General features: G+C 58.0%; 233 protein-coding genes, 1 tRNA gene and 2 pseudogenes (2 of these 236 only partly in view). 124 read left to right on the top strand and 112 right to left on the bottom strand.

The window, feature by feature from the left end:
- Positions 1-892 carry the 3' portion of a DNA polymerase III subunit delta gene (gene holA / locus Q1A20_RS05850; protein ID WP_299401033.1) on the top strand. It extends 110 nt beyond the left edge of the window, so 892 of the gene's 1,002 nt are visible here — the last part of the coding sequence; its start codon lies off the left edge, out of view; its stop codon occupies positions 890-892.
- Positions 893-895: 3 nt separating this feature from the next.
- Here the strand turns inward: holA and Q1A20_RS05845 are convergent, their stop codons facing one another.
- Positions 896-1,324 carry a GFA family protein gene (locus Q1A20_RS05845; RefSeq protein ID WP_299401036.1) on the bottom strand — a complete coding sequence of 143 codons (429 nt, stop codon included), beginning with the start codon at positions 1,322-1,324 and terminating at the stop codon, positions 896-898.
- A 132-nt stretch (positions 1,325-1,456) separates the two neighbouring features.
- Between Q1A20_RS05845 and Q1A20_RS05840 the strand changes: the two genes are divergently transcribed.
- Positions 1,457-2,041: a glutathione S-transferase family protein gene (locus Q1A20_RS05840; RefSeq protein ID WP_299401038.1), complete on the top strand. Its 585-nt coding sequence runs from the start codon at positions 1,457-1,459 to the stop codon at positions 2,039-2,041.
- Here the strand turns inward: Q1A20_RS05840 and Q1A20_RS05835 are convergent.
- Together Q1A20_RS05835 and Q1A20_RS05830 are read right to left on the bottom strand one after the other, a co-directional pair.
- Positions 2,005-3,204: a TIGR03862 family flavoprotein gene (locus Q1A20_RS05835; protein ID WP_299401040.1), complete on the bottom strand. Its 1,200-nt coding sequence runs from the start codon at positions 3,202-3,204 to the stop codon at positions 2,005-2,007. The genes Q1A20_RS05840 and Q1A20_RS05835 overlap by 37 nt on opposite strands.
- The gene (locus tag Q1A20_RS05830; protein ID WP_299401042.1) at positions 3,201-4,535 is read right to left on the bottom strand and encodes a mechanosensitive ion channel domain-containing protein; all 1,335 of its coding nucleotides are present in this window, start codon (positions 4,533-4,535) and stop codon (positions 3,201-3,203) included. Before Q1A20_RS05830 ends, Q1A20_RS05835 begins: the two co-directional genes overlap by 4 nt.
- A 73-nt stretch (positions 4,536-4,608) precedes the next feature.
- Between Q1A20_RS05830 and Q1A20_RS05825 the strand changes: the two are divergent.
- A pseudogene (locus tag Q1A20_RS05825) lies at positions 4,609-4,737 on the top strand (HNH endonuclease); the annotation flags it as partial.
- Between the two features lie 485 nt (positions 4,738-5,222).
- Positions 5,223-5,705: an ImmA/IrrE family metallo-endopeptidase gene (locus Q1A20_RS05820; RefSeq protein WP_299916305.1), complete on the top strand. Its 483-nt coding sequence runs from the start codon at positions 5,223-5,225 to the stop codon at positions 5,703-5,705.
- Here Q1A20_RS05820 and Q1A20_RS05815 read toward each other — a convergent pair.
- Positions 5,702-5,908, bottom strand: coding sequence for a DUF6471 domain-containing protein (locus Q1A20_RS05815; RefSeq protein ID WP_299916303.1), 207 nt, complete (start codon positions 5,906-5,908; stop codon positions 5,702-5,704). The genes Q1A20_RS05820 and Q1A20_RS05815 overlap by 4 nt on opposite strands.
- Before the next feature lie 105 nt (positions 5,909-6,013).
- Here Q1A20_RS05815 and Q1A20_RS05810 point away from each other — a divergent pair, with 105 nt between their 5' ends.
- On the top strand, positions 6,014-6,976 hold the full coding sequence (locus Q1A20_RS05810) for an IS1595 family transposase (protein WP_299916301.1): 963 nt from the start codon (positions 6,014-6,016) through the stop codon (positions 6,974-6,976).
- 101 nt (positions 6,977-7,077) lie between these two features.
- Positions 7,078-7,149, top strand: a tRNA-Ala gene (locus tag Q1A20_RS05805).
- A gap of 215 nt (positions 7,150-7,364) precedes the next feature.
- On the opposite strand, the gene Q1A20_RS05800 is transcribed toward Q1A20_RS05805, so the two are convergent.
- A complete protein-coding gene (locus Q1A20_RS05800) occupies positions 7,365-7,754 on the bottom strand; it encodes a hypothetical protein (protein WP_299916299.1) in 390 nt (129 codons plus the stop codon).
- 61 nt (positions 7,755-7,815) lie between these two features.
- Between Q1A20_RS05800 and Q1A20_RS05795 the strand changes: the two are divergent.
- Positions 7,816-7,986, top strand: a pseudogene (locus Q1A20_RS05795) (HNH endonuclease); the annotation flags it as partial.
- A 41-nt stretch (positions 7,987-8,027) separates the two neighbouring features.
- Here the strand turns inward: Q1A20_RS05795 and Q1A20_RS05790 are convergent.
- Both Q1A20_RS05790 and Q1A20_RS05785 read right to left on the bottom strand, forming a co-directional pair.
- On the bottom strand, positions 8,028-8,645 hold the full coding sequence (locus Q1A20_RS05790) for an enoyl-CoA hydratase/isomerase family protein (protein ID WP_299401048.1): 618 nt from the start codon (positions 8,643-8,645) through the stop codon (positions 8,028-8,030).
- Complete coding sequence (locus Q1A20_RS05785) at positions 8,642-9,391, bottom strand: SDR family oxidoreductase (RefSeq protein WP_299401050.1); 750 nt, start codon at positions 9,389-9,391, stop codon at positions 8,642-8,644. The genes Q1A20_RS05790 and Q1A20_RS05785 overlap by 4 nt, the downstream gene beginning before the upstream one ends.
- Positions 9,392-9,521: 130 nt before the next feature.
- Between Q1A20_RS05785 and Q1A20_RS05780 the strand changes: the two genes are divergently transcribed.
- From Q1A20_RS05780 to lpxK, 6 genes are all read left to right on the top strand, one after another.
- On the top strand, positions 9,522-11,045 hold the full coding sequence (locus Q1A20_RS05780) for a DUF2125 domain-containing protein (RefSeq protein WP_299401053.1): 1,524 nt from the start codon (positions 9,522-9,524) through the stop codon (positions 11,043-11,045).
- A 120-nt stretch (positions 11,046-11,165) separates the two neighbouring features.
- On the top strand, positions 11,166-12,512 hold the full coding sequence (locus tag Q1A20_RS05775; protein ID WP_299401056.1) for a TldD/PmbA family protein: 1,347 nt from the start codon (positions 11,166-11,168) through the stop codon (positions 12,510-12,512).
- Entirely contained in the window at positions 12,499-13,293 is a 795-nt protein-coding gene (locus Q1A20_RS05770) for a 3'(2'),5'-bisphosphate nucleotidase CysQ (protein WP_299916296.1), read from the top strand. Before Q1A20_RS05775 ends, Q1A20_RS05770 begins: the two co-directional genes overlap by 14 nt.
- Before the next feature lie 56 nt (positions 13,294-13,349).
- Positions 13,350-13,592, top strand: coding sequence for a DUF4170 domain-containing protein (locus Q1A20_RS05765; protein WP_298968552.1), 243 nt, complete (start codon positions 13,350-13,352; stop codon positions 13,590-13,592).
- Between the two features lie 6 nt (positions 13,593-13,598).
- The gene (locus tag Q1A20_RS05760; RefSeq protein ID WP_298968554.1) at positions 13,599-14,846 is read left to right on the top strand and encodes a glycosyltransferase N-terminal domain-containing protein; all 1,248 of its coding nucleotides are present in this window, start codon (positions 13,599-13,601) and stop codon (positions 14,844-14,846) included.
- The gene (gene lpxK / locus Q1A20_RS05755) at positions 14,833-15,828 is read left to right on the top strand and encodes a tetraacyldisaccharide 4'-kinase (protein ID WP_299916294.1); all 996 of its coding nucleotides are present in this window, start codon (positions 14,833-14,835) and stop codon (positions 15,826-15,828) included. The genes Q1A20_RS05760 and lpxK overlap by 14 nt, the downstream gene beginning before the upstream one ends.
- A 6-nt stretch (positions 15,829-15,834) precedes the next feature.
- Here the strand turns inward: lpxK and Q1A20_RS05750 are convergent, their stop codons facing one another.
- Genes Q1A20_RS05750 through Q1A20_RS05740 form a run of 3 tightly spaced genes read right to left on the bottom strand, consistent with a single transcriptional unit; the run spans position 15,835 to position 18,144 of the window.
- Entirely contained in the window at positions 15,835-16,950 is a 1,116-nt protein-coding gene (locus Q1A20_RS05750) for a CaiB/BaiF CoA-transferase family protein (protein WP_299401066.1), read from the bottom strand.
- A complete protein-coding gene (locus tag Q1A20_RS05745; protein WP_299401068.1) occupies positions 16,950-17,621 on the bottom strand; it encodes a DsbA family protein in 672 nt (223 codons plus the stop codon). Before Q1A20_RS05745 ends, Q1A20_RS05750 begins: the two co-directional genes overlap by 1 nt.
- Positions 17,622-17,634: 13 nt before the next feature.
- Positions 17,635-18,144 (bottom strand): DUF721 domain-containing protein, encoded by a 510-nt coding sequence (locus tag Q1A20_RS05740; protein ID WP_299630396.1) that lies wholly within the window; start codon positions 18,142-18,144, stop codon positions 17,635-17,637.
- 93 nt (positions 18,145-18,237) lie between these two features.
- Between Q1A20_RS05740 and mutY the strand changes: the two genes are divergently transcribed.
- The 3 genes from mutY (at position 18,238) to Q1A20_RS05725 (ending at position 21,026) form a co-directional block, all read left to right on the top strand.
- Positions 18,238-19,305: an A/G-specific adenine glycosylase gene (gene mutY, locus Q1A20_RS05735; RefSeq protein ID WP_299916292.1), complete on the top strand. Its 1,068-nt coding sequence runs from the start codon at positions 18,238-18,240 to the stop codon at positions 19,303-19,305.
- A gap of 73 nt (positions 19,306-19,378) precedes the next feature.
- Positions 19,379-20,530 (top strand): alkane 1-monooxygenase, encoded by a 1,152-nt coding sequence (locus tag Q1A20_RS05730; RefSeq protein WP_299916290.1) that lies wholly within the window; start codon positions 19,379-19,381, stop codon positions 20,528-20,530.
- Between the two features lie 70 nt (positions 20,531-20,600).
- A complete protein-coding gene (locus Q1A20_RS05725; protein ID WP_299916288.1) occupies positions 20,601-21,026 on the top strand; it encodes a response regulator in 426 nt (141 codons plus the stop codon).
- Between the two features lie 188 nt (positions 21,027-21,214).
- Here Q1A20_RS05725 and Q1A20_RS05720 read toward each other — a convergent pair whose 3' ends face one another.
- From Q1A20_RS05720 to Q1A20_RS05710, 3 genes are all read right to left on the bottom strand, one after another.
- Complete coding sequence (locus Q1A20_RS05720) at positions 21,215-22,312, bottom strand: site-specific DNA-methyltransferase (protein ID WP_299916286.1); 1,098 nt, start codon at positions 22,310-22,312, stop codon at positions 21,215-21,217.
- Between the two features lie 86 nt (positions 22,313-22,398).
- A complete protein-coding gene (locus tag Q1A20_RS05715) occupies positions 22,399-23,028 on the bottom strand; it encodes a ribonuclease HII (protein ID WP_299916510.1) in 630 nt (209 codons plus the stop codon).
- Positions 23,029-23,221: 193 nt separating this feature from the next.
- Entirely contained in the window at positions 23,222-23,692 is a 471-nt protein-coding gene (locus Q1A20_RS05710; RefSeq protein WP_299916284.1) for a hypothetical protein, read from the bottom strand.
- 176 nt (positions 23,693-23,868) lie between these two features.
- On the opposite strand from Q1A20_RS05710, the gene Q1A20_RS05705 reads away from it, so the two are divergent.
- On the top strand, positions 23,869-24,156 hold the full coding sequence (locus Q1A20_RS05705; RefSeq protein ID WP_299401086.1) for a hypothetical protein: 288 nt from the start codon (positions 23,869-23,871) through the stop codon (positions 24,154-24,156).
- Entirely contained in the window at positions 24,128-24,832 is a 705-nt protein-coding gene (locus tag Q1A20_RS05700) for a hypothetical protein (protein WP_299401088.1), read from the top strand. Before Q1A20_RS05705 ends, Q1A20_RS05700 begins: the two co-directional genes overlap by 29 nt.
- Before the next feature lie 56 nt (positions 24,833-24,888).
- Here the strand turns inward: Q1A20_RS05700 and Q1A20_RS05695 are convergent, their stop codons facing one another.
- Together Q1A20_RS05695 and Q1A20_RS05690 are read right to left on the bottom strand one after the other, a co-directional pair.
- Positions 24,889-25,050, bottom strand: coding sequence for a hypothetical protein (locus Q1A20_RS05695; protein ID WP_299401090.1), 162 nt, complete (start codon positions 25,048-25,050; stop codon positions 24,889-24,891).
- A complete protein-coding gene (locus Q1A20_RS05690; RefSeq protein WP_299401092.1) occupies positions 25,047-25,889 on the bottom strand; it encodes a hypothetical protein in 843 nt (280 codons plus the stop codon). Before Q1A20_RS05690 ends, Q1A20_RS05695 begins: the two co-directional genes overlap by 4 nt.
- A 53-nt stretch (positions 25,890-25,942) precedes the next feature.
- Between Q1A20_RS05690 and Q1A20_RS05685 the strand changes: the two genes are divergently transcribed.
- Entirely contained in the window at positions 25,943-26,719 is a 777-nt protein-coding gene (locus tag Q1A20_RS05685) for an HpcH/HpaI aldolase/citrate lyase family protein (RefSeq protein ID WP_299916281.1), read from the top strand.
- A gap of 70 nt (positions 26,720-26,789) precedes the next feature.
- A complete protein-coding gene (locus tag Q1A20_RS05680) occupies positions 26,790-27,812 on the top strand; it encodes an aspartate-semialdehyde dehydrogenase (RefSeq protein ID WP_299916278.1) in 1,023 nt (340 codons plus the stop codon).
- Positions 27,813-27,973: 161 nt separating this feature from the next.
- On the opposite strand, the gene Q1A20_RS05675 is transcribed toward Q1A20_RS05680, so the two are convergent.
- The 5 genes from Q1A20_RS05675 to Q1A20_RS05655 form a co-directional block, all read right to left on the bottom strand.
- Complete coding sequence (locus tag Q1A20_RS05675) at positions 27,974-29,077, bottom strand: flagellar basal body P-ring protein FlgI (RefSeq protein ID WP_299916276.1); 1,104 nt, start codon at positions 29,075-29,077, stop codon at positions 27,974-27,976.
- Positions 29,074-30,078, bottom strand: a complete 1,005-nt coding sequence (locus Q1A20_RS05670; RefSeq protein ID WP_298968580.1) for a flagellin — start codon at positions 30,076-30,078, stop codon at positions 29,074-29,076. Before Q1A20_RS05670 ends, Q1A20_RS05675 begins: the two co-directional genes overlap by 4 nt.
- A gap of 3 nt (positions 30,079-30,081) precedes the next feature.
- Positions 30,082-31,527 carry a flagellar hook-associated protein FlgK gene (flgK, locus tag Q1A20_RS05665; RefSeq protein ID WP_299916274.1) on the bottom strand — a complete coding sequence of 482 codons (1,446 nt, stop codon included), beginning with the start codon at positions 31,525-31,527 and terminating at the stop codon, positions 30,082-30,084.
- Between the two features lie 41 nt (positions 31,528-31,568).
- Positions 31,569-32,900: a flagellar hook protein FlgE gene (locus tag Q1A20_RS05660; RefSeq protein ID WP_298968583.1), complete on the bottom strand. Its 1,332-nt coding sequence runs from the start codon at positions 32,898-32,900 to the stop codon at positions 31,569-31,571.
- Positions 32,901-33,000: 100 nt separating this feature from the next.
- On the bottom strand, positions 33,001-33,834 hold the full coding sequence (locus Q1A20_RS05655) for a flagellar motor protein MotB (RefSeq protein ID WP_299403147.1): 834 nt from the start codon (positions 33,832-33,834) through the stop codon (positions 33,001-33,003).
- 129 nt (positions 33,835-33,963) lie between these two features.
- Between Q1A20_RS05655 and Q1A20_RS05650 the strand changes: the two genes are divergently transcribed.
- A complete protein-coding gene (locus tag Q1A20_RS05650) occupies positions 33,964-35,175 on the top strand; it encodes an MFS transporter (protein WP_299401112.1) in 1,212 nt (403 codons plus the stop codon).
- Positions 35,176-35,177: 2 nt separating this feature from the next.
- Here the strand turns inward: Q1A20_RS05650 and Q1A20_RS05645 are convergent, their stop codons facing one another.
- Positions 35,178-36,068: a rhodanese-related sulfurtransferase gene (locus Q1A20_RS05645; protein ID WP_299916272.1), complete on the bottom strand. Its 891-nt coding sequence runs from the start codon at positions 36,066-36,068 to the stop codon at positions 35,178-35,180.
- A gap of 135 nt (positions 36,069-36,203) precedes the next feature.
- On the opposite strand from Q1A20_RS05645, the gene pncA reads away from it, so the two are divergent.
- Positions 36,204-36,812: a bifunctional nicotinamidase/pyrazinamidase gene (pncA, locus tag Q1A20_RS05640; RefSeq protein ID WP_298968587.1), complete on the top strand. Its 609-nt coding sequence runs from the start codon at positions 36,204-36,206 to the stop codon at positions 36,810-36,812.
- Positions 36,805-38,097, top strand: coding sequence for a nicotinate phosphoribosyltransferase (gene pncB, locus Q1A20_RS05635; RefSeq protein ID WP_298968588.1), 1,293 nt, complete (start codon positions 36,805-36,807; stop codon positions 38,095-38,097). The genes pncA and pncB overlap by 8 nt, the downstream gene beginning before the upstream one ends.
- 64 nt (positions 38,098-38,161) lie before the next feature.
- Here the strand turns inward: pncB and Q1A20_RS05630 are convergent, their stop codons facing one another.
- Entirely contained in the window at positions 38,162-38,539 is a 378-nt protein-coding gene (locus tag Q1A20_RS05630) for a hypothetical protein (protein WP_299916270.1), read from the bottom strand.
- Between the two features lie 770 nt (positions 38,540-39,309).
- Between Q1A20_RS05630 and Q1A20_RS05625 the strand changes: the two genes are divergently transcribed.
- The 6 genes from Q1A20_RS05625 to mnhG are packed head-to-tail and all read left to right on the top strand — an operon-like array spanning position 39,310 to position 45,245.
- A complete protein-coding gene (locus Q1A20_RS05625) occupies positions 39,310-42,189 on the top strand; it encodes a monovalent cation/H+ antiporter subunit A (RefSeq protein ID WP_299916268.1) in 2,880 nt (959 codons plus the stop codon).
- A 1-nt stretch (position 42,190) separates the two neighbouring features.
- A complete protein-coding gene (locus tag Q1A20_RS05620) occupies positions 42,191-42,529 on the top strand; it encodes a Na+/H+ antiporter subunit C (RefSeq protein ID WP_298968594.1) in 339 nt (112 codons plus the stop codon).
- Positions 42,526-44,073: a monovalent cation/H+ antiporter subunit D gene (locus Q1A20_RS05615; protein ID WP_299401127.1), complete on the top strand. Its 1,548-nt coding sequence runs from the start codon at positions 42,526-42,528 to the stop codon at positions 44,071-44,073. Before Q1A20_RS05620 ends, Q1A20_RS05615 begins: the two co-directional genes overlap by 4 nt.
- Position 44,074: 1 nt before the next feature.
- On the top strand, positions 44,075-44,575 hold the full coding sequence (locus tag Q1A20_RS05610; RefSeq protein ID WP_298968598.1) for a Na+/H+ antiporter subunit E: 501 nt from the start codon (positions 44,075-44,077) through the stop codon (positions 44,573-44,575).
- Positions 44,572-44,859, top strand: a complete 288-nt coding sequence (locus tag Q1A20_RS05605) for a K+/H+ antiporter subunit F (protein ID WP_298968599.1) — start codon at positions 44,572-44,574, stop codon at positions 44,857-44,859. The genes Q1A20_RS05610 and Q1A20_RS05605 overlap by 4 nt, the downstream gene beginning before the upstream one ends.
- Positions 44,856-45,245 (top strand): monovalent cation/H(+) antiporter subunit G, encoded by a 390-nt coding sequence (gene mnhG / locus Q1A20_RS05600; protein ID WP_299401132.1) that lies wholly within the window; start codon positions 44,856-44,858, stop codon positions 45,243-45,245. The genes Q1A20_RS05605 and mnhG overlap by 4 nt, the downstream gene beginning before the upstream one ends.
- 57 nt (positions 45,246-45,302) lie before the next feature.
- On the opposite strand, the gene Q1A20_RS05595 is transcribed toward mnhG, so the two are convergent.
- Positions 45,303-46,253, bottom strand: coding sequence for an aminotransferase class IV (locus Q1A20_RS05595; protein ID WP_299401135.1), 951 nt, complete (start codon positions 46,251-46,253; stop codon positions 45,303-45,305).
- A 71-nt stretch (positions 46,254-46,324) separates the two neighbouring features.
- A complete protein-coding gene (locus Q1A20_RS05590) occupies positions 46,325-47,320 on the bottom strand; it encodes a TAXI family TRAP transporter solute-binding subunit (RefSeq protein WP_299401138.1) in 996 nt (331 codons plus the stop codon).
- A 316-nt stretch (positions 47,321-47,636) separates the two neighbouring features.
- On the opposite strand from Q1A20_RS05590, the gene Q1A20_RS05585 reads away from it, so the two are divergent.
- On the top strand, positions 47,637-48,305 hold the full coding sequence (locus Q1A20_RS05585) for a GntR family transcriptional regulator (protein WP_299916265.1): 669 nt from the start codon (positions 47,637-47,639) through the stop codon (positions 48,303-48,305).
- A gap of 46 nt (positions 48,306-48,351) precedes the next feature.
- Here the strand turns inward: Q1A20_RS05585 and Q1A20_RS05580 are convergent, their stop codons facing one another.
- The 5 genes from Q1A20_RS05580 to Q1A20_RS05560 all read right to left on the bottom strand — a co-directional run bounded on the left by Q1A20_RS05580 (position 48,352) and on the right by Q1A20_RS05560 (position 51,612).
- A complete protein-coding gene (locus Q1A20_RS05580) occupies positions 48,352-49,071 on the bottom strand; it encodes a hypothetical protein (protein WP_299401143.1) in 720 nt (239 codons plus the stop codon).
- A gap of 91 nt (positions 49,072-49,162) precedes the next feature.
- Entirely contained in the window at positions 49,163-49,573 is a 411-nt protein-coding gene (locus tag Q1A20_RS05575; RefSeq protein WP_299401146.1) for a hypothetical protein, read from the bottom strand.
- 37 nt (positions 49,574-49,610) lie between these two features.
- Positions 49,611-49,922 (bottom strand): P-II family nitrogen regulator, encoded by a 312-nt coding sequence (locus tag Q1A20_RS05570; RefSeq protein WP_298968614.1) that lies wholly within the window; start codon positions 49,920-49,922, stop codon positions 49,611-49,613.
- Between the two features lie 4 nt (positions 49,923-49,926).
- Positions 49,927-50,904, bottom strand: a complete 978-nt coding sequence (locus tag Q1A20_RS05565; RefSeq protein ID WP_299401150.1) for a sodium-dependent bicarbonate transport family permease — start codon at positions 50,902-50,904, stop codon at positions 49,927-49,929.
- 57 nt (positions 50,905-50,961) lie between these two features.
- Positions 50,962-51,612 carry a carbonic anhydrase gene (locus tag Q1A20_RS05560; RefSeq protein ID WP_299401153.1) on the bottom strand — a complete coding sequence of 217 codons (651 nt, stop codon included), beginning with the start codon at positions 51,610-51,612 and terminating at the stop codon, positions 50,962-50,964.
- Between the two features lie 147 nt (positions 51,613-51,759).
- On the opposite strand from Q1A20_RS05560, the gene Q1A20_RS05555 reads away from it, so the two are divergent.
- From Q1A20_RS05555 to Q1A20_RS05545, 3 genes are all read left to right on the top strand, one after another.
- Complete coding sequence (locus tag Q1A20_RS05555) at positions 51,760-52,140, top strand: hypothetical protein (RefSeq protein WP_299401156.1); 381 nt, start codon at positions 51,760-51,762, stop codon at positions 52,138-52,140.
- Between the two features lie 63 nt (positions 52,141-52,203).
- Entirely contained in the window at positions 52,204-53,589 is a 1,386-nt protein-coding gene (locus Q1A20_RS05550; RefSeq protein ID WP_299916262.1) for a M17 family metallopeptidase, read from the top strand.
- Positions 53,586-54,383 carry an NlpC/P60 family protein gene (locus tag Q1A20_RS05545; RefSeq protein ID WP_299401161.1) on the top strand — a complete coding sequence of 266 codons (798 nt, stop codon included), beginning with the start codon at positions 53,586-53,588 and terminating at the stop codon, positions 54,381-54,383. The genes Q1A20_RS05550 and Q1A20_RS05545 overlap by 4 nt, the downstream gene beginning before the upstream one ends.
- Before the next feature lie 63 nt (positions 54,384-54,446).
- Here the strand turns inward: Q1A20_RS05545 and Q1A20_RS05540 are convergent, their stop codons facing one another.
- Positions 54,447-54,794: a DUF2794 domain-containing protein gene (locus tag Q1A20_RS05540; RefSeq protein WP_299401165.1), complete on the bottom strand. Its 348-nt coding sequence runs from the start codon at positions 54,792-54,794 to the stop codon at positions 54,447-54,449.
- Between the two features lie 68 nt (positions 54,795-54,862).
- Between Q1A20_RS05540 and paaI the strand changes: the two genes are divergently transcribed.
- The 3 genes from paaI to Q1A20_RS05525 all read left to right on the top strand — a co-directional run bounded on the left by paaI (position 54,863) and on the right by Q1A20_RS05525 (position 57,085).
- Positions 54,863-55,357 (top strand): hydroxyphenylacetyl-CoA thioesterase PaaI, encoded by a 495-nt coding sequence (gene paaI, locus Q1A20_RS05535; protein ID WP_299916260.1) that lies wholly within the window; start codon positions 54,863-54,865, stop codon positions 55,355-55,357.
- Positions 55,354-56,664, top strand: a complete 1,311-nt coding sequence (gene paaK, locus Q1A20_RS05530) for a phenylacetate--CoA ligase PaaK (protein WP_299401168.1) — start codon at positions 55,354-55,356, stop codon at positions 56,662-56,664. Before paaI ends, paaK begins: the two co-directional genes overlap by 4 nt.
- 112 nt (positions 56,665-56,776) lie before the next feature.
- Entirely contained in the window at positions 56,777-57,085 is a 309-nt protein-coding gene (locus tag Q1A20_RS05525) for a hypothetical protein (RefSeq protein WP_299916258.1), read from the top strand.
- 340 nt (positions 57,086-57,425) lie between these two features.
- Here the strand turns inward: Q1A20_RS05525 and fliP are convergent, their stop codons facing one another.
- From fliP to fliF, 4 genes are all read right to left on the bottom strand, one after another.
- Complete coding sequence (fliP, locus tag Q1A20_RS05520; protein ID WP_299401174.1) at positions 57,426-58,160, bottom strand: flagellar type III secretion system pore protein FliP; 735 nt, start codon at positions 58,158-58,160, stop codon at positions 57,426-57,428.
- 6 nt (positions 58,161-58,166) lie between these two features.
- Positions 58,167-58,460, bottom strand: a complete 294-nt coding sequence (locus Q1A20_RS05515) for a FliM/FliN family flagellar motor C-terminal domain-containing protein (protein WP_298968629.1) — start codon at positions 58,458-58,460, stop codon at positions 58,167-58,169.
- Positions 58,453-58,986 carry an ABC transporter ATP-binding protein gene (locus tag Q1A20_RS05510; RefSeq protein WP_299401177.1) on the bottom strand — a complete coding sequence of 178 codons (534 nt, stop codon included), beginning with the start codon at positions 58,984-58,986 and terminating at the stop codon, positions 58,453-58,455. The genes Q1A20_RS05515 and Q1A20_RS05510 overlap by 8 nt, the downstream gene beginning before the upstream one ends.
- Positions 58,987-59,051: 65 nt before the next feature.
- Positions 59,052-60,677 (bottom strand): flagellar basal-body MS-ring/collar protein FliF, encoded by a 1,626-nt coding sequence (gene fliF / locus Q1A20_RS05505; protein ID WP_299401178.1) that lies wholly within the window; start codon positions 60,675-60,677, stop codon positions 59,052-59,054.
- A 121-nt stretch (positions 60,678-60,798) separates the two neighbouring features.
- Here fliF and fliL point away from each other — a divergent pair, with 121 nt between their 5' ends.
- The 10 genes from fliL (at position 60,799) to Q1A20_RS05455 (ending at position 70,645) form a co-directional block, all read left to right on the top strand.
- A complete protein-coding gene (fliL, locus tag Q1A20_RS05500) occupies positions 60,799-61,284 on the top strand; it encodes a flagellar basal body-associated protein FliL (protein ID WP_299401181.1) in 486 nt (161 codons plus the stop codon).
- 9 nt (positions 61,285-61,293) lie between these two features.
- On the top strand, positions 61,294-61,683 hold the full coding sequence (locus Q1A20_RS05495; RefSeq protein ID WP_298968634.1) for a hypothetical protein: 390 nt from the start codon (positions 61,294-61,296) through the stop codon (positions 61,681-61,683).
- Positions 61,680-62,294, top strand: a complete 615-nt coding sequence (locus Q1A20_RS05490) for a hypothetical protein (protein WP_299401185.1) — start codon at positions 61,680-61,682, stop codon at positions 62,292-62,294. The genes Q1A20_RS05495 and Q1A20_RS05490 overlap by 4 nt, the downstream gene beginning before the upstream one ends.
- A 66-nt stretch (positions 62,295-62,360) precedes the next feature.
- Positions 62,361-63,230, top strand: coding sequence for a flagellar motor stator protein MotA (motA, locus tag Q1A20_RS05485; RefSeq protein WP_298969565.1), 870 nt, complete (start codon positions 62,361-62,363; stop codon positions 63,228-63,230).
- A complete protein-coding gene (locus Q1A20_RS05480) occupies positions 63,227-65,485 on the top strand; it encodes a hypothetical protein (protein ID WP_299916255.1) in 2,259 nt (752 codons plus the stop codon). Before motA ends, Q1A20_RS05480 begins: the two co-directional genes overlap by 4 nt.
- Before the next feature lie 100 nt (positions 65,486-65,585).
- The gene (locus tag Q1A20_RS05475; protein ID WP_299401190.1) at positions 65,586-66,299 is read left to right on the top strand and encodes a transglycosylase SLT domain-containing protein; all 714 of its coding nucleotides are present in this window, start codon (positions 65,586-65,588) and stop codon (positions 66,297-66,299) included.
- 2 nt (positions 66,300-66,301) lie between these two features.
- The gene (gene flhA, locus Q1A20_RS05470) at positions 66,302-68,386 is read left to right on the top strand and encodes a flagellar biosynthesis protein FlhA (RefSeq protein ID WP_299401192.1); all 2,085 of its coding nucleotides are present in this window, start codon (positions 66,302-66,304) and stop codon (positions 68,384-68,386) included.
- Positions 68,383-69,153 (top strand): flagellar biosynthetic protein FliR, encoded by a 771-nt coding sequence (locus tag Q1A20_RS05465; protein ID WP_299401195.1) that lies wholly within the window; start codon positions 68,383-68,385, stop codon positions 69,151-69,153. Before flhA ends, Q1A20_RS05465 begins: the two co-directional genes overlap by 4 nt.
- The gene (flhB, locus tag Q1A20_RS05460; RefSeq protein ID WP_299401198.1) at positions 69,150-70,235 is read left to right on the top strand and encodes a flagellar type III secretion system protein FlhB; all 1,086 of its coding nucleotides are present in this window, start codon (positions 69,150-69,152) and stop codon (positions 70,233-70,235) included. Before Q1A20_RS05465 ends, flhB begins: the two co-directional genes overlap by 4 nt.
- Positions 70,235-70,645 carry a hypothetical protein gene (locus Q1A20_RS05455; RefSeq protein WP_299401201.1) on the top strand — a complete coding sequence of 137 codons (411 nt, stop codon included), beginning with the start codon at positions 70,235-70,237 and terminating at the stop codon, positions 70,643-70,645. The genes flhB and Q1A20_RS05455 overlap by 1 nt, the downstream gene beginning before the upstream one ends.
- 297 nt (positions 70,646-70,942) lie before the next feature.
- On the opposite strand, the gene Q1A20_RS05450 is transcribed toward Q1A20_RS05455, so the two are convergent.
- The 9 genes from Q1A20_RS05450 to Q1A20_RS05410 are packed head-to-tail and all read right to left on the bottom strand — an operon-like array spanning position 70,943 to position 75,631.
- Positions 70,943-71,455: a flagellar basal body-associated protein FliL gene (locus tag Q1A20_RS05450; RefSeq protein WP_299401203.1), complete on the bottom strand. Its 513-nt coding sequence runs from the start codon at positions 71,453-71,455 to the stop codon at positions 70,943-70,945.
- Between the two features lie 11 nt (positions 71,456-71,466).
- Positions 71,467-72,198, bottom strand: a complete 732-nt coding sequence (gene flgH, locus Q1A20_RS05445) for a flagellar basal body L-ring protein FlgH (RefSeq protein WP_299401206.1) — start codon at positions 72,196-72,198, stop codon at positions 71,467-71,469.
- 9 nt (positions 72,199-72,207) lie between these two features.
- Positions 72,208-72,627, bottom strand: a complete 420-nt coding sequence (gene flgA / locus Q1A20_RS05440; RefSeq protein ID WP_299403152.1) for a flagellar basal body P-ring formation chaperone FlgA — start codon at positions 72,625-72,627, stop codon at positions 72,208-72,210.
- Positions 72,627-73,412, bottom strand: a complete 786-nt coding sequence (gene flgG, locus Q1A20_RS05435; RefSeq protein ID WP_298968653.1) for a flagellar basal-body rod protein FlgG — start codon at positions 73,410-73,412, stop codon at positions 72,627-72,629. The genes flgA and flgG overlap by 1 nt, the downstream gene beginning before the upstream one ends.
- A 24-nt stretch (positions 73,413-73,436) precedes the next feature.
- The gene (locus Q1A20_RS05430) at positions 73,437-74,150 is read right to left on the bottom strand and encodes a flagellar hook-basal body complex protein (RefSeq protein ID WP_299401209.1); all 714 of its coding nucleotides are present in this window, start codon (positions 74,148-74,150) and stop codon (positions 73,437-73,439) included.
- A 1-nt stretch (position 74,151) separates the two neighbouring features.
- Positions 74,152-74,421, bottom strand: coding sequence for a flagellar biosynthetic protein FliQ (locus Q1A20_RS05425; protein WP_298968656.1), 270 nt, complete (start codon positions 74,419-74,421; stop codon positions 74,152-74,154).
- 1 nt (position 74,422) lies between these two features.
- Positions 74,423-74,749, bottom strand: coding sequence for a flagellar hook-basal body complex protein FliE (fliE, locus tag Q1A20_RS05420; RefSeq protein WP_299401213.1), 327 nt, complete (start codon positions 74,747-74,749; stop codon positions 74,423-74,425).
- A gap of 49 nt (positions 74,750-74,798) precedes the next feature.
- The gene (gene flgC / locus Q1A20_RS05415) at positions 74,799-75,191 is read right to left on the bottom strand and encodes a flagellar basal body rod protein FlgC (RefSeq protein ID WP_299401216.1); all 393 of its coding nucleotides are present in this window, start codon (positions 75,189-75,191) and stop codon (positions 74,799-74,801) included.
- 14 nt (positions 75,192-75,205) lie between these two features.
- Complete coding sequence (locus Q1A20_RS05410) at positions 75,206-75,631, bottom strand: FlgB family protein (protein ID WP_298968662.1); 426 nt, start codon at positions 75,629-75,631, stop codon at positions 75,206-75,208.
- A 54-nt stretch (positions 75,632-75,685) separates the two neighbouring features.
- Between Q1A20_RS05410 and Q1A20_RS05405 the strand changes: the two genes are divergently transcribed.
- On the top strand, positions 75,686-77,053 hold the full coding sequence (locus tag Q1A20_RS05405) for a FliI/YscN family ATPase (RefSeq protein WP_299916249.1): 1,368 nt from the start codon (positions 75,686-75,688) through the stop codon (positions 77,051-77,053).
- A 7-nt stretch (positions 77,054-77,060) separates the two neighbouring features.
- Here Q1A20_RS05405 and Q1A20_RS05400 read toward each other — a convergent pair whose 3' ends face one another.
- From Q1A20_RS05400 to Q1A20_RS05375, 6 genes are all read right to left on the bottom strand, one after another.
- Positions 77,061-78,359: a DUF1217 domain-containing protein gene (locus Q1A20_RS05400; protein WP_299401222.1), complete on the bottom strand. Its 1,299-nt coding sequence runs from the start codon at positions 78,357-78,359 to the stop codon at positions 77,061-77,063.
- Positions 78,359-78,763, bottom strand: coding sequence for a flagellar biosynthesis repressor FlbT (gene flbT / locus Q1A20_RS05395; protein ID WP_299401225.1), 405 nt, complete (start codon positions 78,761-78,763; stop codon positions 78,359-78,361). The genes Q1A20_RS05400 and flbT overlap by 1 nt, the downstream gene beginning before the upstream one ends.
- Positions 78,760-79,128, bottom strand: a complete 369-nt coding sequence (gene flaF / locus Q1A20_RS05390) for a flagellar biosynthesis regulator FlaF (protein WP_298968670.1) — start codon at positions 79,126-79,128, stop codon at positions 78,760-78,762. The genes flbT and flaF overlap by 4 nt, the downstream gene beginning before the upstream one ends.
- A gap of 75 nt (positions 79,129-79,203) precedes the next feature.
- The gene (locus Q1A20_RS05385) at positions 79,204-80,553 is read right to left on the bottom strand and encodes a flagellin (RefSeq protein WP_299401229.1); all 1,350 of its coding nucleotides are present in this window, start codon (positions 80,551-80,553) and stop codon (positions 79,204-79,206) included.
- Between the two features lie 210 nt (positions 80,554-80,763).
- Positions 80,764-81,123: a flagellar export chaperone FlgN gene (gene flgN / locus Q1A20_RS05380; RefSeq protein WP_299401231.1), complete on the bottom strand. Its 360-nt coding sequence runs from the start codon at positions 81,121-81,123 to the stop codon at positions 80,764-80,766.
- Positions 81,113-81,391, bottom strand: coding sequence for a rod-binding protein (locus Q1A20_RS05375; protein WP_299403155.1), 279 nt, complete (start codon positions 81,389-81,391; stop codon positions 81,113-81,115). The genes flgN and Q1A20_RS05375 overlap by 11 nt, the downstream gene beginning before the upstream one ends.
- 116 nt (positions 81,392-81,507) lie before the next feature.
- Here Q1A20_RS05375 and Q1A20_RS05370 point away from each other — a divergent pair, with 116 nt between their 5' ends.
- Together Q1A20_RS05370 and Q1A20_RS05365 are read left to right on the top strand one after the other, a co-directional pair.
- Positions 81,508-82,854, top strand: a complete 1,347-nt coding sequence (locus tag Q1A20_RS05370) for a flagellar hook-length control protein FliK (RefSeq protein ID WP_299916246.1) — start codon at positions 81,508-81,510, stop codon at positions 82,852-82,854.
- Positions 82,855-82,865: 11 nt separating this feature from the next.
- Complete coding sequence (locus Q1A20_RS05365; RefSeq protein ID WP_299401235.1) at positions 82,866-83,531, top strand: flagellar hook capping FlgD N-terminal domain-containing protein; 666 nt, start codon at positions 82,866-82,868, stop codon at positions 83,529-83,531.
- A 9-nt stretch (positions 83,532-83,540) separates the two neighbouring features.
- Here Q1A20_RS05365 and Q1A20_RS05360 read toward each other — a convergent pair whose 3' ends face one another.
- From Q1A20_RS05360 to Q1A20_RS05340, 5 genes are all read right to left on the bottom strand, one after another.
- Positions 83,541-84,866: an FAD-binding oxidoreductase gene (locus Q1A20_RS05360; protein WP_299401238.1), complete on the bottom strand. Its 1,326-nt coding sequence runs from the start codon at positions 84,864-84,866 to the stop codon at positions 83,541-83,543.
- Positions 84,863-85,681, bottom strand: coding sequence for an ABC transporter permease (locus tag Q1A20_RS05355; protein WP_298968682.1), 819 nt, complete (start codon positions 85,679-85,681; stop codon positions 84,863-84,865). The genes Q1A20_RS05360 and Q1A20_RS05355 overlap by 4 nt, the downstream gene beginning before the upstream one ends.
- On the bottom strand, positions 85,678-86,553 hold the full coding sequence (locus Q1A20_RS05350; protein ID WP_299401239.1) for an ABC transporter permease subunit: 876 nt from the start codon (positions 86,551-86,553) through the stop codon (positions 85,678-85,680). Before Q1A20_RS05350 ends, Q1A20_RS05355 begins: the two co-directional genes overlap by 4 nt.
- A gap of 28 nt (positions 86,554-86,581) precedes the next feature.
- Positions 86,582-87,709: an ABC transporter ATP-binding protein gene (locus tag Q1A20_RS05345; RefSeq protein ID WP_299401240.1), complete on the bottom strand. Its 1,128-nt coding sequence runs from the start codon at positions 87,707-87,709 to the stop codon at positions 86,582-86,584.
- Between the two features lie 81 nt (positions 87,710-87,790).
- On the bottom strand, positions 87,791-88,873 hold the full coding sequence (locus tag Q1A20_RS05340) for a polyamine ABC transporter substrate-binding protein (protein WP_299916243.1): 1,083 nt from the start codon (positions 88,871-88,873) through the stop codon (positions 87,791-87,793).
- 153 nt (positions 88,874-89,026) lie between these two features.
- Between Q1A20_RS05340 and Q1A20_RS05335 the strand changes: the two genes are divergently transcribed.
- The 7 genes from Q1A20_RS05335 (at position 89,027) to Q1A20_RS05305 (ending at position 96,940) form a co-directional block, all read left to right on the top strand.
- On the top strand, positions 89,027-89,716 hold the full coding sequence (locus tag Q1A20_RS05335; protein WP_299916241.1) for a GntR family transcriptional regulator: 690 nt from the start codon (positions 89,027-89,029) through the stop codon (positions 89,714-89,716).
- Between the two features lie 86 nt (positions 89,717-89,802).
- Positions 89,803-91,200 carry an aspartate aminotransferase family protein gene (locus Q1A20_RS05330; RefSeq protein WP_299916239.1) on the top strand — a complete coding sequence of 466 codons (1,398 nt, stop codon included), beginning with the start codon at positions 89,803-89,805 and terminating at the stop codon, positions 91,198-91,200.
- 226 nt (positions 91,201-91,426) lie between these two features.
- On the top strand, positions 91,427-92,527 hold the full coding sequence (locus Q1A20_RS05325) for an ABC transporter ATP-binding protein (protein WP_299401252.1): 1,101 nt from the start codon (positions 91,427-91,429) through the stop codon (positions 92,525-92,527).
- A gap of 118 nt (positions 92,528-92,645) precedes the next feature.
- Positions 92,646-93,758 carry an extracellular solute-binding protein gene (locus tag Q1A20_RS05320; RefSeq protein WP_299401255.1) on the top strand — a complete coding sequence of 371 codons (1,113 nt, stop codon included), beginning with the start codon at positions 92,646-92,648 and terminating at the stop codon, positions 93,756-93,758.
- A gap of 71 nt (positions 93,759-93,829) precedes the next feature.
- On the top strand, positions 93,830-94,117 hold the full coding sequence (locus Q1A20_RS05315; protein WP_299401256.1) for a DUF1330 domain-containing protein: 288 nt from the start codon (positions 93,830-93,832) through the stop codon (positions 94,115-94,117).
- Positions 94,118-95,758: an ABC transporter permease gene (locus Q1A20_RS05310; RefSeq protein ID WP_299916236.1), complete on the top strand. Its 1,641-nt coding sequence runs from the start codon at positions 94,118-94,120 to the stop codon at positions 95,756-95,758. It begins immediately after the preceding gene.
- A 3-nt stretch (positions 95,759-95,761) separates the two neighbouring features.
- The gene (locus Q1A20_RS05305) at positions 95,762-96,940 is read left to right on the top strand and encodes an ABC transporter permease (protein WP_299401261.1); all 1,179 of its coding nucleotides are present in this window, start codon (positions 95,762-95,764) and stop codon (positions 96,938-96,940) included.
- A gap of 76 nt (positions 96,941-97,016) precedes the next feature.
- On the opposite strand, the gene Q1A20_RS05300 is transcribed toward Q1A20_RS05305, so the two are convergent.
- Entirely contained in the window at positions 97,017-98,360 is a 1,344-nt protein-coding gene (locus Q1A20_RS05300) for a lytic murein transglycosylase (protein ID WP_299916234.1), read from the bottom strand.
- Positions 98,361-98,429: 69 nt separating this feature from the next.
- Positions 98,430-99,149: a YafY family protein gene (locus Q1A20_RS05295; protein ID WP_299916232.1), complete on the bottom strand. Its 720-nt coding sequence runs from the start codon at positions 99,147-99,149 to the stop codon at positions 98,430-98,432.
- A 79-nt stretch (positions 99,150-99,228) separates the two neighbouring features.
- Between Q1A20_RS05295 and Q1A20_RS05290 the strand changes: the two genes are divergently transcribed.
- Positions 99,229-99,936 (top strand): glutathione S-transferase family protein, encoded by a 708-nt coding sequence (locus Q1A20_RS05290; protein WP_299401270.1) that lies wholly within the window; start codon positions 99,229-99,231, stop codon positions 99,934-99,936.
- Here Q1A20_RS05290 and rnr read toward each other — a convergent pair.
- The 3 genes from rnr to dapE form a co-directional block, all read right to left on the bottom strand.
- A complete protein-coding gene (gene rnr / locus Q1A20_RS05285) occupies positions 99,917-102,172 on the bottom strand; it encodes a ribonuclease R (protein WP_299916229.1) in 2,256 nt (751 codons plus the stop codon). The genes Q1A20_RS05290 and rnr overlap by 20 nt on opposite strands.
- Positions 102,173-102,177: 5 nt before the next feature.
- Positions 102,178-102,777 (bottom strand): TIGR04282 family arsenosugar biosynthesis glycosyltransferase, encoded by a 600-nt coding sequence (locus Q1A20_RS05280; protein WP_299401275.1) that lies wholly within the window; start codon positions 102,775-102,777, stop codon positions 102,178-102,180.
- Positions 102,778-102,856: 79 nt separating this feature from the next.
- The gene (dapE, locus tag Q1A20_RS05275) at positions 102,857-104,002 is read right to left on the bottom strand and encodes a succinyl-diaminopimelate desuccinylase (protein ID WP_299401278.1); all 1,146 of its coding nucleotides are present in this window, start codon (positions 104,000-104,002) and stop codon (positions 102,857-102,859) included.
- Positions 104,003-104,271: 269 nt separating this feature from the next.
- On the opposite strand from dapE, the gene Q1A20_RS05270 reads away from it, so the two are divergent.
- Both Q1A20_RS05270 and Q1A20_RS05265 read left to right on the top strand, forming a co-directional pair.
- Positions 104,272-105,855: a Hint domain-containing protein gene (locus Q1A20_RS05270; protein WP_299401280.1), complete on the top strand. Its 1,584-nt coding sequence runs from the start codon at positions 104,272-104,274 to the stop codon at positions 105,853-105,855.
- Entirely contained in the window at positions 105,856-106,950 is a 1,095-nt protein-coding gene (locus Q1A20_RS05265) for a Hint domain-containing protein (RefSeq protein ID WP_299916226.1), read from the top strand. It begins immediately after the preceding gene.
- Here Q1A20_RS05265 and Q1A20_RS05260 read toward each other — a convergent pair.
- From Q1A20_RS05260 to dapD, 3 genes are all read right to left on the bottom strand, one after another.
- Positions 106,947-107,300 carry a hypothetical protein gene (locus Q1A20_RS05260; RefSeq protein ID WP_299401285.1) on the bottom strand — a complete coding sequence of 118 codons (354 nt, stop codon included), beginning with the start codon at positions 107,298-107,300 and terminating at the stop codon, positions 106,947-106,949. The genes Q1A20_RS05265 and Q1A20_RS05260 overlap by 4 nt on opposite strands.
- Before the next feature lie 8 nt (positions 107,301-107,308).
- Positions 107,309-108,220: a hypothetical protein gene (locus Q1A20_RS05255; RefSeq protein WP_299401288.1), complete on the bottom strand. Its 912-nt coding sequence runs from the start codon at positions 108,218-108,220 to the stop codon at positions 107,309-107,311.
- A gap of 98 nt (positions 108,221-108,318) precedes the next feature.
- The gene (gene dapD / locus Q1A20_RS05250; RefSeq protein WP_298968705.1) at positions 108,319-109,146 is read right to left on the bottom strand and encodes a 2,3,4,5-tetrahydropyridine-2,6-dicarboxylate N-succinyltransferase; all 828 of its coding nucleotides are present in this window, start codon (positions 109,144-109,146) and stop codon (positions 108,319-108,321) included.
- A 155-nt stretch (positions 109,147-109,301) separates the two neighbouring features.
- Between dapD and Q1A20_RS05245 the strand changes: the two genes are divergently transcribed.
- The 3 genes from Q1A20_RS05245 (at position 109,302) to Q1A20_RS05235 (ending at position 110,923) form a co-directional block, all read left to right on the top strand.
- Positions 109,302-110,144 (top strand): TIGR00730 family Rossman fold protein, encoded by an 843-nt coding sequence (locus Q1A20_RS05245; RefSeq protein WP_299401294.1) that lies wholly within the window; start codon positions 109,302-109,304, stop codon positions 110,142-110,144.
- Positions 110,145-110,232: 88 nt separating this feature from the next.
- Positions 110,233-110,589 carry a DUF883 domain-containing protein gene (locus Q1A20_RS05240; protein WP_299401296.1) on the top strand — a complete coding sequence of 119 codons (357 nt, stop codon included), beginning with the start codon at positions 110,233-110,235 and terminating at the stop codon, positions 110,587-110,589.
- Position 110,590: 1 nt separating this feature from the next.
- The gene (locus tag Q1A20_RS05235; protein WP_299401298.1) at positions 110,591-110,923 is read left to right on the top strand and encodes a phage holin family protein; all 333 of its coding nucleotides are present in this window, start codon (positions 110,591-110,593) and stop codon (positions 110,921-110,923) included.
- Between the two features lie 39 nt (positions 110,924-110,962).
- Here Q1A20_RS05235 and Q1A20_RS05230 read toward each other — a convergent pair whose 3' ends face one another.
- The 3 genes from Q1A20_RS05230 to Q1A20_RS05220 all read right to left on the bottom strand — a co-directional run bounded on the left by Q1A20_RS05230 (position 110,963) and on the right by Q1A20_RS05220 (position 113,499).
- A complete protein-coding gene (locus Q1A20_RS05230) occupies positions 110,963-111,700 on the bottom strand; it encodes a DsbA family protein (protein WP_299401301.1) in 738 nt (245 codons plus the stop codon).
- Positions 111,700-112,884, bottom strand: a complete 1,185-nt coding sequence (rlmN, locus tag Q1A20_RS05225) for a 23S rRNA (adenine(2503)-C(2))-methyltransferase RlmN (RefSeq protein ID WP_299401304.1) — start codon at positions 112,882-112,884, stop codon at positions 111,700-111,702. Before rlmN ends, Q1A20_RS05230 begins: the two co-directional genes overlap by 1 nt.
- A gap of 84 nt (positions 112,885-112,968) precedes the next feature.
- A complete protein-coding gene (locus Q1A20_RS05220; RefSeq protein WP_298968711.1) occupies positions 112,969-113,499 on the bottom strand; it encodes an invasion associated locus B family protein in 531 nt (176 codons plus the stop codon).
- 178 nt (positions 113,500-113,677) lie between these two features.
- Here Q1A20_RS05220 and Q1A20_RS05215 point away from each other — a divergent pair, with 178 nt between their 5' ends.
- Positions 113,678-114,658 (top strand): asparaginase, encoded by a 981-nt coding sequence (locus Q1A20_RS05215; protein ID WP_299916221.1) that lies wholly within the window; start codon positions 113,678-113,680, stop codon positions 114,656-114,658.
- Here the strand turns inward: Q1A20_RS05215 and Q1A20_RS05210 are convergent, their stop codons facing one another.
- Both Q1A20_RS05210 and serB read right to left on the bottom strand, forming a co-directional pair.
- The gene (locus tag Q1A20_RS05210; protein ID WP_299401310.1) at positions 114,659-114,973 is read right to left on the bottom strand and encodes a YciI family protein; all 315 of its coding nucleotides are present in this window, start codon (positions 114,971-114,973) and stop codon (positions 114,659-114,661) included.
- Between the two features lie 61 nt (positions 114,974-115,034).
- Positions 115,035-115,913 carry a phosphoserine phosphatase SerB gene (gene serB / locus Q1A20_RS05205; RefSeq protein ID WP_299916219.1) on the bottom strand — a complete coding sequence of 293 codons (879 nt, stop codon included), beginning with the start codon at positions 115,911-115,913 and terminating at the stop codon, positions 115,035-115,037.
- 158 nt (positions 115,914-116,071) lie between these two features.
- Between serB and Q1A20_RS05200 the strand changes: the two genes are divergently transcribed.
- From Q1A20_RS05200 to Q1A20_RS05190, 3 genes are all read left to right on the top strand, one after another.
- Positions 116,072-117,253 carry a phosphoserine transaminase gene (locus Q1A20_RS05200; protein ID WP_299401314.1) on the top strand — a complete coding sequence of 394 codons (1,182 nt, stop codon included), beginning with the start codon at positions 116,072-116,074 and terminating at the stop codon, positions 117,251-117,253.
- Between the two features lie 54 nt (positions 117,254-117,307).
- A complete protein-coding gene (gene serA / locus Q1A20_RS05195; protein WP_299401315.1) occupies positions 117,308-118,903 on the top strand; it encodes a phosphoglycerate dehydrogenase in 1,596 nt (531 codons plus the stop codon).
- Between the two features lie 65 nt (positions 118,904-118,968).
- Positions 118,969-119,697: a metallophosphoesterase family protein gene (locus Q1A20_RS05190; RefSeq protein WP_299401318.1), complete on the top strand. Its 729-nt coding sequence runs from the start codon at positions 118,969-118,971 to the stop codon at positions 119,695-119,697.
- Here the strand turns inward: Q1A20_RS05190 and Q1A20_RS05185 are convergent.
- From Q1A20_RS05185 to Q1A20_RS05170, 4 genes are all read right to left on the bottom strand, one after another.
- Positions 119,665-119,925 carry a hypothetical protein gene (locus tag Q1A20_RS05185; RefSeq protein WP_299401320.1) on the bottom strand — a complete coding sequence of 87 codons (261 nt, stop codon included), beginning with the start codon at positions 119,923-119,925 and terminating at the stop codon, positions 119,665-119,667. The two genes, Q1A20_RS05190 and Q1A20_RS05185, sit on opposite strands and share 33 nt — an antisense overlap.
- A gap of 131 nt (positions 119,926-120,056) precedes the next feature.
- Positions 120,057-121,097: an L-threonine 3-dehydrogenase gene (gene tdh, locus Q1A20_RS05180; RefSeq protein WP_299401323.1), complete on the bottom strand. Its 1,041-nt coding sequence runs from the start codon at positions 121,095-121,097 to the stop codon at positions 120,057-120,059.
- Complete coding sequence (locus Q1A20_RS05175; RefSeq protein ID WP_299401325.1) at positions 121,094-122,281, bottom strand: glycine C-acetyltransferase; 1,188 nt, start codon at positions 122,279-122,281, stop codon at positions 121,094-121,096. The genes tdh and Q1A20_RS05175 overlap by 4 nt, the downstream gene beginning before the upstream one ends.
- 98 nt (positions 122,282-122,379) lie before the next feature.
- Positions 122,380-122,946, bottom strand: coding sequence for an XRE family transcriptional regulator (locus Q1A20_RS05170; protein WP_299735866.1), 567 nt, complete (start codon positions 122,944-122,946; stop codon positions 122,380-122,382).
- A gap of 123 nt (positions 122,947-123,069) precedes the next feature.
- On the opposite strand from Q1A20_RS05170, the gene Q1A20_RS05165 reads away from it, so the two are divergent.
- Positions 123,070-124,248, top strand: coding sequence for an acetyl-CoA C-acyltransferase family protein (locus tag Q1A20_RS05165; protein WP_299916215.1), 1,179 nt, complete (start codon positions 123,070-123,072; stop codon positions 124,246-124,248).
- On the opposite strand, the gene ubiB is transcribed toward Q1A20_RS05165, so the two are convergent.
- A complete protein-coding gene (gene ubiB / locus Q1A20_RS05160) occupies positions 124,249-125,796 on the bottom strand; it encodes a 2-polyprenylphenol 6-hydroxylase (RefSeq protein WP_299401333.1) in 1,548 nt (515 codons plus the stop codon). It abuts the gene before it with no gap.
- A 134-nt stretch (positions 125,797-125,930) separates the two neighbouring features.
- Positions 125,931-126,683: a bifunctional demethylmenaquinone methyltransferase/2-methoxy-6-polyprenyl-1,4-benzoquinol methylase UbiE gene (ubiE, locus tag Q1A20_RS05155; RefSeq protein WP_299401335.1), complete on the bottom strand. Its 753-nt coding sequence runs from the start codon at positions 126,681-126,683 to the stop codon at positions 125,931-125,933.
- Between the two features lie 87 nt (positions 126,684-126,770).
- Between ubiE and mutM the strand changes: the two genes are divergently transcribed.
- The 9 genes from mutM (at position 126,771) to gyrB (ending at position 137,562) form a co-directional block, all read left to right on the top strand.
- Positions 126,771-127,622, top strand: coding sequence for a bifunctional DNA-formamidopyrimidine glycosylase/DNA-(apurinic or apyrimidinic site) lyase (gene mutM / locus Q1A20_RS05150; RefSeq protein ID WP_299401338.1), 852 nt, complete (start codon positions 126,771-126,773; stop codon positions 127,620-127,622).
- A gap of 64 nt (positions 127,623-127,686) precedes the next feature.
- Positions 127,687-128,463: an enoyl-CoA hydratase gene (locus Q1A20_RS05145; RefSeq protein ID WP_298968731.1), complete on the top strand. Its 777-nt coding sequence runs from the start codon at positions 127,687-127,689 to the stop codon at positions 128,461-128,463.
- Between the two features lie 134 nt (positions 128,464-128,597).
- Positions 128,598-129,695, top strand: a complete 1,098-nt coding sequence (locus Q1A20_RS05140; RefSeq protein WP_299916213.1) for a PAS domain-containing sensor histidine kinase — start codon at positions 128,598-128,600, stop codon at positions 129,693-129,695.
- Positions 129,696-129,879: 184 nt separating this feature from the next.
- A complete protein-coding gene (gene rpsT / locus Q1A20_RS05135; protein WP_298968735.1) occupies positions 129,880-130,143 on the top strand; it encodes a 30S ribosomal protein S20 in 264 nt (87 codons plus the stop codon).
- Positions 130,144-130,664: 521 nt separating this feature from the next.
- Positions 130,665-132,035, top strand: coding sequence for a chromosomal replication initiator protein DnaA (gene dnaA, locus Q1A20_RS05130; protein ID WP_299501404.1), 1,371 nt, complete (start codon positions 130,665-130,667; stop codon positions 132,033-132,035).
- 144 nt (positions 132,036-132,179) lie between these two features.
- The gene (dnaN, locus tag Q1A20_RS05125; RefSeq protein ID WP_298968737.1) at positions 132,180-133,298 is read left to right on the top strand and encodes a DNA polymerase III subunit beta; all 1,119 of its coding nucleotides are present in this window, start codon (positions 132,180-132,182) and stop codon (positions 133,296-133,298) included.
- Positions 133,299-133,348: 50 nt separating this feature from the next.
- Complete coding sequence (gene recF / locus Q1A20_RS05120; protein ID WP_299401349.1) at positions 133,349-134,452, top strand: DNA replication/repair protein RecF; 1,104 nt, start codon at positions 133,349-133,351, stop codon at positions 134,450-134,452.
- Positions 134,449-135,069, top strand: coding sequence for a LysE family translocator (locus Q1A20_RS05115; RefSeq protein ID WP_299401351.1), 621 nt, complete (start codon positions 134,449-134,451; stop codon positions 135,067-135,069). The genes recF and Q1A20_RS05115 overlap by 4 nt, the downstream gene beginning before the upstream one ends.
- Before the next feature lie 78 nt (positions 135,070-135,147).
- On the top strand, positions 135,148-137,562 hold the full coding sequence (gene gyrB / locus Q1A20_RS05110; RefSeq protein WP_299401353.1) for a DNA topoisomerase (ATP-hydrolyzing) subunit B: 2,415 nt from the start codon (positions 135,148-135,150) through the stop codon (positions 137,560-137,562).
- A 43-nt stretch (positions 137,563-137,605) separates the two neighbouring features.
- Here the strand turns inward: gyrB and Q1A20_RS05105 are convergent, their stop codons facing one another.
- The 4 genes from Q1A20_RS05105 to Q1A20_RS05090 form a co-directional block, all read right to left on the bottom strand.
- Positions 137,606-138,919, bottom strand: coding sequence for an HlyD family type I secretion periplasmic adaptor subunit (locus Q1A20_RS05105; RefSeq protein ID WP_299401356.1), 1,314 nt, complete (start codon positions 138,917-138,919; stop codon positions 137,606-137,608).
- Positions 138,916-140,649 carry a type I secretion system permease/ATPase gene (locus tag Q1A20_RS05100; RefSeq protein WP_298968744.1) on the bottom strand — a complete coding sequence of 578 codons (1,734 nt, stop codon included), beginning with the start codon at positions 140,647-140,649 and terminating at the stop codon, positions 138,916-138,918. The genes Q1A20_RS05105 and Q1A20_RS05100 overlap by 4 nt, the downstream gene beginning before the upstream one ends.
- Before the next feature lie 325 nt (positions 140,650-140,974).
- Positions 140,975-141,778 carry an enoyl-CoA hydratase gene (locus Q1A20_RS05095; RefSeq protein WP_299401359.1) on the bottom strand — a complete coding sequence of 268 codons (804 nt, stop codon included), beginning with the start codon at positions 141,776-141,778 and terminating at the stop codon, positions 140,975-140,977.
- A gap of 74 nt (positions 141,779-141,852) precedes the next feature.
- Entirely contained in the window at positions 141,853-142,818 is a 966-nt protein-coding gene (locus tag Q1A20_RS05090; protein WP_299401362.1) for a fatty acid desaturase, read from the bottom strand.
- 163 nt (positions 142,819-142,981) lie between these two features.
- Between Q1A20_RS05090 and Q1A20_RS05085 the strand changes: the two genes are divergently transcribed.
- Positions 142,982-143,809: a helix-turn-helix domain-containing protein gene (locus tag Q1A20_RS05085; protein ID WP_299401364.1), complete on the top strand. Its 828-nt coding sequence runs from the start codon at positions 142,982-142,984 to the stop codon at positions 143,807-143,809.
- On the opposite strand, the gene Q1A20_RS05080 is transcribed toward Q1A20_RS05085, so the two are convergent.
- The 11 genes from Q1A20_RS05080 to Q1A20_RS05030 form a co-directional block, all read right to left on the bottom strand.
- Positions 143,806-144,960, bottom strand: a complete 1,155-nt coding sequence (locus Q1A20_RS05080; RefSeq protein ID WP_299401367.1) for an acyl-CoA dehydrogenase family protein — start codon at positions 144,958-144,960, stop codon at positions 143,806-143,808. The genes Q1A20_RS05085 and Q1A20_RS05080 overlap by 4 nt on opposite strands.
- Positions 144,961-144,963: 3 nt before the next feature.
- Positions 144,964-145,755 (bottom strand): enoyl-CoA hydratase family protein, encoded by a 792-nt coding sequence (locus Q1A20_RS05075; protein WP_299401370.1) that lies wholly within the window; start codon positions 145,753-145,755, stop codon positions 144,964-144,966.
- The gene (locus Q1A20_RS05070; protein ID WP_299403157.1) at positions 145,755-146,159 is read right to left on the bottom strand and encodes a MarR family winged helix-turn-helix transcriptional regulator; all 405 of its coding nucleotides are present in this window, start codon (positions 146,157-146,159) and stop codon (positions 145,755-145,757) included. The genes Q1A20_RS05075 and Q1A20_RS05070 overlap by 1 nt, the downstream gene beginning before the upstream one ends.
- Positions 146,160-146,218: 59 nt before the next feature.
- Positions 146,219-146,971, bottom strand: coding sequence for an SDR family NAD(P)-dependent oxidoreductase (locus tag Q1A20_RS05065; protein ID WP_299401373.1), 753 nt, complete (start codon positions 146,969-146,971; stop codon positions 146,219-146,221).
- On the bottom strand, positions 146,968-149,265 hold the full coding sequence (locus tag Q1A20_RS05060; RefSeq protein WP_299403160.1) for a bifunctional salicylyl-CoA 5-hydroxylase/oxidoreductase: 2,298 nt from the start codon (positions 149,263-149,265) through the stop codon (positions 146,968-146,970). Before Q1A20_RS05060 ends, Q1A20_RS05065 begins: the two co-directional genes overlap by 4 nt.
- Positions 149,266-149,348: 83 nt before the next feature.
- Positions 149,349-149,771: a thioesterase family protein gene (locus Q1A20_RS05055; RefSeq protein WP_299401375.1), complete on the bottom strand. Its 423-nt coding sequence runs from the start codon at positions 149,769-149,771 to the stop codon at positions 149,349-149,351.
- 46 nt (positions 149,772-149,817) lie between these two features.
- The gene (cueR, locus tag Q1A20_RS05050; RefSeq protein WP_299916205.1) at positions 149,818-150,207 is read right to left on the bottom strand and encodes a Cu(I)-responsive transcriptional regulator; all 390 of its coding nucleotides are present in this window, start codon (positions 150,205-150,207) and stop codon (positions 149,818-149,820) included.
- The gene (locus tag Q1A20_RS05045) at positions 150,204-152,453 is read right to left on the bottom strand and encodes a heavy metal translocating P-type ATPase (RefSeq protein WP_299916203.1); all 2,250 of its coding nucleotides are present in this window, start codon (positions 152,451-152,453) and stop codon (positions 150,204-150,206) included. The genes cueR and Q1A20_RS05045 overlap by 4 nt, the downstream gene beginning before the upstream one ends.
- 65 nt (positions 152,454-152,518) lie before the next feature.
- Positions 152,519-154,012, bottom strand: a complete 1,494-nt coding sequence (locus Q1A20_RS05040) for a heme biosynthesis HemY N-terminal domain-containing protein (protein ID WP_299401383.1) — start codon at positions 154,010-154,012, stop codon at positions 152,519-152,521.
- 13 nt (positions 154,013-154,025) lie between these two features.
- Positions 154,026-155,405 carry a COG4223 family protein gene (locus tag Q1A20_RS05035; RefSeq protein WP_299916200.1) on the bottom strand — a complete coding sequence of 460 codons (1,380 nt, stop codon included), beginning with the start codon at positions 155,403-155,405 and terminating at the stop codon, positions 154,026-154,028.
- A gap of 42 nt (positions 155,406-155,447) precedes the next feature.
- Entirely contained in the window at positions 155,448-156,158 is a 711-nt protein-coding gene (locus Q1A20_RS05030; protein WP_299916198.1) for a uroporphyrinogen-III synthase, read from the bottom strand.
- Positions 156,159-156,233: 75 nt separating this feature from the next.
- Here Q1A20_RS05030 and tsaD point away from each other — a divergent pair, with 75 nt between their 5' ends.
- From tsaD to Q1A20_RS05005, 5 genes are read left to right on the top strand one after another with little or no spacing between them, the layout of a single operon-like run.
- The gene (tsaD, locus tag Q1A20_RS05025; RefSeq protein ID WP_299916197.1) at positions 156,234-157,331 is read left to right on the top strand and encodes a tRNA (adenosine(37)-N6)-threonylcarbamoyltransferase complex transferase subunit TsaD; all 1,098 of its coding nucleotides are present in this window, start codon (positions 156,234-156,236) and stop codon (positions 157,329-157,331) included.
- On the top strand, positions 157,328-158,290 hold the full coding sequence (locus Q1A20_RS05020) for an NAD(P)H-dependent glycerol-3-phosphate dehydrogenase (RefSeq protein ID WP_299401393.1): 963 nt from the start codon (positions 157,328-157,330) through the stop codon (positions 158,288-158,290). The genes tsaD and Q1A20_RS05020 overlap by 4 nt, the downstream gene beginning before the upstream one ends.
- Positions 158,291-158,563 carry a YciI family protein gene (locus Q1A20_RS05015; RefSeq protein ID WP_299916195.1) on the top strand — a complete coding sequence of 91 codons (273 nt, stop codon included), beginning with the start codon at positions 158,291-158,293 and terminating at the stop codon, positions 158,561-158,563.
- Entirely contained in the window at positions 158,563-158,982 is a 420-nt protein-coding gene (locus Q1A20_RS05010) for an EVE domain-containing protein (protein WP_299401397.1), read from the top strand. Before Q1A20_RS05015 ends, Q1A20_RS05010 begins: the two co-directional genes overlap by 1 nt.
- Positions 158,983-159,033: 51 nt before the next feature.
- Complete coding sequence (locus Q1A20_RS05005) at positions 159,034-159,429, top strand: DUF1761 domain-containing protein (RefSeq protein WP_299401399.1); 396 nt, start codon at positions 159,034-159,036, stop codon at positions 159,427-159,429.
- A gap of 236 nt (positions 159,430-159,665) precedes the next feature.
- On the opposite strand, the gene Q1A20_RS05000 is transcribed toward Q1A20_RS05005, so the two are convergent.
- From Q1A20_RS05000 to Q1A20_RS04985, 4 genes are all read right to left on the bottom strand, one after another.
- Entirely contained in the window at positions 159,666-160,007 is a 342-nt protein-coding gene (locus tag Q1A20_RS05000; RefSeq protein ID WP_298968775.1) for a DUF2853 family protein, read from the bottom strand.
- Between the two features lie 121 nt (positions 160,008-160,128).
- Positions 160,129-160,878, bottom strand: a complete 750-nt coding sequence (locus Q1A20_RS04995; RefSeq protein WP_299401402.1) for an extensin family protein — start codon at positions 160,876-160,878, stop codon at positions 160,129-160,131.
- A gap of 4 nt (positions 160,879-160,882) precedes the next feature.
- Positions 160,883-162,271, bottom strand: coding sequence for an adenosylhomocysteinase (gene ahcY / locus Q1A20_RS04990; RefSeq protein ID WP_298968778.1), 1,389 nt, complete (start codon positions 162,269-162,271; stop codon positions 160,883-160,885).
- A gap of 116 nt (positions 162,272-162,387) precedes the next feature.
- Positions 162,388-162,702, bottom strand: a complete 315-nt coding sequence (locus Q1A20_RS04985; protein ID WP_298968780.1) for a hypothetical protein — start codon at positions 162,700-162,702, stop codon at positions 162,388-162,390.
- 208 nt (positions 162,703-162,910) lie between these two features.
- Here Q1A20_RS04985 and Q1A20_RS04980 point away from each other — a divergent pair, with 208 nt between their 5' ends.
- Complete coding sequence (locus Q1A20_RS04980) at positions 162,911-163,507, top strand: HD family hydrolase (RefSeq protein WP_299916192.1); 597 nt, start codon at positions 162,911-162,913, stop codon at positions 163,505-163,507.
- Positions 163,504-163,989 (top strand): GNAT family N-acetyltransferase, encoded by a 486-nt coding sequence (locus Q1A20_RS04975; protein WP_299630479.1) that lies wholly within the window; start codon positions 163,504-163,506, stop codon positions 163,987-163,989. Before Q1A20_RS04980 ends, Q1A20_RS04975 begins: the two co-directional genes overlap by 4 nt.
- A 34-nt stretch (positions 163,990-164,023) precedes the next feature.
- Here the strand turns inward: Q1A20_RS04975 and Q1A20_RS04970 are convergent, their stop codons facing one another.
- Together Q1A20_RS04970 and Q1A20_RS04965 are read right to left on the bottom strand one after the other, a co-directional pair.
- Entirely contained in the window at positions 164,024-164,578 is a 555-nt protein-coding gene (locus Q1A20_RS04970; RefSeq protein ID WP_299401414.1) for an ActR/PrrA/RegA family redox response regulator transcription factor, read from the bottom strand.
- 91 nt (positions 164,579-164,669) lie between these two features.
- The gene (locus Q1A20_RS04965) at positions 164,670-165,287 is read right to left on the bottom strand and encodes an SCO family protein (protein WP_298968787.1); all 618 of its coding nucleotides are present in this window, start codon (positions 165,285-165,287) and stop codon (positions 164,670-164,672) included.
- Positions 165,288-165,383: 96 nt separating this feature from the next.
- Between Q1A20_RS04965 and regB the strand changes: the two genes are divergently transcribed.
- From regB to Q1A20_RS04905, 12 genes are all read left to right on the top strand, one after another.
- Positions 165,384-166,772, top strand: a complete 1,389-nt coding sequence (regB, locus tag Q1A20_RS04960; protein ID WP_299401417.1) for a sensor histidine kinase RegB — start codon at positions 165,384-165,386, stop codon at positions 166,770-166,772.
- A gap of 81 nt (positions 166,773-166,853) precedes the next feature.
- Positions 166,854-168,404 (top strand): PAS-domain containing protein, encoded by a 1,551-nt coding sequence (locus Q1A20_RS04955; protein WP_299401418.1) that lies wholly within the window; start codon positions 166,854-166,856, stop codon positions 168,402-168,404.
- 48 nt (positions 168,405-168,452) lie between these two features.
- Complete coding sequence (gene tsaE / locus Q1A20_RS04950) at positions 168,453-168,926, top strand: tRNA (adenosine(37)-N6)-threonylcarbamoyltransferase complex ATPase subunit type 1 TsaE (protein ID WP_299916189.1); 474 nt, start codon at positions 168,453-168,455, stop codon at positions 168,924-168,926.
- Positions 168,926-169,945, top strand: coding sequence for a phosphotransferase (locus Q1A20_RS04945; protein WP_299916506.1), 1,020 nt, complete (start codon positions 168,926-168,928; stop codon positions 169,943-169,945). The genes tsaE and Q1A20_RS04945 overlap by 1 nt, the downstream gene beginning before the upstream one ends.
- Positions 169,921-170,613, top strand: coding sequence for a nucleotidyltransferase family protein (locus Q1A20_RS04940; protein WP_299916187.1), 693 nt, complete (start codon positions 169,921-169,923; stop codon positions 170,611-170,613). The genes Q1A20_RS04945 and Q1A20_RS04940 overlap by 25 nt, the downstream gene beginning before the upstream one ends.
- Positions 170,606-173,563 (top strand): double-strand break repair protein AddB, encoded by a 2,958-nt coding sequence (gene addB / locus Q1A20_RS04935; RefSeq protein WP_299916185.1) that lies wholly within the window; start codon positions 170,606-170,608, stop codon positions 173,561-173,563. The genes Q1A20_RS04940 and addB overlap by 8 nt, the downstream gene beginning before the upstream one ends.
- Positions 173,560-176,955 (top strand): double-strand break repair helicase AddA, encoded by a 3,396-nt coding sequence (gene addA / locus Q1A20_RS04930; RefSeq protein WP_299916183.1) that lies wholly within the window; start codon positions 173,560-173,562, stop codon positions 176,953-176,955. The genes addB and addA overlap by 4 nt, the downstream gene beginning before the upstream one ends.
- A gap of 36 nt (positions 176,956-176,991) precedes the next feature.
- Positions 176,992-177,312 carry a thioredoxin gene (gene trxA, locus Q1A20_RS04925; protein WP_298968801.1) on the top strand — a complete coding sequence of 107 codons (321 nt, stop codon included), beginning with the start codon at positions 176,992-176,994 and terminating at the stop codon, positions 177,310-177,312.
- Between the two features lie 156 nt (positions 177,313-177,468).
- Positions 177,469-178,026 carry an ATP-dependent protease subunit HslV gene (gene hslV / locus Q1A20_RS04920; RefSeq protein WP_299401433.1) on the top strand — a complete coding sequence of 186 codons (558 nt, stop codon included), beginning with the start codon at positions 177,469-177,471 and terminating at the stop codon, positions 178,024-178,026.
- Positions 178,023-179,099: a hypothetical protein gene (locus tag Q1A20_RS04915; RefSeq protein ID WP_299916180.1), complete on the top strand. Its 1,077-nt coding sequence runs from the start codon at positions 178,023-178,025 to the stop codon at positions 179,097-179,099. Before hslV ends, Q1A20_RS04915 begins: the two co-directional genes overlap by 4 nt.
- A gap of 2 nt (positions 179,100-179,101) precedes the next feature.
- Positions 179,102-180,406 carry an ATP-dependent protease ATPase subunit HslU gene (gene hslU, locus Q1A20_RS04910; protein ID WP_298968806.1) on the top strand — a complete coding sequence of 435 codons (1,305 nt, stop codon included), beginning with the start codon at positions 179,102-179,104 and terminating at the stop codon, positions 180,404-180,406.
- A gap of 38 nt (positions 180,407-180,444) precedes the next feature.
- The gene (locus Q1A20_RS04905; protein WP_299916178.1) at positions 180,445-181,671 is read left to right on the top strand and encodes an MFS transporter; all 1,227 of its coding nucleotides are present in this window, start codon (positions 180,445-180,447) and stop codon (positions 181,669-181,671) included.
- Here Q1A20_RS04905 and Q1A20_RS04900 read toward each other — a convergent pair.
- Genes Q1A20_RS04900 through Q1A20_RS04890 form a run of 3 tightly spaced genes read right to left on the bottom strand, consistent with a single transcriptional unit; the run spans position 181,655 to position 183,938 of the window.
- Positions 181,655-182,251 (bottom strand): Smr/MutS family protein, encoded by a 597-nt coding sequence (locus tag Q1A20_RS04900; protein WP_299916177.1) that lies wholly within the window; start codon positions 182,249-182,251, stop codon positions 181,655-181,657. The two genes, Q1A20_RS04905 and Q1A20_RS04900, sit on opposite strands and share 17 nt — an antisense overlap.
- Positions 182,248-183,240, bottom strand: a complete 993-nt coding sequence (locus Q1A20_RS04895; protein WP_299916175.1) for an MltA domain-containing protein — start codon at positions 183,238-183,240, stop codon at positions 182,248-182,250. The genes Q1A20_RS04900 and Q1A20_RS04895 overlap by 4 nt, the downstream gene beginning before the upstream one ends.
- Before the next feature lie 38 nt (positions 183,241-183,278).
- Positions 183,279-183,938 (bottom strand): Tim44/TimA family putative adaptor protein, encoded by a 660-nt coding sequence (locus tag Q1A20_RS04890; RefSeq protein ID WP_298968810.1) that lies wholly within the window; start codon positions 183,936-183,938, stop codon positions 183,279-183,281.
- A gap of 105 nt (positions 183,939-184,043) precedes the next feature.
- Here Q1A20_RS04890 and Q1A20_RS04885 point away from each other — a divergent pair, with 105 nt between their 5' ends.
- Both Q1A20_RS04885 and secB read left to right on the top strand, forming a co-directional pair.
- On the top strand, positions 184,044-184,544 hold the full coding sequence (locus tag Q1A20_RS04885) for an FxsA family protein (protein WP_299401447.1): 501 nt from the start codon (positions 184,044-184,046) through the stop codon (positions 184,542-184,544).
- Between the two features lie 59 nt (positions 184,545-184,603).
- Positions 184,604-185,086, top strand: a complete 483-nt coding sequence (secB, locus tag Q1A20_RS04880; RefSeq protein ID WP_298968812.1) for a protein-export chaperone SecB — start codon at positions 184,604-184,606, stop codon at positions 185,084-185,086.
- A 3-nt stretch (positions 185,087-185,089) separates the two neighbouring features.
- On the opposite strand, the gene dnaQ is transcribed toward secB, so the two are convergent.
- The 4 genes from dnaQ to Q1A20_RS04860 are packed head-to-tail and all read right to left on the bottom strand — an operon-like array spanning position 185,090 to position 187,803.
- Positions 185,090-185,776: a DNA polymerase III subunit epsilon gene (gene dnaQ, locus Q1A20_RS04875; RefSeq protein WP_299401452.1), complete on the bottom strand. Its 687-nt coding sequence runs from the start codon at positions 185,774-185,776 to the stop codon at positions 185,090-185,092.
- Positions 185,769-186,359, bottom strand: a complete 591-nt coding sequence (gene coaE / locus Q1A20_RS04870; RefSeq protein ID WP_299401455.1) for a dephospho-CoA kinase — start codon at positions 186,357-186,359, stop codon at positions 185,769-185,771. The genes dnaQ and coaE overlap by 8 nt, the downstream gene beginning before the upstream one ends.
- A complete protein-coding gene (locus Q1A20_RS04865) occupies positions 186,359-187,207 on the bottom strand; it encodes a shikimate dehydrogenase (protein WP_299401458.1) in 849 nt (282 codons plus the stop codon). The genes coaE and Q1A20_RS04865 overlap by 1 nt, the downstream gene beginning before the upstream one ends.
- Positions 187,204-187,803, bottom strand: coding sequence for a nucleoside triphosphate pyrophosphatase (locus Q1A20_RS04860; protein ID WP_299401460.1), 600 nt, complete (start codon positions 187,801-187,803; stop codon positions 187,204-187,206). The genes Q1A20_RS04865 and Q1A20_RS04860 overlap by 4 nt, the downstream gene beginning before the upstream one ends.
- 402 nt (positions 187,804-188,205) lie before the next feature.
- Here Q1A20_RS04860 and hemJ point away from each other — a divergent pair, with 402 nt between their 5' ends.
- From hemJ to Q1A20_RS04825, 7 genes are all read left to right on the top strand, one after another.
- Positions 188,206-188,655, top strand: coding sequence for a protoporphyrinogen oxidase HemJ (gene hemJ / locus Q1A20_RS04855; RefSeq protein WP_299401463.1), 450 nt, complete (start codon positions 188,206-188,208; stop codon positions 188,653-188,655).
- 123 nt (positions 188,656-188,778) lie between these two features.
- The gene (gene rho, locus Q1A20_RS04850) at positions 188,779-190,086 is read left to right on the top strand and encodes a transcription termination factor Rho (RefSeq protein ID WP_298968822.1); all 1,308 of its coding nucleotides are present in this window, start codon (positions 188,779-188,781) and stop codon (positions 190,084-190,086) included.
- Between the two features lie 30 nt (positions 190,087-190,116).
- Entirely contained in the window at positions 190,117-191,406 is a 1,290-nt protein-coding gene (mnmE, locus tag Q1A20_RS04845; protein ID WP_299401469.1) for a tRNA uridine-5-carboxymethylaminomethyl(34) synthesis GTPase MnmE, read from the top strand.
- The gene (gene mnmG / locus Q1A20_RS04840; protein ID WP_299916171.1) at positions 191,372-193,282 is read left to right on the top strand and encodes a tRNA uridine-5-carboxymethylaminomethyl(34) synthesis enzyme MnmG; all 1,911 of its coding nucleotides are present in this window, start codon (positions 191,372-191,374) and stop codon (positions 193,280-193,282) included. The genes mnmE and mnmG overlap by 35 nt, the downstream gene beginning before the upstream one ends.
- Complete coding sequence (gene rsmG, locus Q1A20_RS04835; RefSeq protein WP_299401473.1) at positions 193,282-193,884, top strand: 16S rRNA (guanine(527)-N(7))-methyltransferase RsmG; 603 nt, start codon at positions 193,282-193,284, stop codon at positions 193,882-193,884. Before mnmG ends, rsmG begins: the two co-directional genes overlap by 1 nt.
- Positions 193,877-194,686 (top strand): AAA family ATPase, encoded by an 810-nt coding sequence (locus Q1A20_RS04830; protein WP_298968827.1) that lies wholly within the window; start codon positions 193,877-193,879, stop codon positions 194,684-194,686. Before rsmG ends, Q1A20_RS04830 begins: the two co-directional genes overlap by 8 nt.
- 10 nt (positions 194,687-194,696) lie before the next feature.
- Complete coding sequence (locus Q1A20_RS04825; protein ID WP_299401477.1) at positions 194,697-195,596, top strand: ParB/RepB/Spo0J family partition protein; 900 nt, start codon at positions 194,697-194,699, stop codon at positions 195,594-195,596.
- Here the strand turns inward: Q1A20_RS04825 and hemW are convergent.
- From hemW to rph, 3 genes are read right to left on the bottom strand one after another with little or no spacing between them, the layout of a single operon-like run.
- The gene (hemW, locus tag Q1A20_RS04820; RefSeq protein WP_299916504.1) at positions 195,593-196,750 is read right to left on the bottom strand and encodes a radical SAM family heme chaperone HemW; all 1,158 of its coding nucleotides are present in this window, start codon (positions 196,748-196,750) and stop codon (positions 195,593-195,595) included. The genes Q1A20_RS04825 and hemW overlap by 4 nt on opposite strands.
- Entirely contained in the window at positions 196,743-197,354 is a 612-nt protein-coding gene (rdgB, locus tag Q1A20_RS04815) for an RdgB/HAM1 family non-canonical purine NTP pyrophosphatase (RefSeq protein ID WP_299916168.1), read from the bottom strand. The genes hemW and rdgB overlap by 8 nt, the downstream gene beginning before the upstream one ends.
- Positions 197,351-198,064, bottom strand: coding sequence for a ribonuclease PH (rph, locus tag Q1A20_RS04810; protein WP_298968832.1), 714 nt, complete (start codon positions 198,062-198,064; stop codon positions 197,351-197,353). The genes rdgB and rph overlap by 4 nt, the downstream gene beginning before the upstream one ends.
- 111 nt (positions 198,065-198,175) lie before the next feature.
- On the opposite strand from rph, the gene hrcA reads away from it, so the two are divergent.
- Both hrcA and Q1A20_RS04800 read left to right on the top strand, forming a co-directional pair.
- A complete protein-coding gene (gene hrcA / locus Q1A20_RS04805; protein WP_299630500.1) occupies positions 198,176-199,240 on the top strand; it encodes a heat-inducible transcriptional repressor HrcA in 1,065 nt (354 codons plus the stop codon).
- A 9-nt stretch (positions 199,241-199,249) separates the two neighbouring features.
- Complete coding sequence (locus tag Q1A20_RS04800) at positions 199,250-199,813, top strand: nucleotide exchange factor GrpE (protein ID WP_298968836.1); 564 nt, start codon at positions 199,250-199,252, stop codon at positions 199,811-199,813.
- Positions 199,814-199,843: 30 nt separating this feature from the next.
- Here Q1A20_RS04800 and mutS read toward each other — a convergent pair whose 3' ends face one another.
- On the bottom strand, positions 199,844-202,480 hold the full coding sequence (gene mutS, locus Q1A20_RS04795) for a DNA mismatch repair protein MutS (RefSeq protein ID WP_299916166.1): 2,637 nt from the start codon (positions 202,478-202,480) through the stop codon (positions 199,844-199,846).
- A gap of 138 nt (positions 202,481-202,618) precedes the next feature.
- Here mutS and Q1A20_RS04790 point away from each other — a divergent pair, with 138 nt between their 5' ends.
- On the top strand, positions 202,619-204,874 hold the full coding sequence (locus Q1A20_RS04790) for an NADP-dependent malic enzyme (protein ID WP_299401488.1): 2,256 nt from the start codon (positions 202,619-202,621) through the stop codon (positions 204,872-204,874).
- 7 nt (positions 204,875-204,881) lie between these two features.
- On the opposite strand, the gene msrA is transcribed toward Q1A20_RS04790, so the two are convergent.
- Complete coding sequence (msrA, locus tag Q1A20_RS04785) at positions 204,882-205,544, bottom strand: peptide-methionine (S)-S-oxide reductase MsrA (RefSeq protein WP_299401491.1); 663 nt, start codon at positions 205,542-205,544, stop codon at positions 204,882-204,884.
- 191 nt (positions 205,545-205,735) lie between these two features.
- Here msrA and Q1A20_RS04780 point away from each other — a divergent pair, with 191 nt between their 5' ends.
- Positions 205,736-206,431: an HAD family hydrolase gene (locus tag Q1A20_RS04780; protein WP_299401493.1), complete on the top strand. Its 696-nt coding sequence runs from the start codon at positions 205,736-205,738 to the stop codon at positions 206,429-206,431.
- Positions 206,432-206,437: 6 nt separating this feature from the next.
- Here Q1A20_RS04780 and Q1A20_RS04775 read toward each other — a convergent pair whose 3' ends face one another.
- Entirely contained in the window at positions 206,438-207,655 is a 1,218-nt protein-coding gene (locus Q1A20_RS04775; RefSeq protein ID WP_299916163.1) for an argininosuccinate synthase, read from the bottom strand.
- A 133-nt stretch (positions 207,656-207,788) separates the two neighbouring features.
- Between Q1A20_RS04775 and ilvA the strand changes: the two genes are divergently transcribed.
- Positions 207,789-209,024 carry a threonine ammonia-lyase IlvA gene (gene ilvA / locus Q1A20_RS04770; RefSeq protein ID WP_299401498.1) on the top strand — a complete coding sequence of 412 codons (1,236 nt, stop codon included), beginning with the start codon at positions 207,789-207,791 and terminating at the stop codon, positions 209,022-209,024.
- Positions 209,025-209,033: 9 nt separating this feature from the next.
- Positions 209,034-209,846: an SDR family oxidoreductase gene (locus Q1A20_RS04765; RefSeq protein ID WP_299401500.1), complete on the top strand. Its 813-nt coding sequence runs from the start codon at positions 209,034-209,036 to the stop codon at positions 209,844-209,846.
- Here Q1A20_RS04765 and Q1A20_RS04760 read toward each other — a convergent pair.
- Entirely contained in the window at positions 209,843-210,175 is a 333-nt protein-coding gene (locus tag Q1A20_RS04760; RefSeq protein ID WP_299401503.1) for an Hpt domain-containing protein, read from the bottom strand. The two genes, Q1A20_RS04765 and Q1A20_RS04760, sit on opposite strands and share 4 nt — an antisense overlap.
- A 150-nt stretch (positions 210,176-210,325) precedes the next feature.
- On the opposite strand from Q1A20_RS04760, the gene Q1A20_RS04755 reads away from it, so the two are divergent.
- Complete coding sequence (locus Q1A20_RS04755) at positions 210,326-211,609, top strand: SpoIIE family protein phosphatase (RefSeq protein WP_299401506.1); 1,284 nt, start codon at positions 210,326-210,328, stop codon at positions 211,607-211,609.
- Here Q1A20_RS04755 and Q1A20_RS04750 read toward each other — a convergent pair.
- Positions 211,597-212,034 carry an NUDIX hydrolase gene (locus Q1A20_RS04750; RefSeq protein ID WP_299401509.1) on the bottom strand — a complete coding sequence of 146 codons (438 nt, stop codon included), beginning with the start codon at positions 212,032-212,034 and terminating at the stop codon, positions 211,597-211,599. The two genes, Q1A20_RS04755 and Q1A20_RS04750, sit on opposite strands and share 13 nt — an antisense overlap.
- Positions 212,035-212,114: 80 nt before the next feature.
- Between Q1A20_RS04750 and Q1A20_RS04745 the strand changes: the two genes are divergently transcribed.
- The 8 genes from Q1A20_RS04745 (at position 212,115) to Q1A20_RS04710 (ending at position 221,338) form a co-directional block, all read left to right on the top strand.
- Positions 212,115-213,104 carry an Hsp33 family molecular chaperone HslO gene (locus tag Q1A20_RS04745; RefSeq protein WP_298968857.1) on the top strand — a complete coding sequence of 330 codons (990 nt, stop codon included), beginning with the start codon at positions 212,115-212,117 and terminating at the stop codon, positions 213,102-213,104.
- Positions 213,094-213,690 carry a CoA pyrophosphatase gene (locus tag Q1A20_RS04740; RefSeq protein ID WP_299916160.1) on the top strand — a complete coding sequence of 199 codons (597 nt, stop codon included), beginning with the start codon at positions 213,094-213,096 and terminating at the stop codon, positions 213,688-213,690. Before Q1A20_RS04745 ends, Q1A20_RS04740 begins: the two co-directional genes overlap by 11 nt.
- On the top strand, positions 213,666-214,847 hold the full coding sequence (locus Q1A20_RS04735; RefSeq protein ID WP_299916158.1) for a CCA tRNA nucleotidyltransferase: 1,182 nt from the start codon (positions 213,666-213,668) through the stop codon (positions 214,845-214,847). Before Q1A20_RS04740 ends, Q1A20_RS04735 begins: the two co-directional genes overlap by 25 nt.
- A gap of 168 nt (positions 214,848-215,015) precedes the next feature.
- Positions 215,016-216,854: an ABC transporter ATP-binding protein gene (locus Q1A20_RS04730; protein WP_299916156.1), complete on the top strand. Its 1,839-nt coding sequence runs from the start codon at positions 215,016-215,018 to the stop codon at positions 216,852-216,854.
- Positions 216,851-218,683, top strand: coding sequence for an ABC transporter ATP-binding protein (locus Q1A20_RS04725; protein ID WP_299401523.1), 1,833 nt, complete (start codon positions 216,851-216,853; stop codon positions 218,681-218,683). Before Q1A20_RS04730 ends, Q1A20_RS04725 begins: the two co-directional genes overlap by 4 nt.
- Before the next feature lie 40 nt (positions 218,684-218,723).
- The gene (locus Q1A20_RS04720) at positions 218,724-219,953 is read left to right on the top strand and encodes a class I SAM-dependent RNA methyltransferase (protein ID WP_299916154.1); all 1,230 of its coding nucleotides are present in this window, start codon (positions 218,724-218,726) and stop codon (positions 219,951-219,953) included.
- Positions 219,954-219,970: 17 nt separating this feature from the next.
- Positions 219,971-220,750: an ion transporter gene (locus Q1A20_RS04715; protein ID WP_298968868.1), complete on the top strand. Its 780-nt coding sequence runs from the start codon at positions 219,971-219,973 to the stop codon at positions 220,748-220,750.
- Between the two features lie 87 nt (positions 220,751-220,837).
- Entirely contained in the window at positions 220,838-221,338 is a 501-nt protein-coding gene (locus tag Q1A20_RS04710) for a L,D-transpeptidase family protein (protein ID WP_299401532.1), read from the top strand.
- A 3-nt stretch (positions 221,339-221,341) separates the two neighbouring features.
- Here the strand turns inward: Q1A20_RS04710 and Q1A20_RS04705 are convergent, their stop codons facing one another.
- Positions 221,342-221,869, bottom strand: coding sequence for a CAP domain-containing protein (locus tag Q1A20_RS04705; RefSeq protein WP_299401535.1), 528 nt, complete (start codon positions 221,867-221,869; stop codon positions 221,342-221,344).
- A 166-nt stretch (positions 221,870-222,035) separates the two neighbouring features.
- On the opposite strand from Q1A20_RS04705, the gene Q1A20_RS04700 reads away from it, so the two are divergent.
- Together Q1A20_RS04700 and Q1A20_RS04695 are read left to right on the top strand one after the other, a co-directional pair.
- Positions 222,036-222,647: a L,D-transpeptidase gene (locus Q1A20_RS04700; RefSeq protein WP_299401538.1), complete on the top strand. Its 612-nt coding sequence runs from the start codon at positions 222,036-222,038 to the stop codon at positions 222,645-222,647.
- Between the two features lie 140 nt (positions 222,648-222,787).
- Entirely contained in the window at positions 222,788-222,964 is a 177-nt protein-coding gene (locus tag Q1A20_RS04695; RefSeq protein ID WP_298968874.1) for a hypothetical protein, read from the top strand.
- Between the two features lie 79 nt (positions 222,965-223,043).
- Here the strand turns inward: Q1A20_RS04695 and hemH are convergent, their stop codons facing one another.
- Both hemH and Q1A20_RS04685 read right to left on the bottom strand, forming a co-directional pair.
- The gene (hemH, locus tag Q1A20_RS04690; protein ID WP_299916151.1) at positions 223,044-224,114 is read right to left on the bottom strand and encodes a ferrochelatase; all 1,071 of its coding nucleotides are present in this window, start codon (positions 224,112-224,114) and stop codon (positions 223,044-223,046) included.
- 54 nt (positions 224,115-224,168) lie between these two features.
- Entirely contained in the window at positions 224,169-224,981 is an 813-nt protein-coding gene (locus tag Q1A20_RS04685; RefSeq protein ID WP_298968877.1) for a methyltransferase domain-containing protein, read from the bottom strand.
- Between the two features lie 15 nt (positions 224,982-224,996).
- Here Q1A20_RS04685 and Q1A20_RS04680 point away from each other — a divergent pair, with 15 nt between their 5' ends.
- On the top strand, positions 224,997-225,728 hold the full coding sequence (locus Q1A20_RS04680; RefSeq protein ID WP_298968879.1) for a ComF family protein: 732 nt from the start codon (positions 224,997-224,999) through the stop codon (positions 225,726-225,728).
- A gap of 39 nt (positions 225,729-225,767) precedes the next feature.
- On the top strand, positions 225,768-225,855 hold the start of the coding sequence (gene grxC, locus Q1A20_RS04675; protein WP_298968881.1) for a glutaredoxin 3. 170 nt of this gene lie beyond the right edge of the window; the window shows 88 of its 258 coding nt (coding positions 1-88); it begins with the start codon at positions 225,768-225,770; the stop codon falls past the right edge of the window.

Below are 225,855 nucleotides of genomic sequence, written 5' to 3'. Positions count from 1 at the left end.
GCAGGTTCTGACCGCCCTGCTGGGTGAGGGCGCCGAAGAAGAGATGCGGCTGACCCGAATGGGGGGCAGCGACGTGCGCAAAGATCCCGCCCTGTTGATCGATGCCACCAAGGCCATCGGATTTTTCCCCGGTGCCCGCGCGGTATTTGTCGAAGAAGCCAACGAGACCTGCGCGCCTGCCGTTCTGGCGGCACTTGAGGGATGGCACCCGGGTGACGCGCAAATCGTCGTCACCGCCGGGGCGCTGAAACCAACATCCAAACTGCGCAAGGCCTTTGAGGCCCACCCGCAAGCCTATGCCGCCGCCATCTATGACAATCCGCCAACCCGGGAAGAGATCGAGACGGCCCTGCGGGACGCAGGTCTGGCACAGGTGACAGGCGACGTGATGGCAGCATTGAACGATCTGGCGCAGGCCATCGATCCCGGTGATTTCCGCCAGATGGTCGAAAAGCTAGCGCTTTACAAGATCGGGGACCCTGAGCCGCTCTCCTTGACGGATATCGCCGCTTGCGCGCCCACCTCGACCGAGGCCGATGTGGACGATGTCCTGATGGTTGTGGCAGAGGCGCGCGCCCATGAAATTGGCCCGGTCATGCAAAAACTGGTGGCCCAGGGGGCAACGCCCGTGGGATTGTGCATCGGCGCGATGCGCCACTTTCGGGCGCTGCATCGTGCGGCAAGCGACACCTCTGGCAGGCCCACCATTTTCGGTCCGAACCGCGACCGCATGCTGGCGCAGTCCCGCCGCTGGGGCCCTGCCAAACTGGAAACGGCCATCACGCTGCTGACCGATACGGATTTGCAATTGCGATCCGCCGGTCAAAACGCGCCCGGAATGGCATTGGTCGAACGCGCGTTTATCCGCCTTGCAATGCTCGGCAGCCGCTAGAACCTATTCAGGCGGTGCAAAGAGCGCCATCACCTCTTCAGTGGTCATCTGATGCGTCTTTTGCGCAAAACTGTACCCACCGGGTTTGTTGTCGATGAAAAGCTCGCCGGTCAAAGGCAAATCGCCCAGGTCGTCGACCGTCCCGGCACCAAAGTGATATTCGCCCTCATGCGGCCCCGGGGCCGTCACCCGATAATAAACACTGCTGCCGCAAGTCTTGCAAAACGCCCGCTCCGCCCAGGGCGAAGACGTATAAATCGTGAGGTTCTCGGCACCGTGCACCGTTGTTTTGTCAGATGACGCCTGCACGCCCAGGAAAATGCCACCGCTCCACTTGCGGCACATGTCGCAATGGCAGGCGCCGAATTCCTTGGGTGTTTCGTTCAATGTATAGGTGACGGCACCACACAGGCAGCTACCGGATTTGGACATGACAACACTCCGTTTTTTGAAAACTTCGCCTTAAATGCTCTCACAATCCACTGACAGAATATGTCAGCAGTTGCCGCGCCAGACACAAGATGACAGTCTCTGAGACGGACAAGCCCAGAATAGGATGCTCTGATGTACAAGGTGATCGGCACGACCAAATCCCGCGCGTTTCGCGTGATGTGGACGTTGCAGGAAATGGGTGAGCCCTATGAGCAGATCGCAGCCGGGCCGCGATCCGAAGAGGCGTTGCAGTACAATGCTCTTGGGAAAATCCCGGCGCTTGTCGATGGCAAGGACGTCCTGACGGATTCGGTCGCGATCATGACCTATCTCGCGGACAAGCATGGCAAACTAACGGCACCTGCTGGCACGGTGGCGCGGGCCAAGCAGGACGCGATGACATTCTGGCTGATCGATGAGCTGGACGCCATCCTCTGGGCCGCGGCCAAGCACAGCTTCGTGCTACCGGAAGACAGGCGCGTGCCAACCGTCAAAGACGCGCTCAAGTTCGAATTCGAACGCTCGGCGGCACATCTATCGGAGCGGCTGGAGGGGTCTTTTCTGATGGGCGACACGATTACACTTCCTGATATTCTGGCCTGTCATTGCCTGAATTGGGCCATCGGCGCGAAATTTCCGCGTACGGATGACAAGCTCTTCGCTTACGCAAAAGCGCTGCGTCAGCGTCCGGCGTTTCTGGCGGCTTCCGAAACATAGGCTGCTGCGGCCTGCCCTGCCCAGCGTCCCGTCGCCAGGCACCCAGTGATAAGGTAACCCCCCGTGGGAGCCTCCCAATCCAGCATTTCGCCCGCGCAAAAGACACCCGGAATGGTCTTCAACATCAGGTCTGGGGTCAGCGCATCAAACGCCACGCCACCGGCAACAGATATCGCCTGATCGAGCGGCTGCAGACCGTCGTGGTTCAGCCGGAGCGTCTTGAACACCCGCGCCAAGGCTTTCGGGTCCTTGGGTAAGGGGCGAGCGCATTCGAAAGCCAGTGCTGCCTTGACGGGGTCCATTTTGAGCACCTTGCGCAGATGATTCACCAGACTTGTTTTGCCTTTTGGACGGGCCAGCCGCCTGGCCACCTCATCGGTGCTGAGATCGGGCAGCAGGTCCACGTAGAGCGTATGATCTATACGGACCGCACGGCTGACCTCATAGATGCCACCCCCCTCTAGCCCGGTCCGACTGATGACGGCTTCACCGCGTGAACGCATCGGGCCACAGATGAAGCGCACGCCCTTCAGGGCCTGCCCCGCACGCGCCAGCATATGCGGCGACCATGCCACGCTCAGTCCGACGTTTGCCGCCGCGAACTGCGCAATCATCACACCGCGCTCTGCTAGCTTATCTGCCCAGGCCCCGTCCGACCCCAGACGCGACCAGCTGGCACCGCCCAGCGCCAGAACGGTGACATCGGCACTCAGCACTTCAGGACCGTTCGGCCCGTCGAACACGGCCTGACTGTCCTGCCACCCGTGCCACCGCATGTTGGTGCGTAGATCGACACCCGCCGCCGTCAGGCGCTGTAGCCAGGCCCGCAACAGGGGCGAGGCTTTCATCGCTTTTGGAAACACCCGCCCGGTGGATCCGGTGAATATTTCCTGCCCCAGCCCGCGCGCCCACTCCTGAACCGCCTGTGCGTCAAACGCCTGCAAGATGGGGCGCAGAGGGTCCGCCGCCTCATAGTAGTGCGGCAGCATCTGATCAAAGGGCTCGTCTTTTGCCAAATTCAGACCGGATTTTCCGGCCATCAGGAATTTACGCCCAACAGATGGCTTTGCCTCGCAGATCGTCACGCGCAATCCTGCGGTGGCGAGCGCTTCGGCGGCCATCAGACCCGCAGGTCCGGCGCCAATGACAAGGGCCTGCTTCACGCCTCCACCTGCGGCGACGCTCCCTTGATCTCCACCACCCGGTGCGGATAGGGAATTTCGATGCCGTTCTCTTTCAGGGCGTTCCAGACGAGGAAGAGTACATCAGAGGTGTATTTATTGGGCCCATCATCCAGCCCGTTCACCCAGAATTCCACGGCAAAATCGATCCCGCTGTCGCCAAAACCGCGCAGCTCGCAATCGGGCGGATAGGGGGCATCCAACACGTCCGGGTGCGTGGCAACGGCCGCTTCGATGATCGCGGGCACGGCGTTGATATCCGTGTCATAGCTCACCGAAAACGGCGCCTCATAGCGGTTGGCGGAACCGGAATCGGAATAGTTGACCACACGCGTGGTGATGAAATCCTCGTTCGGCACCACGATCCAGCGGCCATCGAATGTTTCCAGCACCGCCGCCCGCGCCGTCATTTTGACAATCTGACCGGATTCGCCGCCGTCCAGCTCGACAAAATCGCCCACCGTCGCCTGACCTTCGATCAGCAGAATGACCCCGGAGATAAAGTTGGAGGCAATTTTCTGCAGGCCAAATCCAAGACCGACACCAATGGCGCCCCCGATCACCGCCAGCGCGCTGAGGTTGATGCCCATGATGTTCAGCAGCAGCAGGAAGGCGACACCGAAAATGGCGAATTCGATGGCCTTGGCGGTCAGCTGCCGCAGCGAGGGCCGCATGTCCTTTTGGTTTTCGATGAATTGCGTGGTTTGCCGGTTGGACCAGCCGCCCAGCCAAAAGAGGATACCACCGGCAAGCACGCCCCGGACAAGCGACATGACGGAGAAGGAAATATTGCCAAGCGTGATGGTGATCTCGCTCAGTTTCAACATCAGCGGGTCCAGCAGGCCCACCGCATAGAGAGCGGCGATTGGAGTAAGGACGTAGCGGCCCAACAGTTTGAGGAAGGGATCCGTGATGATTTCGCGCACCAAAGTGCGCACCGCCAGGAACATGAAGAGACGTTTGCCAAAGGCGATGACCGCACCGCTGTCAAAGAGCGACCGCACGACACTTTCGCCCATCGCGGTAAAGCCGTAGGCGAGCAGCGGCAACAACAGCGGCAGCGCCAGCAAGGAGGTGCGGCGCGCACGGGCCAATGCGGTTTCCGCGTCTTCGGCAGGGGTCAGCAGCCGTTTCAGGACACCGCGTAGGCGCCTCGCCACCAGAACCGCCAGCAAATAGGCCAGGATCAGCAGGGCAAACTGCGACCACGCCGCCGGGCTGAGCGCCCAGGATTTTGCCAGTTCCCATCCCAGAAGGGCATATTCTGCGCCGCGCTGTACAATCTCCGGCTGGGTGGACAGGTCAAATTCCACGCAAACCCCCTCTTTTCATCCCAAAAACCACAGCTAGACTCTTGCCCGTGCAAGACCTGTGGAGCAAGCCCGGATGTCTGATCCAATCTGTCCCCTGTGTGACCGGCCGATCCCCGGGGACGTCAAGCAAAGCCTGCACCACCTGATCCCCAAACTGAAAGGCGGCAAGGGTGGGCCGACGGTCTTGCTGCATCACATCTGCGGCCTTATGTATCAAACGCACCAAGTCTTTCAGGTTTTGATTGTTTCGGCTATCCATTTGCCAGGGTTAGTTGGGAATACCACCTTGAAGTTGGCAAAAAGTCTTTTGGTTTTATTTATTGCTGTCGTGGGGGCAGTTAATCTCGCTTTCTTTGTTTATTGGTACAGCGCATCAGAAGTAACTGCGATTATGCCAGTCAGCCCGACCGGATACACGGTTGAGGCGCTAGCCTTGAATGTGACGATACTAGAGATGATATTGGTACTTGTCGGATTTATCCTCGCAGCTTTGGGTCTTTTTGGTTATACTGAGATCAAGAACGCTGCTATCCGGGCCGCAGAAAAAGAAGCCAGAGACACTGTATCGGAGCAACTTCGCATCCTGAGAGCCGTTATGTCGAGTAAAGCCGTTGAAGCACCAGAGCATGGCGGCGATTACGGCTTAGAGGATCAGCCCGTTAGGGATGCAACGAAAGCGAAAGACGAATGAGCCTCACATATCCAGAGCAATTGGCCATTATCCTAGAGCACCAGAAAGATGCACCCGTGCAAACTGTTGCGCTGGCCGATGACCTCGGCTTGGCGGTTTGGCATGTCCCGAATTGGCCGGATGATCTTTCGGGCAAGATAATCAAGTCCGATGAACAGGGCGGTTCGTCCGGGTACGCCATTTATGTAAACGGCGGACATCACATAAATCGTAGGCGCTTTACCACAGCGCATGAGATTGCGCATTTTATCCTACATACCGAATTCATTGGCGATGGGATCGTAGACGACGGGCTGTACAGAAGCCGCCTAAGCAACGCGATGGAAGTTGAAGCCAACAAAATGGCAGCTGATATATTAATGCCGAGACATCTTCTAAACCACCACATAGCTAACGGTGTGAATTCAGTAAGCGAATTGGCGAGCATATTCCAAGTATCTGAAAGTGCTATGTCTTTCCGTGTTGGATCACCGAATTAAAGCCTGATTTCGGCAAGCCCGATTGCCGAAACGCATTGCAGCATGTAGGCCGCACTGAACTTACCTCTCGACAATTTGTTTCTGACATTCGGCTCCTTGTCTCCGATCATCTCAGCAAGCTGGGCGTATGTAACGCCCTGCCGCTTCAACTCTGCCTTCAAAATGTTTGCCGCTTTGGCTTCCCAGTCGCTCTGATCTGGCATCGCGCACCTCGATTCGTGATAAAGGTACTATAAATGCGATATTTGCTATTGTAAACGTGATCTATATGCACTATATTTGTGATATAGGTAATCACAGAGAGTACAATGGCACAGCACTTCCTTCTTTCAGCAGCATCTCGGACGCTTTCTTTGCGTTCGATTTACAAGGCTGGCGAGGATGCTGCGTACCAGACCTTCTGTGAAATGCGCTGGCCTGAGACAGATGGCGAAGCTGTTTGCCCATGCTGCGGCTTTGATGAGGCTTACAAGATCACCACGCGGCGAAAGTTCAAGTGTAAGGCGTGTCACCACCAGTTCAGTGTGACCAGCGGCACAATCTTTGCCTCGCGCAAGATGGACTTTGTGGACCTGCTGGCCGCGATCTGTATGATCGTGAACGCATCTAAGGGCGTGAGCATGGTTCAACTGAGCCGCGATCTGGACTGCCAGTACAAGACAGCCTTCGTCCTGGCTCACAAGCTGCGCGAAGCAATGGCACTGGAAGTCCACACGGGAGAAGTGCTGGAAGGCCACGTAGAGATTGATGGCGCATACTTCGGCGGTCATATCCGTCCTGAGAACGCCAAGGCAGACCGCAAGGACCGTCGCTTGAAGCGCCACCAGACAGGCAAGCGCCGCGTTGTTATCGCCATGCGTGAGCGTGAGGGTCGCACGCTGCCGTTCGTATCAACATCTGAGGCTGATGGTGTGGCGCTGGCGAATGAAAACGTCAGTCGTATGTCCACCATGTCCGCCGATGAAGCCAGCCATTGGGACCTGCTGCACGCAGGTTGGCACGTTGAACGCGTGAACCACTCCGAGATTTACAGCGACCACGGCAAGCATACTAATTGGGTGGAAAGCTACTTCTCTCGCCTGCGTCGGATGGTTCAGGGCCAGCACCACCACGTATCCCCACAGTATCTTTACCAGTATGCAAACCACGCTGCATGGTTGGAAGATAACCGCCGTACCGATAACGGTACACTGGCGCAGATCGTGGTCAGCAATTCGATGGCAGCGCCGGTATCGCGTCAGTGGAAAGGGTATTGGCAGCGGGCGGCGTGATAGCCCATATCGTTGTGCCGCATCGCAGAACCGCAAGCTGTTGTGGTGTCAGGCAAATTGATGTGGAAAACGAAAAGAGCCAGTGCTAGACTGGCTCTCAAGACAGGGTGGCGGAAAGGTTACGCAGTCCCTTTGCAACGGTTCTCATGCGGGTTCGAATCCCGTCCCTGCCTCACAAGCCCTGCTCGCGCGGGGCTTATTTCATTGAAATGATAGGACATAACAGATTGCGATTCAATGAATTTTTTCAATAGGTTACACGAATTCGAAAAGGACTCTTTTTTCAAGGACTTACGCCCTCAAACCACATCAAGTTGTCCTAAAATTTCCTCCCAATACTATATCTGGTGCGATTCGCGTTATTTGCCAACCAAAATAACGGAAACAGCTAGTTTCCTGCGGCAGCCCGCCACAGCCGACCCTCATGCATGACAAAGCCCTTTTGCTTTTGTGTCCAGAGGCAGATGTAAACCCGCCTGTAGACCTGTTTGTAGTCCATATGCGGCTTTCTGGCGTTCACTGACTTGGCAATCTTTGCGCCTGTCTGCGGCCCCTCTCTGAGGGCTTCCAGCACCATCCGGCGCAGTTCGCCCTTTCGGAAGTCTTTGGGCGTCTTGCGGGGCATGTTGAGCGCCATAGGTTCCGCGCCGTACATGCGCAGCAGTGCGTCCACATTCTCCAATCCGTCACGCTCATCGCGGACAATTTCCTGCCGGATGAAATGCAGAGTATCAATTACAGTTTTGGGCTTTAGCGGGCGGAAATATCTACGTGTCATGAGGATTCATTACCAGAATCCAATGTGTTATGCTTGGTGCGTTTGATACATAAGGCCGCACATCTGCCACCGGGAAATTCACGCGACGCTGAGCGAAGCTGAATTGGCGCGGGACTATGCGACCGTCACTGCCCTGCGCGCGCATCCAAGACTGGCCAAATTCATCGCCTGGGTCGCCAAGAGACCGCCCGGTTTCCACTCAAAAGTGCCCGGCAAACGCAGAAAGACCTGATGCTGATGGGGGCGGTTCATCACAAGCTGTCAGGCGGATTTTCAGGACGACCCGGCACACATGCGTTTGATGTCCTGCGCCAGCGCTGCCTCGGCTGCAACCGTATCGGCGGTCAGATCGCGGGCGTGCGCCAGGATCTCATCTGCGGGCATGATCCGGTCGATCAGCCCAAACCGCAGCGCTTCTTCCGCCTCTATCTTCTGCCCGCCCATCAGGATCAGTTTCGTGCGCGCCGGACCGATCAACGCGGACATGCGCAGCGGATCACTGGGTTGCGGCAAAAAGCCCAGCTTCATCACCGGATAGAAAAACTTGGCGTGGGGCGGTGCAATTCGGATGTCGCAGGCCAGCGCCATGCCCATCGCGCCGCCCGCAAGCGTGCCGTTCAGGGCTGCGATGGACAGCCCCGGCAGATCGGCGACAGCCGCAGAGAGCTCCTCCCAAAGCGGTGAGGTCGCCAGACCGGCGCGCGCCGCGTCCAGATCCGCCCCGGCACTGAACACACGGCCCACACCTGTCAGGAGGACCGCGCGGGCGGCACGTGCTGCCTGCATTGCCGCGATCAGATCTTGCAACATCGCTTCGGTCAGCGCATTCGCCTTGTCCGGGCGGTTCAGGGTGACCGTCCAGACATCCCCCTCACGATCCAGATCGATCATATGAGGCCGACCTTTCGGCGGATGTCTTCATCGCGCAGGGAAATCTCCTGCCCGCACCACGCGTCCGCCTCTGGACCGCACATCCACAACAAGGCCCGCGCGGGCCAATCCGCCGGAATATGCACATCCCATTCCAGCTGGCTGACCGGATTGATACCGCTCGATTTGATCTCGCGCTGCATCTGCGTGGCCACCGTCCCCGGCGACAGGCCAATCGCGCGGATGCCCTGCGCGGCCTCCTCTTTGTCCAGGCAGCGGGTCAGCATGTTGGCCGCCGCCTTGGAGGCGCAATAATGGCTCCAGGCCTCGACCGGCCCATGTGCGGCCCCCGAACTGATGGTCAGAACCGACCCACCCCCGCGCGCCTTCATCACCGGCACCGCCGCCCGCATACCGTAAAAGACACCCTTGAGGTTGATGTCGATCACATCCCCCCAGGCCTCCGGATCAGCCTCTGACAAATGCGCGATCGGCTCAATGACGCCTGCGTTGTTGATCAGCACATCGAGGCCCCCGAAGGTCTCGACGGTCGCATCTACCGAGGCCGCCATTTCCCGGCTGTTGGCCACGTTGCAGGGGATGGCAATGGCCTGTTCGCCGATCTCACCGGCCAGATCGGCAATATCCTTCTGACCACGCGCCACCAGGGCGACATTTGCACCGGCACCCGCAAACACCCGTGCGGTCTCTGCGCCGATCCCACGGCTGGCGCCGGTGATCAATACTGTCTTTCCCGTCATATCCATGTGCTGCACTCCCTGAGGCTGTTGCCTTGTGGTAATCTGCCACGCAGCCTTGGTCCAGACCCGGTTCCCCTTGACCATTGGCAGGCCTTGCCTGACGATGCGCGCAGACGCTGTTCATAAGGATTTACACATGTCATTTTTTAACCATCGCTTCACAGCAGCAACTGTGTTGGCCATGTCCACCGCATCGACCGCTTATGCGGACGTCAGCGCGCAGGATGTCTGGACCGACTGGAAGTCCTACTTTGAAGGCCTTGGCTACGGCGTGTCGGCCTCGGAGGCACAGTCCGGCGACACTCTGACCATTACCGATCTGACAATCGATATTCCACAAACCGAGGACATGGGCGCGTCATCCATGCGGCTGGATCAGGTGGCCTTCAGCGAAAACGCGGATGGCACGGTCAGCGTCGTTTTCCCTGAGGTGATGCCTTTTGCGATGCAGGTGACAGGCGAGGAAGGCGAGGTCGCCGATGTTGAGCTGGAAGTGCGCCATACCGGCATGGTTTCCACGGTTTCGGGCGTGCCGACGGAAATGACGAATGCCTATACGGCACAGACAGTCGAAGTCATCATGACCGGCCTGACCGTCGACGGCGAAGTGCAAAGCCCTGACATGGCGCTGGTCAAACTGGCGATGCAGGGCCTCTCCGGCACAACGAAAACAACCATCGGCGGCAAGCGCGTCTATGACCAGAGCATGCAGGCTGGCGACGTGACCTACGATCTGGCCTTTGCTGACCCCGAAGGCTCGGGCAACGCCAAGATGAACGGTCGCATCGATGGTCTGAACTTCACCGGCTCCAGCGCCTTCCCGCTGGTGAAAATTGACACGGGCGATGTCTCTTCGCTGTTGGCGGCGGGCGTGACCGGTGAAGGCACCTTCAACTACACCGGGGGCGCATCGGATATTTCCGTGGAAGAAAACGGTGCATCGGCGTTTTCTGCGACGACCACCTCCAATGGTGGCTCGCTCGATGTCGCATTGGGTGAGGATGGCCTGAACTACGCTGGTGATCAGAAAAACCTGCAGGTTGCCATGATGTCTCCGGATTTTCCGGTGCCGATCGAGTTTGACATGGTCGATGCCCGGTTCAATTTGGCGATGCCGCTGCAGAAAACCGAGGAGATGAAGGATTTCGCCTTTGGCTTTGCGTTCAATGATTTCTCGATGTCCGACATGTTGTGGGGCATGTTTGATCCGAACGCACAGCTGCCCCGTGATCCGGCGACCATCGTACTGGATCTGACCGGCAAGGCACGGATGCTCTTTGATTTTCTGGATCCGTCAGCCGCAACGGTGTCGGGTGACCCGAACATCACGCCCGCCGAAGTGGAAGAGGTCAACATCAACAGATTGCAGGTCAAGGCGGCTGGCGCCGAGCTGACCGGAGAGGGCGCGTTCCGGTTTGACAACGCGGCACCGGGTGGTGCGCTGAAGCCAATCGGCGCCGCAGACCTGTCGCTGGTCGGGGGTAACAAGCTGATCGACTCGCTGGTTGCCATGGGTCTGCTGCCCGAAGATCAGGCGATGGGCGCGCGCATGATGCTCGGCCTGCTGGCGGTGCCGGGCAATGCGCCGGACACCTTGAATTCGCGGATCGAGACCAATGAACAGGGCCATATTCTGGCCAATGGTCAGCGTATTCAGTAGCCAACACCAAAGGCGCGTGAGAATGAAGGGGCGCACAACAGGCGCCCCTTTTTACGTACCACCCTTGCAGCGCGGCGAGCACACAGCTACCTGAGGTGCAATTGCTTTGGAGCACAGCCTATGACGCAATCGCCGCAGATACTGACCGACCGCCTGTTGCATGCTGCCCGCAAGGCGGGTGCTGAAACGGCTGATGCGGTGGTGATGCAAGGCACATCGCTCAACATCGAGGTGCGCGCCGGAACGCTGGAGCATGCAGAACGCTCCGAGGGTATCGATCTTGGCCTGCGGGTTTTTGTTGGCCACAAAAGTGCGACGGTCTCGGCCTCAGATACGCGTGACGAGACAATTCAGGAAATGGCGGTGCGTGCCGTAGCCATGGCGCGCGAGGCACCTGACGATCAGTTTGCCGGGCTGGCATCCCCCGATCAACTGGTTGTCGACCCGCAGACCGCCGCGCTGGAACTCTATGATCCGAGCGCGGAGCCTTCGCCCGGCGACCTGCAGAACGATGCCGCCCGTGCCGAAGCTGCGGCCCTCGAAAACAAGGGGGTGACGCAGGTGCAATCGGCAAGCGCCGGATACTCCGCCCACACCGTGCATCTTGCCGCGACCAACGGGTTTTCGGATGGGTATCGCCGCACCAGCAGGGGGCTGTCCTGTGTCGCGATTGCGGGCACGGGCACCGCGATGGAACGGGACTACGACGGCGACAGCCGCATCTTTCAAAGCGACCTGCGCGACGCTGAAGATATTGGGAAATGTGCCGCCGAGCGTACCGTGGCAAGGCTGGACGCGCGCAAACCACCCACGGGCAGTTTCAACGTGCTCTTTGATGAGCGCGTGTCCTCAAGCCTGATCGGGCATCTTCTGGTCGCCATCAACGGCGCATCTATTGCCCGCGGTGCCTCGTGGCTACGTGACGCGATGGGGAGCGCGGTTTTGCCGGATCATCTGTCGCTTGTCGAAGATCCGCACCGCCCCCGCGCCTCCAGTTCGCGCCCCTTCGACGCCGAAGGTTTGCCGACGAACCGGCGCAATATCGTGGAAAATGGCATCCTCACCGGCTGGACCCTTGATCTGGCCACGGGGCGCAAGCTGGGCATGGCGTCGACGGGCAATGCCGCGCGCGGCACCTCCTCAGCCCCCTCGCCCACAACCTGGAATGTGGCGCTGACCCAGGGAGAGGCAAGCCGCGACGATCTTCTCCGGGATATGGGCACCGGCCTGCTGGTCACCTCAATGATCGGCTCGACGATCAACCCCAACACCGGGGATTATTCGCGCGGGGCGGCCGGGTTTTGGGTCGAAAACGGCCAGATCACCCATGCGATCAACGAATGCACCATCGCCGGAAACCTGCGGGACATGCTGCGCAATATTACCCCCGCGAACGACGCGCGCACGCACCTGAGCCGGGTGGTCCCGTCGCTTCTGGTGCCGGGAATGACCCTTGCAGGCAACTGATCTCGATCTGCTCACCGATGCCGCACGCCTTGCCGGCAAGGTCGCAACCAGTTTTGTCGGGAAAGGCGCGCGCAAGTGGGACAAGCCGGATGGCGCCGGACCGGTCACCGAAGCGGACCTGGCGGTCAATACCGCCCTCGAAAACGCCCTGCGCAGCGCGCGTCCCGACTATGGCTGGCTGTCTGAAGAGACCGAAGACACGCCCGAACGGCTGCGGCGCGAGACGGTTTTCATCATTGACCCCATCGACGGCACACGCAGTTTTGTGGATGGCTCCCGTACCTGGGCGCATTCCATCGCCATCGCGCATCAGGGTCAGATTACCGCAGCGGCGGTTTTCCTGCCCCTGCGCGACAAGCTCTATTCCGCAGCGCTGGGGCGCGGCGCATTTCACAACGGTGAGCGTATCACGGCCAGCGAGGCGGCTGATTTGAACGTTGCGGATATCCTGGCCACCAAGCCGGTCATGAACGCCGACCACTGGCCGGGTGGATTGCCCGGTTTCACGCGCGCGCACCGCCCTTCGCTTGCCTACCGGCTGGGTCTGGTTGCGGAGGCACGGTTTGACGGGATGCTGACCTTTCGACCAAGCTGGGAGTGGGACATTGCCGCCGGTGCGCTGATCGTGACCGAAGCGGGCGGCATCTGCACCGACAAAACCGGCGCGCCCCTGCGTTTCAACAACGAACAACCGAGGTTGAACGGCGTGATCGCCACGGGTCCGCGCCTGCATGAACATGTTCTCGGCGCGCTTGCACCCGCCTCACCGACGGCGTCTTGACCCGGACGCTCAGATACGCGACGTTCCGCCGACCCGGCTGACCAAAGGAAACTCCCATGACACAAAGGCTACACCTCGTCTTCGGCGGCGAACTTGTCGACCCCAGCAAAAATGTATTCAAGAATGTGGATGACATCCATGTTGTCGGGATTTTTCCGGATTACGCAACTGCCTTCAACGCCTGGAAATCAGAAGCCCAACGCACCGTGGACAATGCACATATGCGGTATTTCATCGCCCATCTGCACCGCCTGCGGGACGAAGAGGCCGAAGCGTCATCTACCGAAGAACTGGAGTAATACTTCATGGGCCGCTCCTTAGGACTGGCGGCCTATCGTGCGCTGTCTCGCAGATCGGCAAGCCGCCTGTTTGTGCCCAGCAGCGCACGGCCTGCAGGCGAGCTTGTCTGGATCCACGCGGCAGAGCCATCCAACCTTCTGGCCATTCAGGATCTGGCCGAACGGCTGCACACGGCGCGCAATGATCTGCATGTTCTGATCACGCTGCCGGACCGCGAAGCGCTGGAAAAAGTGCACACCAACATCGGCACGCAATCGACGATCTTCTACGAGGAAATCCCGTCGGAGCACCCCACCGCCATTGACGCCTTTCTGAAAAACTGGGCGCCCGACATGTGCATCTGGACCTGGGGGCGATTGCGCCCGAACCTGTTGTCGCAGACCCGCGAGGTGGGATGCCCCATGGCGCTGATCGATGCCGACACCGGCGGGTTTGACGGTCGCCGGGACCGCTGGCTGCCCGACCTCTCGCGCGAACTGCTCACCGGGTTCATTGCGGTCATGACACGGTCGGCCCAGGCGTTACAGCGGCTCGAAACTCTGGGTCTGCCGACAAGTCGCATCGAAATGACAAGGCCGCTTCAGGCCGGTGGGCAGGCGCTGCCCTGCGAGGACACCGATCTGACGGACATGACATCGTCGCTTGCCGGTCGCCCGGTGTGGCTGGCAACATCTGTCCAGCAGTCCGAGGGTCCGGTTGTGCTGGCCGCGCACCGCCATGCCTTGCGGTATTCGCACCGGCTGCTGTTGATCCTGCACCCGGCCAATCGAAATCTGACCTCCCAATTGGCACAGAACGCACGACAAGAAGGCTTCCGGGTATGTGATTGGGTCTCTGAGGGTGATCCGTCCGAAGCGACACAGGTGATGTTGGCCGAAGAAAGCGACGATCTGGGCCTGTTTTACCGGTTGGCACCTGTCTCCTTTTTGGGCAGCTCGCTCACATCCGGCCATGGCGGGTGCAATCCGTTTGATGCCGCCGCCCTCGGATCTGCGGTTTTATACGGGCCCAACGTGCGGCGCTTCATGCCGTTTTACACGCGACTGGCCAGTGCGGGTGCCGCGCGGATCGTGAATGACGCGCATTCGCTTGGCACCGCGGTGACCCGGCTGATTGCACCTGATCAGGCCGCCGCCATGGCCCATGCGGGCTGGGATGTGGTCAGCAGCGGGGCGGAACTGACCGACAAGGTTATCGATCTGGTGGAGACCACGCTGGACGAACGGGTGGAGCTGTCGCGTGCGGACACCTGACTTCTGGTTCACACCGCCAGACAGACCGTCGGGTTTGGCTCGGGTGCTCGCGCCGCTGGGCTGGCTTTACGCAAAAGGTACCGCGCGCCGTCTGGTGCGAGGGACCCCGTTGAAACTCGACATTCCGGTGGTCTGCGTGGGCAACATCAATGCAGGTGGTACCGGGAAAACGCCAACCGTGATCGCCGTGGTCGAGCGTCTGTCTGGCCGCTTCCACACACCGCATGTCGTCACCCGTGGATATGGGGGCCGCCTGAAAGGTCCCGTGCGCGTGGACCCCGCGCGGCACACTGCAGCGGATGTGGGCGACGAGCCATTGCTGCTCGCCGCCTTTGCCGAGGTCTGGGTGGCGGAGGATCGCGCCGCAGGGGGCAAGGCCGCGCAGGCAGAGGGCGCAACCGTCGTGATCCTAGACGATGGGTTCCAAAATCCTGCCTTGCACAAGGACATCAGCATCGTGGTTGCGGATGCGCAGCGCGGATTTGGCAATGGACGCTGCCTGCCCGCCGGTCCGTTGCGCGAACGCGTGGATGTGGGACTTGCCCGGGCAGATGTGCTCTTGACCCTCGGGGACGCCGCCGCGCAGGCCGCTTTTGATGCGCGAAATACCAAAATACCCATCCCGCATGTGCGTGGCGCCTTGGAGCCGCTGCAAACCGGGATGGATTGGAAGGGTGAGAAACTCGTGGCCTTTGCCGGGATCGGCCACCCCGAGAAGTTCTTTGCCACGCTGCGAGGGCTGGGCGCCAATGTCGTGCACGCCGAACCGCTGGAGGATCATCAACCGCTCACCACCGCGCTCATGGGCCGGTTGGAGGCGGATGCGCGGGCGCGTGGCGCGCAACTGGTCACCACGGAAAAAGATGCAGTGCGGCTGCCCAACGCCTTCCGCACCAAGGTCATTACCCTGCCGGTGCGGTTGCAATTTGCAGAAGACGATAACGCGCTCTTTGCCCGGCTGGACGCGGTGCCCGCGCCCTAGGCCCGGTTATTCGTCATGTTCGCCCAGTTTCGGGGCTGGCTTGTGCAAGGCCAATTCCGCATCCGAAAAAGTGAAGGGAGAGCGCACGCCGGGCACCCCCTCCAGGGCCACCTGCAGGCCCCGCGCCTGCACCTGCGGGTCGGCCATGACGTCACCCATATCGTTGATCGGACCGGCAGGCACGCCCTCGGCCTCGCAGGCCGCCAGCAGATCATCCCGCGTGCGCGCCTTTGTGGCCGCGGTCAGGCGCGAGATCATTTCCGCGCGATGGGCCAATCGGTCTTCGTTCTTCAAGAACTGCGGCGCGGTGATCATGTCATCCAGCCCCAGCAGCTTGCACAAGCGCCGATATTGGCCATCATTGCCGGTGGCGATGATGATGTGCCCGTCCAGGCAATCGAAAACCTGATAGGGGGCGAGGTTGATATGCGCGTTGCCCATGCGCTGCGGCGGATGGCCGGTGGTCAGATAGTTCATCGCCTGATTGGAGGTCACTGCAACCGCCACATCCATCAGGGACATATCGATATGCTGCCCACGTCCCGTCGTCTGGCGCTGATGCACCGCCGCCAGAATCGCGGTGGTCGCATAGACACCGGTCAGAATATCCGTGATGGCAATGCCGTATTTCTGCGGCTGTCCTTCCGGCTCACCGGTCAGGGACATCAGACCCGACATGCCCTGAATGATGAAATCATAACCTGCCCGCGGCGCATAGGGTCCGGTGTGCCCGAAACCCGTGATCGAGCAATAGATCAAGCGCGGAAAATGCTGCGCCAGGCTGGCATAGTCCAGCCCGTATTTGGCCAGACCGCCGGTTTTGAAATTCTCGATCAGAATATCCGCATCTGCCAGCAGGGTTTTGACCTTTTGCTGGCCTTCTTCGGTTCTGAAGTCCGCCGTCACGGAGCGTTTTCCGCGATTGGTCGAGTGGAAATAGGCGGCTGAAACATCCTCATCCCGTGTGATGAAGGGCGGGCCCCACTGGCGGGTGTCATCTCCCGCGACACTCTCTACTTTGGTGACGTCGCAGCCGAGATCAGACAGCGTTTGACCGGCCCAGGGGCCGGCCAACACACGCGCCAGTTCGACGACTTTCAGACCAGCAAGGGGTGCCGTCATTACTCCGCCGCGGCGTCGATCAGTGCCGCCATTTCGGAATAGGCCATGTTGGAATACTTCTGGCCGTTGATGACAAAGCTTGGTGTGCTGTCGACACCATCGGCCTCAGCGTTCTCCTGATACCAGGCCACCAGCGTGCGGGCATTGTCGCCATCCTGCAGGCAGGCTTCCATGGTGTCGCCGTTCAGCCCGGCCAAACGACCGATCTTTCGCAGCTCTTCGATGATGGCAGCAGGGTCCCCGGCACGCGACCATTCCGACTGACCGGCATAGATCAGGTCCGTCATGCCAAAGAATTTCTCCGGCGTGCCCGCGCAGCGCGCGATCATCGACGCCCAAAGGCCATAGCGGTCAAAATAGACCTCGCGGTAGACGAAGTTGATCTTGCCGGTATCGATGTAATCCGCCTTCAGCTGTTTGTAGGGGCCTGCGTGAAACGACGCGCAATGCGGGCAGGTGAAGGAGGCGTATTCGATCACGGTCACGGGCGCATCCGGGTTGCCCAGCGACATTTCCGCAATTGTGGAAGTATCGATATCGGCTTCTGTTTCCTGCGCGTTGGCGGCGCCAAGCGGGTCCACCGGCGTGACCGAAGACCCCGGTGACGTCACGAAATACGCCCCAATGCCCAACACAGCCACAGCGGCAGAAATAATCATCATACGCGACATGGGTTTTCCTTTTTCAACGGTTTGTCTTGTTCAGTATGTTTTCGCCGAGCCGCGCCAGGGCATCACGCAAACCGGCATCCCGCACCGGACTGGCGGTATCAGCGGCCTGTTGGCGGATAAGCGGGTCGATCACGTCCTCTTTTTCAGCCGGTTGTGCAGGCTCAAACGCTACCCGGCCTTCGGCAAATCCGGTTGCCGCCGTTTGCGTGATCCGCACCCGCGCGATGGCGTTATAGCCATAGACCGCGTTGACCTTGGCACGCATCTGTTCTTTTTGCATCTCCAGCATGGGCGCGTTGGCACCGGTCGTCAGCAGCGTCAGCGTCGCCCCCATGCCACCGCGGCCATAGCTGACCTCCACGGGGCGTGAGACCGCCGCAATATCCTGGCCCATGATCTCGGTCCACTGCGTCAGCAAGCGGCTTTGGGCGAATCCCCGGCTCTCCGACGCCGCCCTGATCCGGCCCGTCAGCAGACTGGCCGTGCGCTTGAAACCTTTTGTACTGGCACGTCGAGGTGGCATCGCTATCTTTCAGTGAAACAGTTGCTGTATCTTACCGAATTGGGGCCTCAGCAACCAGATAAAGCCACAGGACGATTATAAACATTGCGTGAGATGCCTCAAAACCCCGTGACGCTGAGCGACGAATTGCTGACGTGGTACGATGTCCATGCCCGCCGCATGACCTGGCGTGTCCCGCCGCAGGATCGCAAGGCCGGGCATGTGCCCGATCCCTATCGCGTCTGGCTCTCTGAGGTCATGTTGCAGCAGACAACCGTGGTGACCGTCAAAGACTACTTTGAGCGGTTCACAACTCGGTGGCCAACGGTGGCGGATCTCGCGGCTGCGCGCGATGCCGATGTGATGGGCGAATGGGCGGGCCTTGGGTATTATGCCCGCGCCCGCAATCTGCTGAAATGCGCACGGCAGGTGGTTGCGGAGCATGAGGGTTGCTTTCCCGCCGATCACGCCGCCTTGCTGAAGCTGCCCGGGATTGGCCCCTATACCGCTGCCGCGATCTCCTCGATCGCCTTTGATCTGCCCCACGCGGTGCTGGATGGGAACGTCGAACGTGTGATGGCCCGGTTGCACGACATTCACACACCCTTGCCGGAAGCAAAACCGGAGTTGATGGCGGAGGCGGCACGCCTGACCCCGCCCAAACGCCCCGGTGATTATGCGCAGGCCGTCATGGATCTGGGGGCCACGATCTGCACGCCAAAATCACCCGCTTGCGGCATCTGTCCCTGGCGTGATCCCTGCGTGGCCCGTGCACGAGGCACCACGCAGGAGTTACCAAAGAAGACACCGAAAAAAGCCAAACCGACGCGACACGGTATCGTTTATCTGGGGCGCCGCGATGACGGCGCGTGGCTTTTGGAAACGCGTCCGGAAAAGGGGTTACTCGGCGGCATGCTGGGCTGGCCGGGATCGGATTGGGTGGACGTAAAGGAAGACGTGCCAGACACCGACCCCCCCGCAACAGCAGATTGGCAGAAACTACCCGCGGAGGTGCGCCATACGTTTACCCATTTCCACCTGACGCTCACAATCTACGGCGCCCGCATGGGGAATAACGCCAAGGCTGATCGCGGGGCCTTCCTGCCCCGGCCGGAATTCCGCCCCTCGGATCTGCCAACGGTCATGCGCAAGGCGTTTGATCTGGCAAGCGGAGAGATTTGAGCGCGGCGTCACGCTTGGATGCGGACGCGGATTGGACATAGAATGATGCCAGATGCGATGCAGGACCTGAATGATGGCACGTGAAACGAAATCTGTTCCCCTTGCGGACCTCATCCGGTTTTCGCGCGCGGCCCCGTTCTGGATTTCGCTGCTGCTGGTCCCTCTCGCATGGGTCGGCGCGTTGCAGGGCGGATGGAACGTGATCTTGCTGCCCGTTGTCACATGGTACCTCTTTTCAGCACTTGATGCGCTTTTTGGACGTGATCTCGCGAATGCCGATCCGGACGCGCCGCAGGACGCGCTCTATTGGTACCGCGCGATCACGGTAATTTGGGCGCCGGTGCAATTTTGTCTGCTGTTCAGTCTGATCTGGTACGTGCCCCAGGCCGAACATCTGGGCACGCTGGAACGGGTGGTACTGTTTTTTGGTGTTGGCGTGATCACCGGCACGGTGGGCATCAATTACAGCCACGAATTGATGCATCAGAAAAACAAGATGGAACGCTGGATGGCCGATATTCTGCTGGCCATGGTGCTCTATTCGCATTTCCGTTCCGAACATCTGCTGGTGCATCACCGCTATGTCGGAACGCCCAAGGATGCAGTCACCGCGCGCTACAACGAAGGGTTTCATCGCTTCTATCCGCGGGTGCTGAAACAGTCTCTGCACTCCGCGTTTCAGGCGGAAAAGAAGATGCTGGCCCGGCGTAATCTGCCCTGGCATGACCGGGCAAACCCGTTCTTCAAATACGGGGCGCTGCAACTCTTCATGCTGCTTTTGGCATTTCTGCTTGGCGGGTGGTCCGGGGTCATTTTGTTCCTGGTGCAGGCGGGCACCGCGATCTGGCAGCTGGAGCTGGTCAACTACATCGAACACTACGGTCTGACACGCAAACATCTGGGCGACGGCAAGTACGAGCACGTCAAACCACAGCACTCGTGGAATGCCGACTTCAGGATGTCCAACTGGCTGCTGATCAACCTCCAGCGCCACTCCGATCACCACTTCAAACCCGACCGCCGCTTCCCGGTGCTGCAGACCTATTCCGCGTCCGACGCGCCGCAATTGCCCTATGGCTACCCGATCATGACGATGGTGGCGATGGTACCGCCCTTGTGGCGCAGCATCATGAACCCCAGGGTGCGCTTGTGGCGGTCAAATTACTACCCCGAGATCACGGATTGGGCACCCTATAACAAGGCCGAAAACCCAATGCCGGGTTAACCCTGAACACGTTATATTAAGGCTTTTATGCGACTTTCAGCGCTCAGGTGGACTGATGTGAGAGCCAAGCATGCAGCAACAAAGTGCGATGACATATCCGGGTGCGACGACGAAAACCTGCTTGATTGTCGAAGATAGCATCTTCGACCAGGAGCGGATCAAACGCATCATGGACAAAAGCTTTAACGGTGTCTTTGTTGCTGTTGCCTCGACAATTGACGAGGCGCGCCAACACATGGCGCGGTATCAGACCAGCATGATTTTGCTCGATAACAATCTGCCCGACGGGACGGGCGCCAATTTCGCACTGGAATTGGCGGAAAAACCTGAATTTGCCAAAATTCCAATTGTCATGGTCAGCGACTGGCCAACGCCATTCATGTTTGACAAGGCCCAGTCGGCGGGTGTGATCCATGTGGTCAACAAGTCGGATTTTGGCGCGCGCTATATCCATGCCGCGCTCAACTACAAACCACAACGAAAGCAGGCCAGCTAGGTAGCGGCTGAAATATGAAGCCGTACAAAGGCATGAGGCCATTCTGCTTTGGACTATGTGCTTGCCGCGCACCGAACGCTGGCGCATGAAAAAACCCCGCCAATAAATGGCGGGGTCAGTTGAGTGCCTAAACTAGGCAGCCTCTTACAAAAGGCCACAGGCACCGGCGGTGTTCGAATAGTGAAAGATCAGTTGGCCATTTCGGAGCGGATCTGTTGACGCAGCACGTCAATCGGAACCTTCTTTCCATCCTGTTTGAAGGTCCAATAGGTCCAGCCATTGCAACTTGGCGCGCCTTCCAGATGAGCCCCTACCTGATGGATCGACCCTTTGACGTCATTGCCGATCAGCGTGCCATCCGCGCGGACTTTGGCGATTTGGCCTCGGGGGGAATACAACGCCTCGCCGGGGCGCAACATACCACGCTCAACCAACTGCCCAAAGGGAACGCGCGGCTCTGCCCGTTTCGAGGTGGAGACCTGAAGCGCCTCCCGGTCAAACTTGCGCACCTTGGCAATGCGTTTCTCCGCAACCTTCCGATAAGCTGCTTCGCGCTCGATCCCAATGAAATCACGCCCCAGCATCTTGGCCACAGCGCCCGTTGTGCCGGTCCCGAAAAACGGGTCGAGCACGACGTCGCCTGGATTGGTCGACCCCACCAGAACGCGGTGCAGCAGGCTTTCCGGCTTTTGCGTCGGATGGGCTTTCTCGCCTTGGTCGTCTTTCAAGCGCTCATGCCCGGTGCAGATCGGCAGCACCCAGTCGGAGCGCATCTGAATGCCTTCGTTCAGCGCCTTCAGCGCCTCATAGTTAAACGTGTATTTGCTGGCTTCATCCCGACCCGCCCAGATCATCGTCTCATGCGCGTTGGTGAACCGTTTACCCCTGAAATTGGGCATTGGGTTCGACTTGCGCCAAACCACATCATTCAAAATCCAATACCCTTGATCCTGAAGCGCCGCGCCAACTCGGAAAATATTATGGTAGCTGCCAATCACCCAAATCGCGCCGTTGGGTTTCAACAGACGGCGTGCCGCTTTGAGCCATGCCCGCGTGAAGTCGTCATAGGCCTTAAAGCTGGAAAACTGGTCCCATTCGTCGTCAACGGCATCCACCCGGCTGTTGTCGGGGCGGTGCAGGTCGCCTTTGAGCTGAAGATTATAGGGCGGATCTGCAAAAATCAGATCGACCGAAGCCGCCGGCAGCGCGTTCATCATCTCGATGCAATCGCCGTCAAGAATCGTGTTCAAAGGAAGCGCCTGGGCGCCTTTGAGTTTGGTCATCATGTTCTGCCTCTGTGCCGGTGCGCTTGCACTCATTGGTTGAGACAAACATGAGTCAAAGGCGATTCGCGGTCAATTTCTTTTTTGAATCAAGACCTTAAGTTTTTATCTTGATACAACATATTGTGCACCGGTTTAAAAGTACGTCTATGGTGTGGGGTCGGCCCCAGATTTTGAAGCGCAGACATGTGGCTTTTTGATCCATATCCCATGTTCGTCTCCCACCCATAGCCGGGGTGCTGTTGCGCTAAATCCACCATCAGCCTGTCGCGACATATTTTGGCCACAATTGACGCCGCAGAAATCGAAAGACACCGCGTGTCTCCCTTGACCACGGGCTGCGCCGACACGTTCAGCCCGTGCGGGATCATCGACCCGTCAATCAGCACATGATCCGGCGGATGCGGCAGCCCGGCCAGGGCGCGACACATGGCGATATGGCTGGCGCGCAGGATATTGTGCTGCTCGATCTCTTCCACGGATGCATGCGCAATGGAAATCTCCGCGCATTCCTTCAGCAGATCCGCCAGATAGATCCGTTTCTTGATTGAGAGCTGTTTGGAATCATTCAGGCCTTCGGGAATGCAGGCCGGGTCGAGCACAACGGCCGCCGCCGTCACGGGACCCGCGAGCGGTCCCCGGCCGACTTCATCAACCCCGGCCACCCGCGCCTTGCCGGCCGCCATGGCGGCCTTTTCCATCTCAAAATCCGGACCCATGATCTTTTGATCCAATGATCCGACCCAAAGCGCAAGACCAACCTGTCGCGCCACGCACAGCGCGCACAGGAAAACGCGCCCCCGGTTGCGGGAGCGCGGTACTCGTTATCAAAAGGAAGGAGGCGCCCGAACGCCCCCTTCTAGGTCAAAGCCGGTTTTTGGGGGACCCCGCCGGCTTTGCATCGACGCGTCCTTAGCGGCGCGCCAATTGGTATCCCTGATTGCGCAGGCAACGCGCCTCATATCCAAGGCCATGTCCGCGCACCCGGACGGCACAGGCATTAGGCAAGCGGTTCACAAATTTATAATTGCGCTTCAGACAGTGCTGGCCGAAGTAGCGCAGCCGACCCTGACGCGTCTCAGCACTGCGCAGGCAAGCCCCGGGCAAAAGCTTGCGTTGCGCGCGTTTGGGAAACGGGCGCGGTTTCAGATCATAAACGCGACCATGGTTCTGATACACCGGCGCCTTGTGGGCGTTCCGGGTCACCGTGTTGCGTTCTTTCTCGCGTTTGTTCCGGTCGTGGATCACCTTGCCCACAATCGCGATGCCAGCGATGGCGGCCAACGCCCGCAACAGGTCTTCGTCCGCGCGCGCCGGGGCGCTGCCGATGGCGGTGACGGCCAGAGCCGCGGCAACGATGGTGGCGATGAACTTGCGGTGCATGGGCGTGTCCTTTCAGATGTATTCTAGTAGACCCCGACAGTGCGACGGGTGTGCTTCGGACAATCTGGGTCAGCCCCCGGCGGACAGGCAATATCGCCGCATTGTTATCGGATAGCAGGAGGGCTAAGGCCCCTTTGTTATTGAATATCTCGCGTCTGGGGCGCAGGATCGCGCATATGAAACAAACAGCCCTGATCACCGGATTAATCGCGGCGCTGGCCCTGACCGGGCCTGGACATGCCGCTGATTGCTATGCCGATTACAAGGCAAAGCAGGATAACCCGCTGCGCCTGCACTATGGTGTGGCGCAAATTTCGCAATGCTCCAAAAGCGCGGCCAAGGCGGAGCTGTCCGCGCGGCTGGCAAGCCGCGGGTGGACGCTTTTGAACATTGTTTCCGTCTTCGATGAAAGCGGGCTGGCAGAAAGGAAACAGAGTGCAGGACCCAACTACCTCCGCTTCTGACATGCGCCGCTCGGGCGGTCGTATCGTGGGGTTCGGCATTGCGGGGATCGTGGGCATATTGATTGTCGCCGCTGCCCTGCTTTTTTGGGCGCTGCCCGATGCCAATGCGTTCAATGCCCGCGTCGAACGCCTGTTTGTGGAAAACAACGACCTGACGGCGCAAACGGAAATCAAGCTGCTGGAAATCCTCGCGCAATCGGGTACCGCCTTTTCCGACACGCTGGCAAGCTACCGGCTGGTGATTTTCGTGCTTCTGGTTTTCGCTACCGCAATGCTGATCGCCGCCCTGATTTTCCTCGTGTTTCTTGTCGGGTTCAACCGTCGCATGGCCCAGATCGAGCGCGCGGGCATCCAGGTCAATTCCCTGCTGATCAGCCGCGAAGAAAACACCGTTTATCTTAATAACCTCGGTTTCAAACTGACCGACGCCGCGATGGAGACGATGTCCGTACTGGCGGAGGCCCGTATGGATGATGACGTGCTGTCTGGTTCCGAAATCGAAGGGGTGATTTCGGGCAGATCATCCGCCGATTGTGATGAAGCGGCGGGGGCGACACGTATCAAGCGGTTGCGTGATACGCTGGGGAACCAGATCGTCGCAGAGCTCTTGGTCAAGAATATCGCACGGCGCGGTTACATGCTGGCGATCGACAAAGATGTGATCAAGGTGATCTGAGTCTGCTCAAGGCGACACCCCGCAACGTTCAAAAGCCGTTGATCCAATGCTCGTGCTCAACGACCGAACCGGGATCCGATGGCCATTGTCGCAATCGCGATCAGGCTGACGGTGGCATAGTAGGCCCCTTCTTCTGGGATGCCAAACCAAGACGCCACGATCAGACCCAGGATGACGCCGATCACTAGGCTGATACCGGCCTTTTTATATTTACTCACAACAGAGCCCCGACAAGTTTCAAAACACTGGTCGCACGGCGATCAATCCAGCGCTGACCGGCCAACCGTAGCCTTTCGATGTTCCAACCACGCCGCCACAACGATTGATCCGACTGAATGGTGGTGACCCAAAGCTGGATATCCGCTTCGACCTGCGCTTGAGAGGTTGAATTGCTGAGATCGGAAACCAGAACAATAGCATCTTTCGCGCCCTTTGAAGTACCGGGGGACCATGCAATCAGAAATGGGCCGCGCCCCGATAACTCATCAATACCATCCGTCCGCTCGGACGCGGCATTGGCCTGCTTGATCGCCTGCTGGGCCTGCAAGAGCCCATAGTTATCCCGCGCCAGGTCGCATGCCTCTTTTTCATCGACCGCAGCAAAGGCTTCATCCACAACGGCCTCAGACGTCACCGGCAAAACCGTAACCATCTGCTGTTGCGTTGGAATTCCCTGCGCCGTTGCATACTCGGAACTTACGATCCCCGATACGAACGCACCGCAAAACCGATCAAACCGGGCTCCGTTGGCGGTGTTTGCTTTTGGGTTGGTCGGAAATGCAAGGATTCCGTAAGCGGCAAAATCTTGGGGTGGAAATTGGCTTGGTGCAGCAAAGGATCTTGTTGCCGCAGTGACGCCTTCTTCCAGCACGATCGCCTCCTCCAAAATCGGTGGATTGGCGACATCGCATGCACCAAGCAGAACAAGCGATGCGGCAAAAAGCTTAAGATGAAATGTCACGGGTAATATCCGATTGTTAGCAATGTGGAAGACGCTACCATAGCGAGTGGTTTTATCAAACGATCGTAAGAAATGGGGGCGATTGGTGCTGGCCAATGCGATCCTCCGAAGTTTAGTGTCCGGCCATACGCATCAAAAAGGATCGCCAAATGCCCGCCCCTCAAAACCCGTTCAAAAAAGCACTCGCCGATGGGCAAACCCTTTTTGGTTGCTGGATGAGCATTGCTGAAGGCTATACGGCCGAGATCATGGGCGGTGCGGGATTTGACTGGTTGCTGATTGACGGAGAGCACTCGCCCAACGATATCAGGTCGATCCGAGATCAGATGGTGGCGCTCAAAGGCAGTGACAGCCATCCAATCGTGCGGGTGCCAATTGGCGAGACGTGGATTATCAAGCAGGTCTTGGACGTTGGGGCCCAAACCATTCTTGTCCCGATGGTCGAGACAGCCGAACAAGCCTGCGAGCTGGTCCGCGCGTGTCGATACCCGCCGAACGGGACGCGGGGTGTTGGTTATGCCGTGGGCCGCGTGTCGGACTTCGGGCAGATGGAGAATTATGGCCCGACAGCGGACGACCAAATCTGTCTACTGGTGCAGGTGGAGAACAAGACCGGGTTGGACAATCTTGACGATATCCTCTCTGTCGAAGGCGTGGATGGTGTCTTCATCGGCCCCGCGGATCTCTCTGCCAGCCTTGGGTATCTCGGCCAGACCATGCACCCTGACATGCAGAAAACCATCCTCGACGCGATCCGGCGGATCAGCGACAGTGGTAAGGCGGCGGGCATACTCACGCCTGACGACGGCATGATTCAATCATCGCTGGACGCAGGTGCAAGGTTCGTGGCCGTAGCGATGGATATCGCGCTTTTGCTCAATTCGGGCAAGGCGGCGGCGACCAAGTGGAAAGACAAGAAGTCTTGAGGCCCCTTCCCTCCGACGCCCAAGGGGTATAACAGGCGCGCACCATCACTTGAACATTGGAGTAAAACAGATGGGTTACCGCATCGTCATTGCGGGTGCCACAGGTAATGTGGGCCGCGAAATGCTGAACATTCTCTCTGAACGCCACTTCCCCGTGGATGAGATCGCCGTGCTGGCCAGCCGGAAATCCATGGGAACGGAAGTGAGCTTTGGCGAGAAGACGCTGACGACAAAGGACCTTGATACGTTTGACTTCACGGGCTGGGACATCGCGCTCTTCGCAGTTGGTTCCGACGCGACCAAGCAATACGCCCCGAAGGCGGCGAAGGCGGGTTGTGTCGTGATCGATAACTCGTCTCTTTACCGTTATGATCCTGATGTTCCATTGATCGTGCCTGAGGTGAATGCGGATGCGATTACCGGCTACGCCAAGAAAAACATCATTGCGAACCCAAACTGTTCGACTGCGCAGATGGTTGTGGCCCTTAAGCCGCTGCATGACCGGGCGACCGTCAAACGCGTGGTTGTGTCAACTTACCAATCTGTTTCCGGAGCTGGCAAAGACGGCATTGATGAGCTTTGGGATCAGACGAAGTCGATCTACAACCCGGTCGACGACAAACCTGCGAAGAAGTTCACCAAGCAGATTGCCTTCAATGTGATCCCACATATCGATGTTTTCATGGAAGACGGCTCGACGAAAGAAGAGTGGAAGATGGTGGCGGAGACGAAGAAGATCGTCGATCCGAAAATCAAAGTGACGGCGACCTGTGTACGCGTGCCTGTTTTCGTTGGTCACTCTGAGGCCGTGAACATCGAGTTCGAAGATCATCTGGACGAAGACGAAGCGCGCGAAATTTTGCGTGAAGCGCCAGGCGTTATGGTGATCGATAAACGCGAGGACGGGGGCTACGTCACGCCGGTCGAATGTGTCGGCGACTTCGCCACCTTCATCAGTCGTATCCGTCAGGACAGCACGATAGATAACGGTCTGAACCTTTGGTGCGTATCTGACAATCTGCGCAAAGGGGCCGCATTGAACGCGGTTCAGATTGCGGAATTGCTTGGGCAGCGTGTCTTGAAGAAAGGCTGACAAGCCACATAAAGCGTTTTGAGCCCGCCGATCTAAGATCTGGCGGGCTTTTTTGTGCCTCAGCATCTTTTAGAAGATGGTCACCCAAACTTCATGCGGGGCGTTTCAGGGATTACCCTACTTTGATGTAGTGTTTGAAACGCGCCAATCTGTAAAACAGGCTAGCGGACGATGAATTCCGCATGAAGTGCTCCAGCAGCCTTTATGCTCTTTAGGATGTCAATCATATCTCTTGGCGAAACACCCAGTGCATTTAATCCAGCGATAACCTCGGACAACGAGGTGCCGTTGGGGATCTCCGCCAAACCAATGCCAGGTTCCTCTTCGATCTCGGCATTTGTTCTTGGCACAATAACGGTTTCACCATCGGCAAATGGGTTCGGTTGAACGGCAATTGGGGCTTCCTGTATCCTCAGTGTGAGGTTACCCTGCGATACGGCCACCCGAGAAATCCGCACGTCTTCGCCCATCACGATCGTTCCCGAACGCTGGTCAACAACCACCCGGGCCTTGCGCTCTGGCTGAACGGATATGTTTTCAATCCTGCCAAGCGCATGCGCGACTGAGGCCATTCGCGTTTGTGGGATATCGAGCTGCACGGTGCCCGAATCCAGCATGAAGGCAACCGGTCGCCCAAAATCAGAGTTGATCGCCTGTTCAATACGGGCAGCTGTCGTGAAATCTGCATCTCGCAGTGCGAGCCGCAAATTCGTCAGGTTCGAAAGATCAAACTCGATCTCACGCTCAACCCGGGCACCCGATGGAATAACGCCGGAAGTCGGCACACCTTGTGTAACGTTTGCCCCGTCTCCTTCCGCAACGGCACCCCCTGCAATGATCGTACCCTGGGCAACCGCATAGATTTGACCATCGGCCGCATTAAGTGGTGTCATAATCAGCGTACCGCCCAGCAAACTGCTTGCGTCACCGATCGCCGAAACGGTCACATCAATTTGACTGCCTCCGCGTGCGAATGGGGGCAACGCGGCCGTTACAAAAACAGCGGCCACGTTTTTGGGTCTGAATTGTTCACCTGCAACATTCACGCCCAGCCGTTCCAGGATATTGGACATTATTTCTTCGGTGAATGGCGCATTCCGCAAACCATCACCACTGCCGTTCAAGCCGACAACCAGGCCGTAACCCACCAGATCATTGCCGCGAACACCGTCGAATTCGACGAGGTCTTTGATGCGGACCGGTCCCGCTATTGCGCTACTCACGCTGATCGAAATGAAAAGTGCGACCGATAGAAATAGTTTCATAGGAAATTCACCAAGGAAAGTTGTGAGCTTCGCACCGTAACGGAGTACAGGCTCTGCAAGTGGAACTGCACGCTTTCCAACTCCGTTGCGGTTCTAAAGGGATCGGCTTCCAGCAAGGCGTTTCGCGCGAACTCTGTGCTGGTTTCTTCCGCCTGATTGCGGGCGGATATCATCTCGATGCGTTCTTCGGTGAAACCGATGTCTGCGCGTAGGCTGGTCAACTGATCTTGATTGGATTGCAGGCCAATTCCGGTAATACCAAACAGTTCGGATTGTTGAGAGACATCCAGCCCCAAGACGGGATCGTCTGCGAGAGCAGCAACCGTGGTGTGCAGCAAGAGATTTTTAAGTGCGTCGTCATCCGCCCGCACATCCAATGTAACACGTTCTGTTTCTGAGAGGACAAATGGTGCCAACGCGGTTGTTGATCCGGAATAAGCCGTCGCGTCGAAACCTGCCGGGTCATTAAACCACGTTTCTGCGGCCGCAACGATATCTTCTGGTGTCGTTTGCCCCGTCACGGCTGTTCTAACCAGCGCAAGCAGATCTTCAACATTAGGTAGCGGGGTTTGATCCGTCGCAGTGCCAGCAAACATGCTTCTTCCAGCAATATCGCTATTCAAAGAATTGATCATGCCTTGCAACTGCGTGCGCGCATTTTCGGATGGATTACCGGCGATAACTCCAATGGGACCGCCACTCGCGAGCAATAGATCCAACCCCAGATCGCTCCCAAATGTCTGAACGCGATCCAGGGCCGTTTGCATTGCACCAGTGAAGTATTTGGCTTCTGCGTTCGCGACTGAGTAACCATCAAGTATTTCCAGCGACCTTTCCAAACCGGTCAGGTAGTTGTGATTGCCTGAAAGTACTTCACGAATGTCGGAAACCTTACCGCTCGACAGTTCGTCAGTCAGGCGATTCAGATCTTGACGCAAGGAAACGCTGCGACGCTGAAGCATAAATGACTGAGCCAGGTCGCCTAGTGAAACGGAAGTCATAAGTTATAGCCTCAAGATTGTTTGCATCATTTCGTCTGCCGCCTCGATCATGCGAGCATTTGCTGCGTAGGTCTGTTCAACCAGAAGCAAGCGTTGAAGCTCTTGATCCGTATCGACGCCTTCTGCCAAAACCAATTGCGTCAACTCGTTCAACTGTGTTGAGGAGAAGGTCAGGCTTTGTTCTGCTTGCGCCCGGTCCGCACCAAGTTGAGAGGTAAGTGTTGCCGCAAGGTTAATGGCGGAAAATGCGCCACTGGCAAAATTGCCGCTTGCGGGCGTTCTTTTCGTGCTCAAGGTGGTTGAAAGGGACTGCAGAAGCCGCGAGTCGCCGACATCGCCCTGAACGACCGCATTGATACCGTCTCGCAAACGCCAGGCTTCGCCGCCCTGCCGTTCGTCCACGGCAGCATTCACCGTGAGCCTCTCCGACAGACCGACCTCATTCAAAGGATCAAAAGCGATCCCGGTATCTGTGAAGAACCCCGGATCTCCAATTGCCAGCGACGGATCAACCGCCGGATCCTGGAACCTCTCGACAAGGTCGCGCGCGAAAGCGTCAAGCTGTGTCTGCGCGTCCACGCCAAGTTCATCTCTGATTTCAAACTGCGCCCCGAGCGAGCCGCCACCTAGCGCACCGCGCGTGCTGTCAGTTGGCACGGGATAGCCATTTATTGTCAGTCCAGAGAGCATGCCGCCAGCTTGCGTCATGTAGGGCGTCACTTGATTGACGGCGGAAAACTCGATTTCGGCGACGCCACCATCGATCAAAATAGCACCGCCCGTTGAGTAAAGAGCGATCTGGCCATTCTCTCTTGGAATTTGGCGCACAGACACAATGGTACTGATCTCATCTACCAACGCCTGACGATTGTCTTGCAGCGCGGAGGTATCACCCCCAACAGCGAGCGTCTTTGTAATCTGAAGGTTGAGTTCCTTGACCCCGGATAGTGCTGAGTTAAGCTGATTTACCTGAAAGTCGATATTTCGGTCGGCTTCGCTGCGCGCTTCCTGAATATTCTTGGACGCGGACGTGATCAAAGACGCAAGATCGCGCGCTGAGTTTACCGCGCCTTCCAGCCTCTCCGGTGCATCCGGGCGGCTGGTTGCGGTAATCAGACTGGTTTCGAATTCCGCAATACGTGCCGACAAGGAATTGGGGTCATCCGGAGTACCCAAAGCGTTCTCATAATTGATCAGAAAGTTTGTCCGATCACTTGCGTTGTTGAACGCGGACTCGGCGAGACCGCGGTCACCCAAAAGGGCCGGGTTGACGTTCCGGGTAATGCCATCGATGCTGACACCGCCAATTTGCGCGGATGACAGCGCGACAGAGCGCACGCCATAGCCGGGCGTCATCGCATTCGCGATGTTGGCCGAAATTGTCTGAGAATTGCGTCCGGCAGCACGCAATCCAGTCATCGCATTTGATAGCGCTGAGGAAATCGTCATATCAGGCCCTCTTTTTTCTGTTCACTGCAAACGCGTCAGAATCAACGCTTGATGTTTGTTGTTTCCTGCAACATTTCATCCACGGTCTGGATGACCTTTGCATTGGAGGAGTACGCCCGCTGCGTCTTGATCATATCGGTCAATTCACCCGCCACATCCGTTGTGGATTCTTCGCGGGCAAAGGACACGATGTCACCGGTCGGTCCGTCGCCAGCATCCCACAGGAAAAACGACCCACTTTGCCGGGATGGCAGATATGTCTGGCTATCAAAGGCCTGCAGCCCGTTTGGATTGGCCACATTGATCAGGGGAACTTGGTAAATCGTCCGAATTTCACCCGTATCAAAGCTCGCGCGCACAAACCCATTTGCGTCGACGTCCAGACCAACGAAGTTACCGATGGCGGAGCCGTCCTTCGTTACCGAAACCGGTGCAAAGTTATAGGAAAGCTGCGACAACCCTTCGGTGTCGCCAATTGTACCAATGTCGATGTCGATGGGGCCCGCAGCAACCGTTACCGATATCTGACCTGTCGCCGCGTCATAGGCGGGGCTGGGTCCGACAGGAGCCGTCATGGCGATCGGGGTCACGGTCGCAAGCGTCCCGCCACCTGTGCGCGCGTCAGTGAAGGTCAAGGTGTATCGCCCGATCTGGTCACCGCCTTGAGCGGAATCCGTCATGGTCATCGTCCACTCATTTGTCGCTGGGTCACCTGCCAGGGCCGGGGCCGTCGGCTCGAAAGATATATTGATGCTTTGCGAAGTGCCAAGATTGTCAAAGTACTCAACAGAAAGCTGTTCCGTCAGCGCAGCAGCGCCAAACTCGGTCTCCGTTGCAGGCAGGTTTACACCCAGGCTCATCGACAGTGTTGGATTGCCCGCCAACTGGCTGGTGTTAATGCGCACCGGCTCAAGACCATCCGCCGTATCACGCGGATAGTTTGGGATCGATCCATCCGCCGCTGCGGGCCATCCCATAAGCACAAGGCCGGATTGCGATGTCAGATATCCCTCAGCATCTGTTCGGAAGGAGCCTGTCGTCGTCAAAAACATTGGCGCATCCGCACCCGCAGTCTGCACCTGCGCTGACTGCGCGACCGGCAGCATCCCCGCCCCTCGAACTGCGAGATCGGTTGAGTTGGATGTCGAAATCAGCGTCCCACGCTGATCGATCAACCGCTGCGTACTGGCGCGCACACCACCGGCAACATAGGAGCCGCCGCCCGGGGACAACACCATGGACTCAAAATCCGTTTCCACTCGCTTGTAGCCATATGTTGAGGAGTTCGCGATGTTGTCCGAAATGGACGCCAAACGCTGAGCATTTGTTTGTAGTCCTGCAACACCTGCATTCAGCGAAGATGAAATTGACATGGGCACGCCTTTCTGAAGTGATAATCCATTGACCACTCAGATAGACGCCCGGGCTTAACACCGCGCTAACATATAAAATGCGCCCTATTTAGGCCATAATTTAGCGCAGAAACACAATTTCAACTCTGTCGTTTCGTGTGGCCATCGGATTTCGGTGCACCGGTTCCCGGTCGGCATGGCCCGTGACCCTGTGCATCCGCGCCGCACTCAATCCACCGGATTGCAGCATCATTCGGGTCCGTGACGCACGCGCAAATGAATTGTCCCACACTGGATTTTCCGCCAAAACGATGGGTCCCGCACGCACGTGCCCGCCGATTGCCACATCATTCGTGACACTCTGACCAACACTCGCCACAAGATCGACCAGCGATTCCATCAAGGGCGTTGGCTGATCTGTGCCTTCAACAAACAATGGCACCCCATCCAAAGCAAAGAGCTCGATCACCAGGCCTTCGTCGGTAATGCGGGTCACCACATGTTTCAGCGCGTTCTCCATGACAGCACTCTCGCCACCACGGGCAGTGAGCTCCGCAACAACAGCTTCCAGCTCGCCATCGGACCGGTTGCGCTCGCCACCCTCCTCGCTCACACCGGATTCGCCCGACGCCTTGTCTTTGCGTGTCGCATGCTGTGTCGATGCGCCCAGCCCGTTTTGTGGCAAGGTTTCTTCCGAAAAAATACTGTCGCCCCCAAACGAGCCGTCACCGCCCCCCGAAATACGGTTGATCGGAATGGTCGGCGAAAAGTAATCGGCCAACCCCTGACGTTGTTGCTCGGTCGTTGCGTTCAACAGCCACATCATCATGAAAAAAGCCATCATCGCAGTCACGAAGTCCGCATAAGCGACCTTCCAGGCGCCACCATGGTGACCCCCCGCGACAATCTTTTTTCTCTTGATGATGATCGGTGCCAGATTGCTCTGCGCGCCCATATCGTCACCACTCTCATATTCACCCGAAGACAGGGATACCTCAGGATGTCTTTCCACACCCTTAACGGATGGATTGTTTCCTTGCGTCGGATCACGAGTTGCGCGCAGATACGGGGCAAGGGGGCGTGGATGCCGATCACTGACAGCAGCTATTCCTGGATCAGGCTGGTCCTGACACTGGTGATCGCGATGATCGTCAATGTCGGCATGTGGGCGATCATTGTCATCATGCCCGCGGTAGAGGCCGAGTTCGGTGCAGGCCGTGCCGAGGCGTCGATGCCCTATACATTGACGATGATCGGCTTTGCAGTCGGTAATTTCGTGATCGGCAAGGCAGTGGATCGTTTTGGCGTCACAGTCTCCCTGATCGGGGCCGCATTGGGCGTCGCCCTTGGGTTTGGTCTGGCGACGCTCAGCCAATCCATCGCCGTCCTGTCGCTGGCCCAATTGCTGGTGGGTTTTGCGTCAGCCGTGGGGTTTGGCCCGCTGATCGCGGATATTTCTCATTGGTTCGTGCGGCGCCGGGGCATTGCAGTCGCTCTTGTCGCCAGTGGCAACTATCTGTCGGGCGCAATCTGGCCGATGGTCCTGGCCGGCATGCTCGAAGCGGCAGGCTGGCGCGCCGTGTATCTATTCATGGCCGTTGTGACCCTCGCGAGTGTGATCCCCCTGTCATTTGCCCTCCGCAGACCCCTGCCCACAGATGTGCAGGTCGCGGCACAAGCGCAATCCATGAAAAACGCGCTTTCATCAGGGCTTTCGGCGCGGGCCTTGCAATATCTGCTGGGCCTTGCCGGGATCGGATGCTGCGTGGCGATGTCGATGCCGCAGGTGCATATCGTGTCCTATTGCGTTGACCTCGGCTACGGGCCCGCCGTCGGAGCAGAGATGCTGGCGCTGATGCTTTTGGGCGGTGTCGGTTCGCGCATCGTGTCGGGGCTCGTCGCGGACAAGCTTGGCGGCGTGAAAACCCTGCTGATCGGCTCAGCGCTGCAATGTCTGGCGCTGTTTTTATACCTGCCGTCAGGCGGATTGGTATCGCTCTACATCGTCAGCCTGATCTTTGGTCTCAGCCAAGGTGGTATCGTACCCAGCTATGCCTTGATCGTACGCGAATACATGCCCGCACGCGAGGCGGGCGCGCGGGTCGGTTTCGTGATGATGGCGACAATCCTCGGCATGGCACTGGGCGGCTGGATGTCCGGCTGGATTTACGACGTCAGCGGATCGTACCAACTGGCCTTCATCAATGGCATCCTCTGGAACGGCCTCAACATTGCGATCATGATCTGGCTGCTCATGCGCAGCCGACCCAGAACGCCCTCTGCCGTGCCTGCCTGATCTCAGGAGGTGCTGCGCGCCCGTGCCAGCATCATTTGCTTTTGACGCTCGCGGAACCGGGCCTTATCCGCGTCCGAGGTCTCATGCACGCATTGGTGACAACTGACGCCGGGCTCGTATTCCGGGCGTTTCACGTCTTCGGGCAGGATCGGGCGTCGGCACCCGTGGCAAAGCGCATGCGGTCCTTCGCGCAGCCCGTGTTCGACACTGACCCGATTGTCAAAGACAAAACAGGACCCGTTCCATCTGGTCTCCTCCTCCGGCACCTCTTCGAGGTACTTCAGAATGCCGCCCTTGAGGTGGTAGACCTCATCAACCCCATGCCCCAACAGGTAATTGGTTGATTTTTCACACCGAATGCCACCGGTGCAGAACATCGCGATTTTCTTGTTGTGAAAGCGCTCCTTGTTGGCCTCCCACCACGCCGGAAAATCGCCAAAGCTCTCTGTCTTGGGGTCGATGGCACCGTCAAAGGTACCAATCGCCACTTCATAATCGTTGCGCGTATCGATCACGGCGACATCCGGCGCTGAGATCAGCGCGTTCCAATCCTGCGGATCAACGTAATGCCCGACGCGGGCGCGCGGGTCGACGTCCGGCTGCCCCATGGTCACGATTTCACGTTTGAGGCGGACCTTCATCTTGCCAAATGGCGCGTGATCGCTGGTCGCCTCTTTCCATTCCAGATCACTGCACCCGGGCAAGGCGCGCAGATGCGCGAGAACCGCATCAATCCCCTGACGCGTTCCGGCTATGGTGCCATTCACGCCCTCTTTTGCCAGCAACAAGGTACCCTGCACACCCTGGGCATTACAAAGCGCCAGCAGATCAGGCCGGAGAGCATCCGGGTCGTCAAAACGGGTGAAGTGATAGAGCGCAGCGATGGTGTACATGGGCGGTCAGATATGACGCGCCTGCGCCGCTGGCAAGAGCGTATGTGAGCCGCCCATCGGGCGCGCCATATGCAGATGCCATTGACGCACCCCGCGACGCACCTTACCCACAGGATGAACAATGGAGGGATGCGCATGACGCAGGCTCTGATCGTGATTGATCTGCAAACGGATTTCTGCCCCGGCGGGGCGCTGGCCGTGCCCGAGGGCGACGCCATCGTTGCCCCGATCAACGCCCTGATCGCGGAGGCGGAGGCGGTGATCCTGACGCAGGACTGGCATCCTGCCGGGCATTCCTCTTTCGCGTCCTCTCATGACGGCAAGGCGCCCTATGACATGATAGACATGCCCTACGGCCCTCAGGTGCTCTGGCCCGACCACTGCATTCAGGGCAGTCTCGGTGCGCAATTCCATCCGGAACTGCATGTGGACCGGGCGGATCTGATCATTCGCAAAGGATACAATCCACAGATCGACAGCTACTCCGCATTCTTCGAAAACGATCATACTACTCCGACCGGTCTTGAGGGGTATTTGCGCACCCGCGGCATCGATGAATTGCTCATGGTGGGGCTGGCGCTGGATTTCTGCGTGAATTTTTCCGCTGTTGACGCGGCAAAGCTAGGCTTCAAAGTGCGCGTGCGCGAAGACCTGTGCCGCGCCATCGATTTGAACGGATCGCTGGAGGCGGCCCGCACGGGCATGCAGGACGCTGGCGTGACACTGGAGGCCAACCATGGTTGATATCGCCACCCGCGTCTGGAACCACAAATGGAAGATCGATCCGATTGTCCGGTCGCTGATCGACACGGATTTCTACAAGCTGCTGATGTGCCAGTCGGTGTTTCGCAACAAACCGGGCACGCGCGTCACCTTCAGCCTGATCAACCGCTCCAAACATGTGCCGCTGGCCGAATTGATCGATGAGGGCGAGTTGCGCGAGCAGCTGGATCACATCCGGTCCCTCTCCCTGTCGCGCGGGGAAAGCACTTGGCTGCGCGGCAACACGTTTTACGGCAAACGCCAGATGTTCCGCCCCGATTTCATGGAATGGTTCGAAAACCTGCGCCTGCCGCCCTATCACCTGGAACGCAAAGGCGATCAATACGAGCTGACGTTCGAAGGCACCTGGCCTGAGGTCATGTTGTGGGAAATCCCTGCGCTTGCGGTCTTGATGGAATTGCGGGGCCGCGCCGTTCTGGACCAGATGGGCAAGTTCGAACTGCAGGTGCTTTATGCCCGCGCAATGACCCGCGTCTGGGAAAAGATCGAAGCGATGCGCGACATTCCGGACCTGTCGATTGCCGATTTCGGGACGCGCAGGCGACACAGCTACCTCTGGCAGGACTGGTGCGTGCAGGCGATGCAGGAAGGCCTGGGCTCTGCGTTCACCGGCACCTCAAACTGCAAGATCGCGATGAACCGCGAGCTGGAGGCCATCGGAACCAATGCGCATGAGCTGCCGATGGTCTATGCCGCGCTGGCCAAAACCGACGCGGAACTGGCGCAGGCCCCTTATGACGTGCTGTCCGATTGGCATGATGAGCATGAGGGCAATCTGCGCATCATTCTGCCTGATACCTTCGGCACCAAGGGGTTCCTCGACAATGCGCCGGATTGGCTGGCCGGATGGACCGGCATTCGGGTCGATAGCGGTGATCCGGCGACCGCGGCGGAGACCGCCATCGCCTGGTGGAAAGCGCGGGGCGAAGACCCCGCCACCAAGCGGATCATTTTTAGCGATGGGCTGGACGTGGACAAAATACGGTCTCTGCACACCAAGTTTTCGGGCCGGGTGAATGTCTCCTTTGGCTGGGGCACCCTGCTGACCAACGATTTCAGGAACCTCGTGCCCGAAGACCGGCTCGCCCCGTTCTCGCTGGTCTGCAAGGCCGTTGAAGCCAATGGGGTGCCGACGGTGAAGCTGTCGGACAACCCCAACAAAGCGATGGGTCCTGTCACCGAGATTGAACGCTACAAGCGCGTCTTCCATGTGGGCGAGCAGGCAGCACAAGAGGTGATTGTCTGAACAGCACACATGCGCCCGACCCCTTTGGTCATGGGGTGGCGGAGCCGAGCACGCGGCGCGTCACCTATTTGGACACCGACGCGCTGGCGCACCCGGTCAGATCATCAGCCTTGCGGGTAACTTGTTTGCGCGGATAGACGTTTTCGGCGCCTTTGGGCAGCAACAAATGCATCACATCGTTGCGCCGACGAATACCAACACCTGATTTCTTGGCCACCCGGTAGAGGTTGATCAAGACGGTGGGTTTTGACCAACCGGTCTCGGATTCGATTTGATCTGATGTCGAACCCTGCCCCAAAGCATCGATCAGATAGGCCGCAACCGTGCCCTCTTCGGGCAACATCACATCGGCTCTGTGGCGTGCCGGGCGTACAAGAATGCGATCGGAATTGCGATGCGACAGGGCGGTAATGCGTCCGGATCGTGCGAGTTGTAATGTCATAGAAAACTTCCCCCATCAGAACAGGTGATCAAAAAGAGAATTGGACTGGCACCGAAATGAACTGCCGCCAAAACAACCGAGGGGACGGTCAATATGCCGCACTCTTTCACGCACCGCCTAAAACTGCGGTGCCGCAGTGAATTTTTGAGGTACATTTACCAACTCCCCAAGCATTGCCCCACCCAGATCGTCGAAAACGGTTGGACCTCGCCGCCAGTACCTTGGCGCCAACCTCACCCAATTTACGCCACAGTTTTGCTCGAATTCAATGAATCCCTGCATCCGTCGATGTTATGGAAACACTGCAGGCAAACCGGTGCGATTGGGTGTTTGACGGACCCTAATTTTCGCGTTCCCGTATCGATTGAAAGCTTAATTAAAGCAACAAAAACAGTCATTAAGTTCTATTTTCTCGCTTTCCGAGAAGAATTCCATCTGCAATTGAAACCGGTCTGACACCCCCGAATCGCCTGCGAAAACCAGAGTGTTTCGCAGCGTCCTGACAGGTCGATCTGTCGTGAATTGTGACCAGATTGTGGCGGCCCTCACCTCCAACCCTTCGGATGAGCGGCCTGCAAGCCCACGGTATTTCGGATAGAGGGACGGAGCCTACGCGGTGTGCGCATGAACCGCCACAGGAATGCCACAACCCGCTTTCGTTTTCGAAATTACGCGCGTTTTGTGACGATTTTTGTCGGTTTCGCTTGAGAACAGGCGCAAACTAAACCAGTTATTGGGGAACTTTTCAGACCAAAAGATCAGGAGTTCGCGTGTCCCTCTTCCTAATCGTTGCTTTGCCGTTCTTTGGCGCATTGTTACCTGGTCTGATGAACTCCGCGGGCCGTCAGGCCTGCGCAGGGGTCACTTTCACTGTATCGCTGGCGGCTTTCATCGGGCTCCTGACGAACCTGCCCGCCGTCATCGCGGGCGATCTGGTCACGGCACGTGTGGATTGGATACCCGCGCTGGGTCTTAACTTTACGCTGATGCTGGATGGTCTGGGGTTCTTCTTTGCGCTGCTCATCCTCGGCATCGGCTTGCTGATCATCGCCTATGCGCGCTCCTACCTCTCGCGCGACGACAATATGGGCGAGTTCTTCACCTATCTGCTGCTCTTTCAGGGCGCGATGGTCGGGATCGTGCTGAGCGACAACATCCTGCTTTTGCTGGTTTTCTGGGAACTGACGTCGCTTTCCTCCTTCCTGCTGATCGGCTATTGGAAACACCTGCCGGAAGGGCGGCAGGGCGCGCGTATGGCGCTGACCGTGACCGGCATGGGCGGTCTGGCGATGATCGGTGGCATGCTGATCCTGGGTCAGATCGTGGGCAGCTATGACCTCAGCGTCATCCTGCAGAACCGCGATCTTATCCAGGCATCGCCGCTCTACCTGCCTGCGCTGCTGCTGATCCTTCTGGGCTGCTTTACCAAATCCGCGCAGTTTCCGTTCCATTTCTGGCTGCCGCACGCGATGGCCGCCCCGACGCCGGTTTCCGCCTACCTGCACTCCGCCACCATGGTGAAGGCCGGTATCTTCCTGATGTCGCGCATGTGGCCGGTGCTGTCGGGCACACCGGAATGGTTTGTGATCGTGACCACCGCCGGGCTGATCACCATGGTGCTGGGGGCGATCATCGCGCTCTTCAAACATGACCTTAAAGCGTTGCTCGCCTTTTCCACGGTCAGCCATCTCGGTCTGATCACCATGCTCTTGGGCACCGGTACCGCCTTTGGGGCGATGGCCGCGATGTTCCATATCCTCAACCATGCCACTTTCAAAGCCGCGCTCTTCATGTCCGCCGGGATCGTCGATCACGAAACCCACACCCGGGACATTCGCCGTCTGGGCGGGCTGCGCCACCTGATGCCGATTACCTTCACAATCGCCAGTATTGCGGCCCTGTCGATGGCGGGGATCCCGCCGCTCAATGGGTTCCTGTCAAAAGAGATGATGCTGGAAGAAGCCAACCACACTGTTCTCTTCAACTCCCATTGGTTTGTGCCCGGTCTGGCGGTATTCGGGTCGATCTTTTCCGCAGCCTACTGCTTCCGCCTGATCGGACATACCTTCCTGGGCAAGGTGCGGGACGACTACCCGGCCAAGCCACATGATCCCGGTGCGGGCATGTGGCTGCCACCGGCAATTCTGGTGGTGCTGGTCATCACCATCGGCGTCGCACCCTTCCTGGCGGAACCCTTCGTGAAACTCGTCACCGCCTCGGTGCTGGGTGACACCGCAGAGGTGCCAAAAGCCTATTTCAAGATCTGGCACGGTCTGGTCCCGGCCCTCTACATGTCGATCATTGCCACAGTCGGCGGTCTGATTTTGCTCGCCGTTTACCATCCCGCGCTGCGCCTCTGGGACGGCACACCACGGCCCGAAGCAAAAGTGATCTTCGAGGGCCTCGTCGAAGCCATCGTGCGCGGGGCCAAAGGTTTCATCCACGGGATGCACAACGGCGCGTTTTCCCGTTACGGCGCGATCATGATGATGACGGTGATCATTGCCGGATATTACGCCTGGACAACCGGAACGGTCGGGGCTGCAACGCGGACAATGCAGCCGGTAACCCCGGTGGTTGTCGCCGGGTGGATCATGCTGGTCGCAGCAACCATCGGCATGGTGTTCCTGCACCGCAACCGCTTGATGTCGCTGATCCTGATCGGCATCGCGGGCCTCATGGTCTCCATCGGATTTGTCTTCTTCAGCGCGCCGGATCTGGCCATGACGCAGATCACCGTTGAAGTGGTCACCATCATCCTGCTGCTGCTGGCGCTGAACTTCCTGCCCAATCAGACGCCGATTGAAAGCACGGTCATGCGCCGGTTTCGCGACAGCGCCGTTGCCCTTGCGGGCGGTCTGGCGACAACCATCATGGCCTATCATTTCCTGATGCGCGACGCGATCACGGCGCCGATTTCGGAATTCCACCTCGCCAACTCCTACAAAGGCGGCGGCGGCACCAATGTGGTGAACGTGATCCTTGTCGACTTCCGGGGCTTTGACACCTTTGGCGAGATCATCGTGCTGGGCATTGCCGCCCTGCTGATCTACGCGCTGACCGAAACGCTGCTGTCTGGTCCGGTGCGTGCGCGCTTGCTCAATCGCACGCCCGATCAGCCGCGGGCCGGTGACATGCATCCGATGATGATGGTGGTCCTGACCCGGGTGATGATGCCCGTGGTGATGATGGTGGGTTTCTACATCTTCCTGCGCGGCCATAACGAGCCGGGCGGTGGCTTCATCGCCGGGCTGGTCGTCTCCATCGGGGTGGTGATGCAGTATATGGCAAGCGGCTTCAACTGGGCCTCGGCGCGGCTGCGCTATCCCTATCACGGGGTCATCGGCGCTGGCGTGTTGGTTGCCGGGTTCACCGGCATTGGATCGTGGTTCGTGAGCAAGCCCTTCCTGACCTCCGATTTCACCTATGTCCGCATCCCGCCCTTCGAGAAATTCGAGCTGGCAACGGCAGCGCTCTTTGACGTGGGCGTCTTCCTTGCAGTTGTCGGTGCCGTCATGCTGTCCTTGGAAAGTTTCTCCCGCCTCGCACGCCGCGCACAGGTACCTGATACAGAGCATCCGATGGACATCGACCCGTCCCGCAGCGATCCCCCCGACCCCGCACTCACAACGGCCAAGGAGGGCGTGTGATATGGAGCTTCTCGTTGCATCCGGCATCGGCATTCTGACCGCAGGCGGTATCTATCTGGTGCTGCGCCTGCGCACCTTTCCGGTCATCCTGGGCATCTCGCTGCTGACCTATGCGGTGAACGTCTTCCTCTTTGCCTCCGGACGGCTCGCCATTGGCGCGGCCCCAGTGCTGATCGACGGCGCAGAGCGCTACACCGATCCGCTACCCCAGGCGCTGGTGCTGACGGCCATCGTGATCTCCTTTGGCATGACGGCCGTTGTGGTGATGATCGCGCTGGGGGCGTTCCTGGGATCGGACGATGACCATGTGGATGATCCCGCGGCGGAGGATGCCACGTGACCCATTGGATTATTGCACCTGTTATCCTGCCCGCGATTCTGGCGCCCTTCATCGTGCTCGCCGCACGGTATCACATCGGGATCCAGCGCGTGTTTTCCGTGGCCGGTGTCATGGCCCTGATCGCCGTGGCGGCAGGCCTGGCCTGGACTGCCTCTGACGGCACGATCATCCTCTATCAATTGGGCGATTGGGCGGCGCCTTTCGGCATCGTGTTGGTCGGTGACAGGCTCTCGACCCTGATGGTGCTGCTGACAGCGGTGCTGGCGCTCTTTGTCCTGCTCTATGCCATTGGATCGGGCTGGGATGACCGCGGGCGGCATTTCCACGCGCTGTTCCAGTTCCAACTGATGGGGATCATGGGCGCTTTCCTGACCGGTGACCTCTTTAACCTTTTCGTCTTTTTCGAAGTGCTGCTGATCGCCTCCTACGGGCTGATGATCCACGCGGGCGGTAACGCGCGCCTGCGCGCGGGCGTGCAATATGTGCTCTTCAACCTGCTGGGGTCGACGCTTTTCCTCTTCGCCCTTGGGGCGCTCTATGCGGAAACCGGGACGCTCAATATGGCCGATGTCGCCCAGCGCGTCGCCCTCGTCGATCCCAGCGAAACGGTTGGTATCCGGCTGGCGGCGGTCTTGTTGCTGCTGGTCTTTGCCATCAAGGCTGCCGTGGTCCCGCTGCACTTCTGGCTGCCCTCGAGCTACGCCGAAGCACCCGCCCCGGTTGCCGCGCTTTTTGCGATCATGACCAAGGTCGGCGCCTATGCGATCATCCGCGTCTATACGATGATCTTCCACCCCGAGCTTGAGGTGACCGCCGGGCTGCAAACCGCATGGCTCCTGCCCGCCGCGATGATATCGCTGGCGATTGGCATGATCGGCATTCTGGCCGCGAAACACCTCGACCGTCTGGTCGCCTTCGCCGTGATCGGATCCATGGGGATGGTCATGGTGGCAATTTCGATGTTCACCCAGACCAGCATCACCGCAGCGCTTTACTACACGGTGCATTCCACGCTCGCAGCCGCCGCGCTCTTCCTGATCGTCGATCTGGTCGGCACGGGCCGGGCCGATCTGAAGCTGACCGCACAACCCACCCTGCCAGGCGCCGCGCTGACATCCGCGCTCTTTATGGTGGCGGCCATCGCCATGGCGGGCCTGCCGCCCTTGTCTGGTTTTGTCGGCAAGCTGCTGATTCTCGATGCGGCCTTCCCGACCTCCACCGCGGCGTGGATCTGGGCGGTTGTGCTGATCTCCAGCCTGATTGCCGTCGTCGGATTTTCACGCGCGGGCAGCGTGCTGTTCTGGAAGGCCAAATCCCTGCCACCACCCGAAGATGCAGAGGTGGAAACAGCAGCAGCACCCGCCGTGCTGTCCTATTGCGCGGTCGGCGGCCTGCTGACCATGCTGGTGGCGCATACCGTTTTTGCCGGGCCAGCCACGGCCTACATGGCCTCGATCTCGCAACAACTGTTCAACCCCGAACCCTACATCTCGACGGTTCTGGAGACACCGGGCAAGCTCAGCAAACCGACGGAGGGACATTGACATGATGAAAGCATATCGCTGGCTCTTGCCGCACCCCTTGGTCACGCTGCTGCTGGCCGTTGTCTGGACCGTCCTGCAAAACGACATCTCTGCAGGCATGATTGTCTTTGGCCTCATCCTCGGCGTGATCATCCCCTGGGGGACCTCGATCTGGTGGCCCGACACGCCACAGGGTTTTCACATGGGTAAGATGATCACCTACACCCTCATGGTGCTCTGGGACATCATGGTCGCGAACGTGCAGGTGGCCTGGATTGTCCTGACCCGACCCAATTCAAAGCTGCGCCCGGCGTGGATCGTCGTTCCGCTGGAATTGCGCCAGCCCGAAGCGATCACAATCCTTGCAGGGACCATTACCCTGACGCCGGGCACGGTCTCTGCGGATCTGTCAGACGAAGGGCACAGCCTGCTGGTCCATGTTCTGGATACCGATGACGCCGACGCCGTGCGCGACGAGATCAAACACCGCTACGAGCGCCGCCTGAAGGAGATTTTTGCATGAGCCTTGCAACCGATCTGATGAATATGGCGCTGATCCTGGCCTTTGTGGTCGTCTCCGTCGCGCAGGCGATGTCGATGGTACGGCTGATCATTGGGCCAAGCACCGGAGACCGCATTCTCGCGCTCGATACGATGGTGGTGAACGCCATCGGGCTGATTGTGCTGCTGGGCATTGCGCAGGGCGTCCGCGTCTATTTCGAGGCGTCGATGATCATCGCCATGCTTGGGTTCGTTTCAACCGTCGCCTATGCGCGCTTCGTTTTGCGGGGGGACATCATCGAATGACCGCTGAAATTATTGGGATATACGCTGTCACCCTGGCGCTTTTGGTTGGGGCTGGCTTCGCACTTGTCGGGGCCATCGGTCTGGTGCGGTTCAACGATTCAATGACCCGGATGCATGCGCCGACCAAGGTCGGCACTGTTGGTATCGGCTCCCTGCTGCTGGCCTCGATGATCCATTCCTACACCTTTGGTGACGGGTCGATGCACGAAGTGCTGATCATGGCCTTTCTCTTTGTGACAGCACCCATATCCGCAAATTTCATCGCCAAGGTGAACATCCACAAACGCGCCTGCGACACCCCACCCACGCCGCCGCGCGACGATACCTGGTCCACGCTCAGCATACCGGAAGCAGATCGCGAGATCGCGGAGCCGAAACAGGGGTAGGCCGGGCATAACCTGCACGGGCCGGCAAGCCGCCCGCGCGTCCTGAGTATTCGACGCCTACGCCGTGCGCGCCTTTTGCGCCGCGACATTGCGGGCCACAAGATCCTTGTAAAGGCCACGAATGCGCAGGGTCATCGGCCCGGCGCCGTGATGATCGCCGATGGGTTTGCCGTCGATCTCCGCCACCGGCGTCTGTGCGCCAAAAGTGCCCGTCAAAAACGCCTCCTCCGCCCCGTAAGCCTCATAGAGGGAGTAGTTTTTCTCCCGCACCGGGATGCCGTTCTCGCGACACAGGTCAATCACCTTCTGCCGGGTGACGCCGTTCATGCAATAGTCCCCCGTCGAGGTCCAAACCTCGCCCCGGCGCACGATGAAGAAGTTGCAGGCGTTGGTCGTATTCACAAACCCATGCGGGTCCAGCATCAGCGCTTCATCCGCCCCGGCCTGCTCCGCTTGCAAGCAAGCGATAACGCAGTTCAGCTTCGAATGACTGTTGTATTTCGCGTCCTGAGACATCGGCAGCCCGCGCACCTGGGGCACAGTCGCCAGTCGGATACCGCGCGTGAGCAGGCTATCCGCTGGCTTGGAGTGCTCCAGTATCGCGGTGATCGTCGGGCCGGACCGGCTGAGCCCCGGATGCTGAAACGGTTTGACCTTTTTGCCCCGCGTAATCATCAAACGGCAATGCGCATCCGTGGTCATGTCATTGGCCGCCGCGGTCGCGTTCAGCGCCGCCAGCACCTCCGCTTTGCTCATGCCGATGTCGATCGACACCGATTTGCAGGCATTGAAAAGCCGATCCATGTGCTCATCAAAAAAGGCCCAGACACCATCGTAAAGGCGCAGCCCCTCCCACATGCCATCGCCCAGAATGAACCCGGAATCGTAGACTGACACCACGGCTTCTTCACGCGGTACGATCTTGCCGTTCAGGTATATCTTGATGTCCTTGTTGCGCAGATCTTCGTCGGCATCATGGGTTGAATGGCTTTGGGGGTGTTCGTTCATGGGCTGGCAGATCCTCGGGTGCTCTCAGACGTGAATATCGGGCGGAGACGAACCCCGCCCCGATCAAGGTGTTATTGGATCAGACCCGCTTCACGGAAATACTTCTCCGCACCGGGATGCATCGGCGCTGATAGCCCATTTACCACCATTTCTTCCTTTTTAAGGTTGGCAAAGGCCGGGTGGAAGCCTTTGAACGTGTCAAAGTTCTCAAATACCGCTTTGACCATTTCGTAGATCACATCGTCGGAAATCTTTGAGGACGTGACAAAAGTCGACGGCAGCCCGAAGGAGGGCACATCGGCGTCTACCCCACGATAAAGCCCACCGGGGATGGTCACATGGCCGTAATAGGATTTGCTATCCACCAGGTCATCCACTTCCGGCCCCGCCACCGGGATGATGTTGATGTCACAGGTTGTCGCCGCTTCGAGCACATTGGCGACCGGGTTGCCCGCAACCATCAGGAAGGCATCAATCGAATTGTCGCAAAGTGCGGAGGATTGCTCGGCTGATTTCAATTCGGTCACGAGGCCGAAGTGATCCATATCCCAGCCCATCGCGGACACCAAAACCTCGGCGGTGCCGCGGGTCCCGGAACCGAGATTGCCGAGATTGACGGTTTTACCTGCCAGATCATCCATCGATGCGATACCCGTGTCTTTGCGCGCGGCGATGATCACGGTGTCGGGATGCAGAGAGAACAAGGAACGCAGTTCTTCGTAGGCCCCGTCTTCCTCGAAAAGGCTGGTGCCGTTCATCGAATGGAATTGCCAGTCGGACTGAACAATCCCCATTTCCAACTCGCCCTGGCGAATTGTCCGCAGGTTGTAGACCGATCCGCCCGTGCTTTCGACCGAACAGCGGATGCCATGGGTCTTTCTGTCTTTATTGACCAACCGGCAGATACCACCACCAACCGCATAATAAATGCCAGTCACGCCGCCGGTGCCGATGGTCAGAAATTCTTCGGCCTTCACGGCGGTGCCGGATACCGCCAGCGCCGCGATGGTTGCCAAAGCCGATAGACCTGGCCGGGTGTGACCGATCATGTTGTGAATTGAGAGCATGAATAACCTCCTTGTTTTCTAAGTTTTTTGCACAGAGCCGCCCGCGCGAAACTGACCAAGGGAATAGTCATGTCCAAAGAGTGTCTTTTGCGACGGGGCCGCAAGCCGGGCGAATCCTTATCCGCAACAGTAGAATGCGCGAGTCATATTGTCGACAATTTATAGTTATGTCGACAATCACTAAGTAACGGGCAAGACTTCAGTGACGGTCGACGGTGGTGCCGCTGAACCTTTGCCACCAGATTTTCCAACGCGCTATCGCCCGACAGGCGCAGCAATGCTATTGGAGAAATGATCCACCCAATCTGGAACAGCGATGAAAAACGACACCACAGCCGCCAAACCGCCCAGCGATACTCTCAAGGACCGAACACTGGATACCTTGCAACAGATGATCGTGATGGGTGATATGGCACCCGGCTCGAAAGTCCTGGAAACTTCGGTTGCCACGTCGCTGGGGATCAGCCGCGCGACACTGCGAGAGGCCATGAACCGCCTGGTCGAGGTCGGCCTGCTTGTGAATCTGCCCTTCCGCGGGACTTATGTGCGCAAACTCGACCGTGTCGATCTCACCGAAATCTATTCACTGCGGGCGGGGCTTGAAAAAATCGCGTTCCAGATGTGCTGGGACAAGAGAAATCTGGTCAATCTGGCAGAGTTGGAGTTCAGAAACGAAGTCCTCTGCGACAAGATTTCGGAAAACGATCCTTACGGTGCCATTTCAAGCGAATTGCACCTGCACAGTTGGTGTTATGAGCTTTCGGGGCATGGCCTCCTGTTGCAAAGCTGGGAAAGGCTGAAGCCGAATTTGCAGTTCTATTTTGCCATGCACCAAAAGGCTCATGGGCGTGGCGGCCCCCTGCGGCAATCGCACGACGACTACATCCGTCTTGCGAAGGGCGACGATCTGGAAGCCATGTTGGCACATCTCGACGATCACATGCAGCAGGGTCTGGCGAAAACGCTGGAAATGACCCACTGGTGATCTGTTCTCACGCGCAGGACGCTTCAGCCTGCAGGACACCCCGACATCAAAATGCGGCGTTCTTGGCAACAAGAATGCGCAGATCGCCAACCGTGTCGAATCCGGCGCTGCGGGCGTGCTCCAAATCCACCCCGGATTCGTAGCCGACAATCGGCAAATCCGGCGCGATGGCGGCGACCGCTGCGGTTGCCTGCGAAAATGCTGCGCTTGAGGCGGCGCGGGCAAAGACATTCGAAAGACCAATGCAATTTTCAGACCGGTTTGCGATGCATCCTGCCTCGATTTCTCCACCTGTTTTCAGACCAAAAAAGAACATGTCGTCTCGGTTCAGTAGATCTGCCGTGAACATGCGGCGCTCTGTGGCTGACTCGTTCCTTTTCCAGCCTTCTTCCCACAGCGCCAAATCCGCCTGGGTTTCAATCGGTTGCCAATGACTGGCCATCGTTTGCACGCCAGCATCCCGCCAGATCCACGATGCGCCAAACAACGTGTCGAACCCATGCGCTGCCAAATCCAACTGGCAAAAACTGTCTTTCAGGCCAACCACGCCCTCGAATTGCGCCGCAATATGGTTGATTTGTTGAATGATTTCAGCCTCGTGGTCCGGCGACAGCACCGTCAAATTCGAGTAAAAGGGCAGCGGACGATCCTTCCCCACAAACGCAAAAGGCAGACGCTGATAAGCCAAGCCATGCGCGGAGAACATCGCCTCATAAAGATCAGCATTATTGTAGGCCGCGATAACGGCCCGATGGTCCACACTCATGCACTGGTCCTTTTTGTGATACCCGAAAACGCCAACCGCGCCAGAGGCTATCGTCTCACATGAGTTTAGACATCAAGGAACCGGGCACAACTCATTCCTCACGTGGGTTCTTGGGCTTGCCCGGCCCGAAACGGCGCAGGAAAGTCACGTAGGAAAACCCCAGATCCGCCGTATTGCAGAGCTTTTGACCGCTGGTTTCGGTGTGCAGTGACAAGCCACCCCAGGCGATCTTGAGAAAATAGCCATGACGCCGCAGACGCTCATCAAGATCAGCCCAGTCAGTGGCATCCGCCATGTCGCGAAACAGCAACTTCTGCAGCGCAAAAATCAGGCGTTCGTCGGTGATCTGTGGCGTTCTCTGGTTGCCTTTATGCGCGGCCACATGAGCGACAAGAACGTCTTCCACGATCTTGCCAACGGTCCCTTCCTGTTCAGTGGCCATGTCATGCACGGCGAGCATCAAATCAGATGGCAATTGAATCGTTACGGTCCGGGTGTTCATACCGCCGAGGATTCCTTAATTCTGGTTAAGAAAAGGTTTAAAACCGCTCCGCTCTGAGCACTTCGCAGTCCACAATGCTGACCACACCGATGTGGCGTTCTACAACGCTGAAAGCAGCTTCGATCAGCTTGTCGACATTCTCCGCTCGAACGATGCAAATCACCTGCACCATCCCGCTCGCGCGGCCGATCTCGCCTGCCCGGACCCAGGCGCCGGACCGACCTGATCCACCCAAAACCGGCAGGACCGTAAATCCGGTCACCCCGGCCTTGATCAACGCCTCCGACAACCGCGATTGCATGATCGCTTCGATGGTGATTTCAACCCGTTTGGCTTGATGCGTTTGCATGATGTCAGGCTCCTGTCAGGGCGGTGGCAAACGCAACGTACAGCGGGATGCCCAGTGTCAGATTAAATGGAAATGTCACGCCAAGCGAGAGCGTGAGGTAGATGGAGGGGTTGGCTTCGGGCAAGGCGACGCGCATCGCCGCCGGCACGGCAATATAGGAGGCCGATGCAGACAGCACCATCATCAGCGCAACACCCCCGGTGGAGAGACCCAGCAGCAGGCCAGCGCCCAGACCGAACATACTGCCCACGACGGGCATCAGGAGACCAAATGCGAGAACGCCCGGGCTGAGCGCACCACTCCGCCCGCGCAGGCCTCTCCCCGCGACGAGGCCCATATCCAGTAGGAAAAGGCAGAGCACACCCTTGAAGGGGGCCACGACGAAACTGGAAATCTCTGCAAGCCCTTCTTCTCCGGTCGCCCAGCCAATGAAAAACGCCCCCACCAGCAGAACGATGGACCCGTTAAGCAGAATTTCCCGCCACAGATCGCTGTCCATCCTCCGTCCGTCGCCCCCACGTGAGATCAACCAAAGCGCAGAGAGGATCGCCGGTGCTTCCATCGCCGCAGCCACCGCCACCATATATCCTTCGGCGGCGATGCCACTGCTTTCCAGGACGGATGTGGCCGCAACAAAAGTTACAATTGAGATAGAACCGTAGTGTGCCGCAACCGCCGCCGCGTCCAGCCGCGAGAGCTTGGTCATCACGTTGAGCAACCCGAACGCGACCATCGGCAGCGCGGCGGAGAGGATGACGCCGGCCAACAGGGTCAGCCCCAGTTTCGCGTCAATGCCATGGGCAGAGACACTGACGCCCCCTTTGAAGCCGATGGCAAACAGCAGGTAGATCGACAGCGCCTTGGCGGCTGCTTCCGGAACGCTGAGGTCAGAGCGGGCCAGCGAGGCTGCAACGCCAAGGGCAAAAGACAGGATGATCGGCGACAGCAGGTTGTTCGCGGCCAACGTTAAAATCTGTTCCATGGGGCGCTCCCAAAACGTTGCGAACGCAAATAGAAACGCTCGTTCAATTGATCAAGATTAAACCGGTTGGAAAACCTGCTTTTCAGGATTGAAATACTCCAGCCCACCCTCGCCGATATCCGTCCAAAGACCATGTAGTGTTAACAGGCCGTCACCTACCCGGGATTTCACAAAGGGGAACGTCAGCAGGTTTTCCAGACTGGTCAAAACTGCATGTTTTTCAAGCTGTTGCGCCTGGGTGATCGGATCGTTTTCAGCAGCAACAAGATCGAATTTCGGCTTCAGAATATCCATCCAGCGGCCAACGAAACTGTTTGGCCCTTCCAGCTCCGGCGCATGACCTTTGCACATGTCGATACATCCCTGAATCCCACCGCAACTGGAATGTCCTAGCACGATCAAATGCGCAACATTCAGCATGTTCACCGCATATTCAACCGCAGCGGATGTGCCGTGATGATCGCCATCCGGTTGATAGGGCGGCACGAGGTTTGCGATGTTCCGGTGAATGAAAAATTCACCCTGATCCGCGCCAAAAATCGAGGTCACATGGACGCGGCTGTCGCAGCAAGAGATCACCATCGCGCGCGGATGCTGTCCGTCGCTGGCAAGGCGTCTGTACCACGCTTTGTTCTCCGCGTAGCCCGTGGCTTTCCAGCCGTGGTAGCGTTGTACCAGATAGCCTGGAAGCGGTTTTACTTGGTTCATTTCCATCCCGTTCGTCAGTGCGGTAGAGAGCAATTATACGCAATTCATATTGAATTCGAGGGAAAACAGCCCGACGCCTCAACACTTTGGATAGATTTTCCATGCGATACCTCACGCGTGCCGTGGGGGCATAAAAGGGTGAGAGTAATGGATCAGTTCCTGAAGATCAGGCTGAAAGAGACCGTGCATGTCGATCAGGATCGACTTGCAGCGCTTTATGCTGAGCTTGGCGAGGCTGGCGCAGAAGACGTGGTGTGCCGCGCGATGGAGGAATTGGCGTTGCGCCTGTCCCATTGCAGCCGCCTGCACGCAGTGACGAATATGGTTGAACTGCGTAAATGCGCTAGATCGCTGATCGCAATTGCAGATCAGATTGGCATGCATGTGCTGGCCCGCGTAGCCAACGATGTCATCGACGCAATTGACAGCGACGACGGGCCTGCCATCGCGGCGACCCTTGCGCGTCTGATCCGTATCGGCGAGCAATCTCTGACTGCAATCTGGGACTTGCAGGACATCACAATCTGAAGCCTTGCACAGAGGGCATGACAGTCTAATCTGGGGATAACTTCGCCCGAAAGGCCCCAGCGCATGACCCTGCCCTCCTTTGCCGATCCATCGGATTCGGCCCTGCCCCTCCACATCATCGCGCAATCTGAACTGGATGACTGGCTGTCGCAACAGCCCGAAAACGTCGCGACGTGGGTTGCAACGCATGGGTTCAAGGGCGCGATCGGTCAGGCATTGATTGTTCCCAATCACACAGGGGCACCTGCTTTTGCTCTGGCGGGCTACGGCGCACCGGACACGCGGGCGCGCGGACGGTTTCATCTGGCCGCCGCGTTCTCGAAGCTCCCGAAAGGCATCTACACCATCAGCTCCGGGCTGCCCGCCGAAGAGGCGGAAGTCGAAGCACTCGGGTGCCTTCTTGCTGGCTATCGGTTTGATCGATACCGCGAGCAAACAGCGATGGGTGCGCGACTTGCGCCACCGGATGGTATCAATCCGACAGAGCTGCAGGCCATTGCTCAGGGCGAGGCCCTGACGCGCAATCTGATTAATACACCGGCGTCAGACATGGGGCCGGACGATCTGGAACAGGCCGCCCGCGATCTGACCGAGCAGCATGGTGCGCAAATCAGTGTGATCTCTGGCGATGATCTGTTGGCTCAGAACTTTCCGATGATCCACACCGTTGGACGCGCCGCAGAACAGCCACCGCGCCTGATCGACATGTCTTGGGGCGAGGCGGGTCCAACGATCACGCTTGTCGGAAAAGGCGTTTGTTTCGATACAGGTGGTCTGAACCTCAAGCCCGGTGCGTCGATGGGCTTGATGAAAAAGGATATGGGCGGGGCTGCCGCCGTGCTCGGCCTTGCACATATGATCATGTCCACGGGCCTGGCCATCCAACTGCGCGTGCTGATTCCGGCCGTGGAAAACTCTGTTTCAGGCAATGCATTCCGTCCCGGCGACATCCTGACATCGCGGAAGGGTCTGACCGTGGAGATCAACAACACGGATGCCGAAGGGCGACTGGTTCTGGCAGACGCGCTTGCTTTTGCACAGGAAACCGAACCAGATCTGATCGTGTCCATGGCAACATTAACGGGTGCGGCGCGGGTCGCGGTTGGCACCGATCTTGCGCCCTACTACTGCGATAATGAGCGGTTTTCAGACCTTTTGGACGCAGCGGCTCAAACCCAAGCTGACCCGGTTTGGCGCATGCCGTTTCATACCCCTTATGAGGTGATGATCGAGCCCGGAATTGCCGATCTGGACAATGCGCCGAAGGGCGGATTTGCCGGATCCATTACCGCCGCTCTCTTCTTGCGACGTTTCGTTGACACATCGACCTACGCGCATTTTGACATCTACGGCTGGCAACCCAGTGATGCACCGGCGCGACCAAAAGGCGGTGTTGGTCAGGCCACGCGCGCCCTGCTAAAAACACTGCAAGAAATGGCTGGGCAATGAGTGATCCGCGCACAACACCTGACCCGGACCTGGTCCAATTGTCCAAGCCAATGCAGATCAAATCGAGCATTGCCGATTTGCACCGCGCGCCGACCGGACCACGCGACCGCCAGTTGATCTACGGGGAACATGTCACGGTTCTTCAGGAGGCGGGCAACTGGCAGCTCGTGAGAGCCGAAAAAGATGGGTATTGCGGCTACGTCAGATCAGACGTGCTCGGACTACAAACAAATGCCACGCATATTGTAACGGCGCGCTCATCGCAGGCCTATGAAGCCGCCGACATAAAATCTGCCGATCAGATCGCCCTGTCGTTGGGCAGCAGAGTAACCGCGCAATCCGAAACGGCCACCTTTGTCGAAACAGAGCTTGGGTTTATCCCGCGTCAACATCTGCATCGTGTCTCAGATTTCGCCATTGATCCTGTCGCCATCGCCTCCCTGTTCCTGGGCACCCCTTATCTTTGGGGGGGCAATAGCGCCTGGGGGATTGATTGTTCGGGATTGGTGCAAGCGGCCTGCCTAATGTGTAACATGCCTTGCCCCGGCGACAGCGATCAGCAGTTCGATCATCTGGGGGATTTTGTGACAGAAGGGACAGATTACATCCGCGGCGATCTGCTGTTCTGGAAAGGACACGTGGCTTTTGTCTCCAGCCCAACAGTGATGCTTCATGCAAACGCGGGTCACATGGCCGTTGCCGAGGAAGACATAAAGACGGGAATTGCACGCATCGCAGCACAGGGTGATGGCCCCGTCACGGCGCATAAACGACTGGTCCTGCCCACAGGATAGGATCTAAGTGCCGAGCGAGACGTCCCTAAACATCACCAGAGGCGAGCTTGTGGCCGAAAGCGGCTAGTCGACGGCACGGATCAATTTGCGTTCCAGCACCCGCAATACTGTTTTCAGATCGTGGCCGCGGCGAAGAATTTGGCCGTCCATCCCCACAACCGAATACATTCCTTGTTTGTCCCGCATTTTGGGTCGTTTTTCGATTCTGTACATGGGGTTTTCCGCCGTGCGCCTGAAAACGGAGAACACAGCGACATCCCGCAAACAGGAAATTCCATAGTCACGCCATTCACCGGCGGCAACAAATCGTCCGTAAATTGAGAGGATCACCGAAAGTTCTGTGCGGTGAAAAGCGACCTGCTCGTTGGGAAGGTGATGCAGATTGCTGGGCGGAGGCACCTGAAAATTCATACCTAAGACTTGCGCTCTTCGCCGTTCAAATCAAGCCCCGAGGTTGCAATATACAGCGCAGCACTTTCATGTTACAGATTTTCACAGGTAGGGAGAATTCGGAAACACATATGTCAAGTGGACTAACGCCGCAAGCGCGCGCCGAAAAATGTGCGGTGCTGATGATGGAAAAAGACGCTGCAAGCCAAACTTTGGGAATGGAAATCGAAAAGATCGCGCCCGGTCGTGCTACGCTCTCCATGACCGTAACAAAGGATATGCTCAACGGGCATGGGATTTGTCATGGCGGGTTTACTTTTGCGCTGGCGGATTCCGCCTTCGCCTTTGCTTGCAATACCTACAATCAGCTGACGGTCGCGCAGCAAAATCAGATCACCTATTTGAAACCAGGACAGTTGGGAGAACGCCTGACCGCAACTGCCGTCGAAGTTTCGCGCGCGGGGCGATCCGGTATCTATGATGTTGAAGTCACAAACGAAAACAGGAGCTGCATTGCGCAGTTTCGCGGCTTGTCACGCACTGTCAAAGGCCAACACTTTCCCGAAAACGGAGACCTGACATGAAAGATCTCACACCCACGCCGAAAGCGCTTGATCCCATTGAAATCGCCAGCCGGGATGAGATTGCCAGCCTTCAGACCGACCGCCTGAAATGGTCCCTCCGACACGCTTATGATAATGTGCCGTTTTACAAACAGAGTTTTGATGATGCAGGCGTGCAACCTGATGATCTGAAAACCCTGTCAGATCTGGCAAGGTTTCCCTTCACCGTAAAGACGGATCTGCGCGCGCATTATCCATTTGGCATGTTTGCAGTGCCGCGCGAACAACTTGCCCGCATTCACGCATCATCCGGCACGACCGGTCAGCCCACCGTGGTCGGATACACGACGCGCGATCTGGAAAACTGGGGTAGCTTGGTCGCAAGATCCCTGCGCGCGGCAGGATTGAAACCCGGCGACTTATTGCACAATGCCTATGGATACGGCCTCTTTACCGGTGGTCTCGGCATTCATCTGGGCGCTGACGCACTCGGGCTCACAACCGTGCCCGTTTCGGGTGGCATGACGCCACGCCAAGTGCGCCTCATCGAGGATTTTCGACCCAACGGCATCACGGTGACGCCCTCTTACGCTCTCTCAATTCTCGACGAGTATGCAGCTCAGGGCGTTGACCCGCGCGCGTCATCACTGGACGTCGGCATTTTCGGCGCAGAGCCTTGGACGAACGCGATGCGCGTTGAAATCGAGCAGGCATTCGATATGCATGCTGTTGATATCTACGGTCTTTCAGAAGTCATGGGGCCCGGCGTATCGATGGAGTGTGTCGAAACCAAAGACGGTCTGCACATTTGGGAAGATCACTTCTTTCCCGAAGTGATCAACCCCGAAACGGGCGCGTTGGTGGGGGAAGACGAACAGGGTGAGTTGGTTTTCACGTCACTCACCAAAGAAGCTTTTCCAATCATTCGCTACCGCACGCGCGACCTGACCCGCCTTTTGCCCGGAACTGCACGCTCGATGCGACGGATGGAAAAGGTCACCGGCCGCTCGGATGACATGATTATTCTGCGCGGGGTAAATGTCTTTCCCACCCAGATCGAGGAGGCCTTAATGGCCACGCCGGGCCTTGCGCCGCACTTTCAAATCGAACTGACCAGACCAGATCGCATGGACAAGATGCGCATTCTTTGTGAGGCCGCCGACCCTGCGTTAAACACGGAGGATTGCGCGGCAAGTGGCAAGGCGCTGGCCGCAAAAATCAAGCAGACCATTGGGATCAGCGTCGCCGTTGAGGTCGGAAGATGCGGCTCCGTCGCCCGCTCCCAAGGCAAAGCCGTCAGGATCTTAGACAATCGCAAAGAAGTGTGACAGATAGCTGCTCAGTCGGTTGCAGCCTGATCGGGAACTTGTGCATACTGGAACTTAAGTCCCGTTCATGGTCCTCAATGCAAGTGTTGTCGGCAAAATCAGGAATTGCGCAGTGGCCCAAAAATCTGATCGAATGTCAGAGCTCAGAAAGTACATCCGTAAGGGTGAGTTGGGCATAGAAATTGCGCCATACTGCACGCCCATCGCACCTAAAAACGATGGATATCAAACCATCGTTATGGACGTTTACGACCCCGAAACGATCCGCAAGAGAGCATCGCAGGACTCGACTATTGAAGCGGAAAAGATCTCTTTAATCGAAGATGTTGATGTGGTCGGTGACGCAAGTGATATCGCAGCATTGAATAAATTAGCTCGCACCGATCAACCCATCAGTTGCGTTGTATCTTCACATAATTGAACATCTGCCCAACCCTGTTAATCCCTCATCTGGTACGCCGAGGTCTTTCAGGAAGACAGCGTGCTGGGTAGACCACTCCGTACTAACGCGTTGCTTCGATCACTTCCGATATCCCGCATGTTTTTCGGATTGGTTAGACGCTTATCATTCACCATCTGAGTTACATGTATCAGATAAGGTTCCCTGCGGGCCAATACTCTCTTGGTGACCTTGTCGCTTCAGTGGCGTCAAAGTTCAAATTCTACAATTTAGAGTTTCTTATCTAAGGCGACACGAGCCAAATTCGCTAGTGTGTCTTTTAGCACCGCGCTGTCTTGCTCGGACACTCCAAGTAAATCGCTCAAAAGTAACTGCGCACCAAACTACCAGCGATCAAACTCCACCCATCGGCGATAACGAAGAAGGCGAGCTTAAACGGAAGCGAAACGATTACAGGTGGCACCATCATCATACCCATCGACATAAGAACCGCCGCAACAACTAGATCGATGATCAAGAACGGCAGAAAAATCAAAAACCCGATCTGAAAAGCGCGCGAAATCTCCGATAGCAGAAAGCTTGGAACCAGCACCGACAGCGGCGCATCAGGTGTTGGCGTCGCATCAATTGTGTCGGGTCGCAATTCGGCCATCGCGAAAAATGTGTCTGGATCAACGCGGCCAGCCATAAACACCCTGAAAGGCTCCAATGTACGAACAAAGGCCGTTTCAATATCAATCAGTTCATCGTTCAATGGCATGATGCCTTGGGTCCAAGCAGCAGTGAAAACCGGTTCCATGACAAAATACGTCAAGAACAATGCGAGGCTTACAATGAGCATATTCGGAGGAGATTGCTGCAACCCGATTGCTTGCCTCAGAATGGACAAAACAGTCACCAAGAAGGGAAAACAAGTCACCATGATCGCTAGGCCTGGCGCTAAGCTGAGCACTGTGATCAACGCGAACAGTTGAATAGTGCGTGCGCTGATCGAGTCGTTTTCTCCCAGGGAGAACGCAACTTCTTGCGCGCTGACCTCGATCGGAAAGGCTGCAAATCCCAGGGCCAGGATGCAAAGTAATGTGCGAAGCTTCATAGAAGCTCAGAGGCTCGCCTGAAGGTCGATAATCTCCGTGAGCCGAACCACCAACTGGCCATTTTGGTCGTCTTCGTTTTCCTCCAGCATGCCTCGGGCAATCAGACGATCGCCGACATAGAGTTCGACAGGGTCTTCTACAGTTTTATCCAACGGCAACACTGCATTTTCCCCCAGCGCGATCAGATCTCTAATCAACGGTCGGGCCTTACCGACACATACACTGAGCTCAATTGGAACGGACGTGAATGGATTTGTCGGATTCACAGCCGGTTTTTTTTCAGCGGACAACTCATCCATTGTTCATCTCCTGTCCAGTTTCATGAAAAAACGCGGAAAGCGCGTCGGATACGCCGGAGATCACGGAATCAAGATCAATACTTCTTTCCGTTGACCCGACGCGCACAAACGCTTGGCCGGCACCCAGTGAGGCTTCTTCGACCACCTCAAACGGGTCGGTCAGACTTTTCTCACCAAGCTCTTTGATCGTTTCCACGCTTGCGGGCGCGACAACAATTTCAATGGGCTGTCCGGCGCAATCCTTCAACATCTCGCACAACTGTTCGATGACATGTGCGCCCAAAGCCTGTCGGGCCAGTGCGGGTAGAAGCTTATCGACGATTTGCGCCATAACAGGTTCAATCGAAAGCGTTAGTTTCGACAAGGCCTCTTGATAGGTGAACGACATATCCTGGAGGTTTTGGCCAAACTCGGCGCTGATTTTCATTTTCTCGTCGGCCTGCGCTTTTACAGCGTCATCCCACCCGGCCTGATATCCTTCCTCAAAAGATTGCAGCTTTTGGTCTTCTATACCATCGCTGCTCATCTCCTCCTTGGCGCCGGGCTCGGATTTGGACCCTCCAAAATTGCGATATCTGTGTGACAAAGACATCAGACCTTCTCCTCTTTGTCTTCCAGCCAACTGCGAAGAATCTCAACGGTTTCTTCCTGACGCTCGCCAATCATGTTGCGCAAACGATCTACCGGATCGTCCGAAAGGCCGCCGGCCATATTCAGATCCGGCAAACCGCCCGCCTCATCGCCACCAAATCCTGAAATGATTGGCAGCTCGGGGAGGTCGAGTTCGTCGGAAGTGACTTCGCCCGTCAGGCCCGGCTCGTCGCCCTGCGTTTCATCCGCACCAGGTAGCGCGGGCACGCTTTCCGAAACTGGCACGCTCGGCTTCATCAGCAATGGGCGGACTACGAAAATACCCAAAATCAAGGTAACCAAGGCAAGAACAGCCATTTGGATCGCAGACATTACATCAATATTGATGCCATCCAAAAGCGATGTGCCTGCAACCGTACCCTGTGGTGCCACGTTTTGCAGAGCCATTGATTTGATCGTGATGATGTCACCACGCTGTTCATCAAATCCAACAGCCGAAGCGACAAGGTCTTTCAAAGCACTCAATTCAGCTTCTTCACGCGGCGCAAAAGTCTGCTCGCCTGTTTCCGAAATTGTCTGAGCCTCGTTCACCAAAACGGCAACCGTCAGCCTTTTGACCGCACCTGGGCTTCGAACGATTTCGCGCTCCGTTTCTGACACTTCGTAGTTAATGCGTTCGCGGCTCTCACTGTTCTGGGAAGACGAATTCTCGCCTTCACCACCCTGCTCGTCCGGGAGGTTTGAGGCAACTGTAACGTCCCCCCCGCCAGCCTCGTTGGACGAGTTGGTACGCTCTTCAGTATCTGTACTGATGGCCACCCGGCTCTCAGGATCGAAGATGCGTTCCCTGATGGCTTCGCTTTCAGTGACCGTATCGACGCTAACCTCGACAACCGCGTTACCAAAACCGACTCTGGCTTCCAAAAGGCGTTGAACCTTGTCACGCAGGAGCTGCGCTTTGTCGTCCCCGCCGTTTGTCGGTGCCGCTTCATCGGTCGTACCGACCAAAGATCCATTTGCGTCGATGACGGCGACATCGTCAGACGCCAGTCCCGCGACGGCGGAAGAGACAAGAAACCTGATCGCTTTCGCTTGCTGGCTGGTAATCGCCGCCCCGTTTGGTGTGACCGCAACCGATGCTTTGGGAGTTACGCCACGCTGAAATGGGTTCGATCCCGTGCTCGCGATGTGGACCCGTGCCATCGCAATATGTGGGCTGGAGACAATTGTCCTGGCGAGCTCACCTTCTTTCGCGCGCCAATAGGCTGCGTCGAACATCTGGGATGTCGTGCCGAAGCCCGAGAGTGTGTCGAGCAACTCATAGCCGCGGTTCGAATTTGCCGGAAGCCCTTCGCTTGCGAGCGTCATTCTGAGCTGATCACGATCTTTGGAAGATACGAAGATTGAGCCACCGCGCACTTCAAACACAGCACCACGCTGCTCCAGGGCACGGACAACATCCCCAGCGGCGCCATTTTCAAGGCCAGCATAGAGCAATGTCATTGATGGCGCCGATGCCATTCGCGACATTGTCAGAATCGCGAAAAACATCGCGCCGGTGGCCAAGATAACGATGATCTGTCGGCGCAGTTCTAGCCCGGTCCACGCATTTAATAGTTGCTGCACAATCACCTCCGTCAAACCGAACGTTCTATTCGGCGTGACAACAGCAATGAACGATCTGGCTTAACAATCGGTTAGTGCAATCGCGTCTATAACGATTTTTGTAACCGCAAATGGATATATCATGGCCGACGCAACGACTGTTGATCCCCCAACCGAAACAAAATCGTCAAAAATGCCTTTAATAATTGGGCTTGTCTTGCTGTTGGCAGGCGGTGGCGGAGGATTCTACGCAACGTGGAGTGGCATGATTTTAAACGCCGAATCAGCCGAACCCGCAGCTGAGGAAAAGGTGGAGGATGCTCAGCCGAAAGTGGTTTTTGTACCTTTGGATCCGATCACCGTATCGCTTCCGCAGCAGAGTCAGCAAAGACATTTACGGTTCCGCGCGGAACTGGAGGTGCCAAAGGAACACGCCTCGGAAGTGGAGGCCGTCTTGCCACGTGTCGTAGATGTGCTGAACAGCTATCTGCGCGCGATCGAATTGAGGGATATTCAAGATCCCTCCGCATTGACGCGATTGCGTGCGCAAATGTTGCGGCGCGTACAGGTCGCGACGGGTCGTGATCACGTCAATGATCTTCTCATCATGGAATTCGTGCTGAACTAGGAGGGTGAAATGGACCTTATTGCAGATATTTTGTTAGCCGCGGGCGCGTTAGGTGCCGGAATCTACTGTCTTGTTCTTGGCCGGAGGCTCAACCGTTTTAATGATCTGGAAAAAGGTGTGGGCGGCGCGGTCGCTGTTCTGTCCGCACAGGTTGACGATCTGACAAAAACTCTTTCCTCAGCGCAAAATACCGCTGCGGGGTCGGCGCAGACGTTGACGGACTTGACGCAACGCGCGGAAGAAATGTCCCGGAAACTGGAATTCCAGATGGCGTCCCTGCACGACATTCCCGACACGCCTGCAAGAGAAGCACCTGCGACACCCGCGGCTCCTGTTTCGGCGCAGACGACAAGCGAGCCGATGTTTGTGCGGCATAGAGCTGCGGAGGCACATCAATGAGCCTTAAAAAGCTGGTTTCAGGACGAAATGGTCGGGGGTCGGTATTATTGATCGCGGGACTTCTCATGGGGTCTGCAGCGATCAGGATTGGCGCAGGCGCTGGACAGGCCGTTGCCACAGAGAACCCGCTCGCCACTTCAGCTGAAGCGGAAATGAGTGTTGCCGCCTCCGACACTGGACAGAAGATGCCGGAGGCGGACAAAGCCAAAATGTCCAAGCTATTGAAATCTTTTCAGGAACGCGAAGCGCGCATCGCAGAAAAAGAACAGCAGATTGCCGTGAGAATGAAGGCACTGAGTGTTGCAGACGAACAAATCGAGAAGCGCCTTACAATGCTCGAAGATGCCGAAACGTCGTTGAGAGGCTTGCTCGCATTGGCTGACACAGCCGCTGAAGACGACCTGGCGCGCCTGACTGCGGTTTACGAAAACATGAAACCCAAGGATGCCGCGCTGCTGTTTGAAGAAATGGAACCGGTATTTGCCGCAGGGTTTTTGGGCAGAATGAAACCAACTGCAGCAGCTGGCATTTTAGCCGGGCTATCGCCCCAGGCAGCCTACTCGATCAGTGTGATTCTCGCCGGGCGAAATGCAGACGTGCCAAAAGGCTAGCAAATGCAGAGGCTTTTTTAACCTCCTTTTGCGAATGTGCCGTTATCAATTGAACCGGGGACAGTCATGGTTGGAATAATTGGCATTGTTGTGATTTTTGTCATGGTGTTTGGTGGCTACCTTGCTGCTGGCGGCAAGATGGGCATCATCATTAAAGCGCTTCCCTTCGAGATGATGATGATTGGCGGTGCCGCTGTCGGAGCTTTTCTGATCAGCAACAGTATATCGGAAGTAAAGCACACAGCCCGAGACATGAGCCGCGTCTTCAAAGGCCCGAAATGGGCACATGATGACTACCGTGATCTGCTTTGCCTTCTGTTCGAAATCATCCGGCTTGCGCGTCAGAACCCCGTCGCAATTGAGGAACACATCGAAAACCCAGAAGAATCGGCAATCTTTTCGAAATACCCAAAAATTCTGAAAGATGGCGAGGCCATTGCACTTATCTGCGACACCATGCGGTCCGCATCGATGAACTACGACGATCCGCATCAGGTGGAAGAGGTTCTGGAAAAACGTATGGAAGCCAATATGCACCATGCTTTGCATTCAAGCCATGCCCTTCAAACAGTTGCTGACGGTCTACCGGCCTTGGGAATCGTTGCGGCGGTTTTGGGCATCATCAAGACAATGGGCTCAATCGATCAACCACCGGAAGTGCTTGGCAAACTCATCGGTGGTGCCTTGGTTGGCACCTTTCTAGGTGTTTTTCTTGCATATGGTTTTGTCGGTCCTTTCGCGGCAAAGGTGAAAACAGTTACTGAGGAAGACGGGCACTTCTATCAGCTCATTCGTGAGGTCTTGGTGGCAAATCTGCATGCCCATGCCACCAACATTTGCATCGAAGTTGGTCGACAAAATACACCATCGCATTGCCGGCCAAGCTTTTCTGAGCTGGAAGAAGCTTTGAAATCGGTGAAGCAAGGTGCTGCATGAGAAAATTTCTCGCACTAGCTATGTTCTCGGCGTCTTTGGCGTCCACTGCGGCCTTAGCTAACCCAATTACCGTGCGTTCGGGAGATCATGACGGCTTCACGCGGTTGGTGATGCAATTGCCGGCAGGCGTCGAATGGGAGGTGTCCGGGGTTCCAGGCAAACAGACAATTTCGCTAAGCGGCCACAACAGCGGCTTCGATCTCAGTCGCGTATTCGACGTCATCCCAAGGGATCGGTTGACCAATGTCGTTCAATATCCTGCGCGCCTTGAACTGGAACTGTCCTGCGACTGCCGGGTGAACTCCTTTCTGGAGCAAGGCGATTTCTTGGTTGTCGATGTCATTGATGGGCCTCCTTTGACGTTAGAGCCCGCAACGAATGAGCCCTCGTTCGTGGTGCTTGAAACAGAGTCGGGGTTCAATTTTGGTGAATTACTTTGGTCAGAAGCGATCGTTGATCCCAGAGAGACAGTGCCGACTGCAAATAACCAAAACACGGTAGAAAATCACGCCAACAGCCTTGACCCATCAGCAAGTGCAATCGAACTTGAAATTGTCAAAGACACCCGCGAGCGTCTCTTGAAGGGTCTTGGAGAGGCCACCTCTCGAGGGTTGTTACGCGCGGCGACTCCAGATCTGGAAACGCTGGATATAAGACAAGAACCTTCAGAAACAGCTGAAATTCTCGATTCTTCGGAACAGCAGGCTCCTGAAATTGAGGTTCAGCCCGGAAACATGAGGGTGACCAGCAGTCATGATGTTTTGGATGTAGAAGACGATTTTGACTTAATGACTTCTGGTGCCGTTTGCGCAAATCCCAAGAGTGTTGATGTAAGCGGATGGGGTGACAATCAGCCTTTTCATTTGCAGGTTTCTACGTTGCGACAACAACTTTACTCCGAGGTGGACCGGCTTGACGAGGAAAAGGCCATTGCGCTCGCGCAGCTCTACATCTTCTTCGGGTTTGGCGCAGAAGCAAAGCAAGTGCTTCGTCTGTCTGAGAATTTGGTGATCGCGAGTCCCGAACTAATGGATCTGGCGGATATCATTGAATTTGGATTTGCCCGAAACCCTCGTTCTGTTCACCGGTTTTCCGACTGCGATTCCGACTTGGCACTATGGGCGATAATGGCTGCGAGGACACTCCCGGAAACTCAGGTGATCAACGAACAGGCAGCGTTGCGAGCTTTGGCCAAACTACCGGCTCATCTGAGAGGCTTTATAGCCCCGACGCTCAGTAACCGCCTTACTCAGTTGGGAAAGCTGGAAGCTGCGGCCATAGCGCTTCGCCGGGTTGAGCAGGGTGAAGACTCTGATGCACTCGACGCCAATTTGGCAAAGGCCAGGATTAAACAGCACTCCGGTGAAACGGAGACTTCGGATCAAATCTTCTCTGAAGTCGCTGAAACAAATAGCAAAGAATCTCCGGAGGCTTTGATTGCCTTTGTTGAAAATAGACTTATTGACTTTCAGCCTGTGCCAGCAGACATCTCTCTGCTGATCGAAGCATATGCTTTCGAATTGCAAGATGCGCCGATTGGTATCGATCTCTTAAGAGCTCACGTGGTTGCATCAGCACTTTCAGGGCAATTTACTAAAGCGATTGAGGTGCTTAACAATAATCCAATCGGTAGTAACCCAAATCTGAAAGCGGAGCTGCAATCTCACGTTTTTTCTGCCTTAGCGAAAGTAGCGGACGATTTTGAATTCCTAGAGTTGACCTTTGCTCATTTTCCCGAACCGGCAAACGCACTTCAGTCACAAGCGGTAGTGGGTGTTTCAGCGCGCGTTCACCAATTGGGCTTTCATGAAGCAGCCGCAGACATTTTGGCGAACGTTCCACTGGATGAAAGAACCAAACCTATGAGGCTTTTGGAGGCCGAAATCCTACTATCCGTTGGAGAACCAGAAAACACTATTGCGGAGTTGCAAGATTTGTCAGGAAATACGGTAGACGAACTGCGAGCTCGCGCGTATTCGGCTTTGGGCGAGAATCAACGTGCAACACGCCTTTTTCAAGCTAACGATATGATTGAAGAAGCCAGTCAGTCTGCCTGGCTTTCCGATGATTGGATTGAGCTAACCGAGGGACAAGAAGATTTTTATAGTGGTGTCCGCGCGCTCACTCAAACCCCGGTTGACAGCATTGAAGCCGAGAACGGAATGATCGCCGCCACACAAAGTGCGCTTGACGAGAGCGGCACTGCGCGAAGTGTACTCGCTGATTTACTGGGTAATGTTCAAGTTTCTCCCTAGCTCTACACGCTACGATCGGAGAAGCTCTGGTTACGGAAAATAAACCTCAGACAATTATGGTTAAAGAGGCTGCAGAACGCAGTTGTTTTGAGGGTGCAGAATGCAAATCTCCAGATATTTGATGATCGCTATATCAAGAACTGCGCTGATCACCTTTTTTGCCATTCCAGCGATTCAACCGATCGCTTTTGCATCAACACAGAACGTATGTGATCAAGCCGCAACTATCGCTTCGCAAGAAACAGATGTACCCCTTTCGGTTCTATTAGCGGTAACTCGAACGGAAACAGGCCGATCACAAAGCAGCGGTCTGGAACCATGGCCATGGGCAATCAACGTCAACGGTGAAGGATCCTGGTTACCAACCCGAGTTGCCGCAGAAGAATTTGCGATCCAACAATTTAGACAAGGTCAAAAAAATTTCGATGTTGGTTGTTTCCAATTGAATTTCAGATGGCATGGACATCAATTTGGATCTATTTCAGAAATGTTCGAACCCGTTTCCAACGCGCGATACGCGGCAAGATTTTTGTCAAGGCTTTTTACAGAAAAAGGCAATTGGATGAATGCTGTAGGCGCCTTTCACTCCAGAACACCCGAACACTCAGAAAAATATAAAAGCAGGTATTCTCGCATCTATTCGGAGATGGCGCAGAAAGATTCTATTTCCAGTCATTCATCAACGAAAATAAGAAAGTGGAACCAGTTTCCTTTCTTGAAGCCTTCTGGCGTGACACCTCTCCGCGGGTCTCTTGTTCCATTGGGAAGTCAAACAAACAGGCGCAGCTTAATTTCGAAACGCGGGGAGACATAGCGTTGCAAAACCTTACAGTAAAAGCGCTCTTTAATCCGACGATCATGTTGGCGGTTGCATTAATGGCTGTGATCGTAATGATGATCCTGCCAATGCCTGCTTGGGTACTTGATGTTGGGTTGGCAGCATCATTCGCGCTGGCAATCCTGATTTTCACGATTACGCTCTTTATCGAGAGGCCGCTCGACTTCTCTGCCTTTCCGACCATCCTATTAGCGTCGCTCATGTTAAGACTATCGCTCAATGTGTCTTCGACAAAACTCATTATCGGCCAAGGACACACTGGCACGGATGCCGCCGGTGATGTGATTGAAGGTTTCGCTCAATTCGTCATGGGTGGCAGCGTCTTTCTTGGCCTTGTCGTGTTCTGCGTCTTGCTCATTGTCAACTTTATGGTCATCACAAAGGGTGCCACCAGAATGGCTGAAGTCGGCGCTCGCTTCGCGCTTGATGGCATGCCAGGAAAGCAGCTGGCGATCGACAGCGACATGTCGGCAGGGGCGATCACTCACACAGAAGCCAAGGAAAGGCGCGAACGAGAACAGCAGGAAACGACATTTTTCGGATCATTAGATGGTGCTTCCAAATTCGTTAAGGGCGATGCTATCGCAGGCCTGCTCATCACGCTGCTCAATCTGGTAGCCGGGCTCGTCATGGGCATTGCCGTTCACGGTATGCCAATCGGACAAGCATTTGAAACATATGCCATGCTCACCGTTGGCGACGGCCTCGTTTCGCAAATCCCAGCAGTTGTTATTTCAATTGCCTCGGCGTTGTTACTTGCCCGCGGCGGCGCACAGGGTGCGACCGATCTGGCGGTGTTTAGCCAACTAGGCAAACATCCGTCCGCGCTCGCCACGGTTTCGGGACTGATGATTTTGTTTGCGCTTTTCCCCGGTTTGCCGTTTGGGCCGTTTATATTCGGCGGCGCAATCCTTGGCGGGTTGGCATATTGGATGCACCGAAAAGCCAAGGAAACGGTTGGCCACCAAGATCAGGAAACAGAACTCTCTGATTTACCTCAAGAAAAGCCACTCGGCGACATCCTTGAACTCGACGATATTCATGTCGAATTTGCGCCCGATCTTGTGAACATGGTTTTGGACCCCGGAACTGGGCTGGACGCGCGTATTTCAAATATGCGGACGCATGTCGCATCCGTTTTTGGTCTTATCCTTCCCGAAATCCGTCTGACAGACAGCGCCATCCTACCCATGGGCACTTATGTCCTGCGTATTCAAGGCGTCGAGCAGGCTCGCGCGCAACTCAACCCAGATCAGATTTTAGCGTTGATCCCCGAGGATGCATCTTCATTGCCGAGCGGTGCCGACACGACTGAACCAGTCTATGGCGCACCCGCAAGGTGGATTAACAGTCGGGATCAGGAGCAGGCCGCGTTGGACGGGCTTACTCTCGTCACACCCGCAGAGATCTTAGCGACCCACCTTCTGGAGACGGTGAAGCGCAACTTTAGCCGTCTGCTGTCGCTAAAATCCCTGCGCCGACTTTTGTCTGAAATGACCAATGTTTCTGACCCAACCCGCGCCGATGCCAACCGCAAATTGCTGGACGAAATGATTCCAGACAAAGTACCGATCGACGTGTTGCATGCGGTGTTGCGCCTCTTGTTAGATGAACAGGTGTCAATCAGAAATCTGCCGCTCATTCTGGAAGCAACAGCCGAGGCACGTGCTCAAAATGCGCAACCCGAAGCCATCTGTGAGCACGTAAGGCAGCGCCTGGGGTTTCAGTTGGTCGCCGAAATGAAACGCGAAGATGGGACACTGCCGCTCGTCCAGTTGGCGCCAGAGTGGGAAGATACTTTCAACACATATCAAGTGGAGGCCGACCGAGGATTGGACATTGCGCTGCCGCCCGACATTTTTAACTTACTTGCTGAAAACATGTCGGAAAAACTGACCGCAGCAAGCCAAAATGGCATAAATGCTGCGATTGTGACGAACACCCGTCGGCGCCGTTTTTTGCGCACCGTGATGCGTGCCAAGGGCATCTCCAACCCTGTGCTATCTTTCGAAGAAATCGGTTTGGATGCCCGTCCATCACTTGTCGGTGTCGTAGCGGCATGACGGCTCTGGCCCAATTACTTCCACTTGCGAATGAAGCATTGTGGCATGGGTTTCTGGTTTTTCTACGTGTTGCCGCTCTTGCTTCAATGCTGCCAGCATTTGGTGAACAATCCGTTCCATCGCGCATCAAACTCGTCGTGGCAATCGCATTTACGGTTGTTGTCACCCCTGCTGTTGCAGTCGTTGATATCCCTCAAGAGTTAGGTGATGTATCGACGCTTCTCTTTACCGAAATTCTTGCCGGTTTGGCTCTGGGGATCGGTATACGGCTATTTGTTCTCGCGCTTCAAACAGCCGGCACCATCGCCGCGCACTCCACTTCTCTTTCTCAGGTTTTTGGTGGAGCCGGCGTCGATCCAATGCCTGCAATGGGCTACATCTTGATCATCGGCGGTTTGGCTCTTGCGGTGATGACCGGATTACATATCAAAGCCGCCCAGCTGATAATCCTATCGTATGATTTCATGCCGATGGGTCGTTTTACCCAAGCTTCGGAACTTTCTGATTGGGGTGTTGCGCAGGTCGCACGCGCTTTTACACTTGCTTTCACTTTGGCCGCGCCATTCGTCATACTCTCGGTGCTCTATAATTTGGCTCTCGGTGCGATCAATAAAGCAATGCCACAGCTTATGGTGGCTTTTGTTGGCGCCCCGGTCATAACTGCTGGCGGCCTATTTCTGCTGCTTGTTTCATCTCCATTGATCCTTTCAGTTTGGGTGCAGGCGATGGATGGGTTTCTGAGTAATCCTTTTGGAACGCCGCAATGAGCGATCAAACAGATCAAAACGACAAGACATATGACGCGACCCCTCAAAAGCTGCTTGAGGCCCGCAAAAAAGGTGAAATCGCACGCTCCACAGAGCTATTGACCGCATGCGCCTATGCGGGGTTGCTACTGGCCTTCCTTGTGGCAGGTAGCAGCGGGCTGACGCAGCTTGGCACCTCGATGATGGTCCTGATCGATCAATCTGCACAATTGGCACCCTTGTTTTTCGATGGCGCAGCCGGCGCTCCGACACAAGGACTGATACGCAGCGTTGCCTGGTCAATTGCGCCGATGTTCCTGGTACCCGGCCTGACCGTATTACTTTGTCTTTTTGCGGTGCGCGGTATCGTTTTTGCACCCACAAAAATAACCCCGAAGCTTTCAAAAATTTCAGTGATTTCGAATGCAAAAAACAAGTTCGGGCGGACCGGGCTTTTTCAATTTGCCGTCAGTTTTTCCAAATTGCTGATCTATTCCGCTTGTCTTGCTATTTTCATCAATGCCCGCCTGGAGGAGATGGTTGCTGTTCTGCAGACCAACCCGCGTATCGCAATCGCCCTGCTTGCGGAAATCTGTCTTAGCTTTCTCTTCGTTGTTGTCATTGTCTCTGGTGTGATCGGCGCGATCGACGCGATCTGGCAGCATTTCGAGCATCTGAGAAAAAACAAGATGTCGCGCAAGGAAGTGATGGACGAGACAAAAAATAGTGAAGGCGATCCACATATGAAGCAGGAACGCCGTCGGCGCGCGCAGGCCATTGCAGGTGCACAAATGATGGCAGATGTGCCGACCGCTGACGTGATCGTGGTTAACCCAACGCACTATGCCGTTGCGTTGAAGTGGGAAAGAAAACCAGGACAAGCACCAATATGTGTTGCCAAAGGCGTTGACGAGATCGCCTTGAAAATAAGAGAGGTTGCCGCGGAAAACGATGTCCCAATCCACAGTGATCCACCGACGGCGCGCGCGCTTCACGCAACAACCGAAATCGGTGATCAAATCGCGCCGGATCATTACCGCGCTGTCGCCGCTGCAATTCGCTTTGCAGAGGCGATTCGCCAAAAAGCAAAAAGTCGTTTCTGATGAAGATTGCGGAGTTGCGAAAAATGCACGCCCTCGTTGAAGCGAAATATGAGGTACGACGCCAGGCTTTTGGAGTGCTCCTTAAAAAGGAAAATGAATTGCGCGCAGAGATAAAGCGCTTGGACAAACAAGCTGAAGAGGCGAGAAAACGCAGCGATCCCGACATGCAAACAATAGGCGCTGATGTTATCTGGAAGTCTTGGGTCGGCAATGCCAAAGTTTCGTTAAACAATAAACTGTCACTAGTCCTGGCTGAAAAAGAACAACACGTCAGACAGGTGAAGCAAGCTTATGGGAAAGTCTTGGCGACGGAGGCACTCATCAAAGAGCTGAGCTTACAAGGTAGAAAATCCAGTCACGAGGCGATGCTTACCAGCGCGATTGAAACAACGCTCTACAAACTTCGATAAATTGAAGACGAACCTTTTCAAGTGAGGGTCTGCAGCTGTCTCCGGCCCTGACTCCTAAACAGCTAATTTCAATCGCAAATCAATACGAATGGTGTCAATGAAAATCCAAGATTTGACTTTTGACGGTGGTAAAAAATTCAAAAGTCACTGCTTGTCAGAGCTGCTGGCTATGGAGTTAATGATCCGTTCCAACAGCGAAGCCCACCCACATCAAAGAATGGATTGACTAAAAATGAAGCTCCGCGCGGGTACGGCAAAGATGCCGCCGCCCGGAGTGGCGGATCTTTTGCAAGTGTTTCAGTAGTCCTGGCGCGCGATTTCAAAGATCAAAACATCATTTGCGATGTCCGCGCCCATTACTCCAACTGCAACCTCTCGCAGGTTGCCTCGCACCACATCCAGGTTTTCATTGTTGATGAATGCGCCATCAAAACCGCCAATGCTCGCATGATCAAAGAGAACCCGCAAAAATTCATCACGCAGCTTCGGTTCTTTATCGAAAACTTCTTCACTGTAGCCGCTGGCAACCTCAATACTGAGAGCCATGACGACCATCGCCGAGATGCGGTCTTCTTGCACGAGCGGCACGACAAACTGATTTGGGAGCCGGACATATTCCATCGCTTCTGATGACGCTTCAGCGTCGTGCTTTTCAGAGTGGGACTCTTTGTCCTTAGTCGGTTCTGCTGACTTCTCAGTTTCTTCATAAGCGGCTGCTTCCTCGACCGGGGCCGGGCGCAAGAAGATACCAGCGCCTACACCCGCACCAGAACCGACTAAAAGCATAATTATGGGCAGTAATTTCTTCACACTATCATCTCCTAGAAGGGCAGAACGCCGTCAAGAACCTGTTGCCCAAGACGCGGTTGCTGCACGTCCGTGATCTGCCCGCGACCGCCATAAGAAACGCGCGCGGTGGCAATCTTGTCATATGTGATTTCATTTTGCCTCGAGATGTCTTCTGGCCGGACATACCCGGTCACGAGCAATTCACGCATTTCAAAGTTAACGCGCAACTCCTGGCTGCCCGAAATCGACAAAACACCATTTGGCAAGACATCAACAATGGTTGCGGCGATTCTGAGAGTGAGCTTTTCATTCCGCTTCACCGAGCCATCGCCCGACGAATTGCTGTTCGAGTTGATGCCCACGGCTTCGGACGTCGACGCCCCTTCCGGCAGCCTTTCATCAATGCGTTGCGGCAAACCGAAAAGTCCCGAGATGCTTAGGCTTTCCGAACCTGACCGGGAACGATCCGTCGCATTTGAGATCTCAGCTTCTTCATCAATCTCGATGACCACGGTAAGGATGTCGCCCTGCTGAATCGCACGCCGATCCCCCAGCAGTGATTGCCGAGCACCAGACCAGAGCGACGCCTGATCGGTTGGGCCTGTCGCATCAGCCCGCAAGGGCAGTCCAGGTGACAGCATTGCATTGTGTTCCGCAGTGCCCGTAGGCGAACTGAAGGAGGGTGCCTTCCCAAGATGATCCGAGCGACCGCAAGCCGCTACCAAGACAAGGCACAAAAGAGCGCAGTATTTCTGGTTTTTCATTTGAGACCTCTAATTCTTTACATGTACCGAGCCGTCAGCATGGATTTGTCCAAACAGCGTCGCCCGGGAGCTTAGGTTCATTATTCTGACCCGATCGCCAATACTGCCACGCTCTAATGATCGACCTTCGGTCGTTATCACGAGACCTCCAGTTTCGAAGCGGAGCATGACGATCTGATTGCGCGTCACAAGCGCTGGCGGACCAACGTCATCGAACAAAATCGGCCGACCCGCATAGAGTGTGGTTTTGGCCTCTTGACCAATCACATCCAAGGCGCGGTCAAACCCGTTAGCAATCCGCCCGGACTTTGTAACCACATCGATTTCAGTGATGATTGCGTTTGCCCGGATGGTGCGCGTCGGAACCACCGACTCTGCAAGGGCATCGGCACCAAGGCATACCGCCAGCAAAAAGATCCAAAAACGCATCATCTGATTTGCGTCGTTGCGCCCATCATCTGATCGGCTGCCGAGATGACTTTGGCATTCATTTCGTAACCACGCTGAGCTTCGATCAATTCGGTGATTTCGCGCACGGCGTCAACGGAGCTGTCTTCCAGATAGCCCTGCCGCACCGTGCCAAGCCCATCTTCGCCTGGTGTAGAAACAAGCGAAGGACCAGAGGCCTCAGTTTCAGCAAAAAGGTTGCTTCCCAACGCTTCCAGCCCCTTCGCATTGGTAAAGCCTGCCATGTTGAATTGACCCAACAGCTGCGCGTCCGGTGTTTCCGCAAAATACGCGTAGACTTCGCCAGATGCATTGATTGAAACGCTGCGCGCGTCATCCGGGATTACGATCTGGGGTTCGACCGGAAAACCATCGGAGGTCACAATCAAGCCTTCTCCCGTTCGTTTGAGGGCACCATCGCGCGTATAGGCTGTCTGTCCAGATGGCAGGGTCACCTCAAGATACCCCTGACCTTCGATCGCCAGGTCAAGATCGCCGCCAGTTGCGCTCAGCGATCCTTGCTGAAGTTGAACTGATACCGCGGCCGGTCTTACCCCCAAACCCAGTTGAACACCGGTTGGCATGACAGTGCCGTCGGTTGCACTGATCGTGCCCGGTCTTGTCAATTGTTGGTAGTGCAAGTCCGCAAACTCGGCACGCCGCGCATTGTAACCCGTCGTGCTCATGTTCGAAAGGTTGTTAGAAATCGTTTCAACCCGCATCTGCTGGGCACTCATTCCGGTCGCTGCAATCTTAAGGGCGCGCATTGGGCACCTCCTCTACCAAGAAATCTACTGTGAAAGCGCGCGCAGAGCTGAGCGCACGCGTTGATCTTCCGCGTCTAAGAAACTGGCGCCCAGCTCATAGGCGCGCTGGACCTCGATCATGCGGGTGAGTTGCGTAATCGCATCAACATTCGAATTTTCAACGAACCGCTGGAGGACACGTGCTTGTTCCGCGGGTTCATACCCATCGTCCGCACGAAACATCACGCCGTCTTCGCGGACCATTTCGCGCGCATTCAGAGGCTGAACGACCCCGATTTGACCAATTGGGTTGCCCTCGCTTGAAATTGTGCCATCCGCCGAAACGGCAACATCTGCGGCACCCGGCGGGATGAAAACAGGCGCGCCGCCGGCATCCAGAACGCGGTACCCGTCAAAGGTTACCAAATCGCCCTCCGCGTTCGGAGAGAAAGCGCCCGACCGTGTCAGCCTTTCGCCCGCTGGCGTCTCGACCAGAAAGAAACCTTCGCCTTCGATCGCGAAATCAAACGTCCCGCCAGTCTGCGTCAAAGCACCCTGTTGAAAGGAGGTGTGACGCACGTTGCCCTGCCCCATGGAAAGGCTTGACCCGCCCTCAACGGACTTCACGTATTCTGAAAACACCAAACCTTCTTGACGATACCCGGTCGTTGCAGAGTTCGCGATATTGTTCGCGACAATGCGCATTTCCCGCATCAGACCCGCTTGTCGCGTGAGCGTTGTATACCCAGAGTTCTCCATCTCAACCTCCAATAATCAGTGGTACGATGCGGTCGTGAAAAAACGAGACCAGCGTTTGTGTCATGAAACCCATCGACATCCAGAAAACGATGACGATTGCTGCGAGTTTCGGAACAAAAGTAAGCGTCATTTCCTGAATGGACGTGAGCGCCTGAACCAATCCGATGGACACCCCCGTAATCAAGGCCGCTGTCAAAATTGGCAGCGAGATGATCACCGAAATCCACAGACCCTGCCGCAGCGTGTCGAAGAAGAGAACTTCGTCGAGCATGTTAAACGGGCATCCGCAGGATTTCCTGGTAGGCTTCTACAACTTTGTTGCGCACGGTAACCGCCGCTTCAACGGCCAGTTCAGTTTGTGCAAGCGCCTGGACCAAAGCATGCGGATCAGCGTCACCAATCATCGATTGTTTGGCCGTTTCCTCGGTTTGCGCCAGTGTTTGGGCAAAATCCATCGCGGCTTTTCCAGCCAATTGGGCAACGCTGGGTTCTTCAGGCGTCGGCTCGGTGGCCGGGCGCGCCTGAACATAGTTACTAATCGCCGATGTAGATCGTGCATCAGTGAACTTCTGTATTGCTGAAACAGCTTTCATATCCATTCTGGATCTCCTTGAAGTCTTGCAGCAGTTTTAGCCGCGTCTTGTTCAATTACTTGCGCAGCAGGTCCATGAGGCTGCTGGACATTTTCCGTGTCTGTTCAAACACTTTCAGGTTTGCTTCATAGCTGCGTTGTGCTTCGCGCGCGTCACCCAGCTCGATCATCAGGTTGACATTGGACCCATCGAAGTAGCCGGAGTCGTCAGACATCGGGTGGGAAGGATCATAAACCCGTTCCAATTCCGTCTTGTCCAATCTGACCCGGCTGGTCTCGACCTCCGATACACCGCTCCCGGCGTTAAAGGATGTCTCAAATGACACCAGCTTGCGACGGTAACCAGGCGTATCGGCGTTAGAGATGTTCTCTGCCAAGTGGCGTAAGCGTGTCGCCTGAGCCTTAAGGCCGCTAGACGTTACTGTTAAAGCTTTAGCAAAATCGTTCATGATACGTTCCCCGATTAACTTCTTCTAAGCGTCGCGCGCAGGATGTTAAGCGAGGACTTGTAGATGGCCATTGCACGATCATGCTGACGTTTCGCACCGAGCGATTTCAGCATTTCAGTCTCCAAGGAAACATTGTTGCCGTTTGGGGATGCAACGGATGTCTTATCGACAATCGGCTGTGCGACAGAACTATTCATGGTGCCGTGCAGATGCAGCGCGCGGGTAGAGCGCTGACCGGTGACATCCCGATTCGACATGTTGTTATTGTAGGTCTCGGCGAAGGGCGCGAGATCGCGCGCCTTATATTCAGGTGTATCGGAATTTGCGACATTCTGCGCAGCAACTGCTTGTTTCTGCCCGGCATGGACCGCCATTGCATGCGATATCCTGAAGACTTCCAAATTTTCAAACATCGGGGCTTCTCCCTCGTGTGATTTCATCAAGACTTAACTCTGATTCCTTTAGAAAGGGTTTGCGCACTTCAAAGGATTGCCATGAACACGCCTCTTCCCTTCGACGGATTGACCGCTCAGATTACGGACCTTAACCCCGTGCGTGCCATTGGCCGCGTCACGCGTGTAGAAGGTGGCGTGATCCAGGTTTCCGGATTGGCCGGTAAAGCGCGCATTGGCGATCTGATTGTTGTTTATCGCCAGGGGGAGCCTCTGTCTGGCGAAGTTTTGCAGCTGGACGGCGATATCCTTGTTTTGTTGCCCGACCAGGCCCCTGACGGTGTTGCCTTACAAGATCGTGCGGCGTTGCTTGAAGCTCGCGGCATCGCGCCATCGGATGCTTGGGTCGGGCGCATTATCGATCCTTTTGGCAATCCAATCGATGGCAAACCGCTCCTCCGAGGCGCACAAGCGAGAGCGCTCAGACGCGCGCCTCCAGATCCCGCGATGAGACGTGCAATGGGCGCGCGCCTCAACACCGGCATGGCTGCATTGAATACAATGCTTCCCTTGGTCGAAGGTCAGCGAATCGGTTTGTTTGCCGGGTCTGGCGTCGGCAAGTCTAGCCTGCTTGGACACCTTGCGCAGAACATGACCGCAGATATCGTTGTCATCGCTTTGATTGGCGAACGCGGTCGCGAGCTGCGCCACTTTATTGAAAACGTGCTCGGCCCCGAAGGATTGAAACGTGCTGTTGTTGTATGCGCAACCTCGGATCAATCACCGCTGATCCGTCGGCGTTGCGCCTGGGCGGCAATGTCTGTTGCCGAGCACTTTCGTGATCAAGGTCACTCTGTGCTTTTATTGGCAGATTCGATTACACGTTTTGCTGAAGCACATCGCGAAGTAGCTGTTGCTTCCGGTGAAGCGCCCGTACTTCGCGGTTACCCGCCATCAACTGCACACTTGATTATGTCTCTATGCGAACGCGCAGGCCCAGGTCAGGAAAACCAAGGTGATATTACCGGAGTTTTCAGTGTTCTAGTTGCTGGTTCAGACATGGAAGAACCGATTGCGGATATTCTGCGCGGTGTGTTGGACGGGCATGTCGTTCTTGATCGGGCAATTGCGGAGCGTGGGCGATATCCCGCGATAGACGTGCTGCGTTCGATATCGCGCAGCTTGCCTGCCGCTGCCACTGAAGCGCAAAACGCACTGCTGGTTAAGGCTCGCAATTTGCTCTCCGTCTACGACAACAATGCAATGATGATTAGGGCGGGTCTCTACTCAGCAGGAAGTGATCCGGAAATTGATGCAGCTGTTCAAATTTGGCCTGAGCTCGACGCGTTCCTTGCGAAAGTCGAAACACAGAGTGTCGACAACAGCTTCACTCAGCTTGAGCTGATCCTGCGCCGCGTGCGCGGCGCAAATCTGCCAGGACAAAAAATCCGCCCCTCACCGGCAGCTTGATCAGTTTTCAGGATTGCAACAGCGTCAAGGCGATTGAGGCAGAAGAAGCGCCACTATTGAAATTTGCCAACTGTGATCGCACAATATACTTCGTGATCAGATCGTCGAGTATTTCAGGATCTGAGAATTGATTGACCTGGTCACTCCCAAAAACCGACTGCGTGCGCTCTTTAAAAACAGCGAGTTGTTGGTCGATATCAATTTGCCCGAATTCGGATGGAAGATTCAGTGCTTTTTCGAACAGTGTGCGCAATGGAGGCTCGCCCATAATGGTAAACCACTTTGCATCATTTGAAATATCACTATCAGTAAATGACTCCAGTGCGAACTGGCCATCGACGATCTCGACCGGTAGATTATACGTAACGCCCGCAGGGAATTCATAGTTTTCCGCAATGTAGCGATCAGTGATGCGCGTGGAAAAGCCCTGCTCCGCAACTTGGGTGTCCTCAGCAATACCAAATCCAAATGCTCGGGAAAACTCGGCATATGCAGGGTTGTCCAACTGGTTCGCAAAGGCGACATTCGAAATGCTGCCCTCTTCCAAAACGCGTTGGATTTTTTCCAATTCCGGACTTACGAGCGTTGTTGCATCTGGTACGAAAGACGCGATTGCTTCGAAGTCATCTTCTAATCCAAACGCCCCCAACGCGATCTCAAGCAGTCGGAGATCTCCGACCAACTCCTCGGGCGAAGTAATCGATCCAATGTTGTTGGCGAAATAGTCTGTATCGTCCTGAGCTTCGGATGCAAATTGGGCAACTGAAGCCGAAATCTGCTCCGCAGCCAATCTTTCAGCTGACTTTTGAGGTGGTGTTGCCAAATCACCCAATACACGTTGAGCATAAAGAGCTACCCGCATGGAATCGTCTTGTTGTCCTGCGGAAACTTCAAAACTGTTAGATCTAAAACGCGCTAGAATATTATCTGTAAAGCCGTTACGATCAATTTGCGAGGTCTCGCCAGGACCTAGCCCAAACGCCTCAGAGAATTCCTTATATCGGTTGTCGGAAAAGCGATTAGCCAAAGAATCCTGTGCTGTAGTTCCTTCTTCGAGGATCTTCTGAATGAAAAACCGGTTGTCGATATCGTCCTGAATACCAAAAGCACCGAGAGCGACCTCAAGAAGTCTTCTATCCGATGTCAAATCTTGTGCAGTTTTTACTTTGCCAATGTTCTCTGAGAAGTAATCAGCGCTTCGCGTGAGCTGCGAATTGTTGGACAAGGATTCGAGTTGCGTGTCGTAGGTTCGTTGAAGAAACCGCCAACCCGTTAACCCGCTGGATGGAATGACGGGTACAAACATCAGGACGGCCGCGCAGCCATTAATCTATCTTCACGCGGCAGCAGCGCTCGAAGAGCTTTCAATGCGCGGTAGTGCTGATTTTCTACCAGGCCCCGTGTTGCCTCGGCCAGCACATTTCTGCTGTCGGAGTCTGTGAAAACCTGACTTAGTTCTTCTATTTGCCGCAGCAGAGGAAGATGTGCATCCTCAGGATTTTTGTCTCCGGACAATACTAACTGCATGGCGAAACACGCCCTGCGCACCGGCGTCTTCGCGTCTTCAGGATGAATTGCATCTCTTAAGCGCAGGATATTTGCACCGGGTGTCATTATTGCCAAACGGCTTCTACGGTCACCGTTTTCAATGACAACGCCATTGATGAGAACCCGTTCTTTGGGACTTAACTTAAGCACCAATCCACTCATTTACTTGAACCTTCTTGTTTTAGCCCACGGAGTATCGCCGCGTTGATTTCCAAAAGCGGGATAGCGCTCTCTTTCCTGCGCAGAACTTTCTGAGTGTGAAGGCGCGTAAATTCGGAAAGATAGATGATCCGGGCTCGCAGTTCGTCAGGCAATAGATTATTGTCATCTACTACGTCCACCGCCAAAGCGATCCAGAGCTTGTTATTCTCGTACAAGGCCTCTGCCAATGCTGGGAAATCATCTTCTTTAATCGCCAGTTTCAGACGATGCGAAATCCTCGCTATGACCTCGTATTCTGCGCTGCGCGCGGTTCTCGTCGGAGCTGCGGGCGCATATGCGCTTTGGGCCTGTGCGTAAGCGTTCACGATGCAACCTTTGTCTTTGTATGTTTATCTGTCATCGGGTCAGAGGCCCGCCAAGACGGGCCTCTTGGGTATCGCTTAACGGAAGAGCGACAGAATGGTCTGCGGTGCCTGGTTGGCAATCGACAGAGCCTGAACACCCAGCTGCTGCTGTGTCTGCAGGGCCTGGAGCTTGGCCGAAGCCGCTTCCATGTCTGCATCGACAAGCGAGCCGATACCCGATGTCAGACGATCGGTGAGTTTGCTCACGAAGTCTGCTTGCGTTTCGATGCGACCAGCGGACGAACCGAGCACAGCAGCGGAGTCGATCGAGTTCTGGATAAGGGACTCAACGGCGACCAGTGCAGCCTTTGCGCCACCCTCTGTGCTAACATCAATATCTGTCAGTAGATCAAGTCCACCACCTGCAGTACCGCCGGAAGTAACCACCATATCCGTTCCGGCAAAGGCGGCAGCACCTGCTGCGCCGGAGTTATTGGTGATCGTGAATTCTGCGGTACCATCAGCGTTAGCAATGAAACCAGCCGCGAAGTCATTCTCATATCCCGCCTCGGCGAGTGCCATATTTACCCGTGTCGCAAGACCTGAAGCGATGTCGGCGGTTGTATCACCCGCCTTGGCCACATATGCGATGTCATCGGTGATATCAGTACCTATCGCGGCGGAGAGTTTGCCAAAGAAGGAGGCCTGTATCTCGTATGTATCACCCGCGATAACCCGGTTTGCTTGTCGGTCTGCGGCTGTGATATCACCGTTGATGCCAAAATTTTCAGTGGCGCCATCTGCGATCGTAGCGGTGTTCGCCGTTAAGGCTTCTGTTGCGTCAATTGTTGTAGCGGAGGCTGCAACTGTACCAACCGTTTGGGCACCCGTGTCGAGCGACTGTTTATCGAGACCGATTGATGTTGAAGTCACTCCAGAAGACGAGCGATCGAGCGAAGATAAAATATTCACCTCACCCGCTTCTGCATTTTCAAGCTGCTCGGCAATGGTATTGGTTGCACCGGTGTTAACAGATTCCGTTTTGATCAGATTCAGACCGTTGAACTGAGCTGCGCCTGCGATCGAAGCAATCTGATCACGCAGAGCGACAACATCGTCTTGAATTTTCCCACGGTCGACGTTCTCTTCTTGGGAGGCGACAATCTTGCCTTTGATCTCTTGCAGCAGGTCGGTGATGCTTTCGGATGCGTTCAGCGCCACGCCCACTGTCGACTGGCCAAGTGCGAGCGAATCGGAGATGGCCTCGAAGCCCTTCACGTCGGAGGACATCACCTTGGAGATAGCCCAAACGGATGCATTGTCCTTCGCGCTTTCCACAGTCTTACCTGTGGAGATCTCGCTTTGGACTTTGCCGAGGTTCATGTTGATGGATTTCAGGGTCTGCAGCGCAACCATTGCGCTGTTGTTGGTAAGAATGCTGGACATAGCATGTTCCTTTGATCATTCACGCTTTGCGTGGATTGTGCCCCGACCGCCTTTGCGGAGGAGCGAAACTGTCTTTCTGACCAATGCGACCGCCTGGAATTGGCCGACGCGCCACCCGACCTCGGATGCAGCGCCAACATGCTCACTCAAAGGCTAATGAGTGCTTAAACCGAATGCGCCCAGTCGTTCGGTTTTTATTCAAATGCCACCTCAGGCGCGTTTCTCTACATTACTTTCCGGCGTCACGTCGATCGTATGCCGTGCGCCTTTTTCATCATATGTCTCAAGTGAACTGCGCACGCGGCGCAGGGCTGCCAAGCGTCGAGCCACGGATCTAATGCCTTCCAAAGCGTGATCCAGCAGCGCCTGATTGCGCTCAACCTTCGAATTTAGGGCTTCCAAAGGCTCCCGCGAGGCAAGCTCCAATTGCGACAATTGATCAATCAGAGATTCTTTGCGTTCCAGCAACCGCCCAACTTCGTCCAGATTTCCGGTCAACAAGGCTTCACGCTCCGCCTCGAGAACATCGTCCAGCGCGTCGATTACATCTTCAAAGTCTTCATGCGTCATTTTGTTTCTCCTTCAGTGCCTGAAACAGTGATTCGCTTAATCCGATCCCGCCGGTCTTGACCATTTGCATTGCTTGCTCCTGCACCAGGAAAGACCCGAACTGCTCTTCTCCGGCGCCTCCGCCAAAATGATCGCTTGTCTTGCCTAAACCTGCGGATTTCAGCATTTCCGCCAGAAAACTGGCCTCCAGTTTCTCGGCGACATCGCGCAATGCTTTGTCCTGGCTTACAGCAGTATTGGATCCGGTGATCGGTGGAATTGCGGACATTTCAAGTATCTCCAATTGCAACTATTTTTCGCTAGCATGCGCGCAATCGGTAAAGATGCAGTAACCAAGGAATGTCATAAGGTCGGCGAAACGCGGAAGAACTCCCGGAGATGCCTGTGCTTGACATACCTATGCTGCAACCATCGACAAAAGTGACCTCTAGTGGCGATACGTCCACCAAAGAGTCTTCTAGAAGTAGGGAAAACGATTCCTCCGAAGTCGACTTTGATGCGACCTATACGTCTGAGGCAGAAGATGAAGCTGCCCGCGCGGATAAAGAGAAAAGCGATCTCGCCGGCGATGCTTCGGAAGGAAAAAGCACAGCAAAATCAGACGTATCAGCCGATGAAACCGCGACCCCTGACGCACTTCCAGAAGAGGAGCAGCAGGACGGTAAGCTGGCCGCAGTTACAGCAGATGACCATCTGTCGAAAAAAGATACCGTTCAGAAATCGAATGTTGGAGCAACCGAGCTGGCCTTCGCCCAACGCGTGGCTTTGACGCAAGAAGAGAGAACGGCAAAGTCAACCGAGGTCGGAAATGAAACCAAATCGATCCCGAGCACACAACAAGTCGGTGACGAGGATGTGGTAAAGATCGCGTCCGCGACTGCACAGGAAAAAAGACCAGCAGAGAATTTACCGCTCGATGACAAACGAGCAAATAAAGCAAGTCTTCAGGCAGACCGACAAGCAGACTTGAATGTGCCAAAAGCTGCTCAGGTGGCGGCTTCGGCGCAAACGCAGACTGGATCTCAAGCGCAAATTGATGTGTCGCCGAATGCCGGGAGAAAGTCGGACGACGTCGCAAAAAGAGATACTGAGGCGCAAGTCAAACCTGCTGTTGAAGTCAGTGCGCGCACAGATCAGAAGTCAAAGCTGGCGTCACCCACTGCAGTTTCTTCAATGGCGTCAGCGACAGCCCCGTCACTGACACAAGTTGCAGCGGCTCAGGATGCTGGCAATCCCGACATTCCGTTCGTGATCAATGGCGATGTCGAGGCGGCAACCAACTGGGATTCCCGCGCGACGACCCCGGCCAGCCTCGCGCAGACGCTCGCGCGACCGGAGACGCCTGGCATGATCGGACGCCAAATGGCCGAGGTGTTGCAGCGGTTACCAGATCGCCCGGTTGAGCTGGCTTTGAATCCAGAAGAATTGGGCAGAGTACGTCTCAGTATTTCCGCTGCGGAATCCGGTATCACGGTGAGCGTTCTTGCGGAGAGACCTGAAACGCTCGACCTTATGCGGCGGCACATCGATCAGCTCGCCCGGGAATTTCAGGCGTTGGGCTACACAAATATCAACTTTGCCTTCAACGAAGGACAGTCTGAGCACGGCGAAAACCATGATGAAGCCGGAAACCCCCGAGGCAACACCCACCCCATAACATCCGACGCCGCGCCTGAAACGGAATCACCGATCAAGCTCGGCGCCACGACAGGCGTGGATCTGCGCCTTTAAGGAGAAAAGACATGGACGTAACAGCTTCGCAAGCGGCTCAGACCACGAGCCAGACGGCAGCAGCATCCGCGCAATCAGCGGCCGTGCTATCCTCTGATTTCGAAACATTCTTGCAGATGTTGACCGCACAGGCCCGGTACCAGGATCCGCTGGAACCGATTGATTCATCAGAATACGCGGCACAGCTTGCTCAATTCTCGATGGTCGAACAGCAGGTGCTGTCAAACGATCTGCTTCAAGCGCTCTCAGGACAGATGGGGGCTGGAAGCATCGGAGAAATGGCCGGGTGGATCGGCATGGAAGCGCGCACGATGTCGCCGGTGAATTTTGACGGATCGCCCGTTACCATTGTGCCGAACTCCGAGCCTGGCGCTGATCAGGCGGTTTTGATTGCCTACAACGCCAATGGTGACGAAGTGCAACGTCGACAAATTCCTACAGGGGCCGAACCGGTCGAATGGGCGGGTCTGGCCGATGATGGCACGCCGTTTGAAGCTGGCCTATATAGCTTCAAAGTGGAAAGCCGGTTGCTTGGACAGGCCATTGGCACAAATCCTGCTGAGACATATTCCCGTATCACCGAAGCCCGCAAACAAGGCGAAGAAACCATGCTGGTACTGGATGGCGGGGTCAGCGTGACGACAACGGATGTGACGGCGTTGCGTGAACCCGCATAGAAACCCGGCCTATCTATCGGCCAGCATAAGGCCCACATAAAGCGGCGGCATCACGATCCGCCGGGCGCGGCCAAACGGGAATTTTTGCAAGGGCTGGCGCAGAGCCTCGGGGTACAAATCCGGCGCAATACCTTGCACCAATTCAGCCAGCAGCTTTCCACCAAAACTGCCCATGGCAATGCCATTGCCATGGTAACACATACCAGCCCACCAGCCAGGACGTCCGGGTACAGCGCCGATGAACGGCAATCTTTGACGTGCCAGACACACCATACCTGACCAGACATGCGGTGTTTCAACATGTGACCATGCGGGAAACATCGCTTTGAAATCGCTACGAACACGATCTCTGGCCCGGGTATCTGCGTAAAGTCCGCCGGATAACCCGCCACGCATCCCGAACAAAAATCTACGGTCCGGCATAAGACGAAAATAATGCAGCAAGTTGCGGGTATCGTAACTCATCTGCGCGGTGGACCAGCCCTGCCTTGCAATTTCTTCATCCGAGAGGGGGCGGGTGACCAGGACATTCGACTGTCCCGGCATGTAGCGTCCCGCCAGCCAACTCGGTAAGTCTTCGGAGGAATAGCCGTTCGTCGCAACGATCACGTGTTTGGCAGTCACTGACCCAAGTTCACACGTAAGCAACTGTCCATCAGGTGCAGCCTCACTGTTCTGTACTTGACTGTTGTGGAAAACAGAGGCGCCTGCCTCTTCGGCAGCCCGCGCCAGCCCAGTCAAGTATTTCAGCGGATTGAGCCCAAAACCAATCGGCGTGGTCAAGGCGCCGAAAAATGGACCGTCCATCCCATGAGCCGCGAGGTCAGATTTCTCAATGATACAGGCGGTGACCCCGTAGTCGCCCTGCATTTCTGCTGCCCGGGCGCGCAAGCCGACCATATCCTTCGGGCGATGCGCCAGTTCGGTCTCGCCATCGGAATGACGATCAACATCCAGACCCAAGCGGTCAATGAGCTGCGCCACCAAGTCAACACCCGCGCGTTCTGCTTGCCTGAATGCCCGTCGGCCTTCGCGACCGAAACGTGCTTCCAGAGATCGGTTGTCGACCATACCCCCGCCCAGGCAGCAAAAACCGCCATTGCGACCGGAGGCCCCCCACCCTGGAAAATGTGTCTCTAGTAAAATGGTTTTGACGCCCGCCTGTGCCAAGTGCAGCGCCGCCGACATTCCCGTAAATCCACCGCCAATAATGGCGACATCCGCACGATGCGCGCCCTGAAGCGCTGGCCTCTCAGGAACATCACAAGTCTCTGGCCACCAACAGGTTTGGCGGGGGCCAGCGCCATAGGCATAGTCGGAAAAAATCCGTTTCATGCGGTGCGAGCAGCGGCCTGTTCGTCTCTTTGCTGCCGCAGGCTGTTACGCTTCGAAATCAAGGATGCACTGATCACGCCAACGGTTACGATCCCGATCATAATCGTCGACAGCGCATTGATTTCCGGTGATACGCCAAGCCGCACGGCGGAGAAGATTTTGATTGGCAGGGTCGTGGCGGAGGGACCTGCGGTGAATGATGCGATGACGAGGTCATCCAGGCTCAAGGTGAAGGCCAATAACCATCCGGAAATGACCGCGGGCGCGATGATTGGCAAGGTCACCAACCTGAAGGCCATGAAACTGGAGCATCCCAGATCAAGCGCCGCCTCTTCCAGGGACCGGTCAAACGTCATCAACCGGGACGACACCACCACCGAGACATAGCACATCGAAAAGGTCGTATGGGCGAGGACAATCGTCAACACGCCGCGATCCAGGCCAATCCCGATAAAAAGCAGCAGCAGGGAAAGCCCGGTGATCACTTCCGGCATGACCAGCGGCGCATAGATCATCCCCGAAAAAACCGTGCGGCCTAGAAACCGCCCCCCCCGGACCAAGACATAAGCCGCCATCGTGCCAAGGACAGTGGCCAGTGTTGACGACAGAACCGCCACTTTCACCGTGACCCAGGCAGCATCCAGGAAGGCTTCGTTCTGAAGTAATTCGCCGTACCATTTGGTCGAGAAACCGGCCCAGACAGTCACCAGTTTGCTTTCGTTGAACGAATAGATGACCAGTATGACCATGGGCAGGTAGAGAAATGCGAACCCCAGCGTGAGGGAGGTGACGTTGAACCAGCTGAGCCTGTTCATGCATCCGCCTCCGCCTGCCGCTGTTGGTTGCGTTGAAACAGGATGATCGGAATGATCAGGATCAAGAGGAGGATGACGGCCACGGCGCTGGCGACCGGCCAGTCACGGTTGTTGAAGAATTCTTCCCACAGCACTTTCCCGATCATCAGGGTGCCGGACCCACCCAGCAGAGACGGGATCACAAATTCACCCAATGCCGGGATGAACACCAGAAAACTGCCCGCCACGATGCCGTTTTTCGACAGTGGAATGGTTACGAGCCAAAACGCCTGAAACCGGGAACACCCCAGATCTTCGGCGGCTTCAATCAATGATCCGTCAAGCCGATCAAGGGCCGCAAAAATCGGCAGGACCATGAAAGGAACGTAGGTATAGATGATGCCAATATAGACCGCCGTGGTGGTGTTAAGGATGGTCAGTGGCGCGGAAATGAGACCAGTCCAAAGCAGGAATTGGTTCAGGAACCCTTCCTGGCTCAAGATTCCCATCCAAGCATAGACCCGGATCAGGAAAGACGTCCAGAAGGGCAGGATCACCAGCATCATCAGCGTCGGGCGCCACTCTTCTGGCGCGCGGGCCATCGCGTAGGCGACGGGATAGCCGACCAGCAATGTCAGGATGGTCGAGATGAGCGCGATCCGCAGGGAGCTGATGTAGGCTTTCCAATAGAGATCATCGGAGGCCAGAAAAGCAAAATTCTCAAAATCGAGCGCTGCAAAAAAAGGCCCGAACCCATCGTCCAGCGTTGGGGTATAGGGTGGTATCGCCAGCGCAATATCGGAGAGCGAAATCTTGAAAACGATGACAAAGGGCACAAGAAACAAGGCCAAAAGCCAAGCATAGGGCACTGCGATGAGCGCAAACCGCTGCATCAGAACGCTCTCTTGTGGCGCGACATCGTCATTGCTCCAACAAAACCCCCGCCGTGGCGGTCCAGGACACCCAGACCGGATCCTCCCAAGTGAAACTGCGGCGCGAAATACGCTGCGTGTTTGCGGTCTGCGCCTTGATGATCTGACCGCCCGGCAGCTCGACATGATAGGTCGACAGATTGCCCAGGTAAGCGATGTCGAGCACCGTGCCCTGCACCGCATTTTCGGCATCAGACGGACGCTCGGCGCTGATTGCGATCTTCTCGGGCCGCACCGCCAGATGGCAGGCTTGGCCGTCGCTGAAGGCGCGATCAGAAGCGGCCATGAAAGGTGCCTGCCCTTCCGCCCAATGGACGTGGTATTGACCCGCGCCCGAGGGTTTCGCAGACCCGCCAACGATATTCACATCGCCAATGAAATCAGCGACATAGACACTGCTTGGGGCCTCATAGATACGTTCCGGCGTGGCAACTTGCATGACCCGCCCTTCGTCCATCACGGCCACGCGGCTGGCCACCGTCATCGCCTCCTCCTGGTCATGGGTGACAATCACAAAGGTGGTGCCGGTCTTTTCCTGGATATCCATGAGTTCGAACTGCGTGGCCTGACGTAACTTGGCATCCAACGCGCCCAGCGGCTCATCCAGCAGCAGCAGTTTCGGTGCCTTGGCGAGACTGCGGGCGAGGGCCACACGCTGGCGCTGGCCGCCGGAAATCTGATGTGGCTTGCGGCGCGCGAATTTTTCCAACCGCGTCAGCTTCAGCATCTCGCCCACACGATCATCGATATCGTTTTTGGGCATATCGCCGCGCCGCAGCCCAAAGGCGATGTTTTCATAAACGCTCAAATGTGGAAACAACGCGTAGGACTGGAACATCATGTTCACCGCGCGTTTGTTGGGCGGCACCGGCGCAATATCCTGCCCGGCCAGTTCAATCCGCCCTTCGGTCGGCGTCTCAAACCCCGCCAGCATCCGCATCATCGTCGTCTTGCCGCAGCCGGACGGACCCAACAGCGCAAAAAATTCTTTTTCAAAAATATCGAGCGTGAGGTCATCGATCGCGACGAATTCACCAAAGCGCTTGGTCACATTTTCAAAGCGGATCAATGGCTTTTCTGCCGGATCATCCCAGGGGGCAAAGACGGTCTGATTCACGTCATGTCCTTTGTGCGCCCAACTGGTGGGCCAATGCAAAAAGGGCGGAGCGCCTTGGCCCCGCCCGATTTCGTAACCCGTTCAGGTTCCGGATTTGATCTTGGTCCAGAGACGTGTGACCGTACGCTGCACCTTCGCTGGATAGGGCGAGAAGGTGTAGAGGTTTTTGACGGTTTCCGCATCCGGGTAGATCGCGGGATCGCCAATCACATCCTCGGCCAACAGTTCCTGCGATGCCTTGTTGCCATTGGCGAAATACACATAGTTCGACGCATCCGCCATGTTCTGCGCATCCATGATGAAGTTCAGGAAGACATGCGCAGCCTCGGGGTTCGGTGCATCGACAGGGACGGCCATCATGTCAAACCACATCAACGACCCTTCGGCGAAGGCGTTATAGGCGATTTCGACGCCATTGTCGGCCTCGTCCGCACGGTCACGCGCTTGCAGCACGTCGCCCGACCATCCCACGGCGACGCAGATGTCCCCATTGGCGAGCGCATTGATGTATTCGGAACTGTGGAATTTCTTGATGTAGGGTCGGACGGCCATCAATGGTGCTTCGACCTTCGCGATCACATCAGGGTCCTGGCTGTTTGGGTCCTCGCCCAGATACTGAAGCACCATCGGAACGATTTCGGTGGGCGCGTCGAGGAAATAGACGCCGCATGCCGCCAGCTTTTCCATGTTTTCGGGGTTCAGCACCAGTTCCATGCTGTCCAGAGGCGCGTCTTCCCCCAGCGCTTCTCGAACCTTGCCCACATTCACGCCCAGACCGGTCGTGCCCCACATGTAGTTGATCGCGTATTCGTTGCCAGGGTCGTATTGGTCAGTGCGTTCCTGAATAACGTCCCACATGTTTTCAAGGTTCGGCAGCTTTGATTTATCAAGTTTCTGGAACGCCCCGGCCGAAATCTGGCGCTGCAGGAAATCCGCGGTGGGCACAACAACGTCATATCCTGAACCGCCCGCCAGCATCTTGGTTTCCAGCACTTCATTGCTGTCGAACACGTCATAGATCAGGTCAATGCCGGTTTCCGCTTCGAACTTCTCCAGCAGCGCTTCGTCAATGTAATCTGACCAGTTGTAAACACGTACTTCATCAGCGATCGCCGCCGACGTAGATAGCACCAGAACGGCGCTGCTCAGCATGAGCTTGTTCATATCATACTCCCGTTGATATCGACCGGGTTTGTCCCGGTTCAGGCGAATTTGATCAAGTTTTGCCTCCTTCGGCAAGATGCTTTATGCTTTCATGCGATCACACCCTGCGCAAGGGATGCGGTTTGTATTCAAGATGAAGGCGAAGGACGGATCATGCAAATGCTCAGAAATCCAGCACCTGCTGATCCGCAGGCAGAGGGTAAAATGCCCGCCCACCAGCACGTCTATGAACAGCTTCGAACGCGCATCCTGTTCGGCGATCTGGCACCGGGTCAGGCCGTCACCATTCAGGGTCTGGTCGAGGACCTTGGTGCTGGCATGACGCCTGTCCGCGAGGCCATTCGCCGGTTGATCTCGGATGGTGCGCTGAGCATGCGGGGCAATCGCCGTGTCATCGTGCCTCAACTCACGGCGGATTGCATCGAACAGCTTGATTTCATGCGTCAATCTTTGGAGCCACAACTGGCGCGCCTGGCGACGGCACATATGAATGACGCGGTACTGGACGATCTGCGTACTGAAGATAACGCGCTGAACAAGGCGATTTCAAGCGGCGACATTCCCGCTTATCTGACACAAAATTATCGCTTCCATGCAATACTCTACGAGGCGGCGCGCGCACCTATTCTAAGCGCCACCGTCGATAGTCTCTGGTTGCGGTTTGCACCCTCTCTCAGAGTCGTTTGCGGCAGATACGGAACCCTCAACCTGCCGGACAAACATGCCGACCTTCTCGTTGCGCTTGCCGCCAGAGATGCAGATGCAGCTGCCCAGGCGATGGCGGAAGATGTGCACCAGGGAATGCTGCAAATTCGCGCCTCGCTAGAGGCTGCCGAGGTTTGAAACCGATTCGATTGACTTCGAATAATTTGATCATATTCTGAAACCACAGACCGCACGCGGTCATTTTCCATGTCACAGGTACCCTCATGCCCGCCATCACAAATCACATGCCGACCGCCGAGCTGCAGGCGCTGGACGCCGCGCATCACATGCACCCCTTCACGACGAACGACGAGTTAGCCGACAAAGGTGCGCGCATCATCACGCGGGCCAAAGGGGTTTACCTGACCGACAGTGAGGGCAATCAGATCCTCGACGGGATGGCGGGTCTGTGGTGTGTGAACATCGGGTACGGACGTCCGGAAATGGCCGAGGTGGCGGCGCGCCAGATGATGGAATTGCCCTACTACAATACCTTCTTCATGACGACGCATGTCCCCGCTATTGCGCTGGCGCAGGAAATTTCCAAGCTGACACCGGAAGGCATGAACCACGTGTTTTTCGCCGGTTCAGGATCGGAGGCGAATGACACCAACATCCGGATGGTGCGCACCTATTGGGCCGAAAAGGGCCACCCGGCCAAGTCCCATATCATCAGCCGCAAAAACGCCTATCACGGCTCATCCGTCGGGTCCGGGTCGCTGGGTGGCATGAGCTACATGCACGCGCAGGGTGGCATGCCGATCCCCGGCATTCATCACATCAACCAGCCCGACTGGTGGGCCGAAGGCGGTGATATGACGCCCGAAGCCTTTGGTCTGGCCCGGGCGCAGGAACTGGAAGCGAAAATCCTCGAACTGGGCGAGGAAAACGTCGCCGCTTTCATCGCAGAACCGGTGCAGGGCGCGGGCGGTGTGGTCGTGCCGCCAGACAGTTATTGGCCTGAAATCCAGCGCATCTGTGACGCCTACGAAATCCTTCTTATCGCCGACGAAGTGATCTGTGGTTTTGGCCGAACGGGCAACTGGTTCGGCAGCCAGACCATGGGCATCCGCCCGCATATCATGACCATCGCCAAGGGATTGAGTTCCGGCTACCAGCCCATCGGCGGGTCGATCGTCTGTAACGAAGTTGCAGAGGTGATCGGTGCCACCGAATTCAATCACGGCTATACCTATTCCGGCCACCCGGTTGCCGCTGCCGTTGCGCTGGAAAACCTGCGTATCCTACAGGAAGAAGACATCATCGAACGTGTCCGAACCGTTGGCGCACCGGCGCTGAAGGCAGGGCTGGAAAAGCTGGCCGAGCATCCATTGGTCGGCGGTCTGTCGATCAAGGGGATGATGGCGTCGCTGCCCCTTACACCGCATAAGGAGAGCCGTGCGAAATTCGCCGCCGACGCGGGCACCGTGGGGTACATGTGCCGCGAGCGGTGCTTTGCAAACAACCTGGTGATGCGCCATGTCGGGGATCGGATGATCATCTCTCCTCCTCTGATCATCGAACCCGAGGATATCGATGTCTTCATGACCCGCGCCCAGACCGCGCTGGATGAAACCTATGCGCAGTTAAAAGAGCAGGACATGCTCAAACCGGCCCACTGAAGACCGGCACTCGATTCGTTGCGCTGCGAGCTGGACGGAAATTCTGTCACTATAGCAGAAATTTGCAGCACGTCGGCTCAATATCAGCGCCGCATTCAGTCAAATCGCCTTGAATTCAAAATGATACCGCTCGCAGAGAGTTAAGCGCTTGCACCTGATCGGCTGCTTGGTGTTAGGTTTGCGACAATCAGTGCGGAAAACCGCCGGACATAACGGGGAGCCACTCTTGGCCGACACTAGTAATGCAGACGCGTTCGTGGAATTCGAACGTGTGCAGAAAAGCTATGATGGCGAAAATCTCGTCGTCAAAGACCTCAACCTCTCGATGCCCAAAGGTGAATTCCTGACGATGCTTGGCCCCTCTGGGTCCGGGAAAACCACCTGCCTGATGATGCTGGCCGGATTTGAGACCGCCACCCACGGGGATATCCGTCTGGACGGGGTGTCGATCAACAATATCCCACCGCACAAGCGCGGCATCGGCATGGTGTTTCAGAACTATGCCCTTTTCCCGCATATGACCGTGGCCGAAAACCTCTCCTTCCCGCTGGAAGTGCGCAAGATGGGTAAATCCGATCGCGAGGCCAAGATCATGCGCGCCCTCGATATGGTGCAGATGGGGGATTTCGCCGGACGGCGCCCCTCGCAGCTATCAGGCGGCCAACAACAGCGGATCGCCTTATCGCGCGCCCTGGTGTTCGAGCCTGAGCTGGTTTTGATGGATGAACCACTGGGTGCGCTGGACAAACAACTGCGTGAAACGCTGCAATTCGAGATCACAAATCTGGCGCATGATCTGGGCATCACCGTGGTCTATGTGACCCACGACCAGACCGAAGCGCTGACCATGTCCGACCGGGTTGCCGTGTTCGATGATGGTCGTATTCAGCAGTTGGCACCCCCGGACAAGCTTTACGAGGAACCAGAAAACAGCTTCGTTGCGCAGTTCATCGGCGAGAACAATACGCTCGAAGGCAAGGTCAAAGAGATCAAGGGCGGCACAGCCCTGATACAGTTGGACGGCGGTGAATTGATTGATGCCCAGCCGGTCAATGTCACCGCGGCCGGGGATCGCACGCGCGTCTCGATCCGCCCCGAACGGGTAGAATACAACAAGGATCGGTTGAGCGCGGACGCCCATACGCTGAAAGCCGAAGTGCTGGAATTCATCTACATGGGTGACATCTTTCGCACGCGCCTGCGCGTGGCGGGCACCGATGAATTCGTGATCAAGACCCGGAACGCCCCAGATGTGGAGCGCCTGACCCCGGGACAGCAGATCGAGATTGGCTGGCTGCCGCAAGATTGCCGCGCATTGGACGCCTGAAGTCTGGTGCGCGTGACCTGTCGTGCCCCTCACGGGCGCGATCAAAAGAGAGGCGGCGACCAAGCCCGTTGTCACCTGCCTCCGGACGATGAACGGGCGCACAAATGGGAGACTATCAATGAAACTGACCAAGACGCTTTTGGCCTCCACCGCACTAACGGTTGCGGCTGGCATGGCCAACGCTGACGGCCATATGGCCAATGAGATGACCATCGTCAGCTGGGGCGGTGCTTATTCCAACTCGCAGCAAAAAGCCTACCACGACCCCTATATGGAGGCGACCGGCATCAGCATCATCAACGATGAATCCTCGCCTGAGGCTGTTGCGAAACTGCGCGCTATGAACGAAGCGGGTAACATCACCTGGGATCTGGTGGATGTGGAAGCCGCCGACGCCATTCGTCTCTGCGATGAGGGGTTGGCGATGGAAATCGACCACGATGAGGTGCTTGCGCCCGCGCCCGATGGTACATCGGCGTCTGACGATTTCGGCGATACGATTGCATCGGATTGCTTCATCCCGCAGATCGTGTTCTCCACCACCTTCGGCTATCGCACGGACATGGTGCCCGAGGGTGTAGAGCCGCCAACCTCCGCCTGCGATGTTTTCGAAATCGAGAAATACCCGGGCAAACGCGCGCTCAACAAACGCCCGATTGCCAACATGGAATGGGCTCTGCTCTGCGACGGCGTGGCCTATGAAGACGTCTATGACGTGCTGGAAACCGAAGAAGGGCAAGCCCGCGCCTTTGCCAAGCTCGACACCATCAAGGATCAGACAATCTGGTGGTCTGCCGGTGCGGAAACACCGCAACTGCTTGCGGATGGTGAGATCTTCATGGGCTCGACCTTCAACGGGCGTCTGTTCTCTGTGATTGCGGAGCAGGGTCAGCCGGTTGGCATGGCCTGGGACTGGCAGATGTTCGATCTCGATGGCTGGATCGTGCCCACCGGTCTGTCGGATGATCGTCTGGCCCGCGTGATGGATTACCTCAAAGTGTCCACAGACACGCAGCGCCTCGCAGATCAGGCCAAATACATCAGCTATGGCCCGGCACGCGCGTCCTCGGCACCGCTGGTCGGTCAGCACGCGGAACTGGGCATCGACATGGCGCCGCATATGCCGACCGATCCCAACAACGCGGAAAATACATTCGTGAACAACTACGAATGGTGGGCGGATTATCGCGACGATCTGGATGCGAAGTTCCAGGCGTGGCTGACACAATAAGCCCATTTAGGGACTGATATCATCGGCGGGGGCCGTGCATTGGCCCTCGTCAAACCAGCAAAGGAAAGACCATGCCCAAAGGCTACATCCTCGCCCATATCACCGTCACCGATCCGGAAGCCTATAAGGAGTACGTGATCAAGGACACGCCCATTCTGGAGGGGCTTGGGGGGCGTTTCATCATCCGCGGCGGCCAGTCGGAGGTGATGGAGGGCGAAAGCTACGAACGGCATGTCGCCATTGAATTTCCGTCCTATGAAGCCGCAAAAGCCGCCTACAACGACCCCGCCTATCAGGAAGTCATGAAGATCCGGCACCGCACTGCAAAAAGCACGATCATCGTTGTTGAAGGTGCCTGAATGACCGACGCGGCGCAAAACACCGGCCCGATGATGGCCGCAGACGGCACGACGCTCAAATCGAGCCTGAACCGCGCACTGCGGCGTCAAAAGCTGCGGGCGCTGATGCTGATTGCACCGCTGCTGATCTTTGTGCTGGTCACCTTCATCGCGCCGATCGCAGATATGCTGTTTCGCTCCGTCGAAAACCAGATCGTCTCCGACACGCTGCCACGCACGACCACCGCGCTGAAAGACTGGGACAGCTCGGCGAGCGACATCCCGCCGCCCGAGGTGTTTGACGCGCTCTATACCGACGTTTTCATCGCGCAGGAGCGCAAACTGCACACGCGTCTGGGATCACGCCTGAACTATGAGCTGACAGGTGTTTCGTCGCTCTTCCGTAAATCGGGCCGCAAGGTCGAAGACATGGGAGAGGTCTACCAGGACCAGTTCGAGGATCTGAACCCTTTTTGGAAGGACGCTGAAAACTGGAATGCGCTGATGGGGTCGGACGCGTGGCTGGCCGCACAGAATGCCTGGGACCCGAAATCAGAGACAGTCCAACCAGCGTTTGAGCTCCGCGAGGAAATCGTCGGGCTTCTTCCAAAAACCGCGGAGGTTTTCGAGATATTCGCGGATTTTGTGCAGAACGAGCGAGAAAGGAACCTTACCAAGACAGACCCTTGGGCGCTGGTTTACTCTACTTTCTATGATGATCTGCGCAGAGAACCGGATGTGTCTTCCTATGGCGGCACCGGCGCTGCGGAGATGCTCGAAGCCATGGCCGCCGTTGGCTCCTTTGAAACCGTCGATACCACTGCCGCCTTTGCCGACATCGACAAGGATTGGCACGACGTCGAGGTCTGGCAGACCATTCAGACCTATAGCCCGCATTTTACCTCCGGCTACTTTCTGAACGCGGTCGACATGAAGAAATCCGCTGATGGGCCGGAAATGCGCCCCGACAACGAGCAGATTTACATCAAGCTTTTTGTCCGGACGCTGTTCATGTCTCTCGTCATCACCGGCAGCTGTATCTTGCTGGGCTACCCGGTCGCATGGATTTTGGCCAATCTGCCCGCGCGCACCGCCAACCTACTGATGATCCTCGTGCTGCTGCCCTTCTGGACCTCGCTTCTGGTGCGCACCTCTGCATGGAAGGTCATGCTGCAGCAACAGGGGGTGATCAACGACACGCTGGTCTGGCTCGGGCTGGTCGCGGATGACAGTCGCCTGGCGCTGATCAACAATCAGACCGGTACGATCATCGCGATGACACATATCCTGCTGCCCTTCATGATCCTGCCGCTTTATTCGGTGATGAAAACCATCCCGCCAAGCTATCTGCGCGCCGCGAAATCGCTGGGGGCAACGAATTGGACGGCCTTCTGGCGGGTCTATTTTCCGCAATCCGTACCCGGCATCGGGGCGGGCTCGATCCTCGTCTTCATCCTGTCCATTGGCTATTACATCACGCCGGAACTGGTCGGCGGCACGACGGGCACCTTCATCTCCAACCGGATCGCCTATCACATCTCCAGCTCGCTGAACTGGGGTCTGGCCGCAGCACTTGGGGCCATCCTGCTGGCGGTCGTGCTGGGTCTCTACTGGGCCTACGACAAGATCGTCGGCATCGATAACGTGAAGCTGGGAGGCTGACCCATGGCGGCACTAACACCGATTTCCCGCACCCCGGTCTCCTTTTACGTTCCCATGGTTGCGGCGGCGGGGGCCTTTGCCGGGCTCCTTGTCGGCACGGCCCAGGGCAGTTCTCTGATCGGGGTTGTCGTTGGCGCACTCTTGATGGGCGCGCTGGCTTTTGCAATGACCCAGTTGGTGACAGCAGAAAAACCGGTCCGCTGGGCGCTGACACTCCTGTTGGCAGTTGCCGGCTTTGCCATGGCTGGGCTGGCCGCTGGCATCATCGGTGCGCTTTTCGGCTGGTTTTTCGGGTGGTTCACCTTCTGGCTCTTCGAGGGTCGATACCGCGCCTATGTAGCCCCCTATCTGACCCCCGGGCAGGTCCTCTGGCACTATACCTTCCGCGTGATCTGCGGCGCGATCCTGGTGTTCCTGATCACGCCCATTCTCGTCGTGATGCCGCTCAGCTTCAACGCGCAGGATTTTTTCACCTTCACACCGGAAATGCTCCGCTTCGATCCCACAGGCTATTCGCTGAAACACTATGAGGACTTTTTCACCAATTCAGACTGGCAGGGCGCGCTGGCAAATTCGGTGAAAATCGCCCCTATGGCCACGCTGCTTTCTGTCAGTTTCGGCACACTCGCCGCCATCGGTCTCAGCCAACAGCATGTACCCTTCCGCCGCGCCATCATGGCGATCCTGATCTCGCCGATGATCGTGCCACTGATCATCTCCGCCGCGGGCATGTATTTTTTCTACAGCCGCATTGGCCTGCAAGGCACCTATATGGGCGTGGTGCTGGCGCATGCCGCCTTGGGCATTCCCTTCGTCATCATCACGGTGACGGCTACGCTTGTCGGCTTCGATAACTCGCTCACACGGGCCGCAGCGAATATGGGTGCGGGGCCGGTGACCACTTTCTTCCGCGTGCAGATGCCGCTCATTCTGCCCGGCGTGATCTCCGGCGGGCTCTTCGCCTTCATCACCAGTTTCGATGAGGTTGTCGTGGTGCTCTTTGTCGGCTCTGCCGGTCAGAAAACTCTGCCATGGCAGATGTTCACCGGCTTGCGCGAGCAGATCAGCCCAACGATCCTCGCCGTGGCCACCATCCTCGTGATCATATCGATTGCCTTGCTGACTGTCGTCGAATTGCTCCGCCGTCGTTCTGAGCGTCTTCGGGGGATGTCCCCCGCCTGACGGACACATCTTTCTCTTGGCCAAAAATATCCCCGCCGGAGGCCGTCCAATCCCCTTCAGGATTGGACCAAAATATCTAGCGCAATCGCTTCAACAAGCTCAACGACGCATACCCATCCGGCGCCAACCCCTGACTGCGTTGGTAATTGCGCACCGCGTCGATTGTCTTTGGCCCGATCTTGCCATCCACACCCTGGGTGCTGAAACCCGCGCGCGTCAGACGTTGCTGCATCTCCTTGCGCTCCGAGAAAGTCAGCGCCCGGTCGCCCCGCGGCCAGCTTGCCTTGATCGCGGGCCCACCCTTGATCCGGTCGCTCAAATGGCCGACGCCAATCACATAGGCGTCCGCGGTATTATACCGTTCGATCACACTGAAGTTCTTGAAAATCATAAAGGCCGCCCCCTGCCCGCCCGCAGGCAACAGGATCGAGGCCTTGCCATGGTTCGGCACCGCACGCCCATTGGTGCCCACCACGCCCAAACGCGCCCATTGCCCGGGTGATTTCGTGATCTTGCGATTGGCCAGCGCATAGTCAAAACCACCCGGCAATTGCACCTCGACACCCCAGGGCTGTCCTTTGACCCACCCGAAGTTCTTGAGATAGGCCGCCGTGGACGCCAGCGCATCCGTGGGATCATCCGCCCAGATATCGCGCCGCCCGTCGCCGGTGAAATCCACCGCATAATCAAGGTAGGAGGTTGGGATGAACTGCGTGTGACCCATCGCACCGGCCCAACTACCGGTCATGTTGCGCGGGCTGGTATCGCCATTCTGCAGGATCTTCAGGGCCGCCACCAATTGCTCTTCGAAAAACGCGCCACGTCTGCCGTCATAGGCCAGCGTCGCCAGCGATTGGACGATGTCGTTCTTACCGCGATAGGTCCCATAGGCGCTTTCCAGCCCCCATACCGCAACAACAACCTCTTTCTCCACGCCATAGCGCTTCTCGATCGCCGCCAGCGTCGTTTGGTGCCGCTTCAACGCTGCCTTGCCATTCGCGATCCGGGTGTTGGAGGCCGCGCTGTCCAGATAGTCCCAGATCGTCTTGGTAAACTCCGATTGATTGCGGTCGCGCCGGATCACATCGCGATCATATTGCACGCCGTTAAAGGCGGCCCGCAGCGTCTCATTCCGAATGCCCTGCGCCCGTGCGCGCCGCTCGAACCCTTTGATCCAGCGTTCAAATCCTGGGTTGGAGGCGGCTTGCGTCACCGCCGGGATCGGCGCTCCAGCCAAATCGGACGGTCGCAGCTTGGGCCGCACAATGACCTCGCTCGCGGCCACATTTTCCACCTGTGGCAGGACCTCCGATCCTGGTCGGATCACAGGTCTCAAGGATTGCGTCGTGCCAAACGCGCTCACGTCATTGCCAATTAGTCCGGTTGCCAAAGCAACCAAGCCCAAGGTTTTCCACCGCATGATTTGCCCTACTGCTGCTCTTTTGTTCTTTCCGGCAGTGTAGCGCGACTCGGGCGTTTTCAAAAGAATTCAATCAGGGGTTTTGCGATCAATCGCCGATTCTTCGATTTGGCAGCGGATGATTTCCAAATGTTCACGCAGCATCGGGACCCGACGCGGGCGAAAACTGTGATCGGTACGCTCAAGCTTGCGCATGCGGTCCAGCCGGAAGGTGCGGAAATCCTTGCGCAGATGACACCACGCCATCAGCACATTGGTCTTATCAAGATAGACCAGCCCAAGCGGATCAACCTGTCGCACCGTTTCCGCACCCTGCCGGTCACAATAGTCAAAGGTGACGCTCACCTCGTCCCAGGTGGCGGCGCGCAAAACGCTGACATCGATCTCGATCTTGGGCATTTTTACGAATCGATGTGCATCCAGAACTGCGTGCTGCAGCCGGTGCGCCTGCCGCGGCGGCACCCGCGCCTTGATTTTGGCCAAAGCAGATCGCGCGGCCTTGGCCAGTGCCGGATCGCCAATCACAGCCACATCCCGAAGACCCAGAACCAGGGCTTCCAGCTCGTCATCTTCGAACCCCAGCGGCGGTAAGGCCGCGTCCTCAATCAGGGTGTAGCCAAAGCCCGCCTCGCCGTCGATCACCGCGCCCATGCTGCGCAAGGCGTCAATGTCGCGATAGATCGTACGCTCCGACATATGCATCTCACCCGATAGCTGCGTCGCCGTGACGGGTGGCGGCAAGCGGCGCAAGGTTTGCATCATCTGGAACAGGCGGTGTGTTCGGCTCATGACCTCACCCTATCACAAGTGCTGACAGAAATTGACAGGAGCTACGTGTAGTTTCCGACGAACAACAAAGGAGCACACCATGATCACACTGCTTACCTACCCGCCCGCCTTTGGTCAGTTTTCCGGCAGCCCCTTTTGTATCAAAGCAGCACATCTGCTGAAACTCTCTGGCCAGCACTGGAAACGTGAAAACACGCTCGATCCGCGCATGATGCCCTACAAGAAACTGCCCGTCATCCGCGCCGAGGATCAGCTGATCGCCGACAGCGATATGATCCGCGCCTACCTCGAAGCGCAGGGAGCCACCTTTGATGAAGGTCTCTCAGAACTGGATAAATCGACGTCGCGCGCCTTCATCCGCATGGCAGAAGAACACATCTATTTCCATATCGTGCTGGACCGATGGGGCAATGACGATATCTGGCCCGAAGTCCGCGATACCTATTTCGCCTCCGTGCCGAAGCTGATCCGGGGCATGGTAGCGAACAAGATCCGGAGAAATCTGCTCGCCGCGATGCAGGTGCAGGGCCTTGGCCGGTTCACACCGGAGCAACGATTGGCCCGGTTAGAGCCTGATTTGGAGGCGCTGGTCACGCGGTTGTGGCAAAATCACTTCCTCTTCGGTAACAGGCCCACTGCAGCAGACGCCTCCGTTGGGCCGATGCTGAGCGCCATCATCGCAAGCCCGGGAGAAACCGCACTCGCATCCCGGATCAAGGAAAACGCGATCCTTATGGGCTACATCAGCCGCGTCGAAGAAATGCTGCCTACCGGCGGCTGCGCTTGACCTTGCGCTTGGTCTTATCGGCTTTGCGTTTCGCCTTAACGCCCCGGCGTCTGGGCGTGCGTCCGGCTGGTGATCTGCGGCCTTGCGGGATCGCGTCGCCGTCCAGCGCCAGAAGTTCCAGCGCAATGCCACCGGTCACTGGCGCTGCCTCCGCCAGGCGTGCGGTGACCCGCTGGCCCAGGCTGATCATCATGCCGGTGTCAGATCCCATCAGGGTGCCCGCCTCAGCGTCATAGTGGAAGTATTCGCGCCCGATGGAGCGCATCGGAATCAATCCGTCCGCGCCGGTTTCGTCCAGTTTCACGAAAACGCCGAACCTTGCGATGCCACTGATACGCCCGGTGAATTCATTGCCCACCCGCTCGCTCAGATAGGACGCCATATAGCGGTCGGTGGTATCCCGCTCCGCGATCATCGAGCGCCGTTCCGTGTCAGAGATATGCTCGCCGATGCTGTCGAGCTCATCATAGTCTTCGGGGCGCAACCCATCCTTGCCCCAGCCGTGCGCCGCGATCAAAGCCCGGTGCACGATCAGATCGGAATAGCGCCGGATCGGCGAGGTGAAATGCGCATAGCGCGCCAGTGCCAGGCCGAAATGACCCAGATTCTGCGCGCCATAATAGGCCTGTGTCATCGAGCGTAGCGTCGACATGTTGATCAATTCAGCCTCATCCGATCCTGCCGCCGCGTTCAGCAGGCGGTTCAGATGTGCGGTCTTGAGCACCTGACCTTTTGCAAGGTTGAAGCCACTGGCTTGCGCGGTTTCACGCAGCGCGTCCAGTTTTTCGGGGCTTGGTTCTTCGTGCACCCGGAAAAGCAGCGGGATTTTCTTGGCGATCAGCGTCTCTGCCGCCGCCACATTGGCCAGCACCATGAATTCCTCGATCAGCCGGTGCGCGTCCAGCCGTTCCTTGAAATTCACCGATGTCACCGTGCCGTCATCGGCCAGCTCAATACGGCGCTCTGGCAGGTCCAGATCAAGCGGCTGGCGTCGCTCCCGAGCCGACACCAACGCCTCGTAGGCGGCATAGAGCGGTTTTAAAACAGGCTCTAACAAGGGGTCACAGCGGTCATTTGGGTGACCATCAATGGCTTGCTGCACTTCTTCGTAGTGCAGAGAGGCTGGCGACCGCATCAGCCCGCGATGAAACCTATGCGAGAGCTTATTGCCAGACGCGTCCAGTTGCATGCGCACCGCGATACAGGCCCTTGGCACCCCTTCGTGCAGCGAACACAGATCACCCGACAGCCGGTCGGGCAGCATCGGCACCACGCGGTCCGGGAAGTAGGTGGAATTGCCACGCTTGCGCGCTTCGCGGTCCAGCGCAGAACCGGGCGTCACATAGGCCGCCACATCCGCAATCGCGACCCAGACGACATGCCCACCGGCGTTGTTCGGGTCCTCATCCGCATGCGCGTAGCAAGCGTCGTCATGGTCCCGCGCATCGGATGGGTCAATTGTGATCAGGGGCAGGTCCCGCAGGTCCTCGCGACCTTTCAGGGTCACGGGTTTGGCGCGATCCGCCTCCGCGATCACCTCATCAGGGAAAGCGTCAGGGATCCCGTGCTGGTGGATCGCAATGAGCGACACCGCCTTGGCCGCTGACGGATCGCCAAGCCGCTCGACAATCCGCGCGCGCGGCAGGCCCATGCGTCCCTTCGGCCCGGCCTGCTCGGCCTCGACCAACTCGCCGTCCTTGGAGCCGTGGGTCGCATCGCTGGCCACATGCCATTCCTTGTCGGACCCTTTGTCGATCGGCAGAATGCGCCCGCCCTCGGCCGTTTTGCGAAACACACCCAGCACGCGGCGCGGGTTCGTGCCAATGCGTCGGATCAGCCGCGCTTCGTAGTGATGATCTTCGCCCTTGATCAGCGTCAGCCGCGCCAGAATTCTGTCGCCCGCCCCCAAAGCCGGGTCAGAGGCGCGCGGGACCACCAGCACAACCGGTTCCACCCCCTCGCCCTGCCATTCCATCGGCTTGGCATAAAGATCCCCGTCCCTGTCCGGACCGGTCACCTGCAAAACGCTTACCGGCGGCAGCCTGTCAGGGTCCTGATAGCTGCGGTTGCGCTTTTCCAGATGGCCGTCCGCTTCGAGCTCCTTGAGAACCCGCTTGAGATCGATCCGCGCGGCCCCCTTGATGCCAAAGGCCTTGGCGATGTCGCGTTTGGCGGTCAGCGACGGATTTTCGCTGATCCAGTCCAGAATTTCAGATTTTGTGGGGATGCGGGTCATGGTCCTCAGGTAACATGCGCTCCGGGCGCCGTCATGCGCAAATCGTCCAGCGTGTCCACATCCCGCAGACGATCCACATATGCGATGCGATTTGTCGGCAAGCTGGCGGCGGTATCGGCCAATGCATGCTCGCTTGACCAGCGCACGCCCTCAAAAAGCCGGGGCGATACCCCCTGCATCCGCTTCAATCCGATAAGCCAGTATCCGCCATCCGGTGCGGGGCCAAAAACCGCGTCAGACGGCCCCAAAGCCCGGAAGGCGCGGGCAATCTGTTTCCGGTCAATGTCAGGAATATCCGACCCGATGATGCAGACGGGGCCAGCGGTCGGCAGCGACAAGGCGCGTTTCATGCGGTCGCCCAGATCACCCCGCCCCTGCGGCATCCGCCCAAGATGCGCGGGCCAGACCCGGCTCCTTAATCCTTCGGCATCCGGACTGACGGCCAGAATGACGCGCCAGCGTGGGTCCTGCACCCTGCTGATCAAATGTCGCGTTTGATGGCGAAACCACCAGGCAGCGGCAACCATGCCGATGTCCTTGCCCAGACGCGTCTTGACCCGACCGGGATGCGGCTCCTTCAACATCACCACGAGGGTGGGTTTCACAAATCCTGCTCCTTGACAAAAACCATGCGCGGTAGGGCCAGGCAACGCGCAATATCCTCCGTCCACGCACAGTCAAAACTCATGCAAAGTAATCTTTCAGAATGCGCGAATAGACAGCTTTCAGCTGGTGAATGTGATCCACCCGCACATGCTCATCCACCTGATGTATCGACTGCCCGACAAGGCCGAACTCGACAACCGGGCAGTGATTTTTCACAAAGCGCGCGTCTGACGTGCCGCCGGTCGTCGACATAACCGGTTTGATCCCTGTTTCCGCCTCAACGGCCTTTGCCACCAGGTCGGATAAATCGCCGGGGGGCGTGACGAAGCTTTCGCCGGAAATCTTGATTTTCAACTCTGTCGTGACGCCAAAATCAGTCTCTATGCCGGCAATTTCGCTCTCAATCCATGCCGTCAGAGACGCGCCGCTGTGGGTGTCGTTGAACCGGATATTTACCGCGGCACTGCACTCGGCAGGGATCACATTCGTGGCGGTGTTCCCGGTATCGACGGTCACAATGGCAAGGGTCGATGGATCGAAGTGATCAGTTCCCTGATCCAATTCGTGGCACGCAAACCGGTCCATCAGGCGCATCATCGCGGGCATCGGGTTCAGCGCCCGGTGCGGATAGGCCGAATGCCCCTGCTTACCGATCACTTTGATCCAGGCGGTCATCGACCCGCGGCGCCCGATCTTCATCATCTCGCCCATGCGGTCGGGACAGGTAGGCTCCCCCACCAGACAGACATCCATGCGCTCATCATTGTCGGCCATATGCGCCAGCAGGGCCGTGGTGCCATCCACGGCATCGCCTTCTTCATCCCCGGTGATCGCCAGAATAATCGCGCCCTCGGGCGGTGTGGTCTGCACAAAATCGACGGCGGCAGCAGCGAAGGCGGCAACGCCGGATTTCATGTCCGTGGCACCACGCCCATAGAGAACCCCGTCTTCAATCTCTGCACCAAAGGGCGGTTTGGTCCAGGCGGCGGCATCGCCAATGGGCACAACATCTGTATGGCCATTGAACCCGAAGGTTCTGGAATGACCCTTGGCACCCCACCGGGCAAAGAGGTTTCGGATGCCCCCGCGATCCGCCCATGCGCAGTCAAAACCCGCCTCCTGCAACACATCGTGCAGGACATCCAACGCGCCGTCATCGGCAGGTGTCACCGATGCACAGCGCACCAGATCGGCGGTCAGGGAAACGGGGTCGAGGCCAGCCATAGGGCACTTCCTTCATCTGGGTCGCATGGGTGTCGGGGTAAGGAATGTGGCCAAATCGCATCATTGCCAAGGGGTCGCGTAACAAAAGCTTAACAAATAGGCAGTCCGGGTGTTAACGAATCACTCATAACATAACCCGAGGCAGGGCATCAGCAGTGTGGTCACCATAAAAATGGGGCCGATTGCACCGAAGAACAAGAAAGAGCGTAGCCGGAAACCGGGCGCTTGAAGGGTGTTTTGTCTCGTCGAAGGGGTGCGAGGCAAATAGTATGGTTGCAGCGTCAGAACTGCCCATTCAAACCGTGCGCGAAGGCACGAATGCGACGGATATGGCCAACGCCATTTTTGGCGCAGGCGTCCAGGTCGAAAGCGCGTCCTATACGGGCGACATCGACAGCGCGGGGATCTATTCAAACGGCGATTCAGTTTCCGGCAGCGTGACACCGGGCGATTCAGGTGTGATCCTGTCTACCGGCAATGCGGAGCGGTTCACAAACTCCAGTGGCACGTCCAACCAAAGCAACAGCACAAGCACCAACACGAGCGGCATCAACAATAACCCGCAGTTCAATGCGGCGGCGGGCGCGCGCACCTATGATGCGGCCTATCTTGACGTGGATTTCATCCCTGACCACGCGCAGATGACCATCCAATTCGTGTTTTCTTCGGAAGAATACCCGGAATTCCAGAACTCGATTTATCAGGATTTCGTCGGCGTCTGGGTCAATGGCGCGCAGGTCGACATGGATGTGGGAAACGGGGATGTGGACCCTGGGAATGTCAACACAGCCAATAATATCAACATGTTCGTCGACAACCAGAACGACGACCATAATACAGAGATGGACGGCTTTACCATCACGCTGACCCTGACGATGAACGTCATTCCCGATCAGGTGAACTCGATCCGCATCGGCATCGCGGACGTCTCTGACAGCAGTTATGATTCCAACCTTCTGATCGCGGCGGATTCCGTTCAATCCGAGCTGATCGCCATCTCGGACGACGTCGAGGTCCTCACAAACGGCATCAAGACATTCAGCGTGCTGGACAATGATATCAACGAAGGGCCGGGAACTCTCACGATCACGCACATCAACGGGCAAAGCGTTTCCGCCGGGGACACCATCCTGCTGCCAACCGGGCAGGAAGTCACGCTGAACGGGGATGGGACATTCAGCGTCAAGGGTGATGGGGATGAAGAGAATTTCAACTTCACCTATTCCATATCGAACGGGACCAACACGGATGTGGGCTATGTCAACGCCACGTCGGTGCCCTGTTTTGTCACCGGAACGATGATTGAAACGGCGCGCGGCAACGTCATGGTCGAGCGGCTCAAACCCGGCGATCTGGTGATCACCCAGGACGATGGCCCGCAGCCGCTGCGCTGGATCGGAAGGCGCAGGGTCCAGGCCACCGGGCAATTTGCACCGATCCATATTCAGCCAAACACCTTTGGCACCCACGGTCATTTGCTGGTGTCGCCGCTGCACCGCATCCTGATCCGGGACACCGTTGCCGAACTGCTGTTTGGGGAAGCTGAGGTGCTGGTCTGCGCGCGCGACCTTGTGAATGACCGTTCGGTGCGGATCCGTGAAGGCGGGTCCGTGACCTATGTGCACCTCATGTTCGACAGGCATCAGGTCATTTTCTCCGAAGGGCTGGCAACCGAAAGCTTTCTGCCGGGCCCGCAAACCACCGAAATCTTCGAGCAGGAAATTGTCGCTGAGATTTGTGCGATCTTCCCAGAAATCGACCCTAACACAGGACAAGGCTACAGTCCGGCAGCGCGGCGCACCTTGCGCAAATACGAGGCAGACCTGCTGCGCGCGTCCAATGAGGCGGCCTAAGTGAGCTGGCTGGCCATCTCAGATCACAGGGAACGACGCTTTTCGCTGCGCGGTGTCGGTCATGACCGACGCGACCACCGTCTGCACAGCGACGGCGCCGATACCTTGTTGGCGACGGGCAGCATCATGTTCGAAACACGCCTGTCTCCGGACGGACGACCGCAGGTGTTGCTGGGATTTAACCGTGGCTGGCCAAATCAAAGCAGCCTGACTTTTCGCGCGATACCGGGGGGAGGTGTGTCGCTGGTACAGGTGCAGGGCGAAAATATTGCCCATACCGCCCTCCAACATAGCCTGCCCGCGCGGACGGATGTTTTACGTGTCACCTTCTCCTGGGACGCCCCAAAGCGCTGGGGGTTGCTGACGGTCGAACGGCCCGAAGAGCATCAGATCACATCGGTGTCCGTCCGGGACGTGCGGCCCATGATCCTCCAGGATTTGCGCGATATGATGATGAGACGCGGGGATCAGACGTTTGCGAAGGATCTGGTTTTCGCGGCCCTCTCGGATCAGGTCGAGCCGGTAGGTCCCATGCCGACCCTGTGCCCTGATGCGATGGTGGCGACGCCCCACGGATATCGGGCGGCAGGGTCCCTCAAGCGCGGCGATACGGTGTTCACGCGAGGAGGCACCGTCGTTCCGGTATTGCATCGGATTGATCGGACCGTGCCAGCGCGGGGCAGCTTTGCGCCGGTACGGTTGCGCGCGCCCTATTTCGGTCTGATGCAGGATGTGGTCGTAGCGCCGGACCAGCGCCTGGTCATCGACGGGTCGGAAGTCGAATACCTCTTTGCGGAAGAAGCCGTTTTGACCCCAGCGCGCCATTTGATGAATGGCTTTGCCGCCTTACCGGAAAACGCTGGACCCACGCAGCGATACACACAGGTGATCCTGCCCGAGCATCACGCATTGAACGTCGCTGGCACCTCTCTAGAAAGTCTCTACATTGGCCGATTACGCCGAAACGCCGATCATTTGCAGGCGACAGCCATGCGCGGCATCGCGCGGGCCAGCCTGCCCGAACATGGGTGCGCCGCTTTCAAGGTTCTGAAGTGGTTCGAGGCGATCCATTTAGCGCGTCAACGCGCAGCCTAATCCGCGTCAGCCTCTGGATGTGTGCCGTAAAACGGCTCCATCTGTGCAATAATCACCGCGTTTTCATCCAGCGCGCGCTGCATCAAACCGCGCTCATCACTGCCAATCTCGTGACCCTCCGCCAACCGTTCGTCGAGCGTGCCATACCCGGTCACATCCAGCGGCGCGGTATCTGCCTGTTTCAGCACGGCGACCGTTTCACGGACGGCTTCAGCCTCGTCAATGCCGCTGGCGAACACCACCAGACCGGCGCCTGTGGCCTTTTCCGGCAGGCCATCCCCCTCCTTGCGTCCAATTTGAACGACGAGGGTATAGACCTGCTGACGAGAGGGTTTCTTTTGATGTGCCATGCCGCTTGTTAGGCTTTGGGGAACGGCACCACAACGGCTTTTTCGACCAGCGTATCGGGTGCCCACCCCGAATAGGGTTTCCATTCCATTGCCATTTCATGCAGATGACGCACGCCTGCCAGGATGGCTGTCCCCAGGTCGGACTTCATTTGCAGGTAGCGGGTGGATTGCTCTTCCCAGCGGAAAGCCATCCGGCCCCCGGCGTCCCGTGTTGCAATTGAATCCAGCAAAACAAGCGCCGTGCAGGCGGAATGGGCCGCATGATCCGGGTCTAGCGACACGATCTCAACCACCTCGCCCGGAAACCAGCCGCCGTATTCCGACAGAATGCAGCTCCCCTCCAGACAGTTTTCCAGTGCTTTGCGGTGCACATGCCGGGTTTCCTCCGGCGCGGCTTCGCAAACGAGGTCACGCATCTCGGATGGCATCGACCGGGCAATGACCTTGAAAATCCGGGTCAAATCATCGCCATCGTAGGTTTGCAGATCGCGCCCTTCCGGCACCTTTTCAAGGTTCACCCGCCGCGTTGTATGCGCCCAGCGGAACCCGTTCATCAGCGCCGCCCGGATGGGTGAGGACCCTTTGCGGTAACGCTCCTGAAACGCATCCCAGTTCCAATAGAGATCATCTTCGCCCGCGCCGCCCTGCAACCGGTCAGCAAGCAACAGGGCCGTGGCGGTCAGGAAACTGTCCAGCCCTTTGTCTGGCAAGGCCGCAACCAGCAAGAGATCCGCATGCAGCGTTTCCGCATCGTTTACAGAGAGGACACATTTCTGGTCAAAGATGATCTTGCGCAAAAGCGGCTTATGCGCCGCGTTCAGACGTTCCGACAATCCCCCAAATCCGGTTGCCGCGACAGATCGCAGATCGGAAACAACCTGCAGCGTTTGAAAGGATATGGGGACCGAAGCATGACGCATCCTCTTCGGATAAATTCACATCCGGGCCGGAATACATCGGGCTGTGGGCGATACCCGGGAAATCCTGAGGCACAATTGCCTCAGGTCCTAAATATCGGTTAATCGCGCAGCAATTCGTTAATCGACGTTTTCGAGCGAGTTTGCGCATCAACTTTTTTGACGATGACCGCGCAATAGAGGTTCACCCCGTTTTTGGAGGGCATGGAACCGGCCACGACCACCGACCCTGCAGGTACTTCGCCATAGGTAAATTCACCGGTCTCGCGGTCCACGATTTTGGTCGATTTGCCGATGAAAACACCCATGCCCAGCACAGATCCTTCGCGCACGATGCAGCCCTCGACCACCTCGGACCGCGCGCCGATGAAACAGTTGTCTTCGATGATCGTTGGACCGGCCTGCATCGGTTCCAGCACACCGCCGATGCCGACGCCGCCGGAGAGGTGCACGTTCTTGCCAATCTGCGCGCAGGAGCCGACCGTGGCCCAGGTATCGACCATGGTTCCCTCGTCGACATAGGCGCCCAGGTTCACAAAGGACGGCATCAGCACCACGCCCGGCGCGATGAAGGCCGATTTGCGCACGACACAGTTTGGCACGGCGCGAAAGCCCGCGGCTTTCCATTGATTATCGCCCCAGCCGGCGAATTTGCTGTCGACCTTGTCCCACCAGCCGCCGTCTTGCGGCCCGCCGGTCTGCATTTCCATGTCTTTGATCCGGAACCCGAGCAGCACGGCCTTTTTGGCCCATTGGTTCACGTGCCAATCGCCGCTTGCCTGTTTTTCCGCAACACGCAGCGTGCCACCATCGAGCGCGGCCAGCGTATCTTCGATGGCTTCACGCGTTTCGCCTGTTGTTGCTGGCGTGATTGCGTCACGCGCCTCCCATGCGGCTTCGATGGCAGTTTCAAGCTGTGCGTTGGACATGCGGCCTCCCCCGAGAAAAAAATGTTAATGAAGCGCCTATACAAGCCCGGTGCCACACGTGCAATCATTCAGCATCCACCGGGGCCGAGCAAAGAGATTGCATCTTGGCGCACGACATGCACCCCTGCCCGAAACGAGTTTCCGGAGTGACCAAGATGAATAAACCCCGCCATCCTTTGCGCGATGCTCATGCCGACCGCGACGCCACCAGAGTGGTGCCCGATACGCCGCAGACGCGCGCACCGGCCTACCGGCTTGCGTTTGCCGACGAGGATTTCATGTGCCGCGAGGAGCTGCGGCCTGTCAGGTTACAGCTTGAGTTGCTCAAACCGGAAATGATGCTGGACGCGCATAACATCACCAGCACGATCGTGCTCTTCGGGGGCGCGCGCATTCCCAGCCCCGCCAACAAAGACAGGGCGCGCACCAAAAAGCTCGCACAGCTGTCGTATTTCTATGATGAGGCGCGCGAGTTTGCCCGTTTAATGACGCTCAAGAGCCTTGAGAGCGACGGGCGTGAAAACGTCGTGGTCACCGGCGGCGGTCCGGGCGTGATGGAGGCGGGCAACCGAGGCGCGCTGGACGCGGGCGGGCACTCCATCGGGCTCAACATCGTGCTGCCGCATGAACAGGCCCCCAATGAATATGTGACGCCTGAACTCTGCTTCAACTTCCACTATTTCGCGATCCGCAAGATGCATTTTCTGATGCGCGCCCGTGCGATCTGCGCCTTTCCGGGCGGCTTTGGCACGATGGATGAACTCTTCGAAACGCTCACCCTGATCCAGACCGGACGCATGCAGCCGGTGCCGGTACTGCTTTTTGGTCGCGAATTCTGGGAACGGATTCTGGATTGGGAGGCGCTGGCGGATGCGGGCACAATTTCAGAGGAGGATCTGTCGCTTTTCCGCTTTGTCGACAGCGCGGCGGAGGCGATGCATCTGATCGAAAACTGGGAAGATCTGCCCGCCCGCGACAAATTGCCCGGGCGCGGCTGAGGGAACTTTTGCCAGCCCGCGTCGGTTGGTCTCCCGAATAGCCAATCACGCGCCGCACCGAGGCCGTGAGTAACTTACGGAGGATCAAATGGCACAAGCACGCACGAATGGAAAAACCGATACCGCTGACGTCACAGCCCAGATTGAGACGATCAAGGAAGACATCGCAGCGCTGACCGCTCTGATGTCCGAGGTGGCGCAAGACAAGAAAGACGAAGCCAAGGCGCGCGCCGCCGATGCCGCGTCTACGTTGAAAAGAGCTGCCGCAGATCGGGCCGACGCGGCCCAGACAAAAGCCGTGGAAACCGGCGAGAAGCTGCGCGCAGATGCGGAAGCTGCGTATTACAAGGCCGAAGACACGGTACGCCAGCAGCCCGCGATGGCCGTGGGCATTGCCGCGGGTCTCGGCTTTCTCGTTGGCATGATGACAGCGCGGCGCTCGTAACATGTTTGCGCGCCTGCGACATCAAATCAAAAAGACCGCCCAGCGTTTTGCTCTTGGTGGCATAGGTGCGGTACTGGCACTGTCCGGGATCGGGTTTTTGAGTGCGTCAGCGCTGTTGCTGCTGCTCACCCTGACCGACCCGATTACCGCCTGCGCCATCATGGGGGGTGCGTTTTTGGGGACCGGTCTGCTGTTCATGCTGGCCGCGCGCCCTTCGCACAAACCTGACACGCCAAGACACGCGCAGGAATCGCAAGAAGCGATGCCGCCGGTGGCCGCTGCCTTCATGCAGGGCATGGCGCAAGGGATGGCCGCAGGCCGTGTTAGACACTGATTTTCTGAGGGTCGCCCACGTACGGGCGGCCCCATTTGATCATCGGCAACCGGTAAATGCGGTCTGCTGCTCCATCGAAATGATCTGTTCAAGCGTCGCCTCGGGCAGCGCGCCAATCACCAACGTACGGCCGATCATGACACCCGGCGTGCCGGGAATGCCCAGCGCGCGCCCCAGCGCCAGTGCGTCCTCGATGGTGCGTGTCATCCGGTCGCTGCGCGCATCCGCCATCAGCCGATCTGCGTCAAGACTGTGCCGTTCAGCCACGTCGCGCGCACCCGCAATGCCCGGACGTAATGTGCGTTGCATCATATCAAGATGAATGTCCCGATGATCACCCTGTTGCCCAGCGGCCAATGCCACGCGCGCGGCCCAGAGGGACCGGTCCCCCAAGAGCGGCAGTTCATGAAACCGCAGATCAATCGCCGCACCGCGCTCCTGCAAATCAGCCAGACGTTTGTCTAGGACGGCGCAATATGGGCAATAATAGTCACTAAAAACGGCAATTGGCATCTGACCCAACGGCGGTGGGTCCGGGAAAACGGCGCCGCATAGGTTTTTGGGCAGACGCGCATCAGCCTCCGCTTCTTCAGGCGTCCTCAACCCGGTGAACATATCCGGCGCGGCGCTGATGTTTCCCCGTTCCAGCCGTCTGAAACCCGGCAATCCGGGCAAATCCGTGAACTCCAAAGTGTCTGCACTGCGCCGCAATATGGGTGGGATGGCGATGGCGACGGCAAAGGCCCCGCCTATGATCAAGGCATCGCGCCGACGCATTATTCGCCAGCCAGCCCTGCCTCAGCCTCAATCTGCCGGCGCGATTTACGCGCACGTTCGGTTGCGGATTTCAACTGGCCACAGGCCGCCATAATGTCTTCGCCCCGCGGTGTCCGGATCGGGGAGGCATAGCCCGCCTTGTAGATGATGTCGGCAAAGGCGCGAATACGGTTGTTGGAGGATCTCTTGTAAGGTGCGCCCGGCCATTCGTTGAAAGGGATCAGGTTGATCTTGGCGGGAATGCCATCAATCAGCTTGATCAACCGGCGCGCGTCCTCGTCGCTGTCATTGACCCCGTTCAGCATCACGTATTCGAATGTGATCCGCTCGGAATTTGACACTTTCGGATAGCTGCGCAGCGCCTCCAGCAGCACCTCGATGTTCCAGCGCTTGTTGATCGGCACCAGCCTGTCGCGCACCGCGTCCGTGGTGGCGTGAAAACTCACCGCAAGCTGGCAGCCGATTTCCTGCGCGGTGCGGGCAATCTCGGGCACCACACCGGAGGTGCTGAGCGTGATCCGGCGGCGGCTGAGCTGGATGCCTTCCGGATCCATCGCAATCTTCATCGCATCGCGGACGTTTTCAAAATTGTAAAGCGGCTCGCCCATGCCCATCAGCACGATGTTCGACAAAAGGCGCGTCTCATCCTTGGGTGCGCCAATCTCCGGCCATTCGCCCAGATCGTCGCGCGCCATCATAACCTGACCGATGATCTCACCCGCTGTCAGGTTGCGTACCAGTTTCTGTGTGCCGGTGTGACAGAACGAACAGGTCAGCGTGCAACCGACCTGGCTCGACACACACAGCGTCCCGCGCCCCTCTTCGGGGATATAAACCACTTCGACCTCATGACCGCCCGCAATCCGCACGAGATATTTGCGCGTGCCATCTTCGCTCACCTGTTTGGAAACGACCTCAGGCACCTCGATCACGAAGCGTTCTTTCAGGTCGGCGCGGAAGGCCTTGGAGAGGTTGGTCATCGCGTCAAAATCGCGGACACCCCATTGGTAAATCCACTGCCAGATCTGACCGACCCGCATTTTGGCCTGCTTTTCCGGGGTCCCGGCATCGATCAACACGGATCGCATGGCATCCCGCGTCAACCCGACAAGGTTGACCGGCCCATCCGGCAATTTGCGCGGTATGGTGTGGACGTCTTGCGTAATCGGCGCTGCAGCGGACATAGGTTTTCCTATCGTGGCGAAGATGGGCCTCTATATAGAGGTTTGCGCCAAGATCAAAAGGAAAAGCCCGGTGATTTCTTCAGCTCAGCTTGCGCAGCGTGTTTGGGCTTCTTCCAGCGCCGCGGTGAACCCACGCAGCGAAAAAGTATCTTTTGTCGTCGTACCCCGGCTGGAGAGCCCGGTCACCACAGCATCCGCGCCGCGCTTCATGGCCGCCACGATTTTCTCGTCTTCGGCGGAATCTTCCGGCCAGGCCCATTCCCCGTCGGTAAAGAGCACGTAGCTGGTCCCGCCAATCTCGACGTTTACCTTGGAGCCGCTGGCGAAAGGATACCCGCCAGTGAAGGTCACCTGCGCATTCGCACCTGACCCGGGACGGAAAAACACCATCAACAAGATTTGACCGCGCGTCGCCGCAACAACCCGACCTTCACGGGTGTTTACCGTCTCCGTGGGCACGGAAACACTCCAGCATTCCTTGGGATCGTTGTCTTCGTAGACACCCCAATCGGTTTTCTCTGCCACCAGATTACTGCTTTGGCCCTGTGCCTGTGCGGCCATACCTGTCAGCGCAAATGCTGAGACCAAACCAATGAAACCCTTATAAATTCGCATCTTTTACAGCCTCCAGCCGTCCTTAACCTCAACAACTTTATGGCCCGCCTGGCGTGCCTTTTTCGACCCGCTCTCTTGCATGACCTGTTTTTCTTCTCGACAAGTGTCACAGTAACGCAAAAGCCGCGACCCCGGAAAGGCCGATTAGCAGGTTTTTGCCAAAATCTTGAGGGTTAAAATGACGCAAGCCGCTCCCATGGTCGAAATCTGGCGTGGCGATTTTCTGGAAAGCGCACATTCCGGACATGCGGTGATTTGCGATGCTTCCGGCCAGATTGTCGACGCCTGGGGTGACCCGGAGGCGACCGTGCTGCCGCGCAGTTCTGCCAAGATGATCCAGGCACTGCCGCTCATCACCTCAGGGGCTGCCGATCAGGCCAATCTGACCCCCGAACATCTGGCGCTGGCCTGCGCGTCACACAATGGCGCGGCTATTCACACGGAACGGGTAGACACATGGCTGCAGACACTTGGTCTTGACGATGATGCGCTGCGCTGTGGCCCGCAACTGCCCGATGATCGCACAGCCCGCGAGGGGCTGATCTGCGCGCATGAGGCACCCTGCCAGATCCACAACAACTGTTCCGGCAAACACGCCGGGTTCCTGACGCTGGCGAAACATATGGGGGCCGGTCCGGAATACGTGGAGGCCGATCACCCGGTGCAACAGGCATGCCTTGAGGTGTTCGAGGCCACAACACGGGAAACCTCGCCTGGGTTTGGCATCGATGGCTGTTCGGCGCCCAACTTTGCATGCAGCCTGCACGGCATGGCCCGCGCAATGGCGCATTTTGCAGCGGCACCGTCGGGCAGCCCGGAAGCGCGCTTGCATGAAGCGATGCGCCTACATCCGGATCTGGTCGCAGGTGAGGGGCGCGCCTGCACCGAGTTGATGCGCGCCATGAACGGTCAGGTTGCGATCAAAACCGGCGCGGAGGCGTTTTTCATCGGCATCCTGCCGGAGCAGAAACTCGGGATCGCCCTCAAGATCGTCGACGGCACAACCCGGGCGTCGGAATGCGCCATCGCCGCGATTTTGGTCAAATTGGGAGTTTTAGAGCCTGATCATCCGGCCACGCGCAAACGGTTGAACGCGCCCATCACCAACAGGCTGGGCATCCAGACCGGCTGGATCAAGCCCGCGGCAGGGCTTACCTGATCACATCTGGTGCACTTCGGCGACTTCGATGGATCCTGTGCCATCCGTGACCATCGGACAGCCTTTGGCCATGTCGATGGCTTCATCGATGTCCGCTGCCGCCACGACGCTGAACCCGGAAATGGGGTTTGCGCCGCCGTGATCTTCGACACCCTCTGCCGTCACCGTTTTGGACATGCCGACAGGGTTGCCCGGGTTCACGACCGCCTTTCCCATACCCTCGAACCAGGCTTGCCATGCGGCCATGACCTTGGCGCCCTCTTCTTCCGTGTCTGGTGTTTTGCCGCCGTGATAGGCGAATACGAATTCTGGCATGGTGCGTCCTCCCGTCTGAACCGAGCGAAGATTAGCACAGAATGGGGTGAGTCGTCTCTGATCAGGGCGTGACGAATTCCGATGCCGCATAGCCTTGTAAATACAGCAACGCGGTCAGATCGCCGTGGTTGATCCGCACATCGCATTCTGCGGCCACCACCGGCTTGGCGTGCAGCGCCACTCCGGTGCCCGCGCGTCCCAGCATACCGAGGTCATTCGCCCCATCACCCACGGCCAGCACATCCTGCTCGGAAATTCCCAGACGCGCGGTAATGTCGACCAGCGCGTCAACCTTGGCCTGCTTGCCCAAAATGGGGACACCGACATCCCCGGTCAGCACACCCCCCTCGGACAGCAGTGTATTCGCCCGGTTCTCGTCAAACCCCAGCGTTGCGGCTACGGCGCTGGTAAAATCCGTGAACCCGCCAGACACAAGAGCGGCATAGGCTCCATGCGCCTTCATCGTTGCCAGCAGCACCCGACCGCCGGGCATGTAGTCGATCCGCTCCGCCAGGACCTGTGCGATGGTCGATACCGGCAAGCCTTTCAACAACCCGACCCGCGCGCGCAGAGCCTCTTCAAAATCCAGCTCGCCATTCATCGCCCGCGCGGTGATATCCTTGACCCTGTCGCCAATGCCCGCTGCATCCGCCAGTTCGTCAATGCATTCCTGCTGGATCATGGTGCTGTCCATATCCGCCAGCAGCATCTTTTTGCGGCGGTCGGCAGTTGGCTGCACAACCAGATCAACGCCCTGTTTTTGTACGTCCGCCCAAACGCCCCAGCGATTGTCCGGGACGTGGTCCATCGAAAACGCAGCCACTTCGTCTGGCGAGAGCCAGAGCGCATCGCCGCCCCCCCAGGCATTGCGCAGGGCCTCGACCAGCGCAGGTTCAAGATTTCGCGCGGCGGGCGCTGCCAGCAGGGTGACGGTGTACATGAATGAAGTTTCCGATCGGCGCAGGGGATGTCGCAAAAAAGCGAATTTGCGGCGTTCTAGCGCCGTTTTTCGCGTTGCACCAGACCGCAGACCGCCATAGACCCGTGCGTGGGACACCCTTCCCCAACGAAGGGCGCATATCTGGAAGGATAGCATCAATGGCTAACCAAAAACCGGTCACGCGGCCGGATTACGTTCGACCGTCGACCAAACCGTCGAACCCGCGTTTTTCATCTGGCCCCTGCGCCAAACCCCCCACCCATGATCTGGCAAAACTGGCCTCCGCGCCTCTGGGACGCTCGCACCGTGCAGCCCCCGGTAAGGCGAAGTTGCTGGAAGCGATCGAGACGACGCGCGACATCCTCGGCGTGCCCGATGATTACCGCATCGGGATCGTACCGGCCTCCGACACCGGCGCCTTCGAGATGGCGATGTGGTCACTGCTCGGGGAACGCCCGGCAGAGATGGTCGCCTGGGAAAGCTTCGGGGCGGGATGGGTCACGGACGTGGCCAAGCAGCTGAAAATCGACCACACCGTGCACACCGCCGACTACGGCGAGATCGTCGATATGGCCGCGCTGAACTACGACAACGACGTGTGCTTTACCTGGAACGGCACAACCTCCGGCGTGCGCCTGCCGTCGGGCGATGTCATCCCATCGGACCGCAAGGGGCTGACCCTTTGCGATGCGACGTCCGCGGCATTTGCTGTCGATCTGCCCTGGGACAAGCTCGATGTGACGACCTTCTCTTGGCAGAAAGTGCTGGGCGGCGAGGCGGCGCATGGCATGCTGATTCTGTCACCCCGTGCAGTGGAGCGGCTGGAAAACTACACACCACCCTGGCCCTTGCCGAAGATTTTCCGCCTGACCAAAGGCGGCAAGCTGATCGAGGGCATCTTTAGAGGCGAAACGATCAACACGCCCTCGATGCTCTGTGTCGAAGACTACCTGCAATCGCTCGACTGGGCCAAATCCGTGGGCGGATTGCCCGGGTTGATCGCACGCGCGGATGCCAATACAGCGGCCATAACGGCCTTTGTAGAGCAACATAACTGGATCAACTTCCTCGCAACCGATCCGGCAACCCGGTCAAACACATCGGTCTGCCTGAAGTTTGCCAGCGACGATGTGACCGATGGCGCGAGTTTTGCCAAAGCGGTGGCCAAGCGGTTGGCGGACGAAGGCGTCGCACTCGACATCGGCGCCTACCGCGATGCCCCTGCGGGCCTGCGCATCTGGTGCGGCGGCACGGTGGAGACCGCGGACATCGAGGCGATGCTGCCCTGGCTCGCATGGGCCTTCGAGACCGAGATCGAAGCACAAATGGCGTCGGCATAACCTGCCGACCCACCCCATCCTGACATTCTAAAGTTTCAAGAAATGGAGCGCCAAATGGCCCCCAAAGTACTCATCTCCGACAAACTCTCGGAAGCCGCCGTTCAGATTTTCCGCGACCGCGGCATCGACGTGGATTTTCAGCCCGATGTGGGCAAGGATAAAGAAAAACTCGCAGCCATCATTGGTGACTATGACGGTCTCGCGATCCGCTCCGCCACCAAGGTGACGGAGAAGATCATCGAGGCTGCGACCAACCTCAAAGTTATCGGGCGCGCTGGGATCGGCACCGACAATATCGACAAGGATTCAGCCTCTAAAAAGGGGATTATCGTGATGAACACGCCCTTCGGCAACATGATCACGACGGCGGAACATGCCATCGCGATGATGTTTGCGGTGGCGCGGCAGATCCCCGAGGCCTCCGCCTCGACGCATGACGGCAAGTGGGAGAAGTCCAAATTCATGGGCGTTGAGCTGACAGGCAAGACGCTCGGTGTGATCGGTGCTGGCAACATCGGTGGTATCGTCTGTGACCGCGCCCGGGCGTTGAAAATGAAGGTGCTGGCCTATGACCCTTTCCTGGGTGAGGAAAAGGCCAAGAAAATGGGTGTTGAAAAGGTTGAGCTGGAAGATCTGTTGGGACGGGCGGATTTCATCACCCTGCACGTGCCGTTCACCGATCAGACCGCGAACATCCTGTCGCGGGAAAACATCGCGAAAACCAAGCCGGGGGTGCGCATCATCAACTGTGCCCGCGGTGGTCTGGTGGATGAGGCAGCCCTGGCCGATGCGCTGAAATCCGGCCATGTTGCCGGCGCCGCCTTTGACGTTTTCGCCAAGGAACCGGCCAATGAAAACCCGCTCTTTCATCTGCCAAATGTTGTCTGCACGCCGCACTTGGGCGCGGCGACGACCGAGGCACAAGAGAACGTGGCCCTGCAGGTGGCGGATCAGATGTCCGACTATCTGCTGACCGGAGCGGTGACCAATGCGCTGAACATGCCATCGGTCACGGCGGAAGAAGCCAAGGTCATGGGCCCTTGGGTCAAACTCTCCGCGCACCTGGGCAGCTTCATCGGGCAGATGACGGATGAACCCATCCGCGCCATCAACATCCTTTACGACGGTGCGGTCGCGGAAATGAACCTTGAAGCGCTCAATTGCAGCGTCATTGCCGGCATCATGAAAAAAGTGAATCCGGATGTGAACATGGTCTCCGCCCCCTTCATCGCGAAGGAACGCGGCATCCAGATTTCCACCACCAATCAGGACAAGTCCGGTGCTTTTGATGGCTATATCAAGGTCACGGTGGTGACAGCCAAGCGCGAACGTTCCGTCGCCGGTACGGTCTTTTCCGATGGCAAGCCGCGGTTTATCCAGATCAAGGGCATCAATATCGACGCGGAGATCGGCAGCCATATGCTCTATACCACCAATGAGGACGTGCCGGGCATCATCGGGACATTGGGCCAGACCATGGGCGATAACGGCGTCAACATCGCCAACTTTACCCTTGGTCGTGCCGAAGCAGGCGGCGAGGCGATTGCGCTGCTTTACGTCGACGAACCGGTACCTGCCGAGGCACGTGCCAAGCTGGCCGAGACCGGTATGTTCACCCAGATCAAACCGCTGCAATTTGACGTGGCCTGACGGTCTGTTACTTCCTTATCTGCGCCGCCTTCTCGTAATCGGCGCAGATATCTCAGAGGTTCGCTATGACCCATCCGATCTATGCCATCGGCGACATCCACGGTCAGTTGGAAGAGTTGCACCGGGTTCTAAACCTCATTGAAGCGGACGGCGGCCCGGATGCCCAAGTGGTGTTTGTCGGCGATTACGTCGACCGTGGGCCGGACAGCAAAGGCGTCCTGCAGTTCCTGATCGATGCACAGACCGCGGGTCGCGACTGGACGATGATCAAGGGCAATCATGATCGGTATCTGAGCCGTTTTCTGGACTATATGATCGTGCACGACCCCGCAACGCGCCCGGATCTTTTGTGGTTCAATCCCCGTCTGGGCGGGGACAAAACGATGGCTTCTTACGGGGTTGCCGCCGAAGATGGGGCACCGGTGGATGTGATCCAGGCGGCGGCTGTCGAAGCTGTGCCGCAAGTACACCGTGATTTTCTGCAAAACCTGCCACTGATGCATCAGGTGGGGGAGCTTTTGTTCGTGCATGCGGGCATCCGACCCAAGGTGCCATTGGACAAGCAGATCGAAGATGACCTTGTCTGGATCCGTCAAACCTTTCTGGAGTACCGCAAATCGCACGGCCCACTGGTCGTGCACGGGCACACGGCGCTGGAGCATCCCGAACATGCAGGCAATCGCGTGAACCTTGATGGCGGGGCGGGATATTTCCGCCCGCTTCACGCGGCTGTTTTTGAAGGGCGCGACTGCTGGTTGCTTTCAGATGCCGGTCGGGTGCCGTTGCGGCCATAACGCCGTCAGGACCAGGGCCCATCCCAATACACCCTGACCGTGGTGGCTCAGGTCATGACGGTCGGAAAATCCAAGCAGCCGGATCAGATCGAAGGGCGTTGGAGGTGTGCCAATCACCGATTGCACCGGCAGGCCATCGAAAATCAGCAGATAATACCAGTAGTAGATCTGTGGCGAGAGCCAGACAAAAAGCCAGAATAGAACCAGAGCCAAAAGACACCGCACCATCAGACCGCGGCTCCGGGAGACCCTCCAATTCAGCACCATCAAGCCGGTGGCGAGCAGCGCCGACAAAACGCCGAGCCCGACCTGCCCGGCCAGTGTCAGGGTGAAGAAACTGTCTTGCGCGTAGATGTCCGTTATCCTGTCCAGTCCAGTACGACCTTGCCCGATCCGCCGGATTTCATCGCGGCAAACCCGGCCTCAAAGTCATCGACCGCAAAGCGGTGGGTGATGACCCGGCTCACGTCCAGCCCGTTTTGCAACATCGCGATCATCTTGTACCAGGTCTCGAAGATTTCGCGCCCGTAGACCCCTTTGATGGTGATCGCCTTGAAGACGATGCGGCTCCAATCGACCGGGCTTTTGCCGGGCGGAATGCCCAGCATGGCGATGCGGCCGCCCATGGTCATGGCCTCGACCATCTGATCCAGCGCGCGCTGATTTCCGGACATTTCCAGACCGACATCGAACCCCTGTTTCATCTTCAGATCAGCGATTGTTTCGGCCAATTCCCCCTCTGCCACATTGACCGGTACCACATCTGTCACGCGCGCGGCCAAGTCCAGACGCGCGGGATTGATATCGGTGATCACTACATGCCGTGCCCCCACGTGGCGCGCAACGGCGGCGGCCATGATGCCAATGGGCCCGGCCCCGGTGATCAACACATCCTCGCCTACCAGATCAAAGCTGAGCGCGGTGTGCACCGCATTGCCGAGCGGATCGAGGATCGCGCCGATGTCATCCGATATCTCATCTGGCAGGGGCACCACATTGAAGGCCGGCAGCTTGAGGTATTGCGCAAATGCCCCCTGCTCGTTCACCCCAATGCCCCGCGTGGCGGGATCAAGGTGGAATTTGCCCGCGCGGCTCTGACGCGAGGTTTTACCGATCAGATGACCCTCGCCGGAGCAGCGCTGACCAATTGTCAAATCCTCAACATTAGAGCCGATTTCCACGATCTCACCAGCAAATTCATGGCCTGTGATCATCGGCACCGGCACGGTTTGCGAGGCCCAGTCGTCCCAGTTCCAGATATGAATGTCGGTGCCACAGATGCCGGTCTTGTTGATCCGGATCAGCACGTCATCCGGGCCAATCTCCGGCACCGGCGCGTGGATCATCCACAGCCCTTCGCGGGCGTGCAGCTTCGACAGGGCTTTCATCTCGTTGGTCATGTGAGTACCCCGCAGGCGCGGCCCGCCACCTCAAAGGCGCGCAGGGCACGATCCAGATCCTCGCGGGTGAGGGCCGCGTTCATCTGTGTGCGGATGCGGGCCTGTCCGCGCGGCACCACGGGGAAGAAGAACCCCGATACAAACACACCCTCTTCAAATAGCTTTGCGGCCATATCCTGCGCCAATTGCGCCTCGCCCAGCATGACCGGAATGATCGGATGCTCGCCGGGCAAAAGCGCGAACCCCAGCTTCTCCAAGCCCGCGCGCCAGTATTTCGCATTTTCGAATAAGCGATCCCGGAGCGTATCCCCCTGTTCCACCAGGTCCAGCGCCTTGATCCCGGCAGCGACAATCGAAGGCGGCAGCGAGTTGGAAAAGAGGTAAGGCCGCGCGCGCTGGCGCAAGAGGTCGATGATCGGCTGCGGCCCGGCGATATAGCCACCTATGGCACCGCCTAAGGCTTTGCCTAACGTCCCGGTCAGGATATCCACATCCACACCGGCATGTGCGGGGGTGCCAGCGCCCTTCGGGCCCATGAACCCGGTGGCGTGGCAGTCATCGACCATGACCATCGCGTCATATTTTTCAGCAAGCGCTTTGATCTCCGGCAGTTTCGCCAGATAGCCGTCCATGCTGAACACACCATCTGTCGCGATCAGGATAAACCGCGCACCTTCCTCGCGCGCCAGCTTCAGCTGCCCTTCCAGATCCACCATGTCGGAATTGGCGTAACGGTATCTTTTGGCCTTACAGAGCCTGATACCATCAATGATCGACGCGTGGTTCAAGGCGTCGGAGACAACCGCGTCTTCCGGCCCCAGCAGGGGTTCAAACAACCCGCCATTGGCATCAAAGCAAGCGGCAAAGAGGATCGAGTCGTCTTTGCCCAGAAATACCGCCAGCTTTTGCTCCAATTCCCGGTGAATGTCCTGCGTGCCGCAGATGAACCGGACAGAGGCCATGCCGAACCCGCGCGGATCCATGGCAGCTTTTGCCGCCTCAATCAGGTCAGGATGATCCGCCAGGCTGAGGTAGTTATTGGCGCAGAGGTTGATCACCTCCCGCTTACCCACCGAGATCTGACCACCCTGGGGTGAGGTGATCATACGCTCGCGCTTCATCATCCCATCCGCCGCGATCTGGGCGAGGGTTTCGGTGATGTGATCGAGATAGGCCTGCGTCATGATACGACTCCCTTTTGCAGTCCGTATCTAACATGACGGACGGAAATCCGAAATAGGGGATTTATCACAATAGCGGAAATTGTCCGATATCGTGGAAATCAGGCATCCTGTACGACCAGAAAGGCACGTGTTTCCCCACCGGCGGCGGTGATCCGGTGCGGAACATCCGCTGCGTATCGCGCGGTGTCGCCCGCGTTCAGGCTGCTCGACACCTCGCCGCTCGTCACCGTTAGGCTGCCGGAAATGACCGTGAGATGCTCGCGTGCGCCCCGGGTGTGCGGCTGACTGTCCAGTACGCCACCCGGCGCGATCGTCAGTTCGTAGACTTCATGTTTTCCGGCGTCTTCAGGCGGTGAAAGGATACGGATACGGCATCCAGAGCCCAGATTGTCGATGGTCGGCACCTGTGCCGCGCGCAGGGTTTCGATCTGCGGTGCGGCAGGCGCGCTGTCCAGCAAACCCGCGAAATCGACCTGCAAAGCGCGGGTCAGATTCCACAGCGTCGCAATTGTCGGGCTGCTTTCACCGCGTTCGATCTGGCTGACCATGGAACGGGAAACGCCGGACAGTTTGGCCACGGCATCGAGCGACAGGCCTTGCGTGCGGCGCGCCTCTTTCAGGCGGGCGGGCAGCTGGGTCAGAATGGCGTTATCTCTATCCGTCATGTCGGAGGTTTCGCCGATATGCAGGATTCTGTCAACGGCGCACAAACGCCGACGGGACGTCGTTGCTGACAATCCCACATTGGGTCAACATAGTCCCACTGAAACACATCAAGGGAGATCGCCATGACACAAGAGATCGTCATTCTGGACGGTGCGCGCACCGCAATTGGAACCTTTGGCGGATCCCTCGCCGCGACGCCGCCGATTGAGTTGGGGACCAGTGCCGCCAAGGCCGCGTTGGAACGGTCGGGCGTTGAAGGCAGCCAGATCGGGCATGTGGCGTTCGGGCATGTTATCAACACCGAGCCGCGTGACATGTACCTCAGTCGCGTCGCCGCGATGCAGGCTGGCGTGCCCGACAGCGTGCCAGCGATGAACGTAAACCGCCTGTGCGGATCCGGCGTACAGGCGATTGTATCGGTGGTGCAATCGTTGATGCTGGGTGACGCCGAGTTTGGTCTGGCGGGGGGTGCTGAAAACATGTCGCGCTCGCCGTTCATCGTGCCGGATCAACGCTGGGGTGCGAAGATGGGCGATATCCACACGTTGGACATGATGCTGGGCGCGTTGAACTGCCCCTTCGGCACCGGACACATGGGGGTGACGGCAGAGAATGTGGCCAGTGAGCACGACATTTCCCGCGCCGATCAGGATGCCTTTGCCCTGCAAAGCCAGCAACGCGCCGCCGCAGCAATTGAGGCGGGCCGTTTTGCCAGCCAGATCGTGCCCGTCGACGTACGCGTGAAGCGCGATATGGTCGCCTTCGCCACCGATGAACACCCCAAAGCCACGACGCAGGAAGCGCTGTCGGGATTGCGGCCCGTTTTCCAGAAAGATGGCAGCGTCACGGCGGGCAACGCCAGCGGCATCAACGATGGTGCGGGCGCGGTCGTGCTGGCAACGGCGGAAGCCGCGGAAAGGGCGGGGCTGAAACCGAAGGCGCGCATTCTGGGATATGCCCATGCGGGCGTGCGGCCGGAGGTCATGGGCATCGGGCCGGTGCCCGCGGTCGAAAACCTCTTGGCGCGCACGGGGCTCAGCGCCGGTGATTTTGACGTGATCGAGAGCAATGAGGCCTTTGCCGCGCAGGCGCTGGCCGTCAGCAAATCGCTGGGTTTTGATGAGGCCAAAGTCAACCCGAACGGTGGCGCGATTGCCCTGGGACACCCGGTGGGCGCGACCGGGGCGATCATCACGGTCAAGGCTCTCTATGAGCTTGAACGGATCCGGGGATCCAAAGCGCTGATCACCATGTGCATCGGTGGCGGGCAGGGCATCGCGCTGGCCATCGAGCGGCTGTGATCAGTCAAACATCAAAGTGACCAACAGCAGAAAGGCGCCGCCACCTACCCCGATGGAGATGCCGAGGATCACGGCAAGAAACACCCGTTCCAGCAATCCACGCGGGGCGGGTGTTGCCGCTTCGGCGCTCTGCTTGACCAGGGCCGCTTCGACCATGTCCGGCAGACGCGGGCCAAAGCGGGCAAAGACCTGAGCGGTTTTGGCGAGGTCGGTCAAAACAGCCTTGGGCCCGATGGATTTGGAGATGTAGTCGGTGACAATCGGGCTGGCCACCTGCCAGATGTTGATCTGCGGGTTCAGTGACCGCGCAACCCCTTCCACGACCACCATGGTACGTTGCAGCAGGATCAGCTCGGTGCGGGTCTCCATGCCAAAACGTTCTGTGACTTCAAAAAGATAGTTCAGCAGACGCCCCATCGAGATGTGATTGGCATCCATGCCGAAAATCGGCTCCCCCACGGCGCGCAGGGCCCGCGCGAATTCATCCACATCCTTGTCCGCAGGCACGTAACCGGCCTCGAAATGCACCTCGGCCACGCGTTTGTAATCCTTGCGGATGAAGCCAAAGAGGATCTCCGCGTAGACCCTTCGGGTGTATTCGTCGATATGCCCCATGATCCCGAAGTCATAGGCGATGATGTCGCCGTTGGGCGCGACCTTGAGATTGCCCTGATGCATGTCCGCGTGAAAATACCCGTCGCGCAGGGCATGGCTGAGGAACAGCTGCAAGACCCGCTCGCTGAGCGCCACGCGGTTGTGACCCGCGGCATCCAGTGCGGCGTTGTCGCCCATCGGCGCGCCATCGGCCCATTCCAGCGTCATCACCCGGCGGGCGGAATATTCCCATTTGATCAGCGGCAGATCAAAGCCATCATCGTTCTTGGTGTTGGCCGCGAATTCCGACGCTGCGGAGGATTCCAGCCGCAGGTCCAATTCACCGCGCACCACCCCGTCGAAATGTTCGATCACCTCCATCGGGCGCAGTCGGCGGGAGCCGGGCGAAAAGATTTCCACCATGCGGGCGGCAAGATAGAAGGCGTCGATGTCCTTGCGGAAGGCCTTTTCAATCTTCGGGCGCAGGACTTTGACCGCAACGGCTTCGTTGTTGGACGCGAGTGTGGCCTTGTGCACCTGAGCAATCGACGCGGCGGCGACGGGTTCGCTGAAATCAGAAAATATCTGATCAACCGGTTGGCCAAGTTCACGCTGCACTTCGGCTTTGGCCTCTTCCACGGAGAAGGGCGGCAGTTTGTCCTGCAGCACCCGGAGCTGGATTGCCAGTTCATCGCCCACCACGTCGGGACGCGTGGAAAGGATCTGGCCAAACTTGATATAGGCGGGGCCCAGAGCGGTCAGCGCGCGGGTGGCGGGGGGCATGTTCGGATCCCCCGAGTAGCCCAGCCATTTGAAAGGCAGACCCAGCGCGCGGGCCACAAACCGCAAGGCGGGGGGGGCTTCGAAGGCATCGAGGACAACCTGCATCGCGCCGGTACGCTCCAGCGTGGCGCCGGTTCTGATCAACCGCCAGATATTGTGGGGTCCGCGCATGGATTATTCCTTCGCTTCGAATTGCTGACGCAATCCGACCGGATGGGGGCACTGCCCCCCGCTGGGCCGCTGGCCCGCGTCCCCCGGGATATTTTGGGCCAGAAGAAGGTCGGACGACCTGCGGTTTTGTGCGATCATAGTTTCCATCCGGAATGCAGCGCCGCGACACCCATCGTCAGGTTGCGGTATTTTGCGTTCTCAAATCCGGCGTCCCGCACCATCTGCAGAAATGTCTCCTGGTCCGGGAAGTTGCGGATCGATTCCACGAGATACTGATAGCTGTCACGATCCCCGGCGATCATCTGACCCATGCGCGGGATGACATTGAAGCTGTAGAGATCATAGGCTTTCTGCATCATCGGGTTCGGCAGTTGGCTGAATTCCAGCACCATCAACCGCCCACCGGGACGCAGCACACGGTAGGCTTCGTTCAGGGCCTCCTGCGGGCGGGTCACGTTCCGAATGCCGAAGCTGATGGTGTAGACATCAAAGGTATTGTCGTCGAAGGGCAACGCCATGGCGTCGCCCACCACCCAATCAAGGCTGTCATCCATCTGTTCGGCTTCCGCGCGCTTGCGGCCTTCGATCAGCATCGGTTCGGTCAGGTCCAGCACGGTTGCGTGACCCACGCCTGCGCGTTTGAGAAAACGGAACGAAATGTCGCCCGTGCCCCCCGCCACATCGAGCAGCTTCTGCCCTGGACGCGGCGCCAGCCAATCCATCATCGCATCTTTCCACAAGCGGTGAATGCCGCCCGACATCACATCATTCATGATGTCGTATTTGCTGGCCACGGAGCTGAAAACCCCTTGCACACGCCCAGCCTTTTCGCCTTCCGGCACGGTTTCAAACCCGAAGTGGGTGGTTTTGTCGCTGTGATCGGTCATCGGCACTTGTGGTCCTTGCAGTTCGGACTTTGTTATAGGGCTCTGGGCCCCATGCACAATGCGGCCCTTTGGTCACAGGGGGCGCATATGCCGGAACTGCCAGAAGTTGAGACGGTCAGGCGCGGGTTGGCGCCCGCGATGGAAGGTGTCGTGATTGCGCAGGCCGACGTCAACCGCCCCGATCTGCGCTGGCCGTTTCCGCCGCGTATGGCCACGCGGCTGACCGGGCAACGGGTGGAACGGCTCAGACGACGTTCCAAGTACATCCTTGCCGATCTGAGTTCGGGGGAAACGCTGCTGATCCATCTGGGGATGTCAGGGCGGATGCTAGTCTCTGGCGATCCGCTTGGAACATTCGTGCATGACCACCCCGCGCCCGAAAAACATGACCACGTGGTGCTGCATATGGCGAACGGTGCGCGGATCACCTTCAACGATCCGCGGCGTTTTGGCGCGATGGATATGATGGAAACAGCAACCGCCCACGCCCACAAGCTGCTGAGCGTTCTTGGCCCGGAACCCCTGGGCAATGATTTTCACGCCGCACATCTTGTTTCGGCGTTCAAAGGCAAGATGACACCGGTCAAATCGGCCCTGCTTGACCAGCGCATTGTTGCGGGTTTGGGTAATATCTACGTCTGCGAAACGTTATTTCGCGCAAAAATCAGACCAACGCAAAAAGCTGGCAAACTTTCCAAACCCAAGGTTGAACGCCTTGTTCCCATCATCCGCGACGTGCTGTCGGAGGCGATTGAGGCAGGCGGTTCATCGCTACGGGATTTCCGACAAGCCGATGGAGAGCTTGGATATTTCCAGCATACCTTTCACGTCTACGGGCGGGAGGGCGCCCCCTGCCGGACCCCCGATTGCCCCGGCGTCATCAGGCGAATCGTTCAATCCGGACGCTCATCCTTCTACTGCGCGCAATGCCAAAGATAGCTTGAACCCCGCAAACTGCGTGTTACAGACTCGGAGTTCCAGACAACAACCGAGAGCTTCTTTAATGGCCTATGAAACGATCATCGTTGATGTAGAGAACCATGTGGCGCAGATCACGCTGAACCGGCCCGACGCCCTGAACGCCCTGAATGACCAGCTGATGAGCGAGCTTGCGGATGCACTCGGCAGCGCGCAAGCGAACGACAAGGTGCGCTGCATCATCATCACCGGATCGGAGAAGGCCTTTGCCGCCGGTGCGGACATCGCGATGATGAAGGACAAGACATTTGTCGAAGCATTCTCCGGCGATCTCTTCACGCCGGAAACAGATCAGATCATGCGCGTGCGCAAGCCGATCATCGCCGCGGTTTCTGGCTATGCGCTGGGGGGCGGTTGCGAATTGGCCATGATGTGCGATTTCATCATCTGCTCTGACACCGCGAAATTCGGCCAGCCGGAAATCAATCTGGGTGTGGTTGCGGGCATCGGCGGCACGCAGCGCCTGACCAGGATCGTCGGCAAATCCAAGGCCATGGATATGAACCTGACGGGTCGTTTCATGGATGCCGAAGAAGCGGAGCGCTCCGGTTTGGCGTCCAGAGTTGTGCCGTGCAAAAAGCTGCTGGACGAGGCGCAGGGTGCCGCTCAGAAGATCGCCGAAAAGTCCATGATATCAGTGATGGTGGTCAAGGAGGCGGTGAACCGCGCCTACGAGGTGCCGCTGCGGGAAGGGCTGCTGTTTGAACGGCGCATGTTCCACTCGCTTTTTGCCACCGAAGACCAGTCCGAAGGCATGTCCGCCTTTTTGGAAAAACGCGAGGCACAGTTCCGCGACAGGTAATCAACTGCCCTAATACTGACCAATCGGTTGGCGGATCTGCGCGCTGATGGCACGGATTTCGCGACATTTGCGTTGCTTATTTTCAGCTTCAGGTATAAGTACTCTACCCTAAGTTGCGGTTGCGAGAGAAGCCGATGGTTGGACAGATTGACAAGGATAGTCTGACATGGCGGCTGACCCCGGATCTGCTTGGTATTCTGGACGAAACGGGTGTGTTCACGGACACCAACCCCGCCTGGTTCAAGACATTGGGCCGCCTGCCTGAAGACATCGAAAGCCGGCAGTTTTTCGACTTCCTCCACCCGGATGACATGGCAGATGCCGAACAGGCCTTTGCCGACATCCAAAAAGGCAAGGCGATCCTGCAATTCGAAAACAGGTACCGACATAAAGACGGCAGCTATCGGTGGCTTTCCTGGAACGCGGTGCCCGAAGAGGGTCTGTTCTTTTGCAGCGCCCGGGACATTACCGCCGCCAAAAACAACGAGGCAATGCTCAAGACCCGGGAGGACGAAGCCCGCTTGCGTGAACAGTTCATCGCAGTGCTGAGCCATGACCTGCGGTCTCCTGTTGCCGCTGTCAGCTCCGCGATCTGGACGGCGCTGCGACAAGAGCAAACGGAAAAATCCCGCAGGCTTTTGCTGACGGCAGAGGTTTCGCTGGTGCGTATGACCGGGCTGATCTCGGACGTCATGGATTTTGCCCGCGCCCGACTGGGCGGCGACATTGGCATCGACGCCGCCGAACCCGTCGCATTGAAGCCGGTGCTGGAACAGGTGGTTCAAGAAATACGCCTTGCCAATTCGGGCGTGGTCATCGTCGAAGACCTTTTCTTTCACGATCAGATTCAGTGTGACGCGGCTCGGATTGGTCAACTGTTGTCCAATCTGGTGTCAAACGCGGTCTTTCACGGCGATCAATATCAGCCCATTCGCGTCCGGGCCTTCGATGATGGCATTGATTTAGTCCTGACGGTCACGAATTTCGGAAAACCGATACCGCCCGCCGCCCAGGCCAAACTGTTTGAACCCTTCACCCGCGCGGAGGTCATGAAATCGCAAAACGGATTGGGGCTGGGGCTTTTCATCGCACAACAAATCGCCCTGGGCCATGGCGGCACGCTGACCGTGCGCTCGGATGAGACCGAAACGGAATTTCGCCTGACGCTGCCCCGGATGGACGAAAGCGAGCCGTCTTCCGAGGATCAGGAGGAACCGTCCTACGCCAGATGAAACCGGGCCCGGCGCTTATGGACGAATTTTGCGGTTTGCAAATACCTGCAGCTTGTTTATAGACCCGCGGAGACATGCGCGTGCAGCCCGCTTTGGCTAGAATCACCTTTGGTTGAGCCTCAACCAGAACGGGGGGCATCGTGCGATCGAAACACATTGAACCCTTAGAAAAGGTGACGCACACATGGCCAATTCGCCACAGTCCAAGAAACGCGCCCGCCAGAACGAAGCCCGTTTCCAGATCAACAAAGCGCGCCGTTCGCGCATCCGTACCTATCTGCGCAAAGTCGAAGAGGCGATTGCCTCCGGTGACAAGGATGCCGCTGCGGCAGCTCTGAAAGAAGCGCAACCTGAATTGATGCGCGGTGTGACAAAAGGCGTATTCCACAAGAATACTGCAGCGCGGAAAGTCTCGCGCCTGTCTGCCCGGGTCAAAGCAATAGGTTAACAAAACCAGCTAAATTGGTTAACAAAAGCGCGCCAACCGGCGCGCTTTTTGCGTTTTTTGAGACTCTTTCCGCCCTGCCAGAGATTCTTTTTTTGAAAATTCAGAGTCAAGAATGAAGTTCAGTTGCCGTGCCACTCACGAACTTGCTACCAGTGTAGTGCGATTCATTTCGCCATGGGGGGACAGGTTCTGAACGTTCATTTCGCACTGCAGCGAAAATACTGACGTCGGAAACTGGGTGCTGCATAACCTGTAGCACATTCAGTCTGCAAACGTTGCCAAAACAGCGTTTCGCCCTGTCAAAAAAGACTACGGACGGTGTCGTCTGATTTGATACTTGGCTTCATTTGCGTGGGGCCTCATCGGTCGGGCTTTGCCAAATCTGTACATGCCGGTGTGTGGCATTCCGATCCTGGGTGGGAGCGGTAATGCGAGGCATCTGCAAACGGAGAAGCAGGCGTGGGACTCCAAAAATGGAGACCGCGTTCATTGGGAAACGCTAAAGGGAAAACAGGTCAAACATGACTAAAGAAAAATGGGGGCAGTTGAGGCAGCGGCTGCTCAAGACTGTAGGGCAAAATAATTACACCAATTGGATCGAACCGATCGAATTCCGGGCCAGCAATGACGGGATTGCGACCTTGGATGTGCCGACGAATTTTTTGGGGAACTATGTGAACCAGAACTTTTCGGATCTGATCCTGCATGAATTGAAATCCGAGGATCCCAGTGTGTGCCGTCTGCGGTTTGCGGTCCCCGTTGCAGCGGAGGCAGATTGTGCCGCAGTGCCCGGCGCCGGTGCTGAGGCGCCGAAAGTCGTAAAATCCGTGGCGCCAAAATCCGGCGGTGCCATGGTCACAGCCCCGCTCGACAAGCGTTTCACCTTCGACACCTTTGTGGTCGGGAAGCCGAACGAGCTCGCCCATGCCGCCGCGCGCCGTGTTGCCGAAGGTGGCCCGGTGACCTTCAACCCGCTCTTTCTCTACGGCGGCGTTGGCCTTGGTAAGACACACCTGATGCATGCCATTGCACATGAGCTGCGTGTGCGGCGTCCGGAAATGAACGTGCTCTACCTGTCGGCGGAACAGTTCATGTATCGATTTGTGCAGGCCCTGCGCGACCGTAAGATGATGGACTTCAAGGAAATCTTTCGGTCGGTGGACGTTCTTATGGTGGATGACGTGCAATTCATCGCTGGCAAGGACAGCACCCAGGAGGAGTTCTTTCACACCTTCAACGCGCTGGTCGATCAGAACAAGCAGATCATCATTTCCGCAGACCGTGCACCGGGCGAGATCAAGGACCTTGAAGACCGTGTGAAATCGCGCCTGCAATGTGGTCTGGTCGTCGACCTGCACCCGACGGACTATGAATTGCGCCTTGGCATCCTGCAAAGCAAGGTGGAACAGCAGCGCAGCAACTATCCCGGTCTGGAGGTTGAGGCGGGTGTGCTGGAATTCCTGGCGCACCGGATTTCGACCAATGTGCGCGTGCTCGAAGGCGCGCTGACGCGGCTTTTTGCCTTTGCCTCGCTGGTCGGGCGTGAGATCAACATGGAACTGACCCAGGATTGCCTGTCGGATGTGCTGCGCGCCTCGGAGCGCAAGATCACCGTCGAGGAAATCCAGCGCAAAGTGTCGGATCACTACAACATCCGTCTCAGCGACATGATCGGGCCCAAACGTTTGCGCTCCTACGCGCGGCCCCGGCAGGTCGCGATGTATCTCTGCAAGAAGATGACCAGCCGCTCCCTGCCGGAGATTGGACGGCGTTTTGGCGGGCGCGACCACACCACGGTCATGCATGGTGTCAAACGCATCGAAGAGTTGAAAACCCAGGACGGCCAGATCGCCGAGGATCTGGAGCTTCTGCGCCGCGCGCTGGAAGAATAGTCACATGATTGACCCGCGGCGCTGCAAAGTGCCTGCGGGTCTTGACGCCCTGCCCTTTCCAACAGACAAACCAATAAAAGTCTTGTGAAGTCGGTGGAACCGGGTAATTTGCCTTTCCCGACTGGTGGGAAGGATAAAAACATCATGAAGATCAGCATCGAACGCGCAGCCCTGCTCAAGGCAGTGTCCCAGGCTCAATCCGTTGTTGAACGGCGCAACACAATTCCCATTCTCGCCAATGTGTTGATTGAAGCCGAAGGCAGCGATGTGACCTTCCGCGCGACCGACCTCGACATCGAGGTTGTGGATAAGGCGCCCGCGCAGGTGGAGCGCGCCGGGGCCACCACCGTCTCTGCCACCACCCTGCATGAAATTGTCCGCAAGCTGCCCGATGGGGCGCTTGTCACGCTGACCGCCGATGGCGCGACGGGCCGATTGACCGTTGACGCGGGGCGGTCGAATTTCTCGCTCGCCACCTTGCCGAAAGAAGACTTCCCGGTGATGGCCTCGTCGGAATATGCGTCGAATTTCTCCGCGGCGGCCCCCGTGCTGCGGCGGCTCTTCGACAAGTCGAAGTTCGCGATCTCCACCGAGGAGACCCGTTATTATCTGAACGGCGTCTACATGCATGTCTCTGACGCTGAAGGCGGTCAGGTGCTGCGTTGCGTGGCCACGGACGGTCATCGTCTTGCCCGCATTGACGCCGATCTACCGGATGGGGCCGCGGATATGCCCGGCGTGATCGTGCCGCGCAAAACCGTTGGCGAATTGCGCAAGCTGCTGGACGATGACGAGATGAAAATCGCGGTGTCGGTTTCCGAAACAAAGGTTCGTTTTGCGACGCCCGACATCACGCTGACGTCCAAGGTGATTGATGGCACCTTCCCGGACTACACGCGGGTCATCCCGCAGGGCAACACACGCAAGCTGGAGGTCGACGCCAGCGATTTCGCCCAGGCCGTGGACCGGGTGGCCACGGTGAGCTCCGAACGCTCCCGCGCGGTGAAACTGCAACTCGACGAGGACCGGCTTGTATTGTCGGTGAATGCGCCTGACTCAGGGGCTGCCGAGGAGGAACTGGCCGTTGCCTATGGGGACGAGCGGCTGGAAATTGGATTTAACGCCAAATACTTGCTGGAAATCGCCAGTCAGGTGGATCGCGAAAACGCGGTCTTCATGTTCAATTCTTCCGGCGATCCGACGCTGATGCGCGAAGGCAATGATCAATCGGCGGTCTACGTTGTCATGCCGATGCGCGTCTAAGGGATTCTGGCCTTCGGCGAGGATATTTTTTGCCAAGAGAAGGAGCACGGATGGCGCTGTTCCTTTCGCACCTGACCCTGTCTCATTTCAGATCGCACAAGATCGCCCGGATGAAGTTGGATGCGCGGCCTGTGGCGCTTTTTGGATCCAATGGTGCCGGCAAGACGAACGTGCTTGAGGCCGTATCGCTGTTTTCGCCCGGGCGCGGATTGCGCCGCGCCAGTGCGGAGGACATGACCCGTCGGCCGGAGGCCGTGGGCTGGAAAATCACCGGCGTTTTGCAATCTCTGCACCAGATGCACGAGGTTGAGATCTGGTCGGAAGAAGGCGCTGCACGGCAGGTCAAAATCGACAGCAAGGCCAATCCGCAAACCGCGCTAGGGCGTATTGCGCGGGTGTTGTGGCTGATCCCGGCCATGGACCGGCTTTGGATCGAAGGGGCGGAGGGACGGCGGCGGTTTCTGGATCGGATCACCCTGAGTTTCGAACCCCTGCACGCCGAAGCGTCACTTGCCTATGAACGGGCCATGCGGGAACGCAACCGGCTGCTGAAAGACATGGTGCGTGATCCCGCCTGGTATGGGGCGCTGGAGAGCCAGATGGCGCAGGCGGGGATCGCCATCGACACCAATCGCCGCACAGCCCTGGCTCAATTGGCCGACGCCCAACGCGGGGCGGCAACGGCCTTCCCTGCGGCGGATCTGACGCTGACACATGCCGAGGGGTATTTGCCGGAAACAGAGGAAGATCTGCGGGCAGCCTTCGCCGACAATCGCAGCCGTGACATGGCCGCAGGGCGTAGCCTCATCGGCCCGCATCGCGCTGATTTATATGGCGTTTACCGTGCCAAGGACGTACCGGCCAAGGATTGTTCCACCGGGGAGCAAAAAGCGCTTTTGGTCTCTTTGATCCTCGCCAATGCGCGGGCGCTGGCGCGGGATTTCGGCGCGCCGCCTTTGCTGCTTTTGGATGAGGTCGCCGCCCATCTGGATGCTGACCGCCGCGCGGCCCTGTATGATGAAATCGTGGAGTTGGGCGCACAGGCCTGGATGACCGGCACCGGGCCGGAACTCTTCGAGACGCTTGGGCCCCGCGCCCAGTACATCGAGGTCTCCGAGAGCGATGGCGTTTCCCGGATCGAACCCCAGCAATGACCATCAGCCTCGCTGACCTGTTGCTCTACTCCGGCGCGCTGGTGATCCTCTTTCTGACCCCGGGACCTGTGTGGCTGGCGCTCATGGCGCGCGCCCTCTCTGGTGGGTTTCAGGCGGCCTGGCCACTTGCCCTGGGTGTCGCAGTTGGTGATATCGTCTGGCCGCTGGTGGCGATCCTCGGGATCTCCTGGATCCTGTCAATGTTCGATGTGTTCATGGCGGTCCTGCGCTGGGTGGCCTGTGGTGTTTTCATTGGCATGGGCGTGCTGTTGATCAAACACGCGCGCCAGAAAATTAGCACCGACAGCAGGCTGACGCGCCCCGGCCTCTGGCCCGGATTTCTGGCCGGGCTGGTGGCCATTCTGGGCAATCCAAAGGCTGTTTTGTTCTACATGGGCGTACTGCCTGGCTTCTTTGATCTGCGCAGCGTCTCGGTCTGGGACATCGCGGCCATCCTCGCGGTTTCTGTCGCAATCCCGATGATTGGCAACCTGATGCTGGCCGCTTTTGTCGGACAGGTCCGCTCGATTGTCACGGCGCCCCAGACACTGACCCGCATCAATATCACATCGGGCCTTTTGCTCATTCTGGTCGGTATGCTTATCCCCCTCATCTGACACAAAATATTGTGCCAATTGCGTGACATCCCTGCCCAAAAACCGTATAAAATAGGAAAAATACGAAGGTTTAGCGGCATGTCCGACAACACGCAGACGCCAGAAGAATATGGCGCCGATTCTATCAAAGTTCTCAAAGGCTTAGAGGCTGTCAGAAAACGTCCCGGGATGTACATCGGTGACACGGATGACGGGTCGGGTCTGCACCATATGGTGTATGAGGTTGTCGACAACGGCATTGACGAGGCTTTGGCCGGGCATGCGGACGCGGTGACGGTCACAATCCACGAGGATTCATCGGTTTCGGTGAGCGACAACGGCCGCGGCATTCCGGTGGGCATTCACGAGGAAGAGGGCGTTTCTGCGGCCGAAGTGATCATGACACAACTGCACGCGGGCGGGAAGTTCGACAGCAATTCCTACAAGGTCTCGGGCGGTTTGCATGGCGTTGGCGTCTCCGTGGTGAACGCGCTATCCGACTGGCTGGAACTGCGCATCTGGCGCGAGGGCAAGGAACATGTCGCGCGGTTTGAGGGCGGGTTTACGACCAATCATCTGGAGGTCGTCGGCCAGACAGAAAAGACCGGGACCGAAGTGCGTTTCATGGCCTCGACCGAGACGTTTTCGAACCTCGAATACTCCTTCGAGACGCTGGAAAAGCGGCTGCGCGAACTGGCGTTCCTGAATTCCGGCGTGCGGATCATTCTGGTGGACGCGCGCCCGGCTGAGCCTCTGCGTTCAGAGCTTTTCTACGAAGGCGGCGTGAAGGAATTCGTCAAATACCTCGACCGCCACAAGGCCTCCGTCATGCCGGAGCCGATTTTCATCACCGGCGAACGCGACGACATCGGCGTCGAAATCGCCATGTGGTGGAATGACAGCTATCATGAAAGCGTGCTGCCCTTTACCAACAACATCCCGCAGCGTGATGGTGGCACCCATATGGCGGGCTTTCGCGGCGCGCTGACCCGCACGATCAATAACTACGCGCAATCCAGCGGCATTGCGCGGAAGGAAAAGGTGAGCTTTACCGGCGATGACGCGCGTGAAGGTCTGACCTGCGTTTTGTCGGTGAAAGTGCCGGATCCGAAATTCTCCTCCCAGACCAAGGACAAACTGGTGTCCTCCGAGGTGCGGCCCGCCGTTGAGGGGTTGGTGAACGAGAAACTGTCGGAATGGTTTGAAGAGAACCCCAATGAGGCCAAGATTGTTGTCGGCAAGATCATCGAGGCCGCGCATGCCCGCGAGGCCGCGCGCAAGGCGCGGGACCTGACCCGGCGCAAGACGGCGATGGATGTGAATTTCCTGGCGGGCAAGCTCAAGGATTGTTCCGAAAAAGACCCCTCCAAGACGGAAGTTTTCCTGGTGGAGGGCGACAGCGCCGGGGGCTCCGCTCAGACCGGACGTGACCGTCAGACGCAGGCGATCCTGCCGCTCAAAGGTAAAATCCTGAACGTGGAACGCGCCCGGTTTGACCGCATGCTGGGAAGCCAGGAGATCGGCAACCTTGTCATGGCCTTGGGCACCGGCATCGGCCGCGATGAGTTCAACATTGAAAAGCTGCGCTACCACAAGATCGTGATCATGACGGATGCGGATGTGGATGGCGCGCATATCCGGACGCTGCTGCTGACGTTCTTCTACCGGCAGATGCCAGAGCTGATCGAGAACGGGCATCTCTATATCGCGCAACCGCCGCTCTACAAAGTGTCGCGCGGGAAATCAGAGGTCTACCTGAAAGATCAGGCGGCGATGGAAGACTACCTGATCCAGCAGGGCATTGAGGGTGCGATGCTGAAACAGGGCAATGGTGAGGAAATCACCGGCGCGGACCTCTCTCGCGTGGTCGATCTGGCGCGGCAAATGCGCCGGGTGCTGGAGGCTTTCCCCACCCATTATCCGCGCCACATTCTGGAACAGGCCGCCATTGCAGGGGCTTTTGCGCCCGGCGTCGTGGACGCGGATTTGCAGGGCACCGCGGATAAGGTGGCCGCACGTCTGAACCTGATCGCAGCGGAATATGAGCGCGGCTGGCAGGGACGGATCACACAGGATCATGGCATCCGGCTGGCGCGTATTCTACGTGGTGTCGAGGAAGTGCGCACCCTGGACGGGCGTATCCTGCGCGGTGGCGAAGCCAAGCGCACAGGCAGTTTTACGCAAAGCCTGCAGGAGGTCTACGACCTGCCCGCAACACTGGTGCGCAAGGACCGGATGCAGGCGATCCTGGGGCCGATGGACCTGTTGGATGCGATCCTGCAAGAGGGCGAAAAGGGTCTGTCGCTGCAACGCTACAAGGGTCTTGGCGAAATGAACCCCGATCAGCTGTGGGAGACCACGCTCGACCCGGACGCACGCACGCTGTTGCAGGTGAAGGTCGACGATATGGCAGAGGCCGATGACCTCTTCACCAAGCTCATGGGCGATGTGGTGGAGCCGCGGCGCGAGTTCATTCAGAAGAACGCGCTGAGCGTGGAAAATCTCGACTTCTGATCCGCAAGCCGACGGGCCCCCGGTCTGACAGCTGTAACGCGCCTTAGCTGTCCCGGAAGGCGCGGGTGAAGTAATCCGTGAGCGGTTTCGCCAGATAGTTCAACGGTGACCGTTCCGCCGTCCTGATAAAGGCCTCAACCGGCATGCCGGGCAGCAGCACCTGCCCGCCCAGCTTTTCCATTTCCGTGTCATCCGGGATGAGTTCCACCTGATAATAGGAGACACCCGTCGTCTCATCCGTAAACACGTCCGCCGAAAGCTTGGTGACCTGACCATAAAGCTCCGGCGTCATCCGTTGGTCGAAGGCAGCAAAGCGCAGGGTCGCGGTCTGCCCAAGGTGCACCTGATCAACGTGGATCGGATCAATCCGGGCCGAAACCACCATCGGCTGGTCCTGTGGAATGATATACATGATCGGTTCTGCCGGAGAGACCACCGCCTGCAGGGCAAAAACGCGGCTGCCGTAGATTACACCGCTGACCGGCGCGCGCAGATCCATGCGGGACAGCGTATCCCGCGTGCTGAGGCGTCGCTGCACCAGCTCAACCTCCTGGAATTGCAGATCGCGCAGGGTGGTGATCGCCTCTTCGCGCAGCCGGGTGGTCAAGGCGATGCGTTCGATGTTCAGCGCCGCGATCTGCCCGCGCAGCTGCGCCACACTCGCGGTCACGCTGCCAATCTCGCCCAGAAGACGCGCCTGCTCCCGTTGCAAGGCAGAGACGCGCGCGGCGGGTGACAGACCTTTTTCAAAAAGCGTCTGACTGTCGGTCAGCTCGGTTTCGATCAATTCCCTTTGTGTTTCAAAAGCCGAAAGCTGGGCCGTGGCCCCTTCGATCTGGTTTTCGGCCTGCGCGATCTGTTCGGAGATCTGTCCAGCGCTTTGCTTTAATGACGCAGCCCGCGCCGCAAACAACCGCGCCTGACCATCGACAAGCGCCTGCACGGAGGGGTCCTGCGCGGCCATTTCCTGCAACTCTTCGGAGATCGGCAGCGCGCTCAGCCCGTCACGTTCTGCCTGCAACCGCGCCTTGCGTGCAAGGACTTCAAAGAGCTGCCCTTCGATGATGGCCAGCTCAGAGCGCAGCTGCGTGTCGTCAAAGCGCAAGACCACATCGCCGGCTGCGACCTGATCGCCATCTTTCACCAAGAGGGCCCCCACAACACCGCCTTGCGGATGCTGCAAAACCTGACGGTTTGATTCCACCTGGATCATCCCGGGCGCGATGACCGCGCCGGAGATCCGTGCCTGCACGCTCCAGACCCCCAAAACACCGACAAGAACCACCAGCGCCAAAGCGCCAATCATCAGCGGACCGGTTGCCTTCCATTGGCGAATTTCACCTGCCGCATCACTCACGATCTCTTCCCCTTCGCCAAAGAACTTTGAATGTCTTTCACATTGCTCACCAAGGATTTCAGCACCTCGTCGCGCGGTCCATCCGCCTTGATCCGCCCGCCATCGATGACCAGAAGCCGGTCACACTCCGAAATGGCCGAGGGTCGGTGCGTCATGATGATTACCGCGCGGTTGGTCGCCTTGAACTCGCGCACCGCGAGGTTCAGCGCCACGGAGCCATCATTGTCGAGCGCGGAGTTGGGCTCGTCCAGCAGCAGTAAGACGGGATCGCCGTAAAATGCGCGTGCGAGGGCGATACGCTGCCGCTGACCGCCGGACAGCTGGCTGTCGTCGCCCTGCACAACCGTCTTGTAGCCATCGGGCAGCGACAGGATCATCTCATGCGCATTGGCGCGTTTGGCAGCCTCGACCACCTTTGCCTCGTCCGGTGCGACGGACATGCGCGCGATGTTCTCCGCAATCGTTCCAGAAAAGAGCACAACATTCTGCGGCAGATATCCGATATGCGTGCCCAAGACATCCGGGTCATATTGCTCCAGCGTGGCGCCACCGAACCGAACCTCACCGGCAGCCACCTGCGTGAGCCCCAATAGCGTCTTGGCCAGCGTCGTCTTGCCGGAGCCGCTTTTGCCGATCACACCCAGTGCCTCGCCCTCCCCAATGTAGAAGGACACGCCGCTGAGCGTCGGGAATTTCGCACCGGGGGCCACAACCGAAACACCCGCAAAAGACACATTAGCGTGTGGCACCGGCAAGGCATGGGTTTCTGGCTCCACCGGGGTTTGCTTGAGCAACTCGCCCAGCGACGTCCAGGCCGCGCGTGTCCGCTGAACCATGCCCCACTGCCCCAAGGCTTGTTGTACTGGTGCCAGCGCACGGCCCAGTAGGATCGAGCTTGCAATCATAGCGCCTGCAGTCACCTCGGCCTGAAGCACCAGATAGGCACCCAACGCCAGCATTGCCGACTGCAGAAAAAGCCTGAAGGATTTGCCCATTGAGGTGAACACACCGGTCCAGTCGCTGGACTTTATCGAGGATTCAAGCGCGGTGTCCCGCATGTCGTGCCAACGTGCGGCAACGGCGGCACTCATCCCCTGCGCGCGTACGACCTCTGCCGAGCGGCGCGCCTGTTCTGCCAGCCCATGCGCACGTTGGGATTTGCTTTGAGCTTCCAGTGTCTTGGAATTGGTGAGCCAGTTGTTGAGCAGCGTGATCACAATGAGAACCGCGCTGCCAAACACCGCCAACCAGCCAAGCCACGGATGGAAAATAAAGATGGCCCCGATGAAAAGCGGGGTCCATGGGATATCGAACAAGGCCATCATCACCGGGGATGCAAAAAGGGTCCGTACCGATTCCAGATCGCGCAAACCGCTTGCCGGTGCTGCTCTTTCCTTGGGTGAGAGTGCGCGTCTGAGCACCGCGTCAAAGACGCGATCGTCCAACTGTGACTGAAACCGTGCCCCGAAACGCGCCAGCACGCGCCCGCGCGCGTAGTCCAGAAACATCATCAGCCCATAGAGCGCACCAACGAGCAAAAACAGCGCCACCAGCGTTTCTTCGGAGCGTGATCCAAGCACGCGGTCATAGACTTGCAGCATGAACAGGGGGCCGGTCAGCATCAGAAGATTCACAAAGACACTGAAGATGAACACCGCCCACAAAAGCCAGATGCCCGAACTGCGGGCGCGTCGAAGCTCGGCAAAGCCTGCAATACTGTTATTTTTCATTCATCCAAACCTAACGGCTCATGCTCACCGAGACTGACACTGCAAAAGGTTAAACGCGATATCGGCGATCCGTATGTTGTCATTCAATCCGTTCACGCTGCAGGAAAAGCGTTTTCTACAACCTCTGGTGCGTATTGTCGATTTATCGCGCCGTTGGCAATCTTTCAATTTATGTGAGGCGGGCCTGAGAGGACGTTTACACCTGTTGTCGGCACAATATGGCCGCTGCATCCGAGATTGAATGCCATACGAAAGGCGCTTGCCGAAACTCGAAAGCCCACCGCCCCGCGATGTTCAAAACTGATATGCTCTGAAACCTCAGGGGTTAATCATCAGCCCATTCGGGCATCGGTTTTTTGGCAATGAAAGCATCTATGCCGCGCTCGGTATCGCGGGCCATCATGTTGTCCGCCATGGTGGCGCCTGTGTAGGCATAGGCTGACGAAAGATCCATATCGGCCTGATTGTAGAAGGCCTCTTTGCCGATCTTGATCGCAATGGGCGCTTTGGAAACGATCTTGTCGGCCATTGCGCGCGTGGCAGCGGCCAATTCTTCCTGCGGCACCACATGATTGATCAACCCGATTTCAGCGGCCCGCGCCGCAGGCTGAAACTCCCCCAACAGCAGCATTTCCATCGCCTGTTTCCGCGCGACATTGCGAGACAGCGCAACCATGGGCGTCGAGCAGAACAAGCCGATGTTCACGCCAGACGTCGCAAAGGTCGCCGTATCCGACGCCACAGCCAGATCGCAGGTCGCAACCAATTGGCATCCGGCCGCCGTCGCTATGCCCTGCACTTCCGCGATCACCGGCTGCGGCAGATGGACGATGGACATCATCATTTTTGAGCAGGTGGCAAAAAGCGCATTGAAATAGGATTTGCCGCCGTCGGCATCTTGTCGTCGTGCCGTCATTTCTTTCAGATTATGGCCCGCGCAGAAATGCGCCCCTGCCCCGCGCAGGATGACCACTTTGACAGATTGATCATGCGCGATTTGATCCAAAGCCGCCTGCAAGGCGGACAGCATCTCTTCTGACAGCGCGTTCAGCGATTTGGGCCGGTTCAGGGTGACCGTGGCAACACCGTCTGAACGGTCCAGCACAACAGGCGCATCAGCAGTTTCCACTTTGAACTCCCCGGGATTGATCTCGCGTTGATCGCATCAAAGCTGGAAACGGGTCGAGCCTGCAAGCGAAATTGCTATTGCCCGGGGACGATACTTTGCTTTGGTGTTTCCTCGTCAGTCGTGCGCGCGCCAGATCCGTCCCACAGGCTGTGCGGCACGGGGTCTTTTGCTTTCAGCAGGAACAGATAGGCAATCTGCCTATAGGACCGATAGGCATAGCCACCGTTTCGTTCGAGAAATGCAGCGCGGCGCGCGGCGTAATAGGGCTGCAATTGATACCAAGGCATCCGTGGAAAGGCATGGTGCACCGCGTGCAGGTTGTTTTTCAGAAACAGAAAGGACAGCAGCCCGCGATCCTCAATAATCACGCTCCTGCAGCGCGCTTTTTCGTGGGCACGATGCTCCAGAAAGGTGCGGATTTTCAGGACGGACAGGCTGACATAGGCACAGAGCAGATAGAGCCAAAACGGCATATCTGCGGCCAGAATCCACCAGATGCCAACACAGGCAAGGCCACCGGCATGAAAGATATATGCGTCTCTAATACAGCGGTTTCCCTCCTGGATCGCCATGACGTCCTGCTTATAGAAAAGCGCCGTCGAAATTGCCGGGCCGACAATCACGCGCCCGAGCAGAGTGTTATTCCATTTGTAGAGCGCGCGCCGGGGCAGGCTCCACCGCGCCCAAACCGCGGGATCAATAAAATTGCTCTCCGGATCGTCATAAGGGTCCGTCAGAGCCGGGTCGTGATGATGGGCAAGATGGGTGTCGCGAAACCTCAGGTAGGGAATGGCAAGGCCAAGCGCCGGGAACACCAATGCCGTATTCAAGGTCGTGTTTTGGAAGGGATGACCGTGCAGAACCTCATGGTTGAGCGAGGAGTAAAGGGTCAGCGAGAGCGCTAGAAGGATACCGCTGCCCCAGGGGCCGATCACATCATATGTTGTCGTGGAAAGTGCAAAGCCGGTGTAGCAAAGTACTGCGATGAAAACCGTGGGCCATTCAATCCGCCGGAGGCCAGGTGCTGCAGGGGTCGCCAATTTATCCGGTCCTTTCAATGGGTTTGCTGTTTATCAATGTCCGACGAGAAGTTTGACAAACCACGACGCTGCCGCAAGAGCGTGAATTTGTGAAAGATACATTACATTCGTCACGATTTAACGATTTCGTTGTGAATATCTACTTTTCGTGTATTAACATGACATGGATAAGCGTGATCTCTCCGCCATGTTCAAAGAACGTCTCGCGCAGGTGCTGACCTCACATCCCGCCGGCAAGGGTCATTTTCTGCGAGAGGTGGGAATGGATCGCTCCGCGCTAAGCCAATTTCTGAACCCGGAGCTCGACCGTCTCCCCCGCGCGGAAACGCTGCGCCGCATTGCCCGGGTGAGCGGTGTTTCGGTGGATTGGCTGCTCTGCCTTGAAAACGCGCCGGAAGGGCGGCAGGAGGTCGCAGAAAGCGTCCAGATTGAAAAAGCCGTGCAAGCCGATGGCTCCACACCGCTGGATCAATGGCGCAGCGCGGCAGCGGGGTTCAAACTGCGCTATGTGCCCTCCACCCTGCCCGATATGGTCAGCCTCGCGCCGGACGCCGACGCGGATGTTTCCGATGCGCGTGGCGGCGGTGTGGAGAATGTGCTGGGACGCATTTCGCTGGACGATATGGATGTGGAAATAGCTATGCCCGTACAAACCCTGCGCGATTTATCCGCCCGCACCGGGCTTTGGCGTGGCGCGGATGCCCAGCAATGCCGGGCGCAGCTGACCTACATGGCGCGGGTGTGCAAGGAAAACTATCCCGCGTTGCGCCTGCACCTCTACGATGGGACCAAGACGTTTTCTGCGCCCTTTACCGTTTTTGGCAAACAACGCGTCGCCCTTTACATCGGTGACGCCTATCTGGTCGTCAGCAGCCCGGATCAGGTGAAAGGTTTTGCCAAGCAATTTGACCGGTTGGTGCGACAGGCCGTGATCGGATCCGACCGGGTGCATAAATTGCTGACCGAACTGGCGGGCGAGGTTCGCGGTTAGTTTTGCGCCGCCATGACCGCACGTGCGATCACGATCTTCTGCACGTCCGAAGCGCCCTCATAGATGCGCAGTGCTCTGATTTCGCGATATAATTTTTCGGTAACACTGCCGGTGCGGACACCTTCGCCGCCATGCAATTGGACCGCCTTGTCAATGACAACCTGCGCCTGATCGGTCGAGAACAGCTTGGCCATCGCGGCTTCGCGACTGACCCGTTCTGCTCCCATATCCTTGGCCCAGGCGGCCCTGTAGACCAGCAGCGCCGCCGCATCGACGTCAAGCGCCATATCGGCGATATGCCCCTGCACCATCTGAAGGTCCGCGAGCGGCGCGCCAAACAATTCTCGCGCCTTGACCCTGCTGAGAGATGCCTCAAGCGCCCGCCGCGCAAAGCCCAACGCCGCGGCCGCCACGGTGGAGCGGAACACATCAAGCACCGACATCGCGATCCTGAAGCCGTCACCGGGCGCGCCGATCATCGCGTCGGCATCCAGCCGGACGTCCTCAAACGACAGGCGCGCCAAGGGATGCGGTGCCATTACATCCAATCGTTCCGCCACGCTCAGGCCCGGCGTATCCGAAGGCACCAGAAAGGCAGACAGTCCTTTCGCCCCCGGCGCTTCGCCCGTGCGGGCGAAAACCGTGTAGAGATCGGCGATGCCACCGTTTGAGATCCAGGTTTTCTCCCCGTTCAGGCGGTAGCCATTGCCATCCCTCTCGGCCGTCATCTCCATGCTTGCGACATCCGAGCCCGACTTTTGCTCAGACAGGGCGAATGCAGAAAGCGCACTGCCCGTGCGGGTCTTGCTGAGCCATGTGCGCTGCGCGTCGCTGCCGAAAAGAGACAGGGCGCCAGTTCCAAGCCCCTGCATCGCGAATGCAAAATCGGCCAGACCATCGTGGCGGGCAAGTGTTTCACGGATCAGACACAGGCTGCGCACATCCAGCTTGCCGGGCGCTGTGGGATCAACCGCGGAATGCTCAAGCCATCCCGCCTCCCCCAGCATCGCGACCAGCGAAATACACGCCTTGTCAGTATCCGTGTGATCGACGTTGGACAGTGAGGCCTCGCACCACGCCTCAAGATCAGACGCCAGCGCGCGGTGGTGATCCTCAAAGAACGGCCATGACAGAAATGACGTGTCCGGCATGGCTCAATCCCCCTCAAACACGGGTTTTTCTTTGGCGACAAAAGCCTCGTACGCCCGCCGAAAATCCTGCGTCTGCATACAGATCGCCTGGGCCTGAGCCTCGGATTCAATCGCCTGGTCAAGCGTCATCGACCATTCCTGATTGAGCATCGTCTTGGTCATCATATGCGCGAAATTTGGTCCTTCGGAGATGCGCTGCGCCAGTTTCTGCGCCTCCACGAGCAAATCGTCCGCTGGCACGAGCCGGTTGAAAAACCCCCACTCTGCCCCCTCCTCGGCGCTCATCGCGCGACCGGTGTACAAAAGCTCCGCCGCCCGTCCCTGCCCGATGATCCGCGGCAGCATGGCACAGGCGCCCATATCGCACCCGGCCAGACCCACACGGGTAAAGAGAAACGCGGTTTTCGCCTGCGCCGTGCCCAGCCGCAGATCGGATGCCATGGCGATGATGGCCCCGGCCCCGACACAAATGCCATCGACGGCGGCAATAATCGGTTTGCCACAATGCAACATCGCCTTGACCAGATCACCGGTCATGCGGGTGAACCGCAAAAGGTCTTTCATGTCCATCTCGACAAGCGGGCCAATGATGTCGTGCACATCGCCACCCGACGAAAAATTACCGCCGTTCGAGGCAAATACGACCGCCGTTGTCTCCTCATCATATTGCAGCGCGCGGAACCAGTCGCGCAATTCGGCGTAGCTCTCGAAGGTCAGTGGGTTTTTCCGGTCTGGCCGGTCCAGCGCGACAGTGGCGACGGTCCCGTCCCGCGTCAGTTTAAAATGGTCGGGCATCAGTCTTCCGCCTCCAGTTTCTCCGTTATCCGACCCAGCCGCGTGTGCACCGTGCTCAGGCCCTGGGCGCCGATGGGTGAAAAAAGCTCATCAACCCAAAGCTCATGCACCGCCGCCATTTCATCGAACATCTCACGGCCCTGCGTGGTCAGCAGCACCCGCATGGCGCGCCTGTCACCTTCCACACTGCGCCGTTCTGCCAGACCGTCCGCTTCCAACCGATCCACGATCCCGGTGACATTGCCGTTGGAAACACGTAGCACGCCCGACAGATCGCTCATCTTCATACCCTCATCCGCGCGGCGGAGTGCTGCCATGACATCAAACCGGGGCAGCGTGATGTCCCAGCTTTGCCGCATCCGTTCGCGCAGTTCCGCCTCGATCATGCGGGTGACCTTCAACATGCGCAGCCAGACACGCAGACGGTCCTTGCTCAGATCAGACGGGATTTTTCCTGGCTCGCTCACATGACTTCTCCGCCGGATATTGAAATGGACTGGCCGGTGATGGCGCTGGCCCCCGGCCCGGCAAGCCAGGCGACCGCATCCGCGACCTCTTGCGGCTGGACAAACCGACCCTGCGGGTTGGTCGCGGTCAACGCCTGTGCCGCCTCCGCTATGCTGCGGCCGGTCTTTGACACGATGTTGTCGATAGACGCGCTCAGCATCGGTGTTTCGGTAAAGCCCGGACAGACCGCGTTGACCGTGATCCCGGTGTGCGCCAGCTCCAATGCCAAGGATCGGGTGAGCCCAATCACGGCATGTTTGGCCGCAGAATAGGCACTAACATAGGCATATCCCTTCAATCCCGCGGTGGATGCCACCGATATCAGGCGACCGGCGCCTGCGGTTTTCATCGCATCAAGGGCGGCGGCATAGATGTTGAACACGCCGAAGAAATTGACAGACAACATCTCCTGAACATCGTCGGCGGTCATCTTAGAGAAGGGTTTGGACAGGGATGTGCCCGCATTGGCAACAACGATGTCCGGCCCCTCTGCCGCCGCGATCATCGCCGTACAATCGCTTGCATTTGTCACATCGCCCACGATCATTTGCATGGTGTCGTGCTGCGATGCCAGGGCGTGCAAGGGCTCCGCACGTCTGCCCGTGATCCAGACCTGCGCCCCCTCCGAGGCCAGCCTTGCGGCGATCGCCGCACCCACACCGGTGCCGCCCCCCGTGACCAACGCGCGTTTGCCGGACAGGCCGCTCATACCTTGACCTCGGATGTCAGCGCATCCTTATCCGCAAGTCGCCATGCCTGATCGCGCCCGGCGATATAGGGATCGGGCCATCTTTCCGCGCGATCCCCAAGAGTCGTTGCCGCCCGAAGCAGCCAATAAGGATCGGCCAGATGCGGGCGCGCGAGGCAGACAAGATCCGCACGGCCCGCCATCAGGATGGAATTGACATGATCCGGCTCAAATATATTGCCCACGGCCATCGTGGCCATCCCGGCCTCGTTGCGGATACGGTCGGAAAACGGTGTCTGGAACATACGCCCATAGACTGGTTGCGCGGCAACCGACGTCTGCCCTGCGGATACGTCACAGATGTCCACGCCATGGTCTTTGAAAGCGGCGGCAATCGCGACCGCCTCCTCAGGCGTTACGCCCTGATCTCCAACCCAGTCGTGGGCGGAGATGCGCACCGACATCGGGCGGTCGTCCGGCCAGACGGTCCGCATCGCATCAAAGACTTCCAGCGGGTAGCGCAGACGGTTTTCCAGCGTGCCGCCGTAGTCGTCATCGCGCGTGTTCTGCAGAGGCGTGATGAAGCTGGAAATCAGATATCCATGGGCTGCGTGCAGTTCGATCATGTCGAAACGGGCACGGGCGGCCCGCTCCGTTGCCTCGACAAACTGCGCTTTGACCGCGTCCATATCGGCGCGGGTCATCGGGCGGGGCGTGGCATTCCGGTTCGACCAGGGCACATCCGAGGCGGCAATCAGAGGCCAGTTGTCCTCCATCAATGGTGCGTCCATCTCCTCCCACCCTAGCTGGGTGGACCCTTTGGCGCCGGAATGTCCCAGTTGCAGGCAGATCTTTGCGTCGGTCTCTGCATGCACAAAATCCACGATGCGTTTCCACGCCGTTTCCTGGACGTCGGAATAGAGCCCCGGGCATCCCGGCGTGATGCGCCCGGTGTCACTGACACAGGTCATTTCCGTATACACGAGACCCGCACCACCCTTCGCGCGCTCACCGTAGTGGATCAAATGCCAGTCGGTCGGCAGCCCGTCCACAGCTTTGTATTGGGCCATGGGCGAGACAACGACCCGGTTTTTGAGCGACATGCTCCGCAGTTTGAAGGGTGCGAACATGGGGTGCCGCGCATCGGCATTGCTGCTGACCCCGGCCTCGGTCTGGAACCACTTTTCCGCGGCACCCAGCCAATCCGCATCCCGTTCGCGCAGATTTTCGTGGCTGATCCTTTGGGATCGTGTCAGCAGCGAATAATTGAACTGCACCGGATTCAGATCAAGGTAGCGCTCGACCTCTTCGAACCATTCCAGCGAATTGCGTGCGGCAGACTGAAGTTTCAACACCTCCACCCGGCGCTCATCTTCGTATTTCTGGAAAGCTGCCGCCATATCCGTTTCATTTGTCACGTAATCGGCCAAAGCGATCGCGGATTCCAGCGCGAGTTTTGTCCCGGACCCGATGGAAAAATGTGCCGTGGCTGCCGCATCCCCCATCAGCACCACGTTCTGGTGATGCCACTTTTCACACAAGACACGGGGGAACTTGATCCACGCCGACCCGCGCACGTGATTTGCATTCGACATCAAGGCATGACCGCCCAGATATTTTTCGAATATCTTTTCACAGGTGGCGATGCTTTGCTCTTTCGACATCGCGTCGAAACCCCAGCGATCATAGGTGTCCTGCGCGCATTCAACGATGAAAGTCGCGGTGTCAGGGTCGAATTGATAAGCATGCGCCCAGACCCAGCCATGCTCCGTCTTCTCGAAAATGAAGGTAAAAGCGTCGTCGAATTTCTGATGTGTCCCGAGCCAGGTGAAGGGGCATTTGCGGATGTCCACATCCGGTTTGAAGTGCTCCGCAAATTCCATCCGTGTCCGGGAATTCAGACCGTCAGACGCCACAACCAGATCATAGTCACAGGCGAGATCAGCCGCGCCTTTGACCTCAGCCTCAAACCGCAAATCTACACCCAGCGCGCGGGCACGCTCCTGCAACAGCAGCAACAGTTTCTGACGACCGATGCCGCAAAAGCCGTGACCGGAGGATACCGTCTGATGCCCGGCATGGATGACCGAAATATCGTCCCAATAGGCGAAATGCGCGCGGATCATTTCCGCGCTTTCGGGGTCGTTATCCGCAAGGTTGGCAAGGGTTTCATCTGACAGCACGACACCCCAGCCAAAGGTGTCATCCGCCTTGTTCCGTTCGAAAACCACGACCTCATGCCCCGGATCGCGCAGCTTCATCGAAATTGCGAAGTAAAGTCCCGCGGGCCCACCGCCCAGACATGCAATTTTCATGGCCGACACCCGTGAATGATTCATCTACGGCAAGCGTAGCGGAACCCTGATTTGTTTCAAGTATGAAATTTTCATATTTGAAATTAATCGGAGGCCTTGAGATACCCCTGCATGCGCGCGCGAATTTCGTCCGACCACGGGACCGGTCGCCCGGTCGCCATATCGACGGAGACCAGAACAGGGGTTGCGGTCATGCGCAACTCCTCGCCGCACATGGCCTTGATGTGAAGATGCGCCGAGGTCCGCCCGAGCTTTTCAACATGCAGTGTCCAGACCAACACGTCACCCATATGGCTGGGCGCGGTGAATTCCGCGCCGATAGAGACGGTCGGCACACCGTAGCCCTTTTCCAGATGCATCTGTGAAAAGGAGTGCTTCAGCCCAACCTCGTGCCATTCTTCGACCGTCTGGTTCACCATTTCAAAATAGCGCGGGTAAAAGACGATGCCTGCTGGATCGCAATGCTGGAACAGGACCTTGATCGTATGTCGGAAAATCTGGCTCATGGCCGTAACCTGACGCTTCTGCCCGGCGCGTCAAGGGCGTACCCTGTCAGCCGTCGGATGCAAGATCGGCCAGGATCGGGCAATCCGGTCGGTCGTTGCCGGCACAAGCCGCAATCAGATGCGAGAGCGTATCGCGCATCTGCCCCAGTTCTGCGATCTTCTGGTCAATCTCTGCGAGGTGCTCCTGCGCCAGAGATTTGACATCGGCGCTGGCCCTGGTTTGGTCATTGTAGAGCCGCAACAGGCTACGGCAGGCTTCGATGCCAAACCCCAGGGATCGCGCGCGCCCTAGAAACGCCAGCTTGTGCAGATCCGCCTGAGAAAACTGACGGTACCCGTTGGCACCGCGTCCCGGCGAAATCAGATCGATATCTTCATAGTAGCGGATCGTCTTGACCGGCAGACCGGTACGCTCCGCGACATCGGAAATGTTCATGCCGTCCTCCTGTTCAACCCGCGCAGACGCAATGCATTGCTGAGCACAAAGAGGCTGGAGAGCGCCATCGCTCCCGCCGCCAGTTCCGGGGAGAGCAAGATGCCGTAGCTGGCATAAAGCACCCCGGCGGCCACCGGAATCAGCGCGGTGTTGTATCCGAATGCCCAGAAAAGATTTTGCTTAATGTTGCGCATGGTGGATTTCGATACCGTCAATGCCGTCACCACCCCATCCAGATCACCCGACATCAAGACAACGTCAGCCGCCCCAATCGCGATATCCGTGCCCGTCCCAATGGCGATGCCCACATCGGCCGAGGCCAGCACCGGGGCGTCGTTGATGCCATCACCGACAAAGGCGATCTTCGGATGGTGTTGGCGCAGATCGCTGAGCGCCGCGGTTTTTCCCTCCGGCAGGACGCCTGATGTAATGGTGGTGATCCCAAGCACACGCCCAACGGCCTCTGCGGTCTCAGGCCGGTCACCGGTGATCATGGCCACTTCGAGACCCTGCGCCTGGAGTCTGGCAATCGTATCGCGGGCGTTGGGTTTGATCTCATCCGCAACAGCAATCAAGGCCGCCGCTTTCCCGTTCAGCGCCGCGAAAAACACCGTCGCGCCGGTGCTGGCGAGGACGTGTGATTGCGCCTCGAAGGCGTCCAGATTGATGTGATTTTCCTGCATCAACCGCGCCGTTCCGACCACAACCGCCTGACCTGCAACATCGCCTTTGACACCCATTCCACCAACGGCGGTGACATCTGTGGCCGGGTGCAGGGCGCAGCCTCGTTCTGCGGCGGCCTCCATGATCGCATGCGCAATGGGGTGTTCTGCGCGGGCTTCAACACTGGCGATCAAGCCGAACACGTGATGTTCTTCCACCCCATCCGCAACCTGAAACGCGCTGAGTTTCGGTTTGCCCAGCGTCAGGGTGCCGGTTTTGTCGAATGCTATCAGATCGACGTCCGCCAGCGCCTGCAACGCGTCGCCTTTGCGGAAAAGCACGCCCAGCTCTGCCGCACGCCCGGTGGCAACCATGATCGATGTGGGCGTGGCCAACCCCATGGCACAGGGGCAGGCGATGATCAGAACCGCCACCCCCGCGACCAGCGCATGCGAGGCCACCGGCGCGGGCCCAAAGGCCAACCACGCAAAGACGGTCAGCGTCGCCAGCGCAAGGACGGCGGGCACAAACCAGAGCGTCACCCGGTCCACAAGCGCCTGTATCGGCAGCTTGGCCCCCTGCGCATCCTGCACCATCCGCACGATGCCCGACAGCACCGTATCCTCGCCCACATGGGTTGCGCGCAGGGTCAGGCTGCCGGGTCCGTTGAGCGTACCGCCGGTGACCGGATCGCCGGGGGATTTTGCAACGGGCAGCGGTTCGCCGGTGATCATGCTCTCATCCACATGGCTGCTGCCTTCGGTGATGGTCCCATCCACCGGCACGCTTTCGCCCGGGCGCAGCACCACGTTGTCCCCAGCGACAATGTCTTCGACCGCGATGGTTTCGGTACGGCCCGCCCGAATCACATGTGCCGTCTTCGGTCTGAGACGCAGCAGGGATTTGATCGCGGCCCCGGTGCGGCCCTTTGCCCGCGCTTCCAGCCATCTGCCCAGCAGGATGAACACCACGATCACGGCGGCCGCTTCGAAATAGACCGCCTGCGCATTGCTTGGCAAAACCTGCGGCATCAAAAGCACGCAAAGCGAAAACAGATAGGCCGCCGCGGTGCCCAGCGCCACAAGGCTGTTCATATCAGGCGTGCGTTTCAGAAGTGCGGGAAAACCGTTCCGGTAGAATTGTTGGCCCGGGCCTGCAAGGATCAGCGTTGTCAGGATGCCCTGGATCCACCAGCTGGTCTGCACCCCAATGGTCTGCATGATGAGATGGTGAAACCCCGGGATCATATGCCCGCCCATTTCCAGCACGACGACCGGGGCGGCAAGCAGCCCGGCGATCATGGTCTGGCGGCCAAGATCCTGTGCCGCCTGCGCGCGCTTTTCGTCCTGCCCGCCCCGCGCCTGCACGACCTGCGCGGGATACCCGGCATCCGTCGCCGCCCGGGCGAGGGTTTCCGCATCGACCTGGCCTGCCTCCAACGCAACTGTGGCCTCTTCAGTCGCCAGATTGACCGACACGTCCAAGACGCCGGGCACCTGCGCCAGCGCTTTATCGACACGGCCCACGCAAGAGGCGCAGGACATTTTTTCAACCGACAGCGTGATGGTTTGGGAATCGAGCACGGCTCTGGCCTCGCAACAGGGTCACGCGGCCGATATAGGGGTTCCAGTTACTGGAAGGTCAAGCCTTAAACCTGTTTTTCAGGTTCCTTGACCTCGGTGTCCTCCTCAGAGGGCAGAAGCTCCGCATCTTCAATGCCGTCTTCTGTTGGCGTTTCATCTGCGGCACCCTCGGTGTCATCCTCAATAGTCCCGACAATCAAGGGCAGCATTTGCACGCCCCCGGGCATCGCCACTTCGGAGGCAGGCGGTCTCTTCCAGGCCAGCGTGTCGAAGCTTTCACAGTTTTCGCAGATTGGCGCCCATTCCGCATGAATATGCTGACAATTGTCGCAAATCCATTGCGGACCACGCGACACGGTCACTGCCCGCGCCAGCCAGCCGCGCACGATGGTATCAGCGGCCCCTTCGCCGCGCTCGATTGCCGCCATCAGGGTGACAGACCGCGCCGTCGGATCGGTTTCCACCAGATCACCCAGCGCCCGGCGGGCTTCGGGGAAGTCCTCATTCGCAATGTGCAATTCGGCCAGCAGCATCCGCGTTTCAGGATCGTTCATATTGGTTCTGGTCAATGCGATGAAACGTTTGATCCGCTGCGGTGGTGTCTCATCCGGCTCGATGGCCGCAAATGCTGCCGCCAGATCCGGATGCGGCGAGGTTTCCCACGCCTTTTTCAACAGACGCGTTGCAAGCCGCGGCTTGCCCTTCTCGATGTAGCTCTGCGCAGCCATCACGGCCGCCGGGATCAGATCAGGCGAGAGCTTGTTGGCCTCAATCGCCTTTTCCTGCATCTCGATCGTGCTGCCACCGTCGATGATATCCTTGGCCTCTGAGAGTGCCAGAACCGCATCACGACGCTTGTGCACATCCCGGGGCAGGCTGCCGTGTTTGAGCTTGGCGCTCAGCGTTTGCCGCGCCCCCGACCAATCTTCTTTTTGCGCTTGCAGACGCAACAGCACGTCCTGGGTTTCTTCATGCTTGGGCTTGATGGCAAAGGCCCGTTCCGCCAGCTTCAACGCCGTTTCGGTATCGCCATCGGCCAGCTTTTGTTTCAGGATCCCGCGCACGCCGACAAAACGGGTCGCGTCATTTGTGACCAGCTTTTTATAGGTCTCTTCCGCCTTACGCCGGTCCCCCGCCAGTTCTGCGGCCTGCGCGGTCAGCAGATTGGTCAGTTCGGGCTTGTTCAGATAGCGCTCCGCCTTGGCGGCCTTGGTCATCGCAAGCCGCCCCTCACCGCTGGCCAGCGCCATCAGCCCTTCGGACAGGGCATCAAAGCCTTTACGCTCCCGGTTGCGGTCAAAGTAACGCGACAGCGCGGTTTCATCGCCGTTCAGGAATCGTAATGTCGCAATCAGCAGGGACAGTAATTTCAGCAGCACCCAAACGGTGACCACCAGGGCAACAACCGCCAGCACCGATTGCAGCGGACCAAAGGTATATTCGCTGCCCATCACGGTGACCTGAACGCCACCTTCGCTTTCCAGAAGATACCCCGCCCCCAATGCAAGCAAAGCCACAGCTGCGACAAACAGGATGATCTTAATAAGGGACCAGAGCATAATAATGTCTTTCTTAATTAACCGTCAGGCTATCCGCCAAATTCTGAGCGGCTTCACGTGCAGTCTGGCGGGCTTTGGCACCCTCCAACCAGTCTTGCATGGCTGTTTTGGACGCATCAGGCAGCGCGTCAAGCTCGGCCAGAGCCTCATCAAGGCTCCCGGCTTTCACCGCCGCCTCGGCGCGCGAGAGCACCGCATCGGGGTCACTGCCTTCGCGCGGCGTTACCGACCGGGCGCTCAACTGACGCCGCAAAAACCCACTGATACCGGACACTTCGGTCTCGGGCACCTCGGCACGTGCCGCCGCCAGACCGGCCCGCGCTGCATCGGGGAAGTTTTCCCGCAGCATGGCCATGCTGGGTACGCCTTCAATTGCCGCCGTGCGCAACGCCTCCGGGACCTCCACGGGGGTCACCTCTTCAAGCGCGCCCAGCGCTGGCTCAAAAGCTTCGCCGCTCTCGACCGCCGTTACGACACGGGTCAGCGCCGCTTGTGCCAGGATGCGTTCGGCCTCGGCAGTCGCCCTGGCTTCCTCTTCGCTGATCTGCGCCTGCAGGGCCTCTACCGCCGACTGAAGGGCGGAAATTTCTTCCCTGTTGTCAGCAGGTTGTTGAATGACCGTCTCCACGGTTTCTGCAGGCCGCGCTTCAAGAGCGGCAAGGCGTTCGGTCAGTTCCGTGATGCTTGTCTGCAGCCCCTCCAGATCGGATACCGCGGTTTGCAATTCAGTTACCGCATCCGGCAGCGCCGTGTCCGGGGTCGCCGATTCGAGGTCTTCGACGCGCGCGATAAGCTCGACATTGGCCTCTGCCAGCGTCGAGGTCTGTTCCACAAGCGGGGCCAAATCAACAGATTGCCGTTGCATGGCACCCGGTAAATAAGCCTCCAGCTGATCCCCGCGGCCAGCGATAAAGCCAAGCAACGCCGCAATGACACCGCCAAAGACCGCAGGCCACATGGAGCCGGTTTTCTCAACGGGTGGGGGCGTGGGCTTTGGTTGCTCTTCAACAACCTCTTCGACGTGTTCCTCTTCGCGCGCCGCGATTTCCTCGGGCGTTGGCTCCGACACCTCGGTATCTTCTTCTAGAAGATCCGCTTCAATTTCTTCGGTCAGCGGGTCGTCGGAAGTCTTCACAGTCTCATCGAGAGGATCGGAAACATCCTTATCTTCGGGAATTTCTTCATTTTTGGGAATTTCTTCGCTCGGCGCATCCACCGGTTCGTCAAGGATGGTACCTTCCAGCGGTGCATCGTCATCTACCGGTGTTTCGGGGACTTCAGGGGGCGTTTCCGGCGTCTTAGAAGCTGCAATTTCGTCAGCCTCATTTTCAGGCACAGCTTTTTCCGGTTTTTTTGCTTTTGCCAAAACATCCACCCTTTTCGAATCTGCCACGCGGGCACCCTCGATCAACCTTACTCGCGCATACCCCGCCTCTCAACCCAAGCTGATGCGCGACACCCGCTTTTCAAGAGCATGAATCATCGCCTTGGCGGTGGGCTTAGCAGCGATTTCCAAATGCGCCGCGGGCAAAACCGCAAGCGGATCTGCGACGGCAGCGCTCAGGGCGATCAAATGGGGGGCCGCGTTTTGCGGACAGTTTTCCACAAACTGTTCCGCCGTGCGTGGTGAAAAAACGGGCACAATGACGGGTGTGGCAGCCGTCAAGACCGCCAATGCAGCATCGGTCAGGGCCACTTTCCTCTGATCATAGAGCGCGACACGATGGGCATCGATCCCGGCGCGGCGTAAATCTTCGCAAATGTTGGCGCGCACGTTCACGCCGCACAGATGCCAAACCGTCACGTCAGGCGGATGCGCCAGCAGGGTTTTGGTCAGGTCCCGGGCGGTCTCGCCCATGAACACGCTCCGCCAACCGGCATCCGCCGCGGCGCGCGTCGTCGCCTCTCCCAGACAATAGGCCCGCCTGCCCTGCCCGTCCGGCGCAAAGCGCACCCCATTGGACGAGGTAAAGATCACCGCGTCCCCGTCGCCAAGCGCCAAGGTGGCATCGCACCGGGTGATTTCGATCAAGGGACTGTGGATCACTTGCAACCGGCGCCGCAGCGCGTCCGGCATCTGACCGACGAAGCGTTCATTTGAACCGCTGGGCCGCGTCATGATAACCGGTATGCGGGCAGCGCCCATGAATGACCCTCAGCATTGTTTGCGACCAATTACGGTGTTACCTGCGGTCAAAGACGCATGCAACGGGGTCACGCCTTGGCACACTCTCTCACAGTTCTCGGCCTCGAAAGCAGCTGCGACGATACCGCGGCGGCCGTTCTGCGCCGCGATGATACCGGCGAGACAACCATTCTATCGTCGGTTGTTCACGGTCAATCCAGCCTGCACGCGGACTTCGGTGGCATTGTACCGGAGATTGCCGCGCGCGCGCATGCGGAGATGCTGGATATCTGTGTCGAACAGGCTCTAACACAGGCGAATATGTCGCTGCTTGACGTCGATGCGATTGCGGTCACGTCTGGTCCCGGTCTGATCGGTGGCGTCGTTTCCGGTGTGATGTGCGCCAAGGGGCTTTCCGCTGCGACCGGGGCGCCGCTCTACGGGGTCAATCATCTGGCGGGCCACGCGTTGACCCCGCGCATGACGGATGATGTCAGCTACCCCTACCTGATGCTGCTTGTTTCCGGCGGGCACTGCCAGTTCCTGATTGCCCACGGCCCCGACGCGTTTGAGCGCCTGGGGGGCACGATCGACGACGCGCCGGGCGAAGCCTTTGACAAGGTCGCGCGCTTGGCGGGCTTGCCACAACCCGGCGGGCCATCGGTGGAAGATGCCGCGCTTTCGGGGGATCCGCTGAATTTCCCACTGCCACGCCCACTGTTGGATCGTCCCGGATGTGACCTGTCGTTCTCGGGTTTGAAAACCGCCGTTCTGCGCACGCGTGACCGTATCATTAAGGAAAACGGTGGATTGCCCACGCAAGCCCGTGCCGATTTATGCGCTGACTTTCAGGCTGCGGTTGTCGACGTTCTTTCAGAAAAAACGCGCCGCGCATTGGGCATTTACCTTCAAAACAACCCGTCCAAACCAACGCTTTGCGTGGCCGGTGGTGTTGCCGCAAACAAGGCCATTCGATCAGAGTTAGAGACTGTTTCAAAGGCGTTTAGCGCGCATTTCGTGGCCCCGCCCATCGCGCTATGCACGGATAACGCAGCGATGATCGCCTTTGCCGCCATCGAGCAAATGGGCGTCCACCCGGCAGATGATCTGACGCTTTCCGCGCGCCCGCGATGGCCATTGGACCAAACCAGCCCCGCGATGTTGGGAAGCGGTAAGAAAGGCGCAAAAGCATGAGCATTTCCATCCTGGGCGCCGGTGCTTTTGGCACAGCACTTGCCATTTGCCTGTCCAAGGCCGCGCCTGTCACGCTCTGGTCGCGCGATGACGATCATGCGCGTGAAATGCGTAAAGGTCGGGAAAATGCCCGACGGTTGCCGGACCATCCCTTTCCAGACGATCTGACAATCACCGCATCACTGCCCGAGGCCTGCGATGCCGATGTGGTCCTCCTGGCCGTACCGATGCAACAATTACGCCCCTTTGTCGCGGCACATGCCGAGTATCTGCAGCACAAAACGCTGGTCGCCTGCTGCAAGGGAATGGACCTTGAAAGCGGCGCGGGACCGTTGGAAGTGCTGGCCGGGCACCTGCCCGAGACCACCAGCGCGCTGTTGACCGGACCAAGTTTTGCCAATGACATCGCCGCCGGTCTGCCCACGGGGCTGACACTTGCCTGCATCGATGAAAACGCCGGTCGCGCATTGCAGCACCAGCTTTCTACACCCTCCCTGCGCCTCTACCGAACAACGGATACAATCGGCGCATCGCTGGGTGGCGCGCTTAAGAATGTAATCGCTATTGCCTGCGGGGCGGCGATTGGCGCTGGGTTGGGGGAAAGCGCACGTGCCGCGCTCCTGACCCGCGGTTTTGCTGAAATGCAGCGCCTGGCCCTGCACAAAGGCGCGCAGGCGCGGACGCTTTCGGGTCTCTCGGGATTTGGCGATCTGGTCCTGACATGCACTTCGAAGCAATCACGGAACTACCGCCTGGGCGTGTCAATTGGTGCAGGCACGGGCTTTGATCCCTCGACCACCGTCGAAGGCGCCGCCACGGCGCGGGCCGCCGCGCGCGCGGCGCAGGACGAGGGATTGGATATGCCAATCACTTCGGCGGTTGCGGGTCTTGTCGAAAAACGTTTGGATGTCACCGACGTCATAAACGGTCTTTTGTCCCGAAGCCTGAAGGAAGAATAGATGCTTGTCGCTTTGATCGCCCATGACAGACCGGGGGCACTGCCGATCCGCCAGGAAAACCGCCCCGCCCATGTGGCCTACCTGAAATCCAGCGCGGTTGTGCAACAGGCGGGCCCGTTGCTGGATGATCAGGGTGAGATGGCCGGATCGCTGATCGTTCTGGATGTTGCGGATATGGACGCAGCCAGCGACTGGGCCGCTGAGGATCCCTATGGCAAGGCAGGCCTCTTTGCATCAGTGCAGTTGATTGCCTGGAACAGGGTGATCGGGTGATGGCGTATTGGCTTTTCAAATCGGAACCGTCGACCTGGAGCTGGGACGATCAGGTCGCCAAGGGGGAGATTGGCGAGGAATGGGACGGCGTGCGGAACTATCAAGCGCGCAATTTCATGCGCCAGATGTCCGTGGGCGATCTTGGGTTCTTCTATCACTCGCAAAAGGAACGCGCAGTGGTCGGAATTGTCGAGGTGATCGCCGAGGCACATCCGGACAGCACCACGGAGGATGAGCGCTGGGAATGTGTGGACATCAAGGCGGTGAAATCGGTGAAAACGCCGATCACGCTGGACGACATCAAGGCGGATGAACGACTGTCCGAGATGGTGTTGGTGCGCAATTCGAGACTGTCAGTGCAACCTGTCACCGCGCAGGAATGGCAGATCATTTGCGATATGGCGGGCGTTTCGGACTAGCCTCGCTCCCTTGCCGGTGGCAATCTGCCGCCAGAAACGAGGGAGGTTTCAATGGAATTTGTGAACGTGGTGGCCGCCGGGGTGGCCGTATTTGTGTTTGGCGCAGTGTGGTACACCGTCCTGGCAGAAAAATGGATGGCAGCATCAGGCGTACCGCTGGATGAGACCGGTGCACCTGCAAACAGGTCCGACCCGGTTCCCTATATCACCAGTTTTTTGTCCGCGATCCTTGTGGCCGGCATGATGCGCCACGTCTTTGAACTGAGCGGCATCGATACGATGGGCAAGGGGTTGATGTCGGGTTTCGGTATCGGGATTTTCCTGGTCAGCCCATGGATTGCGACGTTCTATGGCTTTGGCGCGCGCCCCAAAAGCCTGCTGTTGATTGATGCGGGATACGCCACCTTTGGGTGCACCCTTATCGGGCTGGTACTGACCGCGTTCTGACGCGAGATCGTAGTACAAAAAAGAGGAAGGGTCCTGGCATAGCGCCAGAACCCTCCTTCACCCCACGTGCACTTCACCCACAGCACGAGATTGAAACTGGTCCTGGCCATGCTGGCCGGATGAGATAGGTCTACGCGCAATCGCTCAAAAACTCAATTTATCAATAGTTTAAAAGCCATCCAAAAAAGAAACGCCTCTTTAAGAAAAGAGGCGTTTCCCAATCATTCTCTTTGTTTTCAGCCGTATACGGCCTCTTTGCCAAAGTGCTTTGTCAGCATGTAGTAGACAACAGCGCGGTATTTGTTGCGCTCCGACTTGCCATAGGTCTCGATGACCGTGTCAATCGCCGCCGAAAGCTCCGGTCCATCGGACAGGCCCAGCTTCTTGATCAGAAAATTGTTTTTGACCGTTTCGATCTCACCAGCCTGGCTGCCTGCGACCGTTGACGCGTCCGCATCATAGATCGCCGGACCACATCCGATCGTAACCTTGGTCAGCAAATCCATATCCGGCGTCATGCCGCATTTGTTTTTCAGATCATCCGCATATTGCGCAATCAAATCGTCCCGCTTGCCCATAAATTTCTCCCACTTTGGCAAAATCGGCCGGGGTGTCCGACCGTTGCGCGCAAGACTAATCACATATTTCCATTCACAAAAGGAGTTTTTGCCTGTCACATTCCCCGTTGCAAAGCACTGCTCAGCGGCACAGGCCACTGCCGCGATGCTGCAGGTGGAAATGATCGGCGTGCAATCGGTTGAAGGACGGCCCGAGTGTCAGGCGAAACCAAGTACAGGCCGCATTGCGCACATCCGCAAGGAAGATACCCGCCGGACCATCGTCTCCCCAGCTTTCCAGCAGAGAAATCCGCGTGCCGTCCGCAAGGACGAACCCGGCAATGTCCACGGCTTCGGCCCTTGCATGCGTGCTCATCCGCGGGCTTGGTCCTCTGGGCGTGCGGATGGGTCGGCAGGAATAGCTGGAGATATGGTTCACACGGGCGACGCGCTGCCCAAAGTGCTGTTCCGCAGCGGGATGAACCCCGTGTTCCATCCACATCGCCATACGCAGGGCTGTCTGGCACCGCGTATTCAAGGGCACCAGATCAGCACCCGATACGCCAGAGATCAGGACCTGATCGGCAATACCGCATTGGGCGCTTTCCACAAGATCGGGCAGGGGTTGCGCCACCGCGCCGGTCATCAGTGTCTGCAGGCATAGCTCAGGCGTCGCCAAAGCGCGGCTTAATTTCCACTGGGTCAATGGCGTGATCGGATCGCTGACAGAGAGCGGCGCGATGGGGTTCCAGGCGGCGGGCAGGGGCGTATCCGGCAGCGTCACCAAACGATAGGCCCCAAACAGGGCGGCACATAAAATGACAAACGCCGCCCGACCAAAGGCGGGGCGGCGTTTGTTCTTGTTAGCTTCTGTCTCCGGCTGATCCGGCACGCGTTCAGTAGCGGTAGTGCTCGGGCTTGAAGGGACCTTCTGGTGCCACGCCGATATAGGCGGCCTGATCACTGTCCAATTGGGTCAGTTTCACACCAATCCGGTCCAAATGCAGGCGCGCCACCTTTTCATCCAGATGCTTGGGCAGGATGTAGACGTCGTTCCTATACTCATCGCCCTTGGTCCACAGCTCGATCTGCGCCAGCACCTGATTGGTGAAGGAGGCAGACATCACAAAAGACGGGTGCCCGGTCGCATTGCCAAGGTTCAACAGACGGCCCTCAGAGAGCAGGATCAAACGATTGCCATTTGGCAATTCGATCATATCGACCTGTTCCTTGATGCTGGTCCACTTGTGGTTTTTCAGCGCGGCGACCTGGATTTCATTGTCGAAGTGGCCGATGTTGCCGACAATCGCCATATCCTTCATCTCGCGCATGTGCTCAATGCGGATCACGTCCTTGTTGCCGGTTGTGGTGATGAAGATGTCGGCAGATCCCACCACATCTTCGAGCAGCACAACCTCGAACCCGTCCATGGCGGCTTGCAGAGCGCAGATAGGATCAACCTCGGTGACCTTCACGCGGGCACCGGCACCGCGCAAGCTGGCAGCAGACCCTTTGCCAACGTCGCCATAGCCCATGACCACGGCAACCTTGCCCGCCATCATGGTGTCCGTGGCGCGGCGGATGCCGTCGACCAGCGATTCCTTACAGCCGTATTTGTTGTCGAACTTCGACTTGGTCACGGAATCGTTCACGTTGATCGCGGGGAAGGGCAGTTGACCCTGTTTCACCAGATCATAGAGACGGTGCACACCGGTGGTTGTCTCCTCGGAGACGCCCTTGATCTGATCGCGCATCTTGGTGAACCAGCCGGGGCTTGCCGCCATCCGCTTTTTGATCTGTTCCTTGATAACGGCCTCTTCCTCGGAAGTGGGCACGGGAATGATCTCTTCGCCGGCTTCAGCACGGGCGCCAAGCAGTACGTAAAGTGTCGCGTCGCCGCCATCATCGAGGATCATGTTCGGTCCTTCTTCGAACATGAACGACTGGTCCAGATAGTCCCAATGCTCTTCGAGGGATTGGCCTTTGATCGCAAAAACGGGTGTCCCGCCAGCCGCAATGGCAGCCGCCGCATGGTCCTGCGTGGAGAAGATATTACATGATGCCCAGCGCACATCGGCGCCAAGGGCGACCAGCGTTTCGATCAAAACGGCGGTTTGGATGGTCATATGCAGCGAACCGACAATCCGCGCGCCTGCAAGGGGTTTGCTGTCACCGTATTCTTCGCGCAGGGCCATCAGGCCTGGCATTTCGGTTTCGGCAATATCGAGTTCCTTGCGCCCAAATTCTGCAAGAGAAATATCTTTAACGACGTAATCTTTGGCCATGGTTATGCGATCCTATCCATTCGGTTTGGAGCGCAGATAGCATTGCCTAGGGCCTGAGACAATGCGTCAGGGTGCATCGGCGTGAAAGCATCGTAAACGCCTATGAATGCGTAACGCTAGCTCGCCGTGCCTTCGACTGGCGATATCTCCGGGCCTTCGAAGAAATCCGTGCCCGCCGCCACGATACAGCTGATCCCGTTGGGGCTGGTCAAGAGCACCGTGAAGGTGCCGGTGTCCGGTGACGACCAGATTTCCATGACCGATTGAGCCGACCGGGTTTGCTGCAAGCCACCGGCGGTGAAATGTTCCGCGTATTTTGACTTGAGACTTTCGATCACCGCATCCCGCGGACCACAATTCGCCGCTTCTGCGGGCGGCGGTATGCCTGCTATGCCGATGGTCAGGCAGGTGAGTATGAGTTTCTTGAACATGACAAGCTCCTTTCCAATGCGCTTCTGACGATGGAGGAGGCAAGCCATTGGAAAAGGACTGGCCTTCCCCCATGGAACATATCGTGATCACGGCACCTGTTTACAAAACACGGCGCGTCAATAAGTTGTGGCAGCGAGTGATCAGATGCACAGTATGATGCTTCTGAAATGTGGCAAAATCGTGGCATGAACATCGGACAGTTACATCATGGCAACACCTAAACGCGCCTGGCAACGCATGCTTTCCGGTCGGCGGCTGGACCTTTTGGACCCAACGCCGGTGGATATTGAAATCGAGGATATTGCGCATGGGCTCGCCTTTGTCGCCCGCTGGAATGGCCAGACCCATGGTGATTATGCCTACTCCGTCGCCGAGCATTCCCTCTTGGTAGAGACGCTTTTTGGCCGGATTGCCCCCAAGACACCGGCTAAATGGCGGCTGGCGGCGCTGTTGCACGATGCGCCGGAATATGTGATCGGCGACATGATTTCGCCGGTCAAAGCTACCGTGGGCCCCGGATACGGCGTCTTGGATGATCGGCTGACCGCGGCGGTGCACATCCGGTTTGGATTGCCCGCCGTTGTGCCCGTGCAGATCAAGAAACAGATCAAGAAGGCCGACAAGATCAGCGCCTGGATGGAAGCCACGCAAATCGCCGGTTTCTCCGAAACCGAAGCCAGCAAGTTCTTTGGCAAACCCGACACGACAATCATCGATGATCTGGCGATTGTGCTGCGTCCGCCGGTGGAAACCAGAAACGCCTTTACCCAACGCCACGATGCGCTTTTGGAGGAAATGGGATGATCAGGGTACGCAAGGCGATGGCATTGGATGCTGGGTCGATGGCCAGATTGCTGAATGCGATCATCGAAAAAGGCGGCACAACCGCCCTGACGCGCCCGGTCACAGGCGATGATCTGCAGCAATGGATGGCCAGCGCGCCAGAGCAATCCGCTTGGCATGTCGCGTTGGATGATGCGGAAGAAGTTGTCGGGTTCCAGTGGATTTCGCCGCATCCTGACCTGCCGCCAGAAGCCGTGGATGTCGCGACCTTCGTTCAGATGGGAAAGACCGGCCTTGGCATCGGATCGGCGCTTTTCACAGCCACCTCACAGGCCGCAAAATCTTTGGGATACATCTGGATCAACGCCACCATCCGGGCAGACAACGAAGGTGGCCTGACCTACTACCAGAGCCGCGGTTTCCGGGACTGGCATTTCGATGAAAACGTTACACTCGAGAGTGGTCAGATCGTGAATAAGGTCAGCAAACGATACGATATTTGAAGGCCGCTGACCTCAAACCCGGATTTCTACGTCGTCACCGGGGTGAGCGTTTTGCCAGAATGCGCTGCAGGGTTCTGCGGTGCATGTTCAGGCGCCGCGCCGTTTCACTGACGTTCCGGTCACACAGCTCAAAGACCCGCTGGATATGTTCCCAACGTACACGATCCGCGCTCATCGGATTTTCCGGCGGCGGCGGCAGATCATCCCCCCGTGCCAGCAGCGCGTTCACGATATCCGCAGCATCAGCAGGCTTCGACAGATAGTCGGTGGCGCCAATCTTGACCGCAGCAACCGCCGTTGCAATCGCACCATAGCCCGTCAGCACGACGACACGCACATCTGGCCGCTTTTCCCGCAGCACTTCGACCACGTCGAGGCCATTGCCGTCTTCAAGACGCAGGTCGACAACTGCAAATGCTGGTGGGCGCGCGGTTGCAATGGCTTTGCCCGCGGCGACCGAGCCCGCCGTTTCAACTGAAAACCCGCGTTTTTCCATGGCCTTGGCCAGACGCCGCAGAAACGGTTCATCGTCATCAACCAGCAACAGGCTGGCGTCTTCACCAAGGTTCAATTCAGCTGCATCCTGCATCGGAAGCCTTTCTTTGCGCACATTATTTAAACCATCTATATGTGGCAGTGGGTGCGCGTCGTCAAATCCGATGCTGCGACGTGTTGGCGCGTCAGGCGTTCTCAACAAAACATGAAACGGTATCCACGATCTCCTGCGCGGAGGTCTCGCGCCGGAAAAACTCCACAAACCCGTGTTCCGGCAGAACCAGATAGCTGAAGGTGGAGTGATCCACGAGATAGTAATCATCATCGCCGTCGTGCGCCTTGTAATAGGTGCGGTAGGCGTCACTCGCCGCTTTGACCTGATCGGGTGAGCCTGTTAGACCAATCATCCGTTCGTGCAGGTTAGCGGCGAAATCACCAACAACCTCGGGCGTGTCACGTTTGGGATCGATGGAGATGAACACCGGGGTCACGGACATGTTTTTCTCCGCCAGCATATCGACCGCTTCTGCATTGCGCGCGGTGTCAATCGGACAGACATCCGGGCAGAATGTATAGCCGAAATAGACGATGGTGGGCTCTGTGATGACATCCTGGTCGGTCACGGTCTGACCCTCGCTGTTGACCAACTCGAACGGGCCACCGATGGATTCCGCGCCACCGGCGATCTGGCTGGCGCGGCACTGGGCAAACTGATCATCGCCCTCAGAGGGCTGGCTGGCGTACCAGAAACCTCCCAGGACACCAAGAACGGCGATGACAGCGATAAGGGCAAAATAGCGCATGGGTTTCGCTTCTCCAAAAGTGCGTTAGGTTAATCCTATCAAATCGCAGTCGTACCGTCCTGCGACATCTATGCAACTCAACAAGCGGTGAACCAGATGACGGATGCCAACGTCAGACCCCTGAGCGGCGCAACGCGTGCGAATTGGATCCGCCTGCGGACAATGATTTTGCTGCGCTGGTTTGCCATCGGCGGGCAATTGACCGCGATCACCGTGGCCCAGCACTGGTACGGGCTGCAGCTTGAAACCGGGCTGTGCTACATGGTGATCGGGGCCTCGGTGATCGCCAATCTTGTGGCCATTTTTGTCTTCCCTGAAAACAAACGCCTCAATGAAGTTGAAAACATGCTGATGGTCATGTTCGACCTGTTGCAGCTGAGCTTTCTGTTGTTCCTGACCGGCGGATTGCACAACCCCTTTGCACTCCTGATGTTGGGTCCGGTGACAATTTCTGCCGCTGTGCTGACCTTGCGTTCGACCGTTTTGCTCGGCAGCACCGCCATCGTCATGGTCTCGGTGCTTTCGCAGGTCTATTTACCGCTGCGCACCGATGCCGGGCTCATTCTGGAATTCCCGCAGCTCTTTGTCTTTGGCAACTGGGTCGCCCTGATCATCGCAATTGTCTTTATTAGTGCCTATTCTGTGCGGGTGACGTCGGAAATTCACTCCATGTCCGACGCGCTAGCGGCAACACAGATGGCTCTGGCGCGAGAGCAGAAATTGACCGATCTGGGCGGTGTGGTTGCGGCCGCCGCGCATGAATTGGGCACGCCGCTCGCCACCATCAAACTGGCCAGTGGCGAGCTGATCGAAGAGCTGTCTGATCGCCCCGAACTCCGCGAGGATGCCGCCCTGATCCGTGAGCAGGCGGACAGGTGCCGGGACATTCTGCGGGATATGGGGCGGGCGGGGAAAAATGACCTTCACCTGCACCGCGCCCCGTTGATGGCCGTGGTCGAAGAAGCCGCCGAGCCGCATATGTCGCGCGGCAAGACCGTGCATTTCCACCACCTGCAGGAACCTGTGTTGCAGCCGGTTATTTTCAGAAAACCCGAAGTGATCCATGGGTTGCGCAACCTGATCCAAAACGCGGTGGATTTTGCGCAGTTCGAGGTTTGGGTCGAGGCCGGGTGGGACGAGCAAACCATTGCGCTGCGGATCATGGATGACGGGCGGGGGTTTCCGCCACATCTGCTGGGCCGCATTGGCGATCCCTTCATGCGCCGCAGGCCGCCGACGGGCAGCACCAGGGTGCGCCCGGAATACGAAGGCATGGGCTTGGGTCTTTTCATCGCCAAAACGCTTCTGGAACGGTCCGGCGCAGAGCTGCAGTTCGCCAACGGGCGCGATCCGATGGGTCAATCGGAAGAAGAAGCTGCTGACTTTGGCGCAATTGTCAAAGTGACCTGGCCCCGGGTCCGTATTGAAGCCACGAGCGATGAGGAGACCTCAGGATTGGGCAAAAACCAACCTATCGTTGCGTAACTAAGGCAAAAATTAACCCGGCATTAACTAAGCTGAGCGAATAGTAAACCGGTCTTCCTCTAGAACAGGATTGCGCGGTTTATGCCTTTTTGGGACATCGCTGCTATTGTCGCCGCTGCTGGTCTGAGCGCTGGTGCGGCCATGCTCTGGATCAGCAGAGCACCCCAATTCTTTGCGGGACATTCCAAGCAGGGATCTGCAGAAATGAGGCCGGATGGGATTTCATTCCTGTTTGATCAGGGTGATCTGCATCATGCATCAGAAACCGCGCAGCAACTCTATCAAGTCGCGCCGGGTCAGGATGATTGGCAGACTTGGCGCGAAAGAATGCTCAATCGCTTTCCCGGGCTGCCCGAACGGCCGCACGCGAACCAGCCGGGATCTGTCACCATACAGGCCCGTCACGCCGAAGATATTGCGACCCTGAAACTCACCCAAAGAGGTCAGTACACGCAGGTTCACATGAGTGACGATCGGATGATCGACGCGGCCCAATCGCAAAAGTTGCGCGCTCTGCACCGCGAACTCGCAGACCTGCGGCGCGCCAGCGACACCACCCCGCACGCCGTCTGGCAGGTCGATGCGCAGGGCAGGGTGACCTGGTACAATGCCGCCTATGAAGACCTTTATGATCGGCTGCACAACACCGCGCCACAGGCAACAAAACCGGTGTTCGAAGTCACCGATACCCAAAACGAAAAAACCGGCAGACAACGTGTTTCGACGCAATCCTCCATCGACGGAAAGACGGATTGGTATGATCTGAATGCGATCACCGTCGGCGATATTACCATTTTCCATGCGGTTGATGTGAACGCAGTGGTCAAATCTGAGGTGGCCCAGCGCAACTTTGTTCAGACCCTCGCCAAAACATTTGCGCAGCTGTCCATCGGGCTGGCCATTTTTGATCGGAATGGGCAGTTGGCGCTCTTCAATCCCGCGCTGATAGATCTCACTGACCTACCCGCTGATTTCCTGAGCGGCAGACCGACGCTTTTGTCATTCTTTGACAGGATGCGTGAAAATCGCCGCATGCCGGAGCCAAAGAACTACCATTCCTGGCGGCAAGAGATTTCCGAGGTTATCGCCGCCGCAACGGATGGTCGGTATCAGGAAACCTGGACGCTTGAAACCGGCCAGACCTACAGGGTCCGCGGACGGCCACATCCCGATGGTGCAATCGCCTTTCTGATCGAAGACATCAGCGCAGAAGTGTCTCTAACAAGGAATTTCCGGGCAGAACTGGAGCTTGGCCAATCCTTGATGGATACCTTCGACGAGGCATTGGTAGTCTTTTCCTCAACCGGCGTTCTGACCTTCTGCAATGCCGCCTACCGCGATCTTTGGGGCCTTGACCCCGATAACTCCTTTGCCGATGTCACCATTCTGGATTCAGTCCAGGAATGGAAACGTCAATGCAAACCCGGCGCGCGCTGGGCCGCTTTGACGGATTTCGTGCGCAACATCGGGGATCGGAAGTCCTGGGACATGCCCGCGATGCTCGACGATGGCGCAGCCCTTGCATGCACCGTCTCTCGGATTGCATCCGGCGCCACCGTCATCCGATTTGTCAAAACCGAGCATGTGGCAGCAAAATCATCCGCGCCAAAACAGGTGTCTCGCCCCTCCTGATCTGCGTTATGCCTTGCAGCCGGACCTGCGCGCGGTAAGCATGCGGATATGGCTGCGCATTCCCTTTCCCTGACATTGAACACTGCTGATGCGACGGCACATGCCGCCGCAGAACTGGCACCGCTGCTGGCCGCCGGGGATGTCATCCTGCTGAGCGGGCCGGTTGGCGCGGGCAAGACCCATTTCGCCCGGCACCTGATCCAAACCATCCTCACGCAGCCCGAAGATGTACCATCGCCGACCTTCACGCTCGTGCAAACCTATGAGACCCGGGCCGGGCCGTTGTGGCACAGCGATCTTTACCGGATTGGCACGGTGGACGAAATCGAGGAGCTTGGTTTGACAGAGGCCTTCGATACCGCCATCTGTCTGGTCGAATGGCCGGATAGACTGGGTTCGCTGCGCCCTGAGGCGGCGCTGGACATCCAACTGGACTATGCGACCGATGACAATATGCGCCTATTGACGGCACATTGGGCAGATGCACGTTGGAACAACAAACTGAAATGCTGGGCGAAGTGATGGATCGGCAGGAAAATCTTCGCGGATTTATCGAGCGAGCAGGGTGGGGCAATGCTGAAATTTCGCCGCTGGCCGGCGATGCATCGAACCGGCGCTATGACCGATTGCGTCAACCGGACGGCATGTCGGCGGTCCTGATGGATGCGCCACCGTCAAAAGGCGAAGACATTCGGACCTTCGTCAACATCGCCACCTATCTCACCAACATCGGGCTCAGTGCGCCGCGCATTATTGCACAAGACCCCAAACAGGGCTTCCTGGTGCTGGAAGATCTCGGCGATGCCCTTTTTGCCCGTGTGATTGCGGCGGATCCAACGCTGGAAAATACGCTCTATGAGGCGGCAATCGACACATTGGTTCATTTGCATCGCGCGCCACCACCAGCCTTGCAGCGCCTTAGCGCGGATGTCTCCGCCCCCTCGGCGGCATTGGTCTATGACTGGTATCGTTTCGGGGCAACCGGCGAAGATGATGCCGGTGCGCGCGACGCCTTTACATCGCTCTTCCAAGAGACTTTGACACCCCTGGACGTGCAGCCGCAAGTGCTCATCCAAAGAGACTATCATGCGGAAAACCTGCTGTGGCTGCCGGAGCGGGAAGGGCCCGCACGGGTTGGATTGCTTGATTTTCAAGACGCGATGCTCGGTCATACCGCCTATGATCTGGTTTCTGTTCTGCAGGACGCGCGCAGAGATGTGCCCGCCCCAATCGAACAGGCCATGATCAAGCGGTTTCTGGATCAAAGCCCGCAGGATCCGGATCAGTTTACAGCGGCTTATGCGACATTGGGACTGCAGCGGAATCTGCGCATTCTAGGTGTTTTTGCGCGGCTCTGCATCCGCGATGGCAAGGTGCATTATGTCGATCTGATCCCGCGCGTCTGGGGGCACATCCAGACCAATCTGCAACATCCCGCCCTGAAGGGCATCGCTGATCATATTGATCAATCGCTACCACCACCCACGCCAGAGGTTCTGGACATCTTGAGGTCAAAATGCGCGACACTCCCGGATCGCTGATGCTGTTTGCGGCAGGCTTCGGCACACGCATGCGGCCGCTGACAGATGACAGGCCCAAACCAATGGTCGAGGTCGCGGGCAGACCGCTGATCGATCATGCCCTGGATCAGACCGTGCAGATTGCCCCCGACCGGATCGTCGTCAACCTGCACTACAAACCGGAACCATTGCTCAAGCATCTCGCGGGCACCGGTGTGCAGACCCTTCTGGAAACACCGGACATCCTCGATACCGGCGGGGGGCTGCGAAATGCTCTGCCGCGCCTGGGGACAGCACCCGTCTTTACGCTGAACACCGATGCCATCTGGATCGGGCCCAGCCCGATCGCGATGTTGCAGGAGGCCTGGCGTCCCGAGGTCATGGACGCCCTGCTGGTGTGCGTGCCGCTGCAAAACACGCATTCACATGATGGGCAGGGTGATTTCGAAATTGATCCGCAGGGCCACCTGATGCGCGGGCGGGCGCATGTCTATGGCGGCGCGCAGATCATCAAAACCGACCGGCTAGACGAGATCGCGGAGGAAAAATTCTCGCTCAACCGCCTATGGGATCTGATGTTGACGGAAGGGCGGATCTACGGGCTGGAGTATCCCGGACACTGGTGTGATGTCGGCCAACCCGACAGCATCGATGTGGCCGAAAACCTGCTGGCGGGTCAGGATGTTTGAAGACGGGGGTCCTCCACGGCTTTTCGGCGTCGCCCCCGGCGTGGATTTCCCGCGCGCGCTGGTCTCAGGGCTGCGGGCCCGGATGCAGGACGCACCACCCGAAGCAATGGCGCGGGTCCAGCTGATCGTGAACACACGGCGCATGCAACGCAGATTGCGCAGCCTTTTTGATGCCGGTCCCGCAACGCTCCTGCCCCAGATCCGGTTGATCACCGATCTGGATCTGCTGGACCCGACCATTGTCCTACCCAAATCCGTCTCGCCGCTGCGCCGCCGCCTTGAACTCATCGCTTTGGTCTCACAGCTTTTGATGCAGGAAAAAGACCTCGCGCCGCGGTCGTCTCTCTATGATCTGACGGATAGCCTCGCGGCGCTGATGGATGAGATGCAGGGCGAGGGCGTCACTGCCGAAAAAATTGCATCGCTGGACGTCACGGATCAATCCGGACACTGGCAGCGCGCGCAGCAATTTATCCAGATCGCGCAAGGCTACATTGACGATACCAGCGCCCTGCCCGACAGCGAAGCCCGGCAACGGTCTTTTGTCACGGCGCTGGCGGCAAACTGGCTGGCAAATCCGCCGCAAGACCCCGTCATTGTTGCGGGGTCCACCGGGTCACGTGGCACCACAATGCTCTTGATGCAGGCCGTCGCCCGATTGCCACAAGGCGCGTTGATCCTGCCGGGGTTCGATTTTGAGATGCCCGCGCCCGTCTGGTCGCATTTGGACGATGCGATGATGTCCGAGGATCATCCGCAGTACCGGTTCCACAAACTGATGTCCGAGCTTGGTGTCACGCGTGGTGACATTGCACAGTGGGATGATACACCCGCCCCCTCAGCCGCCCGCAACGCTCTTGTCTCACTCTCGCTCCGGCCCGCACCGGTAACCGACGCATGGTTGACCGAAGGGGCGAAGCTGACCGAAATCGATAACGCCACCACGGATGTGACGCTGGTCGAGGCTCCCAGCCCGCGCGACGAGGCGCTTGCGATTGCCCTGCGTCTCAGACAGGCGGCAGAAGATGGCGAGACCGCAGCCCTGATCACCCCGGATCGGGTTTTGACCCGGCAGGTCACCGCAGCGCTGGATCAATGGTCCATCCTGCCGGACGATTCCGCTGGCAAGCCTTTGCACCTGTCGCCGCCGGGTCGCTTTCTGCGTCATATCGCGGGGCTTTTCACCCGCCGGTTGGACGCGGAATCCTTGCTGACCCTGCTCAAACACCCGCTCACGCACAGCGGATTTGAGCGCGGCCCGCATGTGCTCAATACCCAGCGGCTCGAATTGCGCATCCGGAAAAAGGGTCTGCCGTATCCTGACCCTGCGGGTATCACGCGGCTGTTGGATCGTGCTGTGGCCAAGCCCGAGGATCAGATCCAGATTGATCTCTGGTCTGAGTGGGTTGGCAGCACTTTCTGCGCCCAATTGGACGATCACCCGCGACACCTCTCTGAATGGGTTACGAGACACATCGCCCTTGCAGAGGCGATTGCCGCAGGCACAAAGGGAGCAGACCCCGGGGAGCTTTGGCAGAAGAAAGCGGGTCAGAAAGCGCGGGACGTCATGCAAAACCTGGCCGACCACGCCGGGTTCGGCACGACCATGAGCGCCTCCGATTACAATGATCTTGTTGGTGCGCTCTTGTCCGGCGAGGAGATCCGGGACCGGGACGCGCCACATCCCAACATCATGATCTGGGGCACGCTGGAAGCGCGGGTGCAGGGGGCCGATCTGGTCATTCTGGCCGGTCTCAATGACGGCACCTGGCCCGAAGCGCCACCGCCTGATCCCTGGCTGAACCGGGCGCTGCGCCATCAAGCGGGGCTGTTGTTGCCCGAACGGCGTATCGGGCTGTCGGCACATGATTACCAGCAGGCCATCGGCGCTCAGGAGGTTTGGCTCACCCGATCGATCCGCTCTGACGATGCCGAAACGGTTGCCTCGCGCTGGGTGAACCGGCTGCGCAATCTGCTGGATGGGTTGCGGGATCAGGATGGTCCGCAAGCGCTGGCGGATATGTTGGCACGGGGTGATGAGTGGTTGGCGCGCGTGCGTGCCTTTGAGCAAGTGGACAGCTCCGACCCGGCCCCACGTCCATCGCCGCGCCCTCCTGTGGCCGCACGCCCGCGGGCCCTCTCCGTGACTGAAATCAAACGCCTGATCCGCGATCCTTACGCGATTTACGCCAAACACGTGTTGAAACTGACCCGCCTTGGCCCGCTTGTGCAGAGCCCGGATGCGCTGATGCGCGGGACGGTGGCCCATGACATCATGGAGCGATACATCAAGGATACGCTGTCTGATCCTACTTTGCTAACCGCCGACCACCTGAACCATGTGGCGCGGCAGGTGATGGCCGAAGAGGTCCCATGGCCCGCAGCCCGGGCGATGTGGCTGGCGCGGATCGACAAGATCGCAGACTGGTTCGCCGAACGCGAGGTCGCGCGCCGCGCCTACTCCGCACCGGTCGCATTCGAAGGGCAGGCAAAGGGGAAATTCACCTGGCCGGACCTCGGGTTCACGCTCACGGCGCGCGCCGACCGCATCGACCGGACAGACGCCGGTGACATCGTGATCTACGACTACAAAACGGGGAAACCGCCCACAGCCAGACAGCAGGCGACATTCGACAAACAGCTCCTGATCGAGGCCGCGATGGTCGAAGAGGGCGCATTTGAAACCCTTGGCATTTGCCACACCGGAATGGCCATTTTCATTGGGTTAGGCTCACATCCTGATGAGGTTACCGCCCCGTTGGACGAGGAGCCGCCCCGGGAAATCCTGACCAATCTGCGCGAGCTAATCGAGGCATATCTATCCCCCGGTCAGGGATTCACCGCGCGGCGCATGATGCAGGAAGATAAGATCGCGGGCGACTATGATCTGCTGGCCCGGTTTGGCGAATGGGATGCCACGGATGATCCTGTGCCCGAGGATCTGACATGACGCGCCGCAATGACGCCACCGAAGCACAGGTGCGCGCGGCGCGCCCCGACGCCTCCACCTGGCTGGCGGCGAATGCCGGATCCGGCAAGACGCGGGTGCTCACGGATCGGGTCGCGCGGTTGCTTTTGGGTGGGGTCCAACCGCAACACATCCTCTGCCTGACCTATACCAAAGCCGCCGCCTCAGAGATGCAGAACCGCCTATTCAAACGGCTTGGTGCCTGGGCAATGCTGGAGGATGCGGCGTTACACGCCTCTTTGCGCACCCTAGGCGTCGAGGGGCAAATTGGCCCCGAAAGGCTGCGCGACGCCCGTACGCTTTTCGCCCGTGCGATCGAAACGCCCGGCGGGTTGAAGATCCAAACCATCCACTCTTTCTGCGCCTCGCTGCTGCGTCGGTTTCCGCTGGAGGCCCAGGTCAGCCCGCAATTCACCGAGATCGAAGACCGCGCCGCCGATCTGATGCGGGCGGAGATTGTCGATCTGATGGCGGATGGGCCGGAGACCGCGCGCGTGGACGGGATCGCGCGCCATTACACCGGGGAGGATTTCAGCAAATTGACCCGCGCCATCATCGGGCACCGCGAGGCACTGGCCCGCCCTCTGACATGGCCAGAGATTTTAGATCTGTTTGATCAACCCGCCGACCTGTCCGAAGAGGCAGTTTCCAGTTCGGTCTTTCTGGGCGGCGAGGCGGAGCTGATCGCCGGCATCCTGCCAGCCATGCACGAAAAGGGTGGAAATGACGCCAAAGCCGCTGAAAAATTGGCGCAGATTGGCGCGTTAACCTATGATGCCTTGGCGAAGCTGGAGAGTGTCTTCCTCACAGGCGCCAGCGCCAAATCACCGTTTTCTGCAAAACTGGGGAGCTTTCCCACCAAGCCAACGCAAGGCCTGTTAGGCGACCGCATGCCCGCGCTCAACGCGTTCATGGAACGGGTCGAGGTCGCCCGCGAGCCGAGGCTCGCACTCGCAGCCGCCCGAAAGACCAAAGCGCTGCATGACTTCGCCGCGCGCTTCATCGCCCGTTACGAAGAACAAAAACTGCTGCGCGGGTGGCTCGATTTCGATGACCTGATTTTTAAGGCGCGCGACCTGCTGAACGATCCCGCCGTGGCCGCATGGGTCCTGTTTCGCATTGATGGCGGCATTGACCACATCCTCGTCGATGAAGCGCAGGATACCAGCCCAGCGCAATGGGATGTGATCCGCAAACTGGCGGCGGAGTTTTCCAGCGGCGAGGGCGCGCGCAAGGACGTAGCGCGCACCTTGTTTGTCGTGGGCGACAAAAAACAGTCGATCTATTCCTTTCAAGGCGCGGACCCCAGGGAATTCGACCGAATGGAGGCCGAGTTCAAATCCAAACTGGAGGCCGCCGAGCACGAATTTCAGAGCCTGACATTGGCCTATTCCTTCAGATCCTCCAACGCCATTCTGAATGTCGTCGACGCGGCATTTGATCATCAGACGGAAGCGGGGTTCAGCGAGGATGCCAAGCACATTCCCTTCAAGGGGGAAATGCCGGGTCGGGTCGATATCTGGCCCGTGATCGAAAAACAGCGGGTCGGTGATGATCGGCTCTGGTACGACCCGCTGGACCGGCGGGGGGAGCATCACCACACCGTGCTGCTGGCGCGGCAAATCGCCAGTCAGATCAAACAGATGATCGACAGCAAACAGACCATTCCAGTGGATGTGCCGGGCCACGACGAGCAGGCGAAGCGACCCGTCACGCCCGGGGATTTTCTGATCCTGGTGCAGCGTCGTTCCGAGCTTTTTGCCGAGATCATTCGCGCCTGCAAGATGCACGATCTGCCGATTGCCGGGGCCGACAGGCTCAAGGTCGGTGGTGAATTGGCCGTGCGGGATCTGGCGGCGCTTTTATCCTTTCTCGCCGTTGCCGAAGACAGCCTGTCGCTTGCCACGGCGCTGAGGTCCCCATTATTCGGATGGTCGGAACAAGAGCTATTCAGCCTGGCGCACGGACGCAGCGAAGAGCACCTGTGGCAAACGCTGCGCAACCGCGTCGATGATTATCCCGAAACGCTGGCCGTTTTAAACGATCTGCGTGCCAATGTGGATTTCCTGCGGCCCTACGATCTGATCGAGCGGATCTTGACGCGTCATCGGGGGCGGCGGCGCTTGTTGTCCCGTTTGGGCACCGAAGCCGAAGACGGGATCAACGCGCTGCTGTCCCAGGCGCTGTCCTATGAACGCAACGCGGTGCCCAGCCTGACCGGTTTTCTGGTCTGGATGGAAACCGATGATCTGGAGATCAAGCGCCAGATTGACAGCGCGTCTGATCAGATCCGGGTCATGACCGTGCATGGCGCAAAGGGCCTGGAAGCCCCCATTGTGATCCTGCCCGACACAGGCAAGCGCGACGTTCAAATCAAGGACGATATTGTTAAACTCGACGGTCATGCCGTGTGGAAAACCAACGCCGCCGAGATGCCGCGCGCCATGTCCGAGAGCGTCGATGCGTTGAAAACATCTCAGGTCGAGGAACGTCTAAGGCTGCTATATGTGGCTCTAACACGGGCAGAAAAGTGGTTGATCATCGCGGCAGCCGGTGAGCTTTCGAGAAAGAACGACAGCTGGTACCAGATCGTTGACGCCGCATTGGACCGAACAGGCGCGGCGGAGGTGTCCTTTCAGGGGGAGGTGTCCTTTCAGGGGTTAGAGATCAAACGACACGCCCATGCGGATTGGGATGGGTTGCCCGATGCACAAACACCCGAGATCACAGCGCCCCGCGCGACACTCGATCCGCTGTTTGAGCGCCCAGCCCCTGAACATCCGGCGCTGGTTGAAATTCTCTCCCCCTCCGATCTTGGCGGTGCCAAAGCCCTGGCAGGTGAAGAAGGTCAGGACGAGGAAACCGCCAAGGCTTACGGGAACATGGTCCACCTTTATCTTGAGTACCTGGCCTGCGTGGACAAATCAGATTGGTCAGTTGTCGCCGAAAATCTTTCGACCGGGAATGTGATGGAAAGCCAAGCCCTTTCCGAGGCTCAAACGGTGCTGGAGACACCAGCGCTACGCGATCTCTTTGCGCAAAGCACCTTGGCCGAAGTTCCGGTTTCTGCGGCATTTGGCACCGCACGCATCCATGGCGTGATCGACCGTCTGATCATCACGGGTGACCGAGTGCTGGCGGTGGATTTCAAAACAAACAGGATCGTGCCGGAGACTGCGGAAACCTGTCCTTCCGGACTGTTGCGACAGATGGGCGCCTATGCCCATGCGCTCGCTCAGATTTTCCCAGACAAGCGCATTGAGACGGCTATTTTATGGACAAGAACCTGCACGCTGATGCATTTGCCGCACGAAATCGTGACGGGAGCGTTACAAAGCACGCAACATCTTGACGACCGCGAGGTGGCTACATAGGTTCACCCTCCAAGCATAGCCTGTCAGGAGAGCACGATGGCCACCCTTGCTGTAACGGATGAAACTTTCGATGCCGAAGTGAAGAATTCAGATATCCCCGTTGTGGTGGATTTCTGGGCGGAGTGGTGTGGCCCCTGTAAGCAGATCGGCCCGTCGCTTGAGGAACTGTCCACCGAGATGGACGGCAAGGTGAAGATCGTCAAAGTCAACGTCGACGAGAACCCGAACTCGCCTTCGCAAATGGGGGTGCGCGGCATTCCTGCCCTGTTCATCTTCAAGGATGGTCAGGTCGTGTCCAACATGGCAGGCGCAAAACCAAAAGCTGCTTTGCAAAGCTGGATCGAGGAATCGATCTAGGCGCAATTGGCGCAAGAATTTCGCAAGGGCGTTCCATCGGGGCGCCCTTTGTCGTTTGGCACCTATCCCGCGCAACCCCGGGGCCTGACATATCGCGCGCCCTTGTACCCCCCAAAAGCCCACGCCATATAGAGCAGCACGAAGAAGGAGGCCAAGATGGCACGAGAAGAGTTCCCCGGCTGGCACGGCACAACGATCATTGGCGTGAAAAAGGCGGGTGAGGTTGTGATCGCAGGCGATGGCCAGGTCTCGCTGGGGCAGACCGTAATCAAGGGCACCGCGCGCAAGGTGCGCCGCCTGAGCCCGGGCGGTTTTGATGTGGTGGCCGGGTTTGCCGGATCAACGGCGGATGCCTTCACCCTGCTGGAACGTCTTGAAACCAAGCTCGAAGCGACACCGGGCCAACTGGCCCGCGCGAGTGTGGAGCTGGCCAAGGACTGGCGCACCGACAAATACCTGCAAAAGCTGGAGGCGATGTTGATCGTTTCCGACGGCACCGACATCTTCGTGATTACCGGCGCGGGCGACGTGCTGGAACCGGAACATGACGTCGCCGCCATCGGGTCGGGCGGCAACTATGCGCTGGCCGCCGCGCGCGGGTTGATGGACAGCGACCGATCCGCCGAAGATGTGGCCCGTGATGCGATGGCGATTGCAGCCGACATCTGTGTCTACACCAATGGTAATCTGACGGTAGAAAAGATCACCGCATGATTGATCTGGACGATCTTAGGGCCTCCGTCAGCGCCGGGATCGTGACGGAGGCGCAGGCCGCGGCATTGATGAGTCTTGCCCATAGCCGCAGCGGTGCACGCGAAAACCTCGCACCTGGCGATGAACCCTTCGAGCTCTTCCGCGGCTTCAATGAGATCTTCATCGTGGTTGGCATGGTCATTCTGGCCGTGGGGTGGGTGGGTGTCGTGACCTTTGGCATGACCACCGAGCCGCTGAGCATCCGCAATACGCTGATCTATTCCGGCGGCGCGGCTGCCGTTGCCCTTTGGGTGATGTCGGAATACTTCATCCGCCGCCGCCGCATGGTCGCGCCTGCCATCGCACTGTCGATCATGTTTGCCATCAACGCGGCCTATGGGTTCGCCGGCGCCTTTGCCGAGATTTTCATGATCGCGCAGGGGGATAACAGCAGCCTGCCCATACCCTTCGCGCTCGCGACCGTGGCTCTTTTCATCTATTGGTTCCGCTTTCGCGTGCCTTTTGCGCTTGCGCTGATCGCCGTGGCGGCTTTCGGCGTGGCCATCCTCATTGCGGGCAACAGCAGCGGATCACCCTCCTCGACCGAAGAGCTGTTCCTGCTGTCGGCAGGCGGTCCCTTTGCCTGGATCACGCTGGCGCTGGGCATCGTGGTCTTTGCCGTCGCCATGGCGTTTGACATGTCCGACCCGCACCGCGTGACCCGCCGGGCCGCCAATGGGTTCTGGCTGCATGTCGTGGCCGCGCCTGCGCTGGTGAACACCACCGCGCTGACCCTTCTGGACCGCGACGAAAGCTGGTCCAATGGCATGCTGGTCGCCGTGCTCACGCTTTTCGCCTTGGTCGCCATCATCATTGACCGCCGGTCGTTCCTGATCGCGGCGATCGGATACACGGTCATTCTGACCGCCACGATTTTCGAAGGGGATGGTGCCGTATTCACCGTATTTTTCCTGGGGATCGTTTTACTCTTTCTCGGTGCGCGCTGGGAGCCGATCCGCGCCCGCCTTCTGGCACTGCTGCCCGGGTTTATCCCGTTGCACAAATTGCCACCCTCTCATGTGACAAAGGCTTAAGAATGACAGACCTCACGCCCCGCGAGATTGTCTCCGAACTGGACCGTTTCATCATTGGTCAAAAGGACGCAAAACGCGCCGTTGCCGTCGCCCTGCGCAACCGCTGGCGCCGCAAACAGCTGAGCGATGATCTGCGGGATGAAGTGTACCCCAAGAACATCCTGATGATCGGCCCCACCGGCGTCGGCAAGACCGAGATCAGCCGCCGTCTGGCCAAACTCGCGCGCGCGCCCTTTCTGAAGGTCGAGGCGACGAAATTCACCGAAGTCGGCTATGTCGGCCGCGACGTGGAGCAGATCATTCGCGATCTGGTCGACAGCGCGATTCTGATGACTCGCGAGCACATGCGCGAAGACGTGAAAGCCAATGCGCGCCATGCGGCAGAAGAACGGGTGATTGACGCCATCGCTGGCGAGGATGCCCGCGAAGGCACCCGCGAGATGTTCCGCAAGAAGCTGAAGGCGGGTGAGTTGGATCAGGAAATGATTGATCTTGAGCTCGCGGATACCTCCAATCCCTTTCCGATGATGGACATTCCCGGTCAGCAGGGCGGCATGGGTATGCTCAACCTTGGCGATATTTTCGGCAAGGCCATGGGCGGGCGCACCACCCGCAAACGGCTGTCAGTGGCGGAAAGCTACGACGTGCTGGTCAGCGAAGAAGCCGACAAACTGCTGGACGACGAGATCGTCAACAAGGCCGCTATTGAGGCGGTGGAGCAGAACGGGATTGTGTTTCTGGATGAGATCGACAAGGTCTGCGCCCGTTCGGATGCGCGTGGCGGCGATGTCAGCCGGGAAGGGGTGCAGCGCGATCTGCTGCCCCTGATCGAAGGCACCACCGTCAGCACCAAACATGGCCCGGTGAAGACCGATCACGTGCTCTTCATCGCATCGGGTGCGTTCCACATTGCCAAACCCTCGGATCTCTTGCCCGAATTGCAGGGTCGCCTGCCGATCCGGGTGGAACTGCGCGCCCTCACGGAAGAAGATTTCGTGCGCATTCTGACCGAAACCGACAACGCGCTGACCCTGCAATATACCGCGCTGATGGGCACGGAGCAGGTCACGGTCAGCTTTGAGCCCGAAGGGATCGCCGCCCTGGCCAAGATCGCGGCAGATGTGAACCAATCCGTCGAAAACATCGGCGCCCGGCGGCTTTATACGGTGATGGAACGGGTGTTCGAGGAACTCTCCTTCAACGCGCCCGATCAGGCCGGGGATGAGGTTGTGGTCGACGCCGCCTTTGTCGAGAAAAACCTCGGCGAGCTGACCCGCTCCACCGACATCAGCCGCTACGTGCTTTAAGGCTTCCCAACGACGCGCGGGCCTGCGACACCGGGCGCATGGGCTACCTGCGCTTTCTCGTTGAAAACAAACTGTTCCTGCTGGCCGGGTTCCTGCTGTGTTTCACGTCGTCTTTTGGGCAGACCTATTTCATTTCGCTTTTTGCGGGCGAAATTAAACAGGCGTTTGCGCTGACGGATGGCGATTGGGGCGCCATCTATACCATCGGGACAACCCTCTCGGCTGTGACGATGATCTGGGTGGGCGCGCTGACCGACAGGTTTCGGGTGCGACAGCTATCTCTCGTAGTGATGATCCTGTTGGCAATGGCCTGTGCCGCGATGGCCCTGGTGTCCAGCGCGGCCCTGCTGGTGATGGTCATCTATGCGCTGCGGCTGATGGGTCAGGGGATGATGTCGCAACTGGGCGCGGTTGCCATGTCGCGGTGGTTTGTCGCCGCGCGGGGCCGGGCCATCTCGCTCGCCTCAATGGGGTTTTCGGTGGGACAGGCCCTGCTGCCCATCATCTTTGTCACACTGCTGGTGGTTTTTGACTGGCGCGCCCTGTGGTGGATCGCGGCGCTATGCGTTGTGGCCGCCATTCCGATCATGCAGATGCTGCTGCGTCAGGAACGCACGCCCCAGTCGATGACAGAGACCTCGCAGAGCCTTGGCATGGGGGGCAAACACTGGACACGCGCAGCTCTTCTCCGGCATCCGCTTTTCTACCTGATGGTGCCGCTGGTGCTGGGGCCATCGGCCTGGGGAACCGCCCTGTTTTTCCAGCAGGTGCACCTGACGGAGGTCAAAGGCTGGAGCCTGATGTCCTTTGTCGCGCTGATGCCGATCTACACCGCGGCGACCGTGATATGCACTTTCATCACCGGCTGGGCCGTGGATCGCATCGGCGTAAAGTGGATCGTCCCGTTCCAGATGCTGCCCTTTGGCCTGTCTTTCCTGGTGCTGGCTTTTGCCGATACGATTCTGATGGCCGGTGTCGGCCTTGTCATCTTCGGGATCGGACAAGGCATGCAGGGCACCGCCACCACCGCATTCTGGGCCGTATTTTACGGGACGCGGCACTTAGGCGCGATCAAGGCGGCAGCGGCAGCCCTGATGGTCTTCGGATCCGCCATCGGGCCGGGGATCACCGGGGCGCTCATTGATCTCGGGATCAGTTTTCCCGAGCAGATGATCCCCATCGCCGCGTTCTATCTCGGTGGGGCGCTGCTCGCCGGACTGGGGATCCTGCGGTACCAGCGTGATCTGCCTAGCGCCGTCGCCTGAGATAGACGTAATAGGCACCACCGCCACCGTGGCTGATATGCGCCTCACTCACCTGCATGACAACCGATGCCAGCGGCGGCGCGCTCAGCCATTGCGGCACCTGATGGCGCAACACGCCAAAGCGCACCGGAATGGGCCCGCCTTCGTCCCGGTTTTTGCCTTTGCCGGTGATGACCAGCACCAATCGTTTGCCCGATGCATGGCCGGAAAGGATAAATTTCGTCAGCGCCGCATGGGCACGATCCAGGGTCATCCCGTGCAAATCGATCCGCCCTTCGGGTTTGATCTTCCCACGAGTCATTTTGCCAAAGGTTTTCTGATCCATCTGCACCGGCGCGCGCCGCAGTTGATCGGGTAGGGAGGGCGCCAGTTGGATCGTGTTTTTCCGCGGTTCCGGCTTGGGCGGAAACTGCGTGTTCAACTTGCCGAAATCCGGTTTTGGCTTGGGGTGATCTTTGGCGCGCGCCTGCGGAGCAAAGGCTTCGGGATCAAACGTGCTGCGCTGATCCAGTGCTTCCGTCTTGTCGGTGACTTTGCGCCAAAGGGCGACTTCGTCCGCCGACAATTTCCGGCGTGTCACAGCGCCCCCTCCGGTGCCATCGCATAGGCACGCTGGATCGGGAGCAGCACAATCATGCGGCCCGGGTCCTTGAGTTTTCCCGCAGCACGGCCCGCCTTGTCACCGGTGCCAAAGAAAACATCCGCGCGCTGAGCACCTTTGATCGCTGAACCGGTATCCTGCGCAATCATCAGCCGTCGCAGGGGCTTTTTGCCGTCTTTTTCGATCCAGACCGGTGCGCCTAATGGCGTAAAGGCCGGATCAACCGCGATGGTGCGCATCGTCGTGACCGATCTGTTCATCGCGCCCAGCGGTCCCTGATCGGCGGGGACCTCGCTGACCTCACGGAAGAATACATAGGATGGGTTGTGAAACAAAAGCTCCCGGCCTGCCGCTGGGTTGCGCCGCACCCAATTCTTGATCACATCGGCGCTGACTTGATGCGATTGATAGGTGCCGCGACGCACAAGCTCAACCCCGATGGACCGGTAAGTGTGCCCGTTTGCCCCCGCATAGCCCACGCGCAGCTTGTCACCATTCGGCAGGTTTACCCGGCCAGATCCCTGAATTTGCAGAAAAAACAGCTCCACCGGATCGTCAACCCAGGCAATTTCCAGACCACGCCCCTGCAAAACACCACCATCGAGAATTTGTCGGCGGGAGTACCACAGGTCCGTGCTCTTGGCCTCCGGCGGCATGGCATAAATCGGGTAGCGGTACCGTCCGGATTTTTGCCGCGATCCACTCAGTTCCGGTTCAAAATACCCGGTGAAAAGCGCAGGCGCCCCGTCTTCGATCAGAACCGGACGGAACAACAGCTCGAAAAAGGCCTTAGGGTCCGGGTTGGACGTCGCATAGGCGCAAACCGCGCGCCAATCGGGATCATCCATATCCTGACAGGTATTGCGGAACGTTTCAAAAGCCGCCGCGTGGTCATCTTTTGCCCAACCATTGAGGTCTTCGAAAGAAAGGACTTCGATACTGGTGTCAGCAGATGCGGGGCCTGTCATGCTGAGCACCCCCGCAAGAAACGCCGCCAGCGCAGGCTTCATGCGTCTGTGGAAACAAGCAGCCAATTTGGATCATCCGACCCCATTTTGCGCGCAAAGGCCCAGGTGTCTTTCTGGCGCTTTATGTCAGAGGCGTTGCCATCCACGATTTCGCCGTCGCTGTTGCGCACCACTGAGGTCAGTTCCGCGACAAAGCGGATGGTCAGCTCCGCCTCGCTGGTATCCTCATCATAGGTCGCATCCATCAGCTTGAGCTCGCGTACCCCGATGAAATTCGCCTCAATGGTCAAGCCCTGATCTTCACGTGCGGCGACGCCATCGACGAAGGATTCGTAAATGTCTTCGGCCAGGAACGGCTGGATGTCCGACAACTCGCCATTCTCATACCCCATAACGATCATCTCATAGGCGCTGCGCGCACCCCCAAGAAAATCGGTGACGTTGAACGAAGGCTCAATGCGTTTCATCGCGGCCAGCGCCTGCGCCGCGCTGCTGTTTTCTTCAACATGATCCACGATATCGAGGTCGGGGCCGCCCTCGATCACCTCGAATTCCGGGCTGCCAAGGCGATCCGTTTGTGTCTTCTGCACTGGCGGCTGCTCAAACCCGTCCCGCGTGCCCAGCACGTTTTTCAGACGCAAGATCAGAAAAACAGCGATGCCGGCCAGCACCAAAAGCTGTATCAGGGGCGAATTCATAGGAACCTCATGTGGGGTAATTCATGGAAACAGGTGTATAGTGTACTTATGTAGGTGTCGGGGTCGGCCAAGTCCACTCCACGCCGGACGAAAGGAAGCATCAAAATGTGGCTATTTATCGCTTTTCTCGCGGTACCACTGATTGAAATCACGCTGTTCATCCAAATTGGCGGCGCAATCGGTCTTGGCTGGACGCTTGTCACGGTCATTTTGACCGCGATCATCGGCACATGGCTGGTACGGAATCAGGGGCTTATGGCGATGAATCAGCTGAAGTCGTCCTTTTCTGATCTGCGCGACCCGACAGAACCGCTGGTGCATGGGGCGATGATCCTGTTTTCCGGCGCATTACTGCTGACGCCCGGCTTTTTCACCGATGCGGTCGGATTTCTATTGCTTGTGCCGGGGTTCAGGACCGCCGTCTTCAAGGCCATCCGCGCGCGGGTGAACATCCATACCTTCGAAACCGGTCCCGGACAAACCCGGGCAGGGCCAACCGGCGCCCGACATCCGCATCCAAATGATGATATTATCGATGGTGAATATTCCGAAGTCCCCCCGGAATATAATAAAATCAAACAGCCTTCGAAGTGGTCGGACCATTGAGAACCGCCCCCCAAGCTGGTAAGGCTCGCCCGATTTATTTTTCACCTCAGGAGTGACCCATGGCTGAAGCCGAAGCACAACAACAAGGGCCGCAGATGCGTGTCCTCGGACAATTCATTCGCGATATGTCTTTTGAAAACATCATGGCGCAAAAAGGCGCGCCTGCGGATGTGACCCCGGATGTTCAGGTTCAGGTCAATCTGGATGCGAAAAAACGCAGTGTCGAACACCAGTATGAAACGTCGATCAAGCTGAACGTGACCTCCAAGGCCAAAGACAGCGACTCCACCCTGTTCGTGCTGGAAATCGACTATGCCGGGATCTTCCACATCGACAATGTGCCCGAAGACCAGCTGCATCCTTTCCTGCTGATCGAATGCCCGCGGATGATTTTCCCGTTCCTGCGCCGCGTGGTCAGCGATGTGACACGGGATGGTGGCTTCCCGCCGCTGAACCTGGAAAACATCGATTTCCTGTCGCTCTACCGCAATGAATTGGCGCGCCGCCAGGCGGAAGAAGCGCCCAAGAAAGCCGACGCGTGATCGTCAGGCTTTAAGCCACAATGCGTCGTCGCCCAGTTTCGCCACAAATTCGGCATGGGCGGCGGCTTCTTTTTCGGTCAAACGGGGTTTGAGCGGCGTCGGCCTCGGTCTTGGCATCCAGTCCTCCTCACCGGTGCCCGACCTGTTCTGTGCCGCAGTTGACAGGCCAAAATCGGGCTGCCGACCGCCGATCAGCTCCAGATAGACTTCCGCTAGAATTTCACTGTCCAACAGCGCGCCGTGCAACGTCCGCGAAGAATTGTCGATGTTGAACCGACGGCAGAGCGCGTCCAATGATGCGGGTGAGCCGGGAAACCGTTTGCGCGCGATCTCCAGCGTATCGATGGCCTGCTCCCAGGGGATCAGCGGCAGGCCCATCCATTTCAGCTCGGCATTCAGGAATTTGATGTCGAATGAAGCATTGTGGATCACCAGTTTCGCATCACCAATGAAATCCAGAAATGCCTGGCCGACCTGCGCAAATTTCGGTTTATCGCGCAGGAAATCATCGCCCAACCCGTGCACTTGAAACGCCTCTTCGGGCATTGAGCGTTCGGGGTTGATGTATTGATGATAGGTTTTGCCGGTCGCCATATGGCCCATCAATTCCACCGCGCCGATCTCGACAATCCGGTCGCCGGATTGCGGGTCAAAACCGGTGGTTTCCGTATCCAGGACAACTTCACGCATCGCGCAATCTCTCTCTGATTTGCCTGACCACATCCTGAACCTGCGCGCGGGCATGTTCAACCGTATCCGTGACGATCACGAAATCGGATCGCGCGCATTTTTCGTCATTTGGCATCTGTTTCGCCCGGATGTTTTCGAATTCCGCGCGTGTCATCGTTCCTCGCTCCAGAACGCGTTTTTCCTGCTCTTCAGGCGAAACAGAGACACATGCGACGGCATCCATCTGCCTCTCGCCTCCGGTTTCAAAGAGCAGGGGAATGTCGAGAACGGCGATATCAGATATTGGATTTGACAGGAAAGCTTCGCGATCCTGCGCCACCAGCGGGTGGACGATGGTTTCAATTTTCTTCAGGGCATCTCTGTCTTTGGAAATGATGTTGCGCAACGCAGATCGCGAAACCGCACCGTCCACGATTGCATCCGGATAAAGGGCCGAGATCGGGGTGATGGCCGCACCATCCTGACCATATAGCCGATGCACCGCCGCATCCGCATCCCAGAGTGCGCAGCCCTCGTCGACAAACATCTGCGCGGTCGTCGATTTGCCCATTCCAATGGACCCGGTCAGGCCAAGTCTGAACACTAGCGCAAAACCGCGGCGCGGGCGTCATCATCCACATCCGGTCGCGGCCCGAACCACCGTTCGAACCCGGGCACCGCCTGATGCAGGAGCATGCCCAGACCATCCACCGTGACGCAGCCTTTTTCCTCCGCAACCTGCAACAGCCGGGTTTTCAGCGGCGTATAGACAAGATCGGTGACAACCGTCGATTTTTTCAGCCCGTCAAGCGGCACGCGCATCTCGGGCTTGCCAACCATCCCCAGCGACGATGTGTTCACAACCAGACTGGTCTCTTCCAGCATATTTCCGGCCTGTACCCAATCGATCACCCTGATGCGATTGCCGAAATCCGACTGCAGTTTTTCGGCGCGCACCCGCGTCCGGTTCGACAACAGGATTTCTGGCACGCCAGCATCGAGCAGCGATGCGATTACCGCCCGCGCCGCGCCGCCCGCACCCAGGACGGCGGCCGCCCCTTGCGTCGGCACCCAATTGGGCGCGCCTGCTTTCAGATTTTCAAGAAACCCGTAACCGTCTGTATTATCAGCATGAATCTTACCATCTTTGCGAAAGATCAACGTATTGGCTGCGCCGATCAGCGTCGCACGATCCGTGATGAGATCCGCAATTTCCAAAACCGCTTCCTTATGCGGGATCGTGATGTTGACGCCCACAAACCCGGCTTTGGGTAAGGTGGTCAAGACGTCTCGCAAATCGCGCGCGGCCACATCCATTGGAATGTAGAACCCGTTGACGCCATGTTTGTTCAACCAATGACGGTGCACTCGTGGTGACTTCGAATGCGCAATCGGGGACCCGATGACGCCCGCCAAGGGGATTTTATCCGGGGATTTTGACGTATTCGTCATCGTTCCAACTCTCCACGCAGCGTCAGGTAGGCCAGTAGCTCCAGCAAGGGCAGGCCCAGCACGTTAAAGTAATCCCCTTCGATCCGAGTGAAAAGCCGCACGCCTTCTTCTTCGAGCTTATAGGCCCCGACGGCATGGCGGATGCTGTCCCAATTCCGCGCAACATAGCCGTTGATATAGTCATCCGTCGCATCGCGCATCCGCAGACGCACCTGACCCACATGCCGCCAAACCGGCTTGCCACCGTCATAGATTACCGCGGCTGACAGCAGACTGTGCCGGTCATTGCGCAGCCGGTGCAATTGATCGATGGCCTCTTCGGGGGATTGCGGTTTTGAAAACAGCGTCCCCTGGTGGTCCAGCACCTGATCACAGCCCAAAACCAGCGCATCCGGATTTTTGTCGCTCACCTTGCGCGCTTTCATTTCGGCCAAGGCATCGGCAATATCACGCGGCGGCGCATTCTCTGCCAACATGGCGTCGCGCACCATATCTTCGTCGACCCGTCCGGGCTGAATCGTGAATCTGACGCCGGCCTGGCGCAGCATCTGGGCTCTGATTTCGGAGCCGGATGCCAATATGAGCGGCTGGGACATGTGTATAACCCTGTGAGCACCCTTAAGGATTTCTTAATAGTTTCTTCTGGGCAAAACAGCGAGATCACGCAAGAGCAAGAAGGGCTGGGGTCAGTCCAGATGTTCACGAAGATTAATACGCTGGTAGGAAGGATAACCGAGATCTTGTGAATAACAATTTCGTTGTGATCTTACCCACAGTTTTATACAGGCGATGTGAAAAGAAAACCTATTCAACCATTTGTTTTATATATATTATTCTCCAAAATCAGAAGATATAAAATATCCGGACGAACTTTTTCCTCATCGGTAAAACCCCGCGGACAAAATGATAATCCACAGAAATCCAAGACCCTACATAATCATCATCCTTTAATCTTTCTTTATATATTTATAAGAGAGGCAAACGGATCGGAGAGATGAATGACGAACCTACTTGCCCTTGGATATCCATGGATCAAGGCATTTCACATCATGTCCGTGATTGCCTGGATGGCGGGTTTGTTCTACCTGCCCCGGCTGTTTGTGTACCACGTAGAACAGGTTGGGCAAAGCGGGGAGACCCATGCGCTGTTTCAAACCATGGAGCTGAAATTGCTGCGGGTGATCATGAACCCGGCGATGATAGCGACCTGGGTGTTTGGTCTGTGTCTTGTTTTCACGCCGGGCATTGTTGATTGGACAGCGATATGGCCCTGGACCAAGGCGGCGGGTGTTTTGGGGATGACCTGGTTTCATCACTGGCTGGGCTTGAGGCGGAAGGATTTCATTTCTGGCTCCAATGACCTGAGCGGGCGCCAGTACCGAATGATGAACGAAGTGCCGACCTTGCTGATGGTTCTGATCGTGCTTTCAGTCGTCATCAAGTTCTGAGAATTGACTCGTGCTACGCGGCGGCTTATGTACCCATCACCACCCCGTCCGGGGATGGCGCAGACCTAAATTTTCAAATGACATCAGCTGGCGGCTTTGCTGCGGTTGATCACGGGTATTTCCATGACATCTGACATGATCGACACACCGACAGCGCCGGAAACGCTTGAGACACTGAATCTCGCGGACCTGAAGCGCAAGAGCCCCAAAGACCTTCTGTCCATGGCCGAAGATCTGGAGATCGAAAACGCCTCGACCATGCGCAAGGGCGAGATGATGTTCCAGATCCTGCGCGAACGCGCGGATGAAGGCTGGGAAATTTCCGGTGATGGCGTGCTGGAAGTGCTGCAGGACGGTTTCGGGTTTCTGCGCTCGCCCGAGGCAAACTATCTGCCGGGCCCGGATGACATCTACGTCTCGCCCGAGATGATCCGCAAATACTCGCTGCGCACCGGCGATACCATCGAGGGTGTGATCAAGGCGCCAGATGACAGCGAACGTTATTTTGCGCTTTTGGATGTGACACAGATCAACTTTGAAGAGCCGGAAAAAGCCCGTCACAAGGTGGCTTTTGAAAACCTGACGCCGCTTTATCCAGATGAGCGCCTGACGATGGAAGTCGATGATCCAACCGTCAAAGACCGGTCCTCGCGCATCATTGACCTGGTTGCCCCGATCGGAAAGGGCCAGCGGTCGCTGATCGTGGCGCCGCCTCGGACGGGTAAAACGGTTCTGCTTCAAAACATCGCGAATTCCATCGAGAAGAACCATCCAGAATGCTACCTGATTGTCCTTCTGATTGACGAACGGCCCGAAGAGGTCACGGACATGCAAAGGTCGGTCAAAGGTGAGGTTGTGTCCTCGACCTTTGACGAACCGGCGACGCGTCACGTGGCGGTGTCCGACATGGTGATTGAAAAGGCCAAACGGCTTGTCGAGCACAAACGTGACGTGGTCATCCTGCTGGATTCCATCACGCGTCTTGGTCGGGCGTTCAACACCGTGGTGCCATCCTCTGGTAAGGTTTTGACCGGGGGTGTGGATGCCAACGCCTTGCAACGCCCGAAACGTTTCTTTGGTGCCGCGCGGAACATCGAAGAGGGTGGATCGCTGACCATTATTGCGACGGCACTCATCGACACGGGCAGCCGAATGGATGAAGTAATTTTCGAAGAATTCAAAGGCACGGGTAACTCGGAAATCGTTCTGGACCGCAAGATCGCTGACAAACGCGTCTTCCCGGCGATGGATATTCTGAAATCCGGAACACGGAAAGAGGACCTGCTGGTGGATAAGGTTGACCTGCAGAAAACATTCGTCTTGCGCCGTATTCTGAACCCGATGGGCACAACAGATGCGATTGAATTCCTGATTTCCAAGCTGAAACAGACCAAGACAAACTCGGATTTCTTCGACTCCATGAATACATAACTTATTGTTTAAAAACAGTGGGTTAAATTGATGAATACGATTTATGCTCTGGCATCGGCGCAGGGTAAGGCTGGGGTGTCGGTCATCCGAATATCCGGGCCGGATGCCCATGCGTCGGCCCATGTCTTGTGTGGAAAGTTGCCTGAGCCCAGGTATTCCGCGACACGCTCCTTGAGAAATGCCGCTGGTGATCTTCTCGATCACGCGCTGGTTCTTTGTTTCAAAGCACCAAATAGCTTTACGGGTGAGGACGTGGTTGAGTTACATGTCCATGGAAGCGTTTCAGTGGTTCGGGCTGTCCTAGAAGAATTGTCGAAACAGGAGGGCACCCGGTTGGCCGAGCCGGGAGAATTCACCCGGCGTGCGTTGGAAAATGAGAGGCTAGACCTTGCCCAGGTGGAGGGGCTGGCGGATCTCATCGATGCGGAAACCGAAGCGCAGAGAAAGCAGGCGGTGCGTGTTTTATCCGGTGCTTTGGGCGCGCGGGTGGACGGGTGGAGATCGAAGCTGATCAGAGCGGCCGCCTTGCTGGAAGCTACAATTGATTTTGCGGACGAAGACGTGCCTGTTGATGTAAGCCCGGAAGTCTGTGCGTTGCTTAAGGATGTGACCGCTGATCTCGAAAACGAAATCTCCGGAAGTTTTGTGGCGGAACGTATCCGTACCGGTTTTGAAGTTGCGCTTGTGGGCGCGCCAAACGCGGGCAAGTCGACCTTGCTAAATCGTTTGGCGGGTCGCGAGGCGGCGATCACGTCGGAAATTGCCGGAACAACGCGGGATGTCATCGAGGTTCGGATGGACTTGCAAGGCTTACCCGTGACTTTTCTGGATACCGCTGGGCTGCGTGATGCTGAGGATGAAATTGAAAACATCGGTGTTTCTCGCGCCTTGGAACGTGCAAGGGGAGCGGATTTACGGGTCTTTCTGGCTGAACCAGGGGAAAGTCTGATGCTGCCACCTCAGGAGAAGGACATCGTCCTTCATCCGAAGGCAGATATTTCCAACGTCGCGCGCAGTGTTGGTATATCTGGGAAAACCGGCGCGGGCGTGCGGGAGTTGATCACACGGATCCAAGCGACGCTTCAAGACAGAACTGCACTTGCCGGGTTGGCCACGCATGAGAGGCATCGTGTTGCGATGGAGCGGGCTTTTGAGAGTTTGCAGGCTGCGCAAGCAATCGTGGGTAATGGTCCGGAGCTTTATGATATAGCGGCAGAGGAATTGCGGACGTCGATTCGAGCCCTTGAAGCTTTGGTCGGGCGTATCGATGTAGAAAACCTGTTGGATGAAATATTCTCAAGCTTCTGTCTTGGGAAATAGCGGAGTATTTCACGTGAAACATTTTGAGGTTCTTGTCATTGGGGGTGGCCACGCGGGTGCTGAGGCGGCGCATGCGGCGGCGCGGATGGGAGCGCATACAGCCCTGGTCACCATGACTGAAGACGGCATTGGCGCGATGTCCTGCAACCCGGCGATTGGCGGTCTGGGTAAGGGCCACCTCGTGCGTGAAATCGATGCGATGGATGGCGTGATGGGGCGTGTTGCCGATAAGGCGGGTATCCAATTTCGCTTGCTCAATCGTCGAAAAGGTCCTGCGGTACAGGGTCCGCGCGCGCAATCAGATCGTCAGATCTATCAATCGGAAATGCTCTCGGAGATCAAATCTCGCGCCAATCTTTCAATCATCTTGGGTGAAGTTGTTGATTTCAAGATGCAAGGGGATCGTGTTGCGGGCGTTTTCCTGCATGATGGCAGCGAGATTGACGCGACTTCTATCGTGCTGACCACTGGGACCTTTCTGCGCGGGGTAATTCATATCGGTGACGTATCCCGATCTGGCGGTAGGATCGGTGAAAAGGCCTCCGTTAAGCTGGCTGAACGTATTGATTCCTTTGAATTGCCATTGGGTCGGCTGAAGACCGGCACGCCACCACGTCTGGATGTAAAGACGATCAATTGGGAGGTTCTCCAGGATCAGCCTGGGGATGAAGATCCGACCTTGTTTTCATTCATGTCAAAGGGTGTAACCGCACGGCAGGTCAGCTGTGGCATAACGCATACGAATTCAAAAACGCACGACATCATTCGCGAAAACCTGTCGCGGTCCGCCATGTATGGCGGGCACATTGATGGGGTGGGTCCGCGGTATTGCCCGTCGATTGAAGACAAGATTGTCCGATTTGCAGATAAAGATTCCCACCAGATCTTTTTGGAGCCGGAAAGCCTGTCCACAACGACCGTTTATCCAAATGGCATATCGACATCCTTGCCCGAATCTGTTCAGGAAGATTACGTTCATTCGATCTATGGCCTTGAAAACGCAACAATTCTGCAGCCGGGGTATGCGATTGAGTATGATTACGTTGATCCGCGTGCATTGAACGCCCAGTTGGCGCTGCCGAATGTGCCCGGATTGTATTTAGCCGGACAAATTAACGGAACCACCGGATATGAAGAGGCGGCGGCGCAGGGATTGGTTGCCGGGTTGAATGCGGCGCTAGCGGCGCAGGGGCGTGACCCTGTGCATTTTTCGAGGTCTGAAAGCTATATCGGCGTCATGATCGATGACCTGACAACGCGCGGCGTGAGTGAACCCTATCGCATGTTCACCTCGCGCGCCGAATTCCGGTTGTCTTTGCGCGCCGATAATGCGGATCAACGGCTGACGCCACTGGGCATAGATCTTGGGTGTGTTGGTGCGACGCGGGCAAGGGCTTACCTTGAGAAAGCGGAAAAGCTGGAATTTGCGCGTGAATCGCTGAGTAAAAAGACATTTACGCCGTCCCAGGCCTCTGAAGTTGGTATCAAAATCAATCAGGATGGCAGCAGAAGAACGGCCATGCAGCTTTTGGCATTCCCCGATGTATCTTTCGTGGAAATTGCCGCTCTCGACTCAGAGTTCGAGGGGATCGAAGCGGAAACCCGAAAGCAAATGGAGAGAGAGGCGCTTTACGCGAATTATATTCAGCGACAACAGCGCGATATTGACCTACTTCGTAAGGATGAGGCGCAGGTTATTCCGAGTGATTTCGCCTATGAGGGTTTAGAGGGCTTATCCAATGAGCTTAAATCCAAGTTGATCGCGGTAAAACCTTCCACGCTGGCGCAAATGTCTCGCGTGGATGGGATGACGCCAGCCGCGTTGACTCTGATTCTTGCGAAGTTGCGGCAGCTCAAGCGAAAGAAGTCAGCCTGATGACGTCGGATTTGAATGTTTCACGTGAAACATTGAACCGATTGGGGGTATTCCACGACCTTCTGAAAAAGTGGAATACGAAGATAAATCTGGTGTCCAAATCTAGTATCTCGGACGCATGGGAACGCCATATCAATGATTCACTGCAAGTGTATCATCATGCGGGGGATGAAATAGCTTGGTCGGATATCGGAAGCGGTGGTGGCCTGCCGGGTCTTGTGGTCGCGATCTTGGCCAAGGAATTTCATCCGGATCGACATGTCACCATGGTGGAGAGTGACATTCGCAAATCCACCTTTCTACGCACCGTGATCCGCGAATTGGATTTGCAGGCTTCTGTTCTTGTATCTCGGATCGAGCAAACCGCACCTATGAATGCGGATATCTTATCGGCACGGGCGCTCGCAGATTTGGATCAGCTGCTCAGATATGCAGAAATACATCTGACTCGAAGCGGGCGTGCGTTGTTTTTCAAGGGCGAAACCTGGGAAAAAGAGGTGGAGACAGCACGCAAGTCGTGGTCTTTTGATCTGGTTGCGCATAAAAGTAAGACGAACCCAAACGCTGCCATTCTTGAGGTGAAGGATATCCATCTTGTCTGACCTATCACGCCCGGCTGGTCCGAAGATCATTTCGGTAGCGAACCAAAAAGGTGGCGTTGGAAAAACCACGACAACAATCAACCTGGCGGCGGCCCTGGTCGAAGCCGGGAAGCGCGTTTTGGTGGTTGACCTCGATCCGCAGGGGAATGCATCAACGGGTCTGGGTATCGAAACCGAAGATCGCGAACTGACGACCTACGAGCTTTTGCTCGAAGATATTGATCTTAAATCTGTTATTCTGCCGACGGTCACGCCAGGATTGCTCATTGTCCCCGCAACGGTGGATCTGAGTTCAGCGGATATCGAGCTGATTTCCAATGAAAAACGCAGTTTTCTGCTGCATGATGCGTTGCGACAGACGGCAATGGATGCATTTGAGCTGGACTATATCCTGATCGACTGCCCGCCATCCCTGAACCTTTTGACGGTCAATGCGATGATCGCGTCGCATTCTGTGCTGGTGCCGTTGCAGAGCGAATTCTTTGCCCTTGAAGGGTTGTCGCAATTGATGCTGACCATTCGTGAGGTCCGGCAAAGCGGAAATAAGGATTTGCGCATCGAAGGCATCGTTTTGACGATGTATGATCAGCGGAACAACCTGTCCCTTCAGGTCGAGCAGGACGCGCGGGACAATCTGGGTGAGCTTGTTTTCAAAACACGGGTGCCCAGAAATGTTCGGGTCAGCGAGGCACCATCTTTCGCGATGCCGGTTCTCACCTATGATACGGCATCAAAAGGCGCGCAGGCCTACCGGGCGCTGGCGCGGGAAGTTCTGAGCAGAAATACAGAAAAAGTCGCATAAGGGGGCTGACATGGCAGGTGGAGTGGATCGTAAACGAGGCCTCGGGCGCGGCTTGTCTGCGTTGATGTCGGATGTTGCGGAAACGGAAAAGGTGGTCAGTACTGGACCAGCGGCAGCGGAACGCCTTATTCCGATTGAGCAGATTTTACCCAATCCGGACCAGCCCCGCAAAAGATTTGCGGAGGGTGACCTGGAGGACCTGGCAGCTTCCATTCGCGAAAAAGGGGTTATTCAGCCGCTGATCGTGCGGGCGTTGCCGAGCGGACAGTATGAGATCGTAGCGGGTGAACGCCGCTGGCGTGCAGCGCAGATGGCCAAGCTGCATGAGCTGCCGGTTGTGGTGCGGTCCTTTACGGACGTCGAAGTGCTGGAAGTTGCGATCATCGAGAATATTCAGCGGGCGGACCTGAACCCGATTGAAGAGGCGGTGGGGTATCGGCAGCTGATGGACCGGTTTGGCCATACGCAGGAAAAAATGGCGGAGGCGCTTGGGAAGAGCCGTAGCCACATCGCGAACCTTCTGCGTCTGCTGAACCTGCCGGATGATGTATTAGAGATGGTGCGAAAGGGTGATCTGAGCGCGGGACACGCGCGTGCGTTGATCACCGCTGAGAACCCGTCGAAGATTGCCCAGCAGATCATCAAGAGCGGTCTGTCCGTGCGGGCCGTTGAAGCGTTGGTGAAGAAAGAACAATCCAATGGCGATGACAATATTTTCAGCGGGAACGCGAAGCCAAAGACCGAGGCGAAGGATGCAGATACCAAGGCGCTTGAGGGCGATCTGTCTGCCTCTCTGGGTATGAAGGTTGTATTGCGCCACAAGCCAGGTCAGGAATCTGGTCAGATGACGCTACACTACAAATCCTTGGAAGAACTGGACGAATTGTGTCGGATGCTGAGCGGAAGCTAGTCTTCCAATAGCGTCGCAATCACTGCATTTAGTATCATAAACCCTTGTTCTGAAACGATAATTTTATCACCTTGGGTGCAAAGCATGCCCATTTGCGTTAATTCACCGATCTTTGTGGGTGACAGCGGTCGCCCTGCCAGCTTTTCAAATCGCGCGCGACTGATGCCTTCCTTGAGCCGCAACCCCATGAGAAGAAATTCACTCGCCTGATCACCTGTATCAAGCCGTGTTCTTTCCTTTTCAGAGTTTGCCTCCTGCACGGAGTGCAGCCACCGCGCGGGGTTTGAGTGGCATTCCGTGGAATAGCGATGGCCGCGCATCGTTAGCCGACCATGGGCGCCGGGGCCGATCCCAATGTAGTCGCCATAGCGCCAGTAAATCAGGTTGTGGATCGATTGCGCGCCGTCGCCTGCGTGGTTCGACACCTCATAGGCGGGCAGGCCATGTTTGTCGCATAGCTCCTGCGTCAGAGTGAAAAGATCCGCGCTCAGGTCCTCGTCCGGCAGCCCGCGCAGCTTGCCGGCGTTGTAGCGGTCACCAAATGCGGTGCCTTGCTCGATTGTCAGCTGATAAAGCGACAGGTGATCCACGGCCAAAGACAGCGCTTGCTCCAGCTCAGCCCGCCAGGCGGCGAGGCTTTGCCCTTGACGTGCATAGATCAGATCAAAGCTGACCCGATCAAAAGTGGCGCGCGCAATCTCAAACGCTTTCAATGCTTCATCTGTGGAATGAAGCCGCCCGAGCTTTTGCAAATCTGGATCATTAAGCGCCTGAATTCCCATGGAAATTCTATTGACGCCTCCATCCCGAAAGGCCCGGAACCTGCCTGCTTCGACGGATCCCGGATTGGCTTCCAGCGTGATTTCCAGATCGTTCGCGCAAGCCCAGTTTTTGCGGATCTTCTCGATCACCTGTCCAACGGTCTCTGGCGCCATAAGGCTGGGCGTGCCACCGCCAAAGAAAACGGACCGCAGCACACGCCCGGGTGTTTCAGCCGCGGCCCGATCAAGTTCTGTCAGGTAGGCGTCGCACCAGGCTTGCTGGTCGATCTGCCGGGACACATGGCTGTTGAAATCGCAGTAGGGACATTTGGCCTCGCAAAACGGCCAATGGATATAAAGGCCAAAGCCGCCCTGCTCCCAATCCTCAGCCAAAGCATCCCGCAATCAGTTTTGCGAAGGCATCTGCGCGGTGGCTGATCCGGTTCTTTTCCGCCGGGTCCATCTCGGCAAAGGTGATGTCATGCCCATCGGGTTGAAACATCGGATCATAGCCATGCCCGGTCTGTCCCCGCATCGGCCAGACCAGCGTTCCGTTGACTTTGCCTTCAAAAACTTCGTCATGCCCGTCAGGCCAGGCCAGCACCAGGGTCGCGCGAAAACGGGCGCGTCGCGGATGCGCCGCACTCTTTTCCTCCAGCAAATCATGGGTCTTCGTCATCGCCATGATGAAATCACGCCCATTCTCGGTTTCCGCCCAATCTGCGGTGTAGACGCCGGGCTGGTTGTCCAGGGCTTCGACTTCGATGCCTGAATCGTCCGCCAGCGCGGGCAGGCCGGTTGCCTCAACCGCGGCCCGTGCCTTGATCCGGGCATTGCCGACAAAGGTTGTTTCAGTTTCCACCGGTTCAGCCAGGTTCATCTCAGCCGCGCCAACAACTGACACGCCATAGGGTTCGAACAGCTGTTGCATCTCTTCGAGCTTACCCGCGTTATGGGTCGCGATCAGGATACGTTTGCCGTCGAACGCCCGGGTCATGCAGCGGCCGATTTCTGCATGACGGCCAATTCGGAAACGCCTTTTTCGGCCAGATCCATCAGCGCATTCATCTGATCGCGGGAGAAGACGGAGCCTTCGGCGCTCATCTGTACTTCGATCAACTGGTGCGAGCCCGTCATGATGAAATTCCCATCGACGCCCGCCTCGGAATCCTCGGGGTAGTCGAGATCCAGCACCGGCTGTCCGGCATAGATGCCGCAGCTGATCGCCGCCACCGGATCGGTCATCGGATCACTGATCACGTCACCGGCTTTCATCAACTTGTTAACCGCCAGCCGCAGGGCAATCCACCCCCCGGTGATCGACGCGCAACGGGTGCCGCCATCGGCCTGCAGCACGTCACAATCCACGGTGATCTGACGTTCGCCCAAGGCAACCCGGTCCACACCGGCGCGCAAGGACCGGCCAATCAGGCGCTGGATTTCAACCGTGCGCCCACCTTGCTTGCCCGCTGCCGCCTCACGCCGCATCCGCGTGTTGGTCGCGCGGGGCAGCATGCCGTACTCTGCGGTGACCCAGCCGAGGCCCGACCCCTTGATAAAGGGGGGCACGCGGTCCTCGATGGTCGCAGTGCACAGCACATGTGTATCCCCCATCTTGATCAGGGCGCATCCTTCGGCGTGTTTCGTGAAATCCGTTTCAATCGAAACGGCCCGCATTTCATCTAGTGCTCGACCTGAAGGGCGCATGGGATATCCTTTGTTTGCTACCCTCCGATACCGTTCCCGCATGCCGAGATGCAACCCCGATTGAATTCTCTTCCTTTTATGCTTTTATTCAGCACCAGCTAGGATGCCATCATGAACGACGTGCCGAATATTCTGGGGGAGATGAACGAGCGCTCGCGCGAAGTGTTTCGCCGCGTGGTCGAAGGTTATTTGGCGGATGGCGCGCCGGTCGGCTCCCGGACGCTGACACGCGATTTCAGCGAAAACGTCAGTGCGGCGACGATCCGCAACGTGATGCAGGATCTGGAATATCTCGGGTTGCTGGACAGCCCCCATGTCAGCGCGGGACGTATCCCGACCCAACAGGGCCTGCGCATGTTCGTGGACGGGCTGCTGGAGATCGGTAGTCCGGATGAGACCGACCGTGAAATGATTGACGCGACCATGGGGTCAAACGAGCAGGACGTCAGCGGTCTGTTGGATCGCGTGGGCTCTGCGCTGTCGGGTGTCACGCATGGGGCCTCTCTGGTGCTCACGCCGAAACGCGAGGCGCCGATCAAACATATCGAATTTGTTTCGCTGTCACCCGACCGGGCGCTGGTGGTGCTGGTGTTTGCGGATGGGCATGTGGAAAACCGGTTGTTCACGCCACCGCCCGGTCAGACACCCAGCTCCATGCGGGAGGCGGCGAATTTCTTGAATGCGCTGATCGAAGGCAAAACGCTGGGCGAGGTGCAGGGCACCATTCAACGCGAAATTGCCAGCCGGCGGCAGGAGATCGATTCGCTTGCGCAGGAGTTGGTGCAGAGTGGTCTGGCGGTCTGGGAAGGCGAGGGTGATCAGATCGAGCGTCTGATCGTGCGGGGCCGGTCGAATCTCCTCAGCGAAGACGGCGAAACCGAGGATCTGGAGCGGATCAGACGCCTGTTTGACGACCTTGAACGCAAACGTGATATCGCGGAATTCCTTGAGCTTGCTGAAGAAGGCGACGGTGTGCGCATTTTTATTGGTTCTGAGAACAAACTTTTTTCACTTTCGGGTTCCTCTCTGGTGGTTTCCCCATATATGAACGCTGATCGAAAGATCATTGGCGCCGTGGGCGTCATTGGTCCGACGAGACTGAATTATGGACGCATTGTGCCGATTGTGAATTACACGGCACAGCTGGTCGGAAAGCTGATCTCTGACCGGAGCTAGAGGTGAATTATGGCAGAGCCCAAGAACGAAGAGTTTCTGGACGACATCGAAGACGCGGAAGCGGAGGCTTTTGCAGATGAGATGGAAGAGATTGATGACGAAGCGCTGGAAATTGACCAGCTGCGCGCGGAGCGTGATGAACTGCGCGATCGGTTCATGCGGGCGCTGGCCGATGCCGAGAATGCGCGCAAACGGTCGGATCGGGATCGGCGCGAGGCGGAAAACTACGGTGGGTCAAAACTGTCGCGTGACATGCTGCCCGTCTATGACAACATGAAGCGCGCGCTGGAAACGGTGACCGATGAGCAGAAAGAAGCAAACTCGGCTTTGATCGAAGGCATTCAGCTGACGATGCGCGAACTTTTGAGCGTCTTTAAAAAACACGGGATCGAGGTAATCGCGCCAGAAGTGGGGGATCGTTTTGATCCGCAGCACCATCAGGCCATGTTCGAAGCGCCGGTGCCCGGGACGAAGGCGGGCGATATCATTCAGGTCGCCGCAGAAGGCTTCATGCTGCACGACCGGCTGCTGCGTCCAGCGCAGGTTGGGGTGTCGTCGACGCCTGCCGGGTAAGCCACAGCCCATAGCGTGAAAAGAAGGCCGTCAGGATTTGGCGGCCTCTTTTAGTTTGTAGAGCGTTTCAAGCGCCTGGCGCGGGGTGAGTTCATCCGGGTGAATGTCGGCAAGCACCTCTTCCACTTGCGACGTTTTCGGCGGCGCGGGCGGTGGCGTCGGTGTCGCCGAAAACAGGGGCAGATCATCAATCAGGGTTTTCTGGGTGGCGCCGCCCTCGCGTTCGCCTTTCTCAAGCGCATCCAGAACCACGCGGGCCCGCGCAATCACGGGCGCGGGCAGGCCTGCAAGTTGTGCCACCTGAACGCCATAGGAGCGGTCGGCGGCCCCTTTTTTCACTTCATGCAAAAAGATGACCTCACCTTCCCATTCTTTCACGGTGACCGTCGCATTATCGACGCCGGACAGTTTGCCCGCCAGCGCCGTCATCTCGTGATAATGCGTGGCGAAAAGCGCGCGGCTTTTGTTGACATCATGCAGGTGTTCCAGCGTGGCCCAGGCGATGGAAAGCCCGTCATAGGTGGCGGTGCCGCGACCGATTTCGTCCAGGATCACCAGCGCCCGGTCATCCGCCTGGTTGAGGATCGCGGCGGTTTCCACCATTTCGACCATGAAGGTCGAGCGGCCCCGTGCCAGATCATCGGAGGCTCCGACGCGGCTGAACAACTGACTGATCAGCCCGATGTGCGCGGATTGCGCGGGCACGAAGCTGCCCATTTGGGCCAGCAGCGCGATGATCGCGTTCTGACGTAGAAAGGTGGATTTACCCGCCATGTTGGGGCCAGTGAGCAGCCAGATGTTTGCCGCACTGTCATCGGCGCTCAGCTCACAATCATTCGCGATGAACGGCTCGCCGGAGTTGTTTTTCAACGCATGCTCGACAACCGGATGCCGCCCACCTGAGATGTCGAAGGCCCGGCTGTCATCGACCTTGGGCGCTGCCCAGTTTTCCGAAATCGCCAGGTCCGCCAGTGCGGTGGTCAGATCAAGCTCGGCGAGCCCGGCAGCGGCCTGTGCAATCTTTGCCGCGTTTTCCAGGACCGCGTTGCGTAGCACCTCGAACAGGCGTTTTTCAATCTCAAGCGCCCGGCCCCCGGCGTTGAGAATGCGCGTCTCCATTTCCGAGAGTTCCACGGTGGTGAAGCGCACCTGATTTGCGGTGGTTTGACGGTGGATGAAGGTCTCCGACAGGGGCGGCGACAGCATCTTGTCCGCATGTGTGCTCGGGGTTTCGATGAAGTAGCCCAGCACGTTGTTATGTTTGATCTTAAGCGAAGAAATCCCCGTGTTAGAGACGAAATCAGCCTGCATTTGGGCGATCACGCCCCGGCCTTCGTCTCGCAGCTTTCGCGCTTCATCCAGCTCCGCGTCGTGGTCGGGTGCGATGAAACCACCATCCCGGGTGAGCAACGGCGGCTCCGCGATCAGCGCAGCGTCCAGCTGATCGATGAGCTCGGAATGACCAGCCATGTCAGCCAGCGCTTTTTTCAGCAGGTCGGGCAACTCCAAGGGGCTCAGGTCGGCGCAAAGTGTTTCGGCCTGCGACAGACCGTTTCGAATGGCGGCAAGATCACGGGGACCACCGCGCTCAAGCGACAGCCGCGACAGGGCGCGATCAAGGTCCGGCACCTTGCGCAGTTGCTCGCGGATATCCTGCCGATGCGGGGCGTTTTCGGTGGCCCAATGCACGGCATCCAGGCGATCACGGACAACAGACAGCACGCGTGAGGGGCTGGAGAGCCGCCGTTCCAGCAGCCGGGCCCCGCCGGCTGTCGCGGTTTTGTCGATCACCGACAGCAACGATCCGGCACGACCCCCCGAAAGCGCCTGAGTTAGTTCCAGATTGCGCCGTGTGGCGGCATCGATTTGCACCGTGCGGGCTTCTGCTTCCTTTTGCGGCGGGCGCAGGAGCGGCAGTTTGCCTTTCTGGGTGATCTCCAGATACTGCAGGATCGCGCCCATCGCGGCGACCTCTGCGCGATCAAAGGCACCGTAGGCGTCCAGTGTCTCGACTTCAAAAAGCGCGCAGAGACGCTTTTCGCCGCCGGTGCTGTCGAAGGCCGACCGCGCCAACCCGGTCAGGGCGATGCCAAAATCCTCCGCGGTCTCTCTCAAATCCGCCTCCTTGGCCTCAGAGACGATCAACTCCGAGGGTGCAAGCCGTGCCAGCTCCGGTCCCAAGCGCAAACGGGTCAGGGGCATCACATGAAACGCACCGGTGGAGATATCGACCCACGCCAGCGCCTGCGCGTCCCGGACTTCTGCAAAACCCGCGAGGTAATTGTGCCGCCGCGCTTCGAGCAAGGCCTCTTCGGTCAGCGTGCCCGGCGTGACCAGTCGCACCACATCGCGCTTCACCACCGATTTGGAGCCACGCTTTTTCGCCTCCGCCGGGCTTTCCATCTGCTCGCAGACGGCGACGCGAAATCCCTTGCGGATCAGCGTCAGCAAATACCCTTCGGCGGCATGCACCGGGACGCCGCACATCGGGATGTCGGCGCCATCGTGTTTGCCGCGTTTGGTCAGCGCAATATCCAGCGCCTGCGCGGCGGCAACCGCATCCTCGAAAAACATCTCGTAGAAATCGCCCATGCGATAGAACAGCAAGGCGTCCGAGTAATCGGCTTTCAGTTCGAGATATTGCGCCATCATTGGCGTGACGGTCATGCGGTGCCCCCCGGCGGTTTGCGCAGACCTTACAAACGGTGCGGGGGAGGTAAAAGCCTCAAATGCTGTCTGCTTGAGGCGGCGCGCGCGCTGGGCTAGAGGTTACACGCTCGGAACATCAGTAAAGGCCCCAGTCCCATGTCAAAAACCCGCGTGACGCCCGAAGAGGCGCTGGCCTTCCATCTGGAACCGACCCCCGGCAAGTTCGAAATCACGGCCACCGTGCCGATGACCACACAGCGTGATCTGAGCCTGGCCTATTCGCCTGGGGTTGCCGTGCCCTGCGAGGCGATTTTCGCCAACCCCGAGACCGCCTATGACTACACCAACAAGGGTAATCTGGTGGCGGTGATTTCCAACGGCACGGCGGTGCTGGGCCTTGGCAATCTGGGCGCGCTGGCCTCCAAGCCGGTGATGGAGGGCAAGGCTGTCCTGTTCAAACGGTTTGCCGATGTGAACAGCATCGACATCGAACTGGACACCGAAGACACCGACGCCTTTATCAACGCGGTCAAGCTGATGGGCCCGACCTTTGGCGGCATCAATCTGGAAGACATCAAGGCGCCGGAATGTTTCATCATTGAACAGCGTCTGAAGGAAGAAATGGACATTCCCGTCTTCCACGATGACCAGCACGGGACGGCGGTAATCTGCGCGGCGGGTCTTTTGAATGCGCTTCATATTTCCGGCAAGAAAATCGAAGACGTCCGGATTGTGCTGAACGGGGCGGGCGCGGCGGGCATTGCCTGTCTGGAATTGCTGAAAGCCATGGGCGCCAAGCATCAGAATTGCATCATGTGCGACACCAAGGGCGTCATTTATCAAGGCCGCGCCGAGGGGATGAACCAATGGAAATCTGCCCATGCGGTGGCCACGGAGCTGCGCACGCTGGAAGAGGCGATGAAGGATGCGGATGTGTTTCTGGGCGTGTCGGTCAAGGGCGCGGTGACCCAGGCCATGGTCGAAAGCATGGCGGAAAACCCGGTGATTTTCGCGATGGCGAATCCGGACCCGGAAATCACCCCGGAAGAAGCGCATGAGGTACGTCCCGATGCGATTGTGGCCACCGGGCGCAGCGATTATCCCAATCAGGTCAACAACGTGCTGGGCTTTCCCTATCTCTTCCGCGGGGCGCTGGACATCAACGCGCGCGCCATCAATGACGAGATGAAGATCGCCTGCGCCCATGCGCTGGCCAATCTGGCGCGTGAGGATGTGCCCGATGAGGTGGCGCTGGCCTACGGCAAAAACCTGACCTTCGGGCGGGACTATATCATTCCCACACCTTTTGATCCGCGGCTCATTCACCGGGTGCCGCCTGCCGTGGCGCAAGCGGGGATGAACACCGGGGCGGCGCGCAGGCCGATCATCGACATGGAGGCCTATGAGCTGTCGTTGAAGTCGCGCATGGATCCGACGGCGAGCATCCTGCGCGGCATCAATGCGCGCGCCCGGGCTAATCAGGCGCGGATGATCTTTGCCGAAGGCGACGATCCGCGCGTGTTGCGTGCTGCCGTCATGTACCAGCGGGCCGGGCTTGGCAAAGCGCTGGTCGTCGGTCGCGAAGACGACGTGAAGAGCAAGCTCGAAGCGGCCGGTCTGGAAGATGCCCACCGCGAGGTCGAAATCGTCAATGCTGCCAATACGAACCATTTAGAGACGTATAAGCAGTTCCTCTACGACCGTCTGCACCGGCGCGGTTTTGATGCGCAGGACATTCACCGGCTGGCCGCGCGCGACCGGCATGTCTTCTCGGCGCTGATGCTGCAGCACGGCCACGGGGACGGTCTTGTCACGGGTGCGACGCGCAAGTCGGCCCATATCCTGGACCGGATCAACCACGTCTTCAACGCCGATAAGGAACATGGTGTGGCTGGCATCACCGCTGTTCTGAACAAGGGTCGGATCGTCTTCATCGCCGATACGATCGTGAACGAATGGCCGGATGAAGAAGACCTCGCCAACATCGCCGAGCGCGCCGCCACGGTGGCGCAGAACATGGGGCTGGAACCGCGCGTGGCTTTCGTCAGCTTTTCTACCTTCGGCTATCCGGTCTCCGAGCGGGCAGAGAAAATGGCGAAGGCGGCGGATGTGCTGGATCAGCGCGGCGTGAGTTTCGAATACGAAGGGGAGATGACCGTTGATGTGGCGCTGAACACGCTCGCGCAGGACGCCTATCCGTTCTCAAGGCTCACGGGGCCGGCCAATATCCTGATCGTGCCTGCGCGGCATTCGGCCAGCATTTCGGTAAAACTGATGCAGGAGATGGCGGGGGCTACGGTGATCGGGCCGATCCTCGCAGGCGTCGACGGGTCGATCCAGATTTGTTCCACGGTGTCGACCGCCAACGACATTCTCAACATGGCTGTGCTGGCGGCCTGTAAGGTCGGATAACCGCGGGTCAGCTGCCCGCAAATGGCGCCGCACTGCCCCAAAGCTCTTTGACGCGCGCGTCCCGACCACAGGCCTCGCGGTAGGCTTTATAGGCCGATGCCTGGCGTTTCGGCCCAAAGCGGGTGATCACCAATTGCCGACCCTTGTAGTAATCCTGGTGGTAGGCATCCGCGGGGTAAAACTCGCCTGCTGGCAAGACCGGTGTCACAACCCGTTGGCCAAGATCGGCTTCGGCCTTTGCCTTCGCAGCCTTTGCGGTTTTCTCTGCTGCGGGGCCATCGACAAAAATGGCCGTTCGGTAGCTTTCGCCGCGATCACAGAATTGACCGCCGGCATCCGTTGGATCAACGGACCGGAAAAAGAGATCCAGCAGGGTTCTCTGGTCAACCACACTGGGGTCATAGGTGATCTGGACCGCTTCATAATGGCCGGTCCCGCCAGCGGTGACCTGCTTGTATGTTGGGTTCTGGACTGTACCCCCGGCGAAACCGGAAACAGCGCCTTTGACCCCTTTGACCTTCTCAAAATCAGCTTCGACGCACCAGAAACAGCCCCCTGCAACCGTGAGCGTTTCCAGATCGGCGGCTTCTGCTTTGTGACCTTGGGTGGTCAGGGCAAAGGCAATCATGCCGGCCAGTGCAATGGATTTCAGCGTGTCATATTTGAGCATATCGCGTCTCCTTTGGCCTCAGAATGCAGACCGGACACCCGCGCCGCAATTCACGAGCCTGCGATGTCACGGGCTGGTGAAGACAGTTTACGGCTTGGCATTTTATGCTCTTGTTTTTAGCGTGAATTGAAACATCAGGGAGGGCGCGCGGTGCCTGTTGAAACAATTTTCGCCTTCTGGGGTCACCGCTAATGCGCCTTGCGATGTGGTCCGGGCCGCGTAACCTGTCGACAGCGATGATGTATAGCTTTGGTGCTCGGCGCGACTTCACCGTGATGGATGAGCCGTTTTACGCAGCCCATCTTGCGGAGTCCGGTGCGGATCACCCGATGCGGGATGCCATATTGGCCAGCCAGCCCAACGATCCAGTTGCCGTCGCCGCGCAATGTGCTGCATCTGTGGCGACGCCGCATCTCTATATGAAACACATGCCGCACCACATGCTGGGGGGGTTCCCGCTGGACTGGGCGCAGGACTGCGTGAACGTACACCTGATCCGCCACCCCGCCCGTGTCATCGCCAGCTATGCCGCGAAGCGAGAGGCGCCGACGCTGGAGGATATCGGGTTTGTGCAGCAGCATGCGCTCTATCAGAAGTTGGGCGGGATCGTCATTGACAGCACTGACATTCGCGCAGATCCCGAGCGCATGCTGCGTACCCTATGCGCGGCGATCGATCTGCCGTTTGATCCGGAAATGTTGGCGTGGCCAGCCGGGCCGCGTGCAGAAGACGGCATTTGGGCGAAACACTGGTACGCCGCAGTGCACAAAAGTACCGGATTCGCTGGTGCTGAAGGAGACATGCCCAAGCTAGAGCCTGATTTGACGCCGCTTTTACAAGATGCGTTGCCGTACTACCAAGCCCTGGAATGCCACAAACTGACGTGATTCCAATTACTTCAACCGACGATCCCGCGCGGCCAGCAGCTTGAGGCGCAGCGCGTTGAGCTGGATAAAGCCCGCGGCGTCCTTTTGATCGTAGGCACCGGCATCGTCCTCAAACGTGACATGGGCTTCAGAATAGAGGCTGTGATCGGACCAGCGCCCCACCGTCCGGACGTGGCCCTTGTAGAGTTTCAGGCGCACGGTGCCTGTGACATGGGTCTGGCTGGCGTCAATCGCGGCCTGCAGCATGGTGCGCTCGGGGCTGTACCAGAACCCGTTATAAATCAGCTCGGCGTAGCGCGGCATCAGCTCGTCCTTGAGGTGCATCGCCCCGCGGTCCAGCGTGATCGATTCAATCGCGCGGTGCGCCTCCAACAGGAGCGTGCCGCCGGGCGTTTCATAGATGCCGCGGGATTTCATGCCGACAAAGCGGCCCTCGACCAGATCAAGGCGCCCACACCCGTGTTTGCCGCCCAGTCCGTTGAGCTTGGTCAGGATCGTGGCGGGCGACATGGCGGTGCCATTGATGCTGACCGCGTCACCTTTTTCAAAACCGACCTCGACGTATTCCGGCGTATCGGGCGCGTCCTCGGGGCTCACCGTCCGCTGGTAGACATATTCCGGCGCATCCACGGCGGGATCTTCGAGGACCTTGCCCTCAGAAGAGGTGTGCAGCAGGTTGGCATCGACGCTGAACGGCGCTTCGCCCTGTTTGTCCTTGGCAATGGGGATCTGATTTTTCTCAGCAAAATCAAGCAGTTTTGTACGGCTCGACAGATCCCATTCCCGCCAGGGCGCGATCACCTTGATCTCCGGGTTCAGCGCGTAGGCGGCCAGCTCAAACCGGACCTGATCGTTGCCTTTGCCGGTCGCCCCATGCGCCACGGCATCCGCGCCGGTTTCTGCAGCAATCTCGACCAGACGTTTGGAAATGAGCGGACGGGCAATGGAGGTGCCCAGCAGATAGAGCCCCTCATAGACCGCATTGGCCCGGAACATCGGGAAGACGAAATCGCGCACGAATTCTTCGCGCACATCCTCGATATAGATCTGCTTGACGCCCATCTGTTCGGCTTTTTTACGCGCGGGTTCCAGCTCTTCGCCCTGCCCAAGATCGGCTGTGAAGGTCACCACTTCGCAGCCGTATTCGGTCTGCAACCACTTCAGAATGATCGACGTATCCAAGCCACCGGAGTAAGCGAGCACAACTTTTTTGGGCGCAGCCATTGATATCTTCCTTCGTCACTATGCGTGCTGCCGATACCGGGTTTTAACCAGCGCAGCAAGGTTGAACCGCGTTGACCACGTGCACGCGTGGGCCTACTGATCGTCAACCCGGTAAACCTGAAGGAGTGGGCGCATGGCCCCGAGTGATTTCGTCCAGGCCGCGCGCGCTGCCGAGCAGGAAATGCGCGCTGTTTTTCCACCCACACCACTCCTGCGCAACGATCATCTCTCCGACCGGTTCGGTGCGAATATCTGGCTGAAGCGCGAAGACCTCAGCCCGGTGCGATCCTATAAGCTGCGCGGCGCGTTTAATGCGATGCGCAAGGTGATCCCGGAAAAGTCGGTGTTTGTCTGTGCCAGTGCGGGCAATCATGCGCAGGGCGTGGCCTTCATGTGTCGGCATTTCGGGGTGCAGGGTGTTGTTTTCATGCCGGTCACAACGCCGCAGCAGAAAATCCAGAAGACCCGCATGTTTGGGGGCGAACACGTCGAGATTCGCCTTGTTGGAGACTATTTTGACAACACGTTGTCCGAAGCCCAGGCCTTTTGCACCGCGGCGGGCGCGCATTTTCTGTCTCCCTTTGACGATGAGGATGTCATCGAAGGTCAGGCATCGGTCGCCGTCGAGATAGAAGCCCAGCTTGGGCGTATCCCGGACCGGATTATCCTGCCTGTTGGCGGTGGCGGCCTGTCGTCAGGTGTGCGCAGTTTCTTTGGGGATAGTTGCGCCTATACCTTTGTCGAGCCGACGGGGGCGCAGAGCCTCGGCTGTGCGTTGAAAGAGGGGGCGCCGGTGGATGTGTCACCAATCAACAGTTTCGTGGACGGGGCCGCCGTGGCCAAACTGGGTGCGCGCACCTTTGACCGGCTCAGAGGTGTGGCGCCGCGTGATGTTATTCATCTCTCCGAAGATCGCATTTGCACCACGATTGTCGAGATGCTGAATGTCGAAGGCATTGTCTTGGAACCCGCTGGCGCGCTTGCGATTGAAGCGCTTTCCGACCTTGCGGAGGAGATCAGGGGCAAGACCGTTGTGTGCATTGCATCTGGCGGCAATTTCGATTTCGAACGTCTGCCGGAAGTCAAAGAGCGGGCGCAGCGCTACTCCGGGGTGAAAAAGTATTTCATTCTGCGTCTGCCGCAACGGCCCGGCGCGTTGAAGGAATTCCTGAATATTCTTGGTCCGGATGACGACATCGCGCGCTTCGAGTATCTGAAAAAATCCGCCCGGAATTTCGGGTCTGTTCTGATCGGGATCGAAACCACCCGGCCTGAGAACTTCGCGCGTTTTCTGTCCGAACTGGACGCTGTCGGGTTCACCTATACCGACATCACCAATGACGAGACGCTGGCACAATTTGTCATCTGAGGAGGCCGCATGGAGTTTTCGAACAAAACGGTTGTGATCACCGGCGGGGCCAGCGGTATCGGTTTCGCCCTGGCCGCTTTGCTCAGCGCAAAGGGCGCGAAGGTCGCCATTGTCGACCTTGATCCTGAAGCGGTTCAGACGGCGGCCGCGCACATCGGGTGTTTGGGAATTCCCTGCGATGTGACCGACGAAAGCAGGGTCCAAAGCCTTGTTACATCCGTGTCGGAAAAGTTTGGAGAGATCGATATATATGTCTCTAACGCAGGCGTTTTTCATGGCCAACCGGATCATGCGGCGTCAGCGACCGATGATGTCTGGATGCGCAACTGGTCGGTTCATGTAATGGCGCATGTCTATGCTGCGCGCGCCCTGCTGCCGCAGATGTTGAAGCGCGGATCCGGGTATTTCATCAATGTCACCTCCGCGGCGGGACTGCTGAACCAAATTGGTGATGCGGCTTATTCGGCGACCAAGCAGGCGGCGGTGAGTTTTGCGGAGTCGTTGGCGATCACCCATGGCGATGCCGGAATCGGGGTTTCGGTGGTCTGCCCGCAATATGTGGCGACGCCGTTGATCGGATTGCAGGATGCCGATGCGCAAACCCAGCCCGGGCTGCTGACGGCAGAGCAGGTGGCGCAATCAATCCTGAAGGGGGTCGAGGCCGGACAATTTCGTATCCTGCCGCATCCGGAAGTTGCCCGTTTTGCCGAGATGCGGGCGCAGAATCACGATGGGTGGATAGAAGGCATGCAAAGGCTTCGCGCCAAATCGCTGGCGAAACTTGGGGCTGAGCGTGTTGCCGAGTTGTACAGAATTCTCTAGCTCGCCAGTTTCAGCGAGATCTCATCGAGAAATACGCCGCGGGACTGATGGTAGGATTGCAAAATCTCATCGATATCAACGGCAGCGCTGGAATCCTGTGACAGCGCCGACTCGCCGACCTGACACAGCCCGGAGAAATGCTCAAACCCAAGGCTGAGCGCGCTGCCTTTCAGGAAATGCAGCTTTTCTTCGAGAGCTGTCTGATTCTCCTTGATGGACAATTCATCAATCGCCGCGTCGACTTCCTCCAGGAATAGTTCGACGACCTCGTCAAAATCCTCTGCGCCGACTTCTTCGCGCAGCGTCGCAACTCTGTCCCAATCAATCATGTCGACCTCCATTGATCTGATACGCAAGTATCATCGCAAGGTCCTAAAAGTCCGTGACCAAATAGGGCGAATTTGAGCAGAGTTTTTGGCTTCATCGGACCTTAAGCATTGTCGGTCTATGGACGTAAAATAATTTGAGCAGAGACTTTGATGACTGGAAACCCAACACTTCAGGATGGCACAGAGGAGACCGACACGTCGGATCGGCCGAAGCTTGTGCTGGTTGTCGATGACAGTCGGCTGCAGCGCAAGATTCTGTCCAGCTCGCTCAAGCGTTGGGGATATGAGGTTATCGAGGCAGATTCCGGCGAAGCCGCGATGGAAGTTTGCGCGGATCATGCCCCCGAGCTGGTTTTGAGCGACTGGATGATGCCGGGTATGTCGGGCATTGAGTTCTGCAAAGCCTTTCGCGAGATGTCGGGCGACGCTTACAGCTATTTCATCTTACTGACCTCCAAGAGCGAAAAGAACGAAGTTGCCGAAGGTCTGGATGCGGGTGCGGATGACTTTCTGACCAAGCCGGTTGATGGCCATGAGCTCCGGGCACGCATGACCGCCGGGGAACGTATCCTGGAGATGCAGCGTGAATTGACGCTCAAGAATACGGTGATCACCGAAACACTGGATGAGCTGCAGCGCCTCTACGATTCGCTCGACAGCGATTTGATCGAAGCAAAGCAGCTGCAACAGTCTTTGGTGCCGGAACGGTTCAAATCCTTCGATGGCGGTGATTTATCGCTGTTTCTGCGCTCCAGCGGCCATGTTGGTGGCGATCTGGTGGGGTTTTACCCCGCCGCAGAAGGGCACCTGGGGCTCTATTCAATCGATGTGTCCGGTCATGGCATCAGCTCGGCGCTGATGACGGCGCGGCTGGCGGGGTATCTGTCTGCAAGTGCGCTGGATCAGAACATCGCATTGGAGAAATTGCCCGATGGCAGTTTTCAATCGCGCCCGCCTGAAGAGGCCATCGAAACGCTGAATGAGCTGGTTCTCGACGAGATGGAGACGGAGCATTACTTCACGCTGATGCTGGCGGATATCGACCTCAGGACCGGCAAGGTGGTGATCGGCCAGGCGGGCCACCCGCATCCGGTGATTCAACGCAAATCGGGTGCGTTGGAGCAGGATGGATCTGGCGGGTTCCCGGTGGGTCTGATGTCCGGTGTGACGTTCTCTCAATTCGAAATGCAACTCTATCCCGGGGACCGGTTATTGATTCTATCGGATGGGGTGACCGAATGCCCCTCTACCGAGGGCAATTTCCTTGGCGAGGATGGTTTGGAAGAGATCCTGGCAAAACTGCACGATGTGGCGGGGCCGGCCTTGTTCGAATCGCTGATGTGGTCGCTGACTGAAATCTCCGGCCTGTCCGAGTTCCCCGACGATGTGTCGGGTCTGCTATTTGAATACACTGGAATGGATCAGAAGAAATAACGCTTCACAAACATCCGGTCCCCGTCATTGCCCAGAAGGTCAACCGCGTCATCGGCAGACAGCACCAGAGATTCGTGATCGGCTTCGGACGGCGGACCCAATTCGTAGATCGGGCGCGCCACGAAGATGTGGCACACTTTTTCAGCGAGAATGCCGTATTCGGGCATATAAACAAACCGCCGAAAAGCGCCAAGCCTGCGCGGATTGCCAATGCGCCAACCGGTCTCTTCCAGAACTTCGCGATGCAGCGCCCGGATCGGGCTTTCGCCTGGATCGATGCCGCCGCCGGGAAGCTGAATGTCCACCTCTTCTGCGATCTGTGCGGTCAACAAGACACCCCCGGACACCGGCAAAATTGCATATGCTCCGGGACGCAGGACATACTTCTGATCTGCAACTGGCGCATGGCCGACGCGCATCATCATTCTGGCTGCCCCTCTTTTCATCGCTCACAAGACGTTTATATGGGGCCGGTATGCCAACCCCTTGGCGATAAGGAAACCCCATGACACTCGGACACCAGATCGCGTGGGACGATACGGTCCTGCCCTTTCAACTTGATGCCAGCGACATTCGCGGCCGCGTTGCACGGCTGGATGGTGCGTTGAATGGCATCCTGAAGCAGCATGATTACCCGCCGCAGGTCGAAGCGCTGGTGGCGGAGATGGCATTGTTGACGGCGCTGATCGGGCAGACCATCAAGCTGCGCTGGAAGCTGCAATTGCAGGTCCAGTCCAAGGGTGCGGTGCGCATGATCGCGACCGACTACTATGGGCCCGAAAAGGCAGGGGATCCCGCGCATATCAGAGCCTACGCAAGCTATGATGCGGATCGTTTGACCGACGCGCCCGCCTTTGATCAGATTGGCGAAGGGTATTTCGCGATTATGATCGATCAGGGCAAGGGCATGACGCCCTATCAGGGGATCACACCGCTAGAGGGCACGTCGCTTGCGGCCTGCGCCGAAACCTATTTTGCGCAGTCCGAACAGCTGCCGACGCGGTTTTCGCTCAGCTTCGGGACGTCTACTGAGCCGGGTGTCGCCGAGCATTGGCGCGCCGGGGGCGTGATGCTGCAGCACATGCCCAAGGCGTCTCCCTTCGTGGCCGAAGGGGATGGGTCCGGCGAAACACTGTCTGCGGCGGATCTGGTCCAGGGCGATGAGGCGGAAAACTGGAACCGGGTGAACATCCTGTTGGACACGGTCGAGGAGCTGGAACTGATCGGGCCAAAATTGGCACCGAACGATCTGTTGTTGCGCTTGTTTCACGAGGAACAGCCTCGTGTCTATGACGCGCAATCCGTGCAGTTCGGGTGCACCTGCTCCGAGGACCGTGTGCGTCAGAGCCTGTCGATCTATTCGGCGCGGGACATTGAAAAGATGACCACCGATGCGGGTCGCGTCACAGCGGATTGCCAGTTTTGCGGGGCGCATTATGATCTTGATCCGGCTTCGGTCGGGTTTGAGGCTGAACAGGGTGGCAATGACGCCTGAACTGGACATCCTGCGCGCCGCGTTGGGGCGCCCGGGGCGTCCGTCGTCCGATTTTGACCTGAATCCGGAAACGGTTTTGCCTGCCGGTCGCAAACTGCGGCCGGCAGGTGTTTTAGCGCCGATTGTTCGCAAAAATGATGACCTGCATCTGCTGCTCACCAAAAGGTCGTCGGCTCTGAAACACCACCCTGGCCAGATCGCTTTCCCCGGTGGCAAACAGGATGACACGGATACGGATGTCGTTGCCGCGGCGCTCAGGGAAGCTCGTGAGGAGATCGGCCTGCCGTCTCACACGGTCGATGTATTGGGCACTTTGCCCGCCCATGAAACAGTCACCGGGTTCATCGTGACGCCTGTCATTGGTTTCGTTAACGAAGATTTCGCGATCCGTCCGGAGCAGGGCGAAGTGGACGAAGTGTTTTCCGTACCTTTGAGCCATGTCCTGCGGGCGGAGAACTACGTGGTTGAATCGCGACGCTGGCGCGGCACCCGACGCTCCTACTTTGCCGTGCCCTACGGCCCCTATTACATCTGGGGCGCAACTGCGCGTATGTTGCGGGCATGGACAGACCAGATCTCACTGTAATCCCGCCGCAGACCCCCTGGCTGACGGACCCCGCAGTTCAATCTGTCTGTCAGGCAATCCGCGCGGAAGGCGCCGAGATCTATTTTGTCGGTGGTTGCGTGCGCGATGCGCTGCTGAATCTGCAGGGCTCCGACGTCGACATGGCGACAAATGCCCCACCGGATGAGGTCACGCGGCTGGCCAAAGCCAAGGGCCTGAAAGTTGTGCCAACAGGCATCGACCATGGCACCGTCACCGTGGTGTCAGAGGGTACCGGATTTGAGATCACCACCTTTCGCCGGGATGTCGAAACCGATGGTCGTCGGGCCGTTGTGGCATTTTCTGACGATATCCTTGAAGATGCCTCGCGTCGCGATTTCACGTTGAACGCGCTTTACGCGACGCCGGAGGGGGAGGTTGTCGACCCGTTGGGGCAAGGCATCGAGGACTGTCTGGCCCGCCGCATCCGCTTCATTGAAAACGCCGATGCACGGATCAAGGAAGACTACCTGCGCGCCCTGCGGTTTTTTCGGTTTCACGCATGGTATGCCGATCCTACGCAGGGCTTTGACGCGGATGCCTTGGATGCCATCGCTCGAAATACGGCCGGGTTGGAAACGCTATCTGCCGAACGCGTGGGGGCAGAAATGCGCCGGTTTCTGGCGGCACCCGATCCTGCGCCCGCGGTCGCAGCGATGCAGCAGGCGGGGGCATTGCCGCGCGTTTTGCCTGGCAGCGACATCACTTTTCTCGGCCCGGTCATTCATCTAGAAGCGGCACTGAGCCTCACCCCAAACTGGCGGTACAGGCTGGCAGCGCTGGGCGGTCAGGACGTGTCTGATCGACTGCGGTTGAGTGGTAAGGACACCAAGGTTCTTGATGCCCTGCGGGATGAAATCGGCAATGCCACGCCGATCCCGGAAATTGCCTATCGGCAGGGCACGGAGATCGCATTTGGCGTGCTTATTCTACGGGCCGCTATGGCCAATCAGATGCTTGAGCCCACTGCCCTTGAGCCCTTGCGATCTGCATCTCAGGAGCAGTTTCCCGTGCGTGCAAAGGACCTGATGCCTGCTTTCAAAGGCAAGGCGCTGGGCACCCGTCTGGCCCTGCTGGAGCGGCGATGGATCGCCTCGGATTTCCGGCTGACACGTGAAGAATTGATGACACTGAAATGAAGTGGTCGACAAAACGGCACCCTTTTTGTAAACAATCTGCATGAACAAGGAGGAATACGAAATGTATCGCGGGATCTGGTTCGGCTGAGGCCGTCATAACCAATCTCATCTCGGCCCTGCAGCGCAGCGCCTGATCATTTCGTGTATTCTGACTTAAGGCCTCCTGTCATGTTCCGCTATTTTGAACGTCTTGTTGATCCCTACACCCCTTATGTGGAATCGGATAATCCGCCGCAACGGCTTTGGCCGTTCCTGTGGGAGTATTCGCAGCCTTTCAAAAAGGTCTTCTTCTGGGCCGGGCTGATGTCCGTCATTGTGGCTGGCATCGAGGTTGGTCTGATCTTTTACATGGGTCGCGTCGTTGATCTGTTGGAAGGGGACCCCGCAGCATTCTGGAGCACTTATGGGCTCGAATTGGCCCTCGCAGCGCTCTTCATCCTGCTGGTGCGGCCCTTGCTGCAAGCGCTGGATGTGGCGATTCTGAACAACACCATCCTGCCGAATTTCGGCACATTGATCCGGTGGCGGGCCCACCGTCAGGTATTGCGACAGTCGGTCGGCTGGTTTGAAAATGATTTCGCCGGACGGGTGGCCAATCGGATCATGCAAACACCCCCTGCGGCGGGCGAGGTTGTTTTTCAGGTCTTTGATGCGATCTCCTTTTCGCTGGCCTATTTGCTGGGGGCGGCGATTTTGCTGTCCTCCTCCGACCCTCGGTTGTTATTGCCGCTGGCGGGGTGGTTCGTGCTTTATATGCTGCTGCTGCGCTGGACAGTGAAACGAGTTGGCCCTGCCTCGCAGGCGGCCTCGAACGCGCGGTCGCTGGTGACCGGTCGCGTTGTCGATGCATATACCAATATCCACTCGGTCAAGATGTTCGCGCATCATGAGCAGGAGCTGGAATACGCCAAGGAAGCCATTGAGGAAACGCGCAAGACCTTCCAGAAGGAAATGCGGATTTTCACCGTGATGGACGTCACGTTGGTGATGCTGAACGGTCTGCTGATCATCGGTGTTGTGGGCTGGGCGATCCTGCTGTGGAGCCAGGGCGCGGCCAGTGTCGGCGTCGTTGCGGCGGCCACAGCACTGACCTTGCGGCTGAACGCGATGACGGGCTGGATCATGTGGGCGCTGACCACGTTTTTCCGCGAATTGGGTGTGGTCGCCGAAGGGATGGAGACGATTGCGCAGCCGATCACCCTGACCGATGCGAAGACCGCGACACCCCTGAAGCTCAGCGATGGCACGATTGAGATCAAACAATTGTCGCACCACTATGGCCGCGGGTCAGGGGGTTTGGACCGGATCGATCTGACCATCCGCCGGGGTGAGAAAATCGGCCTTGTGGGGCGGTCCGGTGCGGGGAAATCCACGCTTGTGAAGCTGCTCTTGCGGTTTTACGATCCCGAAACCGGTCAGATCCTGATTGACGGGCAGGACATCACGCATGTCACGCAGGACAGTCTGCGTCTGGCCATCGGGATGGTGCAGCAGGACAGTTCGCTGCTGCACAGGTCGGTGCGTGACAACATCCGTTATGGCCGCGTTGGGGCCACGGAAGAGGCTGTCATCGCGGCGGCAAAACAGGCGCAGGCGCATGAGTTCATCCTGGATCTCGAAGCTCCGGAGGGGCGCCGGGGCTATGACGCGCAGGTTGGTGAACGGGGTGTGAAACTCTCTGGCGGGCAACGTCAACGGGTGACATTGGCGCGGGTGATCCTAAAGGATGCGCCGATCCTGCTGCTGGACGAGGCGACCAGCGCGCTCGACAGCGAGGTGGAGGCGGCCATTCAGGATACGCTTTACGGCATGATGGAGGGTAAGACCGTGATCGCGATTGCCCACCGGCTGTCCACGATTGCGCAGATGGACCGGATCCTGGTGCTCGACCAGGGTCGGATTGTCGAAGATGGCAGCCATGACGCGCTTTTGGCACGCGGCGGGCTATATGCAGAATTCTGGGCCCGGCAGTCGGGCGGATTCCTGACAATTGAGGAGGCTTCGTGAGGATAGGAGACTTGATTGATGCGTTTCGTGCCGCCGAAGGTCCGCCGCCGCAAACACTTGGCGCTTTCATGCGCTGGTGCCTGTCAGGCTCCTGGCCCGCGCTCTGGCTGGCTGCGTTTTTCTCCGCCGCCGCTGGCGCGATGGAGGCGGGCACGGCGCTTATCCTCGGGCTGGTCATCGATGCCACGTCAAATGCGGGGCCGGAGGCGTTTTTTGACGGCGGCAATATTGGTCTGATCGTCGCTGCCGTGGGCTTTTTTCTGGTCGCACGCCCTGTGCTCTTTGGTCTCTCGGCCTCGGCGAACTCGATCATCGTGGGGCCCAATGTGAACCCGCTGGTGCTGTCGCGTCTGCACCGCTGGACGCTTGGTCAGACGGTCGGGTTTTTCGATGATGATTTTGCGGGCCGGATTGCCCAGAAACAGATGCAGGCCGCGCGCGCGGTCACGGATGTGGTGGTGGAGGTGATCAACGTCGTGGCCTTTGCGCTGGCCTCGCTGGTCGGCTCGGTTTTGCTGCTTCTGGCCATCGATTGGCGGGTCGCGCTGGGTTTTGCGGTCTGGCTGGTCTTCTACTTCGTGATGATCAACTGGTTTTTACCGCGTGTCCGCCAACGGTCCGCCGGGCGGGCTGCTGCGCGCGCGATGGTATCTGGTCAGGTTGTCGATACGATCACCAATATCAAGACGGTCAAGCTCTTTGCCCATGCCGATCATGAAGACCGCGCGGCACTGGGCGCGATGCAGACCTTTCGGGCGCGGGCGCTGGAATTTGGCTATCTGGCGGCGGGGTTTCGCTTTGCCCTGATGACGCTGGCGGGGCTGCTGCCCGTGCTGCTGCTCGGTGGGACGATCATTCTCTGGCAGGCCGGTCAGGCGTCTCAGGGCGACATCGTGGCCGCAGGTGCGGTGGCGATCCGCATCGCACAGATGACCGGTTGGGTCAGTTTCACGCTGATGGCGATCTATTCAAACATCGGCGAGATCGAAGACGGCATCCGCACGCTCACCCCGCGTAACCGGGTGGAGGATGACGCAGGTGCGACGGGTCTGATCGTGCCAGAGGGAGAGATCGTGCTGCGCGACCTTGGCTTTGCCTACGGGCGGGACAAGGGCGGTGTGCAGGGGATTAACCTGACCATCCATCCGGGCGAAAAGCTGGGCATCGTCGGGGCGTCTGGCGTTGGCAAGTCGACGCTCGTTGCCCTGCTGCTGCGGCTCTATGACGCCGAAGAAGGCGTGGTTGAGATCGACAGACAGGACATCACCGCCGTCACGCAGGAAAGTCTGCGGCGCAACATCGGTATGGTCACGCAGGAAACGGCGATGTTCAATCGGTCGGCTTTGGACAATATCATGTATGGCCGCCCCGATGCCACACGTGGCGATGTGATCGCCGCGGCGAAAAAGGCAGAGGCGCATGAGTTCATTCAGGAACTGGTCGATCACAGAGGGCGCACGGGCTATGACGCACATCTGGGGGAGCGCGGGGTCAAGCTGTCTGGCGGGCAGCGGCAGCGGATTGCCCTGGCCCGCGCCATTCTGAAGGATGCGCCGATTCTGGTGCTGGATGAGGCGACAAGCGCGCTCGACAGCGAGGTTGAGGCGTCGATTCAGGCAGCGCTTGAGCGGGTCATGGAGGGCAAAACCGTTCTGGCGATTGCGCACCGCTTGTCGACACTGACGGAGATGGACCGGATCATCGTGATGGACGCAGGCCGCATCGTTGAGAGCGGCAGCCACGATGCGCTGCTCGCCGAGGGAGGCCGCTACGCGCAGTATTGGGAGCGGCAATCGGGCGGGTTTATCCGCACACAGGCTGCGGAATAGGGGCTTTTGCGCGGGCGCGTCCTGCCGTAAGCCAAGCGCCATGACAGAGATTACAATCAAGCGCCTCGGCCTTCAGGGGGACGGTGTTGCCGATGGTCCGATCTACGTGCCGCTGACCCTGCCGGGGGAAGTGGTGGAGGGCACAATCGACGGCACAGCGCTGCGCGATCCAAAGATCATCCAGCCTTCGGACCGCCGCGTTGCCGCCCCGTGCCGCCATTTCAAGTCCTGCGGCGGCTGCCAGTTGCAGCATGCGGATGATGCATTTGTCGCCGCCTGGAAAGTGGACGTGGTGCGCAAAGCGCTGGAAGCGCATGGGGTAGAGACGGTTTTCAGGCCGATCCAAACCTCACCGTCACGTTCTCGCAGACGGGCGGGATTTGCCGCGCGCCGCACCAAGAAGGGCGCGATGGTCGGATTTCACGGGCGCGCCTCCGACACCATCATCGCGATTCCCGACTGTCAACTGCTGGACCCTGTTGTGCTCGCGGGCGTCCCTGCCGCCGAAGCACTGGCCGTGATCGGGGCCAGCCGCAAAACTGCACTATCCGTCATGGTGACCACGACCAAAACGGGGCTCGATGTCGCCGTCACCCATGGCAAACCGCTGGACGGTCCTTTGCGGCAACAACTGGCGGCGGTCTGCGATCAGTTTGGCCTCGCGCGACTGTCCTGGGACGCAGAAGTTGTGGCCATGCAATCACCGCCGGTACACATGCTGGACGGTGCCCAGGTTACGCCACCGCCGGGCGCATTCCTGCAGGCCACGGCCCATGGTGAAGCAGCCCTCACCCACGCGGTGCAAGAGATCGTGCAAGAGGCGCGTCAGGTGATCGATCTCTTTGCCGGTTGCGGGACGTTTTCTTTGCCGCTGGCACGTACGGCAGCAGTTCATGCGGTTGAGGGGTCGGTGGAGATGGTCGCGGCGCTGGATCAGGGCTGGCGGATGGCACAGGGGTTAAAAAACGTCACCACAGAAGCGCGGGATCTCTTTCGCCGACCGCTGATGCCGGATGAGATGCGCAAGGCGCAGGCCGTGGTGCTGGATCCGCCGCGTGCCGGGGCAGAGGCGCAGATTGCCGAACTGGCGCGGTCCGAGATCCCGCGCATTGCCTATGTTTCGTGCAATCCGGTGACATTTGCGCGGGATGCGCAAACCTTGGTAAACGCGGGCTTTACTCTTGATTGGGTACAGGTTGTGGATCAATTCCGCTGGTCCGCGCATGTGGAGCTTGCCGCCAGCTTCACCGCATCCCATATGCGCGGATAGCTTACGAGGAGACGCAGATGAGTTTGCGCCAAAAACTGGATGTCTGGCTGGACCAGCCATGGGTGATCAACCTGGTGATGGGGGTGATCGTGTTTAACGCGATCCTGCTCGGCATGGAAACCTCGCCCGAGATGATGGCGCGGGCCGGTGGGATCATCGTGGCGCTGGACACCGCATGCCTTGGGTTCTTCGTTGCTGAAATTCTGCTGAAGATCTTCGCGCGCGGCACGAAGTTTTTCCGCAGCGGTTGGAACCTCTTCGATCTTGCTATTGTCGGGGCGGCCCTTGTGCCGGGATCGCAAACCATGTCCGTATTGCGGGCCCTGCGGATCTTGCGGGTGCTGCGGGTCATCTCGGTGGCGCCGCGTCTGCGCCGCGTGGTCGAAGGGTTCGTGACCGCGCTGCCCGGTATGGCCAGCGTCTTCCTGTTGATGGCGATCATTTTCTACATCGGTGCGGTCATCGCCACCAAACTCTTTGCGGCCAGTTTTCCGGAGTGGTTCGGCTCCCTGCCGCTCAGCGGATATACCCTGTTCCAGATCATGACGCTGGAAAGCTGGTCCATGGGTATCGTGCGCCCGGTGATGGAGGTGTACCCCTACGCCTGGGTATTCTTCGTGCCTTTCATCATGATCACGACCTTCGCCGTGGTGAACCTGCTGGTCGGTTTGATCGTGAATTCGATGCAGGATGCGCACCAGGAAGAGGCGGGCGCTGTTACCGATGCCTACCGGGATGAGGTTCTGACGCGCCTGATCGCAATTGAGAAACATCTGGAGGAAAAAACGCGTTCCTGACAAAGTTGTGAGGTTGATTAACCTTTCATCCATGGTACCTGTGCAAAAAAGAGCAGAACGTCGAAAAGACATACGGGACAGCAGAAAATGCGTCGCAGAGATTTGATTTTATCAACCGCCGCCGCCGTGGCGTTGGCCGGTTGTTCAGGCAGTTCGAAATTTCGTCGATATGACGGTCCGGATGTGACCTTTGTCGTGGTGAACAAGGGCCAGCGGCGCATGCATCTGTTGCATCACGAATCGCTGCTGAAAAGCTACGATATCAATCTGGGGTTTGCGCCCATCGGCCACAAGCAGATTGAAGGAGACGGGCGCACGCCGGAAGGGGTGTACCGGATCGATCGCCGCAACCCGAATTCGCAGTTCCATCTTTCATTGGGCATTTCGTATCCCAATGTGAACGATGTGGCGGCGGCCAAGGCGATGGGCAAATCCGCTGGTGGTGATATCTTTATCCACGGTCAGAGGAATCCATTCAGAGCGGACAAGAAGGATTGGACATGGGGCTGTATCGCCGTTTCCAACGATGAGATGGAAGAGATCTATGCGATGGTTCCAAACGATACCCTGATCGCTCTGAACCCCTGAAATCTAGACTGCGCCGGCACCAGCACTCAAACCGGTGCTGCCGGTGACCATGGTCCACCAAATCTTGCCATTGGTCTCCTGAAACCAGGCAAATCCCATCTGTGTTGCATCGGGCGACAACACAACACGGCGGGTATCGGGCTGTTCCATCCAGGCGGCCAGTGTTTCCAATTCGGACTCGTAGGTTTCGGAGATGTTTTCGCCGACCAGTGTGCCCTGATACCCAACGCGTTGTGCCCGGTCGATGGGCGATGAGCCGTCAGATCCGAAATGCCAGGGGCGATTCTGGATCGACATGTCGCGCGAATGGGTTGCGGCGGCAGCGTTCAGTTGCGGGTTCAGCTCCAGCGGTGCCTGCCCGGAGGCGCTGCGTAGCGCATTAACCGCGTCCAGCATGCGGAACTGTATCTTTCCGGTATCGCTCCTACCGATTCGATAGATGTTGGCTGATCCATCGTTGAACGACCCCGAAGACCCGCAAGCGGCCAAAGCCAGGCCAATTACCAGAAAAATCGAAAACAAACGGATCATTTTGCACTCCTTAAGCGTTACTTTACCGCATATATTGCAATGCGTTGTAATTCAAACGCACATCAGCGACTGAGTGCCATATGACAAGTGTTTGATTTGCGACTGCGACTTTCGCGCAATAAAATGCGTGAAATTCCCTACCAGCCTGTACTTATGGAGGCATCTGATGTCTGACAAACGTTTCCAATTACCCAGCCGCCGTTCCTTTTTAGCGGGCAGCGCTGCCATGCTTGCCACACCAGTGATCGCGCAAGACGCCGCATCGGTCAACTCATCCGCAACCACGCAGGTGGAGCGCGATTTGACGGAAGTGGTGCGCCGTAACATTTCCAGCTTCCGGACGCTGGACTGGCAGCCTTATTTTTCCAACCTGAACAATGGCGCCATCCTGGTCGATATCGACAGCCGCGCGCTGCACTATTGGGCTGAGGACGAAAGCTTTTACAAGCTATACCCCTCCAGCGTGCCGCTGACCGAGGACCTGACGCGCCGTGGCCGGACAAAAGTGATCCGCAAGGTCGAAGGCCCAAGCTGGCGCCCGACACCCTCAATGCTCAAGCGAAACCCGGAGTGGCCGGAATTCATCGGACCCGGCCCGGACAACCCGATGGGGACGCATGCGCTCTATCTGAGCTGGACCTATTATCGCATTCACGGCACCCACGATACGCGCAAAATCGGGCGCCAATCGTCCAATGGATGCATCGGTCTGTACAACGAGCATATTTCCGAACTCTTCGCGCTTTCGAAGGTCGGAACACAAGTGTTGCTTATTTGACGACATCACAATTCATCTGAGAATTGAATTCCGAATCCGGTTGGCAATGGCATAGGTATGATGCTTTACAATCAGTTACGAGGTAAGTCTTGGGTGCGTGCTATCGCTTTGCGTGGCACGCCGTTTCTGGAGGTTATGATATGAAAAAACTCGTTCTCGCAGCTGCTCTGACAGCCGCCGCATCGACAGCTTACGCAGGTTCGCTTGCCGAGCCAGTTGTTGAAGCACCAGTTATTGTTGAAGAAGCAGAAAGCTCGTCCGCAGGCGTGCTGCTGCCAATCCTTCTTCTGATCATTGCTGCTGCAGCACTCAGCTAATTAGCTGCGTTCATGCAAAGACACTAAAAGGCGGCGTATTGCGCCGCCTTTTTACGTTCCGGATCGGCAGTAAAGGGCTCTAGTCGATCCAGCCTTTGAGATTGTCGTCGATGACATTCGACAGCGCATGGATATGCGTGTCATTATCGTTCAGGCAGGGGATGTAGGTAAAGTTTTCGCCGCCCGCCTCTTCAAAGCTTTCCTTGATCTCTTCGTTGATCTCTTCAAGCGTTTCTATGCAGTCGGCGGAAAACGCAGGCGCACAGACAGCGATGTTCTTTTTCCCGGCCTCCGCCAGTCTCGCAACCTCCTCGACGGTATAGGGCTGCAGCCACTCTTCGGGACCGAATTTGGATTGGAACGTGGTGGTGATTTCCGTGTCCTCCCACCCAAGCCGTTCCTTCAGCAGCCGCGTCGTCTTCTGGCATTGGCAATGATAGGGGTCGCCTTCCATCAGATAGCGAATGGGCACACCGTGATAGGAACAGACCAGAATGTCGGGCTTGGTTTCCATCCGCGCATATGCGCGCTCAATCGATTGCGCAAGCGCCTCGATATAGTCCGGGCGATCAAAATACGGCTCCACGGTTCGGGTCACCGGCTGCCACTTCTCATAGGTCAACGCGCGGAAGAATTCATCATTTGCGGTCGCCGAGGTTGCCCCAGCGTAGTGTGGATAAAGTGGGAAAAACAATATCTTACGGCATCCTGCGGCGGTCATTTCAGCAACTTTTGACCGCGTCGATGGATTGCCATACCGCATGCAGAAATCGACCATGACCTCATCGCCGTGACGCTTGTGCATCTCGGTCGTGATCTTGGCGGCCTGCGCCTTGGTGATGGTCATCAGGGGGCTTTCACCCTCGGCCTCGTTCCAGATGGATTTATAGGCGGCACCGCTGGAAAACGGGCGTTTGCTGAGGATGATCAACTGCAGCAGCGGCTGCCAGATCCAGGGGCTGTAATCGATCACGCGGCGATCCGAGAGGAATTCGTTCAGGTAGCGCCGCATCGACCAGTAATCGTAGTTGTCGGGCGTTCCCAGATTGGCCAGCAAAATTCCCACCTTTGGCGTCGCAATCGCAGGGTGATCGTCCTTGGCATGAGCCGGGCGAACCGTCACGGGCGCAGAGGCGCTGCTGTCCAGCATATATTGATCCTTGTGAAGCAGTTTGAGCCTGAGATAGACGGTTTTGCGCGGGCGTCAATCGGGCAAAGGGGTTTCAGGAACGGCGAGTGCGTCGGCGAGCCGCTGTTTTGCGGATCCGGGCCGCAGGGGTTTTTGCTGGCTCTCGTCCGGCGCCCAGCCCGTCAGGAAAACCATCTCGAAGGTCGCTCTGACGCGCCCATCCTGCGTTGAAAAGTGGTCTCTATAAAGACGTGTGGTCTCTTCAAAGAGTTGTCGGGACCCGTTGGTACGCTGCCGCGCGGCAAGTGCGTTGGCCTCACCCATGGCGCGCAGATCACGCATCAGATGCCAGGCGTCGCGATATTCGACGTCCAAACTGAGACCATCCGCCACAGGTAAGGCGAGCCCCGCGCGTTGCAGCAGAGCGCCCAGATCGCGAATCTCTCCCATGGGCGCGATGCGGGGGGACAACCCACCCGATACCGCGATTTCGGCCTGTCCAAGGCAGCTGCGCAATTCCTCCAGCGTCCGACCCCCGAGGCAAGCGACGATCAATAGCCCGTCTGGTTTCAGGGCGCGGCGACATTGAATCAGTTGCCCGACGGGATCATTAGCCCAATGCAAGCCCATGGCATGGATCACTAAATCATGCGCCTGTTCCGACAGGGCCAGCGTTTCTGCATCGGGGCAAATCCGGGCATCCGACATGCGCCCGGCCCAGACCTGGTGAAAAGGTGTCACGATGGCGGGTTTCGTAAACGACCTGTTAACCATGCCCAGGCGATCCTGGATTTCGTCCGCTGCGGCCTCCTGCAAAAAGAAGGTGGAGGCGCGGGCGCGGTGCAGGTGAAGCGCATGGGTATCGGTCAGCGGAGCGGGTGTGGTCATGAATGGGAGAATAGGGTGTCGGAACTAAGTTTTCAAACAGCGGTCTCGCTGATTTATCCGCCGCGGTGTCTGGGATGTGGCGGCAAGGTGATGAGCGACTTTGGCCTGTGTGGGCCTTGCTGGCGCGACACGTTGTTTATCGGCGGATCGATCTGCGATTGTTGTGGTGCGCCACTGCCGGGTGACGACAGGGCGGATACACTAAAATGTGATGACTGCATCAAGACGCCGCGGCCCTGGAAAAGCGGCAGGTCCGCCCTGATCTACAAGAACAACGGTCGGCGGCTGGTGCTTGCCCTGAAACACGGTGACCGACAAGAAATCGCTACACCTGCCGCCAAGTGGATGGCGCAGGCCATCTCCGATATTCCGCAGGACAACATGATCATCGCGCCGGTGCCCCTGCATTGGACGCGGATGGTGAAACGCCGCTACAATCAGTCGGCGTTATTGGCGCAAGCCCTTGCAAAACAAACCGGTTTACCCGTTTGTCCCGATTTGTTGATGCGCCAGAAACGTACCAAGCCCATGGAAGGCATGACCAAAGAAGTGCGGTTTTCCTCGGTGAAGGGCGCGATCTCCATCCATCCGCGCCGTCGGCACCGTCTGGTCGCGCGCCCGGTTCTGATCGTGGATGATGTTCTCACGTCCGGGGCGACCTTGGCGGCATCCGCGGATGCCTGCATTGCAGCAGGCTCAGGTCCGGTATACGTCGTCACCCTAGCGCGCGCGGTCAAGGATGCCTAAGTTCCGTCCCAACGCCGCGTGGATCAAGGATCGGAAGACATGCAGAACGTCGAAATTTACACATCACCCCTTTGCGGGTTCTGTCACGCAGCCAAACGCCTGCTGAAACAAAAAGGCGTGAAATTCG

Origin of the sequence: uncultured Roseobacter sp. (assembly GCF_947501835.1) — a bacterium.
Lineage (GTDB): Bacteria > Pseudomonadota > Alphaproteobacteria > Rhodobacterales > Rhodobacteraceae > Roseobacter.
This window is presented reverse-complemented; position numbering and strand designations above follow the sequence as displayed.

Bases quoted from the DNA above. Each gene is read 5' to 3' on its own strand.
- Q1A20_RS05845 (WP_299401036.1), bottom strand. From the start codon at position 1,324: ATGTCCAAATCCGGTAGCTGCCTGTGTGGTGCCGTCACCTATACATTG.
- Q1A20_RS05840 (WP_299401038.1), top strand. From the start codon at position 1,457: ATGTACAAGGTGATCGGCACGACCAAATCCCGCGCGTTTCGCGTGATG.
- Q1A20_RS05820 (WP_299916305.1), top strand. From the start codon at position 5,223: ATGAGCCTCACATATCCAGAGCAATTGGCCATTATCCTAGAGCACCAG.
- Q1A20_RS05815 (WP_299916303.1), bottom strand. From the start codon at position 5,908: ATGCCAGATCAGAGCGACTGGGAAGCCAAAGCGGCAAACATTTTGAAG.
- Q1A20_RS05810 (WP_299916301.1), top strand. From the start codon at position 6,014: ATGGCACAGCACTTCCTTCTTTCAGCAGCATCTCGGACGCTTTCTTTG.
- Q1A20_RS05800 (WP_299916299.1), bottom strand. From the start codon at position 7,754: ATGACACGTAGATATTTCCGCCCGCTAAAGCCCAAAACTGTAATTGAT.
- Q1A20_RS05790 (WP_299401048.1), bottom strand. From the start codon at position 8,645: ATGATCGATCTGGATCGTGAGGGGGATGTCTGGACGGTCACCCTGAAC.
- Q1A20_RS05785 (WP_299401050.1), bottom strand. From the start codon at position 9,391: ATGGATATGACGGGAAAGACAGTATTGATCACCGGCGCCAGCCGTGGG.
- Q1A20_RS05780 (WP_299401053.1), top strand. From the start codon at position 9,522: ATGTCATTTTTTAACCATCGCTTCACAGCAGCAACTGTGTTGGCCATG.
- Q1A20_RS05775 (WP_299401056.1), top strand. From the start codon at position 11,166: ATGACGCAATCGCCGCAGATACTGACCGACCGCCTGTTGCATGCTGCC.
- Q1A20_RS05765 (WP_298968552.1), top strand. From the start codon at position 13,350: ATGACACAAAGGCTACACCTCGTCTTCGGCGGCGAACTTGTCGACCCC.
- Q1A20_RS05760 (WP_298968554.1), top strand. From the start codon at position 13,599: ATGGGCCGCTCCTTAGGACTGGCGGCCTATCGTGCGCTGTCTCGCAGA.
- Q1A20_RS05750 (WP_299401066.1), bottom strand. From the start codon at position 16,950: ATGACGGCACCCCTTGCTGGTCTGAAAGTCGTCGAACTGGCGCGTGTG.
- Q1A20_RS05745 (WP_299401068.1), bottom strand. From the start codon at position 17,621: ATGTCGCGTATGATGATTATTTCTGCCGCTGTGGCTGTGTTGGGCATT.
- Q1A20_RS05740 (WP_299630396.1), bottom strand. From the start codon at position 18,144: ATGCCACCTCGACGTGCCAGTACAAAAGGTTTCAAGCGCACGGCCAGT.
- mutY (WP_299916292.1), top strand. From the start codon at position 18,238: ATGCCTCAAAACCCCGTGACGCTGAGCGACGAATTGCTGACGTGGTAC.
- Q1A20_RS05730 (WP_299916290.1), top strand. From the start codon at position 19,379: ATGGCACGTGAAACGAAATCTGTTCCCCTTGCGGACCTCATCCGGTTT.
- Q1A20_RS05725 (WP_299916288.1), top strand. From the start codon at position 20,601: ATGCAGCAACAAAGTGCGATGACATATCCGGGTGCGACGACGAAAACC.
- Q1A20_RS05720 (WP_299916286.1), bottom strand. From the start codon at position 22,312: ATGATGACCAAACTCAAAGGCGCCCAGGCGCTTCCTTTGAACACGATT.
- Q1A20_RS05715 (WP_299916510.1), bottom strand. From the start codon at position 23,028: ATGGGTCCGGATTTTGAGATGGAAAAGGCCGCCATGGCGGCCGGCAAG.
- Q1A20_RS05710 (WP_299916284.1), bottom strand. From the start codon at position 23,692: ATGCACCGCAAGTTCATCGCCACCATCGTTGCCGCGGCTCTGGCCGTC.
- Q1A20_RS05705 (WP_299401086.1), top strand. From the start codon at position 23,869: ATGAAACAAACAGCCCTGATCACCGGATTAATCGCGGCGCTGGCCCTG.
- Q1A20_RS05685 (WP_299916281.1), top strand. From the start codon at position 25,943: ATGCCCGCCCCTCAAAACCCGTTCAAAAAAGCACTCGCCGATGGGCAA.
- Q1A20_RS05680 (WP_299916278.1), top strand. From the start codon at position 26,790: ATGGGTTACCGCATCGTCATTGCGGGTGCCACAGGTAATGTGGGCCGC.
- Q1A20_RS05675 (WP_299916276.1), bottom strand. From the start codon at position 29,077: ATGAAACTATTTCTATCGGTCGCACTTTTCATTTCGATCAGCGTGAGT.
- Q1A20_RS05670 (WP_298968580.1), bottom strand. From the start codon at position 30,078: ATGACTTCCGTTTCACTAGGCGACCTGGCTCAGTCATTTATGCTTCAG.
- flgK (WP_299916274.1), bottom strand. From the start codon at position 31,527: ATGACGATTTCCTCAGCGCTATCAAATGCGATGACTGGATTGCGTGCT.
- Q1A20_RS05660 (WP_298968583.1), bottom strand. From the start codon at position 32,900: ATGTCAATTTCATCTTCGCTGAATGCAGGTGTTGCAGGACTACAAACA.
- Q1A20_RS05655 (WP_299403147.1), bottom strand. From the start codon at position 33,834: ATGGGCGCGCAGAGCAATCTGGCACCGATCATCATCAAGAGAAAAAAG.
- Q1A20_RS05650 (WP_299401112.1), top strand. From the start codon at position 33,964: ATGCCGATCACTGACAGCAGCTATTCCTGGATCAGGCTGGTCCTGACA.
- Q1A20_RS05645 (WP_299916272.1), bottom strand. From the start codon at position 36,068: ATGTACACCATCGCTGCGCTCTATCACTTCACCCGTTTTGACGACCCG.
- pncA (WP_298968587.1), top strand. From the start codon at position 36,204: ATGACGCAGGCTCTGATCGTGATTGATCTGCAAACGGATTTCTGCCCC.
- pncB (WP_298968588.1), top strand. From the start codon at position 36,805: ATGGTTGATATCGCCACCCGCGTCTGGAACCACAAATGGAAGATCGAT.
- Q1A20_RS05630 (WP_299916270.1), bottom strand. From the start codon at position 38,539: ATGACATTACAACTCGCACGATCCGGACGCATTACCGCCCTGTCGCAT.
- Q1A20_RS05620 (WP_298968594.1), top strand. From the start codon at position 42,191: ATGGAGCTTCTCGTTGCATCCGGCATCGGCATTCTGACCGCAGGCGGT.
- Q1A20_RS05610 (WP_298968598.1), top strand. From the start codon at position 44,075: ATGATGAAAGCATATCGCTGGCTCTTGCCGCACCCCTTGGTCACGCTG.
- Q1A20_RS05605 (WP_298968599.1), top strand. From the start codon at position 44,572: ATGAGCCTTGCAACCGATCTGATGAATATGGCGCTGATCCTGGCCTTT.
- mnhG (WP_299401132.1), top strand. From the start codon at position 44,856: ATGACCGCTGAAATTATTGGGATATACGCTGTCACCCTGGCGCTTTTG.
- Q1A20_RS05595 (WP_299401135.1), bottom strand. From the start codon at position 46,253: ATGAACGAACACCCCCAAAGCCATTCAACCCATGATGCCGACGAAGAT.
- Q1A20_RS05590 (WP_299401138.1), bottom strand. From the start codon at position 47,320: ATGCTCTCAATTCACAACATGATCGGTCACACCCGGCCAGGTCTATCG.
- Q1A20_RS05585 (WP_299916265.1), top strand. From the start codon at position 47,637: ATGAAAAACGACACCACAGCCGCCAAACCGCCCAGCGATACTCTCAAG.
- Q1A20_RS05580 (WP_299401143.1), bottom strand. From the start codon at position 49,071: ATGAGTGTGGACCATCGGGCCGTTATCGCGGCCTACAATAATGCTGAT.
- Q1A20_RS05575 (WP_299401146.1), bottom strand. From the start codon at position 49,573: ATGAACACCCGGACCGTAACGATTCAATTGCCATCTGATTTGATGCTC.
- Q1A20_RS05570 (WP_298968614.1), bottom strand. From the start codon at position 49,922: ATGCAAACGCATCAAGCCAAACGGGTTGAAATCACCATCGAAGCGATC.
- Q1A20_RS05565 (WP_299401150.1), bottom strand. From the start codon at position 50,904: ATGGAACAGATTTTAACGTTGGCCGCGAACAACCTGCTGTCGCCGATC.
- Q1A20_RS05560 (WP_299401153.1), bottom strand. From the start codon at position 51,612: ATGAACCAAGTAAAACCGCTTCCAGGCTATCTGGTACAACGCTACCAC.
- Q1A20_RS05555 (WP_299401156.1), top strand. From the start codon at position 51,760: ATGGATCAGTTCCTGAAGATCAGGCTGAAAGAGACCGTGCATGTCGAT.
- Q1A20_RS05550 (WP_299916262.1), top strand. From the start codon at position 52,204: ATGACCCTGCCCTCCTTTGCCGATCCATCGGATTCGGCCCTGCCCCTC.
- Q1A20_RS05545 (WP_299401161.1), top strand. From the start codon at position 53,586: ATGAGTGATCCGCGCACAACACCTGACCCGGACCTGGTCCAATTGTCC.
- Q1A20_RS05540 (WP_299401165.1), bottom strand. From the start codon at position 54,794: ATGAATTTTCAGGTGCCTCCGCCCAGCAATCTGCATCACCTTCCCAAC.
- paaI (WP_299916260.1), top strand. From the start codon at position 54,863: ATGTTACAGATTTTCACAGGTAGGGAGAATTCGGAAACACATATGTCA.
- paaK (WP_299401168.1), top strand. From the start codon at position 55,354: ATGAAAGATCTCACACCCACGCCGAAAGCGCTTGATCCCATTGAAATC.
- fliP (WP_299401174.1), bottom strand. From the start codon at position 58,160: ATGAAGCTTCGCACATTACTTTGCATCCTGGCCCTGGGATTTGCAGCC.
- Q1A20_RS05515 (WP_298968629.1), bottom strand. From the start codon at position 58,460: ATGGATGAGTTGTCCGCTGAAAAAAAACCGGCTGTGAATCCGACAAAT.
- Q1A20_RS05510 (WP_299401177.1), bottom strand. From the start codon at position 58,986: ATGAGCAGCGATGGTATAGAAGACCAAAAGCTGCAATCTTTTGAGGAA.
- fliL (WP_299401181.1), top strand. From the start codon at position 60,799: ATGGCCGACGCAACGACTGTTGATCCCCCAACCGAAACAAAATCGTCA.
- Q1A20_RS05495 (WP_298968634.1), top strand. From the start codon at position 61,294: ATGGACCTTATTGCAGATATTTTGTTAGCCGCGGGCGCGTTAGGTGCC.
- Q1A20_RS05490 (WP_299401185.1), top strand. From the start codon at position 61,680: ATGAGCCTTAAAAAGCTGGTTTCAGGACGAAATGGTCGGGGGTCGGTA.
- motA (WP_298969565.1), top strand. From the start codon at position 62,361: ATGGTTGGAATAATTGGCATTGTTGTGATTTTTGTCATGGTGTTTGGT.
- Q1A20_RS05480 (WP_299916255.1), top strand. From the start codon at position 63,227: ATGAGAAAATTTCTCGCACTAGCTATGTTCTCGGCGTCTTTGGCGTCC.
- Q1A20_RS05475 (WP_299401190.1), top strand. From the start codon at position 65,586: ATGCAAATCTCCAGATATTTGATGATCGCTATATCAAGAACTGCGCTG.
- Q1A20_RS05465 (WP_299401195.1), top strand. From the start codon at position 68,383: ATGACGGCTCTGGCCCAATTACTTCCACTTGCGAATGAAGCATTGTGG.
- flhB (WP_299401198.1), top strand. From the start codon at position 69,150: ATGAGCGATCAAACAGATCAAAACGACAAGACATATGACGCGACCCCT.
- Q1A20_RS05455 (WP_299401201.1), top strand. From the start codon at position 70,235: ATGAAGATTGCGGAGTTGCGAAAAATGCACGCCCTCGTTGAAGCGAAA.
- flgH (WP_299401206.1), bottom strand. From the start codon at position 72,198: ATGAAAAACCAGAAATACTGCGCTCTTTTGTGCCTTGTCTTGGTAGCG.
- flgA (WP_299403152.1), bottom strand. From the start codon at position 72,627: ATGCGTTTTTGGATCTTTTTGCTGGCGGTATGCCTTGGTGCCGATGCC.
- flgG (WP_298968653.1), bottom strand. From the start codon at position 73,412: ATGCGCGCCCTTAAGATTGCAGCGACCGGAATGAGTGCCCAGCAGATG.
- Q1A20_RS05430 (WP_299401209.1), bottom strand. From the start codon at position 74,150: ATGGAGAACTCTGGGTATACAACGCTCACGCGACAAGCGGGTCTGATG.
- Q1A20_RS05425 (WP_298968656.1), bottom strand. From the start codon at position 74,421: ATGCTCGACGAAGTTCTCTTCTTCGACACGCTGCGGCAGGGTCTGTGG.
- fliE (WP_299401213.1), bottom strand. From the start codon at position 74,749: ATGGATATGAAAGCTGTTTCAGCAATACAGAAGTTCACTGATGCACGA.
- flgC (WP_299401216.1), bottom strand. From the start codon at position 75,191: ATGAACGATTTTGCTAAAGCTTTAACAGTAACGTCTAGCGGCCTTAAG.
- Q1A20_RS05410 (WP_298968662.1), bottom strand. From the start codon at position 75,631: ATGAAATCACACGAGGGAGAAGCCCCGATGTTTGAAAATTTGGAAGTC.
- Q1A20_RS05405 (WP_299916249.1), top strand. From the start codon at position 75,686: ATGAACACGCCTCTTCCCTTCGACGGATTGACCGCTCAGATTACGGAC.
- Q1A20_RS05400 (WP_299401222.1), bottom strand. From the start codon at position 78,359: ATGTTTGTACCCGTCATTCCATCCAGCGGGTTAACGGGTTGGCGGTTT.
- flbT (WP_299401225.1), bottom strand. From the start codon at position 78,763: ATGAGTGGATTGGTGCTTAAGTTAAGTCCCAAAGAACGGGTTCTCATC.
- Q1A20_RS05385 (WP_299401229.1), bottom strand. From the start codon at position 80,553: ATGTCCAGCATTCTTACCAACAACAGCGCAATGGTTGCGCTGCAGACC.
- flgN (WP_299401231.1), bottom strand. From the start codon at position 81,123: ATGACGCATGAAGACTTTGAAGATGTAATCGACGCGCTGGACGATGTT.
- Q1A20_RS05375 (WP_299403155.1), bottom strand. From the start codon at position 81,391: ATGTCCGCAATTCCACCGATCACCGGATCCAATACTGCTGTAAGCCAG.
- Q1A20_RS05365 (WP_299401235.1), top strand. From the start codon at position 82,866: ATGGACGTAACAGCTTCGCAAGCGGCTCAGACCACGAGCCAGACGGCA.
- Q1A20_RS05360 (WP_299401238.1), bottom strand. From the start codon at position 84,866: ATGAAACGGATTTTTTCCGACTATGCCTATGGCGCTGGCCCCCGCCAA.
- Q1A20_RS05355 (WP_298968682.1), bottom strand. From the start codon at position 85,681: ATGAACAGGCTCAGCTGGTTCAACGTCACCTCCCTCACGCTGGGGTTC.
- Q1A20_RS05350 (WP_299401239.1), bottom strand. From the start codon at position 86,553: ATGCAGCGGTTTGCGCTCATCGCAGTGCCCTATGCTTGGCTTTTGGCC.
- Q1A20_RS05340 (WP_299916243.1), bottom strand. From the start codon at position 88,873: ATGAACAAGCTCATGCTGAGCAGCGCCGTTCTGGTGCTATCTACGTCG.
- Q1A20_RS05335 (WP_299916241.1), top strand. From the start codon at position 89,027: ATGCAAATGCTCAGAAATCCAGCACCTGCTGATCCGCAGGCAGAGGGT.
- Q1A20_RS05330 (WP_299916239.1), top strand. From the start codon at position 89,803: ATGCCCGCCATCACAAATCACATGCCGACCGCCGAGCTGCAGGCGCTG.
- Q1A20_RS05320 (WP_299401255.1), top strand. From the start codon at position 92,646: ATGAAACTGACCAAGACGCTTTTGGCCTCCACCGCACTAACGGTTGCG.
- Q1A20_RS05315 (WP_299401256.1), top strand. From the start codon at position 93,830: ATGCCCAAAGGCTACATCCTCGCCCATATCACCGTCACCGATCCGGAA.
- Q1A20_RS05310 (WP_299916236.1), top strand. From the start codon at position 94,118: ATGACCGACGCGGCGCAAAACACCGGCCCGATGATGGCCGCAGACGGC.
- Q1A20_RS05305 (WP_299401261.1), top strand. From the start codon at position 95,762: ATGGCGGCACTAACACCGATTTCCCGCACCCCGGTCTCCTTTTACGTT.
- Q1A20_RS05300 (WP_299916234.1), bottom strand. From the start codon at position 98,360: ATGCGGTGGAAAACCTTGGGCTTGGTTGCTTTGGCAACCGGACTAATT.
- Q1A20_RS05295 (WP_299916232.1), bottom strand. From the start codon at position 99,149: ATGAGCCGAACACACCGCCTGTTCCAGATGATGCAAACCTTGCGCCGC.
- Q1A20_RS05290 (WP_299401270.1), top strand. From the start codon at position 99,229: ATGATCACACTGCTTACCTACCCGCCCGCCTTTGGTCAGTTTTCCGGC.
- rnr (WP_299916229.1), bottom strand. From the start codon at position 102,172: ATGACCCGCATCCCCACAAAATCTGAAATTCTGGACTGGATCAGCGAA.
- dapE (WP_299401278.1), bottom strand. From the start codon at position 104,002: ATGGCTGGCCTCGACCCCGTTTCCCTGACCGCCGATCTGGTGCGCTGT.
- Q1A20_RS05270 (WP_299401280.1), top strand. From the start codon at position 104,272: ATGGTTGCAGCGTCAGAACTGCCCATTCAAACCGTGCGCGAAGGCACG.
- Q1A20_RS05260 (WP_299401285.1), bottom strand. From the start codon at position 107,300: ATGGCACATCAAAAGAAACCCTCTCGTCAGCAGGTCTATACCCTCGTC.
- Q1A20_RS05255 (WP_299401288.1), bottom strand. From the start codon at position 108,220: ATGCGTCATGCTTCGGTCCCCATATCCTTTCAAACGCTGCAGGTTGTT.
- dapD (WP_298968705.1), bottom strand. From the start codon at position 109,146: ATGTCCAACGCACAGCTTGAAACTGCCATCGAAGCCGCATGGGAGGCG.
- Q1A20_RS05245 (WP_299401294.1), top strand. From the start codon at position 109,302: ATGAATAAACCCCGCCATCCTTTGCGCGATGCTCATGCCGACCGCGAC.
- Q1A20_RS05240 (WP_299401296.1), top strand. From the start codon at position 110,233: ATGGCACAAGCACGCACGAATGGAAAAACCGATACCGCTGACGTCACA.
- Q1A20_RS05235 (WP_299401298.1), top strand. From the start codon at position 110,591: ATGTTTGCGCGCCTGCGACATCAAATCAAAAAGACCGCCCAGCGTTTT.
- Q1A20_RS05230 (WP_299401301.1), bottom strand. From the start codon at position 111,700: ATGCGTCGGCGCGATGCCTTGATCATAGGCGGGGCCTTTGCCGTCGCC.
- rlmN (WP_299401304.1), bottom strand. From the start codon at position 112,884: ATGTCCGCTGCAGCGCCGATTACGCAAGACGTCCACACCATACCGCGC.
- Q1A20_RS05220 (WP_298968711.1), bottom strand. From the start codon at position 113,499: ATGCGAATTTATAAGGGTTTCATTGGTTTGGTCTCAGCATTTGCGCTG.
- Q1A20_RS05215 (WP_299916221.1), top strand. From the start codon at position 113,678: ATGACGCAAGCCGCTCCCATGGTCGAAATCTGGCGTGGCGATTTTCTG.
- Q1A20_RS05210 (WP_299401310.1), bottom strand. From the start codon at position 114,973: ATGCCAGAATTCGTATTCGCCTATCACGGCGGCAAAACACCAGACACG.
- serB (WP_299916219.1), bottom strand. From the start codon at position 115,913: ATGTACACCGTCACCCTGCTGGCAGCGCCCGCCGCGCGAAATCTTGAA.
- Q1A20_RS05200 (WP_299401314.1), top strand. From the start codon at position 116,072: ATGGCTAACCAAAAACCGGTCACGCGGCCGGATTACGTTCGACCGTCG.
- serA (WP_299401315.1), top strand. From the start codon at position 117,308: ATGGCCCCCAAAGTACTCATCTCCGACAAACTCTCGGAAGCCGCCGTT.
- Q1A20_RS05190 (WP_299401318.1), top strand. From the start codon at position 118,969: ATGACCCATCCGATCTATGCCATCGGCGACATCCACGGTCAGTTGGAA.
- Q1A20_RS05185 (WP_299401320.1), bottom strand. From the start codon at position 119,925: ATGGTGCGGTGTCTTTTGGCTCTGGTTCTATTCTGGCTTTTTGTCTGG.
- tdh (WP_299401323.1), bottom strand. From the start codon at position 121,097: ATGACCAACGAGATGAAAGCCCTGTCGAAGCTGCACGCCCGCGAAGGG.
- Q1A20_RS05175 (WP_299401325.1), bottom strand. From the start codon at position 122,281: ATGACGCAGGCCTATCTCGATCACATCACCGAAACCCTCGCCCAGATC.
- Q1A20_RS05170 (WP_299735866.1), bottom strand. From the start codon at position 122,946: ATGACGGATAGAGATAACGCCATTCTGACCCAGCTGCCCGCCCGCCTG.
- Q1A20_RS05165 (WP_299916215.1), top strand. From the start codon at position 123,070: ATGACACAAGAGATCGTCATTCTGGACGGTGCGCGCACCGCAATTGGA.
- ubiB (WP_299401333.1), bottom strand. From the start codon at position 125,796: ATGCGCGGACCCCACAATATCTGGCGGTTGATCAGAACCGGCGCCACG.
- ubiE (WP_299401335.1), bottom strand. From the start codon at position 126,683: ATGACCGATCACAGCGACAAAACCACCCACTTCGGGTTTGAAACCGTG.
- mutM (WP_299401338.1), top strand. From the start codon at position 126,771: ATGCCGGAACTGCCAGAAGTTGAGACGGTCAGGCGCGGGTTGGCGCCC.
- Q1A20_RS05145 (WP_298968731.1), top strand. From the start codon at position 127,687: ATGGCCTATGAAACGATCATCGTTGATGTAGAGAACCATGTGGCGCAG.
- Q1A20_RS05140 (WP_299916213.1), top strand. From the start codon at position 128,598: ATGGTTGGACAGATTGACAAGGATAGTCTGACATGGCGGCTGACCCCG.
- rpsT (WP_298968735.1), top strand. From the start codon at position 129,880: ATGGCCAATTCGCCACAGTCCAAGAAACGCGCCCGCCAGAACGAAGCC.
- dnaA (WP_299501404.1), top strand. From the start codon at position 130,665: ATGACTAAAGAAAAATGGGGGCAGTTGAGGCAGCGGCTGCTCAAGACT.
- dnaN (WP_298968737.1), top strand. From the start codon at position 132,180: ATGAAGATCAGCATCGAACGCGCAGCCCTGCTCAAGGCAGTGTCCCAG.
- recF (WP_299401349.1), top strand. From the start codon at position 133,349: ATGGCGCTGTTCCTTTCGCACCTGACCCTGTCTCATTTCAGATCGCAC.
- Q1A20_RS05115 (WP_299401351.1), top strand. From the start codon at position 134,449: ATGACCATCAGCCTCGCTGACCTGTTGCTCTACTCCGGCGCGCTGGTG.
- gyrB (WP_299401353.1), top strand. From the start codon at position 135,148: ATGTCCGACAACACGCAGACGCCAGAAGAATATGGCGCCGATTCTATC.
- Q1A20_RS05100 (WP_298968744.1), bottom strand. From the start codon at position 140,649: ATGAAAAATAACAGTATTGCAGGCTTTGCCGAGCTTCGACGCGCCCGC.
- Q1A20_RS05085 (WP_299401364.1), top strand. From the start codon at position 142,982: ATGGATAAGCGTGATCTCTCCGCCATGTTCAAAGAACGTCTCGCGCAG.
- Q1A20_RS05080 (WP_299401367.1), bottom strand. From the start codon at position 144,960: ATGCCGGACACGTCATTTCTGTCATGGCCGTTCTTTGAGGATCACCAC.
- Q1A20_RS05075 (WP_299401370.1), bottom strand. From the start codon at position 145,755: ATGCCCGACCATTTTAAACTGACGCGGGACGGGACCGTCGCCACTGTC.
- Q1A20_RS05070 (WP_299403157.1), bottom strand. From the start codon at position 146,159: ATGTTGAAGGTCACCCGCATGATCGAGGCGGAACTGCGCGAACGGATG.
- Q1A20_RS05065 (WP_299401373.1), bottom strand. From the start codon at position 146,971: ATGAGCGGCCTGTCCGGCAAACGCGCGTTGGTCACGGGGGGCGGCACC.
- Q1A20_RS05060 (WP_299403160.1), bottom strand. From the start codon at position 149,265: ATGAAAATTGCATGTCTGGGCGGTGGGCCCGCGGGACTTTACTTCGCA.
- Q1A20_RS05055 (WP_299401375.1), bottom strand. From the start codon at position 149,771: ATGAGCCAGATTTTCCGACATACGATCAAGGTCCTGTTCCAGCATTGC.
- cueR (WP_299916205.1), bottom strand. From the start codon at position 150,207: ATGAACATTTCCGATGTCGCGGAGCGTACCGGTCTGCCGGTCAAGACG.
- Q1A20_RS05040 (WP_299401383.1), bottom strand. From the start codon at position 154,012: ATGCTCTGGTCCCTTATTAAGATCATCCTGTTTGTCGCAGCTGTGGCT.
- Q1A20_RS05030 (WP_299916198.1), bottom strand. From the start codon at position 156,158: ATGGGCGCTGCCCGCATACCGGTTATCATGACGCGGCCCAGCGGTTCA.
- Q1A20_RS05020 (WP_299401393.1), top strand. From the start codon at position 157,328: ATGAGCATTTCCATCCTGGGCGCCGGTGCTTTTGGCACAGCACTTGCC.
- Q1A20_RS05015 (WP_299916195.1), top strand. From the start codon at position 158,291: ATGCTTGTCGCTTTGATCGCCCATGACAGACCGGGGGCACTGCCGATC.
- Q1A20_RS05010 (WP_299401397.1), top strand. From the start codon at position 158,563: ATGGCGTATTGGCTTTTCAAATCGGAACCGTCGACCTGGAGCTGGGAC.
- Q1A20_RS05005 (WP_299401399.1), top strand. From the start codon at position 159,034: ATGGAATTTGTGAACGTGGTGGCCGCCGGGGTGGCCGTATTTGTGTTT.
- Q1A20_RS05000 (WP_298968775.1), bottom strand. From the start codon at position 160,007: ATGGGCAAGCGGGACGATTTGATTGCGCAATATGCGGATGATCTGAAA.
- ahcY (WP_298968778.1), bottom strand. From the start codon at position 162,271: ATGGCCAAAGATTACGTCGTTAAAGATATTTCTCTTGCAGAATTTGGG.
- Q1A20_RS04985 (WP_298968780.1), bottom strand. From the start codon at position 162,702: ATGTTCAAGAAACTCATACTCACCTGCCTGACCATCGGCATAGCAGGC.
- Q1A20_RS04980 (WP_299916192.1), top strand. From the start codon at position 162,911: ATGGCAACACCTAAACGCGCCTGGCAACGCATGCTTTCCGGTCGGCGG.
- Q1A20_RS04975 (WP_299630479.1), top strand. From the start codon at position 163,504: ATGATCAGGGTACGCAAGGCGATGGCATTGGATGCTGGGTCGATGGCC.
- Q1A20_RS04970 (WP_299401414.1), bottom strand. From the start codon at position 164,578: ATGCAGGATGCAGCTGAATTGAACCTTGGTGAAGACGCCAGCCTGTTG.
- Q1A20_RS04965 (WP_298968787.1), bottom strand. From the start codon at position 165,287: ATGCGCTATTTTGCCCTTATCGCTGTCATCGCCGTTCTTGGTGTCCTG.
- regB (WP_299401417.1), top strand. From the start codon at position 165,384: ATGACGGATGCCAACGTCAGACCCCTGAGCGGCGCAACGCGTGCGAAT.
- Q1A20_RS04955 (WP_299401418.1), top strand. From the start codon at position 166,854: ATGCCTTTTTGGGACATCGCTGCTATTGTCGCCGCTGCTGGTCTGAGC.
- tsaE (WP_299916189.1), top strand. From the start codon at position 168,453: ATGGCTGCGCATTCCCTTTCCCTGACATTGAACACTGCTGATGCGACG.
- Q1A20_RS04945 (WP_299916506.1), top strand. From the start codon at position 168,926: ATGGATCGGCAGGAAAATCTTCGCGGATTTATCGAGCGAGCAGGGTGG.
- Q1A20_RS04940 (WP_299916187.1), top strand. From the start codon at position 169,921: ATGCGCGACACTCCCGGATCGCTGATGCTGTTTGCGGCAGGCTTCGGC.
- addB (WP_299916185.1), top strand. From the start codon at position 170,606: ATGTTTGAAGACGGGGGTCCTCCACGGCTTTTCGGCGTCGCCCCCGGC.
- addA (WP_299916183.1), top strand. From the start codon at position 173,560: ATGACGCGCCGCAATGACGCCACCGAAGCACAGGTGCGCGCGGCGCGC.
- trxA (WP_298968801.1), top strand. From the start codon at position 176,992: ATGGCCACCCTTGCTGTAACGGATGAAACTTTCGATGCCGAAGTGAAG.
- hslV (WP_299401433.1), top strand. From the start codon at position 177,469: ATGGCACGAGAAGAGTTCCCCGGCTGGCACGGCACAACGATCATTGGC.
- Q1A20_RS04915 (WP_299916180.1), top strand. From the start codon at position 178,023: ATGATTGATCTGGACGATCTTAGGGCCTCCGTCAGCGCCGGGATCGTG.
- hslU (WP_298968806.1), top strand. From the start codon at position 179,102: ATGACAGACCTCACGCCCCGCGAGATTGTCTCCGAACTGGACCGTTTC.
- Q1A20_RS04905 (WP_299916178.1), top strand. From the start codon at position 180,445: ATGGGCTACCTGCGCTTTCTCGTTGAAAACAAACTGTTCCTGCTGGCC.
- Q1A20_RS04895 (WP_299916175.1), bottom strand. From the start codon at position 183,240: ATGACAGGCCCCGCATCTGCTGACACCAGTATCGAAGTCCTTTCTTTC.
- Q1A20_RS04890 (WP_298968810.1), bottom strand. From the start codon at position 183,938: ATGAATTCGCCCCTGATACAGCTTTTGGTGCTGGCCGGCATCGCTGTT.
- Q1A20_RS04885 (WP_299401447.1), top strand. From the start codon at position 184,044: ATGTGGCTATTTATCGCTTTTCTCGCGGTACCACTGATTGAAATCACG.
- secB (WP_298968812.1), top strand. From the start codon at position 184,604: ATGGCTGAAGCCGAAGCACAACAACAAGGGCCGCAGATGCGTGTCCTC.
- dnaQ (WP_299401452.1), bottom strand. From the start codon at position 185,776: ATGCGTGAAGTTGTCCTGGATACGGAAACCACCGGTTTTGACCCGCAA.
- Q1A20_RS04865 (WP_299401458.1), bottom strand. From the start codon at position 187,207: ATGACGAATACGTCAAAATCCCCGGATAAAATCCCCTTGGCGGGCGTC.
- Q1A20_RS04860 (WP_299401460.1), bottom strand. From the start codon at position 187,803: ATGTCCCAGCCGCTCATATTGGCATCCGGCTCCGAAATCAGAGCCCAG.
- hemJ (WP_299401463.1), top strand. From the start codon at position 188,206: ATGACGAACCTACTTGCCCTTGGATATCCATGGATCAAGGCATTTCAC.
- rho (WP_298968822.1), top strand. From the start codon at position 188,779: ATGACATCTGACATGATCGACACACCGACAGCGCCGGAAACGCTTGAG.
- mnmE (WP_299401469.1), top strand. From the start codon at position 190,117: ATGAATACGATTTATGCTCTGGCATCGGCGCAGGGTAAGGCTGGGGTG.
- mnmG (WP_299916171.1), top strand. From the start codon at position 191,372: ATGAAATATTCTCAAGCTTCTGTCTTGGGAAATAGCGGAGTATTTCAC.
- rsmG (WP_299401473.1), top strand. From the start codon at position 193,282: ATGACGTCGGATTTGAATGTTTCACGTGAAACATTGAACCGATTGGGG.
- Q1A20_RS04825 (WP_299401477.1), top strand. From the start codon at position 194,697: ATGGCAGGTGGAGTGGATCGTAAACGAGGCCTCGGGCGCGGCTTGTCT.
- rdgB (WP_299916168.1), bottom strand. From the start codon at position 197,354: ATGACCCGGGCGTTCGACGGCAAACGTATCCTGATCGCGACCCATAAC.
- rph (WP_298968832.1), bottom strand. From the start codon at position 198,064: ATGCGCCCTTCAGGTCGAGCACTAGATGAAATGCGGGCCGTTTCGATT.
- hrcA (WP_299630500.1), top strand. From the start codon at position 198,176: ATGAACGACGTGCCGAATATTCTGGGGGAGATGAACGAGCGCTCGCGC.
- Q1A20_RS04800 (WP_298968836.1), top strand. From the start codon at position 199,250: ATGGCAGAGCCCAAGAACGAAGAGTTTCTGGACGACATCGAAGACGCG.
- mutS (WP_299916166.1), bottom strand. From the start codon at position 202,480: ATGACCGTCACGCCAATGATGGCGCAATATCTCGAACTGAAAGCCGAT.
- Q1A20_RS04790 (WP_299401488.1), top strand. From the start codon at position 202,619: ATGTCAAAAACCCGCGTGACGCCCGAAGAGGCGCTGGCCTTCCATCTG.
- msrA (WP_299401491.1), bottom strand. From the start codon at position 205,544: ATGCTCAAATATGACACGCTGAAATCCATTGCACTGGCCGGCATGATT.
- Q1A20_RS04780 (WP_299401493.1), top strand. From the start codon at position 205,736: ATGCGCCTTGCGATGTGGTCCGGGCCGCGTAACCTGTCGACAGCGATG.
- Q1A20_RS04775 (WP_299916163.1), bottom strand. From the start codon at position 207,655: ATGGCTGCGCCCAAAAAAGTTGTGCTCGCTTACTCCGGTGGCTTGGAT.
- ilvA (WP_299401498.1), top strand. From the start codon at position 207,789: ATGGCCCCGAGTGATTTCGTCCAGGCCGCGCGCGCTGCCGAGCAGGAA.
- Q1A20_RS04765 (WP_299401500.1), top strand. From the start codon at position 209,034: ATGGAGTTTTCGAACAAAACGGTTGTGATCACCGGCGGGGCCAGCGGT.
- Q1A20_RS04760 (WP_299401503.1), bottom strand. From the start codon at position 210,175: ATGATTGATTGGGACAGAGTTGCGACGCTGCGCGAAGAAGTCGGCGCA.
- Q1A20_RS04755 (WP_299401506.1), top strand. From the start codon at position 210,326: ATGACTGGAAACCCAACACTTCAGGATGGCACAGAGGAGACCGACACG.
- Q1A20_RS04750 (WP_299401509.1), bottom strand. From the start codon at position 212,034: ATGATGATGCGCGTCGGCCATGCGCCAGTTGCAGATCAGAAGTATGTC.
- Q1A20_RS04745 (WP_298968857.1), top strand. From the start codon at position 212,115: ATGACACTCGGACACCAGATCGCGTGGGACGATACGGTCCTGCCCTTT.
- Q1A20_RS04740 (WP_299916160.1), top strand. From the start codon at position 213,094: ATGACGCCTGAACTGGACATCCTGCGCGCCGCGTTGGGGCGCCCGGGG.
- Q1A20_RS04735 (WP_299916158.1), top strand. From the start codon at position 213,666: ATGGACAGACCAGATCTCACTGTAATCCCGCCGCAGACCCCCTGGCTG.
- Q1A20_RS04730 (WP_299916156.1), top strand. From the start codon at position 215,016: ATGTTCCGCTATTTTGAACGTCTTGTTGATCCCTACACCCCTTATGTG.
- Q1A20_RS04720 (WP_299916154.1), top strand. From the start codon at position 218,724: ATGACAGAGATTACAATCAAGCGCCTCGGCCTTCAGGGGGACGGTGTT.
- Q1A20_RS04715 (WP_298968868.1), top strand. From the start codon at position 219,971: ATGAGTTTGCGCCAAAAACTGGATGTCTGGCTGGACCAGCCATGGGTG.
- Q1A20_RS04710 (WP_299401532.1), top strand. From the start codon at position 220,838: ATGCGTCGCAGAGATTTGATTTTATCAACCGCCGCCGCCGTGGCGTTG.
- Q1A20_RS04705 (WP_299401535.1), bottom strand. From the start codon at position 221,869: ATGATCCGTTTGTTTTCGATTTTTCTGGTAATTGGCCTGGCTTTGGCC.
- Q1A20_RS04700 (WP_299401538.1), top strand. From the start codon at position 222,036: ATGTCTGACAAACGTTTCCAATTACCCAGCCGCCGTTCCTTTTTAGCG.
- Q1A20_RS04695 (WP_298968874.1), top strand. From the start codon at position 222,788: ATGAAAAAACTCGTTCTCGCAGCTGCTCTGACAGCCGCCGCATCGACA.
- hemH (WP_299916151.1), bottom strand. From the start codon at position 224,114: ATGCTGGACAGCAGCGCCTCTGCGCCCGTGACGGTTCGCCCGGCTCAT.
- Q1A20_RS04685 (WP_298968877.1), bottom strand. From the start codon at position 224,981: ATGACCACACCCGCTCCGCTGACCGATACCCATGCGCTTCACCTGCAC.